Origin of the sequence: Marimonas arenosa (genome assembly GCF_030848945.1) — a bacterium.
Classification (GTDB): Bacteria; Pseudomonadota; Alphaproteobacteria; order Rhodobacterales; family Rhodobacteraceae; genus Marimonas; species Marimonas arenosa.
Genome location: NZ_JANHAX010000002.1, coordinates 397,279 through 622,241 on the forward strand (window position 1 = coordinate 397,279; position 224,963 = coordinate 622,241).

The 224,963-nt window shown below is 64.4% G+C and carries 208 protein-coding genes, 2 tRNA genes, 1 pseudogene and 1 riboswitch (2 of these 212 only partly in view); of the genes and pseudogenes, 99 read left to right on the forward strand and 112 right to left on the reverse strand.

The features are described from left to right. The 3 genes in view from NO357_RS08175 to NO357_RS08185 are tightly spaced (at most 57 nt apart) and all read left to right on the forward strand, a layout consistent with a single transcriptional unit that may run on beyond the window. Positions 1-174, forward strand: partial view of a DMT family transporter gene (locus NO357_RS08175; protein ID WP_306735146.1) — the 3' end only. It extends 702 nt beyond the left edge of the window; the window shows 174 of its 876 coding nt (coding positions 703-876); the start codon falls outside the window, past its left edge; its stop codon occupies positions 172-174. Between the two features lie 57 nt (positions 175-231). After that, the gene (locus NO357_RS08180; protein ID WP_306735147.1) at positions 232-945 is read left to right on the forward strand and encodes a cytochrome c biogenesis CcdA family protein; all 714 of its coding nucleotides are present in this window, start codon (positions 232-234) and stop codon (positions 943-945) included. Between the two features lie 13 nt (positions 946-958). Beyond that, positions 959-1,369, forward strand: a complete 411-nt coding sequence (locus NO357_RS08185; RefSeq protein WP_306735148.1) for a thioredoxin family protein — start codon at positions 959-961, stop codon at positions 1,367-1,369. On the opposite strand, the gene NO357_RS08190 is transcribed toward NO357_RS08185, so the two are convergent. Beyond that, positions 1,366-2,307: an AEC family transporter gene (locus NO357_RS08190; protein ID WP_306735149.1), complete on the reverse strand. Its 942-nt coding sequence runs from the start codon at positions 2,305-2,307 to the stop codon at positions 1,366-1,368. The two genes, NO357_RS08185 and NO357_RS08190, sit on opposite strands and share 4 nt — an antisense overlap. Before the next feature lies 1 nt (position 2,308). Then, positions 2,309-3,415, reverse strand: coding sequence for a chorismate synthase (aroC, locus tag NO357_RS08195; protein ID WP_306735150.1), 1,107 nt, complete (start codon positions 3,413-3,415; stop codon positions 2,309-2,311). Positions 3,416-3,571: 156 nt separating this feature from the next. Beyond that, a riboswitch (TPP riboswitch) is annotated at positions 3,572-3,670 on the forward strand. Positions 3,671-3,706: 36 nt separating this feature from the next. Between aroC and thiB the strand changes: the two genes are divergently transcribed. From thiB to thiQ, 3 genes are read left to right on the forward strand one after another with little or no spacing between them, the layout of a single operon-like run. Further along, complete coding sequence (gene thiB / locus NO357_RS08200) at positions 3,707-4,717, forward strand: thiamine ABC transporter substrate binding subunit (RefSeq protein ID WP_306735151.1); 1,011 nt, start codon at positions 3,707-3,709, stop codon at positions 4,715-4,717. Continuing rightward, positions 4,693-6,228, forward strand: coding sequence for a thiamine/thiamine pyrophosphate ABC transporter permease ThiP (locus NO357_RS08205; protein ID WP_306735152.1), 1,536 nt, complete (start codon positions 4,693-4,695; stop codon positions 6,226-6,228). The genes thiB and NO357_RS08205 overlap by 25 nt, the downstream gene beginning before the upstream one ends. Next, positions 6,215-6,910: a thiamine ABC transporter ATP-binding protein gene (thiQ, locus tag NO357_RS08210; RefSeq protein ID WP_306735153.1), complete on the forward strand. Its 696-nt coding sequence runs from the start codon at positions 6,215-6,217 to the stop codon at positions 6,908-6,910. The genes NO357_RS08205 and thiQ overlap by 14 nt, the downstream gene beginning before the upstream one ends. Positions 6,911-7,056: 146 nt before the next feature. Here thiQ and NO357_RS08215 read toward each other — a convergent pair whose 3' ends face one another. The 9 genes from NO357_RS08215 to dapF form a co-directional block, all read right to left on the reverse strand. Continuing rightward, on the reverse strand, positions 7,057-8,949 hold the full coding sequence (locus NO357_RS08215; protein ID WP_306735154.1) for an AAA family ATPase: 1,893 nt from the start codon (positions 8,947-8,949) through the stop codon (positions 7,057-7,059). Positions 8,950-9,133: 184 nt separating this feature from the next. After that, positions 9,134-9,922: a cytochrome c1 gene (locus tag NO357_RS08220; RefSeq protein WP_306735155.1), complete on the reverse strand. Its 789-nt coding sequence runs from the start codon at positions 9,920-9,922 to the stop codon at positions 9,134-9,136. A 17-nt stretch (positions 9,923-9,939) separates the two neighbouring features. Further along, complete coding sequence (gene petB, locus NO357_RS08225) at positions 9,940-11,253, reverse strand: cytochrome b (protein ID WP_306735156.1); 1,314 nt, start codon at positions 11,251-11,253, stop codon at positions 9,940-9,942. An 18-nt stretch (positions 11,254-11,271) separates the two neighbouring features. Next, entirely contained in the window at positions 11,272-11,832 is a 561-nt protein-coding gene (petA, locus tag NO357_RS08230; protein WP_306735157.1) for a ubiquinol-cytochrome c reductase iron-sulfur subunit, read from the reverse strand. A 275-nt stretch (positions 11,833-12,107) separates the two neighbouring features. Continuing rightward, the gene (locus NO357_RS08235) at positions 12,108-12,992 is read right to left on the reverse strand and encodes a LysR family transcriptional regulator (RefSeq protein ID WP_306735158.1); all 885 of its coding nucleotides are present in this window, start codon (positions 12,990-12,992) and stop codon (positions 12,108-12,110) included. A 442-nt stretch (positions 12,993-13,434) separates the two neighbouring features. After that, positions 13,435-14,040, reverse strand: a complete 606-nt coding sequence (locus tag NO357_RS08240; RefSeq protein WP_306735159.1) for a glutathione S-transferase family protein — start codon at positions 14,038-14,040, stop codon at positions 13,435-13,437. 61 nt (positions 14,041-14,101) lie between these two features. Then, positions 14,102-14,725 (reverse strand): FMN-binding negative transcriptional regulator, encoded by a 624-nt coding sequence (locus NO357_RS08245; protein ID WP_306735160.1) that lies wholly within the window; start codon positions 14,723-14,725, stop codon positions 14,102-14,104. A 159-nt stretch (positions 14,726-14,884) separates the two neighbouring features. Beyond that, positions 14,885-16,138 (reverse strand): tRNA (N(6)-L-threonylcarbamoyladenosine(37)-C(2))-methylthiotransferase MtaB, encoded by a 1,254-nt coding sequence (gene mtaB / locus NO357_RS08250; protein WP_306735545.1) that lies wholly within the window; start codon positions 16,136-16,138, stop codon positions 14,885-14,887. A gap of 19 nt (positions 16,139-16,157) precedes the next feature. Further along, complete coding sequence (dapF, locus tag NO357_RS08255; RefSeq protein ID WP_306735161.1) at positions 16,158-16,979, reverse strand: diaminopimelate epimerase; 822 nt, start codon at positions 16,977-16,979, stop codon at positions 16,158-16,160. A 97-nt stretch (positions 16,980-17,076) separates the two neighbouring features. Between dapF and NO357_RS08260 the strand changes: the two genes are divergently transcribed. Together NO357_RS08260 and NO357_RS08265 are read left to right on the forward strand one after the other, a co-directional pair. After that, positions 17,077-17,152: transfer RNA gene (locus tag NO357_RS08260), tRNA-Lys, on the forward strand. A 177-nt stretch (positions 17,153-17,329) separates the two neighbouring features. Further along, a pseudogene (locus NO357_RS08265) lies at positions 17,330-17,515 on the forward strand (IS3 family transposase); the annotation flags it as partial. Positions 17,516-17,755: 240 nt separating this feature from the next. Here the strand turns inward: NO357_RS08265 and ftsH are convergent. From ftsH to NO357_RS08290, 5 genes are all read right to left on the reverse strand, one after another. Then, the gene (ftsH, locus tag NO357_RS08270) at positions 17,756-19,678 is read right to left on the reverse strand and encodes an ATP-dependent zinc metalloprotease FtsH (protein WP_306735162.1); all 1,923 of its coding nucleotides are present in this window, start codon (positions 19,676-19,678) and stop codon (positions 17,756-17,758) included. A 161-nt stretch (positions 19,679-19,839) separates the two neighbouring features. Then, the gene (locus tag NO357_RS08275) at positions 19,840-20,973 is read right to left on the reverse strand and encodes a CapA family protein (RefSeq protein WP_306735163.1); all 1,134 of its coding nucleotides are present in this window, start codon (positions 20,971-20,973) and stop codon (positions 19,840-19,842) included. Next, positions 20,970-21,635 carry a dienelactone hydrolase family protein gene (locus tag NO357_RS08280; protein WP_306735164.1) on the reverse strand — a complete coding sequence of 222 codons (666 nt, stop codon included), beginning with the start codon at positions 21,633-21,635 and terminating at the stop codon, positions 20,970-20,972. The genes NO357_RS08275 and NO357_RS08280 overlap by 4 nt, the downstream gene beginning before the upstream one ends. Positions 21,636-21,663: 28 nt before the next feature. Beyond that, positions 21,664-23,094, reverse strand: a complete 1,431-nt coding sequence (locus NO357_RS08285) for an RtcB family protein (protein ID WP_306735165.1) — start codon at positions 23,092-23,094, stop codon at positions 21,664-21,666. A gap of 11 nt (positions 23,095-23,105) precedes the next feature. After that, positions 23,106-23,543 carry an archease gene (locus NO357_RS08290; RefSeq protein ID WP_306735166.1) on the reverse strand — a complete coding sequence of 146 codons (438 nt, stop codon included), beginning with the start codon at positions 23,541-23,543 and terminating at the stop codon, positions 23,106-23,108. Positions 23,544-23,720: 177 nt separating this feature from the next. On the opposite strand from NO357_RS08290, the gene NO357_RS08295 reads away from it, so the two are divergent. From NO357_RS08295 to NO357_RS08310, 4 genes are all read left to right on the forward strand, one after another. Continuing rightward, positions 23,721-23,951: a hypothetical protein gene (locus NO357_RS08295; RefSeq protein WP_306735167.1), complete on the forward strand. Its 231-nt coding sequence runs from the start codon at positions 23,721-23,723 to the stop codon at positions 23,949-23,951. 48 nt (positions 23,952-23,999) lie between these two features. Then, positions 24,000-25,358, forward strand: a complete 1,359-nt coding sequence (locus NO357_RS08300; RefSeq protein WP_306735168.1) for a nicotinate phosphoribosyltransferase — start codon at positions 24,000-24,002, stop codon at positions 25,356-25,358. A 169-nt stretch (positions 25,359-25,527) separates the two neighbouring features. Continuing rightward, positions 25,528-26,175 carry a sulfotransferase family 2 domain-containing protein gene (locus NO357_RS08305; protein WP_306735169.1) on the forward strand — a complete coding sequence of 216 codons (648 nt, stop codon included), beginning with the start codon at positions 25,528-25,530 and terminating at the stop codon, positions 26,173-26,175. A 192-nt stretch (positions 26,176-26,367) separates the two neighbouring features. After that, the gene (locus NO357_RS08310) at positions 26,368-26,829 is read left to right on the forward strand and encodes a hypothetical protein (protein WP_306735170.1); all 462 of its coding nucleotides are present in this window, start codon (positions 26,368-26,370) and stop codon (positions 26,827-26,829) included. Between the two features lie 95 nt (positions 26,830-26,924). On the opposite strand, the gene NO357_RS08315 is transcribed toward NO357_RS08310, so the two are convergent. The 9 genes from NO357_RS08315 to NO357_RS08355 form a co-directional block, all read right to left on the reverse strand. Beyond that, a complete protein-coding gene (locus NO357_RS08315; protein WP_306735171.1) occupies positions 26,925-29,129 on the reverse strand; it encodes a 3-hydroxyacyl-CoA dehydrogenase NAD-binding domain-containing protein in 2,205 nt (734 codons plus the stop codon). A gap of 22 nt (positions 29,130-29,151) precedes the next feature. After that, positions 29,152-29,586: a nuclear transport factor 2 family protein gene (locus NO357_RS08320; protein WP_306735172.1), complete on the reverse strand. Its 435-nt coding sequence runs from the start codon at positions 29,584-29,586 to the stop codon at positions 29,152-29,154. A gap of 4 nt (positions 29,587-29,590) precedes the next feature. Continuing rightward, positions 29,591-30,802: an acetyl-CoA C-acetyltransferase gene (locus NO357_RS08325; RefSeq protein ID WP_306735173.1), complete on the reverse strand. Its 1,212-nt coding sequence runs from the start codon at positions 30,800-30,802 to the stop codon at positions 29,591-29,593. 14 nt (positions 30,803-30,816) lie between these two features. After that, positions 30,817-31,452: a glutathione S-transferase family protein gene (locus NO357_RS08330; RefSeq protein ID WP_306735174.1), complete on the reverse strand. Its 636-nt coding sequence runs from the start codon at positions 31,450-31,452 to the stop codon at positions 30,817-30,819. Positions 31,453-31,756: 304 nt separating this feature from the next. After that, positions 31,757-32,881 carry an acyl-CoA dehydrogenase family protein gene (locus NO357_RS08335; protein WP_306735175.1) on the reverse strand — a complete coding sequence of 375 codons (1,125 nt, stop codon included), beginning with the start codon at positions 32,879-32,881 and terminating at the stop codon, positions 31,757-31,759. 31 nt (positions 32,882-32,912) lie between these two features. Further along, positions 32,913-33,125, reverse strand: coding sequence for a hypothetical protein (locus NO357_RS08340; RefSeq protein WP_306735176.1), 213 nt, complete (start codon positions 33,123-33,125; stop codon positions 32,913-32,915). Positions 33,126-33,177: 52 nt separating this feature from the next. Further along, the gene (locus tag NO357_RS08345; RefSeq protein ID WP_306735177.1) at positions 33,178-34,953 is read right to left on the reverse strand and encodes an acyl-CoA dehydrogenase C-terminal domain-containing protein; all 1,776 of its coding nucleotides are present in this window, start codon (positions 34,951-34,953) and stop codon (positions 33,178-33,180) included. 51 nt (positions 34,954-35,004) lie between these two features. Then, the gene (locus NO357_RS08350; protein WP_306735178.1) at positions 35,005-35,409 is read right to left on the reverse strand and encodes a MerR family transcriptional regulator; all 405 of its coding nucleotides are present in this window, start codon (positions 35,407-35,409) and stop codon (positions 35,005-35,007) included. Between the two features lie 96 nt (positions 35,410-35,505). Beyond that, the gene (locus tag NO357_RS08355; protein WP_306735179.1) at positions 35,506-35,934 is read right to left on the reverse strand and encodes a MerR family transcriptional regulator; all 429 of its coding nucleotides are present in this window, start codon (positions 35,932-35,934) and stop codon (positions 35,506-35,508) included. Positions 35,935-36,140: 206 nt separating this feature from the next. Here NO357_RS08355 and NO357_RS08360 point away from each other — a divergent pair, with 206 nt between their 5' ends. The 4 genes from NO357_RS08360 (at position 36,141) to NO357_RS08375 (ending at position 39,878) form a co-directional block, all read left to right on the forward strand. Beyond that, a complete protein-coding gene (locus NO357_RS08360; protein WP_306735180.1) occupies positions 36,141-36,557 on the forward strand; it encodes a PaaI family thioesterase in 417 nt (138 codons plus the stop codon). A 2-nt stretch (positions 36,558-36,559) separates the two neighbouring features. Beyond that, the gene (locus NO357_RS08365; protein ID WP_306735181.1) at positions 36,560-37,066 is read left to right on the forward strand and encodes a PaaI family thioesterase; all 507 of its coding nucleotides are present in this window, start codon (positions 36,560-36,562) and stop codon (positions 37,064-37,066) included. 132 nt (positions 37,067-37,198) lie between these two features. After that, positions 37,199-38,524 carry an MATE family efflux transporter gene (locus NO357_RS08370; RefSeq protein ID WP_306735182.1) on the forward strand — a complete coding sequence of 442 codons (1,326 nt, stop codon included), beginning with the start codon at positions 37,199-37,201 and terminating at the stop codon, positions 38,522-38,524. Between the two features lie 103 nt (positions 38,525-38,627). Beyond that, on the forward strand, positions 38,628-39,878 hold the full coding sequence (locus NO357_RS08375) for a lytic murein transglycosylase (RefSeq protein ID WP_376744361.1): 1,251 nt from the start codon (positions 38,628-38,630) through the stop codon (positions 39,876-39,878). Between the two features lie 54 nt (positions 39,879-39,932). On the opposite strand, the gene arsC is transcribed toward NO357_RS08375, so the two are convergent. The 3 genes from arsC to NO357_RS08390 are packed head-to-tail and all read right to left on the reverse strand — an operon-like array spanning position 39,933 to position 41,664. Then, positions 39,933-40,277, reverse strand: a complete 345-nt coding sequence (gene arsC / locus NO357_RS08380; RefSeq protein WP_306735183.1) for an arsenate reductase (glutaredoxin) — start codon at positions 40,275-40,277, stop codon at positions 39,933-39,935. After that, positions 40,274-41,332, reverse strand: coding sequence for a quinone-dependent dihydroorotate dehydrogenase (locus NO357_RS08385; protein WP_306735184.1), 1,059 nt, complete (start codon positions 41,330-41,332; stop codon positions 40,274-40,276). Before NO357_RS08385 ends, arsC begins: the two co-directional genes overlap by 4 nt. Continuing rightward, complete coding sequence (locus NO357_RS08390) at positions 41,329-41,664, reverse strand: DUF952 domain-containing protein (protein WP_306735185.1); 336 nt, start codon at positions 41,662-41,664, stop codon at positions 41,329-41,331. The genes NO357_RS08385 and NO357_RS08390 overlap by 4 nt, the downstream gene beginning before the upstream one ends. Positions 41,665-41,774: 110 nt before the next feature. Between NO357_RS08390 and NO357_RS08395 the strand changes: the two genes are divergently transcribed. From NO357_RS08395 to NO357_RS08435, 9 genes are all read left to right on the forward strand, one after another. Continuing rightward, positions 41,775-43,334 (forward strand): bifunctional metallophosphatase/5'-nucleotidase, encoded by a 1,560-nt coding sequence (locus tag NO357_RS08395; RefSeq protein ID WP_306735186.1) that lies wholly within the window; start codon positions 41,775-41,777, stop codon positions 43,332-43,334. 231 nt (positions 43,335-43,565) lie between these two features. Then, positions 43,566-44,231, forward strand: coding sequence for an SOS response-associated peptidase (locus NO357_RS08400; protein ID WP_306735187.1), 666 nt, complete (start codon positions 43,566-43,568; stop codon positions 44,229-44,231). A 139-nt stretch (positions 44,232-44,370) separates the two neighbouring features. Then, positions 44,371-45,915: a benzoate-CoA ligase family protein gene (locus tag NO357_RS08405; protein ID WP_306735188.1), complete on the forward strand. Its 1,545-nt coding sequence runs from the start codon at positions 44,371-44,373 to the stop codon at positions 45,913-45,915. Between the two features lie 3 nt (positions 45,916-45,918). Next, the gene (locus tag NO357_RS08410) at positions 45,919-46,737 is read left to right on the forward strand and encodes an alpha/beta fold hydrolase (protein ID WP_306735189.1); all 819 of its coding nucleotides are present in this window, start codon (positions 45,919-45,921) and stop codon (positions 46,735-46,737) included. A gap of 200 nt (positions 46,738-46,937) precedes the next feature. Beyond that, positions 46,938-48,596, forward strand: a complete 1,659-nt coding sequence (gene boxC, locus NO357_RS08415; RefSeq protein ID WP_306735190.1) for a 2,3-epoxybenzoyl-CoA dihydrolase — start codon at positions 46,938-46,940, stop codon at positions 48,594-48,596. A gap of 92 nt (positions 48,597-48,688) precedes the next feature. Then, entirely contained in the window at positions 48,689-50,140 is a 1,452-nt protein-coding gene (gene boxB / locus NO357_RS08420; protein WP_306735191.1) for a benzoyl-CoA 2,3-epoxidase subunit BoxB, read from the forward strand. A gap of 81 nt (positions 50,141-50,221) precedes the next feature. After that, positions 50,222-50,401: a hypothetical protein gene (locus tag NO357_RS08425; protein ID WP_306735192.1), complete on the forward strand. Its 180-nt coding sequence runs from the start codon at positions 50,222-50,224 to the stop codon at positions 50,399-50,401. Beyond that, on the forward strand, positions 50,401-51,591 hold the full coding sequence (gene boxA, locus NO357_RS08430) for a benzoyl-CoA 2,3-epoxidase subunit BoxA (RefSeq protein ID WP_306735193.1): 1,191 nt from the start codon (positions 50,401-50,403) through the stop codon (positions 51,589-51,591). Before NO357_RS08425 ends, boxA begins: the two co-directional genes overlap by 1 nt. A 118-nt stretch (positions 51,592-51,709) precedes the next feature. Then, on the forward strand, positions 51,710-52,627 hold the full coding sequence (locus tag NO357_RS08435) for a helix-turn-helix transcriptional regulator (RefSeq protein WP_306735194.1): 918 nt from the start codon (positions 51,710-51,712) through the stop codon (positions 52,625-52,627). Positions 52,628-52,644: 17 nt separating this feature from the next. On the opposite strand, the gene NO357_RS08440 is transcribed toward NO357_RS08435, so the two are convergent. The 5 genes from NO357_RS08440 to NO357_RS08460 are packed head-to-tail and all read right to left on the reverse strand — an operon-like array spanning position 52,645 to position 58,056. Continuing rightward, positions 52,645-53,727: a methylglyoxal synthase gene (locus tag NO357_RS08440; RefSeq protein ID WP_306735195.1), complete on the reverse strand. Its 1,083-nt coding sequence runs from the start codon at positions 53,725-53,727 to the stop codon at positions 52,645-52,647. A gap of 24 nt (positions 53,728-53,751) precedes the next feature. Continuing rightward, entirely contained in the window at positions 53,752-54,762 is a 1,011-nt protein-coding gene (locus tag NO357_RS08445; RefSeq protein WP_306735196.1) for an Ldh family oxidoreductase, read from the reverse strand. 14 nt (positions 54,763-54,776) lie between these two features. Continuing rightward, on the reverse strand, positions 54,777-55,403 hold the full coding sequence (locus NO357_RS08450) for a DUF3726 domain-containing protein (protein ID WP_306735197.1): 627 nt from the start codon (positions 55,401-55,403) through the stop codon (positions 54,777-54,779). Further along, positions 55,400-57,085 (reverse strand): hypothetical protein, encoded by a 1,686-nt coding sequence (locus NO357_RS08455; RefSeq protein WP_306735198.1) that lies wholly within the window; start codon positions 57,083-57,085, stop codon positions 55,400-55,402. The genes NO357_RS08450 and NO357_RS08455 overlap by 4 nt, the downstream gene beginning before the upstream one ends. Continuing rightward, on the reverse strand, positions 57,082-58,056 hold the full coding sequence (locus NO357_RS08460) for a membrane dipeptidase (protein WP_306735199.1): 975 nt from the start codon (positions 58,054-58,056) through the stop codon (positions 57,082-57,084). Before NO357_RS08460 ends, NO357_RS08455 begins: the two co-directional genes overlap by 4 nt. A 146-nt stretch (positions 58,057-58,202) precedes the next feature. On the opposite strand from NO357_RS08460, the gene NO357_RS08465 reads away from it, so the two are divergent. Continuing rightward, positions 58,203-58,276: transfer RNA gene (locus tag NO357_RS08465), tRNA-Gly, on the forward strand. 125 nt (positions 58,277-58,401) lie between these two features. Next, a complete protein-coding gene (locus NO357_RS08470) occupies positions 58,402-60,198 on the forward strand; it encodes an ABC transporter transmembrane domain-containing protein (RefSeq protein WP_306735200.1) in 1,797 nt (598 codons plus the stop codon). Between the two features lie 319 nt (positions 60,199-60,517). Here NO357_RS08470 and NO357_RS08475 read toward each other — a convergent pair whose 3' ends face one another. Genes NO357_RS08475 through NO357_RS08485 form a run of 3 tightly spaced genes read right to left on the reverse strand, consistent with a single transcriptional unit; the run spans position 60,518 to position 62,462 of the window. Next, complete coding sequence (locus tag NO357_RS08475) at positions 60,518-61,465, reverse strand: ornithine cyclodeaminase family protein (RefSeq protein WP_306735201.1); 948 nt, start codon at positions 61,463-61,465, stop codon at positions 60,518-60,520. 29 nt (positions 61,466-61,494) lie between these two features. Continuing rightward, positions 61,495-62,079, reverse strand: coding sequence for a GNAT family N-acetyltransferase (locus NO357_RS08480; RefSeq protein ID WP_306735202.1), 585 nt, complete (start codon positions 62,077-62,079; stop codon positions 61,495-61,497). Continuing rightward, the gene (locus tag NO357_RS08485) at positions 62,076-62,462 is read right to left on the reverse strand and encodes a nuclear transport factor 2 family protein (protein ID WP_306735203.1); all 387 of its coding nucleotides are present in this window, start codon (positions 62,460-62,462) and stop codon (positions 62,076-62,078) included. The genes NO357_RS08480 and NO357_RS08485 overlap by 4 nt, the downstream gene beginning before the upstream one ends. Positions 62,463-62,633: 171 nt before the next feature. Here NO357_RS08485 and NO357_RS08490 point away from each other — a divergent pair, with 171 nt between their 5' ends. After that, positions 62,634-63,833 carry a benzoate/H(+) symporter BenE family transporter gene (locus tag NO357_RS08490; protein ID WP_306735204.1) on the forward strand — a complete coding sequence of 400 codons (1,200 nt, stop codon included), beginning with the start codon at positions 62,634-62,636 and terminating at the stop codon, positions 63,831-63,833. A gap of 33 nt (positions 63,834-63,866) precedes the next feature. Here NO357_RS08490 and NO357_RS08495 read toward each other — a convergent pair whose 3' ends face one another. Continuing rightward, positions 63,867-64,334, reverse strand: coding sequence for an arsenate-mycothiol transferase ArsC (locus NO357_RS08495; protein ID WP_306735205.1), 468 nt, complete (start codon positions 64,332-64,334; stop codon positions 63,867-63,869). Positions 64,335-64,339: 5 nt separating this feature from the next. Next, positions 64,340-64,819 (reverse strand): UPF0262 family protein, encoded by a 480-nt coding sequence (locus NO357_RS08500; RefSeq protein WP_306735206.1) that lies wholly within the window; start codon positions 64,817-64,819, stop codon positions 64,340-64,342. Positions 64,820-65,132: 313 nt separating this feature from the next. On the opposite strand from NO357_RS08500, the gene NO357_RS08505 reads away from it, so the two are divergent. Further along, the gene (locus tag NO357_RS08505) at positions 65,133-65,726 is read left to right on the forward strand and encodes a rhodanese-like domain-containing protein (protein ID WP_306735207.1); all 594 of its coding nucleotides are present in this window, start codon (positions 65,133-65,135) and stop codon (positions 65,724-65,726) included. A gap of 19 nt (positions 65,727-65,745) precedes the next feature. Here the strand turns inward: NO357_RS08505 and hisD (NO357_RS08510) are convergent, their stop codons facing one another. The 4 genes from hisD (NO357_RS08510) to NO357_RS08525 form a co-directional block, all read right to left on the reverse strand. Further along, entirely contained in the window at positions 65,746-67,050 is a 1,305-nt protein-coding gene (hisD, locus tag NO357_RS08510) for a histidinol dehydrogenase (RefSeq protein WP_306735208.1), read from the reverse strand. Between the two features lie 314 nt (positions 67,051-67,364). Further along, a complete protein-coding gene (locus tag NO357_RS08515) occupies positions 67,365-67,937 on the reverse strand; it encodes a GcrA family cell cycle regulator (RefSeq protein WP_306735209.1) in 573 nt (190 codons plus the stop codon). A gap of 173 nt (positions 67,938-68,110) precedes the next feature. Further along, a complete protein-coding gene (locus NO357_RS08520) occupies positions 68,111-69,967 on the reverse strand; it encodes a hypothetical protein (protein ID WP_306735210.1) in 1,857 nt (618 codons plus the stop codon). A gap of 166 nt (positions 69,968-70,133) precedes the next feature. Next, positions 70,134-71,024: a DMT family transporter gene (locus tag NO357_RS08525; RefSeq protein WP_306735211.1), complete on the reverse strand. Its 891-nt coding sequence runs from the start codon at positions 71,022-71,024 to the stop codon at positions 70,134-70,136. A gap of 143 nt (positions 71,025-71,167) precedes the next feature. Between NO357_RS08525 and NO357_RS08530 the strand changes: the two genes are divergently transcribed. The 3 genes from NO357_RS08530 (at position 71,168) to argF (ending at position 74,306) form a co-directional block, all read left to right on the forward strand. Beyond that, positions 71,168-71,899 (forward strand): class I SAM-dependent methyltransferase, encoded by a 732-nt coding sequence (locus tag NO357_RS08530; RefSeq protein WP_306735212.1) that lies wholly within the window; start codon positions 71,168-71,170, stop codon positions 71,897-71,899. A gap of 226 nt (positions 71,900-72,125) precedes the next feature. After that, positions 72,126-73,313, forward strand: a complete 1,188-nt coding sequence (locus NO357_RS08535; protein WP_306735213.1) for an aspartate aminotransferase family protein — start codon at positions 72,126-72,128, stop codon at positions 73,311-73,313. A 66-nt stretch (positions 73,314-73,379) separates the two neighbouring features. After that, a complete protein-coding gene (argF, locus tag NO357_RS08540; RefSeq protein WP_306735214.1) occupies positions 73,380-74,306 on the forward strand; it encodes an ornithine carbamoyltransferase in 927 nt (308 codons plus the stop codon). Between the two features lie 58 nt (positions 74,307-74,364). Here argF and NO357_RS08545 read toward each other — a convergent pair whose 3' ends face one another. Continuing rightward, positions 74,365-75,900, reverse strand: coding sequence for a bifunctional aminoglycoside phosphotransferase/ATP-binding protein (locus NO357_RS08545; RefSeq protein WP_306735215.1), 1,536 nt, complete (start codon positions 75,898-75,900; stop codon positions 74,365-74,367). A gap of 122 nt (positions 75,901-76,022) precedes the next feature. On the opposite strand from NO357_RS08545, the gene NO357_RS08550 reads away from it, so the two are divergent. Then, positions 76,023-77,006, forward strand: a complete 984-nt coding sequence (locus tag NO357_RS08550) for a 2-dehydropantoate 2-reductase (protein ID WP_306735216.1) — start codon at positions 76,023-76,025, stop codon at positions 77,004-77,006. A gap of 233 nt (positions 77,007-77,239) precedes the next feature. Here NO357_RS08550 and NO357_RS08555 read toward each other — a convergent pair whose 3' ends face one another. The 3 genes from NO357_RS08555 to hrpB form a co-directional block, all read right to left on the reverse strand. Further along, on the reverse strand, positions 77,240-78,724 hold the full coding sequence (locus NO357_RS08555) for an inorganic phosphate transporter (RefSeq protein ID WP_306735217.1): 1,485 nt from the start codon (positions 78,722-78,724) through the stop codon (positions 77,240-77,242). Between the two features lie 86 nt (positions 78,725-78,810). Next, positions 78,811-79,269 carry an NUDIX hydrolase gene (locus tag NO357_RS08560; RefSeq protein WP_306735218.1) on the reverse strand — a complete coding sequence of 153 codons (459 nt, stop codon included), beginning with the start codon at positions 79,267-79,269 and terminating at the stop codon, positions 78,811-78,813. A gap of 80 nt (positions 79,270-79,349) precedes the next feature. Beyond that, positions 79,350-81,794 (reverse strand): ATP-dependent helicase HrpB, encoded by a 2,445-nt coding sequence (hrpB, locus tag NO357_RS08565; RefSeq protein WP_306735219.1) that lies wholly within the window; start codon positions 81,792-81,794, stop codon positions 79,350-79,352. Positions 81,795-81,891: 97 nt separating this feature from the next. Here hrpB and meaB point away from each other — a divergent pair, with 97 nt between their 5' ends. From meaB to NO357_RS08585, 4 genes are all read left to right on the forward strand, one after another. Continuing rightward, entirely contained in the window at positions 81,892-82,869 is a 978-nt protein-coding gene (meaB, locus tag NO357_RS08570; protein WP_306735220.1) for a methylmalonyl Co-A mutase-associated GTPase MeaB, read from the forward strand. A 446-nt stretch (positions 82,870-83,315) separates the two neighbouring features. Further along, a complete protein-coding gene (locus NO357_RS08575) occupies positions 83,316-85,727 on the forward strand; it encodes a GcvT family protein (RefSeq protein ID WP_306735221.1) in 2,412 nt (803 codons plus the stop codon). A gap of 49 nt (positions 85,728-85,776) precedes the next feature. Continuing rightward, a complete protein-coding gene (locus NO357_RS08580; protein WP_306735222.1) occupies positions 85,777-87,321 on the forward strand; it encodes a trimethylamine methyltransferase family protein in 1,545 nt (514 codons plus the stop codon). 390 nt (positions 87,322-87,711) lie between these two features. Further along, positions 87,712-89,088, forward strand: coding sequence for an SGNH/GDSL hydrolase family protein (locus tag NO357_RS08585; RefSeq protein WP_306735223.1), 1,377 nt, complete (start codon positions 87,712-87,714; stop codon positions 89,086-89,088). Positions 89,089-89,141: 53 nt separating this feature from the next. Here NO357_RS08585 and NO357_RS08590 read toward each other — a convergent pair whose 3' ends face one another. The 3 genes from NO357_RS08590 to NO357_RS08600 are packed head-to-tail and all read right to left on the reverse strand — an operon-like array spanning position 89,142 to position 91,575. Continuing rightward, entirely contained in the window at positions 89,142-90,986 is a 1,845-nt protein-coding gene (locus NO357_RS08590) for a carbamoyltransferase family protein (protein ID WP_306735224.1), read from the reverse strand. 1 nt (position 90,987) lies between these two features. Then, the gene (locus tag NO357_RS08595) at positions 90,988-91,137 is read right to left on the reverse strand and encodes a DUF5989 family protein (RefSeq protein ID WP_306735225.1); all 150 of its coding nucleotides are present in this window, start codon (positions 91,135-91,137) and stop codon (positions 90,988-90,990) included. Between the two features lie 48 nt (positions 91,138-91,185). Further along, positions 91,186-91,575 (reverse strand): SxtJ family membrane protein, encoded by a 390-nt coding sequence (locus NO357_RS08600; protein WP_306735226.1) that lies wholly within the window; start codon positions 91,573-91,575, stop codon positions 91,186-91,188. A 638-nt stretch (positions 91,576-92,213) separates the two neighbouring features. On the opposite strand from NO357_RS08600, the gene NO357_RS08605 reads away from it, so the two are divergent. Genes NO357_RS08605 through NO357_RS08615 form a run of 3 tightly spaced genes read left to right on the forward strand, consistent with a single transcriptional unit; the run spans position 92,214 to position 97,297 of the window. Beyond that, the gene (locus NO357_RS08605; protein ID WP_306735227.1) at positions 92,214-94,067 is read left to right on the forward strand and encodes an ABC transporter ATP-binding protein; all 1,854 of its coding nucleotides are present in this window, start codon (positions 92,214-92,216) and stop codon (positions 94,065-94,067) included. After that, positions 94,064-95,911: an ABC transporter ATP-binding protein gene (locus NO357_RS08610; protein ID WP_306735228.1), complete on the forward strand. Its 1,848-nt coding sequence runs from the start codon at positions 94,064-94,066 to the stop codon at positions 95,909-95,911. The genes NO357_RS08605 and NO357_RS08610 overlap by 4 nt, the downstream gene beginning before the upstream one ends. Positions 95,912-95,914: 3 nt before the next feature. After that, positions 95,915-97,297 carry an SLC13 family permease gene (locus NO357_RS08615; RefSeq protein ID WP_306735229.1) on the forward strand — a complete coding sequence of 461 codons (1,383 nt, stop codon included), beginning with the start codon at positions 95,915-95,917 and terminating at the stop codon, positions 97,295-97,297. A gap of 282 nt (positions 97,298-97,579) precedes the next feature. On the opposite strand, the gene NO357_RS08620 is transcribed toward NO357_RS08615, so the two are convergent. Further along, positions 97,580-98,062, reverse strand: a complete 483-nt coding sequence (locus NO357_RS08620; RefSeq protein ID WP_306735230.1) for a GNAT family N-acetyltransferase — start codon at positions 98,060-98,062, stop codon at positions 97,580-97,582. A 135-nt stretch (positions 98,063-98,197) separates the two neighbouring features. Between NO357_RS08620 and kce the strand changes: the two genes are divergently transcribed. After that, positions 98,198-99,124 (forward strand): 3,5-dioxohexanoate:acetyl-CoA acetone transferase, encoded by a 927-nt coding sequence (kce, locus tag NO357_RS08625; RefSeq protein ID WP_306735231.1) that lies wholly within the window; start codon positions 98,198-98,200, stop codon positions 99,122-99,124. A gap of 210 nt (positions 99,125-99,334) precedes the next feature. Here kce and NO357_RS08630 read toward each other — a convergent pair whose 3' ends face one another. Further along, positions 99,335-101,887, reverse strand: a complete 2,553-nt coding sequence (locus tag NO357_RS08630) for a CARDB domain-containing protein (protein WP_306735232.1) — start codon at positions 101,885-101,887, stop codon at positions 99,335-99,337. Positions 101,888-102,154: 267 nt separating this feature from the next. Between NO357_RS08630 and rpmB the strand changes: the two genes are divergently transcribed. Next, entirely contained in the window at positions 102,155-102,442 is a 288-nt protein-coding gene (gene rpmB, locus NO357_RS08635; RefSeq protein WP_306735233.1) for a 50S ribosomal protein L28, read from the forward strand. Between the two features lie 377 nt (positions 102,443-102,819). Here the strand turns inward: rpmB and NO357_RS08640 are convergent, their stop codons facing one another. The 7 genes from NO357_RS08640 to NO357_RS08670 form a co-directional block, all read right to left on the reverse strand. Then, positions 102,820-103,326, reverse strand: a complete 507-nt coding sequence (locus tag NO357_RS08640; RefSeq protein ID WP_306735234.1) for an OsmC family protein — start codon at positions 103,324-103,326, stop codon at positions 102,820-102,822. Further along, entirely contained in the window at positions 103,323-104,240 is a 918-nt protein-coding gene (locus tag NO357_RS08645; protein ID WP_306735235.1) for a fumarylacetoacetate hydrolase family protein, read from the reverse strand. The genes NO357_RS08640 and NO357_RS08645 overlap by 4 nt, the downstream gene beginning before the upstream one ends. Positions 104,241-104,243: 3 nt before the next feature. Continuing rightward, positions 104,244-105,020 (reverse strand): cyclase family protein, encoded by a 777-nt coding sequence (locus NO357_RS08650; RefSeq protein ID WP_306735236.1) that lies wholly within the window; start codon positions 105,018-105,020, stop codon positions 104,244-104,246. A gap of 156 nt (positions 105,021-105,176) precedes the next feature. Beyond that, entirely contained in the window at positions 105,177-106,487 is a 1,311-nt protein-coding gene (locus tag NO357_RS08655) for a TRAP transporter large permease (protein ID WP_306735237.1), read from the reverse strand. After that, positions 106,484-107,047, reverse strand: a complete 564-nt coding sequence (locus NO357_RS08660; protein WP_306735238.1) for a TRAP transporter small permease subunit — start codon at positions 107,045-107,047, stop codon at positions 106,484-106,486. Before NO357_RS08660 ends, NO357_RS08655 begins: the two co-directional genes overlap by 4 nt. A gap of 155 nt (positions 107,048-107,202) precedes the next feature. After that, positions 107,203-108,273: a C4-dicarboxylate TRAP transporter substrate-binding protein gene (locus NO357_RS08665; RefSeq protein WP_306735239.1), complete on the reverse strand. Its 1,071-nt coding sequence runs from the start codon at positions 108,271-108,273 to the stop codon at positions 107,203-107,205. A 1-nt stretch (position 108,274) separates the two neighbouring features. Then, a complete protein-coding gene (locus NO357_RS08670; protein ID WP_306735240.1) occupies positions 108,275-108,946 on the reverse strand; it encodes a TetR/AcrR family transcriptional regulator in 672 nt (223 codons plus the stop codon). A gap of 167 nt (positions 108,947-109,113) precedes the next feature. On the opposite strand from NO357_RS08670, the gene NO357_RS08675 reads away from it, so the two are divergent. Continuing rightward, positions 109,114-109,500, forward strand: a complete 387-nt coding sequence (locus NO357_RS08675; RefSeq protein ID WP_306735241.1) for a hypothetical protein — start codon at positions 109,114-109,116, stop codon at positions 109,498-109,500. Between the two features lie 42 nt (positions 109,501-109,542). Further along, on the forward strand, positions 109,543-110,316 hold the full coding sequence (locus NO357_RS08680) for a ZIP family metal transporter (RefSeq protein WP_306735242.1): 774 nt from the start codon (positions 109,543-109,545) through the stop codon (positions 110,314-110,316). On the opposite strand, the gene cuyB is transcribed toward NO357_RS08680, so the two are convergent. From cuyB to NO357_RS08695, 3 genes are read right to left on the reverse strand one after another with little or no spacing between them, the layout of a single operon-like run. Next, on the reverse strand, positions 110,308-110,964 hold the full coding sequence (cuyB, locus tag NO357_RS08685; protein ID WP_306735243.1) for a cysteate racemase: 657 nt from the start codon (positions 110,962-110,964) through the stop codon (positions 110,308-110,310). The genes NO357_RS08680 and cuyB overlap by 9 nt on opposite strands. After that, the gene (locus NO357_RS08690; protein ID WP_306735244.1) at positions 110,961-111,404 is read right to left on the reverse strand and encodes a low molecular weight protein-tyrosine-phosphatase; all 444 of its coding nucleotides are present in this window, start codon (positions 111,402-111,404) and stop codon (positions 110,961-110,963) included. Before NO357_RS08690 ends, cuyB begins: the two co-directional genes overlap by 4 nt. Positions 111,405-111,417: 13 nt before the next feature. After that, positions 111,418-112,095 (reverse strand): site-2 protease family protein, encoded by a 678-nt coding sequence (locus NO357_RS08695; protein ID WP_306735245.1) that lies wholly within the window; start codon positions 112,093-112,095, stop codon positions 111,418-111,420. A gap of 101 nt (positions 112,096-112,196) precedes the next feature. On the opposite strand from NO357_RS08695, the gene NO357_RS08700 reads away from it, so the two are divergent. Further along, on the forward strand, positions 112,197-112,892 hold the full coding sequence (locus NO357_RS08700; protein WP_306735246.1) for an NAD-dependent deacylase: 696 nt from the start codon (positions 112,197-112,199) through the stop codon (positions 112,890-112,892). Between the two features lie 70 nt (positions 112,893-112,962). Here the strand turns inward: NO357_RS08700 and NO357_RS08705 are convergent, their stop codons facing one another. Then, positions 112,963-113,451 carry a copper chaperone PCu(A)C gene (locus NO357_RS08705; protein WP_306735247.1) on the reverse strand — a complete coding sequence of 163 codons (489 nt, stop codon included), beginning with the start codon at positions 113,449-113,451 and terminating at the stop codon, positions 112,963-112,965. 91 nt (positions 113,452-113,542) lie between these two features. Continuing rightward, positions 113,543-113,854, reverse strand: coding sequence for a hypothetical protein (locus NO357_RS08710; RefSeq protein ID WP_306735248.1), 312 nt, complete (start codon positions 113,852-113,854; stop codon positions 113,543-113,545). Between the two features lie 199 nt (positions 113,855-114,053). Between NO357_RS08710 and NO357_RS08715 the strand changes: the two genes are divergently transcribed. From NO357_RS08715 to NO357_RS08775, 13 genes are all read left to right on the forward strand, one after another. Next, positions 114,054-114,881: an FAD binding domain-containing protein gene (locus NO357_RS08715; protein WP_306735249.1), complete on the forward strand. Its 828-nt coding sequence runs from the start codon at positions 114,054-114,056 to the stop codon at positions 114,879-114,881. Next, positions 114,874-117,612, forward strand: a complete 2,739-nt coding sequence (locus NO357_RS08720) for a molybdopterin-dependent oxidoreductase (protein WP_306735250.1) — start codon at positions 114,874-114,876, stop codon at positions 117,610-117,612. The genes NO357_RS08715 and NO357_RS08720 overlap by 8 nt, the downstream gene beginning before the upstream one ends. Continuing rightward, complete coding sequence (locus tag NO357_RS08725) at positions 117,605-119,092, forward strand: 6-hydroxynicotinate reductase (protein ID WP_306735251.1); 1,488 nt, start codon at positions 117,605-117,607, stop codon at positions 119,090-119,092. The genes NO357_RS08720 and NO357_RS08725 overlap by 8 nt, the downstream gene beginning before the upstream one ends. Further along, positions 119,089-119,946, forward strand: a complete 858-nt coding sequence (locus NO357_RS08730) for a UPF0280 family protein (RefSeq protein WP_306735252.1) — start codon at positions 119,089-119,091, stop codon at positions 119,944-119,946. Before NO357_RS08725 ends, NO357_RS08730 begins: the two co-directional genes overlap by 4 nt. Then, a complete protein-coding gene (locus NO357_RS08735) occupies positions 119,939-120,526 on the forward strand; it encodes an amino acid synthesis family protein (RefSeq protein WP_306735253.1) in 588 nt (195 codons plus the stop codon). Before NO357_RS08730 ends, NO357_RS08735 begins: the two co-directional genes overlap by 8 nt. Beyond that, on the forward strand, positions 120,523-121,107 hold the full coding sequence (locus tag NO357_RS08740; protein WP_306735254.1) for an amino acid synthesis family protein: 585 nt from the start codon (positions 120,523-120,525) through the stop codon (positions 121,105-121,107). The genes NO357_RS08735 and NO357_RS08740 overlap by 4 nt, the downstream gene beginning before the upstream one ends. 134 nt (positions 121,108-121,241) lie before the next feature. Beyond that, positions 121,242-122,456 (forward strand): ABC transporter substrate-binding protein, encoded by a 1,215-nt coding sequence (locus NO357_RS08745; RefSeq protein WP_306735255.1) that lies wholly within the window; start codon positions 121,242-121,244, stop codon positions 122,454-122,456. Between the two features lie 111 nt (positions 122,457-122,567). Next, entirely contained in the window at positions 122,568-124,421 is a 1,854-nt protein-coding gene (locus NO357_RS08750) for an ABC transporter permease (protein WP_306735256.1), read from the forward strand. Positions 124,422-124,536: 115 nt separating this feature from the next. Next, positions 124,537-125,310: an ABC transporter ATP-binding protein gene (locus NO357_RS08755; protein ID WP_306735257.1), complete on the forward strand. Its 774-nt coding sequence runs from the start codon at positions 124,537-124,539 to the stop codon at positions 125,308-125,310. After that, complete coding sequence (locus NO357_RS08760) at positions 125,303-126,004, forward strand: ABC transporter ATP-binding protein (protein WP_306735258.1); 702 nt, start codon at positions 125,303-125,305, stop codon at positions 126,002-126,004. Before NO357_RS08755 ends, NO357_RS08760 begins: the two co-directional genes overlap by 8 nt. Before the next feature lie 2 nt (positions 126,005-126,006). Further along, complete coding sequence (locus NO357_RS08765) at positions 126,007-126,426, forward strand: MarR family winged helix-turn-helix transcriptional regulator (RefSeq protein ID WP_306735259.1); 420 nt, start codon at positions 126,007-126,009, stop codon at positions 126,424-126,426. A gap of 191 nt (positions 126,427-126,617) precedes the next feature. Beyond that, positions 126,618-127,109: a cytochrome b gene (locus NO357_RS08770; protein ID WP_306735260.1), complete on the forward strand. Its 492-nt coding sequence runs from the start codon at positions 126,618-126,620 to the stop codon at positions 127,107-127,109. Positions 127,110-127,229: 120 nt separating this feature from the next. After that, positions 127,230-127,409, forward strand: a complete 180-nt coding sequence (locus tag NO357_RS08775) for a CTP synthetase (RefSeq protein WP_306735261.1) — start codon at positions 127,230-127,232, stop codon at positions 127,407-127,409. Positions 127,410-127,412: 3 nt separating this feature from the next. Here the strand turns inward: NO357_RS08775 and NO357_RS08780 are convergent, their stop codons facing one another. Next, the gene (locus tag NO357_RS08780) at positions 127,413-128,180 is read right to left on the reverse strand and encodes an alpha/beta fold hydrolase (RefSeq protein WP_306735262.1); all 768 of its coding nucleotides are present in this window, start codon (positions 128,178-128,180) and stop codon (positions 127,413-127,415) included. A 107-nt stretch (positions 128,181-128,287) separates the two neighbouring features. Between NO357_RS08780 and NO357_RS08785 the strand changes: the two genes are divergently transcribed. Then, a complete protein-coding gene (locus tag NO357_RS08785; protein ID WP_306735263.1) occupies positions 128,288-128,662 on the forward strand; it encodes a hypothetical protein in 375 nt (124 codons plus the stop codon). Positions 128,663-128,740: 78 nt separating this feature from the next. On the opposite strand, the gene NO357_RS08790 is transcribed toward NO357_RS08785, so the two are convergent. The 7 genes from NO357_RS08790 to NO357_RS08820 all read right to left on the reverse strand — a co-directional run bounded on the left by NO357_RS08790 (position 128,741) and on the right by NO357_RS08820 (position 135,969). Continuing rightward, complete coding sequence (locus tag NO357_RS08790; protein WP_306735264.1) at positions 128,741-130,162, reverse strand: SPOR domain-containing protein; 1,422 nt, start codon at positions 130,160-130,162, stop codon at positions 128,741-128,743. A 208-nt stretch (positions 130,163-130,370) separates the two neighbouring features. Then, the gene (gene upp / locus NO357_RS08795; RefSeq protein WP_306735265.1) at positions 130,371-131,003 is read right to left on the reverse strand and encodes a uracil phosphoribosyltransferase; all 633 of its coding nucleotides are present in this window, start codon (positions 131,001-131,003) and stop codon (positions 130,371-130,373) included. Continuing rightward, the gene (locus NO357_RS08800; RefSeq protein ID WP_306735266.1) at positions 131,000-131,986 is read right to left on the reverse strand and encodes an adenosine deaminase; all 987 of its coding nucleotides are present in this window, start codon (positions 131,984-131,986) and stop codon (positions 131,000-131,002) included. Before NO357_RS08800 ends, upp begins: the two co-directional genes overlap by 4 nt. After that, positions 131,983-133,188, reverse strand: a complete 1,206-nt coding sequence (locus NO357_RS08805; protein WP_306735267.1) for a phosphopentomutase — start codon at positions 133,186-133,188, stop codon at positions 131,983-131,985. The genes NO357_RS08800 and NO357_RS08805 overlap by 4 nt, the downstream gene beginning before the upstream one ends. Then, a complete protein-coding gene (locus NO357_RS08810) occupies positions 133,188-134,492 on the reverse strand; it encodes a thymidine phosphorylase (protein WP_306735268.1) in 1,305 nt (434 codons plus the stop codon). Before NO357_RS08810 ends, NO357_RS08805 begins: the two co-directional genes overlap by 1 nt. Beyond that, a complete protein-coding gene (locus tag NO357_RS08815; RefSeq protein ID WP_306735269.1) occupies positions 134,492-134,881 on the reverse strand; it encodes a cytidine deaminase in 390 nt (129 codons plus the stop codon). Before NO357_RS08815 ends, NO357_RS08810 begins: the two co-directional genes overlap by 1 nt. Then, positions 134,881-135,969: a cupin domain-containing protein gene (locus NO357_RS08820; RefSeq protein WP_306735270.1), complete on the reverse strand. Its 1,089-nt coding sequence runs from the start codon at positions 135,967-135,969 to the stop codon at positions 134,881-134,883. The genes NO357_RS08815 and NO357_RS08820 overlap by 1 nt, the downstream gene beginning before the upstream one ends. Before the next feature lie 144 nt (positions 135,970-136,113). On the opposite strand from NO357_RS08820, the gene NO357_RS08825 reads away from it, so the two are divergent. The 3 genes from NO357_RS08825 to NO357_RS08835 all read left to right on the forward strand — a co-directional run bounded on the left by NO357_RS08825 (position 136,114) and on the right by NO357_RS08835 (position 141,839). Further along, positions 136,114-138,393, forward strand: a complete 2,280-nt coding sequence (locus NO357_RS08825) for an NADP-dependent malic enzyme (RefSeq protein ID WP_306735271.1) — start codon at positions 136,114-136,116, stop codon at positions 138,391-138,393. Positions 138,394-138,619: 226 nt separating this feature from the next. Then, positions 138,620-140,509 carry a propionate-CoA ligase PrpE gene (prpE, locus tag NO357_RS08830; RefSeq protein ID WP_306735272.1) on the forward strand — a complete coding sequence of 630 codons (1,890 nt, stop codon included), beginning with the start codon at positions 138,620-138,622 and terminating at the stop codon, positions 140,507-140,509. Between the two features lie 100 nt (positions 140,510-140,609). After that, positions 140,610-141,839, forward strand: a complete 1,230-nt coding sequence (locus NO357_RS08835) for a hydroxymethylglutaryl-CoA reductase, degradative (RefSeq protein WP_306735273.1) — start codon at positions 140,610-140,612, stop codon at positions 141,837-141,839. 123 nt (positions 141,840-141,962) lie between these two features. On the opposite strand, the gene NO357_RS08840 is transcribed toward NO357_RS08835, so the two are convergent. Then, positions 141,963-142,724 (reverse strand): NAD kinase, encoded by a 762-nt coding sequence (locus tag NO357_RS08840; RefSeq protein ID WP_306735274.1) that lies wholly within the window; start codon positions 142,722-142,724, stop codon positions 141,963-141,965. Between the two features lie 178 nt (positions 142,725-142,902). Here NO357_RS08840 and glyA point away from each other — a divergent pair, with 178 nt between their 5' ends. Together glyA and NO357_RS08850 are read left to right on the forward strand one after the other, a co-directional pair. After that, positions 142,903-144,186 carry a serine hydroxymethyltransferase gene (gene glyA / locus NO357_RS08845; protein WP_306735275.1) on the forward strand — a complete coding sequence of 428 codons (1,284 nt, stop codon included), beginning with the start codon at positions 142,903-142,905 and terminating at the stop codon, positions 144,184-144,186. 113 nt (positions 144,187-144,299) lie between these two features. After that, on the forward strand, positions 144,300-145,550 hold the full coding sequence (locus NO357_RS08850; protein ID WP_306735276.1) for an aminotransferase class V-fold PLP-dependent enzyme: 1,251 nt from the start codon (positions 144,300-144,302) through the stop codon (positions 145,548-145,550). A 267-nt stretch (positions 145,551-145,817) separates the two neighbouring features. On the opposite strand, the gene NO357_RS08855 is transcribed toward NO357_RS08850, so the two are convergent. The 8 genes from NO357_RS08855 to NO357_RS08890 all read right to left on the reverse strand — a co-directional run bounded on the left by NO357_RS08855 (position 145,818) and on the right by NO357_RS08890 (position 153,622). Beyond that, positions 145,818-146,192, reverse strand: a complete 375-nt coding sequence (locus NO357_RS08855; protein ID WP_306735277.1) for a hypothetical protein — start codon at positions 146,190-146,192, stop codon at positions 145,818-145,820. 122 nt (positions 146,193-146,314) lie between these two features. Next, complete coding sequence (locus NO357_RS08860) at positions 146,315-146,797, reverse strand: RNA pyrophosphohydrolase (RefSeq protein ID WP_306735278.1); 483 nt, start codon at positions 146,795-146,797, stop codon at positions 146,315-146,317. Between the two features lie 113 nt (positions 146,798-146,910). Next, a complete protein-coding gene (locus NO357_RS08865; protein ID WP_306735279.1) occupies positions 146,911-148,257 on the reverse strand; it encodes a S41 family peptidase in 1,347 nt (448 codons plus the stop codon). A 3-nt stretch (positions 148,258-148,260) separates the two neighbouring features. Further along, positions 148,261-149,397, reverse strand: coding sequence for a murein hydrolase activator EnvC family protein (locus tag NO357_RS08870; protein WP_306735280.1), 1,137 nt, complete (start codon positions 149,395-149,397; stop codon positions 148,261-148,263). Further along, positions 149,394-150,917, reverse strand: coding sequence for a 2,3-bisphosphoglycerate-independent phosphoglycerate mutase (gpmI, locus tag NO357_RS08875; protein ID WP_306735281.1), 1,524 nt, complete (start codon positions 150,915-150,917; stop codon positions 149,394-149,396). The genes NO357_RS08870 and gpmI overlap by 4 nt, the downstream gene beginning before the upstream one ends. A 231-nt stretch (positions 150,918-151,148) precedes the next feature. Further along, a complete protein-coding gene (rlmH, locus tag NO357_RS08880) occupies positions 151,149-151,619 on the reverse strand; it encodes a 23S rRNA (pseudouridine(1915)-N(3))-methyltransferase RlmH (RefSeq protein WP_306735282.1) in 471 nt (156 codons plus the stop codon). Further along, positions 151,620-152,075: a ribosome silencing factor gene (gene rsfS, locus NO357_RS08885; RefSeq protein ID WP_306735283.1), complete on the reverse strand. Its 456-nt coding sequence runs from the start codon at positions 152,073-152,075 to the stop codon at positions 151,620-151,622. Positions 152,076-152,209: 134 nt separating this feature from the next. Continuing rightward, entirely contained in the window at positions 152,210-153,622 is a 1,413-nt protein-coding gene (locus tag NO357_RS08890) for a mechanosensitive ion channel family protein (protein WP_306735284.1), read from the reverse strand. A gap of 455 nt (positions 153,623-154,077) precedes the next feature. On the opposite strand from NO357_RS08890, the gene leuC reads away from it, so the two are divergent. From leuC to NO357_RS08910, 4 genes are all read left to right on the forward strand, one after another. After that, the gene (gene leuC, locus NO357_RS08895) at positions 154,078-155,484 is read left to right on the forward strand and encodes a 3-isopropylmalate dehydratase large subunit (RefSeq protein WP_306735285.1); all 1,407 of its coding nucleotides are present in this window, start codon (positions 154,078-154,080) and stop codon (positions 155,482-155,484) included. A gap of 84 nt (positions 155,485-155,568) precedes the next feature. Then, positions 155,569-156,174, forward strand: coding sequence for a 3-isopropylmalate dehydratase small subunit (gene leuD / locus NO357_RS08900; RefSeq protein WP_306735286.1), 606 nt, complete (start codon positions 155,569-155,571; stop codon positions 156,172-156,174). A 381-nt stretch (positions 156,175-156,555) separates the two neighbouring features. Beyond that, positions 156,556-157,401, forward strand: a complete 846-nt coding sequence (locus NO357_RS08905; RefSeq protein ID WP_306735287.1) for a hypothetical protein — start codon at positions 156,556-156,558, stop codon at positions 157,399-157,401. A gap of 101 nt (positions 157,402-157,502) precedes the next feature. Continuing rightward, the gene (locus NO357_RS08910; RefSeq protein WP_306735288.1) at positions 157,503-158,468 is read left to right on the forward strand and encodes an endonuclease/exonuclease/phosphatase family protein; all 966 of its coding nucleotides are present in this window, start codon (positions 157,503-157,505) and stop codon (positions 158,466-158,468) included. Here NO357_RS08910 and NO357_RS08915 read toward each other — a convergent pair. Continuing rightward, entirely contained in the window at positions 158,403-159,314 is a 912-nt protein-coding gene (locus tag NO357_RS08915; RefSeq protein WP_306735289.1) for a Rossmann-fold NAD(P)-binding domain-containing protein, read from the reverse strand. The two genes, NO357_RS08910 and NO357_RS08915, sit on opposite strands and share 66 nt — an antisense overlap. 94 nt (positions 159,315-159,408) lie before the next feature. Between NO357_RS08915 and NO357_RS08920 the strand changes: the two genes are divergently transcribed. The 5 genes from NO357_RS08920 (at position 159,409) to NO357_RS08940 (ending at position 162,157) form a co-directional block, all read left to right on the forward strand. Beyond that, positions 159,409-160,305 (forward strand): LysR family transcriptional regulator, encoded by an 897-nt coding sequence (locus NO357_RS08920; protein WP_306735290.1) that lies wholly within the window; start codon positions 159,409-159,411, stop codon positions 160,303-160,305. 160 nt (positions 160,306-160,465) lie between these two features. Then, positions 160,466-160,810, forward strand: coding sequence for a hypothetical protein (locus tag NO357_RS08925; protein WP_306735291.1), 345 nt, complete (start codon positions 160,466-160,468; stop codon positions 160,808-160,810). 119 nt (positions 160,811-160,929) lie between these two features. Beyond that, a complete protein-coding gene (rpmG, locus tag NO357_RS08930) occupies positions 160,930-161,097 on the forward strand; it encodes a 50S ribosomal protein L33 (protein ID WP_005630270.1) in 168 nt (55 codons plus the stop codon). A gap of 107 nt (positions 161,098-161,204) precedes the next feature. Further along, positions 161,205-161,705: a GNAT family N-acetyltransferase gene (locus tag NO357_RS08935; RefSeq protein ID WP_306735292.1), complete on the forward strand. Its 501-nt coding sequence runs from the start codon at positions 161,205-161,207 to the stop codon at positions 161,703-161,705. A gap of 101 nt (positions 161,706-161,806) precedes the next feature. Then, positions 161,807-162,157 (forward strand): DUF4342 domain-containing protein, encoded by a 351-nt coding sequence (locus tag NO357_RS08940; RefSeq protein WP_306735293.1) that lies wholly within the window; start codon positions 161,807-161,809, stop codon positions 162,155-162,157. A gap of 68 nt (positions 162,158-162,225) precedes the next feature. Here the strand turns inward: NO357_RS08940 and NO357_RS08945 are convergent, their stop codons facing one another. Both NO357_RS08945 and NO357_RS08950 read right to left on the reverse strand, forming a co-directional pair. Continuing rightward, complete coding sequence (locus tag NO357_RS08945) at positions 162,226-163,002, reverse strand: Bax inhibitor-1/YccA family protein (RefSeq protein ID WP_306735294.1); 777 nt, start codon at positions 163,000-163,002, stop codon at positions 162,226-162,228. Between the two features lie 160 nt (positions 163,003-163,162). Then, the gene (locus NO357_RS08950) at positions 163,163-163,381 is read right to left on the reverse strand and encodes a DUF1127 domain-containing protein (RefSeq protein ID WP_306735295.1); all 219 of its coding nucleotides are present in this window, start codon (positions 163,379-163,381) and stop codon (positions 163,163-163,165) included. 139 nt (positions 163,382-163,520) lie between these two features. Here NO357_RS08950 and NO357_RS08955 point away from each other — a divergent pair, with 139 nt between their 5' ends. Then, complete coding sequence (locus tag NO357_RS08955) at positions 163,521-164,372, forward strand: LysR family transcriptional regulator (RefSeq protein ID WP_306735296.1); 852 nt, start codon at positions 163,521-163,523, stop codon at positions 164,370-164,372. 16 nt (positions 164,373-164,388) lie between these two features. Here the strand turns inward: NO357_RS08955 and NO357_RS08960 are convergent, their stop codons facing one another. Beyond that, positions 164,389-165,348 (reverse strand): NADPH:quinone oxidoreductase family protein, encoded by a 960-nt coding sequence (locus NO357_RS08960; protein ID WP_306735297.1) that lies wholly within the window; start codon positions 165,346-165,348, stop codon positions 164,389-164,391. Between the two features lie 311 nt (positions 165,349-165,659). Between NO357_RS08960 and NO357_RS08965 the strand changes: the two genes are divergently transcribed. From NO357_RS08965 to NO357_RS09010, 10 genes are all read left to right on the forward strand, one after another. Beyond that, positions 165,660-166,025 carry a helix-turn-helix domain-containing protein gene (locus NO357_RS08965; RefSeq protein WP_306735298.1) on the forward strand — a complete coding sequence of 122 codons (366 nt, stop codon included), beginning with the start codon at positions 165,660-165,662 and terminating at the stop codon, positions 166,023-166,025. Between the two features lie 68 nt (positions 166,026-166,093). Further along, positions 166,094-166,918: an inositol monophosphatase family protein gene (locus NO357_RS08970; protein WP_306735299.1), complete on the forward strand. Its 825-nt coding sequence runs from the start codon at positions 166,094-166,096 to the stop codon at positions 166,916-166,918. Between the two features lie 108 nt (positions 166,919-167,026). After that, positions 167,027-168,367, forward strand: a complete 1,341-nt coding sequence (locus NO357_RS08975; protein ID WP_306735300.1) for an 8-oxoguanine deaminase — start codon at positions 167,027-167,029, stop codon at positions 168,365-168,367. A 49-nt stretch (positions 168,368-168,416) separates the two neighbouring features. Further along, positions 168,417-168,845 carry a CAP domain-containing protein gene (locus NO357_RS08980; protein WP_306735301.1) on the forward strand — a complete coding sequence of 143 codons (429 nt, stop codon included), beginning with the start codon at positions 168,417-168,419 and terminating at the stop codon, positions 168,843-168,845. Positions 168,846-168,951: 106 nt separating this feature from the next. Further along, positions 168,952-170,343, forward strand: coding sequence for a magnesium transporter (gene mgtE, locus NO357_RS08985; RefSeq protein WP_306735302.1), 1,392 nt, complete (start codon positions 168,952-168,954; stop codon positions 170,341-170,343). Continuing rightward, positions 170,340-170,900 (forward strand): 5-formyltetrahydrofolate cyclo-ligase, encoded by a 561-nt coding sequence (locus NO357_RS08990; protein ID WP_306735303.1) that lies wholly within the window; start codon positions 170,340-170,342, stop codon positions 170,898-170,900. Before mgtE ends, NO357_RS08990 begins: the two co-directional genes overlap by 4 nt. 206 nt (positions 170,901-171,106) lie before the next feature. Continuing rightward, positions 171,107-171,583 (forward strand): OsmC family protein, encoded by a 477-nt coding sequence (locus NO357_RS08995; protein WP_306735304.1) that lies wholly within the window; start codon positions 171,107-171,109, stop codon positions 171,581-171,583. Between the two features lie 66 nt (positions 171,584-171,649). Then, entirely contained in the window at positions 171,650-172,462 is an 813-nt protein-coding gene (locus tag NO357_RS09000; RefSeq protein WP_306735305.1) for a TIGR00282 family metallophosphoesterase, read from the forward strand. Beyond that, positions 172,459-173,415 carry a DMT family transporter gene (locus NO357_RS09005; protein WP_306735306.1) on the forward strand — a complete coding sequence of 319 codons (957 nt, stop codon included), beginning with the start codon at positions 172,459-172,461 and terminating at the stop codon, positions 173,413-173,415. Before NO357_RS09000 ends, NO357_RS09005 begins: the two co-directional genes overlap by 4 nt. Beyond that, the gene (locus NO357_RS09010) at positions 173,415-175,193 is read left to right on the forward strand and encodes an SLC13 family permease (protein WP_306735547.1); all 1,779 of its coding nucleotides are present in this window, start codon (positions 173,415-173,417) and stop codon (positions 175,191-175,193) included. The genes NO357_RS09005 and NO357_RS09010 overlap by 1 nt, the downstream gene beginning before the upstream one ends. Positions 175,194-175,374: 181 nt before the next feature. Here the strand turns inward: NO357_RS09010 and NO357_RS09015 are convergent, their stop codons facing one another. Continuing rightward, positions 175,375-175,599, reverse strand: a complete 225-nt coding sequence (locus NO357_RS09015; protein WP_306735307.1) for a hypothetical protein — start codon at positions 175,597-175,599, stop codon at positions 175,375-175,377. Between the two features lie 213 nt (positions 175,600-175,812). Between NO357_RS09015 and NO357_RS09020 the strand changes: the two genes are divergently transcribed. The 8 genes from NO357_RS09020 to msrA all read left to right on the forward strand — a co-directional run bounded on the left by NO357_RS09020 (position 175,813) and on the right by msrA (position 184,718). After that, positions 175,813-176,802, forward strand: coding sequence for a BMP family protein (locus NO357_RS09020; protein ID WP_306735308.1), 990 nt, complete (start codon positions 175,813-175,815; stop codon positions 176,800-176,802). A gap of 81 nt (positions 176,803-176,883) precedes the next feature. Next, positions 176,884-178,413 (forward strand): ABC transporter ATP-binding protein, encoded by a 1,530-nt coding sequence (locus NO357_RS09025; RefSeq protein WP_306735309.1) that lies wholly within the window; start codon positions 176,884-176,886, stop codon positions 178,411-178,413. Further along, positions 178,410-179,477, forward strand: a complete 1,068-nt coding sequence (locus NO357_RS09030) for an ABC transporter permease (RefSeq protein ID WP_306735310.1) — start codon at positions 178,410-178,412, stop codon at positions 179,475-179,477. Before NO357_RS09025 ends, NO357_RS09030 begins: the two co-directional genes overlap by 4 nt. Continuing rightward, positions 179,477-180,418 carry an ABC transporter permease gene (locus NO357_RS09035; RefSeq protein WP_306735548.1) on the forward strand — a complete coding sequence of 314 codons (942 nt, stop codon included), beginning with the start codon at positions 179,477-179,479 and terminating at the stop codon, positions 180,416-180,418. Before NO357_RS09030 ends, NO357_RS09035 begins: the two co-directional genes overlap by 1 nt. Before the next feature lie 4 nt (positions 180,419-180,422). Further along, positions 180,423-181,706, forward strand: coding sequence for an amidohydrolase family protein (locus NO357_RS09040; RefSeq protein WP_306735311.1), 1,284 nt, complete (start codon positions 180,423-180,425; stop codon positions 181,704-181,706). Between the two features lie 114 nt (positions 181,707-181,820). After that, positions 181,821-183,656, forward strand: a complete 1,836-nt coding sequence (gene ilvD / locus NO357_RS09045; protein WP_306735312.1) for a dihydroxy-acid dehydratase — start codon at positions 181,821-181,823, stop codon at positions 183,654-183,656. 112 nt (positions 183,657-183,768) lie between these two features. Next, a complete protein-coding gene (gene msrB, locus NO357_RS09050; RefSeq protein ID WP_306735313.1) occupies positions 183,769-184,215 on the forward strand; it encodes a peptide-methionine (R)-S-oxide reductase MsrB in 447 nt (148 codons plus the stop codon). After that, positions 184,212-184,718 carry a peptide-methionine (S)-S-oxide reductase MsrA gene (msrA, locus tag NO357_RS09055; RefSeq protein ID WP_306735314.1) on the forward strand — a complete coding sequence of 169 codons (507 nt, stop codon included), beginning with the start codon at positions 184,212-184,214 and terminating at the stop codon, positions 184,716-184,718. The genes msrB and msrA overlap by 4 nt, the downstream gene beginning before the upstream one ends. A gap of 313 nt (positions 184,719-185,031) precedes the next feature. Here msrA and rfbA read toward each other — a convergent pair whose 3' ends face one another. The 9 genes from rfbA to NO357_RS09100 all read right to left on the reverse strand — a co-directional run bounded on the left by rfbA (position 185,032) and on the right by NO357_RS09100 (position 194,000). Then, a complete protein-coding gene (rfbA, locus tag NO357_RS09060; protein WP_306735315.1) occupies positions 185,032-185,907 on the reverse strand; it encodes a glucose-1-phosphate thymidylyltransferase RfbA in 876 nt (291 codons plus the stop codon). Continuing rightward, entirely contained in the window at positions 185,904-186,761 is an 858-nt protein-coding gene (gene rfbD, locus NO357_RS09065) for a dTDP-4-dehydrorhamnose reductase (protein WP_306735316.1), read from the reverse strand. Before rfbD ends, rfbA begins: the two co-directional genes overlap by 4 nt. Positions 186,762-186,771: 10 nt before the next feature. Then, positions 186,772-187,812: a dTDP-glucose 4,6-dehydratase gene (rfbB, locus tag NO357_RS09070; protein WP_306735317.1), complete on the reverse strand. Its 1,041-nt coding sequence runs from the start codon at positions 187,810-187,812 to the stop codon at positions 186,772-186,774. Beyond that, positions 187,809-188,375: a dTDP-4-dehydrorhamnose 3,5-epimerase gene (rfbC, locus tag NO357_RS09075; protein WP_306735318.1), complete on the reverse strand. Its 567-nt coding sequence runs from the start codon at positions 188,373-188,375 to the stop codon at positions 187,809-187,811. Before rfbC ends, rfbB begins: the two co-directional genes overlap by 4 nt. A gap of 114 nt (positions 188,376-188,489) precedes the next feature. After that, positions 188,490-189,314, reverse strand: coding sequence for a 3-deoxy-8-phosphooctulonate synthase (gene kdsA, locus NO357_RS09080; protein ID WP_306735319.1), 825 nt, complete (start codon positions 189,312-189,314; stop codon positions 188,490-188,492). A 307-nt stretch (positions 189,315-189,621) separates the two neighbouring features. Continuing rightward, the gene (gene kdsB / locus NO357_RS09085) at positions 189,622-190,416 is read right to left on the reverse strand and encodes a 3-deoxy-manno-octulosonate cytidylyltransferase (protein WP_306735320.1); all 795 of its coding nucleotides are present in this window, start codon (positions 190,414-190,416) and stop codon (positions 189,622-189,624) included. A 478-nt stretch (positions 190,417-190,894) separates the two neighbouring features. After that, the gene (locus tag NO357_RS09090; RefSeq protein WP_306735321.1) at positions 190,895-191,863 is read right to left on the reverse strand and encodes a KpsF/GutQ family sugar-phosphate isomerase; all 969 of its coding nucleotides are present in this window, start codon (positions 191,861-191,863) and stop codon (positions 190,895-190,897) included. Between the two features lie 11 nt (positions 191,864-191,874). Further along, positions 191,875-192,540, reverse strand: a complete 666-nt coding sequence (locus tag NO357_RS09095; RefSeq protein WP_306735322.1) for an ABC transporter ATP-binding protein — start codon at positions 192,538-192,540, stop codon at positions 191,875-191,877. Between the two features lie 17 nt (positions 192,541-192,557). Next, a complete protein-coding gene (locus NO357_RS09100; protein ID WP_306735323.1) occupies positions 192,558-194,000 on the reverse strand; it encodes a KpsE/RkpR family capsule polysaccharide export protein in 1,443 nt (480 codons plus the stop codon). 97 nt (positions 194,001-194,097) lie between these two features. Here NO357_RS09100 and NO357_RS09105 point away from each other — a divergent pair, with 97 nt between their 5' ends. Then, complete coding sequence (locus NO357_RS09105; RefSeq protein ID WP_306735324.1) at positions 194,098-194,901, forward strand: ABC transporter permease; 804 nt, start codon at positions 194,098-194,100, stop codon at positions 194,899-194,901. 54 nt (positions 194,902-194,955) lie between these two features. Here NO357_RS09105 and NO357_RS09110 read toward each other — a convergent pair whose 3' ends face one another. Then, positions 194,956-196,017 (reverse strand): DUF2793 domain-containing protein, encoded by a 1,062-nt coding sequence (locus NO357_RS09110; RefSeq protein ID WP_306735325.1) that lies wholly within the window; start codon positions 196,015-196,017, stop codon positions 194,956-194,958. A 173-nt stretch (positions 196,018-196,190) separates the two neighbouring features. Between NO357_RS09110 and NO357_RS09115 the strand changes: the two genes are divergently transcribed. Further along, positions 196,191-197,045 (forward strand): alpha/beta fold hydrolase, encoded by an 855-nt coding sequence (locus NO357_RS09115; protein WP_306735326.1) that lies wholly within the window; start codon positions 196,191-196,193, stop codon positions 197,043-197,045. A gap of 61 nt (positions 197,046-197,106) precedes the next feature. Here the strand turns inward: NO357_RS09115 and NO357_RS09120 are convergent, their stop codons facing one another. From NO357_RS09120 to NO357_RS09130, 3 genes are all read right to left on the reverse strand, one after another. Then, the gene (locus NO357_RS09120; protein ID WP_306735327.1) at positions 197,107-198,381 is read right to left on the reverse strand and encodes an ABC transporter permease; all 1,275 of its coding nucleotides are present in this window, start codon (positions 198,379-198,381) and stop codon (positions 197,107-197,109) included. Continuing rightward, a complete protein-coding gene (locus tag NO357_RS09125; protein ID WP_306735328.1) occupies positions 198,378-199,184 on the reverse strand; it encodes an ATP-binding cassette domain-containing protein in 807 nt (268 codons plus the stop codon). Before NO357_RS09125 ends, NO357_RS09120 begins: the two co-directional genes overlap by 4 nt. A 142-nt stretch (positions 199,185-199,326) precedes the next feature. Continuing rightward, positions 199,327-200,334 carry a taurine ABC transporter substrate-binding protein gene (locus tag NO357_RS09130; RefSeq protein WP_376744362.1) on the reverse strand — a complete coding sequence of 336 codons (1,008 nt, stop codon included), beginning with the start codon at positions 200,332-200,334 and terminating at the stop codon, positions 199,327-199,329. Positions 200,335-200,697: 363 nt separating this feature from the next. Between NO357_RS09130 and cuyA the strand changes: the two genes are divergently transcribed. Continuing rightward, the gene (gene cuyA, locus NO357_RS09135; protein WP_306735329.1) at positions 200,698-201,711 is read left to right on the forward strand and encodes a D-cysteate sulfo-lyase; all 1,014 of its coding nucleotides are present in this window, start codon (positions 200,698-200,700) and stop codon (positions 201,709-201,711) included. A gap of 84 nt (positions 201,712-201,795) precedes the next feature. Further along, positions 201,796-203,091, forward strand: coding sequence for a histidinol dehydrogenase (gene hisD / locus NO357_RS09140; protein ID WP_306735330.1), 1,296 nt, complete (start codon positions 201,796-201,798; stop codon positions 203,089-203,091). Positions 203,092-203,212: 121 nt separating this feature from the next. Here hisD (NO357_RS09140) and NO357_RS09145 read toward each other — a convergent pair whose 3' ends face one another. Genes NO357_RS09145 through NO357_RS09175 form a run of 7 tightly spaced genes read right to left on the reverse strand, consistent with a single transcriptional unit; the run spans position 203,213 to position 212,053 of the window. Further along, complete coding sequence (locus NO357_RS09145; RefSeq protein ID WP_306735331.1) at positions 203,213-203,764, reverse strand: L,D-transpeptidase family protein; 552 nt, start codon at positions 203,762-203,764, stop codon at positions 203,213-203,215. Continuing rightward, the gene (locus tag NO357_RS09150) at positions 203,761-204,510 is read right to left on the reverse strand and encodes a HEAT repeat domain-containing protein (protein WP_306735332.1); all 750 of its coding nucleotides are present in this window, start codon (positions 204,508-204,510) and stop codon (positions 203,761-203,763) included. Before NO357_RS09150 ends, NO357_RS09145 begins: the two co-directional genes overlap by 4 nt. A gap of 3 nt (positions 204,511-204,513) precedes the next feature. Beyond that, the gene (locus NO357_RS09155) at positions 204,514-205,092 is read right to left on the reverse strand and encodes an NADase-type glycan-binding domain-containing protein (RefSeq protein WP_306735333.1); all 579 of its coding nucleotides are present in this window, start codon (positions 205,090-205,092) and stop codon (positions 204,514-204,516) included. 13 nt (positions 205,093-205,105) lie between these two features. Next, positions 205,106-206,284: a zinc ribbon domain-containing protein gene (locus NO357_RS09160; RefSeq protein WP_306735334.1), complete on the reverse strand. Its 1,179-nt coding sequence runs from the start codon at positions 206,282-206,284 to the stop codon at positions 205,106-205,108. Positions 206,285-206,323: 39 nt separating this feature from the next. Further along, a complete protein-coding gene (locus tag NO357_RS09165; RefSeq protein ID WP_306735335.1) occupies positions 206,324-210,145 on the reverse strand; it encodes a hypothetical protein in 3,822 nt (1,273 codons plus the stop codon). Next, positions 210,135-211,187: a ligand-binding sensor domain-containing protein gene (locus tag NO357_RS09170; RefSeq protein ID WP_306735336.1), complete on the reverse strand. Its 1,053-nt coding sequence runs from the start codon at positions 211,185-211,187 to the stop codon at positions 210,135-210,137. The genes NO357_RS09165 and NO357_RS09170 overlap by 11 nt, the downstream gene beginning before the upstream one ends. Positions 211,188-211,204: 17 nt before the next feature. Next, positions 211,205-212,053: a zinc ribbon domain-containing protein gene (locus NO357_RS09175; protein ID WP_306735337.1), complete on the reverse strand. Its 849-nt coding sequence runs from the start codon at positions 212,051-212,053 to the stop codon at positions 211,205-211,207. Between the two features lie 167 nt (positions 212,054-212,220). Between NO357_RS09175 and NO357_RS09180 the strand changes: the two genes are divergently transcribed. From NO357_RS09180 to NO357_RS09190, 3 genes are read left to right on the forward strand one after another with little or no spacing between them, the layout of a single operon-like run. Continuing rightward, a complete protein-coding gene (locus NO357_RS09180; protein WP_306735338.1) occupies positions 212,221-213,252 on the forward strand; it encodes an extracellular solute-binding protein in 1,032 nt (343 codons plus the stop codon). Continuing rightward, a complete protein-coding gene (locus NO357_RS09185) occupies positions 213,147-214,853 on the forward strand; it encodes an ABC transporter permease (RefSeq protein WP_306735339.1) in 1,707 nt (568 codons plus the stop codon). The genes NO357_RS09180 and NO357_RS09185 overlap by 106 nt, the downstream gene beginning before the upstream one ends. Then, on the forward strand, positions 214,850-215,497 hold the full coding sequence (locus tag NO357_RS09190; protein WP_306735340.1) for an ATP-binding cassette domain-containing protein: 648 nt from the start codon (positions 214,850-214,852) through the stop codon (positions 215,495-215,497). The genes NO357_RS09185 and NO357_RS09190 overlap by 4 nt, the downstream gene beginning before the upstream one ends. Positions 215,498-215,864: 367 nt before the next feature. On the opposite strand, the gene NO357_RS09195 is transcribed toward NO357_RS09190, so the two are convergent. From NO357_RS09195 to NO357_RS09225, 7 genes are all read right to left on the reverse strand, one after another. Beyond that, positions 215,865-216,545, reverse strand: coding sequence for a CDP-alcohol phosphatidyltransferase family protein (locus NO357_RS09195; RefSeq protein WP_306735341.1), 681 nt, complete (start codon positions 216,543-216,545; stop codon positions 215,865-215,867). A gap of 639 nt (positions 216,546-217,184) precedes the next feature. Next, positions 217,185-218,291, reverse strand: coding sequence for a Glu/Leu/Phe/Val family dehydrogenase (locus NO357_RS09200; protein ID WP_306735342.1), 1,107 nt, complete (start codon positions 218,289-218,291; stop codon positions 217,185-217,187). Next, on the reverse strand, positions 218,288-219,394 hold the full coding sequence (locus NO357_RS09205; RefSeq protein ID WP_306735343.1) for a dihydrolipoamide acetyltransferase family protein: 1,107 nt from the start codon (positions 219,392-219,394) through the stop codon (positions 218,288-218,290). Before NO357_RS09205 ends, NO357_RS09200 begins: the two co-directional genes overlap by 4 nt. Next, positions 219,391-220,371: an alpha-ketoacid dehydrogenase subunit beta gene (locus tag NO357_RS09210; RefSeq protein ID WP_306735344.1), complete on the reverse strand. Its 981-nt coding sequence runs from the start codon at positions 220,369-220,371 to the stop codon at positions 219,391-219,393. The genes NO357_RS09205 and NO357_RS09210 overlap by 4 nt, the downstream gene beginning before the upstream one ends. Beyond that, entirely contained in the window at positions 220,364-221,422 is a 1,059-nt protein-coding gene (gene pdhA, locus NO357_RS09215) for a pyruvate dehydrogenase (acetyl-transferring) E1 component subunit alpha (protein WP_306735345.1), read from the reverse strand. Before pdhA ends, NO357_RS09210 begins: the two co-directional genes overlap by 8 nt. Before the next feature lie 3 nt (positions 221,423-221,425). Then, on the reverse strand, positions 221,426-223,132 hold the full coding sequence (locus NO357_RS09220) for an AMP-binding protein (RefSeq protein WP_306735346.1): 1,707 nt from the start codon (positions 223,130-223,132) through the stop codon (positions 221,426-221,428). Between the two features lie 319 nt (positions 223,133-223,451). After that, on the reverse strand, positions 223,452-224,963 hold the 3' portion of the coding sequence (locus NO357_RS09225; protein ID WP_306735347.1) for an acetyl-CoA hydrolase/transferase C-terminal domain-containing protein. Its footprint extends 498 nt past the window's final position; the window shows 1,512 of its 2,010 coding nt (coding positions 499-2,010); its start codon lies off the right edge, out of view; it ends in the stop codon at positions 223,452-223,454.

Consider the following 224,963-nt stretch of genomic DNA (forward strand, 5'->3'; position numbering starts at 1 on the left):
ATCGGCGCGGTGAAAGCGGCGACCTTCCACTTTCTCAACCCGTTTTTCGGGGTGGCTGTGGCCGCCGTGCTGCTGGGCGAGAAAATGGGCACATTGGATGTGATCGGCGTGGTCATCGTGGCGGCAGGCATTCTGGCAGTGCAGCTTTCGAAACAAAAGCCCACGCAGGCGTGATGCCCCGTGGGCCGAAGTTTATGTGACCGGGTCCAACGGTCTGCTTAACTGCGGAGCATGGAATTGCTGTTCGGATATGCGGCAGGACTGCTGACCCTGATCAACCCCTGCGTACTGCCGGTGCTGCCCATCGTGCTGGCGTCGGCGCTGCAGGTCAGCCGTTGGGGTCCGGCGGCGCTGGCTGCCGGGATGAGCTTGTCCTTCGTCGCACTCGGCTTTGCCGTCGCTGCATTCGGCCGGGCGCTGGGGCTCGATGAACAGATGATCGCGCAAGCCGGTGCGGTTCTGATGATTGGCTTTGGCCTCGTCCTGATGGTGCCGCGCTTCGGCGCGATTTTCGCCACGGCGACAGCTGGCGTTTCGGCGGGGGCGGATGCGCAGATGGACGGACTCGACCGGCACTCGCTGAGCGGGCAACTCCTGGGCGGCGTGCTTCTCGGCGCGGTGTGGAGCCCCTGCGTGGGCCCGACCCTGGGCGGGGCGATTTCGATGGCCAGTCAGGGCCAGAGCCTGGCCTGGGCCTTCGCCATCATGGTCAGCTTCGCGCTTGGGGTATCCAGCGTGATCCTCGGTCTCGGCTATGGCGCGCGCTCTGCGCTGTTGCGGCGCAAGGCGCTGATACAGGTGGTTGCGGAACATGCCCGTCCGGTGCTGGGCATGGTGTTCTTGGCGGTGGGCGTGATGATCCTGTTCCGGCTGCACCACATGATCGAAGCCTGGGCGCTTGGGGTGCTGCCCTATTGGCTGACGGATTTTTCGGTTTCCCTGTGAGAGGAGAAAGACAATGAAACGACGCGACTTTCTTGCCACCGGTGCGGCACTGACCATTATGCCCTCGGCGTTGTTGGCCAAACCGCTGGACTATGTGCCCGGGCTTGCCAAGCAAAGGCTGGCTCAGGGGGAAACGGTTTTCCTCGATTTCAAGGCCAGCTGGTGCGGTACCTGCAAGGCGCAGGAGCGGGTTCTGAACAGGCTCAAATCGGTGAATAGTGACTATGAGAAACACATCACCTTCATCAATGTCGACTGGGATGAATACGGCCGCTCGGACCTGGCGCAATCACTGAACATCCCACGCCGGTCGACCCTGGTGGTGTTGAAGGGCCAAGACGAGTTGGGCCGGATCGTGGCCGGCACCGGCGAGGCCGAGATCAAGGCGCTGATGGATGCCGCGTTGGCCGCGGCTGTGGCTTAAAGCAGAACGAAAAGCAGCGCGCTGAGGGTGAAGAAAGCCAGCGTCGTCGCCAGGACCTGTGCGATCGAGGCCATGCCTTCATGGCCGAGTTCCTGCGCGAATAGAGCGTAAATCGTGAACATCGGCACCGCGGCGGAAATCACCGCCGCCGCGGTCAGGTCGGGTGGAAGGGGCGCGAGTCCGATCATCGGTACGGCAAGAAGCGTAAGCGCGATCATGGCCGGATGCAGGGCGAGCTTGCCCAACACCGTCAGCATGGCGATACCGCTATTGCCGCGGGATGGTACTCCGACCAGCGACCCTCCGATCACGAAGAGTGCAAGGGCTGCCGAGGATGCGGCCAGCATATCGAGGAACCGTCCCGCCGGTTCGGGCAGCACCAGTCCCGAGAGCGAGAAAACGAGCCCCGCCGTAAGCGCCAGCACCATTGGTCGTCGCAGCACGCCCAGCAGGATGTTACGCAATTTGCGCAGGATATGGGCCTCTTCGGCCTTGGAAGCCTCCATGATGGCCAGGCAGACGGGAATAACAACAAAGTTCTCGACCAGCATGTTGAGCGCCAGAACCTGCCCCGCGACCGATGGCAGCGCGAGGAGCAGCAAAGGGTAGCCGACGAAGCCGGTGTTGGCGCAGCTTGTTCCCATGATCGCCACAGCGCGGCGGGTGGGCGAAGTGCCAACCGCGCTCAGAATGACAAAGGCGACGGTGATGGTTGCCAGAGATCCGGCAAGAAACACGGCCATGTAGGTCAGGTTGAAAAGGTCTGATACATCCCGCGTGGCCACCGCGTTGAAGAGCAGCGCGGGCAGCGCGACATTGAGGACATAGCCACCGAAAACAGGCATGTGCTGCGGTTGGAACACGCCTTGCCGAACCATGACATACCCCAACGCGATGGCGGCATAGATCGGAAAGGTGATCGACAGGATGGCGAGCATCTCAGCCGATCTTGCCCCTTGTGCCGCCGGTCTGGCCGCGGTCCAGCAGGATGTGGTCGAGGATCACGCAGGCCATCATCGCCTCGCCCACGGGTACGGCGCGGATACCGACGCAGGGGTCATGGCGACCCTTGGTGATCACCTCGGTGGCGGTACCATCAAGCCGGATCGACTGGCGCGGAGTGAGGATCGACGAGGTGGGTTTCACAGCAAAGCGGACGACCACGTCCTGCCCGGTGGAAATGCCGCCGAGTATCCCGCCGGCGTGGTTGGAGCTGAAAACCGGCTGGCCGTCGTTGCCCATGAATATCTCGTCGGCATTCTCGGTGCCCTTCAGGGCCGCCGCCGCCATGCCCTCGCCGATCTCGACGCCCTTGACGGCATTGATCGACATCATTGCTGCGGCGAGGTCGGTGTCGAGCTTGCCATAGACCGGCGCGCCGAGGCCGGCAGGGACGCCGCGGGCGACCACCTCGACCGCCGCGCCGACCGAGTTCTGCGCTTTGCGGATGGCCGAGAGATAGGCGTCCCATTTCGCCACGGTGTCAGGACCCTGCGGAATCCAGAACGGATTGGCGTCAATGGCGTCCCAGTCGAACGCCTCGCGGTCGATCAAGACTTCGCCCATCTGCACCATGTAGCCCTTGATCTCGCAGCCCGGCACCAGTGCCTTGATCGCCTCGCGCGCGACGCCGCCGGCGGCCACCCGGGCGGCGGTTTCGCGGGCCGAACTGCGCCCGCCGCCGCGATAGTCGCGGCGCCCGTATTTCAGGTGATAGGTGATGTCGGCATGGCCTGGGCGGAAGGTTTGCGCGATCTCGCCGTAATCCTTGGAGCGCTGGTCGGTATTTTCGATCATCAGCTGGATCGGCGTTCCGGTGGTGACGCCCTCGAACACACCCGAAAGGACGCGGACCCGGTCGGGTTCCTGGCGCTGGGTGGTGTGCTTGGTCTGACCCGGGCGGCGGCGGTCGAGCCAGTGCTGCAGCATGGTTTCGTCGAGTGGGATGCCGGGTGGGCAGCCATCGACGGTGGCGCCCAGCGCGGGTCCGTGGCTTTCGCCCCAGGTGGTGACGCGGAAGAGATGTCCGAAGGTGTTGAGGCTCATGGGGCAGGCTCCTTTCGGCAAGGGCATAGCGTCAGAGCCAGCCGGTGTGAAGAGCGGAGAGGACAGGAGCGGGAGCACTGCCCTGCGCTCCCGGGATGTTTTCGGCAAGATGAAGAGGACGCGCGACTTGCCAAGGCCGGCGGCGCGGCATAGGTGTAGGGGACCTCGGGGTGCCTTTGGGCTGAGATGCGATTGCGCGAACCCGTCGAACCTGAACCGGTTAAGACCGGCGGAGGGAAGGTCTGGGTCTCCCCAAGCTTGCTCCGCCCGTCGCAAGATGAGGAGAGATGGATGAGACATCTTTTAGTTGCTGCGGGACTGATGACGGCCATGGCTGCAGCCACGGTGGCCGCGGCGGATACGCCCGTTCTGACCGTCTATACATATGACAGTTTCGTGTCCGACTGGGGGCCGGGACCTGCAGTGGAGAAGGTCTTTGAACAGGACTGCGGCTGTGATCTGAAATTTGTGGCTGCTGGTGACGGGGCGGCGCTGTTGGCGCGGCTGAAGCTTGAGGGCGCGCGGACAGAGGCCGACGTGGTTCTGGGGCTGGATACCAGCCTGACGGCGACTGCGGCGGAAACCGGGCTGTTCGCTTCGCATGGGCGGTCACCGGTAGTGGATGTGCCCAACCCCGTCGGCGAGCCGGGGGCATGGGGCGATCCGCTGTTTCTGCCCTATGACTGGGGTTATTTCGCTTTCGTTCATGACAGGGTAAAACTGCCCAACCCGCCGAAATCCTTCGAGGAACTGGTCGAGTCGGATGTCAGCATCGTCATCCAGGATCCGCGCTCTTCGACCCCTGGGCTCGGGTTGATGCTATGGGTCAAGGCGCTTTACGGCGACAAGGCCGATACGATCTGGGAGGGGCTGTCCGACAACATCGTTACCGTCACGCCTGGCTGGTCCGAAGCCTATGGCCTGTTTCTGGAGGGCGAGGCCGACATGGTGCTGAGCTATACCACTTCGCCAGCCTATCACTTGATCGCCGAAGAGGATGATAGCAAGGCGGCGGCGGTGTTTCCGCAGCATTACATGCAGATCGAGGTGGCGGGAAAACTGGCCGCGTCGGATCAGCCCGAACTGGCCGACCAGTTCCTCGGATTCATGTTGTCGGAGGCGTTCCAGAGCCTCATTCCGACGACAAACTGGATGTATCCGGCGATCACGCCCGCGGCTGGGCTACCGGATGGCTTTACCGCACCGGTTGCGCCGGACCAGGCGGTACTGTTGCCGCCCGAAGACGTGGCGGAGCTGCGCGACGAAGCGCTGGCGGAATGGCGCGCGGCGCTATCGAAATAAGGCGCGCCTGGCTGGGCTGGACCGCGGCAGGCTTCGTCGCCGCGGTCGTGCTTGTGCCGTTGGGCGCGGTGATCTGGCAGGCTGACCTTAGCGGGCAGGCGTTAACGGCGGATTGGGCGGCCGTACGGTTCACCCTGCTGCAGGCCACGGTGTCGGCGTTCACCTCTGTCGCGCTCGCCATTCCTGTTGCCCGGGCGTTGGCGCGGCGGCGGTTCCCGGGGCGGGGCCTTCTGATTACGCTCCTGGGCGCGCCCTTCATTCTGCCGGTGATCGTGGCCGTGCTGGGGTTGCTGGCGGTGTTCGGGCGCAATGGTTTGTTGAACGGGGCTCTGGGCTGGATCGGAGTGGCCCCGGTCAGCATCTATGGCCTGCAGGGCGTGGTCCTGGCGCATGTCTTCTTGAACCTGCCGCTGGCGACGCGGGTGATCCTGCAGGGATGGCAGGGTATTCCGGCTGAGCGGTTCCGGCTAGCCGCCAGTCTGGGCATGCGCCCGCGGCAGGTGTTCCGGGTGCTGGAATGGCCAATGTTGCGGGCCGTGTTGCCGGGCGCGGTCATGGTGATTTTCGCGCTTTGCCTTAGCAGTTTCGCGGTGGCGCTGATTCTGGGCGGTGGTCCGCGGGCCACGACCATTGAACTGGCGATCTACCAAGCCTTTCGATTCGATTTCGACCTGAGCCGGGCGGCGGCGCTGGCGTTGGTGCAGCTGGTGCTGGCGGGCGGTGCGGCGGCGTTGGCACTGTGGCTGGCCGTGCCGCCGGGCTTCGGGGCCGGGCTCGACCGGGTGGTCCGGCGCTGGGAGGCGGAGCGCGCCGGGCTGCGCTTGTTCGATGGGCTGGCGGTCGGGCTGGCGGCGGTTTTCCTTCTGGTGCCGCTGGCAATAGTTTTCTTCAACGGCGTCAGCGGATTGGCGCGGGTGCCAGGCTCGGTATGGGAGGCGGCGGGAGTTTCGGTTGTGATCGCGCTGGTGTCGACTTCGGTCACCCTGATCCTGGCGCTGGGGCTCGCGCGACGGGGAGAAATCTGGGGCTATCTCGGCCTGGCGGTGTCGCCGATGGTGGTAGGCACGGGTCTGTTCCTGCTGATCAATCCCTGGGCCAGCCCGATAGCCCTGGCACTGCCAGTGACGGCCCTGGTCAACGCTCTGATGGCGCTGCCCTTCGCGGTCCGGGTTCTGGCGCCTGAACTGGCCAGGGTGGAGGACGATTTCGGACGGCTGGCGGATGCGCTGGGGCTGCACGGCTGGGCGAGGCTGCGCTTGCTGTTACTGCCGAGGCTGCGCCGGCCGTTGAGCTTTGCCGCCGGTTTAACGGCGGCGCTGTCGATGGGCGATCTGGGGGTAGTGGCCTTGTTCGCCAGTCCGGACTGGGCGACGCTGCCATTGCAGATGTACCGGCTGATGGGCGCCTACCGGATGGAGGCGGCGGCGGGAGCGGCGCTGATCCTGCTAGGATTGAGCCTGATGCTGTTCTGGGTTTTCGACCGGGGAGGGCGGGTCGATGTTGACGCTTGACGGGCTGCTGATCCGGCAGGACGACTTTAAATTGAAAGCGGAATTTTCCGTCGACGCAGGCGCGCGCGTGGCGGTGATCGGGGCCTCTGGGGCGGGAAAGTCGACGCTGCTGAACGCCATTGCCGGGTTCCTAGAGCTGAGCGCGGGGCGGCTTCTGTGGTGCGGGGAGGACATCACCGGAAAGACGCCGGGAGAACGGCCGATTTCCATGTTGTTTCAGGACAACAATTTGTTTCCGCATCTCACGGTCGCGCAGAATGTCGGGCTTGGAATCGACCCGGGGCTGCGGTTGAGCGCCACGCAGAAGGACCAGGTGACCGAGGCGCTGCGGCGCGTGGGCCTGGACGGGTTCGAGGCGCGCAAACCAGGGCAGCTGAGCGGCGGGCAGCAGAGCCGGGCGGCGCTGGCGCGGGTTCTGGTGCAGCGCAAGCCGCTGATATTACTTGACGAACCGTTCTCGGCGTTAGGACCTGCGTTGAAGGCCGAGATGCTCGATCTGGTGGGTGAACTGGCTGCGGAAACCCACGCGACGGTGCTGATGGTGAGCCACGATCCCGAGGATGCGGGACGGTTTGCGGCTCTGGCTGTGCTGGTGGCGGAGGGTCAGGCGTCCGCGCCGGTGCCGGTGGCGGAACTGATGGCGAACCCGCCCGAGGCGTTGAAGGATTACCTGGGCCGATAACCGGGTGGGCGGGGATTAATCGCAGCGTGCGGTGGGAACCGCCGGTATGGCAGCCCGGCTGGCAAGCTGGCTGGCACCCTGTCTGGCGCACGGTGGGATAAGGTTTGGGAAAGGGCCAGGGTTAACCGGGCGCACGGTGGCCGCAGTTACCGGCGCGACGGGCCGCTGCTGGCCGGGGCGGGGTGGAAGGCCAACCGGGACCGCCCCGTGGCGCCGCGGTCGAGGGCGATTTCGAGCGTGTCGCCCGGTTCGCAGAAAAACAGCGCCCGCGACATCGGGTTGATGAGGTGCGTCTCGATCCGGTTGCCGATACCGCGGCCGCCGTCGAACACATCCTGGGTACAGAGATGTTCGAGCTCGGCTCGGGCCTCGTCGGTGATGCGGAGGTCGATTTCCTGCTCGATGGTGACAACCGAGAACACGCGCTTGAGAATGGTGGAGAAGATCACGCCCTGAGCGGCACGGTCGATGAAATCGAACACCACGACATTGTGGCCGATGCGGTTCATCAGTTCGGGGCGCTTGAGCTCGAAACGGAAATGATCCTGCACCGCCTTGTTGATCTTCTGCTCGACGACATTGTGCGGGTCCGATGGCATGACGTTCATGCCCATGTTGTTTTCGCGCCGGCTGCCGAACATGCCGATGTTCGAGGTGAAAATGATCAGTGCCTCGGAGAAATAGGCGGTGGCGCCGCGGGAATCGGTGATGCGGCCTTCGTCGAGGATCTGCAGGAAGGTGTCGAGGATTCGAGGGTGGGCCTTTTCGATTTCGTCGAACAGGAATACCGAGAATGGCCGCTTGTGGATAGCGTTGATCAATTCGCCGCCGCGGTCGTGGCCGGGGTGGCCAGGAGGTGCGCCGATCAGGCGGGTGACGCTTGCCTCTTCCATGAATTCCGACATGTCGAAGCGGTGGCAGGCAGTTTCGTCCCCGAACAACAGTTCGGTGACGGATTTGGCCAGTTCAGTCTTGCCTACTCCGGTGGGACCGGCAAAGAGCAGCACGCCGCGCGGCCGTGTTTGGCGATGGCCGGTCTGGGCGCCGGAAAGGCCGGTGACCGAGCGCATCAGGATGTCGAGTGTCTTGTCGATGGCACTGTCCTGGCCCTTGACCCGGGCGGTGAGGATGTCGCGGGCGTTGCGCATCCGCGATTTCAGCACCGGCGATTTCCACGGGTTGCGCCGCGCGCCGGTGCGATACATGGCGATGACGTCGGTGATCCGGTCGAGGCCAAGCCCTTCGGCGTGGGCCATGTCGGCAATGGCGCGCATCGCCACCAGGGTATGGCGGTCGCATTGCAGCGCGAAGGTTTCGAGCAGGTTGTCGATCTCGCCCGCGCGTCGCGCCGGGTGCGGCGGGAAGTGCGGCAGCAGGGTGCGAGCGAAGGCGAAGCGGTCTTCCAGCGTCGGCAGTTCGGCGACGATTTCTCGAAGGTCGTCATTGCCGACGACAAACCAGTCGGGCAGGTCCGCAGCCCGGTCGGCAACCCAGATCGTGGGGTTGCGCAGCGGCGCGCGGGCGGCCGCCTTGGGGCGAGGTGGGACGGGGATGCGGGACTGTTTGTGGGCTGTCAGGAAGAGATCGGTAAGGCCGGGGGCGTCGTTGCGGGCCAGATGCGAGCTGTAGTCGATCACCAGCGCCGTCGGGATGAGGCGCATCTCGGCGACCTTGCGCCAGAGCTCGGTGATCTGTTGCGGGGTCTCGGCGACGTTGCCCAGGATGATCTCGTGGGATTGCAGCACGCGCTTGAGTCGCGGGTCGCATTCGGAATGCAGGCGCAGCCCGTCGACCGGGTCGTGCAGCAGGAGAGCGTGGATGTCACGGCCGTGGACCAGCCGCCAGAGCGTTTGTTCGAAGCTTAGAAAGCCCTGTTGCGGATCGGTCGGCGAAACGTAGAGGTCGCGGGTGTTGCCCGAAAGGACGAATTGCGACCGCACCGTGAGGCTCGAGCCGAACTCCTCATACCACGCCGGAGCGGCGCGGTGTTCGGAGACGTGCTCGCGGGGGAGCGCGTGGTGCGGCAGCGGTTTGTTCATCTCTGGCCCAGTCTGACTGCCCGCCGGGAAGCGGAGTGATCCGTAGCGGAGCTTGTGCCTCGAGACTGAACGTACCTTGCGATAGGGGCCAAAGTTTGACCGGCTTGCGCCGGAACTGGGCAAAAGAAAACCCCCGCCGGAGGGGCGGGGGTTCCGAGTTTTTTCGCCTTCAGGGCGTCGACCGTTAGTGTTTGCCCTTGTGCGGTGCCCAGAGGCGCTTGTTGGTCAGGTAGAGCAGCGTCGAGAGGATGACCAGCATCAGCACACCGACGAAACCGGCCTGCTTGCGTGCCATCATTTTGGGCTCGGCCGCCCACATCAGGAAGGCGGACACGTCCTCGGCCATGTGGTGCGCCGAGTTCGAGTGCCCGTCGGCATACTCGACCAACTCGTCCGAAAGCGGCGGCGCCATGGCGATCCAGCCGCCGGGGAAGGCGGTGTTTTCATAGAAGATCGTGCCGGCCTCTTCTTTCTCCTTGCCGGTGTAGCCGGTCAGGATCGAGACGATGTATTCCGGGCCGCCCATGCCCTTGAAGAGCTGGTTGATGCCGGTGCCGCTGGGACCATGGAACCCTGCACGCCCCTTGGCCATCAGGCTGAGGTCAGGAGCGCCGGCGGCCGTGATGGCCGGGAAGAAATCGGTCGGCTTGGCCGGACGATCCTCTTCCAACTCCTCATCATAGACCGAGAAGTTCTGCGCGGCATAGGCGCGGACCTCGGCATCGGAGAAGTGCGGGCCGCCTTCGTCGCCGAGCGTGCGCAACGGCACGTATTGCAGACCGTGGCAGCCGGCACAGACCTCGGTATAAACCTGCAGACCGCGCTGAAGCTGGGCTTGGTCGAATGTGCCGAACGGACCTTCGAAGGAGAAGGCGACATCTTCGATGTGCTGTTCGCCCCCGCCGGCTGCCGTTGCAGCGCCTGCCGAAAGGGTCAGGGCGGCAACTGCGGCGATGCTCAGTTTCTTCATCATTGTTCCCTTGTCCTTTCTTATTCGGCCGGCTTGCCGTAGTGGGCCGCGAAGTCTTCTTCGATGGTGGCCGGCTGCGGGGTCGGCTTTTCGACCACACCGAGGATCGGCAAGATCACGAAGAAATAGGCGAACCAGTAGGCCGACCCGATCAACGAGTAGGTGGCATAGGGCTCTTCCGCGGGCATGGCGCCCAGCCACATCAGAACCACGAAGTCGATGATCAGCAGGTAGAACCACCACTTGAACATCGGGCGGAAGCGGCCCGAGCGCACCCGGCTGGTGTCGAGCCAGGGCACCAGCGCCATGGCGATGATCGCACCGAACATCGCCAGCACGCCGAAGAACTTGGCGTCGATGATGCCGCCGGTCAGGGCGCCGGCCCACTGCACCACCCAGACATCGGCGGTAAACGCGCGCAGGATGGCGTAGAACGGCAGGAAGTACCATTCCGGCACGATGTGTGCGGGCGTCACCAGCGGGTTGGCTTCGATGTAGTTGTCGGGGTGGCCGAGGTAGTTCGGCATGAAGCCGACGACGGCGAAGAACACCGCCAGGATCACGGCCAGTGCGAACAGGTCCTTGATTACGAAATACGGCCAGAACGGCAGGGTGTCCTTCTCGACCTCTTCCTTGGACCCGCGGCGGACCTCAACCCCGGTGGGGTTGTTGTTGCCGGTGGTGTGGAACGCCCAGATATGCACCACCACCAACGCCGCGATGATGAACGGCAGCAGGTAGTGCAGCGAGAAGAAGCGGTTCAGCGTGGCGTTGTCCACGGCCGGTCCGCCCAGCAGCCAGGTCTGGATCGGCTCACCGATGAACGGGATGGCGCCGAACAGGCCGGTGATCACGGTGGCGCCCCAGAACGACATCTGCCCCCACGGCAGCACGTAGCCCATGAAGCCGGTGCCCATCATCAATAGGAAGATCAGCATGCCGACGATCCAGGTGATTTCGCGCGGGGCCTTGTAGGAGCCGTAGTAAAGACCGCGGAACATGTGGATGTAGACGGCGAGGAAGAACAGCGAGCCGCCGTTCATGTGCAGGTAGCGGATCATGTGCCCGCCGCGCACGTCGCGCATGATGTGCTCGACCGAGGCGAAGGCGTAATCCACGTGCGGTGTGTAGTGCATCACCAGGATGATACCGGTGACGATCATGTGCACCAGGCAGTAGGCCAGCACGATGCCCCAGATCCACCACCAGTTCAGGTTCTTGGGGGTGGGGATCATGATGGTATCATAGACCAGACCGACAATCGGCAGGCGCTTGTGCAGCCATTTCTCGCCCTTTGTCTTGGGCTCGTAGTGATCGTGAGGAATTCCGGACATTTCGCGCGTCTCCTTCGCTTATCCGAGGACCAGTTCGTCGCCGTCGAAGGCGGCGATGGGCACGTCGAGGTTGCGGGGAGCCGGGCCTTTGCGGATCCGGCCGGCGGTGTCGTAGTGCGAGCCATGGCAGGGGCAGAACCAGCCGCCGAACTCACCGGCGCCGTCGCCGATCGGAACACAGCCCAGGTGGGTGCAGACGCCGACCATCACCAGCCATTCGCCGGCTTCATCGAGCGTCCGGTTTTCGTCCGACGCATCGGCACCGGGCTTGTTGGCGTTCTGCGCCCCCTGGTCGATGGTCAGGTCGTCGACGCTGACGGCGCGGCCGGCCTCGATTTCTTCCGGCGTCCGGCGACGGATAAAGACCGGCTTGCCCAGCCATTTCACCGTCAGCTGGGTGCCCACCTCGACACCCGAGATATCGACCCGGATCGAGGAAAGCGCCATCACATCGGCGGAAGGGTTCATTTGATCGACCAGCGGCCAGATGGCGGCCCCCGCGGTTACGGCACCGGCCCCTGCGGTGGCGTAGTAGAGGAAATCTCTGCGGGTGCCTTCGTGATCTTCAGCGTGCGACACGAGGTATTCTCCGTTTTTCTCGAGGCCGAAACGTGGCCTATACGTCAGAGGCCGCAGACTCGCCGCAGCCCTTCCCGCGCGTTCTTTAGCGATGCTTTGCCTTTGCGTCCAGAAGGGATTGGCAAATGCGCTTATTCGGCGCAGGGACCGGGGCTTTCCGACCGTTGTTTCCATCGGACCCCGGCGATCTGCGAAGGGTGGCTACGCGGCTTTCGAGTTCAGGCTGGGATCAGTGCTTTGGGTGGCCGGGCCGTCCAGCCGGGTGTCGCCAACTGTTATCGCTCGATGCTGGTGGCGGGCACGACGGTCGCGAGCCAGTTGATGAACGCGACGACGGGCGGGCGCGGTTTCCAGGGCGGTGTCACGATGAAGTACCGAGAAAGGTGCGTGATCGCGATGGGAGCAAGCGCCAGAGTTCCCCCGGTCAATCGGGCGTGTACATCGATCTCGGATTCAAGCACGAGCCCCATGCCTTCTTCGCCGGCCCGGATTTCAAGTGATGGGTTGCCAAGGTCCACCGTCCGGATCTCGTCCGTATCTATGCCGGATTGCGTCAGCGCTTCGCGTTCCCAGAGGCTGTCGTTCGGAATCAGCCATGGCACCTCATCCCAGTTGGTCCTGGGATCATTGACCAGCGAAGGCGCCGCAAAAGCCCGTGTCGGACTTTCAACCAGTAACCGAGACGTCAACCCCGGCCAGTTTCCTTCTCCTGCGCGGATTGCCAGATCGAAACCTTCTGCCACGAGATCGACCGCTTCGTCTGAAGATGAAAAGGACACCTCGATTTCTGGATGTGTGGACCAAAACGAGGTGATTTTCGGGAAGATGACGGCCTCGGCGAAATAGGCTGTTGTCGTCACGCGGACCGGACGATTGATGTCTCTTTCCTGAAGCGCCTGGAGTCCTTCAGCGATGGCCGCGAAGCCGGTCGCGAGGGATCGAGCCAGTTCCCTTCCCTCAATCGTCAGGCTCACTCCCCTAGGCGACCGTTCCACGAGCTGGACCCCGAGATGCTCCTCCAAAAACCGGACCTGTTGCGCCACGGCGGCATGGGTCACGTTGAGCGAACGAGCCGCAGCGGAGAAGCTCTTTGCTTGCGCCGCAGCGTCGAAGGCGCGGAGGGCCGTCAGCGAGGGAAGTTTTGTCCAGTCAACCGCCATGTTGAAAGCTCAGGTTTCATCTGTGAAAAAATCCTGACTCTCAAGTTTCCTGATTTTTCGCAATATTACAACTGTAAATGTAGAAAACGCGGAGAGAAAAATGCAAACTCCAAATACAGACCTGTTACGTGCAGTTTCAAGTTATCAAGCCAGCGGCCGTCCATGTCCGGGTCACGAACGCATCCATCGACTGCCACCTGAATTGCGGCGTGGCGTGCGGGGGAGAGGCCTCGACGCCGCAAATCAGGTCTTCCGCAAGCTTTGTCGCTTGGCGCGCAGCGCAACACCGCCTTGGGTTCCGGGAAGTGCAGGCCGGACTTGATTCTGTGTTCGACGAGCAGCGGTCGAGAGCGAGGCCAGATGTCCGGATCGGCTCTGTCTTGGGATCTCCGCATCCGCTTCGGGCTCGGACGAAGTCCTGTCCGGCGGTGGCACCTCGCGGTCAGTCGTGCGGCGCGGTTTCCCTCATGCATTCCCGCTCGGAAAACACCGCGAACCAGTCGTCGAGGGCATCGTTGCCCTTGCGCCAGCCGCGAGAGTCGAGTCGGAAGTCGAGATAGCCCAGGGCGCAGCCGAGCGCGATCTGGCCCATATCGACCGGCCCGGCGAGGTGGCTCATCCAACGATCGTTGACGGCCTTGACCGCGTGCGCGACCTTGTCCCACTGGGCGGTTATCCAGTCCTCGGACTGGTGCTCGGGCGGGCGGAAGCGGGTTTCGTAGACAACGGAAAGCGCGGAATCGAGGATGCCGTCGGCGGTGGCCTCGAGGGTGAGCACCTCCCAGAGGCGCGACTCTGGGTAGAGCCCGGCCTTGGCCCGGGCGTCGAGGTAGCGGGTGATCACGCGGCTGTCATAGATCGCCGGGCCCTCGGAGCGGACCAGGGCCGGGATGCGCCCGGTCGGGTTGGCAGCGCGGGCCTCGGCGGCGACCGCGGAGGGGGCGGTCTTGACAGAAATGAACTCGACATCTGGCTTCTGGCCGGTCTCGACCAGGCAGGCATGGACCTTGCGGGCGTAGGGCGAGGCGGGGGAAAAGATCAGCTGCATGGGGCGCTCCCTTGAGGTTTCGAGCAGAGGTTAGGGTGCGGCGGGTCGGCTGTCCATCGAGTCATTCCGGCGGCTTGCGCATCAGTGCGGCGAGAAGCCGGGTTTCGCTGCCCATACCCCGTGCGGCGATCTGGTCGGCCGCGGCAATCCGCGCCGCGTCGGGCTTGTTCTGGGCCAGTTTCCAGGTGCTGTCGACGGCGTCGATGTGGAAGCGGAAAGGCAGGACCTGGCGCATCATCTTGGCGGCCGCCTCCGGCGCCATCTTGGCCATGGTCCATTCCGGCTTGGGGGCAAGCCGGGCTTCAAAATGCGCCGAGAGCCGGTCGAGCAGGCCCGGCAGGTCGTTTTCCGGCAGCGGCGTCAGCCTGCCGGTGAGATGGATGGCGAGGTAGTTCCAGGTCGGGACTTGGCCGTCGATCCCGTACCAGTCGGGGGAAACGTAGCCATGCGGGCCCTGCAGCGCGATCCGCGCCGGGGTGGGGCCGGTCAGGGCGCGGGCGATGGGGTTTGAGCGCACGAGGTGCAACTCGGCCGCGCTGCCGTCTTCGCTGAGCAGGAAGGGGATATGGCTGAGCATCGGCGCGGCGTCGGACACTGACATGGCGAGCAGGCCAAAGCCCCAGTCACGCGCCAGTTCCAGGGTTTCGTCGCGGTTGTCCGGGCGGAAGGCGGGGTTGGGGTGCATGCGTGTCGGTCCTTCGGGGCTGGCCGACATTGCGCTGGCCGGGGTGGTGATTGTCAAGCCCGGCCGCGTGCTGCGGCGATGGCGGGTGGGGCGTGCGCAAGCCCGCATCTCCCGCCATCCCGCCGGGCGCCGACGCACCGCATCGCCTTCGGTTCGCGGTTACGCAGTCAGGCGCGTGGCGCTGTGGCCGGTGATGGAGGCGGTGACGATCTCGCCTTCCGGCTGGGCGGCGGCGAAGTCGACCTCGGTGAATTGCTCGGTGCGGCCCATATGCGGGTTTTCCATCAGGACGCGGTGGGTCCGTCCTTGTTGCGCCGCGAGGTGCCGGGCGACGGCGGCCGTGCCGGCGGCGCGCAGGCGGGCGGCGCGGGACTTGATCGCAGACCCGTGCACCTGGGGCATCCGGGCCGCCGGGGTGCCGGGGCGGGGGGAATAAGGGAAGACGTGCAGCCAGGTCAGTTGGCAATCCTCCACGAGTTTCAGCGAGTTCTCGAACATCGCCTCGGACTCGGTTGGAAAGCCCGCGATGATGTCGGCGCCGAAGGTCATGTCGGGGCGGAGCCGCAGCGCTTGATCCGTGAAGCGGATGGCATCGTCGCGCAGGTGACGCCGCTTCATCCGCTTGAGGATGAGATCGTCGCCATGCTGCAGCGAGAGGTGCAGGTGCGGCATCAGTCGCGGCTCGGTGGCGATGGCCTGCATCAGGTTGTGATCGACCTCGATCGAGTCGATCGAGCTGATCCGCAGGCGTGGCAGGCCGGGCACCAGTTTGAGGATGCGCATCACCAGGTCGCCCAATTGCGGTTCGCCCGGCAGGTCGGCGCCCCAGGAGGTAAGATCGACACCGGTCAGGACGACCTCGTTGTATCCGCGGTCGACCAGGCGGCTGATCTGGTCGACCACGACGCCGGCGGGAACGCTGCGGGAGTTTCCGCGCCCGAAGGGGATGATGCAGAAGGTGCAGCGGTGGTCACAGCCGTTCTGCACCTGAACATAGGCGCGCGACCGGGTGCCGAAGCCGTCGATCAGGTGGCCGGCGGTCTCGGACACGCTCATGATGTCGTCGACCATGACAGGTTCGGTCGCGCCGGTGAAATCCGGGGCGAGCCGACTCCAGGTTTCCGCTTTCATCTTCTCGGTATTGCCGATCACCGCGTCGACCTCGTCCATCGCGGCAAAGCTGGCGGGGTCGATCTGGGCGGCGCAGCCGGTGACGATGAGCTTCGCGCGCGGGTTCTCGCGCCTTAGCCGGCGGATTTCCTGGCGGGCCTTGCGCACCGCTTCCTGCGTGACGGCGCAGGTATTGACCACCACCGCGTCGCCGAGGCCAGCCTGTTGCGCCAGATCCTTCATCGCCTCGGTCTCATAGGCGTTGAGGCGGCAGCCGAGGGTGGTGAATTTCGGCACGGAGATGTTGCGGGTGGCCTGCATCTCAGCCCCTCCAGACCCCGTCGAAGACATGTGCGGTGGGGCCAGTCATCCAGATGCCGTCCTCGGCCAGACGGATGTGGATCGGGCCGCCATCAAGATGGACAGTAACCTCGACGCCCGTGAGTCCGCGCCTGTGTGCCGCGTGTGCCACCGCGCAGGAGGACGAGCCCGAGGCCAGCGTGACGCCGGCGCCGCGTTCCCAGACCCGCATGCGGATTTGGTTGTCGCCGGTGATCTGCGCGAACTGAACATTGGTGCGCTGTGGGAAGAACGGGTGATGCTCGATCACGGGGCCGCGTGCGCCGAGGTCGACCGCTTCGGCATCTTCGACGAAGAAGGTGCAGTGCGGGTTGCCCATTGAGGTGGCGGTGGGGGCGCCGGCAATCGGCAGGTGCAGCGTGTCCATCTGGCGCGCCAGCGGGATCTGGTCCCAGTCCGTGCGGGCATGTCCCATGTTGACCGAAGTCAGGCCACCGCCGACATCACGCGCCGGCAGCAGCCCGTGATCGGTTGCGATGACCACCTCGGACCTGCCGGTCTCGTCCATCAGGTGGCGGGCGATACAGCGGGTGGCGTTGCCGCAGGCCGCCGAGTGCGAGCCGTCGGCATTGTAGAATGTCAGGTGCAGGTCGGCAGCGTCGCTGTCCGCCATCACCGCAAGCTGATCGCAGCCGATGCCGCAGTGCCGGTCCGCCATTGTCAGGGCGATTTCGGCATCGATCAGGGGGCCGCGGCCGCGCTCGTCGACGACGACGAAATCGTTGCCGAGCCCATGCCATTTCATGAAGGGGATATGAGGCGCTTGCGGGATCATGGCCGGCATATACGCTCACGTCCGCGATGAATCCAGCGGCCGCCGGAAAATCGTTGAGATTCGGGGTTGACCCCGTAGGGCCATCTTTCTAGATAGGCCGCCTAGTGGGCCGTTAGCTCAGTTGGTAGAGCAACTGACTTTTAATCAGTGGGTCGCAGGTTCGAATCCTGCACGGCTCACCACTGAAATCACCGATATATCAGTATCTTAAGTGAATTGAGCGGCGTTCATCGTCTCTTCTAGTTCTCGGTTTGGAGCAAATCTGGCGCAAATCTCCACAAAAACTGCTATGCTTTATGACGACTAATAGAGCCAACGGAGTGGCGGCATTGGCGTCGATACTGGAAGTGAAAGGGGCGAACGCGGTTGGCGAAACCTTCTTCAAGACCATCAAGGCGGAGTTGATTTGGAGGCGGTCCTGGCAAACACGACGCGCAGCTGAACTGGCAATCTTCGAATACATCAATGGGTTCTACATTTCGCGCCGAAAGCACTCAGCCTTGGGCTGGAAAAGTCCGGTCGCATTCGAACGGAAAGTGGCCTAAACGAGCACTTGGGGCGGCACAAAAGCGGGACCGGTCCATTTTTGACCAATGCTGCGCTTCTTCCGAATTAGCAAGAAGTGCGGAATGCGGGCATTGCGGCATGCTGGAAGCATCCTGTTTTCGTTCTTCCCAGGGTCCGCTAAGTCTTATGCCTCTTCCACACTACTGACTAAAGCACACTGGCAGAAGGGGACGCTTTCAAAGGAGTCTAAGGCCGCGTCGTGACGCGAGCCGATACCATTATGTCGGCCCTCCCGCATGCCGCACCGATGGTACTTTGGTGACAGAGTGCCGGGAAGGTTCCGGCTGTTTCACTTTTCGTGCTGGATCGAGGCAGGATTGGATTTCACCGAAATCCAGAGTCTCCTTGGCCTCGAGTTGTGAAATCAAGGTTTCGACCTGGGCCTTGTTTTGGCTCAGGGTTTCGGCCGCCTGGGCCTCGGCCTGTTTGAGCAGTTTCGTGATCGCCTGGTCGACCTGGGCCGCGGTCACATCGGAATGGCTTCTGGGCTGCGCGATGGTCCGGCCGAGAAAGGGATGGTCCTCGCTTTGCCGCAGGTCGATCGGCCCCAGTTCGTCGGTCATGCCCCAGCGCGCCACCATCGAGCGCGCCAGGATCGTGGCGCGGCGGATGTCGTCATCGGCGCCCGAGCTGACGGTGCCCAGAAACAGGCGCTCGGCCGCCCGCCCCGCGAGCAGCGTGACAAGCTGGGTGCGCAGGAAGTCTTCGTCTAGCGTATGGCGCTCACCCTCCGGCAGGGTATGCGTTCCGCCCAGAGCATGGCCACGCGGAATGATCGTGACCTTGTAGAGCGGGTCCGCGTCCGGCGTGAAATAGGCAACCGCGGTATGACCGGCTTCGTGGACCGCGAGCCGGTGGCGTTCTTCCGGCCGGATCGCCAGAGTGCGCACCGTGCCCATCATCACCTTGTCGCGCGCCTCATCCAGATCGTCGCGTGAAATCAGGCTGGCATCCCGCCGGGCCGCGCCGATTGCTGCTTCGTTGAGCAGGTTCTTGAGGTCGGCCCCGGAAAACCCCGGCGTCCCGGCCGCGATCTGGTCGAGATCGCTGGTGTCTTCGAGCGGCAGGTTCTTGGCGTGGATGTCGAGAATGGCGCGCCGGGCCGCCCTGTCGGGAAGGTTCAACGTCACGTGGCGGTCGAAACGCCCGGGCCTGAGCAAGGCGGGATCAAGTACGTCGGGCCGGTTCGTGGCGGCCAGAACCACCACCGCTTCGCGTTCGGTGAAGCCGTCGAGTTCGGCGAGGATCTGGTTGAGCGTCTGTTCCCGCTCGTCGTGGCCGCCGCCAAGACCGGTGCCGCGCGTGCGCCCGACGCTGTCAAGCTCGTCGATGAAGATGATCGACGGCGCCGCCTTGCGCGCCGCCTCGAACATGTTGCGCACGCGGCCGGCGCCGACGCCTACGAAAATCTCGATGAATTCCGAACCCGAGGTCGAGAAGAACGGCACGTCGGCCTCGCCGGCAAGTGCCTTGGCCAGCAGCGTCTTGCCGGTGCCCGGCGGCCCGACCAGCAAAACGCCGTGCGGAACTTCGGCGCCGACGCGCGCGAACCGCTCGGGATCGCGCAGAAACTCGACCAGTTCAGCGACTTCCCGTTTGGCCTGGTCCTGACCGGCCACATCGTCGAATGTTGTCTTTCTGGTGGGTGTGGTCGGTTTTGAAAACCGGCCACCCAGGAGGCCACCGGTGACGCCGCGGGGGCCGCCGGCGATGCCGCCCATCATCCGCCGCTGCAGCCAGAGATAGATACCTAGGATCAAGATCCAGGGCAGCATGTAAGTAAGGATCGAGACGTCTTCCGGCTCGGTGGCGGTGATCTCGACCCCCTGGACTTCGAGCAATTCCAGCAAATCCGGATCGCCTTGTGCCGGGACAACGGCGCGGAAAGACTGGTTTCCAGTGGCGTCCGGTGCCTTGGTTTCAACGATGATCATATGTTCCCGCAACTCTGCCGTCCGGACCTGACCTTCGCGGATCATGGTCTTCAGCGTGCTGTAGGGCAGGCGGGTTCCCTGCTGCGCGGGCTCGGCGAAAAGACCGACGATCAGCACGAAGGCCGCCAGCAGAGCGAGCACGATCAGCGCTTGCCATCCCGGTCGATCGGGTCCGTCACCGGGGGTTTTGGGGGGAAATTGCGGCATGTGTCAGGTTTTTCCCGGTCGATCGGCGGTGCGGTTTTGAACAACGCGCAGGTGCAAACCCGTCGCTTGCCGGTGTCGAGTATGGAACAACAACCGGATGAGGTGCAATCTCCTTAGAGTTGGCCCGCCCGGACAAGCGAGGTCAATCCTTGGCGGCCTTGTCACGACGGCGTCAGTTGGAAGGCACCCGCCGCGTTTTGCGCCACGTGAAGTCCAAAGGCGCCGCATTCGCGCTGCAACATCGCGTGAAGCCATTCCGATTCTTCGGGTTTTGCCCGACAGAGGCGAAAGCGCCGGATCCGATAGGGCAGCAGTTCTAGCGACTGGATTCTGCCGTCGGAGGCCGCGATCTCGGCGACATAACCCAGCACAAGATCGCTGCGAAAGGTCTCGCGCCCCGAAATGCCTTCGTAATCGTTGATCAGATCTCCCGCGCCGTACAGAACCAACTTGCCCTCGTGGATTTCGATCGCCTTCGGGTGATGCGAAGAGTGGCCATGAACGATATCGACCCCGGCCTCCTCGATCAGCCGGTGGGCTAGGCGACGGTGTTCGGGATCCATTTCGTAACCCCAGTTGCCACCCCAGTGAATCGACACCAAGGTGACATCACCGGCCTGCCGGCGGTTTTCCAGCCGGGCGCGGGCATCGGCGACCGCGGCGTCGGGCCGGTCCGGCAACAGGTTGATCCCGGGCCAGGCCGGCGCTGCTCCCCAGTGGCCAGGAATGCCGCTATCGCGCGCGCCATAGGCCAGGATCAGGACGCGGCCGCCATTTGGCAGCGGCAACATCTGCGGTGCGGCGGCGTCCGGCCCGGTCCGGCCCGCGCCGACGACCGAGATGCCCAGCTTTTCCACGACGTCGAGGGTCTCGACCAGACCGGCGATGCCCCAATCGAGCGTATGGTTGTTGGCCAGCGTGACGGCGTCGATCCCGGCTGCCGAAAGAACCGGTGCGTTGGCGGGATGCATGCGATAGTTGATTCCCTTCGGCGCGGCCGTGTCCGAGGTGGTGACCGCGGTCTCCAGGTTCACGAACCGCAGATCGCAATCGCGCCGCTCGAGATCGTCAAGCAGATCGCCCCAGATATAGCCGAAAGGCACGGCACGCGGGATCGGGCCGTTGCGCTGCTCCGCAAGGGCGACATAGCCTTCTGCGGTTTCGACATAGCCTTCGTGCAGCGTCGGGTCTCCCGGGTGCGGCAGGATCTGGTCGATCCCCCGACCGGTCATGACGTCGCCGCCTAGGAACAGGCGGACGGTGTCGTTTTGGCGGTGGGCTTCCAGACCCGTCACGGTGCGTCTGCTTTCCCGCCGAAATGGTGCAAAAACCAACTCGCGGCCAGATCGACCACCGTGTCGAGCGTCCCTGGTTCCTCGAACAGATGCGTGGCGCCCGGCACGATTTCCAACTTTTTCTCACAAGTCAGGCGGGCTAAGGCCTCTTCGTTCAGTTCGATCACCCCAAAATCGGCCCCGCCCACGATCAGCAACGTAGCGGCCTCGACCCGGGGCAGGAACGGTCCGGCCAGATCGGGCCGTCCACCGCGCGACACCACTGCGCTGGCGGCCGCGGGCGCGCGTGCGGCGGCCACAAGCGCCGCCGCCGCGCCTGTGCTGGCGCCGAACAGGCCGCGTTTCAGTCCGTCCAGGTCCGGCTCGGACCGCGCCCAGGTCAGGGCATCGACGACGCGCCCGGCGAGAAGCGGGATGTCGAAGACATTGGCCCGGTCCATGGCTTCCGCCTCGGTCAGCAGGTCGAACAGAAGCGTGCCCAACTCCCGTGCGGCCAGCTTCCCGGCCACCATCCGGTTGCGCGGGCTCATCCGGCTGCTGCCGCTGCCATGAGCAAAGATGACAAGGCCCCTGGCCGCATTGGGCAAGGTCAGATCGCCGGGAAGGTGGCCGCCGGTTTCGCGCACCGGAATGCTGACTTGCCTCTGATTGAAATTTTCCATGTCATGCCCCCTTGCGCATTTCGGGCGCTCAGCCCTTGATGCAGATCATTGGCTTCAGCCGGGCGACCCGGCGGGCGAGCCCGGCTTGTTCCGCCACCTCGACCACGCGGGCGACGCTTTTGTAGGCGCCGGGCGCTTCTTCGGCGATGCCGCGCTTCGAGGGGCTTTTCACGGTGATGCCCAGCGCCGCCAACTCACTGGTGACGCCCGATCCCGTCCAAAGCTTGGCCGCCTGGTGCCGGCTCATCGCCCGGCCGGCACCGTGGCAGGCGGAACTCAGCGCCGCCGCCTCCGAGCGCGCATCGCCCGCCAGCACCCACGATTCGGTGCCCATGCTTCCGCCGATCAGAACCGGCTGGCCGGTGGCCGACAAGGCCTCGGGCAATCCCGCAGCGTTCGGCCCGTAGGCCCGGGTCGCGCCCTTGCGGTGCACGAACAGACGCCGCGAAACGCCATCGACCGCGTGCCGCTCTTCCTTGCAGGTATTGTGCGACACGTCATAAAGCAGATCGAGCGTGGCGGCATCGAAGAACCGGTCGAAAACCCCGCGCACCAGATGGGTCAGGATCTGGCGGTTGGCGAAGGCACAGTTGATCGCGGCGCGCATCACGCCGAGATACCGCTGGCCCAACTCCGAGGTGATCGGGGCACAGGCCAGTTCGCGGTCGGGCAGGTCGATGCCGTGGCCCGGTGCGGCGATGGCCATTTCGCGCAGGTATTCGGTGCCGATCTGGTGCCCCAGCCCGCGCGAGCCGCAATGGATCATCACCACCGCCTGATCCGGCGCAAGGCCGTAGGCCCGCGCCGCCGCGTCGTCGAAAAGCTGATCGACCCGCTGCACCTCGAGGTAATGGTTGCCCGACCCCAGCGTGCCCATCTCCTCGCGCTGGCGGTTGATCGCCTTGGCCGACACCGCTTCGGGCGTGGCGCCGGCCATCTTTCCCTGTTCCTCGATCCGCGCCAGATCTGCGGTCCGGCCGTAGCCTTGCGCAACCGCCCAGGCCGCACCGCCGGCCAGCATGTCGGCCATTTCCGCGTCATTGAGGCGGATCGACCCGCGGCTGCCCATCCCGGCCGGGATCGCGCGCGACAGCTCGTGGGCCAGCTTGTCCTGCACCGCGCGGATGTCTGCGGCGGCAAGGTTTGTCACGTGCAGCCGAACCCCGCAGGAGATATCGAAGCCGACACCGCCCGCCGACACCACGCCGCCCTGTTCGGGATCGAAGGCGGCGACGCCGCCGATGGGAAAGCCATAGCCCCAGTGTGCATCCGGCATCGCATAGGCCGCGGTCACGATGCCGGGAAGGCAGGCGACGTTGCGGATCTGCTCGCCAACTTTGTCGTCCATGTCGCGCAGCAGGGTTTCGTCGGCGAAAATCTGCGCCGGAACCCGCATCCCCCCGCTTTGCGGGATTTGCCATTGGTAGGGTCCGATCCTGTCAAATTGGCCAAGGTCCATCGGTTTTCTCCCTATACATCGACAATGCATTCGGCGACCCAGCGCCCGTCGGGCCCCTTTGCCACCCTGAGCCCGGTAAAGGTTGCGCCCTTGGGCTCGACATTCGGCGCATGGCGGTCGATATCGACCGTCTCCCCCCGCAGCGTCGCGCGCAGTGCGGTGTCTTCGATTGAAATCTCGAACCCGGCGAACAGCATCTTGCGGATCGACATTTCATAGATCACGGCATTCAGCCAATCGACGAACAGCACGTCCAGATCGGGCGCGCTGCAAGCAAGCTGCACCGCCTCTCGGGCGGCGACATTCGAAAGCGGCGTGATCGCCGACGTCAACGCACGGGCCGCGTTTGCGAAGGCCTCGGCGGGGTCGTCGCCACACCCGCGCACGCCGATGTCGGCGTCATGCGGGTAAAGGGCCCAGTCCTTACCGTCGCAACCATGGCTCGCCATTCGCGCAACCTCCGTAAACAACTATAGCGTCGGCGGACGCCCACGCCTTTGAGCGAGGTCAAGGCGCCGGGGCGCGACGTCGCGTAGGTAGAAAGTGGTTGGGATGGCTATGCGGTTGCACCGCCTTCACGTTGCAGGTGACGCGACCGCGGCAAGCCAGCCGGGAAGGAGAAGATCATGAAACCCAAATATGACGACATCAAGCGGCTGTTCGGCGATCTCGACGATCACACCATCGCCGAGATCGAAGCCAGCGGTGCCACGATGAACGAACTCGAGGAAGTCGTCGCCTACCTGGCCCAGGAAACCGACGTAATGGCGGATTTGCGCCGCAGCCTGAGCGGCCGGGCGCTTGCGATCTATGACCTGTTGCGCAGCCAGGACGCGCGCTGGGACGAACCCGGTTGACCGCGCGCCGCCGCCCGGATCGCGCAGCTGTCTGAAAGGCCGACCGACATGACGGACAGGCAGACGAACTTTCTGCTGACCGACCTTTACCAACTGGCGATGATGCAGGCATATAACGAGGCCGGCGAGTCAGCGACGGCGGTTTTCGAGTTCTTCGTGCGCAAGCTGCCCGAAGGGCGCAACTTCCTGGTCGCCGCCGGGCTTGAACAGGCGCTGAGCTTCCTGGAAAACTTGCGACCGAGTGACGACGACTTGGCGTGGCTTGACCAGAGCGGCCATTTCAGTCGCGAGTTGATCGACCAGCTGCGGTCGTTCCGCTTCACCGGCGACGTTGACGCGATGGTCGAAGGCACCGTATTCTTTCCCGACGAGCCGATCCTGCGCGTCACCGCGCCATTGCCGCAGGCGCAATACGTTGAAACCCGGCTGATCAATCTGTTGCATTTCCAGACGCTTATCGCCTCGAAGGCCGCGCGCATGGTGCTGGCCGCCGAGGGGCGGATGCTGGTTGATTTCGGTCTTCGCCGGGCGCACGGGGCCGAGGCGGGTTTGCTGGCGGCACGGGCCTCCTATATCGCCGGTTTCGCCGGCTCGGCCAACGTTCTGGCCGAGCGCGAGTTCGGTGTGCCGGCGTTCGGCACCATGGCGCATTCCTTCGTGCAGGCCTTCGACAGCGAAGCCGCCGCGTTCGAGGCTTTCGCCAAGGCGCGGCCGGAAAACCTGGTGCTGCTGATCGACACCTATGACACCGAGGCGGGCGCACGGCGGGTGGTCGAAATCGCTCCGAAACTGCGCGCCATGGGCATTACCATCCGCGCGGTGCGGCTCGACAGCGGCGATCTTGGCGCGCTGGCGAAATCGGTGCGGCGGATCCTGGATGCCGGCGGCTGTGGCGAGGTCACGATCTTCGCCAGCGGCGGGCTCGACGAGACCGAAATCGCCCGGTTTTTGGCAATGGGCGCGCCGATCGACGGGTTCGGGGTCGGCACCAGCCTGACCACCTCGTCGGACGCGCCGGCGCTCGATTGCGCCTACAAGCTGCAGGAATATGCCGGCCAGGCGCGGCGCAAGCGCTCGGAAGGCAAGGCGACCTGGCCCGGGCGCAAACAAGTGTGGCGGCGATTCGATGACGCCGGGCGGATGGCGGGCGATACCGTTACCACCAAGGGCGACCCGCAGGGTGGAACACCGCTTCTTGAGCCGGTGATGCGCGCCGGCCAGCGCCTGTCGCCGGCACCTTCGCTATCGGAGAGCCGCAGCCATGCCGCGCAGGCAGTTGCGTCGCTGCCGCAGGCACTACGAGGTATCGAACAGGCCGAACCTTACAAGGTGGAAATTTCCGCAAGCCTGCGCGCGTTGGCGGACGAGGTCGACCGGTTCATCGACCGCAGCGCCAAGCGAAACTGACGGCCCGGCCTCAGCATCATTAACAGCCCATCGCGACACAAAGTGCTTTGTTCGTTCCATTGATGATCAATCTCCGTTACCCAACTAAACCCACTGGCCAGCCCGATTACCCATGCTCCGTCCGCGAAGCGGCCTTTTCCTATCCCAAGCGGACAGTTAGCCTGCCGACATGATCATCTCGCGTGGGCGCAGTTACATCTTCGTGCATATCCCCAAGACCGGCGGCACCTCTCTGGCGCTGGCGTTGGAGGGGCGGGCGATGAAAGACGACATCATGCTGGGCGACACGCCCAAGGCGCTCAAGCGGCGCAGAAGGTTGAAGGACGCGCAGACGCGCGGGCGGCTGTGGAAGCACTCGACGCTGGCCGATATCGACGGGCTTCTGCGCCCGGAGGAGATTGCGGGGATGTTCTGTTTCACGCTGGTGCGCAACCCGTGGGACCGAATGGTGAGCTATTACCACTGGTTGCGCGAGCAGAGCCTGGACCACCCGGCAATGCGGCGGGCCAAGGCGCTGGAGTTCAGCGGCTTCCTCAACGACCCGCTTGTGGCGGCGTCTTTCGCCCGGTTTCCGGCGCGGAGTTATTTGACCGATGCCAGTGGCGCGGAACGGGCCGCGCTTTACATCCGGCTGGAGCATTTCGAGGTGGATGCCGCGCCGCTGTGGCGACATCTGGGGTTTGCGCTCGACCTGCCGCGTCTCAATGCCAGTGCGCGGCTATCCGATTATCGCCGCTACTACTCCGATGCCGACGCAGACAGGCTGGCGATAATCGCGGCGGACGACATCCGCCGGTTCGGATACCGGTTCGAATGACGCCGCCGGGCAGGCACGCGTAACCGACAGTCCCGATGATCCGGCAGGATCGTATCCACACAGTAAACGGTGCCACGTTTCCGCCGCCTCCGCGTCCAAGGACGGGCATGGGAATCACCCCAAATAGTTCGAGAGCCGAGAAGAGGCCGGTCTGACCGGCTTCGAAAAGACCAAACCTCGTGGGAAGACGAAATGTTCGGATACAAAAGCGACAGCCGCCGCGAGCCGAAACGCGTGGTCGACGCTGCGTCGTTGATGGTCTTGCCGCGCCAGGGCGAGAGGCCGGAGCGCGGTCTTGCCAAACAGGTGCTGAGCGATCCTTGCGCGCCGATCCCTGCGGCCGCGCGTGAGGGCGAGCGCGGTGTCGCGCGGGTCGTTTCGGACGATCCGATTGATGTGATCAGCCTGGATCTCGAAGCCGATCAGGTGATCTTCGCTGAACACGGCGCTCTTCTTTTCTGTCCGTCGGGTGGCGATCTGGTTCAGATGGCCATGCGCGGTGCGGTGCAACACTGTCCCTACCAGATGTTGCCCGTTACCTGCACAATTGCGCTGGTCAACGGTCCGGACGCGGGTGCGGCATGCGAAAGCTGCCTGAAAGCACGTCGCGCCTGTGCACGGGACCTCAGCGTGGACTACTCCATGGTTGCCTGAGCCTGGAGGGCGTCGCCCGGCGGCAGAAAAGCGAAGGGCGCGGCTGGTGACAGCCGCGCCCTTTTTTACGTTCCCGGGTGGCCCGGCGTCCGGCCTCAGGCCGCCTTGGCCTGTTCGACGCCGAAACGTCCGTAGAAGGTTTCGCCGTTCTCCGCCATCTCGACCAGCAACGCCGGCGGTGCAAAGCGCTCGCCGAATTTGGCGGCCAACTCGTTGCAGCGTTCGACGGCATAGGGCGCGCCGATGATGTCGAGCCATGAGAACGGACCACCAGACCAGGGTGCGAACCCCCAGGCGAGCACGGCGCCGACATCGCCTTCGCGGATGTCTTCGAGCACGCCTTCTTCCAGTGCCTTCACCGCTTCGAGCACCTGGGCGAACATCAGCCGGTCCTGCACCTCTTGGAGGTCGGGCTGTTCGTCGGCCAGCGGGTATTTGTCGTGGATGCCTTTCCAATAACCTTGGCGCTTGCCGGCCTCATCATAGTCGAAATAGCCGGCCTTAGACTTGCGGCCCAGCCGGCCCTGCTCTTCCATCCAGAACACCAGGTTGTCGGCCTCGGACGCCGGGTAGGCGTTGCCCATCGCTTCCTTGGTGGCGCGGGTGATCTTGGCGGCCAGGTCGATCGAGGTCTCGTCACCAAGCTGGATCGGCCCGACCGGGAAGCCGAGCTGGCGCGCGGCGTGGTCGATCAGCGGCATCGCCACCCCTTCGGTGACCATGCGCGTGGCCTCGTTGCCGTAAGGGATGATGCAGCGGTTGCAGTAGAAGAACCGCGCATCGTTGACCACGATCGGCGTCTTGCGGATCTGGCGGACATAATCGAGCGCCTTGGCGACGGCGCGGGGGCCGGTTTCTTTGCCCTTGATGATCTCGACCAGGAACATGCGTTCGACGGGCGAGAAGAAGTGGATGCCGATGAACTGTTCCGGGCGTTTCGAGGCCTTGGCCAGCCCGGTGATCGGCAGGGTCGAGGTGTTGGAGGCGAAGATGCAATCCTCTGGGATCACCGCCTCGACCTTCTGGGTCATCTCGGCCTTCACTTTCGGGTCTTCGAACACGGCCTCGATGATCAGGTCGCAACCGTCGAGTTTCGAAAGATCCGAGGTGGCGGTGATTTGCGCCAGTGTTTCCTCTTTCTTCTGTTCGGTGGCTTTGCCGCGCTTGATGCCCTTGTCCATGTAGGTCGCGGTATATGATTTGCCGCGCTCGGCGGTCTCGTCGTCGCGGTCGATCAGCACGACCTCCATCCCCGCCATCGCCGAAACCAGCGCAATGCCCGAGCCCATCATGCCGGCACCGAGAACGCCGACTTTCTTGACCCGCTGGTCGGGCACATCCTTGGGCCGCACGGCGCCTTTTTCCAGCGCCTCCTTGTTGACGAAGAGCGAACGCATCATCGCCGCCGAGGATGGGTTCATCAGGATGTTGGTGAACCAGCGCGCCTCGATCTTGAGTCCGGTGTCAAAGGGCACTTGCGCGCCTTCGTAAACGGCTGAGAGCAGGGCTTTAGCGGCGGGAAACGCGCCTTGGGTTTTGCCATGGACCATCGCCGAAGCACCAACGAAAGTCATGAACCCCGCGGGGTGGTACGGCGTGCCGCCGGGCATCTTGTAGCCCTTGGCGTCCCAGGGTTTGACGATATCGGCGTCCTTGGCCGAAAGCACCCAGTCGCGGGCCGCGGCGAGCGGATCGTCGACCACCTCGTCAATCAGGCCGGCCTTCTGCGCCTTGTCGGGCGAGACCATCTTGCCTTCCAGCAGGAAGGGCGAGGCACCCATCGCGCCCAGCTTGCGCACCAGCCGGGTGGTGCCGCCGGCGCCGGGGAAGATGCCGACCATGATCTCGGGCAGGCCGATCTTGGCCTTGGGATTGTTGGCGGCAAAGATTCGATGCGTGGCCAGTGGCAGTTCGAGTCCGATGCCGGCCGCGGTGCCGGGGAGCGCCGCAGCGATCGGCTTGCCGCCTTTCTTGGTCTTGGCGTCCATGCCGGCCAGTTCGATTTTCCGCAGCAGTCCGTGCATCTGCATGATACCGTCAAAGAGACCTTTGGCCGGCTCGTCGCCGGCGTTGGTCTTCATGTCGGCCAGCACGGTCAGGTCCATGCCGCCGGCGAAGCTGTCGGGTTTGCCGGAGGTGATGACGACGCCTTGCACGGTCTCGTCGGCCAGCGCATCCTCAATCAGCTTGTCAAGCTCCAGAAGCGCCTCGGCACGCATGACGTTCATGCTCTTGTCGACGACGTCCCAGGTGATGACGGCAACGCCATCATCATCTTTTTTCATTGTAAAGTCAGCCATTTAAGTCTCCGTATATGCAGGGTCAGATAAAGGACCCGTCCTCGATCCCGCCCTGTCCCAGTGTCCAGTTGATATGTCCAAGCGAGCTTTGTATGCGAAGGAAGCGCCAGCCGTCGGGCGTTTCGCGCATATGGAACACCGCCCGAAAAGGATCGATTGCCCGGCCCGCCGCACGCAGCATGTGCACCAGACAGGTGACGGCGACCCTTCCGTTCTCGAGCTCCTCACTTTCGAGGACCTCGCGGTAGATATCGGTGATGCCGTGTAACTTGACCATCTCATGGTAGAGTTCGAAATCCTGTTTCAGGTCGGCCGCGGTTTCCATCACGTAGGGCTTGCCGTGGCGCGGCTCGATCCTGACCGGCAACGACATGACCTGTCGGTAGAGGTCAAAATCACCGGTGATGAGCGCCCGAGTCAGATGCTCGCCCAGTTCACGGAAAACCTTGGCCGGCATGACCTCAGACCCGTTCGATGATGGTGGCAGCGCCCATGCCCGAACCGATGCAGAGCGTGGCCAGCCCGGTTTCCTTGTCGGAACGCTCGAGTTCGTCGAGCAGCGTGCCGAGGATGATCGCGCCGGTGGCACCCAGTGGGTGACCCATGGCGATCGAGCCGCCGTTGACGTTGACCTTGGCGTGATCGACGTTGAACGACTGTTCGAACAGCAACACGACCGAGGCGAAGGCCTCGTTGACCTCGAACAGGTCGATGTCGCCGATCTCCATGCCGTTTTCGCGCAGGATTTTCTGCGTCACCGGCACCGGACCGGTCAGCATGATGGTGGGATCGGTGCCGATCTTGGCGGTGGCGCGGATGCGCGCCCGCGGCTTGAGGCCCATCTGCTCGCCGAACTCCTTGTTGCCGATCAGCACGGCAGCCGCACCATCGACGATACCTGACGAGTTGCCGGCGTGGTGGATGTGGTTGATCCGCTCCAGCTCGGGGTATTTGAGCAGGGCGACACTGTCGAAGCCCGGCATCACTTCGCCGATCTGCTGGAAACTGGGCTTCAGCGCGCCCAGCGCCTGCATGTCGGTGCCGGGGCGCATGTATTCGTCATGGGTCAGGATCGGCAGGCCGTTGATATCATTGACCGCAACGATCGAGCCGCTGAAGCGGTCCGCGTCCCAGGCGGCCTTGGCGCGGTTCTGTGATTCGACGGCCAGCGCATCGGCGTCATCGCGGGAAAAGCCGTATTTGGTGGCGATGATGTCGGCGCCGATGCCCTGGGGCACGAAATACTGCTCGATGGCGATCGACGGGTCGACGGCGATGGCGCCGCCGTCCGAGCCCATCGGTACGCGGGACATGCATTCGACACCGCCGGCGATATAGGCGTTGCCTGCGCCGCCGCGCACCTGGTTGGCGGCGACGTTGACGGCTTCCAGGCCACTGGCACAGAAGCGGTTGATCGACAGGCCGGGAATGGATTCGTCAAGTTCCGAGGCCAGAACGGCGGTGCGGGCCAGGCAGGCGCCCTGTTCGCCGACCTGGGTGACGTTGCCCCAGACCACGTCTTCGACGGCATGACCTTCGAGGTTGTTGCGGTCCTTCACGGCGTTCAAGGCGATAGCGGAGAGCCGCGCGGCGGTCACCTCGTGCAGGCTGCCGTCGGCGCGGCCCTTGCCGCGCGGCGTGCGCACGGCGTCATAGATATAGGCGTCGGTCATTTTCGTCTCCTTGGTCAGGCCCGATCCGAGGGGTTGCCCGGCATCAGGTCATAAGGGTGTTTCCAGCCCGGTGTGTTTTCGATGTTCTTGAGCCACCGGTCGATATTGGGCCATTCCGTCCGGTCGAAACCGAAGGGTTCGGGGTAGAAGAGATAGCCGCAGCAGGACAGGTCGGCGTTGGTGATGCCGTCGCCGACGATCCAGTCGCGGCCTTCGAGGTGGGCGTCGAGCGTGGCGTAGGCCGCCTTGAGGCGACCCTGCGAAAAGGCAATGACTTCGGCCGGGCGTTTGTCTTCGGGCAGGAAGTTCATCAGGAACCGGGTCATCCCGGCCTGGCTGGACAGCTTGTGATTGTCCCACAACACCCAGCGCAGGATCTCGTAGTTCTCCTCGCGGGTCTTGCCACCGAACTTGCCCGATTTCTCGGTGACATAAGCCTGGATGCAGCCCGATTGCGAGGTCTGGAAATCGCCGTCCTCGAGGAAAGGCGCCTCGCCCATCTCGTTCTTGGCGCGGTATTCCGGGCTGCGGGTGGCACCGCCGAAGAAATCGACGAAAACCGGCTCCCAGTCGAGGCCGGAAAGCTCCAGCGCCAGAGCCGCCTTGTAGGAATTTCCGGATTCGCCGAAGCAGTGGAGTTTGATGGTCATGGTTTGCTCCCCGTGGTTGGCGCGGAGGTGGGGGGTTTTGCACCCCCCACACCCCCCGCAGAGTATTTTGGACAAGATGAAAGGGCTTGTTTACTGGGCATTAAGGTTAATACGGCAGTGTCGGCGATGCGGTACAGGCTGGAGAGCCGATGACCGCGCAAGGTGAAGCCCCGCCTTCCGGTGCTATGGCGCCCTAGGCAGCAACGCACCGGAAGCGGGGTGGACCTGCCCCCGGCTTCATCTTGCCGAAAATACTCGCGCCGCAGGCTCCCGAAGGCGCCGTTATGTGCAGCCGTCATCGCCATCAGAGCCCCCTCGCAATCAGCTCTTTCATGATCTCGTTGGTGCCACCGTAGATGCGCTGCACCCGGGCGTCGGCCCACATCTCGGCCACCGCGTATTCCTGCATGAAGCCGTAGCCTCCGTGCAGTTGCAGGCAGGCGTCGAGCACCTCGCCCTGCGTGTCAGTGGTCCAGTATTTGGCCATCGCTGCCTTTTCGACGGTGAGCTTGCCCGCCATGTGTTCGGTGATGCATTCATCGACGAAGGCGCGGGCGACGGCGGTCTTGGTAGCGCATTCGGCCAGTTTGAAGCGGGTGTTCTGGAACTGCATGATCGGCCCGCCGAAGGCTTCACGCTCTTTGCAGTACGCAATCGTGCGCTCCACCGCGCCCTGCATCGCTCCAACCGCACCGCAGGCGATGATCAGGCGTTCCTGCGGCAGCTGCTGCATCATCTGGTAGAAGCCCTGACCCTCTTCCAGCCCGAGGATGTTCTCGGGCGGGACTTCGACATTGTCGAAGAACAGCTCGGAGGTGTCGGCGGCGTGCAGGCCGATCTTTTCAAGGTTGCGGCCGCGGGTGAAGCCTGTCGCGCCGTCGGTTTCCACCACCACCAGCGAGACCCCCTTGGCGCCCTGGCTGGGGTCGGTCTTGGCGGCGACGATGATCAGCTCGGCGTGCTGGCCATTGGAGATGAAGGTTTTCTGCCCCGACAGGCGGTAGGAATTGCCGTCCTTGACCGCCCGGGTCTTGATCGCCTGCACGTCCGAGCCGGTCGAGGGTTCGGTCATCGCCAGCGCGCCGACCATTTCGCCCGAGACCATCTTGGGCAACCAGCGGTGTTTCTGCTCCTCGGTACCGTAGGCCAGGATGTAATGCGCCACGATGCCGGAATGGATCGGGTTGCCCCAGGAGGCGAGGTTGGCGCGGGGGTGCTCCATCATGATCACCGCCTCATGGCCGAAATCGCCGCCGTGGCCGCCGTATTCTTCCGGGATCGAGGGGCAGAGGAGGCCCAGTTCGCCGGCCTGGTTCCAGGTCCCGCGGTCCATCTGGCCCTGCTTGCGCCAGCGTTCGAACTGCGGTGCCCATTCGTCGTTGATGAACTTGGCCGTCATCTCGGCGAGCATCCGATGCTCGTCTGTCATCCAGGCTGACAAATGATCCCCCTTTTTTGTGTTACCGCTTGCGGGCGTCAATTTCCGAGTTGAACAGCCGCAGGCGAACGGTGAGGTTCTCGTGATTCATCACGCTGTCGAAATTCTCGAACAGAAAGCTGAGCGCTTCGCCTTCGTCGAGCCCGGCCTCCGCCGCGAACCGCTTGAGCCTGCGATAGCCATCCTCGGTCATAGCGCAGGGAAAGCGGCGGGTCAGGCGGAAGCGTTTCGGCATGTCTCTCCTCCGGTTTGCGACGTGGGTAGGCCGGGCTTAAGCCCGGCTTACGTCAGAACGCCTCGGCGTCCAGCGCCATCACAGGGTCGGCCCCAGATTCGATTCGCGCAAGGTGCATCGCGGTGGCCGGCAGGCGGCGCGCCATGTAGTACCGCCCGGTGGCCAGCTTCGTCTCGTGGAACGCTGCGTCGGACGTGCCGTTTTCAAGCGCCTCAATCGACGCCCGGGCCATGCGCGCCCACATCAGGCCAAGGCAGACATGGCCGAAAAGGTGCATGAAGTCGGTCGACCCGGCCAGCGCGTGGTTGGGGTTCTTCATGCCCTGCTGCATGAAATACATCCCCGCCGCCTGCAGGTGTTTCGACGCGGTCTTCAGCGGCTCGACGAAGGGTTCCATGCCCTCGACGTCCTTGTTCTCGGAACAGAACTCCTTGACCAGGTTGAAGAAGGCCATGACGTGCTTGCCGCCATCCTGCGCGAGCTTGCGGCCGACAAGGTCGAGCGCCTGGACCCCGTTGGCGCCTTCATAGATCATGGCGATACGGGCGTCGCGGGTGAACTGGCTCATGCCCCATTCTTCGATATAGCCGTGGCCGCCATAGACCTGCTGGGCCTGAACCGTCATGTCGTAGCCTTCGTCGGTGAGGAACCCCTTGATGACCGGTGTCATCAGCGACACCAGCCCGTCGGCATCCTTGTCGCTCTTGCGGTGCGCCTGGTCGATCAGCGTGGCGCCCCAGAGGATGAACGCGCGGGCGCCTTCGACAAAGGATTTCTGGTCCATCAGCATGCGACGCACGTCGGGGTGCACGATCAGCGGGTCGGCGGGGCCGTCAGGGTTTTTCGCGCCGGTTACGTCGCGGCCCTGCAGACGGTCCTTGGCATAGATCAAAGCGTTCTGGTAGGCGGCTTCGGCCTGGGAAAGACCTTGCATGCCGACGCCGAGACGAGCCTCGTTCATCATGGTGAACATGGCGCGCATGCCCTTGTGTTCTTCGCCCAGCAGGTAGCCCTCGGCGCCGTCGTAGTTCATCACGCAGGTCGAGTTGCCGTGGATGCCCATCTTCTCTTCGAGCTTGCCGCAGGAGACGCCGTTGCGTTCGCCCAGGCTACCGTCTGCGTTGACCAGGAACTTCGGGACGATGAAAAGCGACACGCCCTTGATTCCCTCTGGGCCGCCTGGGATCTTGGCCAGAACGAGGTGGATGATGTTCTCGGCCATTTCATGCTCGCCGGAGGAGATGAAGATCTTTTGACCGGTGAGCTTGTAGCTGCCGTCGCCCTGCGGTTCGGCCTTGGTGCGCATCAGGCCCAGATCGGTGCCGCAATGCGGCTCGGTCAGGTTCATGGTGCCTGTCCACTGGCAGGAAACCATGTTTGGCAGGAAAGTCGCCTTCTGCGCGTCGGTGCCGTGGGCCAGGATCGCCGAAGCGGCGCCGTGGGTGAGGCCCTGATACATGGTGAAGGCCTGGTTGGCGGCGGAGAACATCTCGCCCACGGCCGTGCCGACGACATAGGGCATGTTCTGGCCACCGAAGTCCTCGGGCATGTCGAGCCCGGGCCAGCCGCCTTCGCGCATCTGGTTGAAGGCGTCCTGGAAGCCGGTGGGTACGCGCACGACACCGTTTTCCAGCCGGCAGCCTTCGGTGTCGCCCACGATATTCAGCGGCGCCAGCACTTCCGAGGAAATCTTGCCGGCCTCTTCGAATATCGCCGAGGTGAAATCGGGTTCGAGCTCGTCATAGCCGGGGATGTCGGATGCCGAAACGTTCAGCACGTCGTGCAGGACGTATTGCAGGTCTTTCGTCGGGGCCGTGTAGCTGGGCATATCGCGTCTCTCTGTCGTCTGGTCTGGTTCTTGCGGATGGGATGGCGCGGATCACTCCGCGGCGCTGTCCTGTTCCATCGAGGCGAGTACCTTTTCGCCCCATGTCAGTTGTTCGCGCAGCTCGTCGATCGCCTCGGTAAGTTCGTCGCGCTGGCGTTCCATGTCAGCGAGGCGTTCCTTTGCGATCTCGAAGGTGCGCGCCAGTTGGGTGTGTTGCTGGTCGCCAATGTCGTAGAGGTTGAGAAGCTGGCGGATTTCCTCGAGTGAGAAGCCGAAACGTTTGCCGCGAAGGATCAACTTCAGCCGCGCCCGGTCGCGCTTGGTGAACAGCCGTTTCTGGCCTTCGCGGATCGGGAAGAGCAGTTCCTTGGCTTCGTAAAACCGTAGGGTGCGGGGCGTCACGTCGAACGCGTCGCACATCTGGCGGATGGTCAGAAGATCGTCAGAATCGGGCATCGCTCCGGCTCCGTTCGCATCGGGGATGACCGGTATCTGGGACGGCGAGCGAGTCGATGCAAGTAAAGTTGACGTTAACGTAAGCGTAACGTCACGTCATTTTGGCCGCTCATCCAGATCGGGCCGCCAGGCGCTTTCGATATCGCCGCCGGCTTCTTCTGTTTCGATCAGCTTGACGGTGTTTTCGCGGGATTGCTCGAGCGTTTCGATCGCGTCTTCCAGATCGGCCAGTTGCTGGCGCAGCACTTCGAGCTGATTGTTGGCCGATTTCACCCAGGCTTTGCGAGCGTGATAACCGTCCTCTTCGTAGATCAGCAACCACTGGCGGATGCCTTCAAGCTGGAATCCCCATTTGCGGCCGCGCAGAATGAGGATCATCCGTTCGATTTCACGCGGACCGTAATACCGGGCACGACCTTCGCGTTCGGGCTGCAAGAGCTCGATGTACTCGTAATACCGCAGGGTTCGAGGCGTCACGTCGAACCGTTCGCACATTTCCTTGAATGACAGGCGGATATCGGACATTCGGCTCTCCCTCGATGCAGATGGTATTGCCTCTGTTCCCCAAGGGCAACCGCAACGCCGCGCTGCAATTCTGCGTCGCAGTATCTGGTTTTCTGCGTGAGCATCAAGGGCCGTGACGTTGGGGCGGCCTGGATATTTCGCCGCTTGCGGACCCTTGCCTTTACTGGTCAAAAGATTGGTGGAACCGAAACCGGGACGCCAAGCCGATGGACAAGACAAAGATAGCCAAGCAGTTCATTCAGGCCATTCCGCATTCGAAGGCGCTGGGGATGGAACTGACCGAAATCAGTGACGGTATTGCCGAGATTGTGATGCCGTATGACGAACGCTTTGTCGGCGATCCAAAGAGCGGGGTGATCCACGGAGGCGCGGTGTCGGCGCTGATGGACACCTGCTGCGGCGCGGCGGCGATGAGCCACCCGCAGTCACCGAGCGGCACGGCGACGATTGATTTGCGCATCGACTACATGCGTCCGGCCACGCCGGGCCAGGCGATCAAGACCCGCGCGGAGTGCTACCACATCACCCGCTCGGTCGCCTTCGTTCGTGCGGTGGCGGTGGACGAGGACGAAAGCCGTCCGGTGGCCACGGCCAGCGGCGCCTTCACGGTGGAGGGCAAGTAAGGATGCGCAAGCGGCCGGAACCGGTACAAGTGGTCAAACAAAGACGCGATGCGGCACTCAACGCGCTGGTGCACGGGGTGCCCTATATCAACTACATGGGCATCGAATTCGACCGTCGCGGCGACGAGCTGACCGCGATCATGCCCTATGACGACAAACTGATTGGCAACCCGATGCTGCCGGCGATCCACGGCGGCGCCATTTCCGGCTTCATGGAAGTTACCGCCGTTATCGGTCTGAGCTGGGCCGTGATCTGGGACGAGATGGAGCGTGGCGAGCGCGATGTCGAGGAACTGTTGAAGGGCCATCTGCCGCGACTGCCCAAGACGATTGACTTTACCATCGACTACCTGCGCTCCGGCCTGCCGCGTGATGCCTATGCGCGGGCACAGGTGAACCGGTCGGGTCGGCGGTATGCCAGCGTGCATGTCGAGGCCTGGCAGGACAACCGCAACCGCGCCTTCGCCCAGGCGACGGGGCATTTCCTGATGCCGCCGCGGAATGGCTGAGCCGGGCACGTCGCGTCCCGGGCCTGACCCGGAGTCTCTGGTCCGGACATGGCGGAGGCCCTGGGGCGCGCCCGGGGCGGGCAGGGTCGAACTCCCAGCACGGTGCCGTGGCGAAAACGGGATAACCCGTTAATGGAGCAGGCAAGCCAGGCGATCACCCACCGGAGGGTGCTGAAGATCGCCATTCCGATCATGCTGGCCAACGTGACCGTGCCACTGCTGGGCGCGGTCGATACCGGCGTCGTCGGGCAGATGGCCGAGGCCGCACCGATCGCCGCGGTAGGCGTGGGGGCCATCGTTCTGAGCGCGATCTACTGGATCTTCGGTTTTCTGCGGATGGGCACCACGGGGCTCACTTCCCAAGCGCATGGCGCCCGCAACCGGGCCGAGGTTGCGGCGCTTTTCACCCGGGCACTGATGGTGGCCTGGGCTGGCGGGCTGGCGCTGATCGTGCTGCAGGTTCCCATGTTCGCGGGCGCATTCTGGGTGTCGCCGGCGAGCTCCGAGGTCGAGGGTCTGGCACGCGACTACATGCAGATCCGTATCTGGTCGGCCCCGGCGGCTATTTCGATCTATGGCATCACCGGATGGCTGATTGCGCAGGAGCGCACGCGGGCGGTCATGGGGCTGCAGTTCTGGATCAATGGGCTGAACGTCGTGCTCGACATCTGGTTCGTGCTGGGGCTGGGCTGGGGTGTCGAAGGGGTCGCGACGGCGACGTTTCTGGCCGAGTGGAGCGGGTTGGCGCTAGGGCTCTACCTGTGCCGCGACGTGTTCAGGCTGCCCGACTGGCGCGACTGGGCGCGCGTGTTCGACGCGGCACGGCTGAAACGGATGGCGGTGGTGAACACCGATATCCTGATCCGCTCGCTGCTGTTGCAGGCGATCTTCGTGTCTTTCCTGCTCCTGGGCGGGCGGTTCGGCGACGTGACATTGGCCGCCAACCAGGTGCTGCTGCAGTTCCTGCATATCACCGGGTATGCGATGGACGGCTTTGCCTTTGCCGCCGAGACGCTGGTGGGGCAGGCCTTTGGTGCCGGCGCGGCGGCGCGGCTCAGGCGCGGGGCGGTGCTGACCTCGCTGTGGGGCGGGGTGGTGGCGCTGGGCTTCGCGCTGGCCTTCTGGGTCCTGGGCCCGTGGGTCATCGACGTGATGGCGAAATCTCCGCAGGTTCAGGCCGAGGCGCGGACCTATCTGCCGTGGATGGTGGCCGCGCCGCCGATGATTCTGGCCCTGGTGATGTTCGACGGCATCTTCATCGGCGCCACCCGGTCGGCGGACATGCGCAACATGATGATCGTGGCGGCGGCGATCTATGCGCTGGCCGTGTGGTGGCTCATCGGGCCGATGGGCAATCACGGGCTGTGGCTGGCCCTGCACATCTCGTTCCTCGCCCGTGGGTTGACACTGGGGCTGCGCTATCCGGCGCTGGAGCGGGCGGTGGCGGCCCGGGCGTGATCGGGAAATTGCCGGTCAAGAAAAGCCGACTTGATTTCGCCGCGATGCGGGTTTCACACTGGGGCGAGGCAGACGCGAATAGCGTGGGCGAAAGGGTGGTGCGATGCAGGTTACCAGAAGATGGCTGGCCGGGGCAGGGGCGGCGTTTTTTCTAAGCGGATGTATGACCGGCGGGCTGCCGTCGCCGTCGCGACGCAGCGGACCGACGGTGGACCCGATGCTGCGCCCGCAGCCCAATGCGGGCTATGACGCCTGGGTGACGGCGTTTCGCGACCGGGCGCTGGCACAGGGGATTTCGCCCGGCACGCTCAGCGCCGCTTTTCGCGGGGCAGGCTACCTGCCCGGCGTGGTCGAGCGCGACCGCAAGCAAACCGAATTCACCCGGACGCTGCAGGATTATCTGGCGATCATGGCCTCGGACGAGCAGGTCGCGACCGGCCGCCGTGCCTTTGCCGCACGCCGTGCGCTGCTGGGCGAGATTGAAGGGCGCTTTGGCGTGCCGGCGAACGTGGTGGCGGCGATCTGGGGCGTGGAAAGCCGGTATGGCGAGCGGCGCGGCGATATCCCGGTGATCTCGGCCTGTTCGACGCTGGCATATGACGGCCGGCGTGGCGGCTTTTTCGAGAAACAGCTGATGGCGGCGCTGCGTATCCTTCAGCGGGGCGATGTCAGTGCCGCGCGGATGACCGGCAGCTGGGCAGGCGCCATGGGACATACGCAATTCATCCCGACGACTTTCGAAGCCTATGCCGTCGATTTCGGTGGCGACGGGCGGCGCGACATCTGGGGCGAGGATCCGACGGATGCGTTGGCGTCGGCCGGGGCTTATCTGGGCCGCTCGGGTTGGCGCCGCGGCGGGCTCTGGGGGCTCGAGGTGACATTGCCCGCAGGGTTCAACGCGGGTCTGGCGGGGCGCGGGGTGAAAAAGGCGGTGGCCGACTGGGCGGCGCTGGGGGTCCGGCCGGCCGGCGGCGGGAAGCTGCCCGATCACGGTGCGGGGTCGGTGCTGATGCCCGCCGGGCCGGGCGCGCCGGCCTTCCTGGTGTTCCGCAATTTCAGCGTGATCCTGCGCTATAACAACTCGGAAAACTATGCCATCGCGGTAGGTCACTTGTCGGACCGGCTGGCGGGGGGCGGTCCTTTGCAGGGCCGGTTCGGGCCGGATCGTTATGGCTTGACCATTGAGGATCGCAAGCGGTTGCAGACGCGCCTGACCGCCGCCGGCTACGACACCGGCGGGGCCGACGGTGTTCTCGGCAAGAAGACCGAGGCCGCGATCCGGGCCTATCAACAGGCCAACGGGCTGCCGGTGACGGGCGAGCCGTCGCCGGCATTGTTGAAACGGTTGGGATGAAGCCGTTTTCCGGGGCGGAAAACGGATCGAAATCCGTGCCGGATTTCGTTTTACTCAGAGGATGTCGAACACCGCTTCGGGCGGGCGGCCGAGGGCGGCCTTGCCGTTGGCGAAGACGATGGGGCGTTCGATCAGCTTCGGCACTCGCGCCATCGCCGCGAACAGCGCGTCATCATCGCTATCTTTCGTGAGGCCTTCGGCTTTGAACTCGGCCTCCTTGGTGCGCATCATCTCGATCGGGCGCAGGCCAAGCGACCTGGCCGCGGCGCGCAGCTCGGCCTCGGTCGGGGCGTCGTCGAGATAGCGGCGCACCTCCGGGGCGTGGCCGTGCTCCTGCAGAAGGGCCAGCGTCTGGCGGGATTTCGAGCAGCGGGGGTTGTGCCAGATGGTAAGCGTCATAACCATTCCTTTCGTTTCGTACCGACCGCCGCGGCGACATTGGCATGGCCGTCGCGATCGAGCAGGCGCTCCAGCCCGTGGGCGATGTCGGCGGCAAGTGACAGGCCGTGATAGATGAGCGCGGTGTAGAGCTGCACGGCCGACGCGCCGGCGCAGATCTTGGCATAGGCGTCTTCAGCCGACGATATGCCGCCGACGCCGATCAGCGGCAGCTTGCCGTCGGTCGCGGCCGAGAGCCGGGCCAGAACGCGGGTGGATCTCTCGAACAGCGGCGCACCGGAGAGGCCGCCGGTTTCACCCTTGGCCGGGTTGTGCAGCCCGCCGCGGGACAATGTGGTGTTGGTTGCGATGATGGCGTCAATGCCCGAGGACAGGGCGACCTCGGCGATGTCTTCGATCTCGTTGTCGGAGAGGTCGGGCGCAATTTTGAGGAAGACCGGGATCGGGCGTTTCAGCCAGGCGCGGGTGTCGGTGACGCCCTTCAGCAGCGCGCGGAGCGCCGCGGCGCCCTGCAAATCGCGCAGCGCCTCGGTGTTGGGCGACGAGACGTTGACAGTGGCAAAGTCCAGATGCGGGCCACAAAGGGCGAGCACGCGGGCGAAATCCTCGGCCCGGTCTGCGCTGTCCTTGTTGGCGCCGAGGTTGAGGCCGAGCACCATGTCTCTCGGCCGGTCGGCGAGGCGGCGGGCGATGGTCTCCATGCCGTCATTGTTGAAACCGAAGCGGTTGATCGCGGCGCGGTCCTCGGTCAGGCGGAACAGGCGCGGTTTGGGGTTGCCAGGCTGGGGGCGTGGCGTGGCGGCGCCCACCTCGACGAAGCCAAAGCCGGCGCGCGACAGCGGGCCGAGCGCCTCGGCATTCTTGTCAAACCCGGCGGCGAGGCCAACCGGGTTGGGCAGATCGAGACCGGCGAGCACCGTTTGCAGGCGGGGGCTGGTGATCCGCCCCGGCAGTGGCACGAGGCCGGCGCGCAGTGCCTTGAGCGCCAGGCCGTGGGCGCGTTCGGGGTCGAGCCGGTGCAATAGGCCGAGGCCCAGACGTTCGATCGGTTTCATAGCAGCCCCGTGAAGTCGTGTGCCCCCTGCTTGAGCGGCAGCGGTTTTTGCCAAAGCACATCCACCAAGCGCAGCGGGCGGTAAAGGTGCGGAAAAAGATCGCCGCCGCGCGAGGGTTCCCATTTCAGCGCCTCGCCCAAAGCGTCGGCCTCGAGCGCCAGAAGGCAGAGGTCACCCTCACCGGCGAAATGCCTGGCCGCCGTCTCCTGCACTTGGTCGGCGGTAGAGAAATGCACGAAACCGTCGGCGAGATCGACCGGCGCGCCGAGGGTTTCACCGCGCGACTGAAGCTTAGCCCACTCGGGGGCGCGGAAAATCTTGTAGATCAGCATGGCCGCTCCTTGCCCCGCGACTGTCGCGCGGTCAAGCGGATTGGTTTTGACACGGGCCCGTCGCGGGTGCAGCATCTGACACGGAAGAATTCCACAGCGAGGATTGCGACATGATAAATCGGTTTCTGATGAGCGCCGGGGCACTGGCGCTGAGCGCGGGCGCGGCAGCGGCGGATTACACGCTGACCATCCTGCACACCAATGATTTCCACGCCCGTTTCGAGCCGGTCAGCAAATACGACAGCGGCTGCGGCGCCGAGGACAACGCCGAGGGCAAATGCTTCGGCGGCACGGCGCGGTTGGTGACCGCCATTGCCGACGCACGCCAGCGGTCGAACAACGCGATCCTGGTCGATGGTGGCGACCAGTTCCAGGGCACGCTGTTCTATACCTACTACAAGGGCAAGATGGCGGCCGAGATGATGAACAAGCTGGGCTATGACGCGATGACCGTGGGCAACCATGAATTCGACGACGGGCCTGAGGTGCTGCGCGGCTTCATGGACGCGGTGAGTTTCCCGGTGCTGATGTCGAACGCCGATGTCAGCCGCGAGGAACTGCTGAAAGGCGCGCTGCAGAAATCAACGGTGATCGAGCGCGGCGGCGAGAAGCTGGGCCTGATCGGGCTGACGCCGCAGGACACCGATGAATTGGCCAGCCCGGGGCCGAACATCATCTTCACCGATCCGGTGGATGCGGTGCAGGCCGAGGTCGACAAGCTGACCGAGATGGGCGTCAACAAGATCATCGTGCTCAGCCATTCCGGCTATGGTGTCGATCAGCGCGTGGCCGCCAACACGACCGGGGTCGACGTGATCGTCGGCGGCCATTCCAATACCTTTCTGTCGAATACCTCGGATCGTGCCGAAGGTCCGTACCCGACGATGGTCGGAAACACCGCGATCGTTGCGGCTTATGCCTATGGCAAGTTCCTGGGAGAGCTCAACGTGACCTTCAACGATGCCGGTGAAATCGTCGAAGCCAAGGGCGAGCCGCTGATCATGGATGCGAGCGTCGCCGAGGATGCGCCGACCAAAGAGCGGATTGCCGAGTTGGCGGTGCCGCTGGAGGAGATCCGTCAGAAGGTGGTGGCCGAGACGGCCGAGGCCATCGACGGCGCCAAAGGCTCGTGCCGGGCGGGCGAATGTGCCATGGGCAACCTGGTGGCCGACGCGATGTTGGACCGGGTCAGGGAGCAAGGCATCGAGATCGCCATCCAGAACGGCGGCGGGTTGCGTGCGAGCATCGATGCCGGGCCGGTGACGATGGGCGAGGTCCTGACGGTTCTGCCGTTCCAGAACACGCTCTCGACCTTCCAGGTCAAGGGTGGGGTTCTGCTGGCAGCGCTGGAGAACGGCGTCAGCCAGTTTGAAGACGGCGCCGGGCGGTTCCCGCAGGTGTCCGGGATGACGTTCGCCTTCGATCCGAGCAAACCGGCTGGTGAACGGGTGAGCGAGGTGATGGTCGGAGGTACGCCGCTGGATCCGGAGAAGGTGTATGGCGTGGTGTCGAACAACTATGTGCGCACCGGCGGCGACGGCTACAAGATGTTTCGCGACGCGATGAATGCTTATGACTACGGCCCGGACCTTGCCGACGTGACAGCGGACTTCCTGGCCAAGACGGGGCCGTATTCGCCCTACACAGATGGCCGGATCGTGCAGAAGTGAGTCGGCCGGGCGGGGGTGGCGGGGCTCCCATCCGCCTACCCCGCGCCGCCACGCTCGCTCGAGGCGGTGATGGCGGATCCGTGCCGGTATCGCCGGGCTGGCGAAACGGTCTGATTTGAGGGGCCAGCCCCTCAAACTCCCCGAGATATTTTTAGCTAGGTGAAGCGGAAGGCCGGTCGGGTGGAGGCCTGCGGAGTCGCAAATCGCCCGGTTTGGGCGTAGGGTCGAAACATGTGCGGACGATTTGCCATCACCCTGCCGACCGATGCGATGGCGCAGCTTTTCGGAGCGGTGCCCGGGAACGATCTGCCGGACGTACCGAACTACAATGTTTGCCCGACCAACGCCATTCATGTGGTCAGCCATGAGGCCGGGCAGCGGCGGCTGGGGGCGATGCGCTGGGGGTTCCTGCCCAGCTGGTACAAGAGCCCGAATGACGGGCCGTTGCTGATCAATGCCCGGGCCGAGACGATTGCCGAGAAGCCGGCCTTCCGTTCAGCTGCGCGCGAACGACGCTGCCTGGTCCCGGCGGATGGGTTCTATGAGTGGTCAAAGGACGAAGATGGCAACCGTTTGCCCTGGTATTTCAGTCGCGCGGACGGGGCGCCCATGGTCTTTGCCGGGATCTGGCAGGACTGGGGCCGGGGCGAGGCGCCGCTGCGGACCTGTGCCATCGTCACCTGCGCCTCGAACAAGGCGCTGAGGGCGGTGCATCACCGGATGCCGGTGATCCTGGAACGTGAGCATTGGGGCAAGTGGCTGGGCGAAGAGGGGCACGGGGCGGCGCTGTTGATGACAGCCGTGGGCGAAGACGTGCTGAGGTTTCATCGGGTGGGCCGCGAGGTGAATTCGAATCGCGCCTGCGGATCCGGTCTGATCGCAGGCATCGCTGCCTGAGATGTGCAGGAAAATGCTTCAGATCGCACAAGGGAATTGAAATGGCTGACACAAGATGCACTATAACGCATAAACCGCTGGAATGATTCCATCGGCCTTGGGAGAAGACTGGGCCGGCGGACACAGGGAGGATCAAACCGTGGACCAGAACGAGAATGCAGCGCTCTATTTCGTCGACCGTCATGTCGCCGAGGGCCGGGGCGACAAGGTGGCGTTTCGCGAAGCCGATGGGGCGCAGCGCGAGTTGACTTATGGCCGGCTGGCCGAGGAGAGCGCGCGGTTTGCCGGGGCGCTGTACCGCCACGGGGTGCGGCGCGAGGAGCGCATCGCGATGATCGTGCGCGACCAGATCGAGTTCCCGGTGGTGTTCTGGGGGGCGCTGAAGGCTGGCGCGATCCCGGTGCCGCTGAACACGCTTCTGGCCAGCGATATCTACGAGGCGATCCTCAACGACAGCCGAGCCTCGATCCTGGTGGTGTCCGAACAGCTCTGGGATGTGGTGAAGCCCGCGATTGAAGGCAATCGCTTTTTGCGGGCGGTTCTGGTGATCGACAGCGACGAAGGCGGCGTTCCGGAAGGTACCGAAAGCTATACCGAGTTCGTTAAGGACGCACCGCAGGAAGAGACGGTCGAGGCCTATGGCGACGAACTCGCCTTCTGGCTTTATTCGTCGGGCTCGACTGGCGTGCCCAAGGGCGTGCGGCATGTACATTCGAGCCTGAAGGCGACGGCGGACACGTTCGGGGCGCAGGTGCTGGGGATTCGTGAGGATGACGTGGTTTACTCGGTGGCCAAGTTCTTCTTCGCCTATGGGCTGGGCAACGCCATGTCCTTCCCGATGTCGGTTGGCGCCACGACGGTGATCTTCGGCGGGCGGCCGACGCCGGACGCGGTGTTCGACATCATGAAAACCTATCGGCCCACAGTGTTCTGCGGGGTGCCGACGCTGTTTGCCGCAGTGGTCGCCGAGCAGGAGAAGAAGGGCGGCAAGCCGGATCATTGCATCCGGATCTCGACCTCGGCCGGGGAAGCGTTGCCGCGTGATATCGGCGAGCGCTGGGAAAGGCTCTGGGGATCGGAGATCGTCGACGGCGTCGGCTCGACCGAGATGCTGCATATCTTCCTCTCGAACCGTCCGGGCGACGTGGTTTATGGCACATCGGGCCTGCCGGTGCCGGGATACGAGGTCCGGTTGGTCGACGAGCATGACGAGGACGTAACCGACGGTGAAGTCGGCGAACTGCTGGTGCGCGGGCCGTCAAGCGCCGAAGGTTACTGGAACCGGCGGTCGAAGAGCCAGAGTACCTTTGAAGGTCATTGGACCCGGACCGGCGACAAGTATGAGCGCGATGAGGGCGGGCGCTTCGTCTATTGCGGGCGCACCGACGACATGTTCAAGGTCTCGGGCATCTGGGTTTCGCCGTTCGAGGTGGAGCAGGCGCTGATCGAGTTTCCCGGCGTGCTGGAGGCCGCGGTGGTGGCTCGGCCCGACGAGAAGGACCTGATCAAGCCCGCGGCTTACGTGGTGATGAAGGAAGGCGCCGGGGCGCCGGACCAACAGGCGCTGAAGGATTTCGTCAAGGACAAGATCGGGATGTGGAAATACCCGCGCTGGGTCAAGGTGGTCGAGGAATTGCCCAAGACTGCGACCGGCAAGATCCAGCGCTTCAAGCTCAGGGATTGAGGCATGGTCGACTGGGCGGCGGGCACCGGGTTCGTTCAGGCCGGCAGTACGCGGCTGGAATGGGGCTGCTGGGGGTCCGAGCCCGGGGCGCGGCCGGTGATCGTGCTGTTGCACGAAGGGCTGGGGTGCCTGGCGCTGTGGCGGGATTTTCCCGCGAAGCTGGCGCAGGCGACCGGGCTTTCGGTTTTCGCCTATTCGCGGGCGGGGTATGGCCAGTCGGAGTCTTGCACCCTGCCGCGGCCGCTGGATTACATGACGCGCGAGGCGGTCGAGGTGTTGCCACAGGTGCTGGACGCGCTGGGCGCGGCGCAGGTTATTCCGATGGGCCATTCCGACGGGGCCACGATCGCCGCGATCCATGCCGGATCTGTCGCCGATCCGCGGCTGCGCGGGCTGGTGCTGATGGCGCCGCATTTCTTCACCGAAGCCATGGGCCTGGCCGAGATCGCGCGGGCGAGGGTGGCGTTTGAGACCACCGATCTGAAGGCCAGGATGGCACGCTATCACCGCGATCCGGAGGTGGCGTTCCGCGGCTGGAACGGCGCCTGGCTGGACGAGGGGTTCAAGGCGTGGAACGTGGCTCATGTGATCGAGCGCATCCCGGTGCCGGTGTTGGCGATCCAGGGCCGTGACGATCAATACGGGACGCTGGCCCAGGTTGCCGAGATCGAGAAGCGGTCCTGTGCGCCGGTCGATGTGCTGGTGCTGGAAGAGTGCCGCCACGCGCCACAGTTCGATCAGCCCGAAGCGGTGCTGGCGGCGGTTGCCGAATTCGCGGCGCGTCTGGAGCGGATCGAAGCGGCAGACCCGGACCCGGCGTGAGCCCGAAGATTCGGAAGGCGGATAGTGAAATATAATGCATATTTCCGACATAAAATTGAGCGATATTCTGTAATATACTGACATAAAACGGAAATTTTTGTGCAACATAGCCCGGAATTTGATGGTTTACTTATGCAGAATAGTGCACTATTGTGCAGAGAACAGGAAACAGCGACGCGCCGACAGGGAGGGCCCAGCCCGTGACCAAGATGATCGACTTTCAGACCAACCCGTCGAAGTACCGCCACTGGAAGGTGCAATACGATGGCCCGATCGCCAATCTCTACATGGATGTGGACGAAAATTGCGGGCTGTTCGATGGCTATCAGCTCAAGCTCAACTCCTATGACCTGGGCGTCGATATCGAGCTGAGCGACATCGTCCAGCGGATGCGTTTCGAGCACCCCGAGGTCAAGGTGGTGGTGATGCGCTCGGCCAAGGAAAAAGTGTTCTGCGCCGGCGCCAATATCCGCATGCTGGGCGGCGCGACCCATGCCCACAAGGTCAACTTCTGCAAGTTCACCAACGAGACGCGGAATACTTTCGAGGCTGCCGAGGAAGACAGCGGCCAGAAATACATTGCGGCGGTGAAAGGTTCATGTGCCGGGGGCGGATACGAACTGGCGCTGGCGTGCAACTACATCATGCTGACGGATGACAGCTCGTCGTCAGTGGCCTTGCCTGAGGTGCCACTTCTGGCGGTGCTGCCGGGCACCGGGGGCCTGACCCGGGTGACCGACAAGCGCAAGGTGCGACGTGACCGAGCGGACGTGTTTTGCGCCATGGAGGAAGGTGTGCGTGGCAAACGCGCGGCCGAATGGAAGCTGGTCGACGAGGTGGTGCCGAACTCGAAATTCGACGCCACCGTGGCCGAGCGGGCGGCGGAGTTTGCGGCGGCGTCCCAGCGCCTCGACGGGCTCAAGGGAATCGCGCTGACGCCGCTGAAGCGCGAGATCACCGACAATGCGGTGACCTATTCGACGGTTGAGATCGAGTTGGACCGCGCGGGACGCAAGGCAACGATCACAATCAACGGCCCGGATGCGGGGGCGCCTGCGGACATGGACACCTTTACTACGGAAGGTGCCGAAGCCTGGATGCTGCGGGCTGCCCGCGAACTGGACGACGCGATATTGCATCTGCGGCTCAACGAGATGGAGCTAGGGCTGTGGGTGATCCGCACGCAGGGTGACCCCGAAACGGTGCTGGCGCATGAAAAGCTGCTCTTGGACAACCAGGACCACTGGCTGGCCAATGAGGTGCTGCAACTGTGGAAGCGGGTGCTGAAGCGGGTCGACGTGACCTCGCGCAGCCTGGTGGCGCTGGTCGAGCACGGCTCGTGCTTTGCCGGGGTGCTGGCCGAACTGCTGTTTGCCGTCGACCGGTCGTACATGATGGAAGACGAGTTCGAGGGTGACAACCGCCCGATGGCGACGTTGACCTTGGCCAACAGCAATTTCGGGCAATACCCGATGGGCAATGACCTGACCCGGCTGCAGACGCGGTTCTGGGGCGATGAGGCGTCGGTCGAGGCCGCGCAGGAGCATATCGGCGAAGCACTGGAAGCCGAAGAGGCCGACGAGTTGGGGCTGGTGACCTATATCCTCGACGATATCGACTGGGAGGACGAGATCCGCATCTTCATGGAAGAGCGTGCCAGCTTCAGCCCCGATGCGATGACGGGGATGGAGGCGAACCTGCGCTTTGCCGGCCCCGAGACGATGGAAACCCGGATCTTCGGACGGCTGACGGCGTGGCAGAACTGGATCTTCCAGCGACCCAACGCGGTGGGTGCCGAAGGGGCATTGCAGCGTTATGGCACCGGTGTGCGCGGCGATTTCAACATGGAACGTGTGTGATGAAGATCATGCCGGGCTGAAGCCCGGCCTACGACAACCATCCGGTGTAGGGCGGGCTTGAGCCCGCCACCCCGGTGACAAGGAGGAAAGACATGCTCGACCTGATCAATGTGAGCTATGATACCCAGATCCCCAACAATGTGGGGCTGAGCAGCGACAAGAAGGTGCTGAAGGCGCTGGAGAAATGGCACCCGGGATATATCGACTGGTGGAACCAGCTGATCCCGAACCGCTATCAGCAGTCCGAGGTCTACCTGCGGACCGCCGTGTCGGTCGACCCTAAGGGCTGGGCCAAGTTCGACTATGTCAAAATGCCGGAATACCGCTGGGGCGTGCTGCTGGCACCGCAGGTCGAGGGTCGCACCATCCCCTGTGGCGAGCATGCTGGCGAGCCTGCCTGGCAGGACGTGCCGGGCGAATACCGCAACCTGATGAAGCGCCTGATCGTAATCCAGGGCGACACCGAACCGGCGAGCGTCGAGCAGCAGAAGGCGCTGGCCCTGACCGCGCCGTCACTCTACGACATGCGCAACCTTTTCCAGGTCAACGTCGAGGAAGGCCGGCACCTGTGGGCGATGGTCTACCTTTTGCACAAGTATTTCGGCCGTGATGGCCGCGAAGAAGCCGATGATCTGCTGCGCCGTCAGTCGGGCAGCGAAGAGGCGCCGCGGATGCTGGGGGCTTTCAACGAGGAAACGCCGGATTGGCTGTCGTTCTTCATGTTCACCTATTTCACCGACCGCGACGGCAAGATGCAGCTGGAAAGCCTGGCGCAGTCGGGCTTTGACCCGCTGAGCCGCACCTGCCGTTTCATGCTGACGGAAGAAGCCCACCACATGTTCGTTGGCGAAACCGGGGTTGGTCGCACCATTCAGCGTACCTGCGAGGTGATGAAGGAAAACGGGATCGAAGATCCCTTCGATGTCGACCGCATCCGCGGCCTCGGCGTGATCGACCTGCCGCTGATCCAGAAGAAGCTGAACCTGCATTATACGCTGAGCCTCGACCTGTTCGGCCAGGAAGTGTCGACCAATGCGGCCAATGCCTTCAACGCCGGAATTAAAGGGCGGTATCAGGAAAACCGCCTGACCGACGATCACCAGTTGCAGAACGATACCTACAAGGTGTGGGACATCGTCGATGGCAAGATCGTGCAGCATGACGTGCCGGCACTGACCGCGATCAACATGCGGCTGCGCGACGATTACACCAAGGACGCGGCCGGTGGTGTCGGCCGCTGGAACAAGATCATCGAGAAGATGGGCATCGACTTCGAACTGAAGCTGCCGCACGAGGCATTCCACCGCAAGATTGGCGTCTTTGCCGACAAGCTGATCGATCCGGACGGCAAGTTCATCAGCGGTGCCGAGTATGACAAGGGCATGGTCGAATGGCTGCCCAGCCATGCCGACGGCGATTACATCCAGTCGCTGATGAAGCCGGAATACGAGCCCGGAAAATATGCCCGCTGGATCGCGCCGCCGAAAGTTGGGATCGACAACAAGCCCGGCGATTTCGAGTATGTGAAACTGGCAATGGCGTGAGCACGCCTTGATCTGCCGCAAAGACCAACCACCTGCGCCACGGCACGGTTTCGTGGCGCAGGACAGAAGGGAGCGTCAGCGATGAGCATACATATCACCAGAAGCCGTGGCGAGACCGTCCGGACCGAAGCCCTGGCGGCCGAGATTGCCGGGATGGGGACGCCCTGCGTCGGTTGTCACAATTGTCGCGGCCTTTGCAGGGAACTGATCGAAGCGATCGTCGTTCCTGACATCATCCTGAACGAAACGCGCGACTTGTGATGAACAAACCGGTCAAACAGCATCTGATCGATCCGGAAATCTGCATCCGCTGTTATACCTGCGAGATGACCTGCCCGATCGAGGCAATTACCCACGACGACAACAATGTCGTGGTGGACGCTGAAAAATGTGAATTCTGTATGGACTGCATCCCGGTCTGCCCCACCGGTTCGATCGATGAATGGCGGGTGGTCACGACGCCCTATTCCCTGGACGAGCAGTTCGGCTGGATGGAGTTGCCGGCGCAGGAAGACCTGGAAGACGGCGGCGATACCGGCGGCATGGAAGCGCTCGACGAGGCGATGGCGGCGCTTCTGGCCGAGGCGCATGAAGGTGCCGGCGGCAAGTCGAAAGCACCGACGAGCGCGTCGAAGGCATCGGTGAACCTTCATAACCTGGCCAAGCCGGCGGTGGCGAAGGTGCAGGGCAATTTCCGGCTGACGGGAGAGGAAGCGGATTCGGATGTACGCCATATCATCCTTGATTTCGGCGGCCAGCCGATGCCGACGCTGGAGGGGCAGTCGATCGGGATAATCCCACCGGGCAGGGACGCCGACGGCAAACCGCATCTGCCGCGGCTCTATTCGATCTCGTCTCCGCGTGACGGCGAGCGGCCAGGCTACAACAACCTGTCGCTCACGGTGAAGCGTGAGGAAAACGGGCTCTGCTCGAACTATGTCTGCGATCTTCAGATCGGCGACGAGGTTCAGGTGACGGGCCCCTTTGGCGCGACCTTCCTGATGCCGAACGATCCCGATGCCCGCATCCTGATGATCTGCACCGGCACCGGTTCGGCGCCGTTCCGGGCTTTCACCATGCACCGGCAGCGCAGCCGCGGCAGTTCGGGCGGGGACATGGTGCTGTTCTTCGGTGCCCGCACGCCCGACAGCCTGCCCTATTTCGGGCCGCTCAACAAAGTGCCGGACAGGATCCTGAAAAAGCACATGGTGTTCAGCCGTATCCCCGGCGCCGACAAAGAGTATGTGCAGGACCGGATGATGGTCGAGGAAGAAGCGATTGCCGAAATGATCGCCGATCCGAAGACCCATATCTACATTTGCGGCCTCAGGGGCATGGAGGTGGGAGTGGACCATGCGTTCGCCAATATCGCCGAAAGCGCCGGAATGTCCTGGAGCGCGACGCGCGACGCGATGCGCGAGGATGGGCGCTATCACGTCGAGACCTATTGAGGCGAGGCGGTATATGGTCGCCGCCTGCCAATCCGGGCCGCGGAATTGATGGAAATCAATTGAAACGTCGCACGGATCGGGTAAGTTTGTGCGATATAGTTCACATCGCGCGGGCGCCATGAGCGAGATCACCACATTCGACGGCAAGGCGACTGTCCCGGAACTTTTTCGGGAGCCGGAGCTTGTCGTCGAAGCGCTACTGGCGCGGGTGGGCGACCGGGTGCGTCGTGCTCGCGAGCTCAAAAGTCTTCCCCGGCGGGTGATTGCCGAAACCTCGGGCGTTTCGATGCGCTATCTCGCGCAACTCGAGGCGGGCGAAGGCAATATCTCGATTGGGCTGCTGCAACGGGTGGCGCTGGCCCTCGACATGCCGCTCGACTGGCTTGTGGGCGAGGAGGATCCGTGGAGCTCGGAGGCGCTTCGCTTCGCCGAGGCCTATCGCAGCGCCACCGCCGAGCGGCGGCGTGCGGCCGCGGCGGCGCTGACCCCGGCGCCACCGGAGAGCCTGCGCGCCAACCGGGTCTGCCTGGTGGGGTTGCGCGGGGCGGGAAAATCGACGCTCGGGGCGCTGGCCGGGCAGGCCCTTGGTGTGCCTTTTCTCGAGCTCAACCGCGAGATCGAGGATCATTCCGGTATGCCGGTCACCGAATTGATGGCGCTTTACGGGCAAGAGGGTTATCGCACCCTTGAGGCACAGGCGGTGGACCGGGTAATCGCGACCCATGGCACGATCATCCTGGCGGTGGCGGGCGGTATCGTGGCCGATCCGGCGACCTATAACACGGTGCTGGCACATTTCCACACGATCTGGGTCAAGGCCAGCCCCGACGAGCATATGGGCCGGGTGCAGGCGCAAGGCGACATGCGGCCGATGGCCGGAAATCCAGAGGCGATGGAACAACTGCGCACGATCCTGAAGAGCCGCGAGACGCTTTACCGGCGGGCGCATGCCGCGCTTGATACCTCGGGATCGTCGGCGCAGGAGTCGGCGGCGGATCTGGTAGCGCTTATTCGCGACCAGGGGTTTATCGCCTGAACGGGCAGTGGAAGGACTCAGCCACGACTGGATTGCGATACCGGCAATGCGGCGGCGATCATGTCGGCAGCCGACGGGCTGAGCGCGATCGGAGTGTCGTGCAGGATCGCCAGCCGGGTCAGCGCCTGCAGATCGACATCTCCGCCATGCGGTTCGGTGGGGTCGGAGAAGAAGACCACCGCGTCCAGTTCACCGGTTGCGATCAGCGCGCCGAGCTGCTGGTCGCCGCCGCGGCCACCGCGTTGCAGGCGGTGGACGGTCAGCGTCGGCGAGGTTTCGAGGATCATCCGGCCGGTGCCGCCGGTGCAGATCAGGCGGTGCCCCTCCAGGGCATTTTCGTGGCGCGAGATCCAGGCGCGGAGGTGGGATTTACGGCTGTCATGCGCCACCAGCGCCAGCCTGCGCGGCGCGGTCGACTGTGACCGGGCGCGTTCGGTGATGGCAAGAATGGCGCGGACCTGGGCGGTGAAATCTCGACTTTCGGCGGGAAAGGCGCCGGCCAGCGCGGCGGTGCCGACGGTGAAGCCCGCGGCGCCGGCCCGGGCGGCGTCCTGAACCCGCGCTTCGCTGTCGATGCTGCCGGCCATGATCACCGGTTTTGCCACCGCCGCACAAACCTGCGCCATCAACGCCGGCACATCTCCCTGGAAGCGATAGGCCAAGAGGTCGAGCCCGTGGACATGTTCGAGGTCGGCAAGTTGCCGGGCCGTGCGGGCGATCTCCGCAGCAGGGCCTTCCAGCACCGACGGATGGCCGGTGATGCGGCCCGGGAAGGGAAAGTAGCGCAGCGGGTGATGACGGGTCAGGGCGGTGACGGCCTCGGCCCTGGTGCCGCCGAGCAGGCAGTCGACATCGATCTCGATTGCGGCGCGGGCCGAGGCGAGCTCGCTCTCCTCGTCAAGGCTGACGACCTCGAGATAGGAACGCCCGCCGGCGGCGCGGATGGCTTCCGCCAGGCCTTTTAATTCTGCAAGGGGCAGGCCGACATCCTTGAAACCGATATGGCGTACGCCGCCGTCCAGGGCCTGGTCGAGCCGGGCGCGGGCGTCCGGTATGGTGCGATCGTTCTCGGTGAGCATCAGGATGAAATCGAAGGCCATGGCGGATGCTCCTGTCGTGGGGTCTCAGCCCAGAATAGCTTCGATCCGCTCCAGTGTCGCCACGTTCACTGCAACACCGGCTTCACGTGCCTGGCGGCGTTTGGCGCCGCGGCCGTCGCCGGGCAAGTGGGCGCCCTCCTGCGCTTGGATCGCGGCGGTAAGACCGGAGATGCGGGCTGCGAAGTCGCCTCCCGAGCTGGCGTCGGGGTCGATGGCGATGAAGAACTGACCGGTTTTCGGTGGCCCGCCCGCAGTGCCGGCAAAGGGTGAGGCGTCAATGCCAAGTGTCGCACCCGACAGGGCGGCGGCCATGACCTCGGTCAGGATCGCGACGCCGACGCCCTTGTAGCCGCCCGAGGGCGCCATCGAGCCCTTGAGGCCGACTTCGGGGTCGGTGGTGGGAGCGCCGTCGGGATCGAGCGCCCAGCCTTCGGGGATGGGTTTACCCTCGCGGGCATGTTTCATCACCTCGGACTTGGCGATGGTGCTCGCACTCTGGTCAATCAGGATCGCCGGTTCACCATCTGGCCCAGGCACAGCAAGCGAAAACGGGTTGGTGCCAACCACTGGCTTCGCCCCGCCCGAGGGCGCGATCGAGGCGGGTGCGTTGGTGAAGCCGAGCCCGACAAGGCCCTCCTGCGCCAGGCGATAGGTGTGATAGCCCAGTACGCCGCAATTGTAGCTGTTCTTGATCGCCAGCGCCGCGATACCCTGTTCGTAGGCAGTAGGGATCAGCGTATCGAATCCAAGGTCGATGGCAGGATGCGCGAACCCCGTCCTGGCGTCGACGGTCAGCACGCCGGGACGGGGATTCCAAAGCTTTGGCCGGGCCTGGCCGTCGACCTTGCCGCATTGCACGTGCTCGCAATAGATCGGAATATAAGCCATCCCGTGACTCGCCACCCCATCGGCCTCGGTCGCAGCGGTGGCGACGGCCAGCGGCCGGGCATTCTCATCGGAGGTGCCGGCAGCCACGAGGGCGCGGAAAGACAGGTCTTCGATTTCGTCTAAAGTCAGGGTGCGGGTTTCTACCATGGAATCCTCGGCTGTCAGTCGTTGTCGGAGAGCCCTGCACCGGCGCCCATCAGGCGTGATTCTTCGGTGGCGGGGGCATAGGTTCGGTGGGCGAAGCGGTTGAGCGTTTGCCAAGCCCGGCTGTCGGGCGCGGCGCGGGTCTGTTCCTGGTTGCCGGTGTGCGGCATGGCGGCGGGACGCAGGGTGAGGGTGCCCGCCTCTGGAATCGTGCCCGCGAGCGACAGCGTTGTGCCGTCGGTGACCGCGGTGAATCCAGGACCAGCAAGTGAGAGTGCGGTTTCCAGCCGGCGCGCGGCGGCGGCAACAAACGGCAGAAACAGCATCGGCTGCGCGACATCGGCGATGTCGAGCGTGCCGCCGGACACGCGGGCGGCGCTGTCGGACAGCGCCGCGCCGGTGCCGAGCGGGCAGAGTTCGGCCCGGCCCCGCCACGGGCTTTCGAGGCCCCCGGGCATGTGATCCTGCAGGGCCGCAGCAAGATCGGCGTCGAGCAACGCGGCGAGGCTCTCGCAGCCGGGCAGGCCCTGGGCGCAGAGCCAGCGCGTCGCCCGCCCGGCCTCCTCGGCCAGCCCCCAGGGATAGCCCGCGCCGCGGGCGGCTTTCCGGGCGGTCACCTCGACTTCGTTGAGGGAAAAGCTCATGACGGCGCCTCGGGATAGACCCAAAGATCGGCGGTCTCTGGGCTCAGGTCTTCGGGATAGGGCGCGCCCTGATACATGGTGATGCGCACCCAGCGGTCAGAGCGTGGATCGAACCGCGTGGCGCCAAAAAACGACAGCTTGGCGCGCAGCATGTCGATCGGCAACAGGTCGGCCGCGATGGTGTTGTCGCGAATCTCGCCATAGGGGGCGATTCGGGCGATCTGGGCCCGGCGGACGGTGTGGCGGTGCTCGGGGTGGCGCAGCAGGAATTCCGCGACCGGCGTGTCATCGGGCCATCCCGCCAGCGCGGCATGCGCAGCCGCGGCGTCACGGGCCGGGGCGAGGGGCTGTTCATAATCGCCGATGGGTTCCTCGAAACGCTCGCCAAGCCGGGGTTCGAGTTTTTCCTCTGACGTGTACCAGGCCCGCGCGATGGTTTCGGGCGAGGTCCAGTCCAGCGCGAACGCCCAGCCATAGGTCTGGTTCAGCAAGTCGCGCAACGTCTTGACCGTCATCGCGCCGTCGATGCGGAAGGCATCGGGGGCGCTGTCGGCCATGCAGCCGCCCAACCCGTCGACGAGATCGGGGTAGGGCTCCAGAATGAGCGAGGCCAGAAACTCTTGGCCCTCTTCGGACAGCGCAGTTTCGGACCACGCGACCAGCCGGTCCCATGGATGGTTGTTGGTGATGTCGCCTTCGGCCTGCCCGGTCAGACGGGCGAGATCGCGGTGCAGGTCCTTCAGCTTTGCCTGCTGGACCGGGTGGTCGGACTGCCAGCCATCGACAAGGACCTGGCAGCGCTGCAAAAGCTCGCGGAAGAGCTCCGCCTCGGCGGTGGTGGCCGCGGGCAGCGATCGAACGCGGGCAATGGCCTCTTCGCGGGCCATGATCCAGTTGTTGAAGAGAACGGGGTGGTTGAGGAGGAAGGGCGCCATGCCCAGCCCGGTGGAATTGCCAATGCCGAGCAAACGGGCAATGGCAGGATCAAGCGCGACAGCTTTGTCGCCGCCCTTGCTGCGGGCGATGTGTTCGATCAGATCGCGCACGAATGTGCGGGTGAGCCAGACCGAGAGCATCTCGGCCTGGAACGGTGCCTGCATCTCGGGGCGGTTGGCGATCTTGTCGCGGTCGGCGGCACCGAATTTTCCCGAGCCGTAGACGGCGGTGGTGCGCATCAGATAGCCGACCATGGCGATTTCAGCCGGGTCGGGCTGGCGGCCAGCAGCGAGATTGTCCACCACATGCGCCCAGAGTCTCACCGAACGGTTGGCGCGAGACAGCGAGAGCTCGCTGTCCGCGATGCGTCCGGCCTCCTGCAGAGGCACATTCCGTTCCAGCCGATCGAGATCTTCGTCGGTGGGAATGCCGTCGTAGAGGGCAAAGGTGGCGTCCCAGGCTTCGGCAATAACCCGGTCCGAGCGCAGGTCATCGGGCAGGTCGTGCGCGAAGGCGACCAGCGAATAGGCATGCCTTGGGCCTTGCGCGACATAGACGGCGCGGCCGACCCCGTTGCCGTCGATGTCGAAGACCGGACGCGAGAAGGTCCAGCCTTCGGCCGCCATGCGGCGGGTTAACTGGCGCATGAAGCTGAGCCGGCATTGGTGCAGCGAGCCCAGACGGCTGAGGCGCATGACCTGATCGGGGGCGCGATGGGGGATGGTGGCGGTGGCGGGATCGGTCATGATTGCGGTCCGAAGTTTTCCGAGAAGAAGCGATACCAGTTGCCGCCCATGATGCCGGCGATTTCGGTGTCATTCATGCCGACGGCACGCAGGCCGTTTTCGATATTGCCGAAATCGCGATTGTCGCGGAACCAGTCGGGCTGGGGCGGGAAGCCCGGTGCGATGGCCGAGCCTTCGCCGTAGTCGATCTCCTTGGTCCATCGGCCGACCCGCATCCATTCGACCACGCTGTCGGGCTGGTCCTGGCACAGGTCCGAGCCGATCCCGAGATGTTCTGCGCCGAACTTTTCCGCCGTATGCGCGATCATCTCGCAGAAGCTGTCCAGCGTGCAGGCGGATTTGTCCTTCAGATGATGGGGGTAAAGCGAGAAGCCCAACATGCCGCCATTCTGCGTAACGGCGCGGATCACGTCGTCGCGCTTGTTGCGAAGCGCCGGCATCCAGTCATGCGGGTTGGCGTGGGTGATGGCGATGGGTCGCTCGGAATGGTCCGCGGACTCGATCGTCGAGCGGTCACCGGAATGGCTCATGTCCACGACCAGGCCAACCCGGTTCATCTCGCGGATCACCTGTCTGCCCATCCGGGTCAGGCCGGCGTCGTAATCTTCGTAGCAGCCGGTCGCCAGCAGCGACTGGTTGTTATAGGTTAGCTGCATGAACCGTGCACCGAGCGTGCGGAGGATTTCGACGAGGCCGATATCGTCCTCGATGGGCGAGGGGTTCTGAAAGCCGAAGAAAATCGCGGTGCGATCCGTCGCCCGGGCGTGGTCGACATCCGAAGCCCAAAGCCCCTTCATGATCAGATCAGGGTACTGCTCGAACCAGCGGTTCCAGCGCTCGAAATTGAGCACCGTTTCGCGGAAGGTCTCGTGATAGGCAATGGTGACGTGCACGGCGTCGACCCCGCCTTCGCGCATTTGCCGGAAGATCTTTTCTGACCAGTTGGCATATTGCAGCCCGTCGATCCGCATCCTGCTCCCCTTCGTGACCGGTCAAGGATGGACCGGGCGGGGGCGGGCCGTCAAACGTGAATCCGGCGGGAGGAGGAACGAAACCGGCAAAGCCGTTCTCCGGCTTGACCTGAGGGCCGCCGTGACTTAATCAGCGAAGGCCGTGAGCGGGTATAGCTTAATGGTAAAGCCCCTGCCTTCCAAGCAGGCTATGTCGGTTCGATTCCGTCTACCCGCTCCAAACTTACCTCTTCATCGCCTGGTATTCCGGCCCTTCGGTGCCGCGATTTGTCCATTCGCGGCTTGACCCCGCCGACCGGCCCCGCCATGAAACCCCGGCACGTGCGAACAGGTAAGGAGCCGCAGATGGCCAGGGGAGCCGCGCCCAATGGGGCCGAAACCGAGCGTGAGAAATCGAAGCGCGTGGGCGCGTTGCGGCAACTGGCGCCATTCATGCGCCCCTATCGCGTGCTGGTGGCGCTGGCCGGGTTCGCCCTTGTGCTGACGGCGTCGCTGTCGTTGGCGCTGCCGATGGCGGTCCGCCGGGTGGTCGATAATTTCGGAACCGAGAGCGACGCGCTGCTGGACAAGTATTTCGGCGCCGCGGTGATTATCGCCGCGTTGCTGGCGCTGGGCACGGGGCTGCGCTATGCGCTGGTCACCACGCTGGGCGAGCGGGTGGTGGCCGATATCCGCAAGGCGGTGTTCGACCGGGTGATCGCGATGAGCCCCGGGTTTTTCGAGCGATTGATGACTGGCGAGGTGCTGAGCCGGATCACCACCGATACCACGCTGATCCTGTCCGTGATCGGCTCGTCGATCTCGGTCGCATTGCGTAACGTGTTGATTTTTCTTGGGGGTTTGGCGCTGATGTTGCTGACGTCGGCCAAGCTGACCGGGTTGGTGCTTTTGATCGTGCCGCTGGTGATCGTGCCGATCCTGGTGATGGGACGGAGACTGCGCGTGCTGTCCCGCGAAAACCAGGATTGGATCGCGGCGAGTTCGGGCAATGCCAGCGAGGCATTAACCTCGGTGCAGACAGTGCAGGCCTTTACCCACGAGGCCGCGAGCCGGGCGTTGTTCGGCGACGTGACCGAGAAAAGCTATGTCGTGGCCCGGCGGCGGATTTCGGTCCGGGCGGTGATGACGGTGCTGGTGATGTTCCTGGTGTTCACCGGCGTCGTGGGCGTGTTGTGGATCGGGGCCCGGGATGTTCGGCTGGGCAGCATGTCGTCGGGCGAACTTGTGCAGTTCGTCATCTATGCAGTCATGGTGGCCGGCGCGGTGGCCGCGCTGTCCGAGATCTGGGGCGAGTTGCAACGTGCCGCCGGGGCCACCGAGCGGCTGGTTGAACTGCTCGAGGCCGAGGACGCGGTGAGCGATCCCGAATCGCCGGCAAAGCTGAAGCGGCCGGTGCAGGGGGAGATTAGCTTCGAAAAGGTTACGTTTTCCTATCCCTCGCGTCCGCAGACAGCGGCGCTCGATGCCGTGGACCTGGTGATCCGGCCGGGCGAGACGGTGGCGCTGGTCGGACCGTCGGGGGCCGGCAAGACTACCATCGTGCAACTGATCCAGCGCTTCTATGACCCGCAGGCGGGACGGGTGCTGCTCGACGGGCAGGATCTCAAGACATTGACCCGCGCCGATTTCCGCCGCGAGATCGCGCTGGTGCCGCAAGACCCGGTGATCTTTGCCGCAAGCGCCCGCGACAATATCCGCTTCGGCCACGAGGAGGCCACCGATGCCGAGGTGGAGGCCGCCGCGAAAGCCGCCGCCGCGCATGAATTTATCTCTGCCTTGCCAGAGGGTTACGACAGCCCGCTTGGCGAGCGCGGGGTGCTTCTGTCGGGCGGCCAGAAGCAGCGGATCGCGATCGCGCGGGCCATTTTGCGCGACGCGCCGGTACTGCTTCTGGACGAGGCGACCAGCGCTTTGGATGCCGAAAGCGAACGCGCGGTGCAGGCAGCGGTGGACCGGCTGTCGGAAGGGCGCACCACGATCGTGGTGGCGCATCGGCTGGCAACGGTGAAAAAGGCCGACCGGATCGTGGTGATGGAAGATGGCCGGGTGGCGGCCACCGGCACCCATGACGAACTGGTGGCGGGCGGCGGGCTTTATGCGCGACTCGCCAAGCTGCAATTCACCGATGGCGCCATGGATTGACGTCAGGTTAACGAAAACCACCGTCCCGGCCGGTTAAAGCGGGGCTTTCGGCGAATACCCGCTGTCTGGCAGCCTGGCTGGCAGTCTGGCTGGCACCTTGTCTGGCGCGCGGTGGCGCAAGGATTGCGTCAGGATTGAGTTAATGCGGCGTGCGGTGCGGCGTGGGGTGACGAGATTCTGTGGCGGGATGGCGAAGATTGGGCGCCTGCAGTGCGGGGCGCCCACCAACGGTCCGCCGCCGGCCCGGTTTTCCCGCCTAGATTCAGAGTGGCAGTTCGTGACCGGTCTCACCTCGTGTTCGGCCCGGGCCGGTGGGGTGTCAGCCCGGATCGGAGGCCACCAGCCCGGCTTTCTGCAGCGCCAGCGCGGTGAGTGACAGATCGGCGCTGGCCGGGCCGCGGAACAGGAAGGCGAAGCGCTGGTCCGGGTCTTGGCGCGGCGGCAGGCGGCCCGCGACCAGGTCGGCCAGATCGCCGGCGACCACCTCGAGCGGGGCGAGCCGGGTGTCCGCCGCGAGGCTGCGCTCCTGCGCCAGATCATCGAGCACCAGCGCGTCGAGTCGGCCCAGGGGCGCACGCGCCCAGGTGTGACCGAGATCGACCAGGCTGGCGAAGCTGCCGGGCGACAGCCAGGACGCATCGAGTCCGCCGGTGTCCGGCGTGTCGCGCGACATGGCGCTGATCACGATATCGGCGCCGGCGATGGCCGCACGCGGGCTGCCGGTGATCTCGACGCTCAGGCCGAGGGCGCGGGCGTGTCCGGCGAGGCGGTCGGGAGCCGAGCGCGAATGGATACGCAGATGCGTCAGCGGATAGAGCTGGACCAGGGCGGCGAGGTGGCTTTGCGCCTGCACGCCGGCGCCGAGAAAACCGGCGGTGGTGGCGTTGTCGCGAGCCAGGAAGTGGGCCGCCAGCATCGTGAGCGCGGCGGTGCGGTGAGCGGTGATCCAGCCACCATCGAGCGTGGCGATCGGCCGGCCGGACGACGCGTCGAGCGCGGTGACCAGCGCATCGGAATAGGGCAGGCCACGCGCGCGGTTGGCCGGGTTCTGCACCAGCGATTTCACCGCCATCACGCCGGCGCGGTCGTCGGCCGCGAGCGTGGTCATCAAAAGCCGGCCGTCGCCGGGCTTGAGCATGGTCTTGGGGGCGGCATGGACGGTGCCGGTGGCCTGGGCGCGCAGTGTGGCGGCGAGCGCGTCACGGATCTCGGCGGCGGTGAGTGCCAGCGCGTCGAGATCGGCAGCAGAGAGGTGGGGAATCGGCATGTGGGCCTCGTCCGATGTGCCGGGCAGGGTCATAGATCGCGGATCCAGAATTGCAGCGGGTGGTCGGCCACCCCGGCCTGGTCGATGTCCTTCCAGCGGAAATGGGCGATGGCGCCGGGGAGCTTGCGATAACCGCGCTTGCGCCAGAACGCATCGAGCGAGCGATAGGTGGCGGGCCGGAGCGGGTGGTCGTCAGGGCGGACCACGCCGCAGAAAGCGCATTTGGTGAAGCCCTGGGCCCGGGCGTGGGCTTCGCGGTGGTCAAAGAAGGCGTGGCCGAGCCCCCGGCCGCGATACGCCGGCAGCAGAACCGACTCGGCGCAGTAGAAGATGTCACCGAGGTCGAGCCCGGTGTCCGAAAAGGCGGCGGCGAATTCGTCGGCGTGATCGGTCATAGGCGTTCCGGTTGCGGCGCCGATCAGGCCGTTGCCGTCGAAGGCGCCAACCACGATGGCGCCGTGGCTGGCACGGTAGCTTTGCAGGTAGTCGCGCTCGTAGGCAAGATCGCCGTCATAGAGATAGGGCCAGTCGCGGAAGACGGCGATCCTGAGGCGGGCGACATCGTCGAGCGCAGCCTCGAGCGCCGCGCCGGTCAGGGCCGCGACCCGGATCATGCCGAAACCGGCGCCATCCGGTCGGCGAGGCTGGAATAGGCGGCGACGCCATCCTCGAGTGCAAAGAGCGCAGCGGCGGGCAGGCGGTAGGTCTGGCCGCGCGCCTCGGGCAGGCCGGCATCGGTTTCGAGATACGTGCCGTTGACGATGTCTTCGGCGGCGCGGGTGCCGGTGGCGGCCTCGAAAATCACCCAGTCGGTCCGGGCTACGCCGGAGCAGCGGTTCGTGCGCGCGCAGAGTTCGGCGAATCCGTCGCGGCCCAGGCGGACACTGCCTTGGTTGACGTGGAGGGCGGCGTCGCCAGCGAGACAGGTGAGCATGGCACCGGCATCGCCGACGTCGATAGCGTCGAAACAGGCGCGGATCGTGTCGGTGGCGGTCATGGGGCCTCGGGTTGCGGCGATGGAGGGACCTCTGCAGCGCTAGTGAAAAAAGCGGACGAGATCAATGCCAGCCGCGTCCTTGACCTCCTGCGACCTTGGCGGCTACCCCTTTGGGTACGCGCGAGGGCGGGCCATCCGCTCTTGCGGCAACAAACAAGCCGCAGGACCCGGATGACAGATCAAAGCGACCGTCCACCGTCGATGCGCCTGCCCCTGACCGAAACGGCGAACGCCTTCGTGGCGTTCCTGTTCGCCGCGTCAGCCCCGGTGGCGATCATTCTGAGCGCCGGGGTGCGGGGCGGCCTGGACGAGGTCGATCTGGCCTCGTGGATCTTCGCCGCTTTCGCGATGAACGGCGCGCTGACGATCGGGATGTCGATGGTCTTCCGCCAGCCGCTGGCGTTTTTCTGGACCATTCCAGGCACGGTGCTGGTGGGAACGGCGCTGCAATCGCTGAGCTTTGCCGAGGTGATCGGGGCTTATCTTCTGACCGCGCTGCTGTTGCTGGTGCTGGGGCTGACCGGCTGGGTTAGGGTGGCGATGGACAGGTTGCCGATGCCGATCGTCATGGGCATGGTGGCGGGAGTGTTCGTGCAGTTCGGGCTGGACTGGATCCGCGCCTTCGGGACCGATTTCACCCTTGTGGCGGCGATGACGGCGACGTTTTTCGGGCTGATGGCCCTGCCCGGGATACGCGACAGGGTCCCGCCGATGATCGCGGTGCTTCTGGTCGGGCTGGTCATTCTGATGGCGCAGGGAGGCAGCGGTTCTGCCGGCCCCGACGGCGGCGGCATCTTCGCGGCGCCGCGGCTCTATGCCCCTGAGTTTTCACTGGCCGCGGCGCTGGAGTTGGTGGTGCCGCTGGCGATCACGGTGATCGCGGCGCAGAACGCGCAGGGCATCGTGATCCTGCGGGTCGCCGGTCACACCCCGCCGGTCAATGCAATCACCACGGCCTGCGGCGGCACCTCGCTGATCACGGCGTTCTTCGGCAGCGTTTCGACCTGTCTGACCGGGCCGTCCAACGCCATCCTGGTGTCGGGCGGGTCGGTCGACCGGCACTGGATCGCCGCGGTTCTGCTCGGAGCGTTTGCGATCGTGTTCGGCATCTTCGCGCCGCTGGTGACGAACCTTCTGCTGGCCACGCCGGCGGCGTTCCTCAGCACGCTGGCCGGTCTTGCGCTGTTGCGGACATTGCAGGCCGCGTTCCAGACGGCGTTCGGCCCGTCGTTCCCGCTCGGTGCTCTCGTCGCTTTTCTTGTCACGCTTGCGGGGCAGCCCGTCCTGAATATCGGCGCGCCGTTCTGGGGGCTGGTGTTTGGACTGTTGGCCAGCCTGCTGATGGAACGCGGTGCGTTTGCAAAGACCTGAAGATAGCCGGGCGGCCCGTCCTAGCCCACCGGATCAGCCCTGAACCGGCGCAAGGCTGCCACCCCAGCGGCGGGTCAGGTTTTCGATGATCTCGTCGCGGGTCCGGCGGTAGGCGTCGAGCTTCTGTTCGCGGGTGTTGCCCTGCGCGCTCGGGTCGGTAATCGGCCAGAACTCGACCTCGGTGTGGAACGGCCGGGTGAGATCGCTGGCCCGGGCGTAGCTGGCAGGCGACAGTGCGACGATCAGGTCGTAGGAACTGAGATCGTCGCCGTATTCGCCCATGTCCTCGAAGCTGCGCGAACGGTGGCGGTGGAGCTCGACGCCGATCTCGTCGCACACGGCTATGGCGAAGCCGTCGATCTCGAGGTCGTTCTTCAGGCCCGCCGATTGCAGGTAGGCGGCCGAGCCGTAGAGTCTCTTGGCGATGCCTTCGGCCATCGGCGAACGCACGGCATTGTGGTCGCAGCAAAACAGGATCGACTGGGGCAGGGGGTCGGCCACGCGGTTTAGCCCCCGAAATGCAGCACGCAGACGAGCGTGAAGAGCCGCCGGGCAGTGTCGTTGTCGATCTCGGCCTTGCCTTCGAGCCGTTCGGCGAGGATGCGGGCGCCTTCGTTGTGGATGCCGCGGCGGGCCATGTCGATGGTTTCGATCTGGCTGGGCGCGAGGTTCTTGACCGCGTCGTAGTAACTTTCGCAGATCGCCCAGTAATCCTTGACCACCTGGCGGAAGGGCGACAGCGAGAGGTGGAACTCGGCGGCCTTTTCGCCGGAGTCCGTGGTGATGTCGAACACCAGACGTTTTTCGCGGATCGACAGCTCGACATGGTAGGGCCCTTGCGGCACGGCCCGGTCGTCGCGGTTGGGCAGGTCGAAACTGTTCTTTTCCAACAGGTCGAACATCGCGACCTTGCGCTCCTGCTCGATCTCGGGCGTGGGCGGCGGCAGGTTGCTGTCGTCAAGCGCGATATGGGTGATGTGAGACATGGGCGGCCTTTCGCGGGTGCAGCAATCCTCTAGCAGCACGCCGCGGTTCAATGCAATGGATTCCGAGCGCCGGTCCGGGCTGGTTGGCGCGTGGCGGGATAGCGAGCGGCAGTGGTCGATGACAGGCCCACGCATCGTGGCGGCGCGCGCACTGGCAGGGCACGCGGGCCGGGTAAGGGAAACCCGACTTTGGCTTGGCCGCTCCTACCTGTATCTTTCCGGCATTCGGTTCAGTGATGATTTTCCCCTGTTCCCGGGCGGGCCCGATTTCGGCCCGGTTTGACCCGGACATCCATTTGAAAGGACCTAGACCATGACACGTTCAAACTTTGTAGCGGCCATTCTGGCCGGGTGTTTCCTGACCTCTGCAGCCCTGGCCGATGCCGGGTTGCCGTCGAAGAAGCAGACCCTCAACGGGCTTTATCTGACTGCGGCCGAGGCGGCGCAGATGCTGTCCGACAACAATGCGGTTTTCATTGACGTGCGCAGCCGCTCGGAACTGACTTTTACCGGTGTGGCCGAGCGCGTGGATGTGCATATTCCGCTGATGGTGATGCCGGACCAGGCGGTATTCGACGCCAAGAAAGGCGGCTACCGGATGCGATTCAACCCCGATTTCGTGATGGCCTTCGAGACCTGGCTGATGGAGAACGGCTATGACGAGACCACGCCGATCGTGCTGATCTGCCGATCGGGCGCGCGCAGCGCCAAGGCCGCCAACATCCTGCGCGAGATGGGCTATGGCTATGTCTGGTCGGTGACCGACGGGTTCGAGGGCGACAAGGCCAAGGACGGGCCCGGCAGGGGGCAGCGCGTGGTCAACGGCTGGAAGAACGCGGGCCTGGCCTGGAGCTATGCCATCCGGCCGGATCAGGTCTATCCGCTGGACCGGTCGCAGGGCAGCTGACCCGCAGCGGCGGGCGGGTTCAGAGCTCGTTGAGGCGATTGAGGCGCGCGCGGACCGAGAGCCCGTGCGCCTCGAGACTTTCGGAGATGGCTAGGGTTTCGGCGGCGGGGCCGATCTGGCGTAGCGCCTCGGGCGTCATCTGGGCCAGCGTGGTGCGCTTGAGGAAGTCCAACACGTTCAGACCGGAGGAGAACCGGGCCGAACGGGCGGTGGGCAGCACGTGGTTGGGGCCGCCGACATAGTCGCCGATCGCCTCGGGCGTCCAAGCTCCGAGGAAGATGGCGCCGGCATGGGTGATTTCCTCGGCCAGTTTCATCGGGTCGGCCACGCACAGCTCGAGGTGTTCGGGGGCGACGCGGTTCGAAAGCGCGGCCGCCGTCGACAGGTCGGGCACGGTGATGATGGCGCCGTAGTCGCGCCAGCTGGCCCCGGCAATGGCGCGGCGTTCCAGCGTCTGCAGGTTGCGGTCAATGGCGACCTGAACAGCGCGGGCCATGGCGGGGCTGTCGGTGACCAGGATCGACTGGGCGCTTTCATCGTGCTCGGCCTGGGAGAGCATGTCGAGGGCGATCCAGTCGGGATCGTTGTCGCCATCGGCGATGACGAGAATTTCCGAAGGCCCGGCGATCATGTCGATGCCGACGCGGCCGAACACCCGGCGCTTGGCGGCGGCGACGAAGGCGTTGCCGGGACCGGTGATCTTGTCGACCGGGGCGATGCTGGCGGTGCCGTAGGCCAGCGCGGCGATGGCCTGGGCGCCGCCGACGCGGTAGATCTCGTCGACGCCGGACAGATGCGCGGCGAGGATCACCAGCGGATTCACCGTGCCGTCGGGCGTCGGGCAGGTGACGGCGAGGCGGTTCACGCCCGCGACCTTGGCGGGGATGGCGTTCATCAGCACCGAGGACGGGTAGGAGGCGAGCCCGCCCGGCACGTAGAGGCCGGCCGCAGACACGGGGGTGAAGCGCCAGCCGAGCCGGGCACCGCTGGCGTCCTCCCAGAAGGCATCTTCCGGCATCTGTTTCTCGTGATAGGCACGGATGCGGTCTGCGGCGAGTTCCAGGGCGGCGCGTTCGTGCGATGGCACGGCGGCGCAGTGCATGGCGATCTCCTGGTCTGAGAAACGCAGAGTGTCCGGGGTGAGGGCCAGCCGGTCGAATTTTGCCGTCAGCGCGATCAGGGCGTCATCGCCGCGCTGGCGGACGTTGTCGATGATAGCTGCGACGATTTCGTCGACATCGGCGGCGTCTTCGCGTTTGGCGCCGAGCAGGGTGGTGAACTGCGCCTCGAAATCGGGTTGGGTGGCGTCGAGGATGACGGGCATGGCGGCACTCCTGCAGATTGCGAAGGGGTTTTAAGAGCGGTGGGGTTCGGGCTCAAGGCGGAAATGCCTCCCGCGGCGCTGGCGCGCCCGTCTGCCCATTTCGCAGCTGCGATGGGACGCATCGCCGCGGCATTGGCGGATTTTCGGGAGAACGGCCGGTGAGCTCGGGAATTTCCGGCAGGTTTGAACGACGGCGCGATCTTCCTCTTGCCGGAAAATATCCTGGGGTTTTGGGGGTGAAGCCCCCAAGACATGGGCCGAGCGCAGCGAGGTCCCCGTCGCGACGCCGAAAGCGGCGCAATTTCTCGTGGCAATCAGCGCTTGCGGTCGCGGCGTGAAGACATCGGCTGGAAGGCCACGCCGACATGGGCTTCGCAATAGGGTTTGCCGGCCTTTACCGGCAGGCCACAGAACCAGAAATCCTCGGTCGCGGGGTCGCCGACCGGCCATTTGCAAGTGCGTTCGGTCAGTTCCATCAGCGAGAGTTTCTTGGCCTTCTTCTCGATCTCGCTGACCTTGGCCAGCGCCTCGGGGGAAATCTCGTTGGCCGAGGGTTGCGGCGGCAGAGGCTGGCCGGCCGGGATGATCTGTTTGCGTGCCGGCATGGGAGCCGGTTTGGCCTCGGCTTCCGTCTTGGCGGCGGACTCCTGGGCGGGCTTGGCCGCCTTGGCGCGCGATGCGCGCGGCTTCGGGTCGGCCTTGGCGGCGGGTTTGGCCTTGGCCTCGGCCTTACCGCCCGAGGCGCGGTTCGACAGCCCGAGCCGGTGCACCTTGCCGATCACCGCGTTACGGGTGACGCCGCCAAGTTCCTTGGCGATCTGGCTGGCCGACTGGCCTTCGCCCCACATCTTTTTCAGAAGTTCAACGCGTTCGTCGGTCCAGGACATAAGCGATCCTCAAGCTTAAAAGGCGGCCACGCGGGATGGGCCGCCCTTGGAATTCGGTCAACGCCCTATTCTAGCCATGCGAGGCCGGAGCGCAAGGCGGGTTGTGAAAGGATTGCGGGGGCCTTTGCCCGCCCGACCATGCCACCCGACCGAGGTACATTTGGCGGTTGCGCTCAGAAGGCGCCGGCCAGGAGCGGGCCGATCAGAATCGGCAAATTGTCCAGCACATCCGGAAAGCGCAGTGTGGTGCCGTTGATGACGACCTCAGAGCGCTCGATGTCAGGTCGCGCGAAGTCCCATTGATAGGTCCCGGCGGCGGTTTCGCTTTCTCGAGCCAGATTGCGCAGAACCGTCAGAACCGAGACCGCCTCAGGCAGGCGGACCTGCGCGAAATACCCGTTCAGCTTGTCGATACCGCGCATTGTGACATGCATCTGGCCTTCGTAAGGAATGACACTGAAAAGTTTTGCCGGGTAGAACCGGTAATTGCCGTTGTTCGACAGGTGGAACAACGCGGTTTCGTAGACATTCTCGCCGACTGAAACCTCGAAGACGCTGGCGCTCGCATAAAGCGCCAGCGGCAGCAGCAGTTCGACCGGCTCGTCCAGATCCCGGACATAGACATCCGTAAAGAGTTTCTTGAGGAAGGCCTCGTTCAGGTTCGATGTCTGCGACTGCAGCCTGAGTTCGCGCGGGAACCAGGCATTGACGTGCGGCAGGTCGCGCTCGCGGAAGGTCTCGCCGGGGGTGAAGGTGCCGCCTTCGAGATCGGCGCCAAAGGTGACCTTGCCCTGGTTCTCATTCAGGCCCGTCAGGTCCATGGCCAAGGCCCAGCGGTCAAAGCCGGTCTTGAACAGCGTCACGTCGTCTTTTGCCGGCTGGTCGTCTGTCGCGGGAATGTAGTCGAAGACCTCGACCGAAACTCCCTGGCCTTCGGTGGACAGGCCGAGCCTGCCGAACGCGGCGAAGCCGTCGAGCAGGGTAGAGACCTCCACCGGGCGACCGCGCCCGGCATTGGCCAGGGTCTGGAGCGCCTCAAACATGTCGGCCACCGGCAATTCGCCGCCGCCGACGCGGATCACGGCGTCTTCGACCGAAAACACGCCGTCCTGCAGCCGGTCTGCCTGACTGACCGACTTGAGGCGCATGGTGATGTCGGCGCCGCCCCAGCGGCGTGGTTCGACATCGGTCAGGCGGGTGCCGATTTCCAGCGTATCGGCGCGGAAATATGCATCCTCCGGGGCATCCCGGTCGGCCATGTCGAGGTCGCGGGCGGCAAGTTCGAGCGCCACGACGCCATAGGTGTTACCGAGCAGGCTGCGCCCGAGGGCTTCGAGTTCCGAGCCGCCGTTACGCATCCCGCTGACCATGATGAGTTCGCGGATGACCGAATAGAGGTCGACGGGTTTTTCCCCGTTGGCCGACAGCAGGGCCTGGATCTCACCGACCGAAAGATCGTCGGGCATCATGCCTCGAGCCGAGACATCGCGGGCGGTGATCTCGAACCGGCTTTCGGTGTCGGTTTCATCCGGCTCCTTCAGGACGTCGAACGACAGGGTTCCGATCTGCAGAGAGCCCTCGTCCCCGGTTCCGGGAACGACGTTCAGATCCTGGATGGCAAAGCGCAGATCGGAGTAGGACCGGCGGGTCGCCGACCAGGTGCCCTCGAGGTCCATACTGGTGTAGGACAGGGCGGCAAAGCCCGGGAAATCGAGGCTGAGTGGCAGGCTGAGATCGCTGATGCGGTAGGTGTCGTCGTCCAGGGGCACGAGTTTGAGCGAGATGTCCCCGAACGGGAAAATCCCCATCAAGGTGGCGTCGTCGAGCGTGGCGCGGAAGCCGTCGTCCTCGGGGGTGACGCTGACGTCGCGGGTCATGATCGGCCCGATGACCGTGATCGGAAGCGGCGTCGACAGCGCCGAGAGGACATCCAGTTTTACCTCGTCGACGGTTTGTGCCGCGAGGCGGCCAGTGGCGACGAGGAGGGTGAGAAGAAGTGCGGCGAAAAATCTTAGGCGGTCAAGGGTCACTGAAAGTCTCCGTCAATGGGGATGCTCGAAACCAGCGCGCGGTGAGACGAGAGTGACCCCTCGCGGCGTGGTTTTCAAGCGACCGTCCAATCCAATGCCCGTCCGGACGGGCCAATGGAACCGGCAGATCGGTGCGGCGCGGGCCAAGGCGGCGGTCAGGGGGCAGTCAGAGGGCGGTGCGTTTGACCCGTGCCTCGCGCCAGGCCAGAAGCGCGGCGCCGGCGATGATGATGGCCGCGCCGGCCAGGGTGACGGCATCGGGGACCTTGCCGAAAACGGCCGTGTCGAAAGCGGCGGCAAAGATCAGCGTAGCATAGGCGAAGGGGACGATGAAGCTCGCCTCGGCCCGGGCCATGGCGTTGACGTAACACATCTGGGCGCAGGCCATGAAGATACCGACGCCGATGAGAGCGGCCCATTGCGCCGGCGTGGGCGGGGCCCAGAACGGGATGACGGCGAGCGAGGCGATCAGCAGGCCGAAGCTGTTGTTGATCAGCAGGATCTGCAGCCAGCTTTCCCGGCCCGACAGGATCTTGATCAGGGTGATCTCGAGCCCCATCACCATCGCCGCGGCCAGCGCCAGCAGCGCCGCGGGCTGGAAGCTGGCCGGTGTCGGACGCAGCAGGATCATTGCGCCGATCAGCGCGACGCCGGCGGCGGCCCAGCGGATCGGGCCGACCCGCTCGCCCAGGAGCGGGATCGCCAGCATCATGGCGAAGACCGGGTTGAGGAAGGAAATCGCGGTGGCGTCGGCCATCGGGATGAAGGCGACGGCGGCGAAGAGCAGCGACACCCCGCCCCAGCCCGCCAGCGTCCTGAGCCCGTGCAGCGGCAGGTTGGGCCGGCTGATCCTCAGCCGGAGGGCGACCGACAGGGATGCCACCAGCACCCAGGCGAAGAGAAACCGGCCGTGGCTGACCTGCAAGGCATGCAGCGGGTCGCCCAGCCGGTCCGTGCCGGCGAGCTTGGCCATCAGCGTCGAGGCGGCGATGAAGGCGCAGGCGGCGAGCATGAAGCCGACGGCAAGCGCCGGGTCGGGGGCGATGGGGCGATGCATGGGCTTAGCTGTCCCCGGGACGGGCACAGATGCAAGCGGGAAGTGGCCCAGGGTGCCAGGCCCGGCGCCGCCGGAACCGGACGAGCGCGTCAGCGCGGGACGGCGCGCTTGACGCAGCGCCGTGTCCGGGCGACGGATAGGCGGTGAGCGCCCTCTACGACACCATCGGCAAAGGCTACGCCGCCCGCCGCCAGACCGATCCGCGCATTGCGGCCGCGATCCATGCGCAACTGGGCGAAGCGCGGACGGTACTGAATATCGGGGCGGGCACGGGCTCGTATGAGCCGGGCGATCTTGAGGTCACCGCCGTCGAGCCTTCGGCGAAGATGATTGCGCAACGGCTCGAGGACGCGGCGCCGGTTGTGCAGGCCAGTGCCGAAAGCCTGCCCTTTGCGGACAAGTCCTTCGATGCATCGATGGCGATCCTGACGGTGCATCATTGGAGCGATGTGGAGAAGGGCCTGGCGGAGATGCGCCGGGTGGCGCGGGACAGGATCGTGATCCTGACCTTCGATCCGGCGCTCGATGATTTCTGGCTGTTCGACTATCTGCCTGAGCTTGCGGCGCTCGACCGGCGACAGATGCCGGACATGGCGGATTTCGAAACCGCGCTGGGTCCGGTCCAGCGGGTGCCCGTGCCGATCCCGCATGACTGCATCGACGGTCTGCTGTGCGCCTATTGGCGGCGGCCCGCGGCTTATCTCGACGAAAACGTGCGGCGCGGAATGTCGTCGTTTTCCAAGATCGCCGATGTCGGGGCGGGTTTGCAGCGGCTGGACCAGGATATCCGCAGCGGTGCGTGGGCACGCAAATATGCGCGGTTTCTCGACAGGGAGAGCTGTGATTTCGGCTATCACCTCGTGGTGACCGTCTGAGTCCGGGGTTCGCGAAACCCTCTTTACACACGCCCCGCGGACCGCTAATGCGCCGTCATGATCAAAGAGCACGCATATCTACCCAACCGACGCCGACGCTTCTGCGTCTGACGTCCCGCTGTTGATCGGATGCCGCAGTCTTGCGGCGCAAACTCTCGAAAATCGTTGACGAAAGCCCCGCGCTGCGGCACTCACGGGGCTTCTTGAAAGGGAAAGGATACGACCGATGATCCCCTCCGTTCTGCCGACCTACAACCGCGCGCCCCTTGAATTCGTGAAGGGCGAAGGAAGCTGGCTGATCGAGGCGGACGGGCGACGCTTTCTCGATCTGGGATCGGGCATCGCGGTGAACGTGCTGGGTCACGCCCATCCCGAGCTGGTCGCAACACTGACCGAGCAGGCCCGGAATCTGTGGCATGTCTCGAACCTCTACCACATCCCGCAGCAGCAAAAGCTGGCCGACATGCTGGTCGACAAGACCTTCGCCGACACGGTGTTCTTCACCAACTCGGGCACGGAATCCTGCGAACTGGCTGTGAAAATGGCGCGGAAATACTGGTACGAGAAGGGCGTGCCCGAGCGGGTCGAGATTATCGGCTTCGAGGGCGCATTCCATGGCCGCTCGTCGGCCGGAATCGCCGCTGCAGGGTCGGAGAAGATGACCACGGGCTTCGGGCCGCTGCTGCCGGGGTTCAAGCATCTGGCCTGGAGCGACATGGCGGCGCTGAAAGCGGCCATTGACGACAAAACGGCGGCCGTGATCCTGGAGCCGGTCCAGGGCGAGGGCGGCATCCGGCCGATGGCCGACGACATGCTGCGCGAGGTGCGCGAGATCTGCGACGCGGCCGGTGTCCTGCTGATCCTTGACGAGGTGCAATGCGGCATGGGCCGGACCGGGCGGCTGTTCGCCCATGAATGGGCGGGGATTGCGCCCGACATCATGATGGTGGCCAAGGGTATCGGCGGCGGCTTCCCGCTGGGCGCGGTTCTGGCAACGGAAGCGGCGGCGTCGGGCATGACCGCGGGCACCCATGGGTCGACCTATGGTGGCAACCCGCTGGGCTGTGCGGTCGGTGGCAAGGTGATGGAGATCGTCTCGGAGCCGGATTTTCTCGGCGCGGTCAACGCTCGCGCCGGGGCGCTGCGCCAGAAGCTTGAAGGGCTGGTGGCCTCGCACCCGGAAGTGTTCGAAGAGGTGCGCGGCACCGGGCTGATGCTGGGGCTGAAGTGCCGGGTGAGCAATGCCGACGTGGTCAAGGCCGGCTATGACAACCTGGTGATCACCGTGCCGGCGGCGGACAACGTGATCCGCCTGCTGCCGCCGCTCAACATCACCGAGGACGAGATTGCCGAGGCCGTCGAGCGCCTCGATGCCGCGGCCGCCGCAATCGAGTCCGTGTCTTCTTCTGTTTGAAAAATACCTTCCGGGGGTCCGGGGGTGGAAAACCCCCGGTCCTGCCGTCGACACGGGAACCGACCGATGAACCATTTCCTCGATATCCACAAAACCGATGCCGGTGCCTTGCAGGGCATGCTCAGCAAGGCCCGCGAGATGAAGGACGCCCGCAATGGACGCCCCAAGGGTACGCCTGATGACGATCAGCCGCTGAAAGGCCGCATGGTGGCGCTGATCTTCGAGAAGCCCTCGACCCGGACGCGTGTTTCCTTCGATGTGGGCGTGCGCCAGATGGGCGGTGAGACCATGGTGCTCAGCGGCAACGACATGCAGCTAGGCCACGGCGAAACCATTGCCGACACCGCCCGGGTGCTGTCGCGCTATGTCGACCTGATCATGATCCGGACCTTCGATGAGTCGGTGCTGACCGAAATGGCCGAGTACTCGGATGTGCCGGTGATAAACGGACTGACCGACCGCACCCACCCCTGCCAGATCATGGCCGACGTGATGACCTATGAAGAACATCGCGGCCCGATCGCCGGCAAGAAGGTGGTGTGGTGCGGCGACGGCAACAATGTCTGCGCCTCGTTCCTGCACGCGGCCGGGCAGTTCGGCTTCGACCTGACCTTCGCCGGGCCGCCGCAGTTCGACCCCGAGGACGAGTTCGTGGGCTATGCCCGCAGGAAGGGCTCGAAAGTGGCGATCGAACGCGACGCCGCCAAGGCTGTCGCGGGCGCCGATCTGGTGGTGACCGACACCTGGGTCAGCATGCATGACTCGCAGTCCTCGAAGGAGCGGCGGCACAACATGCTGCGGCCCTATCAGGTCAACGAGGCGCTGATGAGTCACGCAAAGCCGGACGCGCTGTTCATGCATTGCCTGCCGGCGCATCGCGAAGAGGAGGCCACCTCGGCGGTGATGGACGGTCCGCATTCGGTGATCTTCGACGAGGCGGAAAACCGGCTGCACGCGCAAAAGGCGATCATGCGCTGGTGCCTCGGGGTCTGAGCCGCCGGGCGCCGGCCCCGGCCGGATCAGACGTTGCCAGCGGCGCCGTTGTCGGCGATCACGCCCCCGCCGGGGTGGCATCGGCCAGCGCGGCGCGGGCAGCCGACAGCGTTGCGCCGGCGTCGCACGTGGCGTCGAGATGCCTCCAGTCCACCGTGCCGCTGCCAGCGGCGAGCTGGCGCTCGAGCACTGCGACATCGGCATCCGAGGCATCGCCCCGCCGGCCGGCGACGCGCTGGCGCAGGCGGTCGGGCGGCGCGGTGAGCCAGAGGCCCACGAAGGGCACATCCAGCGCGGTGGCCATATCGCGGGCGGCGGTGCGCCGGGTCGGGTCGAGAAAGGTGGCGTCGAGGATTACCGTATGCCCGGCGCCGAGGATCGTGCCGGCCCGCGCCATCATCCGTTCATAGACCTGGCCGCGGGCGGTAGCGGAATAGGCGGCGTCGGGGAGGGGGGCGGTGTTATCGCGACCGGCTTTGCGCAACACGTCCGAGGCCAGCCAGACGGCGCCCGGCGCGGCGCCGACATGCGGCGCCAGCCCCCGCGCGAGCAGGCTCTTGCCGGTGCCGGAAAAACCGCCGACGGCGATGCAGACGGGCGGGGGCGGGCGCAGGAAACCGGTCGCCTCCTGCAGGAGAAGGGCCACTTCGGCGTCGCTCGCATGTGGCATGCCGCGGGCGGCGTCGGTCTGCAGAAGCACCATGGCGCGGATTGCCGCCCGCACCGAAAGAAAGAGCGGCAAGGCCGCGAGACCGGCGTCCTGGCGTCCCTGAAAATCCAGCAGCCACGCGTCGAGCACGCGGGCGGCGGCGCGGCGCAGGTCGCGGTGACAGAGGTCCATCAGCAGGAAAGCCAGATCGTAGAGCAGGTCGCAGGTGCCGAGGGTTTCGTCGAATTCCAGCGCGTCGAACGGCACGGGGCGGCCGTCGAGGAGCACCAGGTTGCGCAGGTGCAGGTCGCCGTGACCGCGGCGGACCGCGCCAGTCTGGCCGCGGGCCTTGAGAAGGTCGGCGTGCCGGTCCAGCGCGTTGCGGGCGCCGGCCGACCAGCCGCGGTGCAAGCGCAGGGCCTCGGTGCCGGGAAAGCCGGCGAAGACCCGGTCGAGCTCGTCGAGAATGTCGGCGATGAGCCGGGTGCCGTCGCGCAGGCGGACAGGGGCGGCGTGGTGGTAGGCGGCGAGGCTGTGGCCCAGTTCGGTGGCCAGCACATCGTCGAGCCCGCCCCGGGCCGCCACCGCCTCGAGCTCGTCCTCGGCCGGGAAGCGGCGCATCCGCAGCACCCAGTCGACCGGGTCACCGGCCCCATCCAGCGCCAGGCGGCCATCGGCCTCGCGGGTCACCGCCACGACGTCGCGGTAGAGCGTCGGCGCGGCGGGACGGTTCAATTCGAGTTCGCGCATCAGCATGGCGCGGCGTTTATCGGGCGTGGAGAGGTCCATGTAGTCGTAGATCACCGCGCGTTTGAGTTTGAGCGCAGTGTCGCCACAGAGAAACACGAAGGCGCCGTGGGTTTCGACCCGGTCGACCGGGTCCGGCGCGCCGAAGCTGTCGGGGGACGAGAGAAAGGCAATGGTTTCGGTCTGGTTGTCTGCCATGCTGGCACGTCCTGCGGTTGGGACCCGGTCACAGGTTGCCCTGATCGGCGCCGGCCATCAAGCGGGGATGACGGGTGCGGCGCGCCAGCATAGAGTTCGGGGAAGACATGAAGGGGGACGCCATGACGCAACCGAGAATCGTGGTGGCAGGGGCCGGCGCAGTGGGCTGTTTCGTGGGCGGGCTGCTGGCGGCAGCCGGGCGCGAGGTGGTGTTGCTGGGGCGGGGCTGGCTGCGTGACGAGGTGGCGGCGCATGGGCTGACCTGCACCGATTTCAGCGGCCTGGCGGTGACGGCCGCGCCGGAGGTCAGCGACGATCCGGCCGTGCTGGCGCGCGCCGACATCGTGCTGGTCTGCGTCAAGAGCGGCGCGACCGGCGAGATGGCACGACTGATTGCCGAGCAGGCCCCGATGCAGGCGGTGGTGGTCAGCCTGCAGAATGGCGTGCGCAACGTGGATGTGCTGCGGCGCGCCCTGCCAGGACGCGACGTGCGCGGCGGCATGGTGGGGTTCAACGTGGTGGGGTTGGGCGAGGGGCGGTTTCACCGCTCGACCAGCGGCGAGATCGTGGTGGCATTCGGGGATGGCGATCTGGCCGAGACGCTGGAGGCGCCGGGGCTCGTGGTCGAAGAGGTGGTGGGAATCGAGGCGGTACAGCGCGGTAAGCTGATCCTGAACCTGACAAATGCGGTCAATGCGTTGTCGGGGTTATCGTTGCACGACATGTTGCTCGTCCGTGGTTGGCGCCGGGTGATGGCGGCGCAGATGAGCGAGGGGCTGGCGGTGTTCCGGGCCGCCGGGCTCGAGGTCGCGGTGCCGGCGAAGGCGCCGGGGTGGGCAATCCCGTGGATACTACGGTTGCCGACGGGGCTGTTCCGACGCATCGCGGCACCGATGCTTGTGGTGGATCCGCAGGCGCGAACGTCGATGGTGGCCGATCTGACGGCGGGGCGGCGCACCGAGGTCGACGAGTTCCAGGGCGAGATCGTGCGGCTGGGCGGGGTGCATGGGCTGGAAACCCCGGTCAACGCGCGGGTGATGATCGCGATCGGTGAAGCAGAAGGCGGGCGCAACCGGGTTTGGACGCCAGAGGATCTGCTGACGTAGAACCGGGCTGGCATCGGTAGGATCGCAATCACGTTCGGGTTGGAGTGGTGAATGCTCTGCCGCGCGACCTTTTCACACGCCGTCGACAATGGTCCCCGGATCGCGTGCGATCCGGCTCCCCCTCCGGGGGACGCGTGAACCGCCGTTGTGCTTGATGGCCGCAAAGGTCGACTTCGGGCCAATCGAAGTTGCGTTCCCGGCTGGCTGCGAGGGGCTTACGGGGCGAAAACTCTTTAGGACACGATGGCGGTAAGGATGTAGAAGACCAGCCCCGACATCAGCGCGGCGGCTGGCACGGTGATCACCCAGGCGGCGACGATGGTCATGAAATGCGACCGGCGGACCAGCTTGCGGCGGCGGCGTTCCTCGGGGGCGATGCGCCGCTCCTCGGGGACGCCGTTGGAATTGTGCCTCATCCGCTTGACAGTGTGCCATTCACGGAAAAAACCTACACCGAACACGCCACCCACGGCGATGTGGGTGGAACTGACCGGGAGGCCCAGCCAGGAGGCGACGATCACGGTGATCGCCGCCGACAGCGCCACGCAATAGGCGCGCATCGGGTTCAGCTTGGTGATCTGGGAGCCGACCATACGGATCAGTTTCGGCCCGAACAGGAACAGCCCGAAGGAGATGCCGAAGGCACCGATCACCATCACCCAGAGCGGGATCGAGACCTTGGCGGAAAACGAGCCATATTCGGTGGCGTGGACGATGGCGGCGAGCGGGCCGACGGCATTGGCGACGTCGTTGGCGCCATGGGCGAAGCTTAGCAGCGCGGCCGAGATCACCAGCGGGATGCCGAACAACACCTTGAGCGATTTGTTGCGGTTTTCCAGACCCCTGGCCTGCCGTCGGATCAGTGGAATGGTGATGAGCCAGGACGCGACGCCGACGGCGAGCCCGATCAGCAGGGCGGTCTGGACATCGATCTTGATGATCCGCTTCAGCCCCTTGAGCGCGAGATAAGCGGCGAAAGTGCCGGCCATGATGCCGACCAGGATCGGCACCCAGCGCCGTGCGGCAGCGATCTTGTCGTCCTGGTAGATCACCCGGCTTTTGATCAGGGCGAGGAACAGTGCGGCGATGGCACCCCCCAGCACCGGCGAGATCACCCAGCTGGCGGCGATCTTGCCCATGGTCGGCCAGTTCACGGCGGCGAAGCCGGCGGCGGCAATACCGGCGCCCATGACGCCGCCGACGACGGAATGGGTGGTTGAAACCGGCGCCCCGATCCAGGTGGCAAGGTTGACCCAGAGCGCCGCCGAGATCAGCGCCGCCATCATTGCCCAGATGAAGATCTCGGCATTCTCGACCGTCGAAGGCGCGATGATGCCTTTGGAAATGGTCGAAACCACGTCACCACCGGCGATGAGGGCGCCGGCGCTTTCGAAGACGGCGGCAATGGCGATGGCGCCACCCATGGTCAGCGCGTTGGCACCCACCGCCGGACCCATGTTGTTGGCGACGTCGTTGGCGCCGATATTGAGCGCCATGTAGGCGCCGAACACGGCGGCCGCGACCACGATCATGTTCATCGGAACCTGGCCGAAGAAAAAACCCGCGGCAATTCCTGCGATCACGATGAAAGCCAGCGCGATGCCCGGCGCCACCATCGGTCGGGCAACGTATTGCGTGCCGGCTTCGAGATAGGAAAACCGGTGCAGGTCGCGGTCGAGAGTCTCGAAGTGATCGGTGTCGTTGGGCGCGTCGCTCACGTGTCTTCCCCATCGGCTTTTGCCAGCGGGGTAGACAAGCCAGCGCGACGGATCAACCGTTTTGTTACGCAGGCGTTACAAATCACTCACAACTGGAGCAACAGTTCCTTCAATTCCGGTTCGCGCACCATGTTGGCGGCCTTTTCCGGGCTGACCCATTTGCGGCGGCGCTCGTCGGATTCGGGGAACTCGTCGGCGAGTTTCCTGACTTCGATCGGGAAGACGAGGGTTTCCACCGGCACCGGCAGGCCCGAGTCGAGTTCCTTGTCATAGGCATAGCTGCCCAGCGACGCGCCAGTGACGCGACCCTTTTTCACGCCGGCCTCTTCCCAGGCTTCCTGCAACGCGGCGCCAGCGGCGTCCTTGCCCTTGATCGGCCAGCCCTTGGGGATGATCCAGCGACCGGTGTCGCGCGAGGTGACCAACAGAACCTTCTTCTCTGCGCCTTTCTGGGTGTAGCAGAGCGCACCGACCTGGAGCCGCTTGGGACGCCGCAGAAGCGGCTGGACCAGTTCGGTCCAGGCTTTTCTCAATCTGTCTGTCATTTCAAAACTCGTTGACCCGCCGCAATTTGGTTTTTTGTTAATGTGCATATAGGACAAACCTTAGCGAAATGCAAAAATCGCTATGTTCGTGGCTTGGCGCGGAGCGTGGGATCGGCTTCGGTGGGGTCCTCGGGCCAGGGATGCTTGGGATAGCGGCCACGCATGTCCTTGCGCACGTCGGCATAGGAGCTGGCCCAGAAGCCGGGCAGGTCGAGCGTGGTCTGCAACGGGCGCTGGGCTGGCGAGAGCAGGGTGACGCGCAGCGGTTTGCCGGCCACGGTGGGGTGGGTTTTCTGGCCGAACATCTCCTGCAGGCGCAGGCTGATTTCCGGGTGGTCGCCGGAATAGTCGATCGGGATCCTGCGCCCGAGCGGCGTGGTGAACGCGGGTGGCGCAAGCCGGTCGACGCGCTGCTGCTGGTCCCAGGAGAGCATGGCCCGGAGCGCGGGGAGAAGATCGAAGCCTTTCCAGTCCTGCGCTGTTTTCACGCCGGCGAGATGGGGCAGCAGCCAGGTTTCAAGCGTTTCGAGGAGGATGTCGTCCGACATGTCGGGCAGGTCTTCGCCGGCCTCGCGCGCCAGCGCCACCCGGGCGCGCAGGCGGTTGGCGGCGTCCGACGGCTGCAACCCGAGATCGCGGACACCGTCGCACATGGCCCGCGCGATGGCGTCTTCCGGGGCAACCTTCCAGACGCGGTCGTCGAGCACCAGGGCGCCGAAGCGTTCCTGCCGGCGAGCGAGCACGCGGCGATCGCGTTTCGACCATTCACACAGGTCGTGCCAGGCGATCTGATCGGCAAAAAGGGCGCGGATGTCGGTTTGGGTGATGGCGATGGCCTGCCGGATGCGGGCCTCGCGCGGGTTGCCGTCGGTGTCGGTGACGACGAGGAACGGGGCGGCGGCCAGCGGGTCGGCGTCGTCGAGCACCGCACCCTTGCCGCCGGAGAGAACGTAGCGGGGGGCGTCCCCCTTGCGGCGCTGGCCGATGCGGTCGGGATAGGCCAGTGCGGCCATTTCTGCCGGGGCATGCGATGGCGCGGTCGGGCTGGCCTGCCGGGCCAGGCGTTTGGCTTCTTCGCGGATGCGGGCGAGGGCGGGGCGGTTGACCTGATAGGGTCGGGTCTTTGAGAAACGGTTGAAATCCATCAACGCTTCGAGGCGCAGGGTCAGGTCGGCGGGGGCGGTGCGCGCAAGCGGGTCGCGGTCGGCCAGCAGTGCCGCCAGCGGGGCGGCCTCGGGCCCTGAAAGGGCAAGCATGTGGGCGAGGCGGGGATGCAGGGGCAGAGCGGCAAGAGTCTTGCCATGGTCGGTGATGCGGTTTTCGCCATCGAGTGCGCCGAGCATCCCGAGCAGCGCTTGCGCTTCCCCGTAGGCGCCGGGATTGGGCTGGGTGAGGAACGGCAGTTCGGCTGGCGCGGCCCCCCAGAGCGCCAGTTCGAGCGCGAGGTTTGCCAGGTCGGCGGCTTCGATTTCTGCGGGCGGGAAGGCGGCGAGTGCGCCGTCTTCGCCGCGGGTCCAGAGCCGGTAGGCGCGACCCGGCGCGACCCGGCCGGCGCGGCCGGCGCGCTGGGTGGCCTCGGCCTTGGTGACGCGCTCGGTGACCAGCCGCGACATGCCCGAGGACGGGTCGAACCGGGTGCGGCGGGCCCGACCAGCGTCGATCACCACGCGAATGTCTTCGATGGTCAGCGAGGTTTCGGCGATCGAGGTCGAGAGCACCACCTTGCGGCCCGATGCAGCGGGAGCGATGGCGGCGCGCTGGTCCTTGAACGGCATGGCGCCGAAGAGGGGGCACAGGTGACAACCGGGTGGGAGTTTCGGTTTCAGCAACGCCTCGGTGCGGCGGATCTCGCCCTCGCCGGGCAGGAAGACCAGCACGCCGCCGGTCGTTTCCGCGAGAGCGGTGAGGATGAGCGCAGAGGTGGCGTCTTCGAGGCGTTTGGCTTTCGGCAGGGGCGTGTCGAGCCAGACCGTCTCGACCGGGAAGGCACGGCCTTCCGAAGTGATGAGCGGGGCGTCGAGCAGCTTGGCCAGAGGCTCGGCGTCGAGCGTGGCCGACATCGGCAGTAGGATCAGGTCGTCGCGCAGGGCGCCGGCAATCTCGAGGCAGAGCGCGAGGCCGAGATCGGCGTTGAGCGAGCGTTCGTGGAATTCGTCGAACAGCACGGCGCCGATGCCGGCCAATTCCGGGTCGGACTGGATCATGCGGGTGAGGATGCCTTCGGTGACGACCTCGATTTTCGTTCGCTTGGAAACTCTGGTTTCGCCGCGGATGCGGTAGCCGACGGTCTGACCGGTCGCCTCGCCGAGGGTTTCGGCCATGCGCTCGGCGGCGGCGCGGGCGGCCAGGCGGCGCGGTTCCAGCATCAGGATGCGGCCCTGGGTGAACCCGGCCTCGAGCAGCGCCAGCGGCACAACGGTGGTCTTGCCCGCGCCGGGCGGGGCCTGCAGCACGGCGCGGCCATGGGCGCGCAGCGCGTTGATAAGCGGCACAAGAGCGCTGTCGATGGGAAGGCCGGACTGCATGGCGGCTTTATGGGGTGCCGTGCGGGTGCAGTCCAGCACTGGACTTGCGCGGCGGCATTGGGCAAGTAGGCGCGCGACGGACCCCGGGGGAAATGACATGGATATTGCGGCCACGGCGGAGAAGATCGCAAACGGAGACCGGCGCGCCCTGGCGCGCGCGATCACGCTGGCGGAAAGCGGGCGCGCCGATCATCGGGCGCAGGCGACTGCGCTGCTGGAGACCCTGAAGCCGCTGGAGCGGCAGGCGGTGCGGATCGGGCTGAGCGGCACGCCCGGGGTGGGCAAGTCGACCTTTATCGAGGCGTTTGGCTGCCTGCTGACCGGTAAGGGTCTGAAGGTGGCGGTTCTGGCGGTGGACCCGAGTTCGGCGCGTTCGGGCGGGTCGATCCTCGGCGACAAGACGCGGATGGAGCGGCTGTCGCGCGACCTTAACGCGTTCATCCGGCCATCGCCGTCGCAAAGCCAGCTCGGCGGTGTGGCGCGGCGGACGCGCGAGGCGATCGAGCTTTGCGAGGCGGCGGGATTCGACGTGGTGCTGATCGAGACGGTGGGCGTCGGCCAGTCGGAGACGATGGTGGCAGAGATGTCGGATCTGTTCGTTCTGCTGCTGGCGCCGGCGGGAGGCGACGAGTTGCAGGGGGTGAAGCGCGGTATCATGGAGATGGCCGACCTGATCCTGGTCAACAAGGCGGATGGCGATCTGAAACCGGCGGCGACGCGGACCTGTGCCGATTACATGGGCGCGCTGAAGCTGCTGAGGAAGCGGCCGCAGGACCCGGAAGGGTTTCCCAAGGCGATGATGGTCTCGGCACTGGCCGAGGAGGGGTTGGAGGCTGCCTGGGACGAGATGCGCGGGCTGGTAAACTGGCGTCGCGAGACCGGGTTTTTTGACAAGGCAAGGGCGGATCAGTCCCGGTTCTGGTTCGGTGAAGAGGTGCGTCAAGGGCTTTTACGTCGGCTCGAAAGCGCGGAGGCCAAGGCGGCCGTAGAGGCGTTGGCGGAGAAGGTGGCAGCGGGCGAGATATCGGCGAGCCGGGCGGCAGAAATGGTTCTGAAAAACCTGGACGGCGTCTGATCACAATGTGCGCTGCCGCGCGCTTTCAATCGGCGCGTTGCGAGGCGACGCACAGCACCCGGCGCTGTGCATGTTGCCGCCGGGGCCTCCGGCGGAGGTATTTTCCTAACAGAAGAAGACCGAAAGTGATCACCCCCGATGGCCTGCACCATCGGGGGCTTCTCCTGTTGCGGTCATCGGCTCCTCAGCCTGTACCGCCCCGCAATGATCGGCCGGTTTCGTCAACAAATCGTTGCTTCTTCTGTTCGAAAATACCTCGGGGGTTTGGGGGCAGAGCCCCCAAGGCCTGCGTGGCCTGAACGTAACCCGACCTGTACGCCGGAGGCGTTCCAACGGATCGCGGTCGCCGATGTCGTTTTCAGACCAAATGACTTCGGTGCGTCCGGTTGACGGTGAAAAGCTCGTCTTCCTAAGCTCGATCGGGGACCATCAAGGAGGGCCGGGCCATGAAGTCGCATTACAGGGTTGTCGTTATCGGGGGCGGGGTCGTGGGCGCATCGGTGCTCTATCACCTGGCCAAGATGGGCTGGACCGATATCGTGATGCTGGAGCGCCGGCGGCTGGCTTCGGGCTCGTCGTGGCATGCGGCGGGAGGCATCCATGCGCTCAATGCCGATCCGAACATGGCGGCGTTGCAGGCCTATACCATCGATCTTCTGAGCGAGATCGAGAAGGAATCCGGCCAGCATATCAATTTGCACATGACCGGCGGTTTGACGCTGGCGGGCACGCCCGAGCGTTGGGAATGGTTGCAGGCGAATTACCGGATTTTCCAGTCGATCGGCATCCACGATTGCGAATTGCTGTCGCCGCAAGAGGCGCAGAAACGCTGCCCGATCATGTCGACCGAGGGCGTGCTGGGCGCGATGTGGGCCGACCGCGAGGGGTATCTCGACACCACCGGCACGGTGCAGGCCTATGCCACCGCCGCGAAAAAGCGCGGCGCGGAATATTACGAGCAGACCAAGGTCGAGTCGCTGGAGCAAACCGCCGAGGGCTGGCAGGTGGTGACCGACAAGGGCACGATCGACTGCGAGCACGTGGTGAATGCCGCCGGCCTCTGGGCCAAGCAGGTAGGCCGGATGGCCGGGATCGAGCTGCCGGTTTCGCCGCTCAAGCATCATTACCTGGTGACCGACACGGTGCCGGAAGTGGCGGCGGCGGATTTCGAGATGCCGATGACGGTGGACCTGGAAGGATTCACCTACATGCGCCAGGACCAGAAGGGTGTTCTGGTGGGTATTTACGAGATCAACCACGAGCATTGGGCGATGGACGGGGCGCCCTGGGACTATGGCGAGGAGCTGTTCCAGGAGCAGCTTGACCGGATCGAGACCGAACTGACGCTGGGATTCGAACGGTATCCGGCGATCCAGGACGTGGGCATCAAGACCTGGGTCAACGGCGCCTTTACCTTCAGCCCCGACGGCAACCCGCTGGTCGGGCCGGTGCCGGGCAAGCGCGGGTATTGGAGCGCCTGTGCGGTGATGGCGGGCTTCCTGCAGGGCGGTGGCGTCGGCAAGACGCTGGCCGAGTGGATGATCGAGGGTGAGCCGGAGACCGACGCCTGGTCGATGGACGTGGCGCGCTATGGCAAATATGCCGAAAACAAGCGCTATATCCGCGAAACCACGGGCCAGTTCTATTCCCGCCGGTTCGTGATGTCCTATCCCAACGAGCAGCTGCCGGCGGGCCGGCCGCTGAAGATGGCCCCGGCGCATGATGCGATGACGCAAGCGGGATGCCGGTGGGGCGTGAGCTGGGATCTGGAGGTGCCGCTTTATTTCGCGCCGTCCCTGGATTTCGAGGAAAACCTGACGCTGAAACGCTCGAACGCGTTCGACATCGTGGGCGAGGAATGCCGCGCGATCCGCGAAGGCGTGGGGCTGCTCGATATCACCGGGTTCTCACGCTACGAGGTGAAGGGCCCCAATGCGGAAGCCTGGCTGGACAAGCTGTTCTCGACCAGGCTGCCCGGGCCGGGGCGGGCGCGGCTGGCGGTGATGCTGGCACCCACGGGGCGGCTCAAGGGCGATCTGACGCTGCTCAACTGGGGAGACGGGACCTGGTGGATCATGGGGTCCTATTACCTGCGGGCCTGGCACATGCGCTGGTTCAACGACCATCTCGAAGACGGTGTTGCGGTACGTGACCTGGGCGAAGCGGTTTGCGGCTTTGGCGTGGTCGGGCCGAAGGCGCGGGCAGTGGTCGAGAAGCTGGCCGAGCAGGATATCTCGGGCCTGCGCTTCATGGGCTGTGGCCGGTTCGACATCGGGTTGGTGAGCGCCCGCGTGGCGCGGATGTCGGTGACCGGCGAAATGGGCTACGAGATCAACTGCCGCATGGGCGATCATATCAAGCTGCGCCGGATGCTGCTGGAGGCGGGCGCCGGGGAAGGCATTCGCGAATGCGGCTTCAACGCCATGCTGTCGACCCGGCTGGAAAAGAGCTTTGGCATCTGGTCGGCGGAGTTCACCCAGGACCGCACGCCGGGGATGACCGGCATGGACCGCTGGATCGCTTGGGACAAGGGCGATTTCATCGGGCGCGCGGCCGCGATGGCCGAACGCGACGGCAACGGCCCCGACCGGGTGATGGTGACGCTGGAGCTCGAAGACGGCGACGCGGACGCCAGTGGCTATGAGCCGGTTTGGGCCGGCGACGGCACGCTTGCCGGGTTCGTGACCTCGGGCGGCTATGGTCACACGCTGCAGAAATCGCTGGCCATGGCGCTGGTCGACCGGGCACAGGCGGATGCGGGAACGGAGGTCTCGGTTCATGTTGTGGGGGAGGAACGCAAGGCCACGGTGATCGCGCCGTCGCCCTATGATCCGACGGGTAAGGCGATGCGGGGATGAGACCCGAAAGGTTGTGCCGGCCGAGGGGCGCGCCCGAGGCGGCGGGGAGATGACCGGGCCGTCCCGATCAGGAGGGCGCAAGGGCCGGCGCACGGCGCGTGACGCGGCGCCGAAGCGCAAGGTGGACTATCGCAATCTGCGCAACCCGTTTCCGGTGATGAACTTGGTCTCGGACGACCGGGTGCACGCCATGCATGACGCGGCGCTGGAGGTGCTGGAGCGGCTTGGATTGAAGGTTCTGTTGCCCGAGGCGCGCCGGCTTTTGAAAGCGGGCGGCGCGCGCGTGGATGACGGTGCCGAGATGGTGTTCATCGGGCGCGAGATGGTCGAGGCCGCGCTGGCGAGCGCGCCGAAACGCTTCGACGCACGGGCCGGGGCGCGGCATCGCGACCTGACTTTCGAGCTTGGACGGCTGATGTTCCAGCCCGGCGCGGGCTGCCCGCATGCCACCGACCTGGAGCGGGGACGGCGGCCCGGCACGGCGCAGGATTTCCGCGAGCTGGTGACACTGACGCAGGCGTTTGACGTGCTTCACATGGTGCCGCCGCTGGTCGAACCGCAGGACATTGCGCCGCATGTGCGGCATTACGAGATGACGCGGGCGCAGCTGACGCTGTCGGACAAGCTGCCGTTTGTCTATGCGCGCGGCACGCGGCAGGTCAGGGACGCGTTCGAAATGATCAGTGATTTCCGCGGCGTGTCGGACGCGGAGTTCGCGGCCAAGAGCCACTGCTACACCATCATCAACACCAACAGCCCGCGGGTGCTGGACGTGACGATGGCGCAGGGGCTGATCGACTTCGCCCGCGCGGGCCAGGTGAGTATCGTCACGCCGTTCACGCTGATGGGCGCGATGGCGCCGATCACGGTGGCGGGTGCGATGACGCTGAGCCATGCCGAGGCGCTGGCGGCGATCACCCTGACGCAGCTGGCTCGACCCGGCGCACCGGTGTGCTATGGCACCTTTACAAGCAATGTCGACATGAAATCGGGCGCGCCGGCCTTCGGCACGCCGGAACATTTCAAGGCGTCGCTGCTGGCGGGGCAGCTGGCGCGGCTGATCGGATTGCCGTGGCGCTCGGCCAGCGGGTCTGCGGCAAACCTCGGCGATGCCCAGGCGGCGAACGAGACCCAGTTCGGCACCTGGGGCTGTCTGCTGGCAGGCGCCACGGTGGTAATTCACGCAGCGGGCTGGCTGGAAGGCGGGCTGACAGTGTCTTACGAGAAGATGATCACCGATCTGGACGTGTTGCAGATGGTGGCGGAGCTTTGTGCCGAGACGCCTGCGGGTGAGGACGAGATCGGACTGGCGGCGCTGGAGGAGGTTCGGCCCGGCGGGCATTTCTTCGGTGCGGCGCACACGATGGCGCGCTATCAGACCGAGTTCTACCGGCCCTTGGTGGGGGATTGGTCGAATTTCGGGACCTGGAGCGAACGTGGGGCGGTGGACGCCACGACGCGGGCGACGGGGATATGGCAGCGGATCGTCGAGGAGAAAACGGGGGCGCCGGAATTGGAGGCCGACCGGGTGGCGGCGCTGGAGGCGTTCATCGCCCGACGGACGGCAGACGGCGGGGCGCCGCCGGAGAGTTGACGGGTACGGGCGTACGGGCCAATGGCGGCTTTGTGCCCGGAACGGTCATTCTCTGCGCCTCGTTCTAAGACTGCGCAACCTAATGTTCAGTCAGGTTGCGGCCTCCTGCCTTGGACGTATGCGCGACCAAACGCACAAAAAAACCCTGACAGTGACGGGATTACTGAACCAATGGGCTCGGGTCCTGCTTTCCTTGCGAGCCGGACGTCACCGGATTTGCTGCAGTCCGCGCTCTGTTCATACGATCCCGAGCTCAGTAACCGCGGTTTTCAAAGGCAACGAAACTGCTTGCTGCTTTGGTCCGGCAACACTTAGTCTTTAGCCCAACGTGTGTCGGATTGCTGCAAACGATCAATCAGTTGCCAGCTATTTTTTGCGGGAAATAGAAAAATGAGCCGCCAGTCATCAAGAATTGTACGAGCCGTTTGTATCGTCGTGGGACTGCTTCTTACGGCCTTGGCGTTTTCCGACAGCCCTGTGGCAGGCGGCGAAGGCTTCGGGATGGTCGAGACTCTGGTGCTGAGTGTCGGAGTGCTCACGATATTTATCGGTGTCGTTCTCAGCAGATTTGCCTCGACCTATTTGCTCGTTCTTGCCTCCACCATTATAACGTTGGTTCTGGCCGAATTCGTGCTCAAGGCCCTGCTTGGCCCCAGTTACTACACCGCCTACGCGTTCGACCAGAGATACCTGTTCAAGCTCGAACCAAATGTCTCGCGGGCCTACGTTCACCACCCGGCAAATGGCGGCCACACGGTCGTCTACAAAGTTAATTCCGATGGGTTCCGCGGACCCGACCTGATTGAAACCGGCACGAAACCGCGGATCGTTGTCTATGGCGATTCGTTCATTCACGCCGAATACACTGAACTGCCAGAAACCTTCCCGGTTCAGCTTGCGAACCAGCTTTCTTCCGCCCACGGCCTTGAGGCCGAAGTCATCAATGCCGGTGTCGCCGGCTACGGGCCGGACCAGATCCTCAGACGGCTTGAGAACGAGATCGAACCCCTGAACCCGGACCTGGTCGTGGTTGCTTTGTTTTCCGGGAACGATTTCGGAGATTTGCTGAGAAACCGCCTCTACCGTTTGTCTGACGACGACCGGCTTGTGGAAAATGACTTTCGCCTCAGTGAAGCACAACAACGGCAGATCAAACTCAACCGCGCGGAACCCGTTCTGTTGAAGCTGCTGAAGGAGACCAAGAACAAGCTCCTTTCCCCGGAAGACGAAGCCTTTGTCTTCGACAAACGCCAATGGATCGAAGACGCGCTGGCCCAGCATTTGGCGGAGTATCAGAGCTACGTTGCGAGGGGCGACAACACGGTCGGCGAATTCGGCGTCGACCCGTATTCTGCAGATATCGCTTTGCTGCCCGAAAGCCCTTCGGCGGGATACAAAATCCAGCTTCTGGACCGTATCGTTGCGCGGATGAAACGCGTCGCCGAAGCGCATGCCGTCCCGATCGTGGCCGTCATCATTCCGCACCCTGTCGATTTGCTTGACGGCGATCATGACTCCGGCTGGGTGAACAAAGCCAAGTATTCCGAGTATTCCCCCACACGGCTGAGCGACGCGATGGTTTCAATCACCGTAAACAGCTCGATCCCGACACTGAATCTGTTCCCGGTTTTCAAGCAGACGGATGTGAAATCGCATTTCCTGCGTGGCGGTGACGATCACTGGAACAGCGTCGGGCAGAAACTTGCGGCCGAGGCCGTGGCGACGTTCCTGTCCGAAAACGGGCTGCTCGACGCCCTGTCCGAGTGAAACCGGCAATAGTTGCCGCATCGACCCCGGGTGTGGATCACACAGGGCGGTGGTCAGTCGAGTTCGTATTTGTTCTTGTAGTCTTCCGCCAGGGATTGGTCCTGCTGTTCCTTGCGCAGGACGCAATTGCCGACCACCAGAACCTCGATATCGGTTCCCATGAAGCAGCGGAACGCATCTTCCGGCGTGCAGACAATCGGTTCTCCGCGCACGTTGAAGGACGTGTTAACCACCAGCGGGCAGCCGGTGCGCTTTTTGAACGCCGAGATCAACTTGTGATAGCGCGGATTGGTGTCGGCATGCACGGTTTGAACCCGGGCCGAATAGTCGATATGCGTCACCGCCGGGATTTCCGACCGTTTCACGTTCAGCTTGTCGATCCCGAAAAGCGCGTTTTCTTCCGCGGTCATTTCCCGGCGTCGCTCAGCGCTCACACCGGCCACCAGCAGCATATAGGGGCTGTCATCATCGATCTCGAACCAGTCGGCGACGTCTTCGCGCAGCACCGAGGGCGCGAAGGGACGGAAACTTTCGCGGAATTTGACCTTGAGATTCAGCAACTTCTGCATCGATTCCGACCGGGGGTCGCCAAGGATCGACCGGGCGCCGAGCGCGCGCGGGCCAAACTCCATCCGGCCATTGAACCAGCCGATGGCCTTTCCGTCGGCCAGCGCGTCGGCGGTGGTTTCGATGACGTCCTCATCCGTCAGCGTGTCGAAAATCGCGCCTGCCTCGGTCAACCTGGCCTCGATGTCGGATTGCGCGAAGTCTGGCCCCAGATACGCGCCTCTCATCGCATCCCTGCGGGTTGTGTCCAAGCGCCGCTCGTGACCCAGCTCCTGATGCCAGGCTGCATAGGCCGCCCCCACCGCACCGCCGGCATCCCCGGCCGCCGGTTGAATCCACAGGTTTTCAAATGCCCCGTCGCGCAAGATTTTTCCGTTGGCCACGCAATTGAGTGCCACGCCGCCCGCCATGCACAGGTTGGGTAGGTCGAACTCCTTGGCAAGCGCGCGGGTCATGCGCAGGACCACCTCTTCGGTTGCGGCCTGAACGGACGCGGCCACATCCATGTGGAACTGTTCTAAGGGATCAACATCAGGCTTGCGCACCGGTTTTCCGAACAGGTCCGAAAAACGGTCGTTCGTCATCGTCAACCCGGTGGCGTAATTGAAGTATTTCTGGTCCAGCCGGTAAGAGCCGTCATCTTTAACGTCGAGAAGTTTGTCCAGGATCACGTCCTTGAACCGAGGTTCTCCATACGGGGCAAGGCCCATGACCTTGTATTCACCGCTGTTGACCCGAAAGCCCGTGTAATAGGTGAACGCGGAGTAGAGCAGCCCCAATGAATGCGGAAAATGCAGTTCTTTGACGATTTTCAGGTCGCTGCCCCGGCCGACAGCAACCGTCGTCGTCGCCCACTCGCCGACACCGTCAAGCGTCAGAACCACCGCTTCTTCGAACGGCGACGGATAGAAAGCGCTGGCGGCGTGGCTGAAATGGTGTTCAGCAAAGAGAAGCTTGTCGCGCCCGGCAAAGGCTTCGTCAACCTGCTTCAGTTCGCGCGCCAGAAGGCTTTTCTGAAACAGCTTTTCCTTGATCCAGACCGGGATTGCCATCTGAAACGACCGGAACCCGCGCGGTGCATTTGCGATGTAGGTCTCGATCAGCCGCTCGAACTTGAGAAACGGTTTGTCGTAGAAGGCGACGAATTCCACGTCGCCAAGCCCCATTTCCCCCTCGGAAAGCACGTATTCGATGGCGTTAGCCGGAAACCCCGCGTCATGCTTTTTCCTGGTAAACCGCTCTTCCTGGGCCGCGGCCACGATCTCACCATCAACAAGCAGCGCTGCAGCGCTGTCATGATAGAACGCGGACAGGCCCAGAATGGCGGACATATCAGAAAATCGTATAGATAAAGGGGGCCACGGCAGAACCCTGCGTCAGCACGATCAACCCGCCGAGCAGAAGAAGCAGGGTGAAGATCGGCAGAAGCCAGAATTTCTTTCGGACTTTCATGAAGTCCCAGAGCTCAAGAACGATGGCCATTTTATACCTCGGAATGCTGCGGAAACGCCGCAAGGGCGTCGGGTTGGATTAGAACTGATTGCGCATTGATGATTGTGCCCGGATTTCCTCGTCGACGGGTATCCAATAGGAACTCGCGTCCGGATCGAGCTTTTTCCGTAACGGGTCGCGTTTGCGCAGGCGGAAAAACAAACCGAACGGAACGATGGCCACAAGGAACAGAACGCCCATGACGATCGGTGAAACGATCTTGTTCAGCAGCATGCCGAACCGGAACCATGCCATGTTCAGAGGGTGCAAAACCGATGGTGAGAAGATTGCCAGGGCCAAAAAGACACTGGCAACCGCGAGCGCCCACCAACGTACACTGCCATAAAACAGCGGATACAATCCGATGATCGCAAACACGACCGCAAAGACGATTCCGAACGAGCGGTCAGAACCGACCTGGATCTCCATATTATCCTTGAATTCTGACACCTGTTAGCACAATCCCCATGCAAACTGATTGATCTAACAGAAAGTATTCCATTCGGTGGCCCGCCCTCACCCGCATCCAAAGACCAACACCAAGAAATCATTCCGTTAAAGGCGTTGCGAACGTTAGAAACGCAACCTGTTGCTGTCAACTGCGCGGCAAGGTCCCGATTGGAAAAGGATTGTTTCCTGGACGACGAGATTCCCGGAAACACCGACGTTGTCTGCTCCGGCAAAGGGCCAACAAAAGGACTTGAACCGGTCCGTCAGGTCACAAGTCTCGCGAGGAGCCACATCGAGATGAATAGCGGCGACGAGTGCTCACCAATTCGGTGTCCGTTTGTCCCGCGAAGCCGCCATTTTACGCGCTGCACATAGCGGACGACTGCACAACCCGGGACTCTTGAGCCGGCATCCCGGCGGGGGTGACAAATGCACCTCCGTCGGCTAGCCTCGCCCCCGCAACCCAGGTGGGAGGATGCAATATGTACCACGGGATCTGGTTTATCCGACACTGAACGTCGCCCCGTGCGGGTGATGTTCGCACCGGCAGGCGCTTGCCCGTCGGGTTGTCACATCACCTGAAACCATATTGTATGTTGCTCTGACAGGAGCCCCCCATGTTCCGCTTTTTCGAAAACCTCGTTGATCCCTATTGCGACTATGCGCAGGAGGATCATCCGCCGCAAACCCTGTGGCGCTTCATGATGGGCTATGCCCGGCCGTTCAAGCGGGTGTTCTGGATCACCGGAATCATGTCGGTGATCGTGGCGGCGGTCGAGATCGCGCTGATCTATTACATGGGCTGGATCGTCGACGTGCTGCAGGGTGAGCCGGCACGGGTCTGGGCCGAGCACGGTAGCACGCTGATCGCGCTGGCGCTGTTCATCCTGCTGGTCCGGCCCGCGTTCCAGCTTATAGACGTGCTGTTGCTGAACAACGCGATCCTCCCCAATTTCGGCACGTTGATCCGCTGGCGGGCGCACAAGCACGTGCTGCGCCAGTCGGTCGGCTGGTTCGAGAACGATTTCGCCGGCCGCATCGCCAACCGGATCATGCAGACCCCGCCCGCGGCTGGCGAGGCGGTATTCCAGGTGTTCGACGCGCTGACCTATGCGTTGGCTTACGTGGTCGGCGCGGTGATCGTGTTGGGGCAGGCGGATCCGCGGCTGGCGGTGCCGCTGGTGATCTGGTTGATTGCCTATGGCGGGCTGATGCGCTGGACGACCCGGCGGGTCGGTCCGGCGTCGCAGAGGGCATCGGACGCGCGCAGCGCGGTCACCGGGCGGGTTGTGGATGCCTATACCAACATTCATTCGGTGAAGATGTTTGCCCACCATGACGGGGAGCTCGACTATGCCCGCGAGGCCATCGAACATTCACGTGAAACCTTTCAGACCGAGATGCGGATCTACACGATCATGGATCTGGGCCTGGTGGTGCTGAACGGTCTCTTGATCCTTGGCGTCGTCGGTTGGGCGGTGGTGCTGTGGATGGGAGGAAGCGCGACGGTGGGGGCGGTGGCGGCGGCCTCGGCGCTGGTGCTCAGGCTCAATGCCATGACCGGCTGGATCATGTGGGCACTGACCAGTTTCTTCCGCCAGTTGGGCGTGGTGAAGGAAGGCATGGAAACGATCGCCCAGCCGATCGACCTGGTGGATGCGCCGGAGGCCAAGCCGCTGGTGCTGACCAACGGGCGGATCGAGATCGACGCGGTCAGTCACCACTACGGACGTGGCAGCGGCGGGCTGGACCGGGTATCGCTGACGGTGCGCCCGGGCGAGAAGGTGGGGCTTGTCGGCCGCTCGGGCGCGGGCAAGTCGACCCTGGTGAAGCTCTTGTTGCGGTTCTACGATGTGGAAGGTGGGGTAATCCGGATCGACGGGCAGGATATTGCGACTGTCACGCAGGAGAGCCTGCGGGCGCAGATCGGGATGGTGCAGCAGGATAGCAGCCTGTTGCACCGTTCGGTGCGCGACAACATCCGCTATGGCCGGCCCGAAGCGACGGAAGAGGATATCGTCGCGGCGGCGAAACAGGCCGAGGCGCATGAGTTCATCTGTGATCTGCAGGACCCGCAGGGCCGCAAGGGGTATGAGGCGCAGGTCGGCGAGCGGGGCGTGAAACTGAGCGGCGGGCAGCGCCAGCGGGTGACGCTGGCGCGGGTGATCCTGAAGGATGCGCCGATCCTGCTGCTCGATGAAGCGACCAGCGCTTTGGACAGTGAGGTGGAGGCAGCGATTCAGGCGACGCTTTACGGCATGATGGAGGGCAAGACGGTGATCGCGATTGCGCACCGGCTGAGCACGATTGCCCATATGGATCGGATCGTGGTTCTGGATCAGGGGCGGATCGTGGAACAGGGAACCCATGCCGAGCTGCTGGCGCAGGCTGGCCTTTATGCCCAGTTCTGGGCGCGGCAGTCAGGCGGCTTCCTGGGCGAGGACGTCACCGAGGGCGAGGCGGCGGAATGACGACGGGGCGCTATGCCAGATGGTTCGCCGGGCTGATCGACCCGGAGCGCGGCACCGACAGCCCGCCACCCAAGACGCTTGGCGCGTTCTTCCGCTGGGCGCTGACCGGGGCGTGGGGGCCGATCTTGTTGGCCACGGCGCTGTTTGCGCTGGGCGGGCTTTTCGAGGCAGTGGTGATGGCGCTGCTGGGCCAGATCGTCGATGCGACGGTGGCGGCGCGGGTCGATTTCTGGAGCGCCAATTCCGACCTGCTGGTGCTGTCGGTGCTGGTGCTGATGGTGCTGCGCCCGGTGTCATTCTTCCTGGCCTCCAGTTTCCAGTCGATTGCGGTGATGCCGAATCTGTTCGGGCAGGTGATGACGCGCCTTAATCGGCACACGCTTGGTCAGTCGGTGAGTTTCTTCGACGACGATTTCGCCGGCCGCATCGCGCAGAAACAGATGCAGACGGCCAATGGCATCGTTTCGGTCGTGCAGGAGACGGTGAACGCGATCAGCTTCGCCTCGGCCGCGGCGGTGGGGATGCTGGTGCTGACCGGCTTCGTCGATCTCGGCCTGACACTGGTGCTGGCGGGGTGGCTGGCGGCTTATGTTCTGCTGCTGCGCTTTTTCCTGCCGCGGATCCGGCTGCGCTCGGCGGCACGGGCGGCGGCGCGGGCGCAGGTTACGGGGCAGATCGTCGACACGGTGACCAATATCAAGACGGTGAAACTGTTTGCCCATGATGCACATGAAGACCGGGCCGCGCTGGACAGCATCGCGCGGTATCGCGGCCGGGCGGTGCACTGGGCCGAGCTGGCAGTTTGGTTCCGCTTCCTTCTGTTTCTGCTGGCGGGGCTTCTGCCGGTGGGGATGGTTGGCTACGGGCTGATCCGCTGGGATGCGGGCGCGGTGACGAGTGGCGAGCTGACGGCGATCGGCGGCATGGCGATCCGGCTGGCGCAGATGACCGGCTGGGTGAGCTGGACGCTGATGACGATCTATGCCGATCTCGGCGAGGTCGAGGACGGAATGCGCACGCTGTCCCCTGATCACGCGCTGGTCGATGCGCCGGACGCGCGCGCGCTGGTGGTGCGCGAGGGGGCGGTTGCGTTTCGGCATGTCGGCTTTGCTTATGGCCGCGCGGTTGGCGGCGTGCAGGATCTCGACCTTGAGGTCCGGCCGGGCGAAAAGATCGGAATCGTCGGCGCCAGCGGTGCCGGGAAGTCGACCTTGGTAGCGTTGCTGCTGCGGCTTTACGATACCGAAGACGGCGTCATCGAGATCGACGGGCAGGATATCTCCAGGGTGACCCAGGCGAGTCTGCGCCGCCAGGTGGCGATGGTCACGCAGGACACCGCGATGTTCAACCGTTCGGCGCGTGACAACATCCTTTATGGGCGGCCGGATGCGTCGGAGGAAGAAATGCTGGCGGCGGCGAAGAAGGCCGAGGCGGACGCCTTCATCCACGAACTCGAGGATGCACACGGACGGACCGGTTACGACGCGCATCTCGGTGAACGCGGCGTGAAACTGTCCGGCGGGCAGCGGCAGCGGATTGCACTGGCCCGGGCCATCCTGAAAGACGCGCCGATCCTGGTGCTGGACGAGGCGACGAGTGCCTTGGACAGCGAAGTGGAGGCGGCAATCCAGGCAGCGCTGGAACGGGTGATGCAGGGCAAGACGGTGCTGGCGATTGCCCACCGGCTGAGCACGATTGCCCAGATGGACCGGATCGTGGTGCTGGATCAGGGCCGGATCGTGGAAACCGGTACGCATGAGGAGTTGCTGGCGCTGGGTGGCATTTATGCCGGTCTCTGGGCGCATCAATCGGGCGGTTTCCTGGGGCTGGAGGCGGCGCAGTAGGGAATGCCTGGCATACGCGGATGGATCATGCTTGCGGGGCTCAGCTGCCTGGGCGCGGTGCTGGTGCTGCCGGCACCCGAAGGGCTGAGCCCGCAGGGCTGGCGGGTGTCTGGGCTGGCGGCGCTGATGGCGCTGTGGTGGGTGAGCGAAGCGGTGCCGCTGGCCGCCACCGCACTATTGCCGCTGGCGCTGGCGCCGCTCTTGCAGATTGCCGAGTTGGGAGAAGTTGCCGGCGCCTACAGCGATCCGCTGATCCTTCTTTTTCTCGGTGGCTTCCTCCTGGCACGGGCCATCGAACACTGGCACCTGCACCGGCGAATTGCACGGGGGCTGATCGGGCTTGCTGGCCAGCAGCCGGGTCGGGTGCTGGCGGCGGTGATGCTGGCGACGGCCTTCCTCAGCTTGTGGATCTCGAACACCGCTTCTGCGATGGTCATGGCGCCGATTGCCGCCGGCGTAGCACAGGGGCGCGAGCCGCGGTTCGCCGCGGCGCTGCTGCTGGGGGTGGCGTTTTCCGCCACCATCGGCGGTATCGGGTCGCTGATCGGCACGCCGCCCAACGCGATTTTCGCAGCCTACAGTGCCCGGGTGCTGGAGGTTCAGGTGGGCTTTGCCGAGTGGGCGGCGGTGGGGATGCCGGTGGCGCTGGTGCTGCTGGTCTGTGCCTGGGGCGTGCTGGCGCTGGCCACGCCGGGGCTGCGGGACGTGGCGGCGCTTGACCTGCCGGCGCAGGCCGGGCCGGGCTGGAGCCGGGGCGAGCGGCGGCTGGCAATCCTGGCCGGGTTCACGGCGGCGCTGTGGATCGCACGGCCTTTCCTGGAACGGGTCTGGCCGGACCTTCCGCTGTCGGATGCCGGGATCGCGATGGCGGCGGCGGTTCTGTTGTTCGCGCTGCCAGCCGGGCAGGGCGGACGGCTGCTGGACTGGGATACGGCGAAGGGGCTGCGCTGGGACATCCTGATCCTGGTGGGCGGCGGCCTGGCGCTGGCCGGACTGATGGACGGTGCCGGGCTGGTCGACTGGATCGGCGACCGAGTGAGCGCGCTCGAGGGGTTGCCGGTTGTGTGTCTGGTACTGGTGATCGCGGCGTTGATCGTGGGGCTGGGGGAGCTGGCCAGCAACACCGCGATGGCGGCGATCTTTCTGCCGGTGGCGGGCGCGGTGGCGCAGGCGATGGGGGTGGAGCCGATGCAGATCGTGCTGCCGGTGGCGCTGGCGGCCTCGGTCGGGTTCATGCTGCCGGTGGCGACCCCGCCCAATGCCATCGTGTTCGGCCATGACGCGGTCAACCGGACGGCGATGCTGAAGGCCGGTGCGCCGCTCGACCTGATCGGGGTGGTGGTGGCGGCAGGGCTGGGTTTGCTGTTGGGGCCTCTGGTGTTCTGAGAGATGTGCACCCGGATGTAGGGCGGAGTGAAACCCCACACTACGTTTCAATTGAGCGGCTCGGGTATAGCTCGGGTATCGACGGGGGCGTTTCGATTTTTGGCCGGGCGCGGATATTGGCCGAGGTCAGGCTCAAGCCGCGCATCGCCGGGCCCAGGGACGGCCCGGCGATGCGCGGCGGGCTGTCGCCCTTGATTCCGCGCGGGGTGCTTCGCTCGAACCTTCCCTCCAAGCCAGAACCTGCCATACGTCCGGCAAGACCTGAAACGCCTCGGGTCACGGTCACGCGGGATGAACCCCGCCCTCAGCCGAGAGGTCCTTCTCGTAGCGCCAGATGTCGAGGGTAAAGGGACCATCAGAGGTCTCGACCGGCAGGGATTCCGTCCGGACCCGCCGCCACCCGGCTTTTTCATAGAACCGCGCCGCGCGATCATTGCCAACGGTGCAAGCCAGCCAGGGCTGAGTGATGCCGGCGGCGAGGAGGGCGTCTTCGGCATCCGAGATCAGGCGTGAGGCGAGCCCGCTGCCCCGTGCGGCCGGAGCGACGTAGAACTGGTAGAGCTCATCCTCCTCGAGGGTGAAGAAGCCGAGGATCTCGTTTCCGAGGGCAGCGACGTGACTGTTGCCGATGCGCCGGTTGAGGCGGTCGGTGAAACTGGCAAGCGTGCGAAGCCCTGTAAGGGCGGGAGGGCAGATCGCGGCATGGGCGTCGTGCCAGCCAGCGTGCCACAGCGCGGCGGTCTGGGCCAGGTCGGACTCGGTCATGGGGCGTATGTCGAACGGCATGGTTCGGGTCTAGCAGTGCGGCTGCCGGAGGGGAAGGTGGCCAGACCATCTGGCCTGCGGGGGATTGCCTTTGGCCGCGGCGCGCGCATCATGGGCGCAAAGAGGGAGGATCCCATGCCGAACAAAGTCATCATCACCTGTGCCGTCACGGGCGCGATTCACACGCCGTCGATGTCGCCGCATCTGCCGGTCACGCCCGAGGACATCACCGAAGCTGCAGTCAGCGCGGCCGAGGCCGGCGCGGCAGTGGTGCATCTGCACGCGCGCGACCCCGAGACCGGCAAGCCCGACCAGACGCCGGAGGCATTCGAGCCCTTCCTCAAGGTCATCAAGCAGCGCTGCGACGCAGTGATCAACATCACCACCGGCGGTTCGCCCTTCATGACGGTCGAGGAGCGGGTCCGGCCGGCCGAGGTCTTCGCGCCGGAAGTGGCCTCGCTCAACATGGGGTCGATCAATTTCGGGCTCTACCCGATGCTGGAGCGATTCAAGGAATTTCACCACGACTGGGAGCGCGAGCATCTGGAAAACTCGCGCGACCTGGTGTTCCGCAATTCTTTCAAGGAGATCGAATACGTGCTGCGCACGCTCGGCGACAAGGGCACGCGGTTCGAGTTCGAGTGCTATGACATCGCCCATCTCTACAACCTGGCGCATTTCCTCGACCGCGGCCTGGTGAAGCCGCCCTTGTTCGTGCAGTCGGTGTTCGGGATCCTGGGCGGGATCGGCGGGCATGAGGAGGATGTGATCCACATGCGGCGCACCGCCGACCGGCTGTTCGGCGACCAGTACCAATGGTCGGTGCTGGGCGCGGGCAGGAACCAGATGCGGGTGGCGGCGCTGTCGGTGGCGATGGGCGGCAACCTGCGGGTCGGGCTGGAAGATTCGCTCTGGTCCGGGCCAGGAAAGCTGGCGCAGTCGAATGCCGAGCAGGTAAGGATCGCGCGCGGCATCGTCGAGGGGCTTGGCCTGGAGATCGCCTCGGCTAGCGAGGCGCGGGAGATGCTGGCGCTCAAGGGCGGCGACAAGGTGGCGTTCTGAAGGCCCGTGGCGCGGCTTGAGCGAACCGCCTGCCGCCCGAACGGCTTTGCATTTTTCGGTCGGCGGCGGCTCGCGGCTTTGAGGCTCGGGTGCCGGAGAGGCAGCAGCCCGCCCGTCGCCCGACTCTGCATATCCAGTACTCGATCTCAGGCGCCACCTCGTGCGGAGCGCAAGTTCACAATGGCGAACAACGGGTGCGGGTCACCAGGATCAGAACATACCGGAAGCGAAAAGCATGTCCTCGACGAAAAAGTTGGCCGCGGTCAGATCGGCGCTGTCGACGCCGAGCAGAAGCACGCTGGCACCATCGGCATAGGTGAGCAGGGTGCCTTCGGTCGTCTGGGTCACGTCTGCCAGCGGATCATAGCTGGTGCCGTTGTTGATGAGCACATGCAGCACATCCTCGGTCACGTCGAAATCGGTGATGATGTCGTTGCCGTGCCCGCGGATCAGGGTGCCGGTATCTTCGCGGATGACGCTGAACATGTCGGCACCCGCTCCGAGGGTGATCAGGTCGTCGCCCTCGGCGCCGATCAGCCAGTCGAAGCCGTCGCCACCCAGCATCGTGTCATTTCCGGCGCTGCCTTCGGCGATATCGTCTCCGGCGCCCAGATTTACCGTGTGAACTCCGGTGTTGCGCAGCGAGATCGTGTCGTTGAAATCGGTGCCGATAATGGCCTCGATATTGTCGAAGGACTGGGCCAGCCCGCCGGTTGCAGGGTCGAGCATGAGAACATCGCCGGGGGCGGTGTAGGGGTCGTTGATGAGAGTCACGCCCGAGGACAGCCCCGAGAAATCAGCGGTATCGAAGCCGTCGCCGCCATCGACATGATCCGGCCCGGCGCTGACGAAGATCAGGTCGTCGCCAGCCAGGGCGTTGATCACGTCCGGCCCTGAGGAACCGGTCAGCGTGTCGGCGCCGTCGGTGCCGGTGATGAGCGACGGCTCGTCCAGCGTCACGGCAGTCGTGAGCACGTTGTTCTGGTCATTGTCGTCTGGCGCGTCGAGTGTGACGATAAGCTGATAATCCCCTGCGGTCAGGCCGGCGTCGAGCTGGGCCTCGAAGCTGAGTTGGCCGGTGCCGTCCGCATTCAGCGAGATTGACCCGGTATCGAGCAGGATATCGTCACCCGAGAGCGTGCCGTCGGTCGAGAGATAGGCGCTGATGCCACTGCTGGCCGCCAGTTCGCCCAAATTGGCAAACTCGACTTGATAAATCAGCGTTCCACCATTGCCATCGAGCATCAGGTCCGAGCTTGCCTGCACGGTAACATTCGTGATGGCCAGATCGCTGGGCGCCGGGGTGAAGGTGACCTGCTGTGTGATCACGTTGTTCCCGGGTGTGGCGTCGGCCGTACCATCGGCCCATTCGATCACGCTGATCAGGTAATAGTCGCCCGGGGTGAAATCGGGCGGGAACCAATGCGATGTTGTCGGAGACCCGACAGCGCCGGGAAAGGTACCGCCGGTGATGCCGAGAATCTGTATGTCATCTTCGGAAATCTGGTCGTCGGTCGACAGATAGGTGACGATGCGAACCCCGGATGGGGTGTCGGTCCCGACATCCGCGATCGCATAGGTCATTTGGAGTTGCCCGCCGCCCGACAGGTCGAGATCGGTCGCGTCGCCCAAAGTTGCCGAAACCAGCTGAAGGTCGGCGACGGCGGGGTTGAGGGTGATAGTCTCGGCGACGGCGTTGTCGGCAGGGTTGGTTTCAACTTCGCCACCGGTCCATTCGACAACCGTGAGCACCTGCCAGTCACCGCCTTCGAGGTCCGACGGCAGCACGACATGGAAGCTGCCGCTGATCGTCTGACCCAGAGCCAATGTGCCGGTGGTTTCGCCGAGTTGGATGTCGTCTTCGGAAACCGTACCGTCCCGTGACAGATAGCTGACGATCTGGTAGCCTCCGGTGCCGGTATTGGAGATGTTTTCAAGCGTGTAGTCGATCTGGATCGGAGCATCGTTGCCAAGCTCGAAATCCGAAGCCGGGTCGACCGAGGCCGAAAGCCGGAAATCGGCGACAGGGGCCTCGACGGTGATCTGGACCCATTGCGTAAGGTTGTCGGTCTCGTTCTCTTCGGCCAGTGTGTCACCGGAATCGACGCGGACAGCGACCCAATAGACGCCCGGTTCCAGACTGCCGGCTGGAATGCTGGCCGCCAGGGTTTGGCTGGTTCCGGTTGCGAGCCCCGCGGCGGTCTGGCTGTCGATCGTCTGTAGCACTGCATCGTTATCGGGGGCCGAGGCCACGAGCAGTTCATACGAGGTTGCGTCGGCATCTCTCGTCCCGTTCGACACCAGGGTAAAGGACACTTGCGTATCTTCGCCCGGGGACAGGATGGAATCTTCGACGTTGAGCGCCTCGACCGAGAGATTTGCCAGGCGCGGCAGGATCACTTCGCTGGCTGTCTGGGTCATGTCGGCAAACTGGTAGTGTTCAACACCGGTCAGGGTATCTGTTCCGTCAGGCCCGGAAATCCGGATCGCGCCGCCGCCAAGGTCGGTGACGACATAGTCATCGCGGTTGCCGGAAAAAGTCGTCGTATCGCTTCCGCCGCCGCCGTCGATGCTGTCATTGCCTGCCCCACCGGACAGCAGGTCGTCACCATCGTCGCCAAGCAGCGTATCGTCGCCCCCCAAGCCCTGCAGCGTGTCGTCGCCGGCGTTGCCATTGATGAGGTCGGCAATCTCTGTTCCCGTCAGAAGATTGTCGCGCTTGTTGCCTGTGATGCTGCCATTGTTGTTGCTGGGTCTGGGCATGGAACTCGTCTCCGTTCACCGTTCAAAATCAATCTATGCGCGAGTCATCGCGGACAAATCGGCCGAAATTATGGCGCAACGGCTTTCTCGCAAGGCCGGCCGCGTTCTCGGGGGGGGCGGGCTTGACGGCTGCGGTGATTCCGCCTAAAGACCGCGAACGGAATTCAGGGCGCTGGCCGTTGAGCATATCGGGGCGGCGCCTATTTGTGTTAACGGAGTCGGCCGGCCCGGCCTGGGCTTCGTGAGATCAAAGATGAGGATGAACCCATGTCGCGCGTCTGCGAACTGACCGGTAAAGGCCCGATGACTGGCAACAATGTCAGCCACGCCAACAACAAGACCAAGCGCCGTTTCCTGCCGAACCTGAACGACGTGACGCTGCAGTCGGAAACGCTGAACCGCGGCGTCAAGCTGCGCATCTCGGCCTCGGCGCTGCGTTCGGTCGACCACCGTGGCGGGCTCGACGCCTTTTTGGCCAAGGCCAAAGACAGCGAGTTGTCGGCCAATGCGCTGAAAGTGAAGAAAGAGATTTTGAAGGCCCAGGCTGAAGCCTGATCCTTTCGGTAATTGCATTGAGCGGCCCTGCCAGACTGGCGGGGCCGTTTGCTTTTGGCCGGGCGCGTTTGGCGGGGATTGCCGCCCTCGGGCGTCTCCCACCCCGGAAAGGAAAGCAGTGGCGGTGAGGACGGCGCATGCCCGCCCCGACGCCCTCGGGCAGCAATGCGGCGGTATGCCTGTGTCCGGCCTGCACAGGCGACGCGGACGCGAGCCGTCGGCGGGGGTATTTGGCGCAAGATGAAATACGGCAACCGGCCCCGATGCTTCATCTTGCCGAAAATACTCCGGGGGGTCTGGGGGGCTGGCCCCCCAGGGCCTGCGTGGCCTGAACGCATACTGACCTGCGCGCGCAAGCGCGCCGCTGGATCAGGCCGCTATCGGACTACGACCCAACCTTCGCCACGTTTCATGCGGTGAGTGATACGGTTGGCCTGACCCAGGGTCTGCTCGATAAAGCAGCCTTTCTTCGCCGCCCGGATCAGCGCTTCGACGTTTTCCGCGGGCGCCGGGCTGTCGATATTCACGTCGACGGCAAAGCTTTTCGGCGCGGTTTCATACACGGCGCCGGAGCGGGCCCAATCCCATTCGATGGTCGTGTCGACCGTCAGGGTATCGAGCGGCACCTCGAGGCGACGGGCGAAGGCGCGCAGTTGGGTCATCAGGCAGCCGGTCAGGCTGGCGATGAAAAGCGCCAGAGGCGGCGGCGCGGTGGCGTCGCCGCCGTGAAACGGTCCTTCGTCGGTGGCGAGGTCGAAGCGTTCTTCCATCGGCCGGGTCATGCGCACATCCAGCTCGTTGCGCATTTTGCCGGTGGCGGTGCCGGTGCAGCGAAACTCGACCACGGCGCGGTCGGGGGCAGTGTCGAGCGTCACGCCGCTCATGGTTTGACGATCCGGTTGCGCAGGGTGCCGATCTTTTCGATCTCGAGCTCGAACACGTCGCCGGGGCTGAGGCGTTTGCCCAGTTCCAGCCCGCAACCGGTGCCGACCGTGCCCGAGCCGATCACCTCGCCGGGATAGAGTGTTTCCGAGGCCGAGATATGCGCCAGGATGGCGCCGAAATCGTGCTGCATGGATGACGAGTTACCGCCGCCCCAGCGGTCGCCGTTGACCCTGAGTTCCATGTCGAGCGCCACCGGATGGTCGACCTCGTCGGGCGTCAGGATCCAGGGGCCGAGAATGTTGCCGGTGTCGAAATCCTTGCCCTTGGCGGGGCCCAACTGGCCCGGCATTTCCTTCATCTGGGCATCGCGGGCCGAGATGTCGTTGAGGATGGTATAGCCGAAGATGTACTCGTGGGCGTCTTCGGGTTTGATATCCTTGCCTTCCTTGCCGACGATGATCGCCATTTCCAGCTCGACATCGAGAAACTCGGCATAGTTGGGCCAGATGACGTCCTGCTCATGGCCGATGAAGCTCATCCGGTTGCCCTTGTAATAGATTGGCTGGTCATACCACACGGGCGGCAGTTTCGGGTCGGGGTCGCCGAAGCCCTTGAGACAGTTGATCAGGTGGTCTTCGAAGACCAGGCAGTCGCGGTATTGCACCGGCATAAGCGGCGGCAGGAAAATCACGTCTTCCGCATTGACGAAGGCGCGCTTGTTGGCGCGGCGCAGAAGGTGCTCGGCCTGTTCGATGCCGTAATCGCCCTCGTTAATCACCGATTGCATGTTGGTGAATGTGTCGGTCTCGTAGCGCGCCAGTTCGGCGGCGCGGTCGAGATCGAGATAGGTGTCGTCATCGAGGGGCGAGACCACCCGCACCTTGCCGCCGTAGAAAACCGATCCAAGCCTCATGACTTACTCCTCGAATATGGCGACCGCGCGGGTGAAGCCGGCGCTGGCGCGCTTGATCTTATAGGGGAAGCAGGAAATCTCGAAGCCGTTGCCGGGCAGGCTTTCGAGGTTCGACAGTTTCTCCATGTGGCAATAGCCGATCTCCATGCTGGCCCTGTGGCCTTCCCAGATGATGCCCGGGTCGTGGGACTTGGCGTATTCCTGCGCGGTCAGTGCGAAGGGAGCGTCCCAGCTCCAGGCATCGGTGCCTGTGACCCTGACGCCTTTTTCCAGCAGATACAGCGTGGCATCGCGCCCCATGCCGCAGCCCTTCATCAGGTAGTCGGGCCGGCCGTAGTGGTCCCCGGCCGAGGTGTTGATCACCACGATGTCGAGCGGCTGGAGATCGTGGCCGATGCGCTTCAGTTCGGCCTCCACATCCGCTGGCTGGACGATGTAGCCGTCGTCGAAATGGCGGAAGTCGAGCTTGACGCCGGGGTTGAAGCACCACTCCAGCGGCACCTCATCGATGGTGATGGCGCGCTCGCCTTTGTTCATCGTCGAATGGTGGTGATAGGGCGCGTCGAGATGGGTGCCGTTATGGGTGGCGATCTGGAGCCGCTCGACCGCCCAGCCTTCGCCACCGGGGAGGTCTTCGCGTTTCAGACCGGGGAAAAACGCCATGACCTGTTCGGCGGTCTGGTCGTGGGTCATGTATTCGATCTCGGGCAGCATGATCGGCGGGTCGGAGATGATGCCGGTTTCCAAGGGCACGGAGATGTCGACGAAACGTCTGGGCATGGGCTTCCTTTCTTCAAAGGTCTGGACCATTGCGCTGAGGGCAGCGCCCGGCCCGGGGTGGGCGTGAAGCGCCCGCCCATGGGGCGGGTCGGGCGCTGCCCGGCGTCACGCCGGGCGGGACAATCGGATCATACCTTCCTGAGACTTTGACAGGTTTCATATCAGCCCCGTGGCAAGTACCGGGAAGGCGAGAACAAGGGCGAGGACAAGCACCATCAGGAGCGCGAAAGGCGCGGCGCCAAGGAAGATGTCGCCGAGCGAGATCGACGGGTCGTCGAGAGCCGATTTGATGACGAAGACGGAAATGCCGAAGGGCGGTGTCAGCAGGCCGACCTCGACGGCGATCACGGTGACAATGCCGAACCAGATCAGGTCCACGCCCATGGGTACAAGCACCGGCAGCATCAGCGGCACGAGGATCAGCATGATCGACGAGCTGTCGAGAATGGCGCCCATCAGGATGACCAACACGACATAGGCCAGGATTACGCCCCAATAACCGATCTCGGCGCTGGCGACATAGGCGCCGAACCCGGCCGGAACGCCGGAGAGAGCGAGCATGCGGGAATACATCTGGGCGGCGATGATCAGGAAGCAGATTGCAGCGGTGACGAGACCCGTATCCTGCAGCACCTGCCAGAAGTCGCGCCATGAGAGCGAGCGGCGGGCGAGTCCGAGGACGATGGCGCCGAGGCAGCCAACGGCGCCGGCTTCGATCGGCGTGAAGAAGCCGCCGTAGATGCCACCCAGGACAAGGCCGATCAGCGCAACGATGGGCAGGCCCTTGGCGACCACTTCGGCTGGAGTGAGGGCGCTTTCCGCCTGATCTGTCATCACGCCCGTCCCCAGCCGTGCGGGCCAAAAAAGCGCGGTCAGCCAGATTCCAGAGCCGAAGGCCAGCGCCAGGAGGATACCGGGGACAATGCCGGCGATGAAAAGATCGCCGACCGATTGTTCGGTCAGCAGGCCATAGAGGATCAGCAGCAGAGAGGGTGGGATAAGCATGCCGAGGACCGAACTGCCTGCGACAACGCCGACCGCGAAGCGTTTGGCATAGCCGTGGCGGATCATCTCGGGCACGGCAATGCGGGTGAAGACGGCAGCCGAGGCGATCGAGATGCCGGTGATGGCGGCGAAGATGGCGTTGGCGCCGACGGTGCCGATGCCGAGGCCGCCACGCAGGCGGCGGAAGAGGTGATTGGCGACGTCGAAGGCATCGCGCCCCATGCCGGTGACCGAGACGACATAACCCATCAGCACGAACAAGGGCACGACGCCGAAGAAATAGGACGAGATGGTTTCGCTGGCGGCCAGTGCCAGCAGCTTACCCGCAAGGAGAGGCGAGCCCTTGATGGCCCAGACGCCGACATAGGACGACAGCATCAGCGCAAACGGCACCCAGAAGCCGGCATAGATCATAACCACCATGGCGCCGAAGCTGGCAAGGCCGATCTCGAACGGGGTCATGCGCCGGCCCCACGAATGAGCCTGAGAAAGGCGGCAAGTGCGTGCAGGGCGAGTTGCACCAGGAGGGCGCTGCAGCCGATGATGATGATCAGCTTGACCGGCCAGACGGGGGCTATGAAATCGCCGATGGTGCCTTCATAGGTGCCACGGGTCCAGGCCTTGCGGAAAAGCGGCCAGGAGGCGGCGATGATCTGCCAGACAAGCGCAAGCGCCGCCAGCGAGAAGACCAGTTCCAGCCCATGCCGGGCGCGGGGACTGCGGTTTTCCAGCCCGGTCAGGAGGAGTTCCGTCCGGGTCAGGCGGCCCTGACGGAAGGTCTGGGCGATTTGCAGAAAGACGATGGCGACAATCGACATCGAGACCATTTCCGGCACGCCGGAAACCGGCGCATCGAGGGCGCCGCGGCCGATCACGTCGGCATTGACCAGCAGCATGACCGCAACGATCAGCAGGGTGCCGGCGACGTTCAGAGCCCCCGTGACGGCGTCGACCGAGCGCCGGAGTGCATGGAACCAGCCCGGCAGGCCGGGATCGGGGATGTTGGCCGATCGTTCCGTCATTCCGTCCGTCTCCTGAATGCCGGTGGTCCGGTGTCGTGCGCCGCGCATCCCGGATCTGATCCGGGCCGGCGCGCGCGACGGCACCGATTCGCCGGTCCCGGCCCGCCGCTCCACGCCATGACCACCTGGAGCGGCGGGTGGTAACCGCGATCAGGTCATTCCTGATCCCAGTTACGCACCGGGGTTGCCCCGGCGGCACGCATCGTGTCCATGTAGGCCTTCAAGACGGCGGTGCCGGCCTTGCCCTCGCCGTCGAGTTGGTCGGCCCAGAGCTTGGCGACGTTGTCCATGCCCGCGGCCCATTGTTCGCGGAAGGCCTGATCGACTTCGGTCACCGTGGCGCCCTGGCTTTGCATGATGCCGAGGAATTTCTCGACCGAGGCGTCGAGATCCTTCTGGTAGGCTTCGGCATCGGCCTTGGCCCCGGCCTTGAGCGCGGCCTGGACCTCGGGCGGCAGGTCGTCGAACCAATCGGCGTTCGCCGCCAGCCCCCCGGCATATTGCGCGCCGAAGCCGACCTTGGTGATATAGGGTGCGACTTCGTGCAGCTTGCCCGGCAGCGCGGCCGAGGCGAAGACGATGACGCCGTCATACACGCCGGTCTTGATCTCGTTGTAGTAGGTGGTGAGGTTGCCTGACACGCCGACCGCGCCGGTGCCTTTGAGCCAGTTCACTGCCGGGCCGGGAGCACCGATCTTGCGGCCGTCGAGATCGGCGATGGAATTGACCGGGAAGGTGGTCATCAACAGGTAGTCGTCAATGCCGATGCCGCCGCCTAGGTATTCCAGACCGTTTTCGGCCCAGGCCGCCTGCATGTCGGCGTTGGTCTCCTGTAGATTGTCCATCCAGGTCGACACGGCAGTCGAGTCGCTCGATACGAAGGGGGTGAAATAGGTCACGTTCTGCACCGAGAGCTTGGCCGGATCGAACAGCGAGGAGACGAGGCCGATCTCGGCCAGGCCTTCTTCGACCGCTTCAAGCTCATCGCCAACCTTGGCAAGCGATCCGCCGTATTGCTCGGACCAGGTGATGGAATGCCCGGTGCCTTCCAGTGCCGCATCAACCGCGGGAATGAAGGTCTGGCTGGCGTGTTTCACCCAGCGGAAGACTGGCGGGTGCCCCGCCACGATGGTGACGCTGAAATCGTCGGCTCGGGCGGGCGCGCTTGCCAGCGTGCCGAGGGCCAGCGCCGTCATGGCCACGCCTTTCACGAAAATCTGTTTCATCTCATTCCTCCCTTGGGTTGTCTTTTGTCAGTTCACGGATACCGCCGCAGATGAACGGCACGATGCGGGCCAGCATCGCGTCGGCATCACCGTCGTCGCAGAGCCCGCCCGACAGCCGCTTGGGCCGCCCGGTCTTGGCCATCATCGTCATGCCGACGCCGATCGCGAACATGTAGGCCCAGACGGCATCGGCCTCGCTCAGACGCGGTTCGGCCTTTTTCAGCGCGGCGATGTAGTCTCGGGCGATCGGGTCGTAATAGGTCTCGGTCATTTCGCGCGCCACCGGATCGGATGAATTGGCCATCGACACGAGGATGCGGGCAAAGCCGCCGCCGTCTTCGGCCAGCTCCAGCCCGGTTTCGATGGTCGGGCGAAAGAGCGCCTCGACGAGGTCTTCCAGTTTCAAAGGCCCGGCGGCGCGCAAGGCGCGGAGCCGCGTGGCGCGGGAGTCGTTGATCTGGCCCGAGCGGCGTTCCACCATCCGTTCGAACAGCCGTGCCTTGTTGCCGAAATGGTAGTGAATGAGTCCTTGTGCCACGCCGGCGCGTTGGGCGATCTCGCGCAGCGCCGCGCCGTCATAGCCGGAATTCGCGAATACCAGTTCTGCGGCATCGAGAATCGCATCGGAGCGTGCTCCGCCGGTTTCGCTGTCCCTGATGGCCCGTTCGGCCATGCCTCCCCCTCCCGGACCTGACTGATCGCTCAGTCAGGGTCTTGCGCGGGACGATTCGAGTCAAGCGCCCGGGTCTCGGTCCCGACCGGAGCGCGACAATTGACGTCAATTGAATTTTCCGGCGGAGTCCGGCATGATCACAAAAAAGATCATCGGGCAGATCGATCATGCGACGTCTCATTCTTTTATTGGCCTGTTTGTCACTCGCGGCCTGCGGCGGTTATCGCAAGGCCGAGCGCGAAATCGGGCGCAGTGCGCGGGCCGGTGTGCCGGTCGCCGGTACGGCGGCGGCGCAGGTGATGCGGCTGGCGACGGGACCGATCTCGCGTGCCTGCGTCGGCTCGGACCGCAAGGCGCGGTCGCAAGAGCGCTGCGGCTGCATTCAGGCAGTGGCGAATGACACGCTGTCGCCCGCCGACCAACGGCTGGCGGTCAGTTTCTATACCGACCCGCACCGGGCACAGGAAATCCGCCAATCGGACAATCCTGGCCATGAACGATTCTGGCAGACCTACAAGGACTATGCCCGGACCGCGGCAGCGGTCTGTGGCTGAGTCGCCCGGCCCTTCTGAGCGCGTCAGAGGGAGGCCGGAGCCATGAGCATCATCCTGCAGGGTTTCCTCGGTAGTCTGGGGGCGGGGTTGATGACGGCGGTAGGCGCGGTGCCGGTATTGTTCGGGCGTTCGATGTCGCGTCAGACCATGGACATCATGCTGGGCTTTGCCGCAGGCGTGATGCTGGCCGCCACTTTTTTTTCGCTGTTGGGGCCGAGTGTCGAGTTTGCCGGTGAGCGGTTCGGACATGGCGTGATCCCTGCCGCGGTTGCGGTCGTGGGGGTGTTGCTGGGGGCCGGCACGGTGATGTTCTTCGACAATCGCCTGCCGCACGAGCATTTCATTGTTGGCCGGGAAGGGCCTGAAGCGGCCGAGTTGCGCCGAATCTGGCTGTTCGTCTTCGCCATCACGCTGCACAATGCACCCGAGGGCATGGCGGTGGGGGTCGGGTTCGGCGGCGGCGACGTGGCCGCCGGCCTGCAAATCGCACTGGGGATCGGGGTGCAGAACGCGCCGGAAGGGTTGGCCGTGGCGGTGGCGCTGATCTCGAAGAACTACTCCCGGTCCTATGCGTTCTTGATCGCGGCCCTGACCGGATTGGTGGAGCCTGTGGCGGGGCTGATTGCAGCGGTTGCGGTCAGCCTGTCGGCGGCGCTGCTGCCCTGGGCGATGGCCTTCGCTGCCGGGGCGATGCTCTATGTCATCAGCCACGAGATCATTCCCGAGACTCACCGCTATGGTCACCAGCGCCGGGCGACTCAGGGATTGCTGGCTGGCTTCGTACTGATGATGGCGCTGGACGTGGCGCTAGGCTGAGCCGCCGCGGGCGAAATCCACGATGCCGTCGACCAGGCAGTCGAGGCTGTCGGTCCAGGGCAGGCCCGAGAGCGCGTCGGTCAGCAGCGACAGTTCGGTGCAGGCGACGAGCAGATGATCGCAAGCACGGGCCATGGCTTGGGCGATGCGGGCCAGCGGTTTCGCGTCGCGGCGCCCGGCTTTGACGTCGCGGATGATCTGCAACAGCGCACCTTCGTCGCCCCATACCGGGGTAAGGCCGCGGGCGGCGAAGGCGCCGTCGAAGACGCCGGCGCGTTGCACCGCCGGAGAGGCGAGCATGCCGATACGGCCCGAGAGCCGGTCGGTGGTCAACTCGATCATGTCGAGGAATGGCAGACCGACGTCAGCGAGGACATCCTTGTAGGCATGCGCGGTGTTGCAGGGCATGGCGAGTGCCCGGGCGCCGGCGGCTCTGAGGTCTTCGGCCATCCGCCGCAGCGCCGGGGCGGGGCTTTCACCGGTGCCCTCGATCAGGTGGGCGATGCGGCTGGGCACGGCCGGGTTCTGATGGACGATGAGAGGGATGTGATCGGCATCGTCCTGCGCCGGCACGGCGGCCAGTACCTTCTGCATCAGCAGGATGGTGGCTTCTGGCCCCATCCCGCCGAGAATGCCGACCGGTTTCATCGTTCGGCCAGGGCGCGGGCGAGGCCGTCGGCGCAGGCTTCGATCAGGTCGAGGGCGCCGTCGAAATCGCGGGTGTAATAGGGGTCGGGCACTTCCGACATGCCCGATTGCGGGGCGTAGTCGGTGAAAAGATGCACCGGGGTGGCGCTGCCGGTGGGCCGGAGACGCTCGATATCGGCGAGGTTGCTGCCATCCATGCCGATGATCAGGTCGAAGCGGTCGAAATCGGAGCCCGAGACCTGGCGTGCGCGCAGGTCGGAGAGGTCGATGCCTCTGGCCGAGGCAGCTTCGCGCATGGGCCCGTAAGGTGGTTTGCCGACATGCCAGTCGGCGGTTCCGGCGCTGTCAATGTCGTGTTCCGCGCCTGCGACGGTGCGGAAGACGCCTTCGGCGGCGGGCGAACGGCAGATATTGCCGAGACAGACGAACAGAACCTTCATGAGCCTTTCCTCATCAGCGTTTTTCGCCCCGCATCATCCGGTAGTGCAGCCCGATTGACGGCAGGAAGAGCAGGAGCCAGCCCGTCGTATACCAGACATAGAGCAGCGCCGGCCACCACAGGATGGCGCAGACCAGCCCAACGGCGCCGGTAATCTGCAGGGCGTTTTGCGGCGCAAGGATACGCAGGAGCAGGAGGTGCAGGAGTTTTCCGCCATCAAGCGGCTGCACCGGGATCATGTTGAAGACGAAGAACATGAAATTGAGCACGGCGAACAGCACCAGGTAATGGCCGAGCAATCCGCTGCCCAGACCGCTTGACCAGATCCAGTAGGCAGCCAGCGAACCGAGTGCCCAGAGCCCGAGATTGGTCAATGGCCCCATGGCGGTGATGAACTCCTGCTCGCGCGCCGTGGCCGAGCGGGCATGTTCGCAGAATCCGCCGCCGCCATGCAGTACGATGCGGCGCACCGGAACGCCCTGGACCCGGGCCGCCCAGGCATGGCCGAGTTCGTGCAGGTAGATGATGGTGAGGATCATGGCGACGATGATGGCAAGCCACAGCAGGCTGCCGCCGGCTGACAGTGTGAGGCCGATGAAAATCAGCACCAGAAAGGCCAGCGTCTGGCCGATTTCGACGGGCACGCCGAAGACGCCGTTGAAACGAAAGATGATCGGACCGGTCTGCAACATGGCGGCCACCTTGGGCAAAGTGGTGGGGGGAAACAAGCGGCAAATCCCGGGCTTTCCCGAGACCGGGGGCGGCGCTAGGGTCGGGCGCAAAGGAGAGGCTCATGCGTGACAAGATCGTCATTCTGACCGGGGCGGGGATTTCGGCGGAAAGCGGGCTGGGAACGTTCCGCGACGTTGATGGGTTGTGGACCAAATACGACCTGAACGAGGTGGCGACGCCGGGAGGATTCGCGCGTAACCCCGCGCTGGTGCATGATTTCTACAATGCGAGACGCGCAAATTGCCGCGGCGCCGCGCCCAATCCGGCGCATGCGGCGCTGGCGCGACTGCAGCGGCATTGGGACGGCGACGTGGTGATCGTGACCCAGAATGTCGACGATCTGCACGAGCGCGGCGGCGCAAACGATGTGATCCACATGCACGGAGAGCTTGGGCAGGGGCTGTGTGCAGCCTGCGGTCATCGCTGGCCGGCGCCAGACGAGATGTTCCCCGACGATGCGTGCCCGCGCTGCGGGGTCCCGGCGACGCGGCCCGATATCGTGTGGTTCGGCGAGATTCCGTATTTCATGGACGAGATCCTTTTGCATCTTGGCGGGGCCGGGGTTTTCGCCGCGATCGGCACAAGCGGCGAGGTTTACCCGGCCGCCGGGTTCGTCGAACTGGCGGCGCGGGCCGGGGCGCACACGGTGGAGCTCAACCTCGAACCATCCTCGGTGGTGTCGGCCTTTGCCGAGACCCGCTTCGGCAAAGCCAGTGAGACGGTGCCGGCCTGGGTCGGGGCGTTGCTGGACGAGTAAGGCCGCGGTTGCATCAAAGAAAAAGGGCGCCCCGCTCCGGGACGCCCTCGGATGACCAAACTTTGGCGGATCAGTTCGACTGCTGCTGCATCTGGCCGTGGTTCATCTTGCCGTGCATCGGCTTGCGATTGAGATCAACCGGCACCTCGATAGTCACCTCGCCGGCTTTTTCGAACACCAGCGTGACCGGCACGATGTCGCCCTGCTCCAGCGGCTGTTTCAGGCCGAGAAACATGACGTGGTGGCCGCCGCGCTGCATCGCGATCATGCCGTCCTTGGGCAGCGGGAAGCCTTCTTCCACGTGGATCATCTTCATCACGCCGTTGGCGTCTTCCTCGTGGGTGTGCAGTTCGACCCTTTCCGAGATATCCGACTTGGCGTCGATCAGCTGATCGTCCTGACCGGTTTCGTTGTGGATCATCATGAAGGCCGCACCTGAGGTCGACATCATGGCGCTGACCCTCGCATAGGAGTCTTCAACGCGGATGCCGTCGGCCAAGACGGGGGTGGCGAGGGCAAAGGCGGCGGCTGCCGCAAGAAGGCGGGTTTTGAAGGACATTCTGTGTCTCCTGTCTGGAAAACTGAGTGGTGCGCGGGTTTGTTGCCGCGCGCGATTTGAGGCCTTGGGGCAGATCGCCGGGGCGATCGCATCACGATAAGGCGACGACCGGCGGCCCCCGGGCCGCGGGTTCCACCTCGCGCGCGGTGGCTGCGAACGAATTGCGAAGCGGCGAGAGCTTTTCGGCGCTGCCCAAGGGACGGGTGGGCAGGTCGGGCTCGTCGGCCGCAACGGCAAACAGCGACAACGCGCAGTCGGGGCAGATATGCGGCTTTTCGACAGGTTGGCCGTTTTCGTCGACGGCCACAGAAACGATACCTTGACCGGTGCAGAGGATGATTTCTCCGGCCGGACCGGGCATACCCCGCGCCACCGCCATGCTCTGGCCGGTAGCGGCCAGCATGAGCGCAAGCACAAGGCCCAGATATGCTCTGAAGCGTCGTTTCATCGCCCGAGATATAGGTCGCCGCGCGCGCCGGTGAAAGCGACAAAACGTATCGGGTGGCGCACGTCATTCGTGGAAAGCTTTTGACTCGACTCGGGCAACCTCCATATCATTTGCATACGAACGAAAAACAACGTGGTCCGACAGGGGGACCGAAGTGGATTATTACGCGCCCGAGAGCCTGAGCGAGGCTCTGGACATCCTGGGCCGTGGCGGGGTGACGCCCCTGTCAGGCGGCACCGATTTCTATCCCGCCCTGACGCCGGGCGGGCCGCGGCAGAGCCTGCTGGACATTACCCGGATCGCGGCGCTGCATGGGATATCGCGGCAGGCGGGTGGTTGGCGGATAGGGGCGGCGACGACCTGGTCCGAGATAGCCCGGGCCGAGCTGCCACCGGCCTTCGACGGGCTGCGGGCGGCCGCGCGCGAGGTGGGCGCGCGCCAGATCCAGAATGTCGGCACCGTCGGGGGCAATATCTGCAACGCCTCGCCCGCCGCTGACGGGGTGCCGCCACTGCTCACGTTGGACGCGGAAGTAGAGATCGCCGCGGCGGGCGGCACGCGCCGGATGGCGCTGAGCGGATTTGTAACCGGTGTGCGGCAGGTGGCGCTGAAGCCGGGCGAGATGGTGGTGGCGTTGCATCTGCCCGATCCGCCCGAGACGGCGGTGGGGGCGTTCCGCAAGCTCGGCAGCCGAGCCTATCTGGTGATCTCGATCGCGATGGTGGCGATGGTGCTGCGCCGCGACGGGGCGGGGCGTGTCGATCATGCTCGCATCGCCGTCGGCGCCTGTTCGCCGGTGGCGCAACGGCTGGGGGCTTTGGAGACGGCGCTGATCGGGGCGCGACCCGAGGAGGTCAGGGTGACGATGGCGAATCTGGGCGCGTTGCAGCCGATCGACGATGTCCGCGGCAGCGCGGCATACCGGCTCGATGCGGTCCGCGAGGTCATCGCACGGATGCTGCGGGAGGCCGGCGATGGATAAGCGGTTGGCCCCCCTGACAGTGTTTCGGCTCAATGGCGCCGAGGTCGCGGTGGCGCCGAGGGTGGGTGAGCGTCTGTCGGAAAGCCTGCGCGAACGGCTGGGTGCGCGGGATGTCAAGGTCGGCTGCAATGCCGGCGATTGCGGCGCCTGCACGGTGCTGGTCGATGGCGACCCGGTCTGCGCCTGCCTGATGCCAGCGCAGCAGGCCGCTGGACGCGAGGTCGAAACGCTGGCTGGATTGGTGGCGCACGAGCCGCTGGCGGCCGAGATGGCCCGGCGGTTCGAGGCCCAGGGTGCGGCGCAATGCGGCATCTGTACACCGGGGATGATGGTTTCGGCCGTGGCGCTGCTCCGCGCGGTGCCAACGCCGGACGAGCGCCAGGTGATGGACGCGCTGGGCGGCGTTCTTTGCCGTTGCACCGGTTATCGCAAGATCATTGACGCGGTGATGGGCCGCGCGCCGGCGGCGCGTCAGGATGAACTGGGCCATGCCGGAGCGGCGATCGAAAAGCTTGACGGGCGGCCCAAGGTTGCCGGACGAGAGCGGTTCGGTGACGACGTCGCCCCGGCGGACGCGCTCGTGATCCGGGTGATCCGCAGCCCATATCCGCGGGCGCGGTTCCATTTCGGAGATCTGGCGGCGTTTGCTGCACGTCCCGGCATAGCCGCGGTGCTGACCGCGGCGGATGTTCCGGGCCGCAACCTGTTCGGCACCATCCCGGGGTTTATCGACCAGCCGGTATTTGCCGAAGCCGAAACGCGGTTCCGTGGCGAGGCGGTTGCCTGTGTGGTGGGCGCGCCGGAGACGATGGCGCTGTTCGATCCGGATGACTTCCCGGTGAACTGGGAACCTCTGCCCGACGTTCAGAACATGTCCGACGCCAGGGGAGCGGGCGCACCGCTGCTGCACCGGGGTCGCAACGGCAACGTGATGTGCGGCGGTTTTGTTGCCCATGGTGACGTAGACGCGGCGTTGGCACGGGCCGATGTCGTGGTTGAGGGCCGGTTCGAGACCGCCTTCGTCGAACATGCCTACATTGAGCCCGAGGCCGGTTTCGCCGAGGTGGTTGGCGGGCGTGTGGAGGTCCATGCCTGCACCCAGGCGCCGGTGATGGACCTGGAGACGCTGGAGACGGTGCTCGGTATGGATCGGGCGCAGATCCGCGTGGTGCCGACCGCGGCAGGCGGCGGGTTCGGCGCGAAGCTCGATGTGTCGGTCCAGCCTTTCCTGACAATTGCGGCGCTGAAGACGGGACGTCCCGTGCGGCTGGCCTATGAGCGCTCGGAGTCGATGCAGTCGACCACCAAGCGGCACCCGGCGGACATGCGGGTGCGGATCGGGGCGACGCAGGATGGAAAGATCTGCGGCCTCCGCTTCGACGGTTTTTTCAATACGGGCGCGTATGCGAGCTGGGGGCCAACGGTGGCGAACCGGGTGCCGGTGCATGCCTCGGGGCCTTACCGGGTGCCTGACTATCGCGCCGAGGCCACGGGGATCCATACCCATTGCCCACCCGCGGGCGCGTTCCGCGGCTTTGGCGTGCCGCAGGCGGCGGTGGCGCAGGAGAGCCTGTTTGACGAATTGGCTGACAAGCTCGGGATCGACCGGCTGGACTTCCGTATCCGCAACGCGCTGAGAAATGGCGAGCCGACGGTTTGCGGCCAGGTCTTTGAGCAGGGAGTCGGGATCGGAGCATGTCTGGAAGCGCTGCGGCCGGCCTGGGAAACGGAGCGAGCCGCGGCAGCGGTTGTCAACGCACAGCGCGACGTGGTGAAGCGCGGTGTGGGCATCGCGGCAGGCTGGTACGGTTGCGGCAACACTTCGCTGCCGAACCCTTCGACCATCAAGGCCGGGGTGCGGGTGGACGGGCAGATCGTGTTGCATCAGGGTGCGGCGGATATCGGCCAGGGCGCCAACACGGTGATCGCCCAGATCTTTGCGCAGGCTCTGGGCGTGCCGGTCCGGGCGCTGGAACTGGTCGGAGGCGATACCGACGTGACGCCGGATGCCGGCAAGACCTCGGCCTCGCGCCAAACATTCGTCACCGGCAACGCGGCGCGGTTGGCGGGGGCTGCGTTGCGGGCCGAGATCCTGCAAAGGGCCAACGCGGGCGATGGCGCCACGATCGTTACGGGGAGCGGCGTCATCGAGGTGCGAGAGGACGGCCGGGTGCAGGCGATCGACCTGGCTGCGTTGGCAGAAGATACGCAAGGGTATGTTTTGCGCTCCGAGGAGACTTATGACCCGCCAACGCAGCCGCTGGACGAAAACGGGCAGGGGGTGCCCTATGCCCAGTTCGGTTATGCCGCACATCTGTGTGTGCTGGAGGTTGACACCGCGCTGGGCACGGTGACGCCGGTCAAGTTCGTCGCCGCCCATGATGTGGGCCGCGCCATCAACCCGCTGCTGGTCGAGGGCCAGGTCGAGGGCGGGATCGCCCAGGGCATGGGCATGGCGCTGATGGAGGAATACCTTCCCGGCCGAACCGAGAACCTGCACGATTACCTGATTCCGACCATCGGTGACATGCCGCCGGTGGAGACGCTGATCATCGAGGAGCCGGACGCGCATGGACCCTTTGGTGCAAAGGGGTTGGGCGAGCATGTTCTGATTCCCACGGCGCCGGCGATTCTGAACGCGATCCGCGATGCGACCGGCGTGCAGATGCGCAAACTGCCGGTGACGCCATCACGCCTGCGAGCGGCATTGAAGGAGGCGGACCATGGCTGAACGCCGGAAGAGGGAAGAGAAAATCCGCTGCGATGCCTGCCCGGTGATGTGCTATATCGCCGAGGGCAAACCGGGGGCCTGCGACCGCTATGCCAACCATGGCGGCGAATTGGTTCGGCTCGACCCGCTGACGGTGATCGAACTTTCGGACGAAAAGCTGGTGCCGTTTCTGAAAACCGACGAGGGCGGCGACTGGGATGGCGACATCGTCCAAGGCAACCGCCGCTTTGTAACAGCGGTGGGGGCAGGAACGACCTATCCGGACTACAAGCCGGCGCCGTTCATCGTCAGTCAGGAGGTCGAAGGGGTGGACATGGTCACGGTGGTGACCGAGGGTATCTTTTCCTATTGCGGTGCCAAGGTGAAGATCGACACCGACCGGCACATCGGCCATGAGCGCGACGTGGTGCGGGTGGATGGGGAGCCCATCGGCCATGTGATGACCAGCGAATACGGCTCGAAGATGCTGAGCCTTGGCGGTGTGGAACACCTGACCGGCGGGTCGAAGAAGGAAGGCCGGGTGACCTGCGATGCGCTGATGCAGCTGTGCAACCGTGAACCGGTCGAAATGGTGATCGGTAAGGATGGCGAGGCTGTCTCGGTGGTGATACAGGCCGGTCAGCCGCCGATCATCGAAGGCGAACAGGAACGTTTGATGCGGGTCGGCTGCGGCTCGGCCGCGATCGGCATGTTCGCCAAGCAGTGGCACGAGATTGTCGACGAGGTGGTGGTGGTGGACGACCACATCACCGGGGTGCTGTCCGAGCACCAGGCCGGCCAGGTTCTGGGGGTGAAGCCCACCGGCATTCGCATCAAGGGCCGCCGCTCGACCCCGGGGCGGTATTTCCAGGTAGCCGAGCCCGGCCGCGGTTGGGGCGGGACGGATATCGAGGACCCGCTGACCATTCTGGGTGAGTGGAAACCGGAGGTGGCATGGGAGGGCTTGCGGCTCTTCATGGTCAGCACCACCGGCGAGCAATGGGCCTATTACGAGTTGGATGCCGATCTGATGCCGCAAGCGAAGGAGGCACCCGAGGCGGTGAAGGCGAGTGCCGAGCGGATTGCGGAAAACTGCGAGCCTTCGGTGTCGTCGGTGCTGTTCATGGGTGGGGCCGGCGGCAGTCTGCGTGCCGGGGTTACGGAAAACCCGGTGCGGCTGACACGATCGGTGCGCGAGGCGCTGACCAAGGTGAGCTGCGGCGGGGCCGAGGCCTATGTCTGGCCCGGCGGCGGGATCACGGTGATGGCGGATGTGATGGAAATGCCGTCGAATGCCTTCGGCTACGTGCCGACGCCGGCGATTGTGGCGCCGATCGAGTTCACCATGCGGGTGAGCGACTATGCCGCGCTGGGCGGGCATGTCGAGGAGATCCGCGCCCTGGAAACGGTGATGGGCGATACGACGCGCAAGGTCGGGCCCGGCGCCTCGGGGCATGATCCGACAGCCAAGGGGCATTACCGCTGGAAGGACGAGGGATGAGTTTTGCCGCTGCCATGTTGCCGGGGGGACGGCTGCATCTGCAGCACGGGCCGATCGACCTGGTGATCGGGGCGGAGGGCGACCGGGAAGAGGCTTTTCGGGCGGCGCGGGCCGCTTTTGAGGGGGTGCTTGAGGCCTTGGTGGATGAGTTGGACCTGCTGCGCCGCGACGGCTGGTCGGGGGCGACGCCACCTTGCGCAGTTACGGGGCCCGTGGCGCGGCGGATGGTGCAGGCGGTGGCATGGCACACAGGGTTCGTGACGCCGATGGCAGCGGTCGCGGGCGCTGTGGCCGATTACGTGCTGGGTGCCATGGTGGCCGCAGGAGAGCTGCGGCGCGCCTTTGTCAACAATGGCGGGGATATCGCGCTACACCTAGCGTCGGGCGCGCGGTTCCGGCTGGCGGTCACGGGGCTGGATGGTGCCGGCCTGGGCGCCGTGGAGATAGCTGCCGAGGATGGCATCGGCGGGATAGCGACCAGCGGACAGGGCGGACGGAGCCTGTCGTTGGGAATCGCCGAGAGCGTAACTGTTTTGGCGCGGGATGCCGCCGATGCCGATGCGGCGGCGACGCTGATTGCCAACGCGGTGGATTTGCCCGAGCATGCAGCGATCCGGCGGGCGCCGGCGCGGCAGCTGCGACCCGACAGCGATCTCGGTGACCGGCCGGTGGTTGTCGGTGTCGGTCCACTGCGCCCGCAAGAGGCCGAAGTTGCGCTGCGAAACGGTGTCCGGGTTGCTGAAGCAATGCAGGCAGGCGGTCGAATTCATGCGGCGATCCTGTTCCTGCGAGGACGGGTGCGTATGGTTGGTGAATGCCGTGAGGTTTTGCAGAGGGAGGTGGAACGTGCCTGAGGTCAAGCTGAGAAAGAGGGTCGAAAGCGTCGAGGAGATTTTCCACGAGGGCGGACCGGAGGCAGAGAAACCATATGTCAGGGCGTGGTCTCTGGCGGTGATCGAAAACCCGTTTGCCGGGCGGTATGAGCCCGATATCCAGCCCTTTATCGACGATCTGCGCCCCCTCGGGCTTCGGATGGCCGAGCGGTTGATCGACTTGCTCGGCGGCAAGGAAAACGTCGAAGGCTATGGCAAGGGAGCGATCATCGGCGAGGCCGGCGAGATCGAGCACGGCGCCTTGTGGCACGCGCCGGGCGGCTATGCGATGCGGCAGCTTCTGGGGGCCGAGGCTTCGAAAGCGATTGTTCCGTCGACCAAGAAGGTGGGCGGCGTGGGGGCCAGACTCGACGTGCCGGTGACGCATGTGATGGCCTCTTACGTGCGCAGCCATTTTGATTCGGTCGAGGTGGGCTGCAACGATGCGCCGCGGGCGGGCGAGATGGCGCTAGCACTGGTGATGACCAACGGTCCGCGGGTGCATTCGCGTTCGGGCGGGCTCGAGGCCTGGGAGATCAAGGGAGAGGATGGGCTGAGATGAAGGCGAAGATCAGGAAGCTTGTGGTGACGGTCGAGGAGACACTGAGTGAAATGGGCCGCGAGATCGTCCCGCCGACCCGCAAGGCGGTGGCGGTGGCGGTGATCGAGAACCCGTTCGCCGGGCGGTACGAGGAGGACCTGAGCGAACTGATGGAGATCGGTGCCGAACTGGGCGGGCTGCTGGGGGAACGCTGCGTGCTGGCGCTGGATATCACGCCGGAGGATGCCGAAAGCTATGGCAAGAGCGCCATGGTGGGCGAGAACGGCGAACTGGAACATGCCGCCGCGATCTTGCACCCGAAACTGGGAGCGCCTTTGCGCAAGGCGGTCGAGAAAGGCGCGGCGCTGGTGCCGTCGTCGAAGAAGATGGGCAGTCCGGGGCAGGTGCTGGACGTGCCTTTGGGCCACAAGGATGCGGCTTACGTGCGCAGTCATTTCGATGGGATCGAAGTGATGCTCAACGACGCGCCACGGGCGAACGAGATCATGGTCGCGGTGGCGGTGACCGACAGTGGGCGGCCGTTGCCACGGGTTGGAGGGCTGACCGCGGACGAGGCGGAAGGAAAAGACGGATTGCGATGAGCCGCGCGCCGGGCTCAAGTCAATCATGAGAATTCCGGGGCTCTCTCCCCGAGCAATAGGCCAAATCAGGCTGGATAAAAGTCGAATAAAAACAGTATATTGAATTGCAACGCACACCGACAAGGAGATGTGACATGCGAATGATCAGACGGAAAATCCTCGGCGCATTGGCGGCGCTGCCGATGCTGGGGTTGTTGCCCCACGGGGTGCAGGCGCAGGACAAGATTGTGCTGGGCGAGATCAATTCCTACACCCGTTTGCCTGCCTTTACGGAGCCCTACAAGAAAGGCTGGACTCTGGCGGTGGAGGAAATCAATGCCGCCGGCGGCATCAATGGTGCGATGCTCGAAGTGATCAGTCGCGACGATACCGGTGACCCGGCGACGGCGATCCGGATCGCGGAAGAACTGACCACCAAGGAAGGCGCGGTGATGTTGTTCGGCACCTTCCTGTCGAACATCGGCCTCGCCGTAGCGGATTTCGCCAAGCAGAAAGAGGTGCTGTTCCTGGCTTCCGAGCCGCTGTCGGATGCGATCGTCTGGTCGAAGGGCAACAAGTATACCTACCGCTTGCGGCCTTCGACTCATATGCAGGCGGCGATGCTGGCCGAGCAGGCGGCGAAGCTGGGCAAAAAACGCTGGGCCACGGTGGCGCCGAACTATGCCTATGGCAAGGACGCGGTGGCCGCGTTCAAGGCGGAACTGACGAAGCTGCAGCCGGATGTTGAATGGGTGGAAGAGCAATGGCCGCCGGTCTTCAAGATCGACGCCGGCTCGACCGTGCGGGCGCTGGAGGCGGCCAAGCCGGATGCGATCTATAATGTGACCTTCGGCGGTGACCTGGCCAAGTTCGTGCGCGAAGGCAGCCTGCGCTTCCTGTTCGAGGACCGCGCGGTGGTGTCGCTGTTGACCGGCGAGCCGGAATATCTCGACCCGCTGGGCGGCGAGGCGCCCGAGGGTTGGATCGTGACCGGCTATCCGGCGGTTCAGATCGAGACCGAGGAACATATGGCGTTCATGGAGGCCTATGAGGCGCGCTGGGGCGAGGTGCCGAAAACCGGCTCGATCGTAGGCTACAACTCGGTCCTCGCCATCAAGGCGGCGCTGGAGAAGGCCGGCTCGACCGATACCGAGGCGCTGCTGGCGGCGATGGAGGGGCTGGAAGTGCCGACCAGCCCGACCGGACCGTTCATGTTCCGTGCGGCCGACCACCAGTCGACGATGGGCGCCTATGTCGGCTTGACCGCGCGCGAAGATGGCCGGGGCCACATGGTCGACTGGTCCTATGCTGACGGGGCCGACTACCTGCCGAGCGAGGAAGACGCGGCCAAAATGCGCCCGGCGGAGTAAACCCGCGGCGGACACGAGAAAGACGCGCCCCGGGTCCGACCCGGGGCCTCTTGCCAGCCAGCGAGAGGTCCCGGATCAAGTCCGGGACGCGGCGGCCAGGGGACGGGGACGATGGGATTCTATTTCGCGCAATTGCTGACCGGGCTGGCCAATGCCTCGTCGCTGTTCCTGATCGCCTGCGGGTTGTCGATCATTTTCGGGGTCACCCGGATCGTCAATTTTGCCCATGGCTCGTTCTACATGGTCGGCGCCTATCTGGCCTATACGCTGGTCACCACGCTGCCTGCGGGCATATTCGGATTTTGGTTCAGCGTGATTGCCGCGGCGCTGATCGTGGGGGTGGTCGGGTTGATCATCGAAGTGACGATCCTGCGGCGGATCTATCACGCGCCGGAGCTGTTTCAGCTGGTGGCGACCTTTGGCGTGGTGCTGATCTTCCAGGACGGGGTGCTGGCGATCTGGGGCGCCGAAGACCTATTGGGCCCGCGCGCACCGGGCCTCGACCGGGCGGTGCGGATCATGGGCGAGCCGATTCCGGAATACGACCTGGCGCTGATCCTCATCGGGCCGCTGGTGCTGGCGGGGATCTGGCTGTTGTTCCACCGCACCCGCTGGGGCGTTCTAGTGCGCGCCGCCACCCAGGACCGCGACATGGTCGACGCGCTGGGGGTGAACCAGGCCTGGCTGTTTTCCGGCGTCTTCGTGTTGGGCGCGGCGCTGGCCGGGCTGGGCGGTGCGCTGCAGATCCCGCGCGAGGCAGCGAGTTTGCAGATGGACCTGAGCGTGATCGGCGAGGCCTTCGTGGTGGTGGTGATCGGCGGCATGGGCAGCGTGGCGGGCGCGTTCGTGGCGGCGGTGCTGATCAGTGTGCTCAATGCTTTCGCCATCCTGATCTTTCCGCAGATTTCTATTGTGCTGCCGTTCGTCGTGATGGCGGTGGTACTGATCGTGCGACCGTACGGACTTTTCGGAAAACCCGGCAGCGAGCATGGCGGGGCGGCCGAGCCCGAGCAGCCGCTGAGGCTGATGTCATCGCAGGGGGCGATGGTTCTGGCGGCGCTGGTTTTCGCGCTGGCGCTGAGTCCGGCGGTGGTGAGCGAGTTTTCCTCCATCCTGCTGGTGGATGTGATGGTGGCGACGCTGTTCGCGGTCTCACTGCATTTCATGATGGGGCTGGGCGGTATGGTGAGTTTCGGCCATGCGGCCTATTTCGGGGTCGGCGCCTATGCGGCGGCGATGACTGTGAGTTTCCTGGGCTTCGGCATGCTGCCGGCGATGGCAGCGGGGCCGCTGGCGGCGGCGGCCGCGGCGCTGTTTTTCGGCTGGTTCTGCGTGCGGCTCTCGGGGGTTTACCTGGCAATGCTGACGCTGGCGGCAGCGCAGATCCTGTGGGGGGTCGTTTTCCAGTGGCAGGATGTCACCGGCGGGGATGATGGCATCCTCGGCGTCTGGCCGCCGGAATGGGCCAGCGATGACCGGGTTTTTTTCTATGTCGCTTTCGTGGCCTGTATCGGAGGTATTTGGCTCCTGCGGCGGGTGGCGCATGCGCCGTTCGGTTATGGTTTGCGCGGCATCCGCGACAGCGAACTCAGGGCAGAGGCACTGGGCATGGACGTGAAATTGCACCAGTGGATGGGGTTTGCGCTGGCCGGTGCCTTCGCCGGGCTGGCGGGAGCGGTGTTTGCCTTTTCGAAGGGGTCGGTCTTTCCCGATGCGCTGAGCATTGCGCAGTCGGTCGATGGGCTGATGATGGTGCTTCTGGGTGGGATCCACGCGTTGGCCGGGCCGATTTTCGGGGCCGGGGTGTTCGTACTGATCGAGGACTGGGTCAGCCGGCTGGATTACTGGCGCTTTATCTTCGGTGCGATCATCCTCGTCGTGGTGCTTTTAGCACCGGACGGGGTGGCGGGGGGCGTGGAGCGGCTCTTGCGGGTCCTTGGCCTACGGCGGGGTGATGCGGCATGAGCCCTATGTTGCGACCAGCGGAGCGGCCATGGTGCGAGCAGGTGTCGGGGCCAACGCCCGTCCTCCCGGGAAATTTCCCGCAAGTTGAAGCTCGGATCGACCTTCGGGGGGGTGCATGATGAGTGTCCTGGAGGTGCGCGGACTGTCCAAGAGTTTCGGCGGGGTCGAAGCGGTCGCGGATGTGTCGTTTGGTCTGGCCCGCGGCGAGTTCCTCGCGCTGATCGGGCCGAACGGAGCCGGTAAGACCACCTGTTTCAACATGCTCAACGGCTATTTGGGACCCGACCGGGGATCGGTGAAGTTGAACGGACAAGAGTTGGTCGGGATGCGGCCGCGCCGGATCGTCCGGATGGGCGTGGGGCGGACCTTTCAGATCACCCTCACTTTCCTGTCGATGACCGTGCGCGAAAACGTGCAGATGGCACTGATCGCGCATCACCGACGGTTGTACGATCTTTGGAGCCGCGCGGCGCAGATGTTCGTGCCGGAGGCCGACGCGCTTCTCGACCTGGTCTCGATGCGGGAACAGGCAGGACGGCCATGTTCGGAGTTGGCCTATGGCGATCTCAAGCGGCTGGAGCTGGCGATCGCGCTGGCGCACGAACCGGTTCTGCTGCTGATGGACGAGCCAACCGCCGGGATGGCGCCGAGCGAGCGAGTGGCATTGATGGAGCTGACGGCGGGGATCGTGCAGGAGCGCGGCGTCAGCGTTTTGTTCACCGAGCACGACATGGATGTGGTCTTTGCCCATGCCCATCGCATCCTGGTTCTGAACCGTGGCCGGCTGATCGCCGAGGGCACCGGGACGGAGATTCGCGAGAATGCGCTGGTGCAGGAGGTCTATCTCGGCGGCGGTACGGTGTTTGCGCGGGAGGGTGACGATGCTTGAGGTTGTCAACCTGACGGCTCGCTATGGTCGGGCGCAGATCCTGAACGGGGTGACGCTAACGCTGGCACAGCACGAGGTGGTGGCGCTTCTGGGCCGCAACGGGGCAGGCAAGACCACAACGATGAAATGCATCATGGGGTTGGTGGAGAAGAAAGCGGGCGAGATCCGCTATGACGGGCGCTCTTTGATGAAGCTGCCGCCGCACATGATCTGTCGCGTCGGACTGGGATACGTGCCCGAGGAGCGGCGCATCTTTCCCGACCTGACGGTGGAAGAGAACCTAGAGGTCGGGCGCCGGCCGCCGCGGGCCGATGCGCCGGAATGGACCGAGGACCATTTGTTCGAATTGTTCCCTAACCTTGCCGAGCGGCGGCGCAACCTGGGCAAACAGCTTTCGGGCGGCGAACAGCAGATGCTGACGATCGCGCGCACGCTTATGGGCAACCCGCGGGCTGTGCTTCTGGACGAACCCAGCGAAGGCATTGCACCAGTGATCGTCGAGCAGATGGCAAAGGTGATTACCGAACTGAAGAACGAGGGGTTGTCAGTGCTTCTGAGCGAGCAGAACCTCCATTTTGCCCGCGCCGTGTCGGACCGGGCAATCATTATCGAAAAGGGCGCGCTGCGCTTCGAGGGCAGCTTTGCCGAACTCGATGATCGCCCGGAGATTAGCCAGCAATACCTGGCGGTTTGATCATGACGGACAGACCCTATACCCTTGATGAACAGGTGGGCTACCTGTTGCGACTGGCGAGTCAGCGCCACGCAGCGATCTTCCAGGCCTATGCTCTGGAGGGGTTGACGGCGCAGCAATTCGCCGCGCTGGTACGGATCGGCGAGCAGGGTGAGGTGTCGCAGAACCGGCTCGGTCGGCTTGCGGCGATGGATGTGGCCACGATCAAGGGGGTCGCTGACCGGTTGCGGCAGAAGGGACTGACCCGCAATGCCCCGGACCCGGGCGACAAACGGCGGATGCTGATTTCGCTGACGGCGGAGGGCGAGGCGCTGCTCGCGCGGATGATCGAGCGGGGACGACGGATTAGCGCTGAGACACTGGCCCCGTTGACGCGAGAAGAACGTGCACAGTTCCTGACGCTTCTGGAGAGGCTGACCTGAGCCGCAGGATTGTGCGACGCGGCCGGAACACCGCGACCATCCTGCAGGCTGTGATCAACGGAAACAGCGCCTCCGGCGATCTGAAGCTTTGCCGCGACAGGTTGTAAGATTTTGCAGGCCGCGGGGACGGAAATTGCACCGGCTGGCGTATTGTGACTCAGGAAAGTTCGGTCGGAGAAGGAAGCAACGCCATGGCCCAACCCTACACGAAAACACAGATCAGCCTGCATTGGCTGATCTTCCTGTTCATCGCGCTACAATATCTCGGGCATGAAGCCATCGCCCAAGCGTGGGAAAAACTGAGCCGGGGCGAAGCCATCCCGTTCGACCCGCTGGTTCTGGGGCATGTGTTCCTCGGGGGGCTGATCTTTCTGATGGTCCTGATGCGGATTGCGGCGCGGCTGCGCCACGGTGCGCCGGCGCTGCCGGAGGAGGAGCCCGCGGCGATGCGGATGCTGGCACAACTCACCCATCTTGGGCTCTATGTTCTGATGATCGCCATGCCGGTGAGCGGGGCGGTGGCGTGGTTTTTCCGCAATGAGGCCGCGGGCGAGGCGCATGAGGTGATGCGTGTCCTGCTGTTGGCGCTGGTGCTCCTGCACGTAGTCGGTGCGCTCTACCACCAGTTCGTGCTGAAGACCAACGTCATGGCGCGGATGAAGCGGCCCGGCGGCGAGGCGTAACCGCGGGCGGCGAAAGATGGTTTTGTGCCGCATTTTTTCTGACGCAGATCAAGGACGGCCCTGGCGATTTCGGGGTACGTCGCCTTTGGACGCGTAAATCAAGAAGCGGAGGGGGCAGGCATGTTCCTGATTTTGATCGTTCATTTATTCCTTGGGTCGACCTTGGCCGGTACGGCAGTCATTGCAGCGTTGACTATGGGCTGGGACACGGTTCAGCCAATTCTGGTTGCGGCGCTGATCGGTTGGTTGGTGTCGCTGCCGGTGACAGTTTATGTCGCGCGGTTGATCCGGAACCTGTAATCTTCAGTCTAACGGGCGGGTCAGCCAGCCGCGCACTGCGGCTTCGAACTCACGCGGTTTGTCGGCGTGCAGCCAATGCCCCGCACCGGGGATTTTCACGAACCGCGCTTTCGGAAAGAGCCCCTGAATGCGCGGCCGGTGATCGGACGTGACGTAGGTCGAGTCGCCGCCCGAAAGGAACAGTGTCGGCCCATCGAACCGGGCGTTGGTTTCGGGGAAGGCGAGGATCTTTTCCATCTCGCGCTCGAGCACATCGAGATTGAGCCGCCAGCGTCGGTGGGCGACGTCGAGCGACTGTAAAAGGAAGGGCACCAGCGCGGGATCCTCGACCCGCGGTTCGAGCTGCCGGGCGGCATCCGAACGCTTCTCGACGCGGGAAAGGTCGACCTGGCGCATCGCCGCTATGTTATGGGCCTGGGTGTGTCCATAGGCTACCGGAGCGATATCGGCGACGATCAACCGGTTCACCAGCCCGGGGTTGCTCAGCGCCAGCATCATCGCGGCTTTACCGCCCATCGAGTGCCCAAGCACGTCGAGCGGGGCGCCGTGCGCCCGGGCCGTTGCGGCGAGATCGTTGGCGAGATCGGGGTAGGAATGGCTGTCATACCACGGCGAGGCACCATGGTTGCGCATGTCGACCGCGATCACCTGGCGGTCATTGGACAGCCGCTTGGCGATCACGCCCCAGTTGCGGCCCGAGCCGAACAGGCCATGCGCGATCAGCAGCGCCGGCTGCTTGGTCGGGGTGCCGTGAAGGATGGTGTTGAGCATGGGCAAAGCCTTAGTGCGTTTCGACAGGAGAGGAAACGGGATTTGTTTCCGGACCGCCGGGGGATTTTGGGATGCACGGGACTGCGGTGAGCAGTAAGCTTTAGTTTATGAGCGACTCACAGGATATCACCGCGCTGGCCAGCGATCTCGAGGCCAGGCTAGATTCGAAACTTGGCCTGCGCCGGGGGGCGTTGCCTGTACGCATGCGCAAGGCCGGGCGACGCCTGCCGCGCTGGGTGCACCGGGACGCCCAAGTGATCGGCGCGGCGCTGGACCTGTCTGCCCATCCCAAGCTGCGGCGGCGGGTGGATCAGGCACGGGTACGGGCCGCGCATCGGCGGATTGCCGACCATATCGACCAGATCGACCCCAAGGAACAACGCACGCGGTTCGTGCTGGGGGTGCTGGCGGGACTGGCGCTCAACATGCTCGCGATGACAGGGCTGCTGCTGGCGTTCCTCTACTGGATGAAGCTTATCTGACCGGTTCACGACCTGACTGAAAACCGAAGGCCGGGCGCTGAGGCCCGGCCTGCATCCAGTTTGCGTTTCCGCGACTTTTCAACGCACGAAGGCGTCGCTGAATCCCGCCCGGCGGGCCTTGCCCAGTGCCGCGTTCAATTGATCCGGGGCGAACGGGCCGGCCAGAACGACGCGATAGGACTTGCCGCCCTTCTTGAGCGTGCCGAGCCGCGCGGGCAGGCCCACCGCTTTGAGCCGGGCGGCAGTTTTACGGGCGTTGGACTCGATCCCGAAGGTGCCGACTTGGACGTAGCGCCCCTTTTTAGCCCGGACCGGCGCCTTCGCGGGTTCGGATTTGGTGGAAAGAATCGCCGATTTCTTCCGCACCGTCGGCGTCGCCTGCAGGGGTTCGCCAACCTTCTCAGCAAGTTCGGGCGCAAGCGGCGCGCCGGTATCGTCGATGGCGTAGCCGGCAGCGCGCATCTCGGCATAGCTGTGATAGGGGTATTTCAGCCCGGGATAGCGATAGGTTACGTCATTGCCGTTGGAGCGTTTGAGGAGCTGACGCGGCACCGTGCGGCTCCAGATAAGATCCGTACTTTGAACGCCCGCGATCGTTTGGTGGGCGCGTTTCTTGTTCAGGCGGTCATCGGTCCAGGCCCGTCGATACCCTTCAGGCAGCGTGTCGGCGACCGTTGCGGCCTGTTGTTGTTCCCAGACATGGCGCGGGACGATACGAACCTGCCGCGTATGCGATGTTACGGCACCAAGGTCCGGATACTGACCCGATCCTGCCGCTCCCAGTTGCCGAACCGAGACGCGTTTCAGCACCGTGACCTTCTTGCCATTCCGAATGACCGTGACCGGTTTACGCAGGATCATATTGGCGGGCGGGGCGGCATTGGCGAGACCGCAGGCTGTCGGGGCGCCTGTCGCATCGACACAGGCATAAGCCAGTCTGCCAACCGGCTGCGGAGCGGGGTTGGGCGCCAGGCTGGCGGAGACAGGTTTGCGGGCTGCGACCATCGGTTTGTCGGGAGCGGCCGCAGCGCGGCGGGGTTGCGGCTTTGTCGGTGCTGGTTCAGGGGCGGAGGTGGTGGTTTCGACCACCCGGCGCGGCGCCGGCACGGGTTTCGTTTCGACCGGTTCTTCGGTTTTCGGCTGTGGGTCCGGAGCCTCGGCCGGTTGCGTCGTCGCGGCGGGCGCGATCACCGGCTCGTCGGTCGCTGTGGTCCCCGGCTCAGGTGTCGGATCGGTCTTGGCGAAGGTCGGTTGGTAACCACACAGGACCTCGCGGTCGCGTGTTACCCGCGGCACCCAGTTCACCATGCCATCGATGCCGGCGCGGATATAGACGCAGCCTCGGCTGTCGACATATTGCTTGCCTTTGTAGCTTTCCGGTGGAAATTCGGCGGGAATCTCTGCCTCGCGCAGCGATTTTGCCTGCGCGCCGTGCAGGGAAACGAACAGTCCGACGGATGCTGCAATCGCACCGAGAATAACAGTTTTCGTAAGCTTCATGTCTTGCCCCCACAAGATGTAGCGTCAAAATGCACGAACTAAATGCGCGAGTAAAGCGCGTTTCGACCGACGGAATCATGTTGTTGGCGACCCCGGACGGCGCCTTGGCCGCCTCAGTTCTCGGGACGGCGCGAGAAACACGCGGCGGTGCAGGCGGTTACGTGTCCTCTGATTCTGTGGCACCACCCGCGAAAAGCTACCACTGGATTTACTTCGTACCGAACATCCGGTCACCGGCGTCACCCAGACCCGGCACGATGTAGCCTTTTTCGTTCAGGTGGTCGTCAAGCGCGGCGGTAACGATCGGCACGTCGGGATGCGCCTCTTTCATCCGCGCGACACCTTCGGGCGCCGCCAGCAGGCAGAGGAAGCGGATATTGCTGGCGCCGGCCTGTTTCAACCGGGTGATGGCAGCGGCTGAACTGTTTCCGGTGGCGAGCATCGGATCGACCGCGATCACCAACCGCTTGTTCAGCTGTTCGGGGACCTTGAAATAGTACTCCACCGGTTGCAGCGTTTCTTCGTCGCGATAGAGCCCGACGAAGCCGACGCGAGCGGAGGGGATAAGCTCGAGCATGCCGTCCAACAGGCCGTTGCCGGCTCGCAGGATAGAGACCAGCGCCAGCTTGCGGCCCGCGATCACCGGCGCGTCCATTTCGCACAACGGCGTTTCGATGGCCCTGGTGGTCATCGGCAGTTCGCGGGTGACCTCGTAGGCCAGAAGCAGACTGATTTCCCTCAGCAACTGGCGGAAAACGGCGGTAGAGGTGTCGCGCTCGCGCATGAGGGTCAGCTTATGCTGCACCAGAGGGTGGTCGACGATGGTGAGATGATCTTTCATGAGGCCTCCAGTCTGTCGCGCACGCGGGCGCGGGTGTCTTCGTCGCAGAAAGCCGCGGCGAGAGCGTTTTGGTTCAGTTCGGCGAAATCCGTCTCGGTCCAGCCGAAGGCGCGCGAGAGTGCTTCGTATTCGCGTGTCATCGACGTGTGGAAAAAGGGCGGATCGTCGGTGCTTACGGTCACCTTTACCCCGGCATCACGCAGTTTTGCCAGAGGGTGCGCGGCGAATGACGGAAAAATCCCCAGCGCGACATTGGAGCCTGGGCAGACTTCCAGCGCGATCTCGCGGTCCGCCAGGGTTTCCATCAAGGCCCGGTCGTGGATGGCGGCGACGCCGTGGCCGATGCGTTCGACGCGCAGGTCCGTGAGCGTGTCGCGAATGCTCTCGGGCCCGCCCCATTCTCCGGCATGCGAGGTGAGATGCAGACCGGCCTCGCGGGCGCAGTCGAAGGCCCAGGCGAAATCGCGCGCGCGGCCCACGTTTTCATCGCCGGCCATGCCATATCCGCAGATGAAGTCGCCGGCGGTTTCGGCGGCGCAGAGCGCGATGGGCCGGGCTGCCTCGGGGCCGAAATGGCGGATGTGAGTGACGATGCCTTTCAGGGTAAGACCATGCGTGCTTTCGGCCAGGCGCGCGGCGTCTTCGATCTCGGCCAGATAATCGCGCCAGGCGTGAAGGTCACCGCCGCCGCAGAATTCGGGCGACAGGAAGGTCTCGGCATAGACGACACCGTTTTCCGCAAGCGTGTCCAGAACGGCGGAGGTTAGACGGCCAAAGTCGCGCGGCGTGGTCAACACGCACGTAGCGGCTTCGTAGACCTTGAGGAAATGCTGGAAGTCGCGGAAGGCGTATGCGCCACCCTCAGTGAAAATCTTCGAAATATCGATGGATTTCTCCGTCGACAGGGCGCGGATGAACGCGGGCGGGGCGGCCCCTTCGAGATGCAGGTGAAGCTCGATCTTGGGAAAGGCGCGCCAGCTCACAGGATGCTCCGTCCGGCGCCGCGTTCGGTGAGCCCGAGGTGATCGGCCACGCTGGCGCCGATATCGGCGTAGTCGATCAGGCCGGTGGATCCCGGTCCGCGGCCCGCAATCAGGACCGGCGCGCGTTCACGGGTGTGATCGGTGCCGACCCAGGTCGGATCGTTGCCATGATCGGCGGTGATGACCAGCATGTCGCCGTCGCGTAACCGGGGCAGGAGTTTTCCCAACTCGGCGTCGAACCATTCCAGCGTCCGGGCATAACCCGAGACATCGCGGCGGTGGCCGAAATTGGTGTCGAACTCGACGAAATTGGCGAAAGTAAGGGCGCCGTTGTCGGCTTCGTCCACGAGGCGGGAGAGATGCCGGATCAACTCGGCATCGGGGCCTTTGACCGAATCCGAAATGCCGCGCATCGAGAAAATGTCGCCGATCTTGCCGATGGCGTGGGTGGCCCGGGCCGCGTCGTGCGCCCAGTCGAGCAGCGTCGGCGCCGGGGGGGCGATGGCGAAGTCCTTGCGGCGCGGGGTGCGGGTGAAGTGTCCGTTTTCGCCGACGAAGGGCCGGGCAATGACGCGCCCGACTCTCAGAGCGTGGAAGGCAGGGGCGATCTGCTTGCAAAGGCTGAGCAGCCGGTCGAGGCCGAAATGCTCTTCGTGCGCGGCGATCTGGAGCACGCTGTCGACCGAAGTGTAGACGATGGGCCAGCCGGTCTCGATGTGCTTCTGCCCAAGGTCTTCGATGACCTGCGTGCCCGAGGCGTGGGCATTGCAGAGCGTTCCGTTCGTACCTGCCGCCTTCCGGATCAGCCCCAGAAGGTTGTCGGGTATGGCCGGATCGGTGTCCGGGAAATAGTGCCAGTCCCAGGGTACCGGTACGCCGGCGATTTCCCAATGGCCCGATGGGGTATCCTTGCCGCTGGAATGCTCGGTCGCCGCGCCCCAGAGGCCGGTGCTGGCCTCGGGCAGATCGGTCGCAAGACCGCTGGCGAGTGTGATGGCGTCGCCGAGACCAAGGGCAGCGAGGTTAGGCACGGCGAGCGGGCCGGAGCGGCCGGTCTCGGCCTCGCCCGCGGCGCAGGCCCGGGCGATGTGGCCGAGCGTGTTGGCGCCGGTGTCGGGAGTGGGGCCGTTGAAGAACTGCCCGGCGTCGGGGGCGCCGCCAATGCCGCAGGAATCGAGCACGATAAGGAAGGCGCGCGGCATCAGCCGATCCTCGCGTGCATCAGCGGCGGAATGTCTGGTGCGGACGGGGCGATGGTCATGGCGGCGTGGAGCTCTGCCTCGGCGCGCCGGGCGGCGTCTTCGCGGGCGGCATGGACCCGTCCGATGGGCTGGCCTTTTTTCACTTTCGTACCCAGCGGCAGCAGGTCAGACAGGCCAACCGATGGATCAACCACGTCGGATTCAACCTGCCGACCGCCGCCGAGCTGGACAACGGTGAGCCCGAGGGCTTCGCCATCATACGCGGTGATATACCCGGAGGCGGTCGCCACTACCTCGCGGATGACGTTGGCCTCGGGCAGGAAACGCGACCAGCTGTCGACGAAATGCACCGGGCCTCCCTGCGCCGCGATCATGCTGCCGAAGGCTTCGGCGGCGCGGCCGTCACGGATGCTGGCGGCAATGGCGTCTGCGCCATCCTGCACGTCCGGGACCAGTCCCGCATTGGTCAAAACGACTCCGCCCAGGGCGGCGCAAAGTTCGGCCATGGGGCCCGAGGCCGTGCCGGTGAGCACCCGCATCACCTCGGCCACTTCGAGGGCGTTGCCAAGCGACGGCACCAGCGGCTGGTTCATGTCCGAGATGATCGCAGTGGTCGGACAGCCGGCAGCATTGGCGGTCGCGACAAGGCTTTCGGCCAGTGCGCGCGACTCGTCCAGCGTCTTCATGAACGCGCCCGAGCCCGTCTTGACGTCGAGAACCAGCCCCTCAAGTCCGGCGGCAAGTTTCTTCGACAGAATCGAGGCGGTGATCAGATCAAGGCTTTCGACTGTCGCAGTCACATCGCGGATGGCATAGAGCCTCTTATCGGCCGGCGCGATACGAGCGGAGGCCGAGACGATGGCGGCGCCTGTTTCGGTCACAACCTTGCGTAGGTCGGCTTCGCCCAGGTCGGTGCGCAGGCCGGGGATGGCCTCGATCTTGTCGAGTGTGCCGCCGGTATGGCCCAGGCCACGGCCCGAAATCATCGGCACATAAGCCCCGCAGACGGCCAGGGCTGGGGCCAGCACGAGGCTGACGCAATCGCCGATACCGCCGGTCGAGTGCTTGTCGAGTACCGGGCGATCCACTGACCAGCGCAGCACGTCTCCACTGTCGCGCATCGCCAGAGTGAGCGCGACGCGCCCTTCTTCGTTCAGACCGTTGAGCAGCGCCGCCATGGCGAAGGCTCCGGCCTGGGCGTCTGACACAGTATGATCTGAAAGGCCCCGGGCGAACCAGGCGAGCTCGTCGCGACTGGGGGTCTGACCGTCGCGCAGATGGGCGATGATACGGCGGGCGTCCATTAGCGGGTTATATGGCTCTGGTCGAAGGCGGCGGGCAGCAGTTCGCCGACGGTGACGGTCACGCTTTCGCCACGGGTGGTGGCCATGGTGACCTTGGCGTCATGGCGGGCGAATTCGGCGATTTTCTGGCGGCAGCCGCCGCAGGGCGAGATCGGGTGCGGCGCGTCGGCGATGACCAGCACTTCGGTCAGTTCGGTCTCGCCGGCGGCGATCATTGCGGCTATCGCGCCAGCCTCGGCGCAGGTGCCTTCGGGATAGGAGACGTTTTCGACATTGCAGCCGGCATATATCTCGCCCGAAGCTCCGCGAACGGCGGCGCCGACCTTGAAATGCGAATAGGGGGCGTAGGCGTTTTCCCGCACATGTCGGGCAGCATCGAGAAGAGGCATCAGGGCGTTTCCTTGGTGATGAAATCGCCGGGCAGCGCAACCTCGAGCAGTTCGAGGTTGCGCGAGGCGGCGGAGAGGCGGGTTTTCATGCCTGGCGGGATCACGAAGGCGTCGCCCTGTTCCAGGACATGGGGCTCGCGCCCCGCGCCTTCGAGGGTGACGGTACCGGACATGACATAGGTGAAGAGGATATCGGCGTCGTGCGTCGCCCATTGCGGCGCGCTCTCGTCGGGCTTGGTGACCCAGACGCCGGCGACGTTCTTGGTGTTTTCGGCGATGGTTGTGTCGCGGGCGATGAAGCCTGTCAGGCGATGCGGGGCCCAAGGCGCGTCGTTGCCGAAGTTGTGGACAAATTTCTGGCCCTGCCATTCACGTTCGGGACGCAGATGCGGGCTGGGCAGCTTCATATCGTGGTCGACTTCGGTGACATGCTCGGCGGGGACGCCGATTTCGATCACCTGCAAGTTCTCGCTGGCTTCCATGACCCGGTGGCGGATTTCGGGGGGCTGGATGAAGCAGTCGCCGGCATGGATGCGGCGTAGCCCGCCCTGGTCTTCGTAAAGCACATCGACCCAGCCCGAGACGCAGAAGATCAACTGGAAGCCGACCTTGTGGTAATGCACCATGTCGGGCACCGGCCCGGCATCGGGGATCCGGATATGCGAGGCGATGATCGAGCCGCCCAGCCGGTCGGGGATCAGATCGCGGTACTGCATACCGGCGCGGCCGACGATCCAGGGCGCACCGTCGGCAAGCTTGCGGACCACGAAGGAGTGTATGGTCTGAGGCAGAACCAACGGCGGGTCGAGCTCTTCGATTTCGATCCGCGTGCCGTTCGGCGCGGTCAGGCGACGCTTGCCATTGGCAAAGATGTCGGGGGCGTCGGACAGGATGCGGATTGTGCCCGGCGGTTCAGGGGCGTCCTTTTCGATCCGCAAGCGCAGACCGTGGCCGGAAAATACCGCGATGCGCGGATTGTCGGCGGGATAGATCATGTCCATCCTCATGCCGAGGGTTCGGGTGAAGAACGGAATGTCGTCGCGCAACTCCTGCGTCGGCAGACGGATTTCGGCGCGTGTCTCGGTCATCGCTTCCCCCTTTCGACGGTCGAGTCTGGGCCGGGATTTGTCCAATTGCAAGGCGGCGATGAGCCTGTCGGGATGAAACTGGCGCTTCCATCCTCCCGGCAAGTAGTTTAATGCTAAACTATTCCAGACTCAGCGAGGCATGCCATGTCGTCCGATCCCAAGGAAGCCCTGCGCCAGGCGGCGCTTTTCTATCATGAGCACCCAAAGCCCGGGAAGTTGGAGATCAGGGCGACGAAGCCGCTGGCGAACGGCCGCGATCTGGCCAGGGCGTATTCCCCGGGCGTGGCTGAAGCCAGCCTCGAGATCAAGTCGGATCCGGCAAATGCGGCACGTTACACGGCGCGCGGGAATCTGGTCGGGGTGGTGTCGAACGGCTCGGCGGTACTGGGGCTGGGCAACATCGGCGCGCTGGCGTCAAAGCCGGTGATGGAAGGCAAGGCGGTTTTGTTCAAGAACTTCGCGGGCATTGACTGTTTCGACATCGAGGTCAACGAGCCCGACCCGGAAAAACTGGCGGACATCGTCTGCGCCATGGAGCCGACCTTCGGGGCGATCAACCTCGAGGACATCAAGGCGCCGGATTGCTTCATCGTCGAAAAGCTGTGTCGCGAGCGGATGAACATTCCGGTCTTTCATGACGACCAGCACGGCACGGCGATCGTGGTCGGCGCGGCGGCGACCAATGCCTTGCATGTTGCCGACAAGCGGTTCGAGGACATCAAGATCGTGTCGACCGGCGGCGGGGCGGCAGGCATCGCATGCCTCAACATGCTGCTGAAGCTGGGGGTGAGGCGTGAGAACGTCTGGCTGTGCGATATTCACGGGGTCGTTTACGAAGGCCGGGAAGAGGACATGACTTCGCAGAAGGCAGCCTATGCCCAGAACACCGATCTGCGGACTCTCGATCAGGTGATCGAGGGGGCGGACATGTTCCTGGGGCTCTCGGGGCCAGGTGTGCTGAAACCTGAACATGTCGAGAGGATGACGAAACGGCCGATTGTCTTTGCTCTTGCCAACCCAACGCCGGAGATTTTGCCTGACGAGGTGAAATCGGTGGCTCCGGACGCGATCATTGCGACCGGGCGCAGCGATTTTCCGAACCAGGTCAACAACGTGCTGTGCTTTCCCTTTATCTTCCGCGGCGCTCTGGATGTGGGCGCGACCGAAATCAACGACGAGATGCAGTTGGCCTGCATCGAGGGCATCGCGGCACTGGCCCGCGCCACCACCAGCGCCGAAGCGGCGGCGGCGTACAGGGGTGAGCAGATGAGTTTCGGAGCGGAGTACCTGATTCCGAAACCCTTTGATCCGCGGCTTGTCGGCGTGGTGTCGAGCGCGGTGGCCCGCGCCGCGATGGAAAGCGGCGTGGCGACGCGACCGATCGCCGATCTCGACGAATACCGCGCCTGCCTGAACCAGACCGTATTCAAGTCGGCGTTGCTGATGCGGCCTGTGTTCGAGGCCGCCCGCACGGCAAGCCGAAAGATCGTTTTTGCGGAAGGCGAGGACGAGCGGGTGTTGCGCGCGGCGCAGGCGATCCTCGAGGAGACGACGGAAACACCCGTGCTGATTGGCCGGCCCGATGTGATCGCGGCGCGCTGCGAGCGCGCCGGGCTGACAATCCGGCCGGGTCAGGAGTTCGATATCGTCAACCCTGAGAACGACCCGCGTTATCGCGACTACTGGCAGAGCTATCACGCGCTGATGGCTCGGCAGGGCGTGACGCCGGATATCGCGCGGGCGATCATGCGCACCAACAGCACTGCCATCGGCGCCGTGATGGTCCATCGCGGCGAGGCGGATTCGGTGATCTGTGGTACCTTCGGCGAATACCGCTGGCACCTCAACTACGTCACCCAGGTGCTGGCGCATGGGGGCCTGCGGCCGCACGGGGCGCTCAGCATGATGATCCTCGAAGATGGGCCGCTGTTTATCGCCGACACCCATGTCTATTCCCAGCCCACGCCCGGACAGTTGGCCGAAATCGCCATCGGCGCAGCCCGGCATGTGCGGCGATTCGGGCTGGAGCCCAAGATCGCTTTCTGTTCGCAATCGCAATTCGGCAACCAGGCCGAAGGTTCGGGCAAGCGGCTGCGCGAGGCGATGGCACTGCTTGATGCCAATCCGCGCGATTTCGCCTATGAGGGCGAGATGAATGTCGACGCGGCGCTGGACTCGGAGTTGCGCGAGCGGCTGTTGCCCGGCGGCCGGCTTGATGGCGCAGCGAATGTGCTGATCTTCGGACATGCCGATGCGGCCTCAGCCACCCGCAACATCCTGAAAATGCGGGCCGGCGGGCTGGAGGTCGGGCCGATTCTGATGGGAATGGGAAACCGTGCCCATATCGTGTCACCCTCGATCACGCCGCGCGGCCTCCTGAACATGGCGGCAGTAGCGGGCACGCCGGTCGAACATTACGGCTAACGCCGCACATGATTCCCGCAATTTGCACGTTCGGCTTCGCAGTTTTGCAAATGCAGGCCACTATGCAGTGCCGCTGCATATTCACAGAGAGTTTGCAAAAATTTGCACCAGTCCGGGCGGTCTGATTGCAAATTTCTTGCGATAATCTGACGCGCGGCCCAGCATGGTGCTTGCCCGGCGTGGTGGCGAAGGCTTAACAGAACCGCGAGCACAGGAGGAGTATGCCATGGGATACCGCGAAGTCTACGACGCCTGGAAATCCGACCGCGAGGGATTCTGGATGGAGGCCGCACAGGCCATCGACTGGGTGAAGGCGCCATCAAAGGCGCTGTTCGAGAAGGGCGGCAACCTTTTCGAATGGTTTGCGGACGGGACATGCAATACCTGCTGGAACGCGGTGGATCGCCATGTCGAGGGCGGACGCGCCGACCAGGCGGCGATCATTTATGACAGTCCGATTACCGGCCGCAAGGAGACCATCACCTATGCCGAGCTGAAAGACCGGGTGGCAAGCCTGGCCGGGGCATTGAAGGCCAAGGGCATCAACAAGGGCGACCGGGTGGTGATCTACATGCCGATGGTCCCGCAGGCAGTCGAGGCGATGCTGGCCTGTGGCCGGATCGGGGCAATCCATTCGGTTGTGTTCGGCGGCTTTGCGGCCAATGAGCTGGCGGTGCGGATCGACGACGCCAAACCGAAGGCGATTATCGCAGCCTCTTGCGGGTTGGAGCCGGGGCGGGTGGTGAAATACAAGCCACTGCTTGACGGGGCCATCGACATTGCCAAACACAAGCCGGATTTCACGTTGATCCTCCAGCGCGAGGAAGAAGTAGCGGAACTGACCGAAGGTCGTGATTTCGACTGGGTCGAGGCGGTGGCCGCGGCCGAACCTGCCGACTGCGTGCCAGTTGAAGGCAATCACCCGTCCTATATCCTTTACACTAGCGGCACGACCGGCCAGCCCAAGGGGGTGATCCGCCATACCGCCGGGCAACTTGTGGCGCTGAACTGGACGATGAAGAACGTCTACAACGTCGACCCGGGCGAGGTGTTCTGGGCAGCTTCGGATGTGGGTTGGGTCGTGGGGCATTCCTATATCGCCTACGCGCCGCTGATCCATGGCAACACCACCATCGTGTTCGAGGGCAAGCCGGTGGGAACGCCCGATGCGGGCACCTTCTGGCGGGTGATTTCGGAGCACAAGGTACGCAGCTTTTTCACCGCGCCCACGGCCTTCCGCGCGGTCAAACGCGAGGATCCGAAGGGCGAATTTGTCAAGAAATACGACCTTTCAGGGTTGCGGGTGGTTTACCTGGCCGGCGAGCGCGCTGACCCGGACACCATCGTCTGGGCCCAGGAACAGCTGAATGTGCCGGTGATCGACCACTGGTGGCAGACCGAAACCGGATGGGCCATCGCCGCCAATCCGGTTGGAATCGAGCTGTTGCCGGTGAAACTGGGCAGCCCATCGGTGCCGATGCCGGGCTATGACGTGCAGGTGCTGGACGAGGGTGGCAACCCCGTGGCTCCAGGCGAACTCGGCGCCATCGCAGTGAAGCTGCCGCTGCCACCGGGTACGCTTCCGACGCTGTGGAACGCGCCCGAGCGCTTCCAGAAGAGCTATCTCTCGACCTTTCCCGGTTACTACGAGACCGGTGACGCGGGGATGATCGACGAAGACGGTTACCTGTACATCATGGCGCGCACCGATGACGTCATCAACGTCGCCGGTCACCGGTTGAGCACTGGCGGGATGGAAGAGGTCCTGGCGTCGCACCCGGACGTGGCCGAATGCGCAGTGATTGGGGTGACCGACCAGCTCAAGGGTCAGTTGCCGGTCGGGTTCCTCTGTCTCAACGCGGGCTGCGACCGGCCGCATGACGAGGTCGTGGCCGAGGTCGTGAAACTGGTGCGCGAGAAAATCGGCCCGGTGGCGGCGTTCAAGCTGGCCGTGGTGGTCGATCGGCTGCCGAAAACCCGCTCGGGCAAGATCCTGCGCGGCACCATGGTGTCGATTGCCGACGGAACCGAGTGGAAAATGCCGGCCACGATCGACGATCCGGCAATCCTCGACGAGATCAAGGACGCGCTGAAAACCATCGGCTACGCGGACTGAGGAAACAGCCCGGATTGTCCCCGGAGTTTTTTCGTGGCGTCGCGCTTGACGGTTCGACCTGGATGCGGCTCCTCTTGCGCCCGGCAAGGAGGAGCTCCAGATGACTACATCCCGCATTCCCGGTTTTCACAATCTGACCCGTGAGGAACGGTTGGCCAAAGTGGCCGAGCTGACTGACCTGGCGGATTCCCAGGTTGCGCATCTGATGGCGGCGGCGGGCCATGACGGGGAACTGGCGGATCACCTGAGTGAGAATGTGATCTCGGTGATGGCGGTGCCGTTGGGAGTGGCGACGAACCTGATCGTCGACGGTCAGGACGTGCTGGTGCCGATGGCGACCGAGGAAAGCTCGGTCATCGCCGCGGTCTGCAACGGGGCGCGGGCCTGCCGCGAAACGGGCGGCGTGGTGACAGAGGCCGACGACCCCTGCATGATCGCGCAGGTGCAGGTGACAGGACTTGAAGATCTCGCGGCGGCGCAGGCCGCGGTGCAAGCGAAAAAGCGGGCGATTGCAGCGGTTTGTGACGATTGCGACCCGATGCTGTTCAAGCTGGGCGGCGGGTTCCGCGATCTTGAGGTGCGGATCGCCGGGCCGTTTCTAGTAGTGCATCTAATCGTCGATGTGCGCGATGCGATGGGCGCGAACGCGGTCAACACCATGGCCGAGAAACTGGCGCCGGAGCTGGAGAACTGGACCGGCGGAAAAGTGGGCTTAAGAATCCTTTCCAATTTGGCTGACCGGCGGCTGGTGCGGGCGCGGGCGGTCTGGCCCGCAGCGGAGATCGGGGCCGAGACGGTAGACGGGATCTTTTCGGCCTGGGAGTTCGCCGCCCATGATCCCTATCGCGCCGCGACCCACAACAAAGGGATCATGAACGGCGTCAGCGCGGTGGGGCTCGCCACCGGTAACGACACCAGGGCGCTGGAAGCGGGGGCGCATGCCTATGCCGCGAAAGGCGGGTATGGACCACTGACGCGTTACCGGAAGCAGGGCAACGATCTGGTTGGCGAGATCGAACTGCCGATGCCGGTGGGCACTGTTGGTGGTGCCACCCGGGCGCACCCGACGGCGCAAGCCGCACTTGGGATCATGGAGGCCAACACGGCCGACCGGCTGGGCCGGGTGATGGCGGCGGTCGGGCTGGTGCAGAACTTCTCGGCGCTCAGGGCGCTGGCGACCGAGGGCATTCAGCGCGGCCATATGGGTCTGCATGCGCGCAACGTGGCAATTGCCTCGGGAGCGACGGGTGAAGAGATCGACCGGGTGGCGGCAGAGATGATCGCGCGTGGCGAGATCCGCGAGGACGTGGCGCGGGCGTTGTTGGAGTAGCAGGTTTTCACATCGGAAATCGGTTCAAAATCCGACGCGGATTTTTTGGGGCCCGGGATGCAGGCAGGGCTATCGTTTTCCGTGCCGGAAAACGAAACGTATTTCGTGTCGAAATCCGCCCCCTCAGACGAACTGCTCGCGAATGAGCCGCTCTTCCAGCCCATGGCCGGGATCGAACAGCAACCGGTGCGCGACCGAGGGCTCGGAGTGGATTTCCACCACTTCGACGTAGAGGACCGAACGCGAATCCGCGTCGGCCATAACCGGGCGCTTCTTCGGCTCCTGCACGTCGATGCGAACATGTGCCGACTTGGGCAGAAGCGCACCGCGCCAGCGGCGCGGCCGGAACGGCGCAATCGCGGTAAGTGCCAGCACATCCGAGCCGATCGGCAGGATCGGCCCGTGGGCGGAGTAGTTATAGGCGGTCGAGCCCGCCGGCGTGGCCACCAGCGCGCCGTCGCAGACCAACTCCTCCATCCGGAGCCGGCCGTCGACGGTGATCTTGAGCTTGGCGGCCTGCGGGCCCATGCGCAACAGAGAAACCTCGTTGATCGCCAGGGCCTCGTGTATCGAGCCGTCGCTGCGGGTGGCCCGCATCGCCAGCGGGTTGATCACTGTTTCTTCCGCCGCGGCCAGGCGGTCGGGCAGGTCGGATTCGGAATACTCGTTCATCAGGAACCCGACGGTGCCGCGATTCATGCCGTAGACCGGCGCATCGAGCGCTTGCGTGCGGTGCAGCGTATGCAGCATGAACCCGTCGCCTCCCAGAGCCACGATCACGTCGGCCTTGGATTCCGTGCAATCGCCATACCGCGCCACCAGCGCGGCCCGCGCGGTCTGAGCAACCGGAGCGTCCGAGGCGGTGAAAGCGATTTTCAGGCTCATGATCATCCTGTCGGCGGTGCTTTTTCGTGCGGGATCGGCCCCCTGTCTCTTCACCTGCCTGATCGACGCCGCGCTGGCAAGGGGATAGGTCGCTTTGGGGCCTTTCCGCAGGCCGCTGATTGGGATAGGACAGCGCTTGAAACCCACGCGCAAGAGATAGCGACGGAGACCAGCAGCCATGTCGAATCCCGGCTTTTTCACCGAAGAACTCGCCGCCCGCGACCCCGAGATTTTCGGGGCGATCGAGAAGGAGCTGGGCCGCCAGCGCGACGAGATCGAGCTTATCGCCAGCGAGAACATCGTCAGCCGCGCCGTGATGGAGGCGCAGGGCTCGGTGATGACCAACAAATACGCCGAAGGCTATCCCGGGCGGCGGTATTACGGCGGCTGCCAGTTCGTCGATATTGCCGAGAACCTGGCGATCGACCGGGCGAAAGAGCTGTTCGACTGCGACTTCGCCAATGTGCAGCCCAATTCGGGCAGCCAGGCCAACCAGGGGGTATACCAGGCGCTGCTGCAACCGGGCGATACGATCCTGGGCATGAGCCTGGATGCCGGCGGCCACCTGACCCACGGCGCCAAGCCGAACCAGTCGGGCAAGTGGTTCAACGCCATCCAGTATGGGGTGCGCAAGCAGGACAACCAGCTGGACTACGACCAGGTCGAGGCACTGGCCAAGCAGCATGCGCCCAAGCTGATCATCGCCGGCGGCAGCGCCATTCCGCGGCAGATCGATTTCGCCCGCATGCGCGAGATCGCCGACATGGTGGGCGCCTGGCTGCATGTCGACATGGCGCATTTCGCCGGTCTGGTGGCGGCGGGCGAGCATCCCAGCCCGTTTCCCTATGCCGATGTGGCGACCACCACGACGCACAAGACGCTGCGTGGGCCGCGTGGGGGCATGATCCTCACAAATGATGAAGAGATTGCTAAGAAGGTGAACTCTGCCATCTTCCCCGGCATTCAGGGCGGGCCGTTGATGCATGTGATCGCCGCCAAGGCGGTGGCCTTTGGCGAGGCACTGCGCCCGGATTTCAAGCAATACGCCAGGGACGTGGTGGCCAACGCACAGGCGATGGGCGATCAGCTGATGAAAGGCGGGCTGGACCTGGTGACCGGCGGGACCGACACGCATGTGTTGCTGGTGGACCTGCGACCCAAGGGTGTGAAGGGCAACGCGACCGAAAAGGCGCTGGGCCGGGCGCATATCACCTGCAACAAGAACGGCGTGCCGTTCGATCCGGAAAAGCCCACCATCACCAGCGGCGTGCGGCTGGGCTCGCCGGCCGGCACGACGCGCGGCTTTGGTGAGCCTGAGTTCCGCCAGATCGCCGACTGGATCATCGAGGTGGTCGACGGGTTGGCGGCCAATGGCGAGGATGGCAACGGTGCCGTGGAAGAAAAGGTAAAGGCCGAAGTGGCCGGGATGTGCGCCAAGTTCCCGCTTTATCCGGGGCTTTGACGGTGTGGCGGGCTGAAGCCCGCCCTACGAAAACGCAAAGGCCATCGCAGGACGCGGTGGCCTTTTTTCGTGGCGCGCGATAGCGTTGCGCGCAAGACAGGGGAGTTAAACCTATGCCCATGATTTCAGACGATCTTCTGGAGCGGATTCGGGCCCGGTTTGCGCATGTCGCAAGCGATCCGTTCCAGGGCGAGCGGGTGTTCTTCGAAAATGCCGGCGGCGCGCTGACGCTGAAGTCGGTGGTCGAAACCTCGGCGTTTTATGCCGCCATTCCCGACAACCAGGGCCGCGACAACGTGGCGAGCCACGCGCTGGTCGATGTGATTGCCCGGGCGCGGGCCGACATGGCCGATCTGATGACACCGCCGGACGGGCAGTTTTTCGTCGGTGAAAGCGGCACCGAGTTGCTTTTTCGCCTGATTTCGGCGGCTTGCCTGGGGGCCGGGCCGGGGCGCGTGCTGGGTTCGACGTTGGAGCATCCGGCCTCACGCAGCGCGGCGGCGCGTTGGGCGGGGATCGCGGGACAGGCCCATGTGCTGGTGCCGCATGACGATGCCAGCGGCACGGTGGGGGTCGGGCATTATGCGCCAGAGATCACGCAAGACACCGTTGTGGCAACGATTTTGCACACCTCGCCGGTGACCGGCATGGGGGTGGACGTGGCGGCAATTGCCAAGGCGATCCGGGCGGTGAACCCGGACTGCTTTATCATCGTCGACGGTATCCAGCACGCCGCGCACGGGCGGATCGATCTGGGGGACATGGGGGTCGACGGCTATGTGATTTCACCCTACAAGATGTTCTCGCGTCACGGTTACGGGCTGGCTTGGATCTCTGATCGTTTGGCGTCGTTGCCGCACAATAACCTGTTGAAAGGGCCGGAGAAAAACTGGGAGATGGGGACACGGGACACGGGAGCGTATGCGACCTTTTCCGACGTGGTGTCCTATCTCGACTGGCTCGGCGGCGAAGTGTCGGACGAGAGCGACCGCACCGCCCGGCTGCGAGCGGCCGGGGCTGCCATTCATGAGCATGAAAAGCGGCTGAGCGATGCGATGCTGCATGGCACCGGAAACCTGCCGGGGCTGGCGGCGATGGACAAGGTCGAGATCATCGGCGGGATCGACAATCCCGCGCGGGAAGGTCTGGTTTCCCTTAATGTTCAAGGGGTTGCGCCTGTGGATGTTGTCGCGCGACTGAACGCGCAGGGGATTCGGACGCATCTCAGGAAGGCCGATCACTACTCGGGCAACGTGCTTGAGCCGCTCGGGCTCGAGGGCTGTGTTCGGGTGTCGCTGTGCCATTACAATTCGCTGGGCGAGGTGGCGCAGTTTCTCGCCGCGATGCAGGAAATCGCGTCCTGAAAATCCCTTCCCGGCGGCAGAGGTTAACGCCACCGGACGGTAGGAAACCGTGGTATGGCAGCCCGGCTGGCAGTCTGGCTGGCATCCTGTATGGCATACGGTAGAGTATGGTGCGATGGGCCTCCGGGTTAAGGCAGCGTACGCTGGCGGGGTGAACGGGGCTTCGCGTGGTGTCCGCCCGGGTTGACACCGAAGGTGGGATAACCGGGGTTCCGCGACATTCGGAACCTAACGCCCTTGATCGATGCACGCCCTGTGGCGGCTGCGTCAACGTGGTTCGCAGGGGCCGCCGGCAAGGCAGTTTCGGGCCAGCGCGATCAGGTTGTGATCCGGCCGCAGGAACACATAGCCGCCGCAAGGTCCGACATCGAGCGTATAGCCTGCACCGCTCTGGCGAAGAAACATCAGCATGTCTTCGCCCACCGGTACGGAGCCGCACCAGGCGGAGACGCATTGGACGTTGAGGGTGATCGGCCGGTCGATCCAATCGGAATAGTCAGTTCGGGTGATGATCCGGCCGTGCAGCTTGGCGGTCAGTTCCCGGCCCTTGTTGCCGGGTCGGTCGTTACCCGGCAGTTGCGAGACATCGAAATCGAGTTCGCCCAGAACGATGACATAGGTGTCGGTTGACTGATCGGCCATCTGAAAAGTGCGGGCCAGATCCGGCCGCCGGCACGACAGGGCCGCAGCGGGGCCTGCCGCGACGACCGCAAGGATCGCCGCGAGAAACATAGCCGCAACGCCCGGAAGACAGCGCAGGCGGATCACAGGTGGCTCCCGAATTCGGCCAGGACCTGCTCGTAGACCGCGCGTTTGAAGGGCACGATATTAGCCACCAGTTCCTCCGGCGACAGCCAGCGCCAGGCGGAGAATTCCGGGTGCTCGGTTTCTAGGTTGATGTCGGCATCGGCCCCGTGGAAGCGCAGCAGGAACCATTTCTGCTCCTGCCCGCGAAAGCGCCCTTTCCAGATGCGTGGCACGATGTCATGGGGCAGGTCGTAGGTCACCCAGCCCGAGGTTTCGGCCTCGACCGTCACCAGCGACGGCGGCACGCCGATTTCCTCTTCCAACTCCCGCAGGGCGGCGTCCTTCGGATCCTCGCCCTTGTCGATTCCGCCCTGGGGCATTTGCCATGCAGCCTGGTCGTTGTCGATCCGCTGGCCGACGAAGACGAGGCCCGCCGGATTGGCGAGCATCACGCCGACATTGCGGCGATAGGGCAGGCGGGCGATGTCGTCGGGGCTCATGCGGGGCCTTCAGGTGGCAGTGTGTTGCCGCTGACTCTAATGTGCGCGGAGGGCAAGGAAAAGGGCCGCGGTTTCCCGCGGCCCTGCCTGGTGTCCGGTGGCTGGATCGGTGCTCAGTCCTTGTCGCCGAGCGCCGTCAGACCCTTGAGGATGTCGATGGCATAGGCCAGCTGGTAGTCGTCTTCGCGCAGCTTGGCCGAGGCCTCGGCTTTGGCGCGGTCGTCTTCGATCTGGCGGATCTCGTCCTCGGTCAGGCTGTCGTTCGACAACGCCCCGCGCAGATCGGCCTCGGACCGGGCGCGGCGGGCGGCGCTGGTTTCCTCTTCCTCCTCGGCGGTGGCGCCGGGGTCGCGGCGCGGCTGTTCCACCACAATATCGGGCGAGATGCCGAGTGCCTGGATGGAGCGGCCCGACGGCGTGTAGTAGCGCGCCGTGGTCAACCGCATGGCGCCATCGCCGCGGAGCGGCATCACCGTCTGGACCGAGCCCTTGCCGAAGCTGCGGGTGCCGACAACGATGGCGCGGCGGTGATCCTGCAGCGCTCCGGCGACGATCTCCGAGGCCGAGGCCGAACCGCCGTTGATCAGAACGACCAGCGGCTTGCCCGTAGCCAAGTCGCCGGACTGGGCGTTGTAACGGTCGCCATCGGCCGGATTGCGGCCGCGGGTCGAGACGATCTCGCCGGATTCGAGGAACGCATCCGAAACCTTGATCGCCTGGGTCAGCAACCCGCCGGGGTTGTTGCGCAGGTCGAGCACGAAGCCGTTGACGGCGTCGATGCCGCCAGCCTCTTCGACCTGCTTGGCGATGCCTTCTTCGAGGTTGGGATAGGTCTGGTCGTTGAAGGTGGTCACCCGCAGCACCACGGTCTTTCCCTCGGTGCGGGTGCGCACGGCGGTCAGCTTGATGGTGTCGCGGATGATCGACACGTCGAACGGTTCGTCCACGCCTTCGCGGGCGATGGTGATGACGATCTCGGAGCCCACCGGTCCGCGCATCAGGTCGACCGCCTCGTCCAGCGTCAGGCCAAGGAGTGACTCGCCGTCGACATGGGTGATGAAGTCGCCGGCCTCGACGCCGGCTTCGTCGGCGGGCGTGCCATCGATCGGTGAGACGACCTTCACGAAACCCTCTTCCTGGGTCACCTCGATACCCAAGCCGCCGAATTCGCCGCGAGTCTGGACCCGCATGTCGGCGGCATCCTCGGGCGAGAGATAGGACGAGTGCGGATCGAGCGATGTCAGCATGCCGTCGATCGCGGCTTCGATCAGTTCGGTTTCGTCGACCTCTTCGACATATTGCGAGCGGATGCGTTCGAAGATGTCGCCGAACAGATCGAGCTGCTGGTACACATTCGTCGTTCTGGCCGCCTCCTGTGCCAGAAGCGGGGCGGCCACCTGGGTGGTGACCACCGCACCGGAGATGATGCCGACGCAGGCGGCAATCAGGGCTTTCTTCATCGCTTATCCATCCTTCGCAATGCTGAACCAGGCAGACGGGTCTGTCGGGACATTGTTTTCTCTGACCTCTATATAGAGCGTTTCCGTGCGGTCGGCACCAGTCCCTTCGCCGCTCTGCGTCAGAATCTCGCCGATTCCCGGGTCGGCTCCGCCCATCAGACCGATCGGTGAGCCCGCCGGCAGGACCTGGCCGGTGTCACCGTAGACGACATCGAGCCCGGCGACCACGAACAAAAGCCCGGCTCGCGGTTCGAGGATCATCACATTGCCGTAATCGAGCAGCGGGCCGTGATAGCGGATGGTGGCGGCAGCGGGTGTGGTGACCAGCGCCCGGGGGCGGGTGGCGACGATGATGCCGGGGCGCTTGATGCCGGCGGCGTCCGATCCCATGAAGCCGCGCAGCAGTCGGCCCTGCACCGGCAGTGCCAGCTTGCCTTTGCGGTGCGCGATATCGGGCAGTGAGCCCTCGGCCTCGTCGACCGCGATCTCGGAAAGGCCGGAGGCGAAGCCTTCGAGGGTTTCCGACGAGGCGATCAGCAGCGCGGTCTTGACCGGGTCTTCGGTGAACCGGCGGGGCAGCGGGTCGCGGTCGGCCACCGCCTGGCTGAGCTGGGTGCGGGCGGCCTGAACGCCCTCGAGACCCTGCTGCAGGGTTTCGCGGGCGCTGTCCTGAAGCCGACGCAGGGTACTGACTTCTTCGAGTTTGGCGCGCAGTTCGTCTACACGCGTGTTGAGCGCCGGCGTCACGTCGGCGAGGATCATGCCGGCCCGCGCGGTGCCGGTGGGGCCGGCCGGGTGCAGCAGCAGCGCCGGCCGGCGCTGGTCGCCGATCGATTGCAACACGCCAAGCAAACGGGCGATTTCGGTTTCGCGGGCGGCCAGTTCGCGGGTCAGCGTCTGTTCGCGGATCGAGGCGCGCCGCAGCCCTTCGCGCATCGCCGCCAGACCGTCCTCGAAGGCGCGGATGGCTTCGCTGAGGGCCTTGACCCGGTCACGCGCGGTCTCGGCCGCGTCGAGCCCCTGCGTCGCCTTGGCAAGCCGCGCCGCGGCGGCGCGGGCGGCGTCAGCCGGGGCGGGGGACTGGGCCATGGCTGTTCCGGCTCCGATCAGCAGGCAGAGAAGGCCGGCGCGCAGGCTCATGTCAGCAGGCTCCGGCCGGTCATTTCCGGCGGCTGTGGCAGGCCCATGAGGTGCAGCAGCGTCGGGGCGAGATCGGACAGCCGCCCGGCGCGCAGCGTGGCCCCGTCGGGACCACCTACCAGCGCCACCGGCACCGGGTTGGTGGTATGCGCGGTGTGTGGACCGCCGGTTTCGGGATCGACCATGGTTTCGCAATTGCCGTGATCGGCGGTGACGATCATCGCGCCGCCCGCCTTTTCCAGCGCCTGCATCACCCGGGCGAGCCCGCGGTCGACCGCTTCGCAGGCCTTGATCGCGGCCTGCAGGTCGCCGGTATGACCGACCATGTCGGGGTTGGCATAGTTGGTGACGATCAGGTCGTATTTGCCGCTTTCGATGGCGGCGACGAAATGCTCCGTCACCTCGGCGGCGCTCATCTCGGGCTGAAGGTCATAGGTCGCCACCTTGGGCGAGGGCGCCATGTAACGGTCTTCGCCAAGCTCGGGCGCTTCCTTGCCGCCGTTGAGGAAGAAGGTGACATGCGGGTATTTCTCGGTCTCCGCCAGGCGGAACTGTTTCAGACCCTGTTTCGCCACCCAGGCGCCGAGCGTGTTGACGATCTCGCGCGACGGGAAGACCGTGGTCATGTAGGCGTTGTGGGCCTCGGAATACTCGACCATGCCCATCAGCGCGGCGAGTCTGGGGCGCGGGCCTGTGTCGAACGCGTCGAACCGGGGATCGCCGATGGCGGCCAGGATCTCGCGGGCCCGGTCGGCGCGGAAGTTGAGGCACCAGAGGCCATCGCCGTCTTGCACGCCCGAAAAATCGCCGATCACCGTGGCCTGAATGAACTCGTCGGTTTCCGAGCGGTTATAGCCGTTGTTGATGGCCGCGGTGGCGGACCCGGTACGGAACTGGCCGTTGCCTCGGATCATGGCAGCGTAGGCTTCGGCGACCCGGTCCCAGCGGTTGTCGCGGTCCATGGCGAAATAGCGGCCGGTGAGCGTGGCGACGCGGGCCGTCGCCGGCAGCGCCGCCTCCAGCGTGGCAACATAGCCGAGCGCCGATTTCGGGGAGACATCACGGCCATCGGTGATGGCATGGATGGCAACCGGGATGCCGGCGTCGGTCAATGCCTTCACAGCGGCGGTCATGTGGTCGAGCGAACCATGCACGCCGCCGTCCGAGACCAGCCCCATTAGATGGGCAGTGCCGCCGGAAGTCTTCAGCTTCGCGACGAACCCTGCCAGCGCGGCATTGGCGAAAAACGAGCCGTCCTCGATCGCCAGGTCGATCTGGCCGAGATCCATCGCCACCACCCGGCCGGCGCCGATATTGGTGTGGCCAACCTCGGAATTGCCCATCTGGCCCGACGGCAGTCCGACATCCGGGCCGTGGGTGATCAGTCGGTTGTGGGGATAGGTCGTCATCAGCTGGTCGAAGGCGGGCGTGTGGGCAAGCGCCGGGGCGTTGTTGGCGGTGTCCTCGCGCAGGCCCCAGCCATCGAGGATGCAGAGGACGACGGGTTTCGGGATGCTCATGTCGTGCCTTTCCGTTTGCGATTGCCTTTAAATCCTCCGCTTGCTGGGAGCAACCGGCGGATTGCCGCCCGCGGACACGTCCCGTCTGCCCCCTCGCCCACCCGCAGACGTGAATTCTGGATGGAAAACGCATCGTCCACGCTGCTGCTTCTTCTGTTCAGAAATACCTCGGGGGTTTGGGGGCAGCGCCCCCAATCCACTGGAATAAAGCGTGCGCAGCACACAATGCGATCAAGCGCGGTGATAGGGTGTGCCGGCCAGGATCGCGGCGGCGCGGTAGAGCTGTTCGCAGAGCATGACGCGGGCCAGCATGTGGGGCCAGACCATTTGACCCAGGCTGAGTGACAGGTCAGCTCCGGCGCGTAGCCCGGGGTCGAGCCCGTCGGCGCCGCCGATGAGGAAGGCGAGGTCCGAGGTGCCGTCATCGCGGAACCGGGCGAGCGTGGCGGCGAAATCGGGAGAACTCATCAGCTTGCCGCGTTCGTCGAGCGCGATCACGCGGGCGCTCTGCGGCACCGCTTTCTGCAACAACACCGCTTCGCCGGTCATGCCGCCGCCCTTGCGGTCCTCGACGTCGATAAGGGTGAGCGGGCCGAGCCCGAGGCTGCGGCCGGTCCGGTCGAACCGCGCAGCATAGTCGTCGATCAGCACCTTTTCCGGGCCGGCGCGAAGCCGGCCAACGGCGCAGATTGTGACCCGCATTCAGCTCTGCGCTTGCGCGGTTGCCGTTGCGGCAGCCTTGGCGGGCGGCTGCCACATCTTCTCGAGCTGGTAGAACTCGCGCACCTCGGGGCGGAAGACATGGACGATAATATCGCCGGTGTCGATCAGCACCCAGTCGCCGGCATCCTTGCCCTCGATCTTCGATAGCCGTCCGAGCTCGTGCTTGAGCCGTTCGACCAGCTTTTCGGCGATTGCGATCACCTGCCGCGAGGAGCGCCCCGAGCAGATCACCATGTAATCACCGATCGAGGATTTGCCGCGCAGGTCGATCTGCACGATGTCCTCGGCCTTGTCGGTGTCGAGAGAGGAAAGGATGTGCGCGAGAAGCGTCTCGCTGGACACATCGGCGGGGGTCTGCGCGACGGCATAACCCTGTGGCGCGGCCGTGGCCGCATCAACGTCGGTTGACAGGACTTGGGTCCTCCTTTGCTGCACACCGGATCAGGCCCCCGATGCCGGGCGTGGTCGAATCGTAGCATCGGATGTGTGTTTTCTCAACGAAAGCTTCAAGGGGGTGGAAAAATCGGAGGCCCGGTGCCCTCGAAAATGGCAGCTGCCGATCAGACCCGTCAGTCGAGCACTTTGGTTGCCAGTTGCGAACCGTCGAGCATGCGCACTTCGCGCTGCGGGAAGGGGATAGTGATGCCGTTCTCCTGGAAGGCATCCCAGAGCGCGAGAAAGACGTTGCCGCGGATGTTGGTCAATCCGCCGGTCGGGTCGGTGATCCAGAACCGCAGGATGTAATCGACCGAGCTGTCGCCGAAGCCGACGATATGGCAGACAGGCGGCTTGTGGGTCAGCACCCGGTCGACCCCCTTGGCGGCCTCAATCGCCAGCGCCCGGACCTTGTGCGGATCGTCGCCATAGGAGGTGCCGAAATGGATGTCGAGCCGGACGAACTCGTTGGTGTGCGACCAGTTGACCACCTGGCCGGTGATCAGGTCTTCGTTGGGGATGAGAAACTCTTTGCCGTCGCGGGTAACCACCGAGGTGTAGCGCGCGCCCAGCGTGTCGATCCAACCGAAGGTCTCGCCGAGAGAGATCACGTCGCCGGGCTTGATTGACTTGTCCATCAGGATGATCACCCCGGAGACCAGGTTTGACACCACTTTCTGTAGGCCGAAACCGAGGCCGACGCCGATCGCGCCCGACAGGACCGCGAGGCCGGTGAGATCGACGCCGATCGCCTTCAGCCCAATGAACACCGCTGCACCGTAGAGCAGGACCTGGATGAACTTGATCGCCAGCACCTGCATCGAGGGGCTGATGTCTTGGTTGCGCTTGAGCCCGGTGGAGGTGGTTTGCGACAGGAACCGGGCGATCGCGAACAGCACACCGAGGGTAAATACGGCTTGGATCAGGATCCAGAGCGACAGGTGCAGCGTACCGAGGTCGACTGCGGCGCTGTCGAGCAGGGTGCGGGCTTCGTCGGTGAGGTTCAGGATCGACAGCGTCACCCAGGTCCAGCCAGCATAGCGCACCACGGTGCGTAGGAAGTTGTTGACGATGAGCCGGGACAGGACGGCAATGATCAGCCAGGCCAACGCCAGATTCGCGATGATTCCGAGCAGGTAGGAGCGGGACGGCCAATGGAAGTTGTAAGGCGCGGGCCAGGTGATCTCGCGCATGATCCAGATGGTAGGCCAGATCAGTGCGTTGAAGAATATCAGCTGCAGCCGCTTTTCGATCAGCAGCAGGAAGCGGAAGCGCCATTTCGGCCAGTTCTCGCGGGTGCGCATCCATTCGCGCAAGCGCGGCGCGACGTAGCGGCAGAGTGCCCAGGCGAGCAGGAAGAGAACCAGCGCGATGACCAGTTGATAGGCTGTCCAGGGCCGCATCAGGTCCTGGGTGAAGAACCGCTCGAGCCGATCCGCCAGCGACAGGGCGATTTCCTGCGCATCCTGCGCCGAAGTCGCGGGCTTTGCCGGGGCGCTCTGGGTGGCGGCGCCGGTCTGGTCGAGGGGGGTCGCGGTTTCTGTCATCGCCTTGCCTGTCTGCCGAGACAGAGTTGCACGGCGGCACGGTTCGGACAAGCCGGGCTTTTCGCAGGTCACGCGCGGGTCGGGAAAGACGGTTGCTGACTTGGACGATTGTCCGAAGAACAATCACCAGAAGCAGAACAATAGACGCTTACCAACAGGGATCAGGTGCCAAGGCGTGATTTCATGACTGGGTCAGGTGCGCGAGGTTTTTGGGGCCGCCGACCGGCTTTGACGCCTCCGGATGCGGAGGACGGTTGCGGCTCCGATGGTGTCGGGCCTTGCGGGACTCGGGGTCAGCCTGTATCTGACGGCTCATGACACGGGTTTTTGACATGGAAGACCGCGCGCGGCTCAACGAACGCTTTTTCGGCGAGGCGTGCTCGGTGCTGGCGCGCCTGTAGGCGCCGAGTATCCGTTCCGCTGGATTTTCAGAACAACCGAAGGGGAGAGGACCGATGTCCCCCAAAACGCTCTATGACAAGATCTGGGATGCCCACGTGGCTCATGAGGCCGAGGATGGCACCTGCCTGCTCTATATCGACCGCCATCTGGTGCACGAGGTGACCAGCCCGCAGGCCTTCGAGGGGCTGCGCCTGGCCGACCGCGAGGTGCATAGTCCGGACAAGACCATCGCGGTGCCGGATCATAACGTACCGACCACCCCGGGCCGCGAGGACCCGGCGCAGATGACCGAGGAAAGCCGCATCCAGGTCGAGGCGCTGGACAAGAACGCGCGCGATTTCGGTATTCACTATTACCCGGTGAACGATATCCGCCAGGGGATCGTTCACATCGTCGGGCCGGAACAGGGCTGGACCCTGCCGGGGATGACCGTGGTCTGCGGCGATTCACATACGGCGACCCATGGCGCCTTCGGCGCGCTGGCGCACGGGATCGGCACCTCCGAGGTCGAACATGTGCTGGCCACCCAGACGCTGATCCAGAAGAAATCGAAGAACATGAAGGTCGAGATCACCGGCAAGCTGAAGCCCGGCGTGACCGCAAAGGACATCACCCTTGCGGTGATCGGCAAGACCGGTACCGCCGGCGGCACCGGTTACGTGATCGAATATTGCGGCGAGGCCATTCGCGACCTTTCCATGGAAGGCCGCATGACGGTGTGCAACATGGCAATCGAGGGTGGTGCCCGCGCCGGCCTGATCGCGCCGGATGAAAAGACCTTTGAATACATCAAGGGCCGCCCGCACGCGCCGAAAGGCGGGCAGTGGGAGCAGGCGATGGAATGGTGGAAGACACTCCATTCCGATGATGATGCCCATTGGGACAAGATCGTGACCCTGAAAGGCGAGGAAATCGAGCCGGTGGTGACCTGGGGCACCAGCCCCGAGGACGTGTTGCCGATCACCGACGTGGTGCCGTCGCCCGAGGATTTCACCGGCGGCAAGGTCGAGGCGGCGAAGCGCGCGCTTGATTACATGGGGCTGACGCCGGGCCAGAAGCTGACCGACATCAAGGTTGATGCCGTCTTCGTGGGGTCGTGCACCAATGGCCGGATCGAAGATTTGCGCGAGGTTGCCAAGGTCCTGAAAGGTCGCAAGGTGGCCGATGGCGTGCGGATGATGATCGTGCCCGGCTCGGGGCTGGTTCGTGAGCAGGCCGAGGAGGAAGGTCTCGCCGAAATTTTCCAGGAGGCCGGGGCGGAGTGGCGGCTGGCCGGTTGCTCGATGTGCCTTGCGATGAACCCTGATCAGTTGGCCCCGGAAGAGCGCTGTGCCTCGACCTCGAACCGCAATTTCGAGGGGCGGCAGGGCTACAAGGGCCGCACCCACCTGATGAGCCCGGCGATGGCCGCGGCGGCGGCGGTGACCGGTCATCTGACGGATGTACGTGAATTGACATGAGGCGCGGGGTGCCGGGCTGAAGCCCGGCCTACGCAAACCCGTAGGGCGGGCTTCAGCCCGGCATCCGTTCCAAGGAGACAGACAATGGAAAAATTCGACAAACTCAGCGGGATCGCGGCGCCCATGCCGCTGGTGAATATCGACACCGACATGATCATCCCCAAGGTGTTTCTGAAGACGATCAAGCGCTCGGGGCTGGGGGTCAACCTGTTCGACGAGATGCGCTATGATCGCGACGGTAACGAGATTCCCGATTTCGTGCTCAACAAGCCGGCCTATCGCGAGGCGCAGATCCTGGTGGCGGGAGATAATTTCGGCTGCGGCTCGTCGCGCGAACACGCGCCCTGGGCGTTGGCGGATTTCGGTATCAAGGCGGTCATCTCGACCTCGTTTGCCGACATCTTCTTCAACAACTGTTTCAAGAACGGCATCCTGCCGATCGTGCTGCCGCAGGAACAGGTGGACGCGCTGATGAAGGATGCCGAGAAGGGCGCCAACGCCCGGATGGAGATCGATCTTGAGGCGCAGACGGTGACCAGCTCGGACGGCGATGTGTTCCACTTCGAGGTCGATCCGCACCGCAAGCATTGTCTTCTTAACGGGCTCGACGACATTGGCCTGACGCTGGAAAAATCGGCATCGATCGACGCTTTCGAAAAGAAAATGGCGCTCGAACGTCCCTGGGTCTGACCGTCGCCATCAGCCGTTGCGAGAATGAAATGTGGCCGCCCGCACGCCGGGCGGTCTTTTGTTTAGGTCTGGTAAACAATGAGTGACGCGCAGTCGCGTCAGATCGTGGTGGCCCTAGCAGCGCCCGACGCTACATCCACAACATCTTGTAGGTGCTTGAGACCGTGCCATTTTTTTGCACCGAAATTGATGCATTCGCGCACCAGTTGTTCCCTCAAAAGGTCGGAAACTTTGTGTCTTTGTTAACCATGACTTGAGCCGGACAGCGAAAGAAGGCAAAAATTGGGCAAGAATGAGGCAGGCCGCGGACCCTCGCGGCATCAAGTTGGAAAAAGGCGCCGGCAGAGCACCGGTTCCGGCCAGTTTGAAGGGAATGGGGCAGTGGTATCCCGACTGACAAGTGCGCTCGTGCGCGCGTGCCTGATGGCGCTTTTGATCGCCATGCCGTCGCTGATGCTGGCGGATGTCAGCTCGGACACGACGCAAATCGTCGTGCTCGTGGCGATCCTCGCTTTCCTCATGACCTTTATGGAATACTACAGCGAGTATCCCTCGATCGTGGAATTCCGTTTCGCGCCGCCATTCAACCGGCTACGCTTTGCCGCCCTGTTCCTGACGGTGACCTTGCTGTCACTGATCTGCTCGGGCAAGACCGACCCCAGTAACCTGGCGACGCTGGCCACGAAATTCGGCACGCTTCTGGGCAATGCCATAGATTTTCCCTATTCGCCGGTCCGTCTTGTGGTGTTGATGCTGCCCGACAACAGCGACCCGGCGCTGGTGTCGTCGGTGCGCACGGCGGCCGGGATTTCCTACATGCTGTCCCTGTTGTCCCTGTTCGTTTTCGTGACGCTGGTGCGGTTGATGGGCTGGCCCACCCGCAAAGGGGCGTTCAACGTCTGGGTCAACCTGCCGCTGTTCGACCCGACCGCGGGCGGAGATGTGCTGGCACGGTTGAAGCGCGACGCCGGTCTTAACATTATGTTAGGGATTTTACTGCCATTCCTGATCCCAGCGGTTGTCAAAGCGGCGGCGGATCTGATCGATCCGATCACCATGGACAACCCGCAGACACTGATCTGGACGATGAGCGCATGGGCCTTTCTGCCAGCAAGCATGATCATGCGCGGCATAGCGATGAGCCGCGTGGCCGACCTGATCGAGGAAAAACGGATGCGCGCCTATGCCGAAGCCAAGGCCGAGCGCGAAGGCTTGCAGCACGCCTGATCCTTCTGGCCCTGGCGGCGCTGTCCGCCGGAACCGTTCAGGCCGAAGACATCCGGATTGCCACCTTCAATGCCGAGCTGTCCCGCAAGGGACCGGGACTTTTGCTGCGCGATATCCTGAAGGGAGATGACCAGGCTGACGCGGTCGCCGAGGTGATCGCCCGCGTCGCGCCGGACGTGCTGGTGTTGAACGGGATCGACTATGACCATGGCAATCTGACGCTGACCGCGCTGGAAGCGCTGGTGGCCCAGCGCGGCCACCGGATGCCTTTTCTGTTCGCGGCCCGGCCCAACAGCGGCCGGGCGACGGGACTGGATCTTGACGGCGACGGACGGCTGGGCGGGCCCGGCGACTCCCAGGGCTGGGGCCGGTATGCCGGCGATGGCGGCATGGCAGTGCTGTCGCGGTTTCGCATCGGCGCGGCGCGTGATCTGAGCGGGCTCTTGTGGGCCGGGCAGGACTGGGCGCTGCTGCCGCGCGAGGAGGGCAAGCTGGTCCCGTCTGAGGCAGCCTATGAGGCGCAGCGGTTGAGCTCGGTGGGGCATTGGGTGGTGCCGGTGGAGATCGGCGGGCGGAACCTGAGCGTGATGGCCTTCCATGCCACGCCGCCGGTTTTTGACGGGCCGGAAGACCGCAACGGCAAGCGCAATCACGACGAGATCGTATTGTGGCGGCACCTGCTGGACGGAGCTTATGGCGGCGTGCCGGATGGACCTTTCGTGATCGCGGGGGATGCCAATCTCGACCCGTTGGACGGCGAGGGGATCAAGGTGGCGATTACGGGGCTGCTGAGCGACAAGCGGCTGCAGGACCCGGCCCCGCGCAGCGCCGGCGCCGGGGCGGCGGCGGATGCGGACCATCGGGGCGACCCGGCGCTGGATACGGTGGACTGGCCGAGGGCCGAGGCGGGCGGGCCGGGGAACCTTCGGGTGGACTACGTCTTGCCGTCAGCGGGGCTTGAGGTAATGGGCGCGGGCGTCTGGTGGCCCGCGCCGGGCGAGTCAGACCAGGAGATTGCGACCCGCGCCAGCCGTCACCGGCTGGTCTGGGTGGATATCCGCTGGTAACGCGGCGGCGAGCACCTCGCGCAGCGGCGTCGGTTCGAAATCGGGCAGCAGCGTGTCGAACCTCCGGGATGACAGGCTGTGCGGCACCTCCCAGAGGTAGCGCATTTCCCGCAATTCGCGGGCCAGTTCCCAGACTGGCGAGGCGAGGGTGATGAGCCACCAGGGGAAGCGCGAGAACGCCAGCTTGCGGTTCAGGATGGATTCGAGTTCGGCCCGCAGCGTGTCGAGGCTGAAGGCATGGCCGGGGAAGGGGATATCCTCGAAACCACCCAAGTCGTCCCGACTTTCCGCAAGGCTCGCCGCCGCATCGGCCCAGTCGGGCAGATAGGCATAGGTATGCAGCCTGTCGGTCGGGCCGGGGGCGGTGATACGGCCGCGTTTGATCTTGGAGAGCAGCATCAGGCTCATGATGTCACCCTGGTGGTCGGGGTCGATGAAATCACCTGCCCGCAGGACGATGGTCTGCACACCGCTGGCGCGGTAGCTGCGTTCCATGTCGAGACGGATGCGGCCTTTGCGCGAGCAAGGCTGGGGCGACGTGGTTTCGGACCATTCGCCGGGGGTGTCCCCGAAATGATAGACATTGCCGGGAATGAGCACGGTGGCACCCGAGGCCTGCGCTGCGGCGATGACCTGAGCGGTAATCGCGGGGATCAGTTCGACCCAGTTGTGGTAGTTGGGCGGGTTCAGGCCGTTGACGATGAGATCGCACCCCTGGGCGGCCCGGGTCATGTCGTCGGTGGCGCGGTTGAAGCGGCGGATGGTCCAGCCGCGGGCGGCGAAGGCGCGGGCGGCATGGGTGCCGATCTTGCCGCTGGCGCCGAGGATGAGGGCCGTTTTGGACATGTAAACCTCCTGATCAAAGTGGAACGAGATCAAGATAGGGTTTCTTCAGAGAATAGGAATTGTCAAAAAGATGAAGGCATGTATTCATAAATGAATGGTAGGAGAGATCGGAAAACTCGATTGGGCCCTGGTGCAGGCCTTTCTGGCGGTAGCGGACACCGGGTCCCTGAGCGCGGCGGCGCGGGTGACGAGCGCCAGCCAGCCGACGCTGGGACGGCAAGTGAAGGCGATCGAGGCCGCGCTGGGGCTGGTGCTGTTCCGGCGCCACCCCAAGGGGCTGGCCCTGACCGAGGACGGAGCGGCGCTGCTGCCGGCGGCACGGGCGATGCGCGAGGCGACGCGTGAGATCGCCATGTATGCCGCCGGCCACGAGGGGAAACTGCGGGGCAATGTGCGGCTGACTGCCAGCAAGATGGTCTGCCATCATGTGCTGCCGGCCATCGTGGCGCGGATCCGGGCAGAATTGCCGGAGGTGGCGGTGGAACTGGTGCCGTCGGACACCAGCGAGAACCTGCTCTATCGCGAGGCCGATATCGCCGTGCGGATGTACCGGCCCGAACAGCTCGACATCGTGGCGCGGTATCTGGGTGATATCGAGTTGGGGCTTTTTGCGGCCCGGAGTTATGTCGAACGGCGCGGGCTGCCCGATAACGCCGAAATGCTTCGGGCGCATGAGATCGTCGGCTATGACCGCAGCGAGTTGATCGTGCGCGGGATGCAGGCGCAGGGTTTCGATGTCTCGCGCGAGGATTTTCCGGTCCGCTGCGACGACCAGACGGTCTATTGGGAACTGGTCCGGGCCGGCTGCGGTCTGGGCTTCGGCCAGGCGATGGTGGCGCGGCGTGACCCGGATATGGTCAAGATCGACCTCGGGGTGCCGATCCCGCCTCTGCCGGTCTGGTTGGCGGCACATGAGGCGTTGCGGCACACGCCGCGGGTGCGGCGGGTGTGGGACATGCTGGCCGAGGGGTTGGGCAAGGTGGTGACCTGAGGCACCTTGGCAAGGTATCGATCGCAGGAATACCTTACTTTCGTTGTCACCACTGAGCTGTATTGTGATCTGGTGCTCGCGCCGATCAAAGTTCTCTGGCCGGGCTTGTTTTTTAAGCCCGTGCAGTCTTTTCCAAGTTATTTCAATCAGGAGATATCCAATGACCAACTATACCGGTACCTACGTCGGTGTGAACGCGACCGGCAAGACGATCAGCAACGTGTCGATCAAGCACGAATGCGGGGACAAGACCAACACGACCGTGTTAACGGCTGCGAGCCTGTCGCCGGGTCAGGCAACGTCGACCCAGACGCTGAAATCTGAGAGCGGCAGCGGCGATGACTGGACCGTGAGCTTCGAGCTCGATGGCGAGACCAAGGAGCGCGACGGCAAGGGCTGTAACATGCCGAACGAGAACGGCGGCTGTTGCGTGCTCGTCTTCTATGAGGACGACTTCTCGGTTGTGACACCCGACACCAGCCCTTGTATGCACAACCATTACTGATTGTTCATTTACCGCGCGCGAGCGTGCAAAACCCGGTTGACTCGTGCGCGGTATTCTCTAAAAGGCAGGCTTCATAAGAATTTCGCGGGCGCATGGCCGCCCGCTGCAGGAGACAGACCATGGCGAAGCCGACCACCATCAAGATCCGCCTGAACTCGACCGCCGGCACGGGCCACTTTTATGTGACCAAGAAGAACGCTCGCACCATGACGGAAAAGATGACCGTACGGAAATACGACCCCGTGGCGCGCAAGCATGTCGAGTACAAGGAAGGCAAGATCAAGTAAGATCGTCGCCCGAGACAACGCCAAGGCCGCGCCCGATCCGGACGCGGCCTTTTTCTTTTTCAGGCAGGGCCGGATCGGCGCGGGAGACAACAGCGAGGACCCCCGCCATGCCGGACCTGATCATCCGTTCCGCCCGCAGCCGGGATCGCGCAAGCATCGGCAACGTGCTGGCGCGCTCCTACGGCACGTTGCTTGCCGCCGACTATCCCGAGGTGCTGTTGCAGGAGGTTCTGCCGATCCTGACGCGGGTGCGGCCCGAATTGCTGGCCCAGCCCGGCTATCTGGTGGCCGAGCGGGCCGGGCGTGTCGCCGCCGTCGGTGGCTGGACACCGGCGGCACCGCAGGGTGGTTCGGGCGGCGAGGACGTGGGCCATGTCCGGCACGTCGCCTGCGACCCGGAATGTCTCAGGCAGGGGGTGACGCGGGCGCTGATGCTGGCAGCGATCGCCCAGGCGCGGGCGGCGGGGATGCGGCTCCTGTGCTGCCTCAGCACCCGCACGGCGGTGCCGTTCTATCACGCTCTGGGGTTCGAAGGTGCGGCGGAGATCGAGTTGCGATTGCGGCCGGGGCTGTTCTTCCCGGCGGTCGACATGCGCCGTTGCCTGTGAGCGGAGTTTTGCCGTCCCGGCCAGACGTGATCTGCGTCATGCCGATGTCGGCACAGGCCGTATACACTTCGCGCCGAATGGACTCAGCGAAGAGGTGTGAGATGTCTGACGCAAGACAGAACGGCGAAAAGAACGTCGAAACGAATGCCGAAAAGAAAACCACATGGGTGGAAGAGATCGAAGTTGCCGGCGAGCAACTGGTGGATTTCGTAAAGAAGATGGCCGCTGAGGGTCAGGTCCGGCGGCTACGCATATTGGAACCGGATGGAGATATCGCGGTCGATATCCCGCTGACCGTGGGTGCGATTGCCGGTGGTGCAGTCGTGATCGCCGCGCCGGTGCTGGCGGTGCTCGGGGCCTTGGCGGCGTTCGTGGCCAAAGTCAAGGTCGAGATCATACGTGATGAGGAGGCGCCGCAGCAGGAAACCGGTGAAAGCGGCGGCGAAGGCTGAAAGGATCCGGAAAAAAACAAGGGCCGGTCAAAGCGACCGGCCCTTGCGCAGCGTAAGACGCTTCCGGCTTATTCGCGATTGCCCAGCAATTGCAGCAGGAAGATGAACATGTTGATGAAGTCGAGGTAGAGCTGCAGCGCGCCCATGATGGCGGCCTTGCCCAGCCATTCGCTGTCGCCGTGGTGGGCGTGGGCGACATAGGTCGACTTGATGTTCTGGGTGTCATAGGCGGTGAGGCCGGCGAAGATCAGCACACCGATCATCGAGATCGCATAGGCCATGGCCGGCGATTGCAGGAACCAGTTGATCAGCATCGCAACCAGCAGGCCGATCACGCCCATGATCAGGAAGCTGCCCCAGCCCGAGATGTCCTTCTTGGTGGTATAGCCCCAGAGCGACAGTCCGGCGAAGGCAATTGCCGTCACCAGGAAGGTCTGTACGATCGAGAAATCGGTATAGACCAGGAAGATCGAGCTGAGCGAGACGCCGACGAGACCGGCATAAACCCAGAAGTAAAGCTGGGCTCCGGCCGCCGTCAGGCGGTTAAGCGCTGCGCCGAACAGGAACACCATGGCCAGCGGTGCAAGGATCACCACCCAGCGCAGCGGCGAGGCATAGATCGCCTGACCCAGGGCCGAAAGATACTCGCCGTCGCGCAGCATGATGCCGGTGGCGGTCGGGTCGCTGGTCACGGCCAGTCCGGCAATCGCCCAGGCCGCGAGCGCGGTAATCAGCATGCCCACGGACATGGTGCCGTAGACCTTGTTCATGTGGGCGCGAAGCCCGGCGTCGATCTCGGCCGTGCGGACGCCGGCACCGGCCCGGATCGTGTCGAATTCTGCCATCGAAATCCTCCGAAATTTCATTCAGTTCCCCCGGCGCGGGATGCACCGGAGGGTCACGGAGGAATATCGTGTAACTGCGACATATTTTCAAGGACAACGGAACGCGTTCGGGCGGAAACGCTCTGTTTTGTGATTCATCAGGGTTTGCAAGCCGACTTCTTCAGCCGCGCCAATGCTCTGGTGCGTCCCAGAATGGACGCCGCGCTTCGGCCAGCGCCGCGTTGCGGGTGACGCCGATATCGGCCAGCGCATCGGTATCGAGCCGGGCGAGCTGCTCCCGCTGCCGCCGCAAAGACAGGAGGGCTGAAAGCTGCGGACCGCGCAGGACCGGGCGCCGGAACCAGGGGGAGAACCGCGCGAGGGTAGATGGTGTGGACATACTCTTCTCCTTTCGTGATTGAATTATCGGTTGGTATTCCCGTTCGTGATATCTAGAGCCACGAAAAGCATCTTGAAAATGAATATATGAGAGAGTTAACATCAATAGTTGTGATGATATGGCGGAGCAGGAGTCTGGAATGCGCAATCTCGATCTGACGACGCTGAGGTCGTTTGTGGCGGTGGCCGATCACGGCGGGGTGACCCGGGCGGCGGGGATGCTGAACCTGACGCAGTCGGCGGTGTCGATGCAGCTCAAGCGACTGGAAGAGCTGCTCGGGACCGAGTTGCTCGACCGGAGCAACCGCAAGATCGCGCTGACGGCAAACGGTGAGCAGCTTATGGGTTATGCACGGCGGATGGTGCAGCTGAACGACGAGGTTGTGGCGCGGCTGACCGATCAGCTTTACGAGGGTGAGATCGTCCTGGGGGTGCCGCATGACATCGTCTATCCGCTGATCCCGAAAGTGCTGCAGGAATTTCATGCCCGGTTCCCGCGGATGAAGGTGCAACTGGTGTCATCTTGGACCAATCAACTGAAGGAGGAGTTCGTCCGCGGCGAGGCGTCGATCATCCTGACGACGGAAACCGAAACCGGACCCGGAGCCGAAACGCTGACCAAGAAGCCGCTGACCTGGATGGGTGCACCGGGCGGGTCGGCGTGGCGCCAACGGCCGCTAAGGCTCGCCTTCGAGCGCCGCTGTGCGTTCCGGCCACAGGCGATCCACGCTCTGAACGCCGCCGGAATACCCTGGGAGATCGCGATCGAAACGCAGTCGGACCGGGCGATCGAGGCGACGATCAGCGCTGATCTGGCGGTGAATGCGATGATCGAGGGCACCGAACCGCCGCACCTGGAGCCGGTGGCGCACGGCGCGGCCTTGCCAGCACTGCCGGAACACCGGATCAACCTCTATTGCACCGATTTCGCCCAGGACGAGGCCGCGGTGACATTGGCGGGCCTGATTCGCCAGGCTTTCCGCCAATGGTAGTGGCGTGACCGCAAGGTCAGGGCGTGACGATCACCTTGCCGGTGGACTTGCGGCTGCGCAGAAGCTCCAGCGCCTGGTCGGCGCGGGCCAGCGGCAGACGGTGGCTGATATGCGGCGCAATCCGGCCGTCGGCCAGCCAGGTGAACAGCGTGGCGAGGCTCTGAGTCACTACCTCGGGGCGGAATTTCAGGTAACCGCCCCAGTAGAAGCCGAGCACATCGATATTCTTGACCAGCAGGTGATTGGCCGGGATCTGAGGCACATCGCCGGAGGCAAAGCCGATCACCAGCATGCGCGCTTCGGGGTTGCAGGCGCGCAGGGCGGCGCGGAACTGATCGCCGCCAACCGGGTCATAGACCACGTCGGCGCCGCCGAGCGACTTGACCGCGTCGCGGATATCGTCGGTTTCGGCATCGATCAGATGATCGGCGCCGGCTTGGGCGGCGACCTCGAGCTTGTCCTTGCCGCGGGCACAGGCGATCACCCGGGCGCCCATCAGCTTGCCGATTTCGACCGCAGTGAGACCGACGCCGCCGGCGGCACCCAGCACTAGCAGGGTTTCGCCGCGCCTGAGCCGGGCCTTGTAATCGAGCGCGACATGCGAGGTGCCATAGGCAATCTGAAGCGCCGCAGCCTGTTCGAGATCGGCGGTTTCGGGCAGGGCGACGACCCGGTCCGCGGGGAAGCAGCCATAGTCCGCCAACCCGCCCCGGCCGCCGAACACCGCCACCTTGGCCCCTGGTGCCGGTCCGTCGACCCCGGGGCCCAGCGTCTCGACATAGCCGGCCACTTCCATACCGAGGGTGAAGGGCGGTTCGGGGGTGTCCTGGTACTTGCCCTCGATCATCAGGAGATCGGCAAAGTTGAGTCCGCACGCGGCGATTCGCACCAAAATTTCGCCCGGAGCCGGTGTGGGGCGCGGGATTTCGGCATGCTCTGGTGGCATTCCGGCGCTGGAAACTTGGTAGGCGTGCATCGAAAAATCCATGTATGTGGAGACCTTGTCTTATCCGCAGATGTTTTGAGACGTCAAAGAAGAAAGCTCGAGGGAGAGGCGATTCCCCTTGTTTTACCGAAGGTTGAGCCCGTTTAGATTGCGCAGAGTAACATTGTTTTCACCTTTTAGCTGTATTTCATCTTCATATGGAAAGGCTGAAATGCTAGATTCAACCCAACCTTTGTTGCAATCAAAAGCATGGCAGCGAACTCGGGCCGTTCCGGAGAAAAACTTGGGGACCCGCCGGACGATCGCCCTAACAACAGGACGAAGGTGATAAGGAGTTGTAAATGGCACACCCCGTAGATGTTCACGTTGGGAAACGGATTCGCCACCGCCGCTGGCTTGTGGGAATGACCCAGCAACAATTGGCCGAACAGGTTGGGATCAAGTTCCAGCAGATTCAGAAATACGAGACCGGGGCCAACCGGGTGAGCGCATCGCGGCTTTGGGACATTTCCGAAGCGCTCGACGTGCCGGTGAGTTTCTTCTTCGAAGGGCTCGACGCAGAGGCCGTGAAACCCGGCGACGCCGTCCCGGCCGATCTGATGGGGGACAAGGAGGCACTCGATCTTGTGCGGTCCTACTACGCGATCCCCGAAAATCAGCGCCGGCGGCTGTTCGACCTGGCGCGGGTTCTGTCCGACGTGGCTTGAGCCTGCGGAGCCGGCGGGCTACCTCTGCACCAAAGCGGGGGCGCCGTTATGGCACGGAGGCAAGGCGCGTGAGCGTTTACGACGACAACACGGTTCAGGACATCAGGAAGACCGCCCACGCGATGGCCGATGCGGCCCGCCGGGCGGTCTTGCCGTTTTTCCGGGACGCCGGCCTGACCGCCGAGAACAAGGGCGAAAAGCTGTTCGACGGCGGCTTCGACCCGGTGACCGAGGCCGATCGTGCGGTCGAGTCGGCGATGCGCGGAGTGCTGGCGCGGGTCCGTCCCGAAGACGGCGTGCTGGGTGAGGAGCTGGGAGCCAGCAACGGCCACAGCGGTCTCACCTGGGTGCTCGACCCGATCGACGGCACGCGCGGCTTCATCTCGGGTACGCCGACCTGGGGCGTTCTGATCGCGGTGAGTGGCGAGGACGGCCCGGTCTTCGGCATGATTGACCAGCCCTACATCGGTGAACGCTTCTGGGGCGGGTTTGGCGAGGCCAGGATGCAAGGGCCGCAGGGTGCGCGCGCTCTCGGGGTGCGCGGCTCGCGTCCGCTCGATGAGGCGATCCTGTTCACCACCTTCCCCGAGGTCGGCACAAAAGCCGAAGGAGCCGCCTTTCGGAAGGTGGCGGACCGGGTGCGGCTGACACGGTACGGGATGGACTGTTATGCCTATGCCCTGCTGGCGGCGGGTCAGATCGACCTGGTGATCGAGGCGGGGTTGTCGAACTATGACATCCAGGCGCCGATCGCGGTGATCGAGGCCGCGGGCGGCATCGTCACCGACTGGCGCGGCGGCCCGGTGCATGAAGGCGGGCGCGCGGTGGCCGCCGCCGGCGTCCAGCAGCACGTGGCGGCACTCCAGATCCTTGAAAAAATGCCGCTTGATTGAGGCGGACAGCAGGCCGATACTCGGGGCGCTGCGCGGGTCTTGAGCCCCTTTTCCCCCGCGTTGCCCCAAGGTGTCTGAGGGGGGCGGACCGTTCCTTGGGAGGCTGGGATGCGCGAAATCCTGATCCGCAACGCTGATTTTCTTCTGACCATGAATGATGCCCGCGACGAGTTGCGTGGTGCCGACGTGCTGATCCGGGGTGGGGCAATTGTCTCGGTGGGGCATGGCCTCAAGACCTCGGGCGAGGTGATCAAGGCGGCGGGCTGTGTGGTGACGCCGGGGCTGGTGAATACCCATCACCACCTCTACCAGAGCATGACCCGGGCGGTGCCGGGCGGGCAGGACGCGCTGTTGTTCGGCTGGCTCAAGACGCTTTACCCGATATGGGCGCGGATGGGGCCGGAAGAAATTTTCGTCAGCGCGCAAGTAGGGCTGGCGGAACTGGCGCTTAGCGGCTGCACCCTGTCGTCGGACCACCTTTATCTCTTTCCCAACGGGGCGCGGCTCGATGATACCATCGCGGCGGCGCAGGAGGTGGGGCTGCGGTTCCATCCCACCCGAGGGGCGATGAGCATTGGCGAAAGCGACGGCGGGCTGCCGCCGGATTCTCTGGTCGAGAATGAAGCGAAAATCCTGGAGGACTGCATCCGGGCGATCGACGCGCATCACGACGCGGGCGATGGTGCGATGGTCCGGGTCGGCGTGGCGCCGTGTTCGCCGTTTTCAGTGAGCCGCGAGCTGATGCGCGATGCTGCACTGTTGGCGCGCGACAAGGGGGTGATGCTGCACACCCATCTGGCCGAGAACGACGAGGACATCGCCTATTCCGAGGCGATGTTCGGCTGTCGGCCGGGGCAATATGCCGAGGATCTGGGCTGGACCGGTGCTGACGTATGGCATGCCCATTGCGTCAAGCTCGACGGGCAGGAAATCGAACTGTTCGCGCGTTCGGGCACCGGCGTGGCGCATTGCCCCTGTTCCAATTGTCGGCTGGGCAGCGGCATTGCCCCGGTGCGGGACATGCGCGATGCCGGGGTCAAGGTGGGGCTTGGCGTCGATGGTTCGGCCAGCAATGACAGTGGCAACCTCGTGGCCGAGGCGCGGCAGGCGATGCTGTTGCAACGAGTCGCCCGCGGCGCCGACGCCATGAGCGCCCGCGAGGCACTGGAGATCGCCACCCGGGGCGGGGCGCAGGTGCTGGGCCGCGACGATTGCGGCGAGATCACCCCGGGCAAACGGGCCGATATCGCGATCTGGGACGTAACCGGGGTGGAAAGCGCCGGCAGCTGGGATCCGGCGGCGGTCTTGCTGGCGGGGCCGACCCGGGTGCGGGACCTTCTGGTGGAAGGTCGACGGGTGGTGAAAGAGGGGCGGATGGCGTCGCTCGATCTGGGGCGTGTCATCGAGCGCCAGAACGTGCTGGCGCTCCGGCTGGCCGAGGCGGTATGATCGAACACGGGATCGCGGGGCGCAGACCTGCCTTGCCGGGAGGAAACACATGCGGGTTATGGCCGTTTTCCTGGTGTTCATCGCCAGCCTGGCGCGGGCCGAACCCGTGCGCGAGGTGGCGCAGCTGACCAACCGGTTTCGCGCGGCGCAAGGGTTGGCGCCGCTCAGCGTGTCGTTGGTGCTTGAGGCCGTGGCCGATGCGCATGGCCGGGACATGGCGCGCAAGGGGTTTTTCTCGCACACGGGGTCGGACGGGTCGAGCGTCGGTCGGCGAGCGAAGCGCCAGGGCTATCGCTATTGCTTGATTGCCGAGAATATCGCCAAGGGACAGAGAACGTCGGCCGAAGTGATGAAGACCTGGACCGCGTCGCGAGGCCATCGCAGCAACATGTTGCAGGCCAAGCTGCGCGACATCGGGGTGGCCCGGGTTGGCAACATCTGGGTGATGGTGCTGGGCACGCGCATGGGCGGCTGCTGAAACCCGCCGGCCACCGCGGGAAACGGTACGTCAGGGCATTCCGACCCATTGTTTTTCAGGTCGCATTTCCCCTATGGTCCGGCCAGCGGCGGATAGGGGGCAGGAGATGAGCGACGACCAGATTCTCGCAAACGATCAGGATGCCCCCGAAGAGGAAGCCTATGAGCTGAATCGCCGGGACGTGGCCGCCGTTCTCTACGCCGTGGACATCGGCGACCGCGACCGACTGGTGGACCTGATGGAGCCGTTGCACGCGGCCGACATCGCCGACCTTCTGGAACAGATCAACGCATTCGACCGGCGCCGGCTGATCGAGCTTTACGGCGTCGAGTTCGACGGCGAGATCCTCAGTGAACTGGACGAGGCGATCCGCGAGGACGTGATCGTGGTGCTGCGGCCCGAAGTTCTGGCCGAAGCCGTTCGCGAGCTAGAAAGCGACGACGTGGTCGACCTGCTGGAGGACCTCGAAGAGCCGCAGCAGGAAGCCATCCTCGACGCGCTCGACGATGCCGACCGGGTGGTGGTCGAACAGGCGCTGAGTTTTCCGGAGGAATCCGCCGGCCGCCTGATGCAGCGCGAGGTGGTCACCGCGCCCGAGCACTGGAACGTGGGCCAGACCATCGATTTTCTGCGCTCGGCCGAGGAACTGCCCGAGCAGTTCTATCACGTGATTTTGGTCGACCCCAAGCACCGCCCAACGGGTTATGTCACGCTGGGAAAGCTGATGGCGTCGCCGCGGGCACGGCCGTTGCAGGAGATTGTCGAGGACAGTTTCCGCACCATTCCGGTCGACCAGGACGAGGGCGATGTGGCCTATGCCTTCAACCAGTATCACCTGATTTCGGCCCCGGTGGTCGATGCGGACGACCGGCTGGTCGGTGTCATCACCATCGACGATGCGATGGCGGTGCTCGATGAAGAGCACGAGGAGGATATCCTGCGCCTGGCCGGTGTCGGTGAGGGCAGCCTGACCGACCGGGTGATCGACACCACCCGCCAGCGGTTCCCGTGGCTGGCGGTGAACCTGGTAACGGCGGTGCTGGCCTCGCTGGTCATCGCGCTGTTCGAAGACGTGATCGCCGGCTTCGTGGCGCTGGCGGTGCTGATGCCGATCGTCGCCAGCATGGGTGGCAATGCCGGCACGCAGAGTCTGACCGTGGCGGTGCGGGCGATTGCCACCAAGGACCTCACCGGCTCGAACGTCTGGCGGGTCATCCGCCGCGAGGTTCTGGTGGGCCTGGTGAACGGGGTGATCTTTGCCGTGGTGATGGGGCTGGTCGGGATCATCTGGTTCGGTTCGCCCATGCTGGGCGTGGTGATCGGCATCGCCATGGTGGTGAACCTGGTGGTGGCGGGGCTTGCCGGCACGGTGATCCCGGTGGCGCTCGAGAAGATCGGTGTCGACCCCGCGCTGGCCTCGGGAGCGTTTGTGACGACCGTCACGGATGTCGTGGGCTTCTTCGCCTTTCTCGGGCTGGCCGCGGTGATGCTGCTGTGAGTGATCTGGCTGCGATCAAGGCCGCCGCGCGCAAGGCTGCCTTTGCCCGGCGCAAGGCGGCGCATGCGGCACATGGACCCGGGCGCGCGGCCATGCTGAGCGAGGTTCTGGCAGGGTATCGTGGGGTGCCGCTGGCCGGGTACATGCCGATCCGGACCGAGATCAGCCCTCTGGCGGCGATGGAAGAGGCCGCCGCGCACGGGCCGGTTGGCGTGCCGGTGATCATCGGTGACGGGTTGCCATTGAGGTTTTCACGTTGGGAACCGGGCTGTGCCACGCGCGACGGCCCGTTCGGGGCGCAGGTGCCGGCAGTGGACGATTTTTTCGAGCCCGAGATCGTGATCGTTCCGTTGGTGGCCTTCGACCGGAGCGGCGGGCGGTTGGGCTATGGCGGCGGGTTCTATGACCGGACACTGGAACGGTTGCGGGCGAAACGCCCGACGCTGGCGATCGGCTTTGCCTATGCCGCGCAGGAGGCGGACGCGCTGCCGCTGGAGCCGACCGACCAGCCGCTGGACATGGTGGTGACCGAGCGGGACGTGATCGATTTCCCTTAGGCGCGGGCAAAGGGCGCGCCACCCGCCCGCCCCGTGCTCTTTGCCTATGCCTCCCGTGCCGGTGGGCGTGCATGCGGGTGAGGTCGGATTGAGTATTTGGACCAAGAAAGAGTGAAGAAGGTGGTACCGAGCACGCCAGTAGGGCGCATCTGGACGGCGCGGTCGCGCAGGGATGACCTGCGCGGCCTGCCAAAAAGGGGAAGGACATGGCGATGGCCGAGGCGCATGATTTCACGGCGAAAGTGGTCTGGACCGGGAACCGGGGCGAGGGCACGTCTCACTACCATGCCTATGATCGAACCTGGGAGGTGCGCACCCCCGGCAAGCCGGCGATCGCCTGTTCCAACGACCCGCGGCTGGGCGGCGATCCGGCGCTGCACAACCCAGAGGACATGCTGATTTCGGCGCTCTCGGCCTGTCACATGCTGTGGTATCTGCATCTGGCTTCGGATGCGGGGATCACGGTGCTGGCCTATGACGACGATGCAGTGGGCCATGGCGAGAGTGAGCCGTCGGGGGCCGGGCGCTTTACCGGCGCGACGCTGCGTCCGCGGATCACCGTGGCCGAGGGCACCGACCTGGCAAAGGCCGATGCGATCCACCACGAGATCGGCAAGGTCTGTTTCATCGCCCGCTCGGTGGCATTTCCGGTGACATACAAGGCGCGCTACGTGGTCGGTTGAACGGGGACCAGGCCGACCCCGGCCTACGGGCTTGTCTGCGGCGGAACTTGGCCCTAGGGGTAGGCCATGAGACTTCTTTTTCTGGGCGATGTCGTGGGCCGGGCCGGGCGCCGGGCGGTGATGGAAAACCTGCAAAAGCTGCGCGAGGACTGGCGGCTGGATTTCGTCGTGGTCAATGGCGAGAATGCCTCGAACGGCATGGGGCTGACCGGCGAGCATGCCAAGCTGTTGCTCGAGGCCGGGGCGGATTGCATCACGCTGGGCGATCATGCCTTCGATCAGAAGGACATGCTGCAGTTCATTGAAACCGAGCCGCGGATTCTACGGCCGGTGAACTATGCCAAGACAGCGCCGGGTAAGGGCGCGCGGGTGTTCGAGGCGACGCGCGGGCGCAAGGTGCTGGTGGCGCAGGTGCTGGGCCAGGTGTTCATGAAGCGGGCCTATGACGACCCCTGGGGCGGGATCGAAGCGGTGCTGAAGGCGCACCCGCTTGGGGGTGCGGTGCAGGCGACGATTGTCGACATGCATTGCGAGGCGACCAGCGAGAAGATGGCGATGGGCCATTGGTGCGATGGCAAGGCCAGCCTGGTGGTCGGCACCCATACCCACGTGCCGACGGGCGACGCGCAGATCCTGCCCGGCGGCACCGGGTATCTGAGCGATGCCGGCATGTGTGGCGACTACCTGAGCGTGATCGGCATGGACCGGGCCGAGCCGATGCGTCGTTTCGTGACCGGCATGGCGAAAAGCCGGTTCACTCCCGCCCGGGACGAGGCCACGCTGTCGGGGGTGTTCGTGGAAACCGACGACAAGACCGGCAAGACCACGCGGATCGCCATGGTGCGGCAGGGCGGGCGGCTGGAACAGGCCGCCCCGTGAGCCACGCCGTCAGGGAGCGGTTGTGGCTGACTTTGATCCTGTGCCTGTTCGGCGCGGGTTGGGGCATCACCCAGCCGTTCACCAAGATCGCGGTGAGCGAAGGCTATCGCCATTTCGGGTTGATCTTCTGGCAGTTGGTGATTGCCGTTGTCATCCTGGGCGGGGTTCTGATCCTGCGCGGCCGGGGCCTGCCGCTGGGGCGACGGCCGCTGGCGTTTTACCTTCTGATCGCCCTGACCGGCACCTTGCTGCCAAATACCGCAAGCTATGAGGCGGCGCGTCACCTGCCGTCGGGGGTGCTTTCGGTGACAATCGCGACGGTGCCGATGTTCGCCTTTCCGATCGCGTTGATGCTGGGGCTCGACCGGGCGTCGCTGCCCCGGGTGCTGGGGCTGATCTGCGGGATCGGGGGTGTCTACCTGCTGGCCGGGCCCGACGGGTTGCCGGAGCCTGCGATGCTGAACTGGTTGCCGGTGGCCCTGATCGCGCCGCTGCTTTACGGGCTGGAGGGCAATGTGGTTGCCAAATGGGGCACCGGCGGAGCCGGGCCGGTGCAGCTGTTGTGCGGCGCATCGATCCTGGGCGCGCTGATCGCCCTGCCGCTGGCACTGATCACCGGCACCTGGATCGACCCGCGCCCGCCCTGGGGCGTGCCGGACCACGCCGTGATGGCCAGCGCGACGATCCATGCGTTCGTCTATTCCGGATATGTCTGGCTGGTGCGGCGGGCGGGACCGGTCTTTGCCGGGCAGGTCTCGTATCTCGTCACCGGGTTCGGCGTGGTCTGGGCGATGCTGATCCTGGGCGAGCGCTACTCGGGCTTCTTCTGGGGAGCGTTCGGGCTGATGTTGGCGGGACTTTTCCTGGTGCAACCACGTGAGAACACCGCGCTTGCGGCGGAGCGCGGGTCGGGCGAGGATGGGGAGGCTGAGAACAGGACCCCCGAACCATGATGTCCGCCTTCGAGATAAGCCAGACCGGCCAGGCGTTGATCACGCTGGCCGTGGTGGCGTCGATGTTCGTGTTGTTCCTGCGCGAGACCTATCCCACCGAGGTGGTGGCGATCACCGGCGCGGCGGTGTTGCTGGCGCTGGGCGTGCTGCCGTACGACAAGGCGCTGACGGTGCTGTCGAACCCCGCGCCCTGGACGATTGCGGCGATGTTCATCGTGATGGGCGCGCTGGTGCGGACCGGGGCGCTCGATGCATTTACCCGGATGGCGGATGCGCAGGCGCGGACCAATCCGAAGCTGGCGATCGGACTGTTGCTCGCTTTCGTGATCTTTGCCAGCGCCGTGGTATCGAACACGCCCGTGGTGGTGGTGATGATCCCGGTGTTCGTGCAACTGGCGCGGACGATGGGGCTGAAGGCGTCGAAACTGCTGATCCCGCTGAGTTACGCGGCGATCCTTGGAGGTACGCTGACGCTGATCGGGACATCGACAAACCTGCTGGTCGACGGTGTGGCGCGGGCGCAGGGGCTGCGCGCGTTTTCGATCTTCGAGGTGACGCCGCTGGGGATCGTACTGGTGGTCTGGGGGATGATTTATCTGCGGTTCATCGGGCCGATGCTGCTGCCTGATCGGGACAGTATGGCGCAACTTCTTTCAGACCGTTCGAGAATGAAGTTTTTCACCGAGGCGGTGATCCCGCCCGACAGCGAACTGATCGGGCAGGACGTGACTGGCGTGCAGCTGTTCAAGCGCGCCGGTGTGCGGCTGATCGACGTGATCCGCGGCGATACCTCGCTCAGGCGGAACCTGAAAGGGGTGACGCTGCAGGTCGGCGACCGGGTGGTGCTGCGCACACAGATGTCGGAATTGTTGAGCCTGCAGCAGGACAAGAGCCTGAAGCCCGTCGACCAGGTCAGCGCGGTCGAGACCGCGACCGTGGAAGTTCTGATCACGCCGGGGTGCAAGATGGTGGGCCGGTCGCTGGGAAATCTGCGGCTCAGGCGGCGCTATGGTGTTTATCCGCTGGCGGTGCACCGCAAGAACCAGAATATCGGTAGACAGCTGGATGAACTGGTGGTGCGGGTGGGTGACACGCTGCTGCTGGAAGGAGCGCCTGCGGATATTCAGCGTCTGGCCACGGACATGGACATGGTTGATGTGTCGAAACCCTCGGCACGGGCTTACCGGCGGCGCCATGCGCCCGTGGCGATTCTGTCGCTTTTCCTTCTGGTGGCTCTTGCAGGCTTCGGCGTGGCGCCGATTTTCCTGTTGTCGGTGCTGGCGGTGACGGTGGTTCTGGTGACCCGCTGCATCGACGCCGACGAGGCGTTTTCCTTCATCGACGGTCGGCTGCTGGCGCTGATCTTCTCGATGCTGGCGATCGGGGCGGCACTGGAAGCTTCCGGCGCGGTGCGGCTGATCGTCGAGGCGTTGGCGCCTTGGTTGGCGCTGCTGCCGGGGGCGCTGATCGTCTGGGCTGTCTATCTGCTGACCTCGGTGCTGACCGAGTTGGTGAGCAATAACGCCGTAGCGGTGGTGGTCACTCCGATCGCCATCGGGCTGGCCGACGCGATGGGGATCGATGCGCGGCCGCTGGTCGTGGCGGTGATGGTGGCGGCAAGCGCCTCTTTCGCAACGCCGATCGGATACCAGACCAACATGCTGGTCTATGGTCCCGGCGGCTACAGGTTTACCGATTTCATGCGGGTGGGGATTCCGCTGAACCTGTCGGTCGGTCTTGTGGCGAGCGTTCTGATTCCGTTTCTGTGGCCGTTGTGAGCGCGGGCTCGTCCGGCTCTTGCCTGCTGTCCTCTCCCAGCGCTTTGCCTAGGCGCTTTGATAGCGCCTTGCGGGCGGTCTGCACCGGCGACGGCAAAAACTGAAGATCCCAGTTGATCGGATCGGTGGCACGGGCCAGGCCGCCGAGTCCCGGCGCTGTGATCGCGCCATCGGCCTGAAGTTACGTGAACAGCTCTTGCGCCACCTCGGGGGCAAGGCGGAAGGCGCGGGCCAGCCGCCCGGGCGAACAGGCCTCGTGGACACGGGCATATTGCACCGCCCAGGGACAATGCCTTGCCGCCGGACCCGAGAGCGGGGCAGGTGTGGCGGTAGCCACGACTGGCGCAGGCGCCAGTGGCGCAAGGCCCAGTGCGACGAAGCGGGAGTTGAACTGGCGTCGGTTCATGGGGGTGATCCAGGGCCGGTCCGCGGGAGACGCGAGTTTTGGTTAGGGGGAATTTTCGCGGCCTGAAATCAAGGCATTTGAAGGCCATGCCGCGAAAACGAAGCCGGCGGAGACGTTCGGTGTTTGACTGAACGGTCAAAACCGGGAATCCTCGGGCTATTCAAAGAACGAGTCCGTCACCCGGACGGGTGCGGCCAACAGGGGGTAAATCCGATGAAGGGACTTGGACTGACGCGGCGTGTCATGCTGGCCGCGACGGCGGCGCTGGGCGTGGTGATGTCGGCCGGCGTGGCGGCGGCGGAAAAGGTGAAGGTGGCGGCGATCTACACGCTGCCCGTGGAGCAGCAGTGGATCAGCCGGATCCACAAGGCTTTGAATGCCGCCGCAGAGCGGGGCGACATCGACTATGTCTTTTCGGAAAACGTGGCCAATAACGATTATGAGCGGGTGATGCGCGAGTATGCCGAAGCCGGGCAGCAACTGATCGTGGGCGAGGTTTTCGGGCTGGAACGCGCGGCGCGCAAGGTGGCGAAGGATTATCCGGGAACGGCATTCCTGATGGGGTCGTCCTTCGGCCCGGTAGCACCGAATTTCTCGGTCTTTGACAATTGGATTCATGAGCCCTCCTACCTCACCGGCATGATCGCCGGGTCGATGACCGAGTCGAACATGATCGGCATGGTCGGCGGCTATGCCATCCCCGAGGTCAACCGGTTGATGAACGCCTTCATGGATGGCGCCCGCGAGGTGAACCCGGACGTGAAGTTCCTCGTGAACTTTATCGACAGCTGGTATGACCCGCCCAAGGCCAAGGAAAGCGCCTTTGCCATGATGGATGCCGGCGCCGACATCATGTATGCGGAGCGCTTCGGCGTCTCCGACGCGGCGGTCGAGCGTGGCGTGAAGGCCATTGGCAACGTGATCGATACCTCGGGAGATTATCCCGAGACGATCCTGGCCTCGGCCTTGTGGCATATGGAACCGACCATCGACCGGGCCATCGCCGCGGTCGCGGGCGGATCGTTCGAGGCGGCCGATTACGGTCAATACAGCTTCATGGGTTACGGCGGCGGGTCGCTTGTCGCCGACGAAGAGTTGGTGCCGGCCGAGGTGATGGATAAGGTCAAAGCCAAGGAAGCCGAGATCCGCGATGGCCTGTTCCGGGTAAACGTTAACGACGCCGCGCCGGTTTCGGACGGCTGATCGAAGCAGGGAGCGGCGGGGTTGTCCGCCGCGCCCGTGCGCGTGCGTCTCGCTCGAGACGTGCGCGCGGAGTATGCTGGCATGGACAAAGCCCCCATTCTTTCCCTGCGCGGGCTGACCAAGCGGTTCGGTCCGGTTCTGGCCGCGGATCACATCGACCTCGACCTTGGCCGGGGCGAGGTGCTGGCGCTGCTGGGCGAGAATGGCGCAGGCAAGACCACGCTGATGAACATGCTTTTTGGGCAGTACTTGCCTGATGCAGGCAGCGTGCACCTGTGGGACGAGGCAGGGCGGGAACGGGAGCTGCCGCAAGGCCAGCCGCAAGCGGCGATCGATGCGCGGATCGGGATGGTGCACCAGCATTTCACGCTTGCCGAGAACCTCAGCGTTCTGGACAGCGTTCTGTTAGGCACCGAGCCGTTTTGGCGCCCGTTCCGCAATCGCCGTCCCGCACGTGAAAAGCTGTTGGAGCTGATGGAGAGCTCGGGACTGCGCGTGCCGCTGGAAGCGCGGATCGGTGATCTGTCGGTGGGCGAGCGGCAGCGGGTGGAGATTCTCAAGGCGCTGTACCGCGATGTGCGGGTTCTGGTGCTGGACGAGCCGACTGCCGTGCTGACGCCGCAAGAGGCCGAGTCGCTTTTCGCCGCAGTGCGAGGGATGGTGGACGACGGCCTTTCGGTGATTTTCATCAGCCACAAGCTGCGCGAGGTTCTGGCCTTCTCCGACCGCATCGCGGTGTTGCGGCACGGCAAGAAGGCCGGCGAGATGGCCACGAGCGAGGCCGACGCGGAAATTATCATCCGCATGATGGTGGGTGAAGACCACTCTGCGCCCGAGCGGGTGGCGGGGAAACCGGGCGAGGTCGTTTTACGGCTGTCCGGTGTCTCGGTGGCGCCGGGCAAGGAGATGCGGCCGCTGCGCGAGGTGGGCTTCACGCTTCGGAGTGGCGAGATCATCGGCATTGCGGGGGTGTCCGGCAATGGCCAGACGGCGCTGGCGCGTCTGCTGTCCGGGCTCATCCAGCCGCAATCCGGGACGGTAGAGGTGGCGGGGCAGCCGCGGAAACTGACGCCGAAAACGGCGCTGCGGGCCGGGATCGGGCGTATTCCCGAGGACCGGCATCAAGATGGCGTCGTGGGCGACCTGAGCGTGGCCGAGAATCTTGTGCTCGAACGTTTGGACGCGCCCGACGTATCAAAGGCTGGATTTCTGCGGCAGAGAGCGATTGCGGAGCATGCGCGTGAGCTGTGCCGCGACTACGACGTGCGGGGGCCAGGGATCGAGGCCGAGGCCAAGCTCCTGTCCGGGGGCAACATCCAGAAGCTGATCTTGGCGCGGGTTCTGGAGAACGCGCCGCAGATCATCCTGGCCAACCAGCCGACGCGAGGACTTGATTTCCGCGCCGCGGCCGAGGTGTCGCGGCGGCTTCTCGAGGCGCGTGCCCGCGGCGCGGGGGTGATCCTGATTTCCGAGGATCTCGACGAGGTGCTGTCGCTTGCTGACCGGATCTTCGTGATGCATGACGGACACCTGCGCGAGACGACAAGCCGCGACCGGGCGGAGATCGGATACATGATGGCCGGCCAGACCGGCCCAGGAGCGGCGGCATGATCGAAGTCGTGCCCCGCGAAAATGTATCGCGCCGCTGGCAGGCTCTGGTGCCGGTGATCGCTGCCGTGGTGGCGCTTTTGCTGGCGGCAATCCCGCTGGTGGCCGCCGGGGCGCCGGTAGTCCCGGCTTATGCGCAGATGTTCAAGGGCGTCTTCGGCTCGGTCTTCACCTTTACCGAGATGCTGACGCGGGCAACGCCGTTGATCTTCACCGGACTGGCGGCGGCGGTGGCGTTCCGCGCCAAGCTCTGGAACATCGGCGGCGAGGGTCAGCTCTATCTGGGCGCACTGGCGGCAGTGTGGGTGGGCACCGGGTTGGTCGACGGTTCGCCCTGGCTGATGATCCCGCTGGTGCTGCTGGCAGGGGCGGTGGCCGGCGGGCTGGGTATGCTGGTGCCGGCGACGCTGAAAACCCGGTTCGGGGCCGACGAGGTGGTGACCTCGCTGTTGCTGAATTTCATCATCCTGATCTTCGTTCAGATGATGCTGGAAGGGCCGTTCAAGGACCCGATGGGGCTGGGCTGGCCGCAATCTGAGCCGATCATCGACAATGCCATGTTGCCACAGTTGATGGATCGGATGCGGCTGCACGGCGGGTTTATCATCGCACTGGTTCTGGCGCTGGTGGCCTGGGTCGTGATGTCGAGGACGGTGTGGGGTCTGAAGATCCGCGCGGTGGGGGAAAACCGGGCGGCGGCGCGCCACGCCGGTCTGGGGGTCAACAGGGTCTATATCGGTGTGGCACTGGCCTCGGGCGCGCTGGCCGGGCTGGCGGGGGTGAGCGAGGTGGCGGGGCTCAAGGGTTATCTGACCTCGGATCTCAGCCCCGGGTTCGGCTATACCGGCATCATCGTGGCGATGCTGGCAAGATTGAACCCGGCGGGCGTGGTTCTGGCCGCGCTTTATGTCGCCTCCGTCTTCGTCGGCGCAGACAGCATGAGCCGGGCGATGGGGGTGTCGAGTTTCCTCGCGGATCTGACGGTGTCCATGTCGCTGATTTGCGTGCTCTTGGCGAGCTTCTTCGCAAGCTACCGGCTGCGGTTCAAGCGGGCGGCGGCGGCATGATGGACATTCTCAACATCTTCCTGACCGACAGTTTCTGGGCCGCCAGCCTGCGGATCGCCTCGCCACTGATCTTCGGCGTGCTGGGGGCACTTTTGTGCGAACGTGCAGGCGTTCTGAACCTTGGCATCGAAGGCATCTTCGTGGTGGGGGCGATGACCGGCTGGATGGCGGTGTGGATGGGTGCGGGGCTGTGGACCGGCGTCTTGGTAGCCGCCTTGAGCGGGGCGCTGTTCGGCCTTTTTCACGCGATCCTGACGGTACCGCTGGGCCTGTCGCAACACGTGTCGGGGCTGGGGATCACCTTGTTTGCCACGTCATTGGCCTCGTTCACCTATCGCACGGCCCTGCCGCAGGTGAGCTCGCCACCGCGAATCGAGCCGTTCAGGGCGCTGGATATCCCTGTGCTGAGTGAGCTGCCGTTTCTGGGACCGGTGCTGTTCCAGCAGACGGCGCTGACATGGTTGGCGCTGCTGATGGTGGGCGTGGTCTGGTGGGTGATGGATCGCACGGCGCTGGGCGTGGCGATCAAGGCGGTGGGCGACAGCCCCGACGCGGTGAACGCCCAGGGCCTGTCGGTGATGAAACTCAGGATCGGCGCGGTGGTGGCGGGCTCGGCCCTGATGGCATTGGGGGGCGCTTTCCTGACGATGAGCGCGTTTGACGCCTTCTTCTTCGGCATGGTCAACGGGCGGGGCTGGATCTGTATCGCGCTGGTGATCTTTGCCAGTTGGCGTCCCGGGAAGGCTTTGCTGGGCGCACTTCTCTTTGGCATGTTCGATGCGCTGCAGGTGCGGTTGCAGACCGAGGCGGGCGCGCTGGTGCCGGGGCAGGTGTTCCTGATGATGCCGTACATCCTGTCGATCATTGCGCTGGTCGTGGTCGCGCGTAAGGCGGAGTATCCACGGGCGCTGTTGGTGCCGTGGCGGAAAGGGCAGAGGTGAGGACATGGTCGATCTGCTGGTGAAGAATGCGGTTTTGGCGGATGGTAGTGTGGTGGATATTGCCTGCAACGGCGGGGTGATCGTGGGTGTTGAGCCTGGGATCGGCACCCAGGCCGGGCAGGTGATCGACGCGGGCGAGTGCCTGGTATCGCCGCCTTTCGTCGATCCGCATTTCCACATGGACGCCACCCTTTCGCTGGGACGGCCAAGGATGAACGTATCGGGCACGCTGCTGGAGGGGATCGCGCTTTGGGGCGAGTTGAAGCCACTGCAGACGGTGGACGAGATCGTCGAGCGGGCACTGAAATACTGCGATCTGGCGGTGGCGCAGGGGTTAGGAGCCATTCGCAGCCATGTCGATACCTGTGATGACGAGTTGAAGGGCGTGCAGGCGCTGTTGGAGGTGCGGGAGAAGGTGAAGGAGTACCTCGACCTGCAACTGGTGGCGTTTCCGCAGGACGGGGTGTTTCGCGACCCGACGGCGATGGCGAACACCATCCGGGCGCTCGACATGGGGGTCGACGTGGTGGGCGGCATTCCGCATTTCGAGCGCACTATGGCGGATGGGGCGGCCTCGGTCACGGCGCTGTGCGAGATCGCGGCTGAGCGCGGGCTGATGGTCGACATGCATTGTGACGAAAGCGACGATCCCATGAGCCGGCATATCGAGACGCTGGCCTATGAGACGCAGCGGCTGGGGCTGCAGGGCCGGGTGGCGGGCAGCCACCTGACCTCGATGCATTCGATGGACAATTACTATGTCTCGAAGCTGATTCCGCTGATAGCCGAGGCCGGGGTGCATGCCATCCCCAACCCGGCGATCAATATCATGCTGCAGGGGCGGCATGACACCTATCCGAAACGGCGGGGGATGACCCGGGTGCGCGAGCTGCGCGATGCCGGGATCACCGTCGGCTTCGGGCAGGATTGCATGATGGACCCTTGGTATTCGCTCAGCCGGGCCGACATGCTGGACGTAGCGTGGGTCGGGCTGCATGTGGGGCAGCTGTCGAGCATGGCCGACATGCGCTGGTGTTTCGATGCGGTGACGGAAAACTCAGCGGCGATCATGGGGCTGCAAGACTATGGCATCGCCAAGGGGAAGGCCGCGAATTTCGTGGTTCTTCATGCGCGCAATCCGATCGAGGCGATCAGGCTGCGCGCCACGCGGCTTTACGTCGTGCGGCAGGGTCAGGTGATTTCCGAGACGCCGGCGCCGGTGGCGCGGCTTTCGCTGGACGGACGACCCGGGTCGGCCGATCCCAAGCAGGCAGGGATGGCGGGCTGAAGCCCGCCCGGCGCGACGTTCAAAAGCGGCACGCTTGCATGTGGGTCGTCCCGATGGTCTGATTTCGTCCGGAACAATGGTGGGTCGAAAGCCCAGCTTACGGGAGAGGCAACGATGGCGAAACTGCGTTCTGCGAAGGTGACCGAGGGAAAGACGGCGGCGGCGGCGCGGTCGCTGTGGCTGGCATCCGGCGTGAAAAAGGAGGATTTCGGCAAGCCGGTGATCGCGGTGGCCAATTCCTTTACCGAGTTCGTGCCCGGCCATGTCCATCTGGCCGAGGTCGGGCGGCTGGTCTGCGATGAGATCTGGGCGGCGGGCGGCATCCCGCGCGAGTTCAACACCATCGCGGTGGATGACGGCATCGCCATGGGTCATGACGGGATGCTCTATTCCCTGCCCTCGCGCGAGCTGATCGCCGACAGCATCGAATACATGGCCAAGGCGCATTGCGTCGACGCGCTGATCTGCATTTCGAATTGCGACAAGATCACGCCGGGAATGCTGATGGCGGGGCTGCGGCTGAATATCCCGGCGATCTATGTCTCGGGCGGGCCGATGGAGGCGGGGCGGCTGCCGGGCCAGAAGGAGGTGACGCGGGTCGACCCGATCCAAGCTTATGTCGCGGCCTTCGATCCCGAGCAGGGGAACGCGGCGCAGGAGATCGAGGACAATGCCTGCCCGACCTGCGGCTCGTGTTCAGGCATGTTCACCGCCAACTCGATGAACTGTCTGGCCGAGGCGATCGGGCTGGCGCTGCCCGGCAACGGTTCGCTTCTGGCCACCCATGCCGATCGCAAAGCCCTGTTCCAGCGCGCGGCGCGGCGGATCGTGGAGATGGCGCGAGAGCATTACCAGGGCGACGATCCGCGCCTGTTGCCCAGGTCGATCGCGTCGAAAGCGGCGTTTGAGAACGCGATGAAGGTCGATATCGCCATGGGCGGGTCGACCAACACGATCTTGCACATGCTGGCGATGGCGGCCGAAGCGGAGGTGGATTTCACCATGGCCGATATCGACTGTTTGAGCCGGCAGATTCCGCATTTGTGCAAAGTCTCGCCCGCGACGATGGATTACTACATGGAGGACGTGCACCGTGCCGGCGGCATCATGGGGATCATGGGCGAGCTGCAGCGCGGCAAGATGCTGGACGACAGCGTGTCGACGGTTTCCGGGCAGTCGATGAGGGACCAACTGGCCAAATGGGACGTGCTGCAGAGCCGGGACACGGAAGTAAACCATTTTTATCGGGCCGCGCCTGGCGGGCGGCGCACCATTCAGGCCTATGGCCAGGATATGCGCTGGCGCGAGATGGATCTGGACCGGGAACAGGGCTGTATCCGGTCGCTTGACCACGCCTATTCCAAGGAAGGCGGTCTGGCGGTGTTGCGTGGCAATATCGCGCCGGACGGCTGTGTGGTGAAAACCGGGGCGGTGCCCCGGCAGATGCTGCGTTGGGAGGGCATGGCGCGGGTGTTCGACGACCAGGAGGCGGCGCTTGGGGCCATTGATGGCGGCGAGATCGTGCCGGGCACGGCGGTGGTGATCCGCTATGAAGGGCCGAAAGGCGGCCCGGGCATGCAGGAGATGCTGAAGCCGACGATGAGCCTGAAGGCTATGAAGGTCGACGACAGCTGTGCGCTGATCACCGACGGGCGGTTTTCCGGGGCGACGGCGGGGCTGAGCATCGGCCATGTCTCGCCCGAGGCGGCGGCGGGCGGGACGCTGGGGCTGGTGCGGGATGGCGACCGGATATCGATCGACATTCCGGCACGGAAAATCGACGTCTTGGTCGACCTGGATGCGCTGGATGCGCGCCGGGCAGAGATGGAGGCCAGCGCCGCGCCCTGGCAGCCCGCGGAAACGCGAAGCCGGGAGATCAGCGCGGCGCTGAGGGTCTATGCCGCGTTTGCCGAAAGCGCCGACAAGGGTGGCTTCCGGCGGGTACCGTGACCCATGACGGGCGAAAACTCGGCCGGCGGGTCATTCACAATCGCCGGAGGCGGCTTGAAACATACGCGGCTTGACCCCCTATAGTGAAGGCAACAAGGCGTGGAGGGAGCACTTGAAATACGCAAAGACCGAAGACGCACTGGCGCGGCTGTCGCCGGAGCAATTCCGGGTGACCCAGCAGAACGGCACTGAACGGCCGTGGTCGGGGGAGTTTACCGGCCATAAGGAGCCCGGGATCTACGTGGATATCGTTTCCGGCGAACCGCTGTTTGCGTCAAGCGACAAGTACGACTCGGGTTGCGGCTGGCCAAGCTTTACCAAGCCGATCGAACCCGCGCATGTGACCGAGCACCGCGACCTGAGCCACGGGATGATCCGGACCGAGGTGCGCTCGACCCACGGGGATTCGCACCTGGGTCATGTCTTTCCCGACGGGCCGGCCGACCGGGGCGGGCTGCGGTATTGCATCAACTCTGCCTCGCTTCGGTTCATCCATCGCGACGAGATGGAGGCCTCGGGCTATGGCGACTATCTGAATCAAGTGGAGGACGTGAGATGAGCGAACGGGCTGTGCTGGCGGGGGGATGTTTCTGGGGCATGCAGGATCTGATCCGCAAGCTGCCCGGCGTTCTCTCGACGCGGGTCGGCTATACCGGGGGGGACGTGCCGAACGCCACCTATCGCAACCATGGCACCCATGCCGAAGGGATCGAGATTATCTTCGATCCCGAGAAGATCAGTTTCCGTCAACTGCTGGAGTTTTTCTTCCAGATCCACGATCCGACCACGCCGAACCGGCAGGGCAATGATGTCGGCATGTCCTATCGCTCGGCGATCTACTGGGCGAGTGAGGACCAGAAGCAGGTCGCCGAAGAGACCATAGCGGATGTGAGTGCCAGCGGGCTCTGGCCCGGGCGGGTGGTGACGGAACTGGAGCCGGTGGGGGATTTCTGGGAGGCCGAGCCCGAGCATCAGGACTACCTGGAGCGTTATCCCAACGGCTATACCTGTCACTACCCGCGCCCGGGCTGGGTTCTGCCGAAGCGCGCGGCGGCAGAGTAGCGAAGAGCGGATACCCGCCCTCTCCGCGGCGCTCCCTGTCGATGTTGCAACGGCGGTCTCTGCCAAATAGTCCAACCGCCCCGCGCGGCGTCGGGAGTGATCCCGGATGATCAGCGGAAGTCCCGGGCGGTGACGCTGGGAAAGGAGTATTTGGGCCAAGAAAGAGGACAGAACAGGTGCAAGGGGTGGCGCGGTATCGTCGTCATTCGCGCGAAAGGTTCTGTCGCAACTGGGCGGTCCTCTGTCCCGGCAGCGTCGGAGGCGACACAATCAATCCGGCCCAGTGAGGCCGGCGTCGCAGCGCGACCGGGTCTCAGTCGAGCAGCAGGCGCTTGAGATAGAGGCCGTAGTCGTTCTTGGCGAACATCTCGGCGCGCTCTCTGAGGTCATCCTCGCCGATCCAGCCGAGATCGTGCGCGATCTCGTCGAGGCAACCGGTTTGCAGCCCCTGGCGCTTTTCCAGGGTGCGGACGAAATTGCCGGCATCCAAGAGCGAACCATGGGTGCCGGTATCAAGCCAGGCATAGCCGCGGCCCATGCGTTTGACGGTGAGTTTGCCGGCCTCGAGATACATCTCCAGCAAGGTGGTGATCTCGAGCTCCCCGCGCGGCGAGGGCTGGACCTGCCGGGCCATTTTCGGGGCATCGGCGTCGAGGAAATAGAGCCCTGTGACGGCGTAGTTCGACGGTGGGACCTCGGGTTTCTCGACGATTTCACGAACGTTGCCGGCTTTGTCGAAGCTGACCACGCCATAGCGTTCCGGATCGGCGACGTGATAGCCGAAAACGGTGCCTCCCACCTCCTGCGCATCGGCCTCTGAGAGAAGTTTCTGCAGGCCGTGGCCGAAGAAGATGTTGTCGCCCAGAACCATCGCCGACGGGCTGCCGGCGAGGAATTCTTCGGCGAGGATATAGGCTTGGGCCAACCCGTCGGGCGAGGGTTGGGTGATGTAAGTGAGCCTGATCCCCCATTGCGAGCCGTCGCCGAGCATGCGCTTGAACTGATCCTGATCCTGAGGCGTGGTGATCATCGCGATGTCGCGGATGCCCGCCAGCATCAGAACCGAGAGCGGGTAGTAGATCATCGGCTTGTCGTAAACCGGCAGGAGCTGTTTCGAGAGCCCCATGGTGATCGGGTAGAGCCGCGTGCCGGAGCCGCCGGCGAGGATGATGCCTTTTCGCTGGGTCATGATTTCAACTCGTCAAGTTCGGAAAGGACGGCGCGGAGACCCCTGCGCCAATCAGGGCGCGGGATGTCGAAGGTGGCTTCGAGGCTCGTACAGTCCATGCGGGAGTTTGCAGGACGCGCGGCCGGGGTCGGGTAGTCGCGGGCCGGGATGCCGGTTACGGTCACGCTGCGGCCGGCCATTTCGAAGATGGCGGCGGCGAAATCGGCCCAGCTCACGTCAGGGGCGCCGGCGAAGTGAAAGGTGCCGGTTCTCGAGGCGAGTTCCCGCAACTGCTCGGCGATCACCGTGCAGGCCGCCGCGATGTCGGCGGCGGGGGTCGGGCCGCCGATCTGATCACTAACGATGCTCAGCGCGTCGCGGGTTTCGGAAAGGCGCAGCATGGTTTTCACGAAGTTACTTCCATGGGCCGAGAACACCCAGGAGGTACGCAGGATCGCATACGCGCCGCCGGCGGCCCGCACGCCGTCTTCGCCTTTGAGTTTGGAGCGGCCGTAGACGCCGAGTGGCCCGGTCGGATCCTCGGGTTTCCAGGGCGCGGTGCCGCCGCCGTCGAAGACGTAGTCGGTCGAGATATGGACAAAGGGAATTCCCAGCCCGGCACAGGTTTTTGCCATCTCGGCGGGAGCGTCGCCGTTGATCAGGTTGGCAAGCGCTTCTTCCTCTTCGGCCTTGTCGACGGCGGTGTAGGCGGCGGCATTGATCACCGCCGAAGGGTTAGCCGCGCGGATCGCGGCGGCGCAGGATCGCGGGTCGGCGAGATCGGCCTCATCCCGGCCGAGGAGCCACGCCTCCGGCGCGCGCCGGGACAGCTCGGTCGCGACCTGTCCGGTTTTTCCAAAGACGAGAAGGGTCATGAGGCCTCCATCAGCCGGTGCCAACGCGTGTGCCGACGCCTTCGACATTCAGGAGCGGTTGCCACCAATCGGGGTTGTCGAGATACCACTGCACCGTCTTTTCCAGACCGGTTTCGACGGTAACGGAGGGTTTCCAGCCGAGCTCGGTCTCGATGCGGGTCGGGTCGATCGCATAGCGGGCGTCGTGGCCGGGACGGTCGGCGACATAGGTGATCAGGTCGGTATAGGAACCGCTGTCGCGCGGGCGTTTCTCGTCGAGTATGGCGCAGATCGTTTTGACGAGGTCGATGTTGCGGCGCTCATTGTGGCCGCCGACATTGTAGCTGCGCCCGGGCGTGCCCTTTTCCACGGCCAGAAGCAGCGCGTCGGCGTGGTCCTCGACATAAAGCCAGTCTCGGACATTGAGACCCTGGCCGTAGACCGGGATCTCGCGGCCATGAAGCGCGTTGAGGATCACCTTGGGGATCAGCTTTTCCGGGAAGTGATAAGGGCCGTAATTGTTGGAACAATTGGTCAGCACCACCGGCAGGCCGTAAGTTTCGAACCAGGCGCGGACGAGATGGTCGGAGCTGGCCTTGGAGGCCGAATAGGGCGAGCGCGGATCATAGGGGGTGTCTTCGGTGAAAAGCCCGGTCTCGCCCAGCGAGCCATAGACCTCGTCGGTCGAGATGTGGTGGAAGCGGAAATCTTCGGCCTTGTCCTTGCCTGTCCAATAGGCGCGGGCGGCTTCCAGCAGGTTGTAGGTGCCGGTGATGTTGGTTTCGATGAAATCACCCGGCCCGTCGATCGAGCGGTCGACATGGGATTCGGCGGCCAGGTGCATGACTGCATCCGGTTGATGGTCTTCGAAAATCCGGGTCAGCACAGCACGGTTTCGGATGTCGGCATGTTCGAAGGAGTAGAGATTGCTGTCTGCGACCGGAGCCACGTTTTCAAGCCGCCCGGCATAGGTGAGTGCGTCGAGATTGACCACTTCGTGGCCGCGTCCGACCGCAAGCCGCACCACCGCCGATCCGATGAAGCCGGCGCCGCCGGTAACCAGCAGTTTCATGGCTCGCCCTCCCAGACGAACGGGCTTTCGAAGTCCTTGAGAAGCGGGGCTGCTGCATCCTTGTCCGACAGGACCGGTTCACCCGAGAAAGCCCAGTCAATGGCGATATCGGGGTCATTCCAACGCACCGCAGCGTCGCACTCGGGGGCATAGTAGTCCGAGCACTTGTAGATGATCTCGGTATCGCCCTCGCGGGTGATGAAGCCGTGCAGGAAGCCCTTGGGAACCAGCAGCTGCAATCCGTTTTCGAAGCTGAGTTCGTAGCCCACCCACTGACCATAGGTGGGCGAGCCCTTGCGGATGTCGACGGCGATGTCGAAAAGCCGTCCCTTGCCGCAGCGCACCAGCTTGTCCTGGGCGTGCGGGGGCGCCTGAAAATGCAGGCCTCGGACGGTGCCGACCTGGGCCGAGAGCGAGTGGTTATCCTGGACGAAATCGATGTCGATCCCAGCCTCTTCCATGCGCTTGCGGTTCCAGCTTTCCGAGAAGAAACCACGGGCATCGCCGAAGCGTGCGGGTTTGAGGAGTAAAACGCCGGGAAGGGCGGTTTGCGTGATGTCCAAAACGTCGCTCCCTGAAAACAATTCAGGCAGGCTTTAACAAGCGCTCAAGGGGATGTCACCCGGCAAAACGCCCGAAAAAGGTGAAGAAACCCGGTGCCGGCGCCGTTCCGCGCGTCAACCGTCTTTGACCACCCTATCAAGCCGGGCGAGCGTTGAAAGAAGCGGGGCCATGTCTTCGATCGGGATCATGTTGGGGCCGTCCGAGGGGGCGTTGTCCGGGTCTTCGTGGGTTTCGATGAACAGGCCGGAGACGCCCACCGCCACGGCGGCGCGGGCGAGGACGGGGGCGAACTCGCGCTGGCCACCCGAAGTGGCGCCTTGGCCGCCAGGCTGCTGCACCGAGTGGGTGGCGTCGAAAACCACCGGGCAGCCGGTCCGGGCCATGATCGGCAAGCCTCGGAAATCACTGACTAAAGTGTTGTATCCGAACGACGTGCCGCGGTCGCAGAGCAAGATCCGTTGATTGCCGGTGGAGGCGATCTTGGCGGCAACGTTTTCCATGTCCCACGGGGCGAGGAACTGGCCTTTCTTGACGTTGAGCACGGCGCCGGTTTCACCGGCGGCGAGCAGCAGGTCGGTCTGGCGGCAGAGGAAGGCGGGGATCTGCAGCACGTCGACGGCCTCGGCCGCCGGGGCGCAGTGGTCGGGCAGGTGCACATCGGTGAGCACCGGAATGTCGAACTCGGCGCGGATTTTCGACAGGATCGAGAGGCCCTCGTCGATGCCGAGGCCGCGTTTCGATCCGAGGCTGGAACGGTTGGCCTTGTCGTAGGAGGCCTTGAAAACAAAGGGTGTTTTCGTCGGCGCGCAGGCCGCCTGGATGCGCTCGGCCAGCATGCGGGCATGGTCGAGGCTTTCAAGCTGGCAAGGGCCGGCGATCAGGAAGAAAGGCAGGTCGCCACCGACGCTGATGGGGCCGATATCGAATGTTCTGGTCATGGAGGCGTGTCCTGCCGTTTTGGGTTGCCGGGAAGGTAGTGGGACCGGCAGGCGTGTGCAACCGCCGGAATGGAAGCGGTCGACATCCAACCTGCACGACGGGGGTGGGCGGACAAGGGTTAATCCCAGCGAACGGTCGAAATTGCCGGTATGGCCGTCCGGCTGGCACGCTGGCTGGCTGCCTGTATTGCGAGAGAAACGCTCGGGAATGAACGATTTGGCAGGTTAACGAAGCGCGCGGTGCGGGCCGGGCTGAAGCCCGGCCTACGGTGCCGAGACAGGTCGGAGCGGTTTGCGCGCACCTGCCCTAGCGCAGGGCCTTCAGAACCTTCTCGATCCGCGGCACGTCCTCGGGGTTGTTGAGCTCCCAGAAGACGCGGCCGCGGCCCTCGACCTCGACGCAGAGGACGGGGATGCCGTGTTCGAGGAAACGCAGCTGTTCGAGGCCCTCGAGTTTCTCGAGCCGGCCCGGCGGCCAGGTGACGTATTGGTGCAAAGCCTCGGGGCGGTAGGCATAGAGGCCGACATGGTGGAACACCTCGCCAAAGGCTTCGGCTTGTTTGCCGGGGTCGATATAGGGGATGACTTCCTTGGAAAAGTAGAGCGCGTGGTTGTCGCTGCCAAACACGGCGGTGGTGCCGCCGACACGGCCGGCGGCGCGATCCTCGCGGAAGTGGCGGTAGGTTTCGGCATCGCATTTCAGCACCGGCGTGGCCATCTGCGCGTCGGGGCGAGAGGCCATGGCGGCGATCAGGTCCTCGACGAACCAGGCCGGGGTGAGCGGCGCGTCGCCCTGGAGGTTGATGACGAGATCGGCGTCGAGGCCGGCCTTTTCGACCGCGTCGGCGCAGCGGGCGGTGCCGTTGTCACATTTTTCCGAGGTCATGATCACTTGCGCGCCGAAACCTTGGGCCGCGGCGCGGATCCGATCGTCGTCGGTGGCGATGTAGACCTCGGCCACGCCGGCGACGGCCATGGCCGCCTCCCAGCTGCGCTGCACCAGGCTCTTGCGGGTGCCGGTAGCGTCTTCCAGCTCGACCAGCGGCTTCCCGGGATAGCGTGTCGAGGCGTAGCGCGCGGGGATGATGATCACGGTTTTCATGGCTGTTCCGGGGCGGTGGGCTTGGTTGGTTCCGGGCCTGTGACCCGGGCGATACCGAGGCGGCATCGGTCGGTCGGGGCGAAGACATATTCATTCGGGCCGAACCGGCGTTTGTCAATAGCACCCGCGGGGCGGAGAGGGTCGCGGTCGGATACCGTGATTTGGCTTGCAGCGGACGGTGCCTTTTCGGATCGCGCGCCGCGCTCCGACCGAGGCGGGGGAGGCGCTGCCTCCCCCGCACCCCCTCCGGGATATTTCCGGTCAGATGAAGGAGCACGCGCGTGTCTTCCTCTTTCTGCAAATATCCCCGGAGGAGGTCACAGAACACGCGTGTTTTGTGACTTGGGGGCTGGCCCCCAACTCGGTGGGATTGGCGACGCCAATGCGAAACCAATGGCCGCGCCGGGCCACTTGCGGCCGTCCTTCGCCACAGGTTGGAGAACCTCTTTCGCGGATGCCTGGCAATCGCTGCCCGTTTTCAGGCGACTCCGGCTTTCAGGCAATCATGCACCCGCAGGATGCCGATAGGTTTTTCGTCGGTGTCGACGACCACCACGGCGCCGATCATCGACTGGTTCATCAGCGCCAGCGCCTGGGCCGCGAGGATGTCGGGCGTCACCGTCTTGGGGGACTTGGTGGCGATCTCGCCGGCGCTGGTCTGCATCAGGCCGCGGCCGGCATGACGGCGGATGTCGCCGTCGGAGATCACCCCCAGAAGTTTTCCGCGGTCGCCGACGACGCAGGCGATGCCGAAGCCCTTGGCGCTCATTTCCATCAGCGTGTCGGCCATGTTGGCCTCGGGCGCCACGATGGCGAGCGCCTCGGGGCCGTGCATCACCTGGTGGACATAGAGCAGCTGAGCGCCAAGCTTGCCGCCGGGGTGGAAGGTTTTGAATTCCTCGGCGACAAAGGCGCGGCTTTCCATCAGCGCCACGGCCAGCGCGTCGCCCAGGCCCAGCGTCATGGTCGTCGAGGTGGTCGGGGCAAGTCCCATCGGGCAGGCCTCGGGCTCGGGCGGCAGGGCAAGCCGGTAGTCGGCAGCCCGCATCACCGAGCTGTCGTGCCGGCTGGAGATTGCCGCCAGCGGGATGCCGAAGCGGCGGGTGTAGGAGATCAGGTCGGCCAGCTCCTGCGTTTCACCGGAATTCGAGATCACGAGGCAGAAATCCGCCTTGGTGACCATGCCGAGATCGCCGTGGCTGGCCTCGGCCGGGTGGACGAAGAAACTGGGTGTGCCGGTCGAGGCCAGCGTCGAGGAGATCTTGCGGGCGATATGGCCAGACTTGCCGATGCCCGAGAGGATCACCCGGCCGCTTATGTCGAGGATACGTTGCACCACCGGGGTGAAATCGGCCGGGATCGTTTCGGCCAGGCGGGTCAGCGCCGCACCTTCGGCGGCGAGCACCGTGGCAGCGCTGTGAAGGATATCTTGTTCGGATCGTGCCATGGAATGTCCCGTCAGCCGCGCGCTTTCTGAAGGTTGTGTTCGTGATGTTCCAGCGCTGCATCGATGTCGTCGTACAACACCAGCCTGCCGTCTTCCAGCACGGCGCCCATGTCGCAGACGCGGCGGATCAGCACCGGGTTGTGGTTGACGACCACCGCCCCTGCCGATTTCAGGCGGGCGTTGAAAACCTGGGTGCTTTTTTCGCGGAAGGCGCCGTCGCCGACCGAGGTGACCTCGTCGACGAGGTAGGTGTCGAACGGGATGCCCATCGAGATGCCGAAGGAGAGCCGCGATTTCATGCCCGAGGAATAGGTGCGGATCGGCATGAAGAAATGTTCGCCAAGCTCGGCGAAGTCGCGGACGAACGCGACCAGTTCGTCGGTATCGACGCCGTAGATTCGGGCGACGAAGCGGGTGTTCTGCAGCCCGGTCAGCTCGCGGTGGAACGAGCCGGAAAAGCCCACCGGATAGGAGATCGTGCCGTCCGAAATCACCGCACCGGAACTTGGGTGGATGGTGCCGGATATGATCTTGAGGAGCGTGCTCTTGCCAGCGCCGTTGCGGCCGAGCAGGCCGACCGAGGCCCCGGTCGGAAAGGTGACGTTGACGTTGTCGAGCACCGTCTCGTAGCTATCCGCCAGTGGGAAGAACTTGGTGAGGTTCCTCAACTCGATCATCGGTCAGGCTCCCGGTCTCAGCGGCGGTCGCGGAGGCTGTAGTAGAGCAGGACGGCGATCGACCAGATCACGAAGAGCAGCAACCCGATCAGCCCGAGATTCTTGGCGCGTTCCGGGAACTCGGCGCTTTCGGCGAGGGTCGGTGGCACATGGGCGGCCAGGTAACGGCTCTGGCGCCGGGCCTCGGTGCGGGCGGCGTCATAGGCAGCGAGCGCCGAGACATAGGCCTCTTCGGCGAACTGGCGTTCGACCACAAGGCTCTCGAATTCGCCGACGATGTCGGCGAAAACATCGCCGCCTGTGGCTTCGGCGCCGATACCGAGCTTGCGCCGTTCGGCGTCGATGCGGTCCTCGATCACCGCTACCCGGCGCTGGGCCTGGAGGATCCGCGGGTCGTTCTCGCGGGTGGTCTCCTTGAGCAGGTCGACTTCGATCAGCGCCTCGGCAAGCTGTTGCTGAAGCGTGATCAGCAGGCCCATCTGGTTCTGGGTGTCGATCGTGGGGTCGACGATCTGGTTGCGGTTGCGGAATTCGGTGACGTCGCGGCGGGCGGTCTTGAGGCGCTCAACCGCGCCTTCGAGTTCGTCGCGGGCGTACTTGATCGCATCCTCGCGGGCAATGGCGGAAAGGTTGTTGATCATCTTCGAACATTCGTCGAGCAGGAACGCCGCGATGCGACGGGAATCCGCGGGGTCGAAAGACAGAATGCGCAGGTCGATCATGCCGGTGGCGCTGTCGTAGATGATTGAAACCTTGCGCTCCCAGTGCTTGAGCAGATCCTCGATCGAGCCGTTGGGATCGAAGGAGAAGACCGGATCCTCGCCGACCGGCACCCGCGACCAGATCGCCCGCAGGTCGACCGACTCGTCGGCTTTGCGCACCAGTTCCTGGCTGGTGAGATAGGCGAACAGGATGTCGGTGTCGGACGAGCTGGAACCCGACAGCTCGGTGATGCCGCCGAGAAGCTCGATCGCCGAGCTTTTCTCTTCGGTGCGGACCGAGAACCCGAGATAGGAGGCATACTGGTCGGCCGCGACGGCATAGAGATACCATGTGCAGATGGCGAGCGGCAGCAGCACGACCTGGACGAAGCTGAGCAGCACGAACCAGTGCCGCCGTCTTGGCCGACTGGCCGACGCCACCGGCGGCACCGGCAGTTCCGCCGCCGCCTTGGCCTTGTTGGCGGCGCCCTGGCCCTTTTTCATCTGCTGGTTGAGGCGGTTCTGCGGGCCCGGCTTGGCTTTGCCCGGGCCCTTGCCGCCGGCTTTCGCGCCGGGCCGGTTGGGGCCTTTCTGCCCCGCCTTGGCTCCGGGTTTAGCCTTGGCCACGGGGCGGTTCGGTGCGGGCTTCTCGGCGTCGGACGACGGCCCGATCCGGTCGCCCGGTCCGCGGCGGCTTGAGGAAAAAGACAAGCTTCTCCAGGCATCCGGATCGGAGCGTGTCTCGTCATCCATGCTCATGCCCTGCGTCTCTCCCGCTGCCAATGAAGGCTTTATTGCGCTTCATCAATACATTAGTGTCGCAATCGACGCCAGAGATAGAGCATTTCGAATCCCGATGGTAGCGCTTCCGCAGACACGCCCACGCCCCAGGCGCTTCCGCCTGCTGGCGCCGCGCGCCATCCTTGCGCTGATCCTGAGGGAAATGTCGACCACCTATGGGCGCTCGCCCGGGGGGTATCTCTGGGCCGTGCTCGAGCCCGCGGCAGGCATCGCGCTGTTGTCGATCATCTTTTCACTGGGGTTTCGCAGCCCGCCGCTCGGCAGCAATTTCGCCTTCTTCTATGCCGGCGGAATGCTGCCGCTTCTGATGTTCCGCGACATCACCGCCAAGCTGGGTCAGACCATCATTTTTTCCAGGCAACTGCTGGAATACCCACGGGTGACCTTTGCCGACGCGTTGCTGGCACGGCTGATCCTGGCAGTGCTGACTCAGATCATGGTGCATTTCGTCGTGTTGGCAACGATCATGTCGATCAGCGACGTCCACACCACGCTGGATTTCGGCAAGATGGTGGAGGCTTATGGCCTGCTGCTGGTCCTGTCGGCCGGGCTGGGGGTCTTCAACGGCTTTCTCGTCGTCGCGGTGCCCTTGTGGCAGACGGTCTGGGCGGTGCTGACGCGGCCGTTGTTCATCATCTCGTGTATCTTCTTCATCCTCGAGTCGGTGCCGCAACCTTATCGCGACATCCTGTGGTACAACCCGCTGGTGCATGTCGTGGGATTGATGCGGGACGGCTATTTCCCGTTCTATCGTCCGACCTATGTCACGCCGATGTACGTGATCATGTTCGGTGCCATTCCCGGCGTGCTCGGGCTGCTGCTGCTGAAACGCTATCACCGTGACCTGCTCGACCGGTAACCGGTCGTCGCAGGACGGGTCCGGCGGGCGCCGGTCCGCAACCGGCGCCGGCGATCAGCTGACAACCGCGCGGTCGGTGACGCGGCGCCAGTCGGAGCCGTCGGAAAACGCCAGCACCGCACCGCCGGTTTCGTCCGATACCCCGATGATCGCCCAAGGCATGGCCGAGGCCGCCGGCAGGGTGGCGACGGTATAGCCGGCGACCTGCACCGCCCCGGCGAGCACCAGGTTGCCGGAGGCACTTTCGAAGGTGGCCTGGGTGGCTTTGGCCGAAGGTGGCGAGCCCAGGCTTCCGGACTTGAAGACAAGGTTGGTGCCGCCGCCGAAGGACCATTCCAGACCGGTGCTGGAATTGCCCAGCACGAAATCGGGTCGGCCGTTATTGATGAATGTCGCGACAGTGCGGGCGCTTGCGGCGGTGCTGGTCTCTTCGATCTTAATGGCAGCGGTGCCGTCGCTGCGCTGGACATGCAGCGGGGTGTCGGGCGCGGTTCCGCCGATCCCGACAAAACCGGTGGCATTGTCGACGGCCAGGGCATCGGTCCAGGTGCTGCCGTCGGGCGAGACCTTGACCGACCAGCCGTTCGACCCCGCCAGCCCGACTTCGGCGTGGCCGGTCCATCCGCTCTGGAACAGCAGCGAGGCGGTGTCGGTGGCCGTGGCCTTGTTGACCTTGAGTTGGTGCCCGGCGCCGTCGTGGCTGAGCAGCGTGGCGTCGGCGCCGATCGACAGACGGTTGGTGGCGTCAGGAGTCGCGTTGACTCCGAGCTGGGCGAAGGTGGGCGAGGCCCAGCCGTTGTTTCGAAACACCATCAGCACGCCCGCGGTGCGATCCCACACGCGCCAGCCCTCGCGCGGGGTCAGGAAAACCCAGCCGCTTTCGATCGCGAGCGCGATGTCGCCGTCATGCCCGGCCCAGGCACCGGTGGCGCCGGTGCCGAGCCCCCAGCAGTCGCCGATTGCCGGAGTTGTCGGCGGCGTGGTCGCGCCCAGTTCGATCGCGACGAACTGGGCCAGCGCGTCGAGCGCCTGGAGCGCTTCGTTGTGGGTGACATGTTTCTGCGCCTGGGAGGGTTGCAGATAGGGCAGATCGAGATTGGGCGAGCGTTCCGGCATCGGGGCCTCCTGGGCGAGTGGAAAGATCGCGTGAACCCTAGGCGCGGCTTGGGCAACGAAAGATGAAGCGGGCGCACGAGGCGTTAGGGGGCTGTTAACCCGCCGGAGCGACGCGCCGGTCTTGTCGGGGCCGGTGCGCTTGTGCTTTTGTCGGGGTGAAAGGAGACCGGGCCATGAGAAATTCGCTGGTCGAAGCGCGGCAGGCGTTTTCAGCCGACTGGCCCGAGGCGACGCGGCAGGTGCAAGGCCGCCGCTGGGGGCTGATCCGGGCCGGCGACAGTGGTCCCGCGCTGGTGCTTTTGCCCGGCACGCTGGGCCGGGCGGATATCTTCTGGCAGCAGATCGCGGCGCTGCACGGCGAGGCGCGGATCCTGGCGCTGAGCTATCCCGGCGCGGGCAGCGTCGCTGAGTGGGCCGAGGATATCGCCGCGTTGATCGACGCGTTCGGGCTTGAGGGGGCGACGGTGCTGGGGTCGTCTTTGGGCGGCTACCTGGCGCAATACACCACCGCGCGGCATGGCGCGCTCTGCGGCGGGCTGGTGGCGGCGAACACGCTGCCGGATGCGGGCATCGTGACGGGTCTTCCGCCCTATGCGCTGGATCTCGATCATGTCGCGATCGACGTATTACGCGACGGGTTCCTCGCGGGACTGCAGAACTGGCTGGAGCCGGGGCACGCATATGCCGATTTGGCCGGGTTGCTGAGCGGCGAAGTGCATGGCCGCATTCCGGAAGACCAGATGCGAGCGCGGCTGAAGGCGCTGAAACACGCGCCGGCCTTGCCGGCACAGGTGTTGCCGCGTGACCGGATTTTCACGGTCGAAAGCGATGACGACCACCTGATCCCGCCACCGGTGCGGGTGGCATTGCGCACGGTTTTGCGCCCGGTGCGGGCCTATCGCTTCACCGCGGCGAGCCATTTTCCCTATGTCACGCGGCCGGCGGCCTATACCGCTCTGCTACGCGAGGTTTTGGGGCTGGCGCCGGTCGGAGCGGTCTGGCCGGAGGGGGGCGAAAGCCGGATGTGAGACGGCCGGGCGAAAGGGCCCGGCCGTGTGGTTGGGTGGTCTCAGCCGTGACGGTTTTTTGTCAGCTGCGGCCTTTCCACGGCACTAGCCAGCTTTCGGCCTTGCGCATCAGGATGTCGATACCGAAACCGATCACGCCGATCAGGATGATCCCCATCAGCACGATATCGGTGAGCTGGAACTTGGAGGCGACCATGATCATCATGCCGGCGCCCTTTTCGGCGGCGACCAGCTCGGCCGCGACCACGGTGCCCCAGCAGACCCCCATCGCCACCCGAGCACCGGTGAAGATGTCGGGCAGGGAGTTGGGCACGATGACGTGACGCATGATCTGCCATTTCGAGGCGCCGAGCGAATAGGCGGCGTGCACCTTGGAGATGTTGACCCCCGACACGCCGGAACGCGCGGCGATCGCCATGATCCAGAGCGCGGCGAGGAACAGCAGGATGATCTTGCCGGTCTCGCCAATGCCGGCCCAGATGATCACCAGCGGGATCAGCGCCAGCGGCGGCACCGGGCGCATGAATTCGACGATCGGGTCGAACCAGCCGCGGAACCAGTTAGAAAGCCCCATGGCGTAGCCGAGCGGGATGCCGACCAGGGCACCGAACAAGAAGCCGGCAATCACCCGGAAGAGCGAGTAGCCCAGATGCTCCCAGAGGGTGCTGTCGCGGTAACCTTCGCGGGCGATCTCGGTGACCCGGCTGACCACGGCCTCGGGCGGGGGCAGCCAGATCGGCTCCATCTGCAATCCCGAAGGCGGGGAGAAACTGATCGCGCCCTTGTCGGTCAGGGTGAAGCTGCCGGCGGGCGTCTTTGCCGGCTGGCCGGGCCCGATCGGCACGTCGTCGATGGCGACCACTTTGGCGCCGTCCTTGCGAGAGGTTTCGTCGTTGCGGTCGAACAGGATGGTGGTCGAGCGCGATGCGGTCATCGCCACGGCGTCATCCTTGGCGAACCCGTCGCCGGGCGGGACCTCGAATTTCTCGGTCCTTTCGCCGAAGCCGTAGACCTTGACATGCACGGTGGCGTCGTCACGGGCGCCGCCCGCGTCTTCGAGCGTGTAGGTGAACCTGGTGTCTCCGACGAAGGGCGCGGGGGCGTGCAGGAAGGACGGCAACCATTTCGACCCGGTGAAGGAGCCCCAGATCAGGAAGATCGTCACGATGGAGACGACCGAGGCGATGCGGTTCGAGGTGACCGCGCTTTCGTCGCCGAAGGTCACGGTTTTCAGCGAGGTGAAGTCATGCACCGTACGGTGCACGAGGAACCGCACCGCGAGGAACGACCCGACGAAAATCGCCACATAGACGAGTAGGATGATGAGCCCGGTCATTGTGCCGCCTCCGTGCGCCCCATGATTTCTTCTTCCATGTCCCAGATCATGGCGAGGATTTCCTCGCGCGTGCTGCCGTAATCGGGGTGTTTCTTGACCTCACGCAGATCGGCGCCGACGCCCATGTCGGCGAAGGGCAGGCGGTATTCCTTGTGGATGCGGCCGGGGCGGGGGGCCATGACCAGCAGGCGCTCACCGAGGAGAAGCGCCTCTTCGACCGAGTGGGTGATGAGGATGATGGTCTTGCCGGTTTCCTTCCACAGCTTGAGCACCAAGCCCTGCATCTTTTCACGGGTGAGCGCATCGAGCGCGCCCAGCGGTTCGTCCATCAGGATCACGTCGGGGTCGTTGGCGAGGCAGCGGGCGAGCGCCACGCGCTGCTGCATGCCGCCGCTGAGTTCGTAGATCGCCTTGTCTTTGAAATCGCCAAGGCCGGTGACATCGAGCAGGTGGTCGACATGTTCGGCATATTGCGCCCGCCTCTGGCCCTTCATGCGGGGGCCGAAGCTGACGTTGTCGCGCACGTTCATCCATTCGAACAACGCGCCCTGCTGGAAGACCATGCCGCGTTCGGCGTCCGGGCCCGCAACGGTATGGCCGTTCATCACGATCCGGCCCTCGGTGGGGGCGAGGAAGCCGGCGACGATGTTGAGAAGCGTGGTCTTGCCACAGCCCGAGGGGCCGAGCACGCTCATCAACTCACCTTCCTTGAGGTTCAGCGATACGTCCTTGAGCGCCTGGACCGAGCTGCCGTTGGGCAGGTCGAAACGCATTGAGATACTTTCGATGGACAGTCCCGACATGGCCGCCTTTCCAATTGTGCGGATGAACCTGGCCGCTCGTCCACCCTTCCGGGAAACTTCGCAAGCGCGCCTGACAGGGCGTGAAGAGCGGCGTCGGCTGAGGAGGAGTCGGCCCGGGCGTGACCCCGGGCCGCGTATGCGCTTACATGCCGCCGGCTGCCTGAAGCGGACCGGTGTTGACGGCATTCTCGTAGGTGTCGAGCGCGGCGTCGATGCTGCCGGCCTCGACGAACACATCTGCCACGCCCTTCATGAAGGTCTGGGCATTGCCGCCCAGCCAACCTGCGCTCAGCTGTTCCTCGACGGTCGGGAACTTGAAGGTCGCGATGGTGTCCATTGTCGCCTGTTCGTCCATGCCGGCGTCCTTGGCGATCAGCGGCAGCATCTCGGCGTGGTTGGCCTCGTCTGCCCACATCGCGTTGGCATCCGCCGTCACCTTGAGGAACTTGGCCACCAGATCACCGTTCTCGGCCACCCAGCCCGCCGGGCCGGAGGTGACGTCGAACACCAGGATGCCGAGCTCGGTCTTCTCGTCGCCGGTCAGCAGCACATTGCCATGTTCCAGCGCGCGACGCAGCGAACCGCCCCAGCCGCAGAACATGTCGACCGCGCCCTGGGCAATCGCGGCAGCGCCGTCGGGCGGATCCATGTCGACCACGTCCATGCTGGCGACATCGACGCCGAAATGGCTCATCTGCTTGAGGAAGCCGTAATGCGCCGCGGTGCCGAGCGGTACGGCGACCTTCTTGCCGGCGAGCTCGCCCGCGTTGGTCTTGTCGATTTCCAGCTCGGAACGGACGACGCAGTTGTCGTTGTCGGCATAGCTCACCGCCACGTCGAGGATCTGAAGGTCCTGGCCAGCCGAAGTGGCCACGACGAAGGGCGGCACGCCCTGGCTGACCGACAACTGCACGTCGCCCGACGCCATCGCCGCCGACATCTTCACGCCGCTCTCGAAGCTGACCCAGTTGACCTTGACTCCCAGCTCCTCGTCATAGGTGCCTTTCTGCTTGGCGTATTCGAAGGGCATCGGCCATTCGAGGAAATATGCGACGGTGATTTCGTCGGTCGCCATCGCCTGTGTGGCAGAGAATGCGGCGAGGCTGGTCGCGGTCGCGGCAAGAAGCCCCCTGAGTGTCGTTTTTGTCATGTTTGTCTCCCTGTTTGTCATTGATGCGGTGGTCTTTTGTGTACCCGGGAACCATGCCTGTTTGCCGGTTCTCTTGATAGGACCAACCCGACGTGCTGAATAAGGCCAGTCCTTGTCCCCGACCAGCGGGGGATTCCACCCTGAGACCGAGCCTGCAACAGCCGGATCGAAAAATCAAACCCGGACTGAAAAAGCTTGGCTTGTTCGGGTTTGCGGAAGGCGAGTTTCAGATTTTCCGCATAAAAAGCGTATGTTTAGCCGAATTCACCCGGACTATTCGATTATTTTTGACATTGTCGGGAAGCGGCGACAGGGTTGCCCGGAACAGGTTTTCCAGGTCCGCTCTTCCCGAGGTTATCCGCGATGCATCTTTCCCGTTTTCCCCGTCTGCATCTGGCCCATCTCCCGACGCCGCTCGAGCCCATGCCGAGGTTGTCGGAGGCATTGGGCACCGAGATCTGGATCAAGCGCGACGACTGCACCGGCATGTCCACCGGCGGCAACAAGACCCGCAAGCTCGAGTTCCTGATGGCCGAGGCCGAGGCGCAGGGCGCCGACATGGTGATGACCCAGGGCGCGACCCAGACCAACCACGGCCGCCAGACCGCCGCCTTCACCGCCAAGCTGGGGCTCGACTGTCACATCCTGCTGGAAGATCGCACCGGCTATGACGACGCCAACTACAACAGCAACGGCAACGTGCTGCTCGACCACCTGCACGGCGCCACCACCGAGAAATTCCCCGGCGGGCACGACATGGTCGCCGAGATGGAGAAAGCTGCCGAGAAGAAACGCGCCGAGGGGCGCAATGTGTATGTCATCCCCGGTGGCGGCTCGAACCCGACCGGCGCACTGGGATATGTGAACGCGGCCTTCGAGCTGATCGGTCAGGCCAATGACCGCTCGCTGAAATTTGACAGGATCGTCCACGCCACCGGATCGTCGGGCACGCAGGCCGGGCTGGTCACCGGCATGTGCGCGATGAATGCGCAGGTGCCGGTTCTTGGCATCGGCACCCGCGCGCCGCAACCCAAGCAGGAGCAGATGGTTTACGATCTGGCCTGCCGGACGGCGGAAAAGCTGGGCTGTGCCGGCGTGGTCAAACGCGAAGACGTGATGGCCAATACCGATTATGTCGGCGCGGGCTATGGCCTGCCGACCGACAGCGGTATCGAGGCGATCCGAATGTTTGCCGAGCTGGAAGGCATCCTTCTGGATCCGTGTTATTCGGCCAAGGGTGCGGCGGGGCTGATCGATCTGGCCCGCAAGGGCCAGTTCAAGGACGAGCGCGTCGTGTTCCTGCACACCGGCGGCGCGGCTGCTTTGGGTGGCTATGACTTCGCCTTCGACAACGCCAGCCGTTGGGTGCATTTTTGATGCGGCCCTTAGACGACAGCGCATGACCCATTGGCGCCGTACCCGGCCTGCCGGCGGCGCAGACCAGATATTGGACCCGAAGCGATGAGTGTGACCTATCTCAAACGTGCCGAACCGCGCCCGCCGGTGGAGAGCGCCGATCTCCGTGACGCGGTGTCCATCATGTTGGCGCGGATCGAACAGGAGGGCGAGGAGGCCGCCCGCTACTACGCCCGCCAGTTCGACCAGTGGGAAGGCGCGATCGTTCTGAGGGACAACGCGCGGGCCGAGGCAGCAGCGCGGGTGCCCGGGCCTCTGAAGGATGCGATCCGGTTTGCCTGGGACAACATCCGCCGGTTTGCCGAGGCGCAGAAGGCAACGCTGAACGAGTGCGAAGTCGAACTGATCCCGGGGCACTGGGCCGGGCAGAAGCAGATCCCGGTATCGGCGGCAGGCTGCTATGTGCCGGGCGGGCGCTATGCCCATGTCGCGAGCGCGCTGATGACGATAACCACCGCCCGGGTCGCCGGCGTCGGCCATATCACCGCCGCCTCGCCGCCGCGGCCGGGCCGCGGCATGCCCGACGCGATCGTTTATGCCATGGATCTTGCCGGAGTCGACACGATCCTCAATCTCGGCGGGGTGCAGGCGGTGGCGGCGATGGCCTTCGGTCTGTTCGGCACGGTGCCGGCGGATATCCTTGTCGGGCCCGGCAACAGTTTCGTGGCCGAGGCCAAGCGGCAACTGTTCGGGCGGGTCGGGATCGACATGTTCGCCGGGCCGACGGATTCGCTGGTGATCGCCGACGCAACGTCGGACCCGGAAGTCGTGGCATGGGACCTGGTGGGCCAGGCCGAACACGGGCCGGACAGCCCGGTCTGGCTGATCACCTCGGACCGTACGCTGGCCGACAGGGTGCTGGCGCTGGTCCCGGAACTGATCGAAACCCTGCCAGACACCAACGCTGCCGCGGCACGCATCTCCTGGGCCGAGCGCGGTGAGGTGATTCTGTGCGACAGCCGTCAAGAGATGGCCGAAATGGCCGATGCCTACGCCCCGGAGCATTTGCATGTGCAGGCCGCCGATCTCGACTGGTGGCTGGGGCGGCTAAGGGTTTATGGCTCGCTGTTTCTCGGTGAAGAAACCACCGTGCCGTTCGGCGACAAGACGTCGGGGCCGAACCACGTGCTGCCCACCAGCGGCGCGGCGCGCTATACCGGCGGGCTGTCAGTGCAGAAATTCACCAAGACGGTGACCTGGCAACGGACCGAGCGCGACGCCATGCGTGCGCTGGCGCGGGCAACGTCGAAGATCAGCCGGCTGGAGGGCATGTCGGGCCATGCCCGGTCGGCGGAAATCCGGCTGGAAAAATACTTCGGGGAACACGCGTTGCGGACGTGAAGCGGTTTGGGCCCGGACACGCCAGATCCGCGGTGGACTCAAACACCGGTCGCTTTTGGTCGGCGATTCCACTTCGGTGCATTCCTGTTTCGATCCCTCCTGAGGAAACGCCTGGCGCCGGTCAGGGCCGGATCTCGATCGCGGTGCCGTTCGGGACGGCCTGCCAGATCTCGTTGATTTCGGCATTCGTGACGGCGATGCAGCCGCTGGTCCAGTCGACTAACCTGTGAAACGGGCCAACCCACTCACGACCGTTCGGCAGGCCATGAACCATGATGTCACCGCCTGGAGAAACCCCGCGTCGGGCAGCGCTGAGCGAGTCCGAGGCGTTAGGGTAGGAAATGCGAAGTGACAGATGGAACTTGCTGCGCGGGTTCCGCGAGTCGATGACATATGTCCCTTCCGGCGTACGGTTGTCGCCTTCCTGAATCTTGGCTCCGACGGGCGCGCGACCAAGCGACACGCGGTATGACTTGATCACCTGACCATCGCGTAAGAGCGACAGCCGCCGGGCCGATTTCTCCACGACCACACGGTCGGCGACGAAACCCTTCGGCAACGGTTCCGCCGGCCAATAGACAAGGCCCGCCGTAACAACAAGGAAGATGATGACGACCGCTATGGCGACGCGCCGGAACCTTCGAACGCCGGGACGTCGGTCGCCCGCGCTCACGGAATGTCCTTCAGGAGCTCTTCAACGCGTTGCTTGAACACCTCGTCGGCGGGAAACTGAAGGGCGGCTTCGAGTGCAGGTCGGGCCGGTGCGCCGATCCTGCGCAGGCCCGATTGCGCCGCGGCCAGAACCTCCGGATCATCTTCCGGATAGAGACCTGTGACGAGAGTTTCCGCCGATGACGGGTCAGCGATCCGTGACAGAGCTTGGAAGACAGCCGGTCGCACCGACCAGATATGGGATTTGCTTTCGAGGAACCGGACATCGCGATCGTCGCCGAAGGCGGCCAGAGCCTCGATGGCCATGTGATCCATCCCGGCGAGATGCTCTTCGTTCAGATCGGCGATCTGCATCAGCAACGGAACCGACCGGCGGTCGCCGAGACTGCCGAGGAGCGGGATGGCACAAGCCCAGAACCCGCGCCGCTGCGACAGGTCCTGTTCGAGGATCGTCAAAAGCACCGGTACACTGTCGTGGTTTGCCGCACCTTGCAGCGCGCAAATGGCGTGCATACGCGTCGTGCCGGGTTGCGCATCGTCGGTGGCGAGTGTTTCAAGGGCGACACGGACGGTCTCCGACGTCCGGTTCGCGAGACGGTCGAGGACGTCGATACGCTGTTCCTCGTCAGGGGCATTGCGCAGCAGTTCGAGAAGGGCCGCGTCGTCTGTTTGGCTGTCGGCGCGACCGGCGGTCGTGGCAGCAAGCGCGAGGGCCGCGGCCAGGAGTGAGAGAAAAAATCGGTTCATGGTCTAACCCTCGTCAGGGGCCTGGCGTTGCTGAAACAACCACTCATCATACTCGAAGTCGGGCCCGATGAAGCCAAGGCAGGTGTCGTCGTAGCGCGTGCCGGGATAGACGCTGAGGATGCGCAGCCTGACCCATTGGTATTCGGCAGACCGGATCAGGGGAACCGGCAGCAGCCCCGGCTGGTCGGCGAGAACGAGCTGGGTGGGCGGGGTGCGGTCGGTCGTGATCTCGACCAGTTTCGGCCGCCCATTCTTGCGGAAGGTTTCGGGTGACTTGCCATATCCATTGGCGACGAGAAGTCGGCGGAAAGGGGCACCGTCGTCGATGAAAAGGGTAATCGTCTCGCCGATGCCCGGGCCACGTTCTCCTTCGCACCAGGCGGTGCGCGGGTTGCCGTCGGACAGGTTGCGCGGGCCGTAGCTGTTGCCCGCCTGTGGTGCGAGCGTGGAACTGACGCAGGTGTGAATGGCAAAGGCGAACTGGCCGCTACCCTGGGTGAAGCAGGTTTCCTCGGCTGTGGCGGGCGCGGGGGCAGAGAGAAGAACCGCGAACGCGATGCCTGCCAGTGAATTGAGGTGCATGATCCGTCTCCGGTTATGATCGTTCAACGCGGTGGCCACACCGGGTGCAGAACTTGACGCCGGGCGCCAGCGTGGCCCCGCATTTGCCGCAGGTAGCCTTTGCAGGTTCAGCGGCAGCCAGGTTTGCGCCGCAGCTCGAGCAGAAGTTCTGGCCGGCGAGGTTTTCCGCCCCGCAAGCGCGGCAGCGCAGCACGGCTTCTGACGTGGCCGGTGGAGCTTCTGTCACGGGTGCCGCCTCGGGCGCGGCGGCGCCCGCCGACAACAAGGCGTCGAGATCGGCGGACAATGCGTCACCGGACAGAACGTTGAGCGTTGCTTTGTCTGGCATGTCATCGTCACCGGCAAGGGAGATCGCCCAGGTCTGCGCCCGGTTGGTCTGGTAGAGGCGGCGCTGCGTCGGTTTTCCCTGCCCCATGCGCAGGGTGACCGCGGCAAACCCTTCGATTTCCGCAAGTTGCTGGAACACCAGGCCGGTGGACGGCAGCGGCGCAAAACCATCGGTGTCTTCGATTACCATGCGGATATCCGCGAAACGCGCCAGAGAGACTTCGGCTTGCGGCAGTTTCGCAGGCAAGGGCAGCGAGAGCCCTTGCACCAGGCGCGATACCATCCAGCGTGGATCGTCGCTTTGCCGGAGGCCTTTGTCATAGCATCGTTCGAGGTCGGCGGCAGTGACCCGGATCTCCGGTGAGGGGTCGCGATCGGCCAGGGCTCGCCACAGGGTTTCCTGCTGACAGTCGATCAGACTGGCGAGCGCCAATAACTCGTCGAAGCTGAGTACAAAGCCCGGTGCTGTTTTGGGATCGGCTGGGGCGTCCGCCAACGGCGCGGAGATCATGCTTTTCAACATGCCAGCTGTCATGGGCCAGACGATCATATTGGCCCCTGCGTCGTTTCTGGAATAGGCCGCCATCGCACCGGAGGCGGAAGGACCATAGAAACTGACCCAGCTGCCGCCATCGGGCCAGGTTCTGATATCGACGGTGGTTTCCGGCGCGCAGAGCGTTGTCAGCGCCTCGCGCAGTTCAGTGAAGTCATCGGGAGTTTTGCGCGCGACCACGGAAAGATCAACCGCTGCCAGCGGCGACAGCGAAGAGGGCGTCGCGCCGACCTCGGTGATCATGGCGGCGATTTCCTTGTCGCTCAGCACGTAGGTGCCGTTGCCGAAGGTTTGTGAGGTTTCGAGCTTCATAGCGTCACTCCGGTTCGATAGGGGGCGTTCGGTTTCACGTCAGCTCCGCGGCTGCAGTTTGATCAGGCTTTCCTGAAGCTTGGCGATATCGGTGTTGATTTCGGGAATGTCGCGGCCGCAGGCGCTGCGGATCGCGGCTTGCCCGGTGCCGGTGGGAATGCGATCGTTGCCGATATCGGCCATCACTTCGAGCACCGTCTTGTTGCCGCCGCCAGGTTTGGGGACGCTGGTCAGATTATTGAAATAGTCGGGCATTTTCGCCCCGGCGCTTTTCTGGGCATCCAGCATCTGCTGAATGATCCGGTTTTGCTCTTTCACGGCGCCACGCGCGCCTTCGGCCAACCCGGCGGCCTTGGTATCGTAGTTTTTCGCGGCATGATCGGACTTGTAGCCGGTGATTTCGCTGGCGTGCTGGCCTTCGGCGTTGGTGTAGTTCGGCGCGTTTATGATGTGATCCTTGGGCGTTTCGCCCGGGCGCAGGCGATAGGATTCTGCGTCCATCGGATGGGTGTAATTGATTTCCTGTGCCTTTCGGTTGATGCCCAGATTCCGGCACGTCTCGTCGATCGCATCGTTCATGAGATCCGGATTGACGGGCTTGCCCGTCAGCTTGTCGATGATCTGACGGTTATCCGGGTTGTAGAAGTCGAGGTCCTGACCAACCGAATTCTTGGGCGTTCCGTCAGGGTGGGTTTTCGGGCCGCTGGCGCTTGTCAGGTCGCTGGCCCGCGGCGGACGCTCGACACCGTCTGAATCGACCACGACGAACCGCTGACTGCCGTCGGACAGTTTCTTCGAGTTCAGGTTGTCGATGGTTCCCTCGAACAGAGGCTCGGTGCGGTATTTCTGCACGTTCTGATAAAACGCCTCGTTCACCTCCGGCGACTGGTTGTTGAGCTGGATTTTCGAGTTGCGGCTTTCCAGCGCCCGGTTGATCGCGGCGCGCACGTCGGCGTCCGAGGCGTCGGGGTTGTTCATCAGTTCCAGCACCTTGTTGGCCCGCTCGGTTCCGATCCTGACATTGGCGTGGAATTCCGCGTCGAGATCGATATCCGCCTGGGTCATCTTGATCGGGCGTTGGTGCGTGGGCGTGTTGAGGTCGATGTCGAGATCGCCGTCGGGGCTGTCCTTGAAGGTGTTGCGGTGGAATAGGCCCTGGCCACGGTTGAAATCGTCGATGATGTTCGTGACGGCGTGGGCGGTGGACGGCACCGAGGCGAGCTCGGCCGTGATCTCGGCGCCTTTGCGGCCGATCGACAGGTTGGCCTGGGCCGATTTGACCTGCCAGTCCTTGATGTTCTGCACGTGCTTCTGCAGGTCGTCCGACGCGGCGCTTGCCTTTTGCTTGGCTTCGTCGAGCTGTTTGTTCAGGGCATCGACGGCGCCGGTATCGCCGCGCTGCTTGGCCTCGTCGATCAGTTGCTGAATGTCGCGGACATCGCGCATCGCGTCGTCGAATTTCTCCAGGTTCGACGGCCCGGTCTTGACCGCATCGTAACCGAACATGCCGGGGCGCAATTCGACACCTTCGCCTTTTCGCACTTTGTCGGCCGCGGCGATGCCGTCTTTGACCTTCTTGACGAAGTCGGGATCCTGGGTCAGCAGCGACGGATCTTTCACGATGGCCGCGGCAATATCGTAGCCGTCTTTTGCGGCTTGTTTTGTGTGGCCCCAAAGGCCCGGCTTGCGGATCTTGTCGTTGTAGTCCGAGACCCGCGTATTTTCGTTGTTCACTGCGTTGACGATATGGTTCTTCTGCTGCTGGACGTTGCGGATATGCGCGCGCAGGTCGTCGCGCTGGCCACGCAGTTCGTTGGCCAGCCAGCTATCGCCGTCACGTTCGGCCTGGGCGATCCGGTCGTTGATGTCGTTATAGGCATCCAGCGCATTGCGTTCCATCTGGTTGAGGCTATTGATGTGCTTGTCGAGCCCCTCGGTGGTGACATCGTAGGTGATCAGGCCCGGTTTCCATTCGGTTGAATACTTGGTGCCGGCATAATCGGGCACGTCACCCATCTCGGGCGGTTCCGGCCGTTTGCGCCAGCTGTCGGTGTTGGGATCGAACCCGTATCCCTGTCGCTCCATCTTCTCGGCGTGCAGGTCATCCTTGGGTCGCCAGCTGTTCGTGTTCGGATCCCAATCCATGTTGTCCGGGTCGGGATTGTTTCGCATCGACCATTCGGGGTCGTTGTAGCGGGTGCCGCCATCGCGGGTGTCGGGCTGTCCTGCATCGGGTTCGGCTTGCGTGCCAGCGGTCGTATCCGGTTCGCCGCCGCCCGGCCGATCGCCGCGGTTCCAGTCGGGACCGGTATCGGTCTGGTCATCTGCGCCCTCAACAGGTGGTTCATTCGTTGTGTCTTCGCCAGGTTGGTCCGCCCCGCCGCCGTCGCCGTCACTGGGTTTCGTGACGTCATCGCCCGGCTTGGCGCCACCGCCGCCGTCCGTCTGCCCCGACGCGCCGTCATCGGCGGTCACGATCACGATGCTCCCGTCGGGACCGGTCGCAACACCCCTCAGCCCGCCGCCATCATCGTCGCTGTGCGGAGCATTCTGCCAATCGTGGTATTTCTGCGTCGGATTGCCGTTGGCATCGAAATAGCCGTTACGGATCATCCAGTCGCGCGCCGCGTCGCCGTCGAGAATCCGGGTGTTGTCACTGTCCCCGCCGGTGCCGTCGGGGCCAATGTCGAGATCGACATCCACATCGAGGCCCAGCGCGTTGAGCGCCTGGGCGAAGGCCGCGCCGAACCCGGCCGCAATCGCCGGCGGCACGCCGGTCATCACCGCTTCGATCGAGCCGCCCTTCTGCAGGTAGATCAGGACGTTTTCCGGTGTCACCGGCGCATTGCCCATGTATTCCGGCCAGCCGCCGTCATGCGCCAGCGCCGCCAGCGGCACGCCGATCAGGGCCGCCGTCGCGCCGCCCAGGGCAAACAGCAGGAACATGGAGTTCACGCCCGTCGGGGCGAACCGCTGCATCAGACCAACCGCCATCGCGCCGGCCAGAAGCAACAGCCCGAGTTGCGTGCCGTCCGGCGTCAGCATGGTGTTGAGCAAGAACCCCAGTGACGAGGCAAACAGCGCAACATAGCCAACCGCCATGCCATGCGCTTTCACCGTTGCGCCGCGGAAGGTCGAGAACGCCGTGGTCCAGGCTGTCCGGGCGAGGAGCGCGATGACCGACCCGGCACGCGACGCGAAAAGCGCACCGACGCCGATGGCCAGCGACATGTTGGCGGTGCCGCTGACCAAAGTTCCCATCACCAGAGCAAGACCGAGACCGGCCGCAACAACCGCCAGTGCGTCGATACGTTTCTGCGCCAGATAGGCCGAGACCGCGGCAATTTTCGCGCGCAAGGGAATCCGTTTTTTCTTGCGCCCGAACGGCCAGAGCCGCGACAGAAGTGACATGATAACGGCCGAGCCGATCATCCACATCACCATCACCGAGACCGTGTTGTCCCCGAGCGCCAGAAAGGCGCTGACACCGGATGTCTTCTGAAAGCCATTGTTGACGACCGCCAGCAGATAGGTGTGCACCAGAAGACCCGCGACCCCGAACAGCACCGTAATCGGCAGACGGCGCAGGAAGGTGGCGATGGTTTTTCTCAGGATCACGGCGAGCAGAGGCAGAAACCGGTCAGGCAGTGTGCTCTCGCCGGGGACTGTTTTTTCCGGCGCGCCACGCTCGGAGACCGGCACGAAGGTACCGTTTTCGTCATCGATGGCGTATTCCTTGCCGTCGACGGTTTTGAAGCGCAGCGCCGCAACCTTGTCCGCATACTCGGTGGGCGAAATGACCCTGGCCGCGCGGGCCGATTTGAGCGCCACATATTGTTTCAGAAGCTCGTCACGCGTCATCGTTCTCTCCCGGGTATTTCTCGTACAGCTGCGTCAAGGTCGCCGCGGACAAATGCACCGCCCCTTTCAAGGTTCCGATCCACATGCCCCCCGACCCGTCGGACCGGATCACCGTCACTTCAGCATCGGGCAGGCCATCCTGCACGCCGAGCGTGGCTAAGGTTTTGCCGTCGCGGCGCAGGGTCAGGCCGTCATATTCATGCCCGAACCACATCCCCCCGTAGGCATCCTGGAACAGGCTGCGAACCTTCGGTCCGGCCAGGTCGGCATCGGTCAGAACCGCGGTGATCTTCCAACCGTCCGACATGGAGTCCAGTCGTGCGGCGCCGCCCTTGGAATAGAAACCCGTGCCGACCCAGATCCTGCTGTCTCGGTCCTGCATCAGCGATGTCACCTGTGGGTGCGGCAGGCCTTCGGCCACGCCCCAGGCGGACCAATCTTCTCCCTCAAGTCGCAACAGACCATGCTTGACGCTCCCAACCCACAAGCCACCCTGTGTGTCGGCCAGCAATGCCGTGATTTCGACGCCGCCGACCGGCAGTTCGACATGGGTTGCCGTACCATCCGGCGAGATCCGGAATAGCCCACTGTCGCCCCCGGCCCAGAGCCGCCCCAGAGTATCGAGTGCCAGCGCGCGCATTTGTCCACCCGGTCCCCGCGCGACGTCGCTCGAGCTTTCGTTTTCCCCGTCAACACGCGACAGACCAGCCCGATGCGCGATCCAGATCATCCCGCTAGCATCGACCGCGATTGCCCGAACCATTGGTTCGTCTTCGACCCCGTCGACCTTCACTGTGGTCACGTGGCCTTGCGCACCGACCTTGGCCAAGCCCTCGATCCCGGCGAGCCAGACCGTTTTGCTGCCGGCCAGGATGTCCTGAACCTGCATCTGGGGCGCAACATGGCGCCAGCCTTGGGGCGCGACGTAGTCGATGTGGGTGGGAAACAGAGACCACACCGCCACCCCGGCAGCAAGCAGCCAGAAACCAGCAAGCGACACCGCGGTTCGGTATCTGTTCTTGATCGGTTGCAGGTTTTCCAAGCTGGCCCGTCCCTCTGTTAAAGCCCGATGAATCCGACGGTGGAAAAGCTGGCCATGATCGCGGCGCCGATCCAGCCGAGCGTGACCACGAGCCGGCGCAAGTCGGGCGGCGAGCCCGCGCGCGCGTACAACGCGACCTGTGCCGCGAGTATGGAAACGACCAGGGCGGCACCGAAGGACAGGAACAGAAGCGTGTCGTCGCTGACGCTGTAACCTGAAAGGAACGTCATTGCCGGGCTGCCGATTGCCACGGCCCAGCCGACGAGCCACAGAAGCGTGACGATGATCGCCCGGGTCCTGATCCCGGTGCAAACGCGCGGCACGGCTTTGCACAGGATCACGCCCGCCACGAACCCTCCCAGCAAGCCGCCGAGACCAAACCCGACCGCAGCGCCGGGAAGGGTGTAACCCCAACCCGGATCATAACCGTAGCGGTCAAAGAACTCGGCGTGGCGGAGTCGGTTTTCTTCCCAGAAGTAGCCCATGAACAGACCAAGTGGTGCCCATCCCGCGAGCCACGCAATTCCCCATGACAACCCCGATCTCATGATGTCGGTCGCCGACATGGTACCCGGCGCATCAGGCGGTGCGGCAGCCACCGCCTTGTCGGCTTCTTCTCGTGCGGCACCTGGATCCAGTTTCTGGTCGGCCTGGACAGGCGCGGAGGGAGTCTCGGAGCGTTGTGAACGGTTCTCTGATCCGGGCGTTGGCGGGGCGCCTGGTTCGTTGAAAGACGGTCTCGGTTCAGAACTTTCGCGCACCGCATCCTTGGACGGCGCGACGGGCGACCCGCACGCGCCGCAGAACAACGCTCCTTCTGGCAAAATGGACCCACACTCGCCGCAAAACTTAGGGTTTTCGGTCATTTCTCTTCTCTCTTCCGAATTTGCATTTTGACACTGCTGACGCCCAGCAGCGTTGATTCCGGTCAAAGTCGCAGGGATGACGTCGTGTTACACGGAGAAATCTGCGATGGTCCGGCTGCGCCGCAGCCAGCCAAGCGTGACGCGAAGGTGGTTAGGGAACGTGCAGCATGAAAATCGGTTTGGCAGGGGTGACCGTTGCAGTTGGAACGCTATTTCTGGTGATCGCGGTCGTTGTTGGTGTCCGGCGTGACCAAGGCCAAGGCGCACTCGTGATCTACACATCGGTGGATCAACAATACTCAGAGCCGGTTTTTCGCGTCTTCGAGGCGGAGACGGGGATTGCCGTTCGCGCCGTGTACGACGTCGAGGCCGCCAAAACCACCGGGCTGGTCAACCGCCTTGTCGCTGAAAGCTCGAACCCTCAGGCCGCCGTGTTCTGGAACGGCGAAGTGTCACAGATGCAGCGGCTGGTAAAAGCGGGGGTTCTGGCTCCGTATCGGCCGCAGGCCCTGCCTGACGGAGCCGTGGTTGCTGGGTCCGGGCTTTGGATCGAGTTCGGCGGGCGCGCCAGGGTGCTGATCGCCAACACCGAACGGCTGGGCACGCGGTCGGCTCCGGGGTCGATACGCGATCTCGAGTCCGATGCCTGGGAAGGTCCTGACATCGCCGTGGCGTATCCGTTGTTCGGCACCACCGCGACGCATGCGCTTGCACTGGCGCAGATCTGGGGCGAAGACGAGACAATCGAGTTCTTCAAAGCTCTGGATCGCAAAGGCGTTCGTTTCGTCGCCGGCAACTCGGTTGTGCGGGACTTGGTGGCATCGGGGCAAGCCGTCTTCGGCCTGACCGACACCGACGATGCCTGCAGTGCCGCGCAGCGCGGTGCGCCCGTGACAGTCATTCTGCCCGACCAAGCCGAAGACGCATCCGGAACACTGGTGATTCCCAACAGCGTCGCCCTGATCTCGTCGCCGAAACCGGATCCGAACGCGGCGAAATTCATCGACTTCCTGATTTCCGACAGCACCCAGACCATGCTGGCCCAGGCCGGGTGGACTCAAGTGCATGGCTCTCGGGTGATGACCGACCCGGCTTGTGGTTTGCCGGAAACGCTGAAGCGCTTGCCCTTGCGTCTTCCAGAAGACCCCACGGTTGCGTCGCGGCTTTTCCGGAACTTGAAGCAGGCTCTGGTGCGATGAGCCAAGCCGCTGTCCTCTCTCGGGCTCTGCCGCTGGCCGCGTCACGGCGTGTCCATGTTGCCGGCATACTGCTTTGGGCGTTGATTGCGATCGGCCCCCTGGCCGCCCTTAGCGCGACAGCTTTCGCGTCGATGGCGGACGTTCTCGAAATGGCTGCGTATCTGATCGGTCGGCGGTGGCTGGGCCTTCTGGCGAAATCGATTGTGCTGGCGGGCGCCGTATCAACGCTCGCCGTCGCTTTGGCGGTCGCGCTGGTCCGCTGGACAAGGTCGGCGCCCGGACGTGTCCCGAAAAGACTTGTCTATCTGCCGCTGCTCCTGCTTCTGGTGCCTCCCTACCTGCACGCCACCGCATGGATCAGTGCCGGCGTCACGGTTCAAAACGGATTGGTGCAGATCGGATTGCAGCTGCCGTCGGTGCCTGGAATGATCGGCGTTGTATGGATGCAGCTTGTGGCGGTTTTCCCCGTCGCGCTGGGCTTCACGCTCGTGGGTTTTCGCATGACCGATCCGGCTTTGACCGAGGCCGGTCGCGTGTTTGCGTCCGACTTGGTGGTTTTCCGCAAGATCGAATGGCCACAGATGCGGGCAACCGTGCTGATCGGCTGGGTGCTCGCCTGCCTTCTTTCGCTGGCCGATTTCAGCGTGCCGTCACTGATGCAGGTCGAAGTCTTCGCCCTTGAAGCCTTTGTCGAATACAGTATTGCGGCCGATGAGGTGGCCGCCCTGATCGTGGCATTCCCGCACCTGCTGATCGGGCTAGCTCTCATGGTTTCAATCGCGGCTCCCGTGCGCACGTTGGCGATCATGCCGGCCCGCCCATCCGGGGCAGGACAGGCCATCGGCGCGGCCACCAGCTGGTCGCTGCGTGTCCCGGGCCAGATCGCTTTTGGCTTCGCGCTGCTACAGGTCGCCGTTCCTGTCATTGCGCTTGGCGTCGCGGCCCTGCCGCTTGGAAACCTCGCTAGCAGTATTGCCGAAAACGGCCGGGAAATTGTCAACTCGCTGATTACAGCAGGTTTCTCCGGCGCATTGTCCGTCGTTTTTGCGCTGGTCGCCTTGCCAATGCTCACCACTGTGCCGCGACTTGCGGTGGTGATGATACCTTTGGCAGTTCCGGCCGCCCTGGTCGGCATCGGGGCGATCGGGCTCTGGACCCTGCCGGGTTTGGAGTTGCTCTACAACACGGCGGCGATGCCGGTGCTGGTGGCCGTCGCACAGTTCTCGCCGGTCGCCATTCTTGCCCTGTTCGTTCAGGCGCATCGTTGCGACCGTACTCTGATCGAGGCGGCGCAGGTGTATCGCGGGGACGGTCTCGCGACATGGCGCACGATATACCTGCCGCTCTGGGCGCCGGGCCTGTGGGCGGGGTTTTTCGCGGTGTTCGGCCTGACCTTGACCGAACTGACCGCAACCCTTCTGGTTTCGCCGCCCGGACGCCAGACGCTGACCGTGAAGATCTACTCTCTTCTGCACTATGGCGCTTCAGACCGGGTGGCGGCGCTTTGCCTGATGGTGCTTCTGGGCTCTGTGGCAGCATCGGCGGTGGTCTTCGCGGCCATGGCCGGGGGCCAAAGAGACGGGCGAAGGGGGTCGGAATGATCAGTGCCGAGAATATCTCCAAGTCTTTCGGAGCCCAACCGGTTCTGCAACAGCTTGATCTTGTCCTCGAGCCCGGGGAGAAAGTCGTGCTTTCGGGCGCGTCCGGTTGCGGGAAAACCACGCTGTTGCGCCTGCTGGCGGGGCTGGAGGAGCCGGACGCCGGCCGGATCGAGATCGACGGGCAATTGGTGAACGCACCGGGACTCCTGATCGCTCCGCACCACCGGGGGCTTGGTGTCGTGTTCCAGCAACCGGCGCTCTGGCCCCATCTGAGCGTCAGGCAGACCCTCGACTTCGTCGCTTCGGCACAACACCAACCGCAGGGTTCAGCCAATCTTTCCGACATCGCCAGGGCTTGCGGAATCGAAGAGCTTCTGGACCGCCAGCCCAACGCCCTGTCCGGCGGGCAGGCGCGACGCGTGGCGCTTGCCCGCGCCCTGGCGGCCGGGCCGCGCTATCTGCTGCTGGACGAGCCCACCAGCAATCTCGACTTCGAGGCGCGGACCGGCCTGAACGCGGTGATCTGCGACTTCGTGGCCGAAACCGCAGCGGGGTTGCTTTACATCAGCCACAATGAAAGTGACGTGTCGCAGATTGGCGGGCATCACGTTCAACTGGTCGGAGGCAGGATCACCAAGCCCTAGATCGCCGCGGTTCCCGGTGCCCCTGACCAACTAATCGCCGGCGTCCTTCGTTTTTCCGGAGGACTTGATCGTCTTCGCTGAAGCAGAAATCCGCCGTCGCTCGAAACCCTGAAGCTGTCGGGAAGGTGATGGCGTCAGGCCGATTGAAATCAATCAAGAACCACCACCGAATTCCACAAGGCCGATCACGACGAGGATCTTGATGTGCAGGCGAGGCCGAGCCAAGCCCACGAAACGTCCGACGTGGTTAAAGTCCACCTGGTCGAACCGGGCAGGAAAAGATATTCGCTGCGTCTGGGGCGGAAACGGTTTTGTTCCAGTGTGCGCCCATTCGGTCACAAGAAGCCCACGGTGCATCGCGATCTTCTCAGTCGTCATCGTCGCGCGCGAGCGCGTTGGCAGCGAAGAGACTCACGATGTCAGTCCGAAAGCGCTTGAGGCGGAGCGACAGAAGCAGGGACTCGGTGTTCGCCAAGACCCCGAGGATCACGACGAAGAGGAAGAATTGGCGCGAATAGTCGATCAGATACAGCCAGACGAAAAACAAAGCCGCGACGAAGGCGGCTGCTTTTGACAGGTATAGATGGTAGGCTGGCAGTTCGCCAAACTTTGCCATCGAGACAGCCGCCGCCGCGGCATAGCTTGCAAGAAACAGGTAAAGCCACGGAAGCTCGGACTGCATGTTGTGGCCCTCGAGAAGATAGAGCCCCAAAATCGCGGCGAGCAAGGTGCATGCGTCGGCAATCGTGTCCAGCTTCGCCCCGAAACGCGACTCCTGGCCCAACCATCGGGCCACCGGACCATCGACGAGATCGGTAACCAGGCTGATGGCGACAAGAATGAAGAACGCGTCCCGATGCCCTTCGAGGGCCACCCAGGCCGCAACGGGAGCGGCGGCAAGTCTGTAGAATGACAATTGGTCGGAGATATTCACAATGAAATAACCTTCACCAATGTTGTGCCGCAGCGGCCATTGCTTAAGACCCTGACAAACCGCAACCTGCGCGACAAGGGTGAAAAACTCTGGGGAACGCCCTGTCAGAGGCACTTGGACTGAGCGGTATGGAGCCGCTGACGACCGTTGGTGTTGACTTGATTCGTTGTGAAGCACTAGTTGTCACAGGCTCGATCGCATATCGTCCACTGCTGAAATGAAAGGTAAGATGACGATGAAAAGTGAAATCAAGATAGTCGCTGTGGCACTCACCCTTTTCGCACTGGCAGCGTGTGGGCAAAACATGCCCGAACAAACGGTTCTCGGCGCGGGCGCAGGGGTTGGTGCGGCGGTCGTGCTCAGCGGTGGTGTCGCCGCGGGCGCAATCGTGGGTGCCGCAGGAAATGTTGCTTACTGCAAGACTTACCCCGATCGTTGTAGGTAGCTTCGAGCCGATCCGTGGACCGCGCGAAAGTGCGTTCACGGAGACCGCTTTAGGCTCCTAGCGTTTGGGCGCCTGGCGGTCGTTCGCCGCTCTCCGCGCGGAATTCGCTAATGCAGGACAACCCAGGCTTTCGCTCAATTAACCTCGACAAACGAAAACAGCCGAAGTCTGCCAGTTTCGTGCTTTGATATCTATATGGCGCAGCCCGGCATGTCCTGGCCGGACGTTGGTTAGGCTGCGCGGCAACTTGATTAGGGCGCACCTGCCGCGCACGGGTCTCTGCTCCGAGGACGACCTGGTGACGGAAGTCAGGTAAATCGCCGGAAGCCCATGGCTTCCCTGACACGCTCCAATGCCAGCGCCCTGGCCACAGTACGTGGCGCGCTGTCAGTGTCACTGGCGCGCTTGAGGACTTCATTGGTGTTTCGCCTGATTTTTTCTTCTATCGCATGAAACGCCGTTGCCTCGGTGCCGCCGTGATACTCGACTGAGGCACAGATCACGCCGCCTGCGTTGGCAATGAAATCGGGAACCACAAGCACGCCGCGGTCATGCAGGGCAGTCTCGGCCGCGGCACGCGCGGGAATATTGGCGCCTTCGATAATCAGCTGCGCCTTCACGCCATCGACATTGTCCTCTGTGATCGCGTCGGGGCGGGCGGCCGGGATCAGGATGTCGCAATCTGCCGTGATCGCCGCCTCGCCCGGGTCTTTCGCGGCGCCGGGCAGGGCGGTAACGCTCTTGCCCGCGTCTTTCAGCGTGATCAGCTCGGCCAACGGCAACCCGCCTGGGTTCAGCACGGTGCCGCCGCTGTCGGACACGGCTACGAGCCGCGCGCCGCGGTGGATGAGATGGCGGGCCGCGTGTTTCCCGACCGCGCCGAATCCCTGAATCGCGACCCGTGCACCGTCAAGCCGGACATTGCAGAAACTCTCGGCAACCTCGGCGGCCACAGCGATGCCGAAACCGGTTGCGCCGATCTCGTCCAGTGGAATGCCACCGAGAACGCGTGGCAGGCCGACGGCCCGGCCGATTTCATCGCGCACCCAGGCCATGCAACTCTCGTTGGTGCCCATGTCGGGGCCGGGAATGTAACCGTGCATTTCGGCGATCGCGTCTGAAAAAGCCCGGATCAGTGTCATCTTTTCAAGTTCCGGCACGGACGGGTCGCCGACGATTACCGCCTTGCCGCCGCCATGCGGGAGCCCGGCCGCGGCGTTCTTGAGTGTCATCGCGCGCGCCAGCCGGGCGCATTCCTCGACCGTTACGTCCGACGCCATGCGCACTCCGCCGATCGACGGGCCGGCGGCGGTGTTGTCGATCACGAGGACTGCCTTGAGACCGGCCGCAGCATTGGTGAGATGCAAAACCTTTTCCGGGCCCAGCTCGTCGGAAAGGTCGAAAATATCGCTCATGAACTGCCTTTCTCTTCGTCGATGTTTTCCCGTTCGAGATTTTCTTTGACCGCGTTCAGGAACCGCGCGGCCTCGCCGCCGGTGACGACCCGGTGATCGAAACTCAATGACAGTGGCAGGATGCGGCTCGGCCCGGGGTGATCGTCGACCACGGTCATCTGCACCGATATCCGCCCGGCGCCAAGAATGGCGACCTGCGGTGGCGTGACCACGAGTGCCGCATATGCGCCACCGATCATGCCGAAGTTGGACAGGGTGATCGTTGCACCCTTCATCGCTTCGCGCTGGATCGAGCGGTCACGCACAGCGGCTTTCAGAACAGACAATTGTCCAGCGACATCGTCCGTTCCGACATGCCGCAAGACCGGAGTAAACAGCCCGTCGGGCGTGTCCATCGCCAGTGCCAGGTCGACGTGATCGTGCAATTGCCGACGTTTGCCGTCGAACCAGGCGTTAAGCGCGGGCTCGGCCTTGCACGCGGCAACGACCGCGTGGACCAAGCGCAGGGTCGGGTCCTCGTTCACGGACCACCCGTCGATCAAGGCATGGTCCATCACAGTGGCGGCAACGACGCTGGCGTGCGACATGGTCATCGTCCGGGCCATCGCCCGGCGGGCACCGCGCAGTTCTTCGCCCGGGACGGTCCCGCTGGCGGCAGCGAGCACGTCCGAACTGAGGATTGCGCCCCCGGGGCCGCTGCCGGCGACTCCGGCCAGGTCTACCGCCCGTTCATGTGCAAGCCTGCGGACCGCCGGTGCGGCCTGCACCGTCGGGCTGCCGGGCGGTGCCGGCGGCCTACTCCCTGCCGGATGCGCCTGTTCCGCCTTCGGGCCAATATCTCCGACGATGGCGCCCGTATCCTTGTCTCTTTCGGTGCTGATCTCGGCCAGCGCGCCACCGACCGGCACGATGTCACCGGTTTCCGCAATCAACCGTTTGATTGTGCCCGAATACGGCGCCGGGATTTCCACCACCGCCTTGTCGGTCTCGACCGAAACGAGCGGCTGGTCGGAAATCACGTAGTCTCCTTCGGTGACGTGCCAAGCGACGATTTCTGCGTCCTGCAGGCCCTCGCCGAGATCCGGAAGGTTAAAGATATTCATGTGAACTCCATGACGGATCGGACAGCATTCACAACCCGCGCCGTTGAGGGCATGTAATGCCGCTCGAGCCGCGGATAGGGCATGACGGTGTCATAGCCCGCCACCCTGCGCACCGGCGCCAGCAGGCTGGTCAGGCAATGCTCGGCCAGGTCGGCAGCGATCTCGGCGCCGAACCCGGCGGTCAGGGGTGCCTCGTGCACGATCACGCAGCGTCCGGTTTTCCGTACAGAGTCGCGCACCGTAGCGCGGTCATAGGGCTTCAGCGTGCCAAGGTCGATCATCTCGGCAAATATCCCCTCGTCGGCCAGCAAGTCCGCGGCCTCGCGGCTTTCCTGAACCATCGCCCCCCAGGTCACCAGGGTGACGTCCCCACCTTCGCGCAGAACAAAAGCCCGGTCGAGCGGCAGGGCTTTGCCATTGTCCTCCACCGCTTCTGAAACCGAGCGATAAAGACGCTTGGGTTCGAGAAAAACCACCGGGTCGGGGTCGCGGATGGCGGCCAGCAGCAGGCCATAGGCGCGCGTGGGCGAGCTGGGTATGACGACACGCAGGCCGGGGATGTGAGCCAGCATGGCCTCCATGCTTTCCGAATGGTGTTCCGGCGCCTTGACGCCGCCGCCAAATGGCGCGCGCAGCACCATCGGGCAGCCCAGCCGCCCGCGGGTTCGGTTGCGCAGCCGCGCAGCATGGTTCACCAACTGGTCGATGGCGGAATAGATGAACCCCATGAACTGGATCTCAGCGACGGGCCTGAGCCCGTGAGCGGCGGCCCCCACGGCGACACCTGCAATCACCGTTTCGGACAGCGGGGTGTCGCGCACACGCGCCGCGCCAAAACGCTGGATCAACCCGTCGGTTGCACGGAACACGCCACCGTCTATGCCCACGTCTTCGCCAAAGATCACGATGTCCGGATCTTCCTCAAGCGCCCGGAAGAGCGCGGCGCGGATCGCCTCGATCATCGTCAACTCAGCCATTTTCGAGCCCCTCTGCTGGCGCTGCCAGATCGGCGGGCATCTCGGCAAAGAGCGTGTCGAACATCGCCCGTGCGGCTTCCGGCCCTGTCGCCAGATAGCGCTCGGCCGCTGTTTCGACGTCTTCCCGGCAGCTGCGCAACAGCTCCTCCTCATCGGTTTTCGACCAGCTATGCGCATCAGTCAGATACTTGCGCAGGCGCGCAACCGGCTCTTCCTTCCAGCGCGGGCTGACTTCTTCCTCCTCGCGATACCGGCTGGCATCGTCAGCGGTGGTATGGTCGCCCAGCCGGTAGCTGAGGCATTCGATCAGCGCGCCGCCTTCGCCCGCGCGCGCCCTGTCCAGCGCGCGGCCCACCGCCTCGCGCACGGCAATCACGTCGTTGCCGTCCACCTGTTCGCCGGGCAGTCCGGCTGCCACGGCCTTCTGTGCCAGCGTTTCCGCGGCGGTCTGGTCCTTGCGTCGCACGGAAATGGCCCACTGGTTGTTGTTGATCACGAAAACCGCAGGCAGTTGCCAAGCTCCAACGATGTTCATCGCCTCGTAGAAATCGCCTTTCGACGTGGCGCCGTCCCCGGCCACGGCCACCGCCACACCCGGTTCGCCCTTCTGCTTCATGGCCAGCGCCACCCCCGCGGCATGCGGAAACTGCGAGGCCACAGGGATGCAGACCGGGAAATCCTGTCGGGGTCCTTTGAAATCGTTGCCGCGCTCGTCGCCGCCCCAGTAGAGCAACAGTTCGTCCAGCGTGACCCCGCGGACGAGCTGGGCACCGTGTTCGCGGAAGGAGGGCAGGAACACGTCCTCGGGCCGCATCGCGCTGGCCACGCCCACCCCAATCGCTTCCTGCCCCAGACTCGAGGCATATGTGCCAAGCCGGCCGGTACGCTGAAGCGCAATCGCCTTGGTGTCGAAGGCGCGGGTCAGCACCATAGCCGCGTACATTTCGACCAGCGTTGCGCGATCCTTGGCGAAATCCGGCAGCGGCCTTCGCACCTCCGCAGTTGCGTCGAGAAAACCAGAGATGGACGGTGACGGTTGTTGTTCGACCATGCGCTACTCCCCTTTCCCCTCCGCCAGTTCCTTCGCCATGATCTCGCGCATGACGTATTTCTGCACCTTGCCGGTGATGGTCATCGGGAATTCGTCGACGAACCGAACGTAGCGGGGAATCTTGAAATGCGCGATCTGACCCTTGCAGAACGCGCGGATTTCCTCGGCCGTGACGCTCTGGCCCTCGTGCAGCTTGATCCAGGCGCACACCTCCTCGCCGTATTTCTCGTCGGGCGCGCCGATCACTTCGACCTGCTCGATCGCCGGGTGGGTATAGAGAAAATCCTCGATTTCGCGCGGGAAGATGTTTTCGCCGCCCCGGATCAGCATGTCCTTGATTCGGCCGACGATCTGGAAATAGCCCTCGTCATCCAGCACCGCCACGTCGCCGCTGGCGATCCAGCGGGCTTCGTCGATCGCTTTGGCGGTCTTTTCCGGGTCGTTCCAGTATTTCGGCATCACGCAGTAGCCGCGGGTCAGCAACTCGCCCGCCTCGCCGCGCGGCACGATCCGGCCCATCGGGTCGACGATCTTGATCTCGGTATGCGGCAGAACCCGGCCGACGGTTTCGACCCGCCGATGCACCGGATCGTCGACCGAGGTCTGGGTGCTGACCGGCCCGGTTTCGGTCATGCCATAGGCGATGGTGATCTGCTCCATGTGCATCTCGCCCATGATCCGTTTCATCAACTCGGCCGGGCAAGGCGCTCCGGCGATGATCCCGGTGCGCAAGCTGGACAGATCGCGGCCCTTGAAGCCGGGGCTTTCCAGCGCCGCGATGAACATCGTCGGCACACCGTGAAACACCGTGCAGCGTTCGGCCTCGACCGCGTCCATCGACGCGGTGGCATCGAACCCGGCCGAGGCAAACACCATGGTTGCGCCGTGGGCAACGCAGCACAACGTGCCCAGCACCATGCCGAAGCAGTGATACATTGGTACCGGGATGCACATCCTGTCCTTGTGGCTCAGCTTCATCTGCACGCCGGTGAAATAGGCGTTGTTGACGATGTTGTGGTGGGTGAGCGTCGCCGCCTTGGGCCGGCCGGTGGTGCCCGAAGTGAACTGGATGTTGATCGGGTCGTCGAACTGAAGCAGGCCGGCCAGTTGCGTGACCCGGGCGCGGGTTTCGTCGCTGGCCCGCGATTTCAGATCGTCGTAAGTGATGGCGCCGGGCGCCGGGGTTTCTCCCAAGGTGATGATCCAGCGCAGACTGGGGATCTTCTGCGCTGCAAGCCTGCCTGGGTTGGCGCAGGCCATCTCGGGCATGAGCTCGGTCAGCATGGTGATGTAATCGCTGGATTTGAAGCTTGGAACCATCACCAGCGCCTTCACTTCGACCTGATTGAGCGCATATTCAAGCTCGGACAGGCGATAGGCAGGGTTGATGTTGACCAGGATCAGCCCGGCGCGGGCGGTGGCGAATTGCAGCGTCACCCACTCGGCCATGTTGGGCGCCCAGACTCCAATCCGGTCGCCCGGTTCCAGCCCTAGCGCCACCAATCCCGCAGCGACCTCTGTGGCCCGTCGACCTAGTTCCGCGTAGCTCCAACGCACCCCTTGATAGGGAACCACCAGCGCGTCGTTGTCCGGGTGTTTCGTGACGGCGTTTTCCAAAAGGCCGCCTACGGTCAAGCCCACCAGCGGATCTGGCGATGCCCCGTGCACATAGCTCGCCGCGCCATGCGCCCTATCTGAAGTTGCAGTCATGCTCTCCCTCCTCCGTCTCAACATGACGCTATCGACAAGCCCGAAGAAACCCTCCCTTTTTTAACACTAGATACCACGGCGACTCGCAGCATTGACATAGAGCAAGGACGCCAGGCGCGAAGGTCGCTGAGCTGAGCAAATCCGCCGTCTCGATGGTGGCGATCACGAATGCCGAGAGGGCCGCTATCGTTAGGAGTTTGGGCGACCGAGTTGCGACTGTTTTTCCCGCTTGGAGAGCAACGCACATCGCACACTTGCGGTGTTGCGTTCCCGAAAGCGGCCAATTTGCAGACCAGCGAATTTCAGCAGATCCGAGGTTTCATCCCTCAGCCGCGGCGTCTCGGAGCCCTTGCAGGATCGACCAGCGCGTCAGGCGTTCGCCCAGGGACGTGGGGTGGTCGAGCGCCAGCCGTTCAAGGCATTCCATTTCGCCCGCGGAAGGCGTGGCACCGGCAAACCCTCTGGCGGCGCAGGCGAGCAGCTTAGGCTTGCTGTGGGCGATTGAACCCAGTTTGCGCAATCCACCGATCAGCCGCTGTTCCACAGGGGTCATCGCCGAACCGAGCGGGAATTGCGGCAGTATGCCCTTGTCGCGCCAGAGCTTGAGTGTCGAATCGAGGCGCTTGGGCGTGTTGAGCCGCCACCTGTCGGGAATCTTGAAGGAACGCTCGATCTTGCCAGCGCGCTTGGCGTCGCTGAGCAACGCATCCTGGAACCGTGCATCGGTGATCGCGAGCATCGCTGCGATACAGTCGCGGTCCGATTTGCCGCGTAGATCGGCGACTCCATATTCGGTCACGATGATATCGCGCAGATGCCGCGGAATGGTCGTGTGACCATAATTCCAGACGATATTGGAAAAAACCCGCCCCTTTTGGGTGCGTGTAGCGTCGAGAATGATGATGGAACGCGCGCCGGGCAGCTCATGACCTTGGACGATGAAGTTGTATTGCCCGCCCACACCGCTGACCACGCGTCCGTCTTCCAGTGCGTCCGAAGTCACTGCACCCAGCGGTGTCGCCAGCATGGCCTTGTTGATGAACCGCCCCAACTTGCGATCAGCGCGTTTCATCGCCTCGTCACCGTAGAGCTGGTTTGTGAAAGCCACGGATGTCATCGCGATGTCGTCGAGTTCGTCTTCGCCCAAATTACGGAGCGCGGCATAAAGTTCATGTGATCCCAGGTAGAAGGCCGAATGAATCAGCGGCCCTTTGTCCAGTCCCATTGCCTCGGCGTAGTGTTCGGCGCGCCGTTTAAGGATGCCGTCGTGCCGGAGCTGAAGGAGGCCCTCGACGAGCATTTCCGAACAGGCATAGAGGCCCTCCTCGAACGGTTCCAGATGAGTGATCGCCTCCGCGTTGGTCTGGGTTTCGAGCCTTTCGAAAATGTCGCGGAACTGGTTGTTGTCCCGCTGGCGCATCCGGAGCGCGTGCGTCAGCGCGTCGGAAAACCCGCCGATCCCAACTTGGATCGTACCGCCGTCGGGAATCAGAGAGGCGACGTTGAAGGCTGTCGCATAGTCGCAAGTCCGTACCGGCTCTTTCGGCACCTCGAACAAGTCAAACTGGTGTTCCGGTCCATCCAAGATGAAATCAAAGGCACTCGGTTCAAGTATCGCTGGGCCACCCAGGAAGGGGAGTTGGTCGTTGACCTGCCCGGCGATTGCCACCGGATAGCCGTCCTTCTCCCAGCGGCGCATTGTGGGCAGCAGATCGAGCGTCAGGTCCGGATTGCAGCTGAGGCTGAGTCTGGCTGCATCGCCTTCGCCACGCCGTGCAACAAGCTGCGTGATGACATTGATTCCGCGATCAAACAGTTCGCGCACCGCGTG

What these genes read in the sequence shown, in the direction of transcription:
- NO357_RS08950 (WP_306735295.1), bottom strand. Translation starts at nt 163,381, where the DNA reads ATGTCCACACCATCTACCCTCGCGCGGTTCTCCCCCTGGTTCCGGCGC.
- NO357_RS08440 (WP_306735195.1), bottom strand. Translation starts at nt 53,727, where the DNA reads ATGGCCTTCGATTTCATCCTGATGCTCACCGAGAACGATCGCACCATA.
- NO357_RS08740 (WP_306735254.1), top strand. Translation starts at nt 120,523, where the DNA reads ATGAAGGCGAAGATCAGGAAGCTTGTGGTGACGGTCGAGGAGACACTG.
- NO357_RS08585 (WP_306735223.1), top strand. Translation starts at nt 87,712, where the DNA reads ATGAGCCGCCAGTCATCAAGAATTGTACGAGCCGTTTGTATCGTCGTG.
- rlmH (WP_306735282.1), bottom strand. Translation starts at nt 151,619, where the DNA reads ATGCGGGTCACAATCTGCGCCGTTGGCCGGCTTCGCGCCGGCCCGGAA.
- leuC (WP_306735285.1), top strand. Translation starts at nt 154,078, where the DNA reads ATGTCCCCCAAAACGCTCTATGACAAGATCTGGGATGCCCACGTGGCT.
- NO357_RS08335 (WP_306735175.1), bottom strand. Translation starts at nt 32,881, where the DNA reads ATGACAGACGAGCATCGGATGCTCGCCGAGATGACGGCCAAGTTCATC.
- NO357_RS08325 (WP_306735173.1), bottom strand. Translation starts at nt 30,802, where the DNA reads ATGACCGACGCCTATATCTATGACGCCGTGCGCACGCCGCGCGGCAAG.
- NO357_RS08840 (WP_306735274.1), bottom strand. Translation starts at nt 142,724, where the DNA reads ATGAGCCTGAAAATCGCTTTCACCGCCTCGGACGCTCCGGTTGCTCAG.
- NO357_RS08760 (WP_306735258.1), top strand. Translation starts at nt 125,303, where the DNA reads ATGCTTGAGGTTGTCAACCTGACGGCTCGCTATGGTCGGGCGCAGATC.
- NO357_RS08320 (WP_306735172.1), bottom strand. Translation starts at nt 29,586, where the DNA reads ATGCCGGCCAAGGTTTTCCGTGAACTGGGCGAGCATCTGACTCGGGCG.
- arsC (WP_306735183.1), bottom strand. Translation starts at nt 40,277, where the DNA reads ATGACGCTTACCATCTGGCACAACCCCCGCTGCTCGAAATCCCGCCAG.
- NO357_RS08890 (WP_306735284.1), bottom strand. Translation starts at nt 153,622, where the DNA reads ATGACAGAAACCGCGACCCCCCTCGACCAGACCGGCGCCGCCACCCAG.
- NO357_RS08550 (WP_306735216.1), top strand. Translation starts at nt 76,023, where the DNA reads ATGACGCAACCGAGAATCGTGGTGGCAGGGGCCGGCGCAGTGGGCTGT.
- NO357_RS09190 (WP_306735340.1), top strand. Translation starts at nt 214,850, where the DNA reads ATGATCAGTGCCGAGAATATCTCCAAGTCTTTCGGAGCCCAACCGGTT.
- NO357_RS08925 (WP_306735291.1), top strand. Translation starts at nt 160,466, where the DNA reads ATGACCAACTATACCGGTACCTACGTCGGTGTGAACGCGACCGGCAAG.
- NO357_RS08475 (WP_306735201.1), bottom strand. Translation starts at nt 61,465, where the DNA reads ATGCCGATTCCCCACCTCTCTGCTGCCGATCTCGACGCGCTGGCACTC.
- NO357_RS08940 (WP_306735293.1), top strand. Translation starts at nt 161,807, where the DNA reads ATGTCTGACGCAAGACAGAACGGCGAAAAGAACGTCGAAACGAATGCC.
- aroC (WP_306735150.1), bottom strand. Translation starts at nt 3,415, where the DNA reads ATGAGCCTCAACACCTTCGGACATCTCTTCCGCGTCACCACCTGGGGC.
- NO357_RS09100 (WP_306735323.1), bottom strand. Translation starts at nt 194,000, where the DNA reads ATGAGCATGGATGACGAGACACGCTCCGATCCGGATGCCTGGAGAAGC.
- NO357_RS08220 (WP_306735155.1), bottom strand. Translation starts at nt 9,922, where the DNA reads ATGATGAAGAAACTGAGCATCGCCGCAGTTGCCGCCCTGACCCTTTCG.
- NO357_RS08980 (WP_306735301.1), top strand. Translation starts at nt 168,417, where the DNA reads ATGCGGGTTATGGCCGTTTTCCTGGTGTTCATCGCCAGCCTGGCGCGG.
- NO357_RS08515 (WP_306735209.1), bottom strand. Translation starts at nt 67,937, where the DNA reads ATGTCCTGGACCGACGAACGCGTTGAACTTCTGAAAAAGATGTGGGGC.
- NO357_RS09095 (WP_306735322.1), bottom strand. Translation starts at nt 192,540, where the DNA reads ATGATCGAGTTGAGGAACCTCACCAAGTTCTTCCCACTGGCGGATAGC.
- NO357_RS08295 (WP_306735167.1), top strand. Translation starts at nt 23,721, where the DNA reads ATGAAACCCAAATATGACGACATCAAGCGGCTGTTCGGCGATCTCGAC.
- pdhA (WP_306735345.1), bottom strand. Translation starts at nt 221,422, where the DNA reads ATGGTCGAACAACAACCGTCACCGTCCATCTCTGGTTTTCTCGACGCA.
- NO357_RS08605 (WP_306735227.1), top strand. Translation starts at nt 92,214, where the DNA reads ATGTTCCGCTTTTTCGAAAACCTCGTTGATCCCTATTGCGACTATGCG.
- NO357_RS08790 (WP_306735264.1), bottom strand. Translation starts at nt 130,162, where the DNA reads ATGAAGCTTACGAAAACTGTTATTCTCGGTGCGATTGCAGCATCCGTC.
- NO357_RS08700 (WP_306735246.1), top strand. Translation starts at nt 112,197, where the DNA reads ATGCGTGACAAGATCGTCATTCTGACCGGGGCGGGGATTTCGGCGGAA.
- NO357_RS08305 (WP_306735169.1), top strand. Translation starts at nt 25,528, where the DNA reads ATGATCATCTCGCGTGGGCGCAGTTACATCTTCGTGCATATCCCCAAG.
- NO357_RS08995 (WP_306735304.1), top strand. Translation starts at nt 171,107, where the DNA reads ATGGCGATGGCCGAGGCGCATGATTTCACGGCGAAAGTGGTCTGGACC.
- NO357_RS09015 (WP_306735307.1), bottom strand. Translation starts at nt 175,599, where the DNA reads ATGAACCGACGCCAGTTCAACTCCCGCTTCGTCGCACTGGGCCTTGCG.
- leuD (WP_306735286.1), top strand. Translation starts at nt 155,569, where the DNA reads ATGGAAAAATTCGACAAACTCAGCGGGATCGCGGCGCCCATGCCGCTG.
- NO357_RS08390 (WP_306735185.1), bottom strand. Translation starts at nt 41,664, where the DNA reads ATGCTGATCTACAAGATTTTCCGCGCCCCCGAGTGGGCTAAGCTTCAG.
- NO357_RS08300 (WP_306735168.1), top strand. Translation starts at nt 24,000, where the DNA reads ATGACGGACAGGCAGACGAACTTTCTGCTGACCGACCTTTACCAACTG.
- NO357_RS08485 (WP_306735203.1), bottom strand. Translation starts at nt 62,462, where the DNA reads ATGACCGCCACCGACACGATCCGCGCCTGTTTCGACGCTATCGACGTC.
- NO357_RS08870 (WP_306735280.1), bottom strand. Translation starts at nt 149,397, where the DNA reads ATGAGCCTGCGCGCCGGCCTTCTCTGCCTGCTGATCGGAGCCGGAACA.
- NO357_RS08580 (WP_306735222.1), top strand. Translation starts at nt 85,777, where the DNA reads ATGACCGGGCCGTCCCGATCAGGAGGGCGCAAGGGCCGGCGCACGGCG.
- NO357_RS08205 (WP_306735152.1), top strand. Translation starts at nt 4,693, where the DNA reads ATGGCGCGCGGCGCTATCGAAATAAGGCGCGCCTGGCTGGGCTGGACC.
- NO357_RS09030 (WP_306735310.1), top strand. Translation starts at nt 178,410, where the DNA reads ATGATCGAAGTCGTGCCCCGCGAAAATGTATCGCGCCGCTGGCAGGCT.
- rfbD (WP_306735316.1), bottom strand. Translation starts at nt 186,761, where the DNA reads ATGACCCTTCTCGTCTTTGGAAAAACCGGACAGGTCGCGACCGAGCTG.
- thiQ (WP_306735153.1), top strand. Translation starts at nt 6,215, where the DNA reads ATGTTGACGCTTGACGGGCTGCTGATCCGGCAGGACGACTTTAAATTG.
- rpmB (WP_306735233.1), top strand. Translation starts at nt 102,155, where the DNA reads ATGTCGCGCGTCTGCGAACTGACCGGTAAAGGCCCGATGACTGGCAAC.
- meaB (WP_306735220.1), top strand. Translation starts at nt 81,892, where the DNA reads ATGGATATTGCGGCCACGGCGGAGAAGATCGCAAACGGAGACCGGCGC.
- NO357_RS09125 (WP_306735328.1), bottom strand. Translation starts at nt 199,184, where the DNA reads ATGTCGGGACTGTCCATCGAAAGTATCTCAATGCGTTTCGACCTGCCC.
- NO357_RS08240 (WP_306735159.1), bottom strand. Translation starts at nt 14,040, where the DNA reads ATGCAGCTGATCTTTTCCCCCGCCTCGCCCTACGCCCGCAAGGTCCAT.
- NO357_RS09220 (WP_306735346.1), bottom strand. Translation starts at nt 223,132, where the DNA reads ATGACTGCAACTTCAGATAGGGCGCATGGCGCGGCGAGCTATGTGCAC.
- NO357_RS08855 (WP_306735277.1), bottom strand. Translation starts at nt 146,192, where the DNA reads ATGGCCGATCAGTCAACCGACACCTATGTCATCGTTCTGGGCGAACTC.
- NO357_RS08920 (WP_306735290.1), top strand. Translation starts at nt 159,409, where the DNA reads ATGGTAGGAGAGATCGGAAAACTCGATTGGGCCCTGGTGCAGGCCTTT.
- NO357_RS08425 (WP_306735192.1), top strand. Translation starts at nt 50,222, where the DNA reads ATGAGCATACATATCACCAGAAGCCGTGGCGAGACCGTCCGGACCGAA.
- NO357_RS08285 (WP_306735165.1), bottom strand. Translation starts at nt 23,094, where the DNA reads ATGGACCTTGGCCAATTTGACAGGATCGGACCCTACCAATGGCAAATC.
- upp (WP_306735265.1), bottom strand. Translation starts at nt 131,003, where the DNA reads ATGAAAGATCATCTCACCATCGTCGACCACCCTCTGGTGCAGCATAAG.
- NO357_RS08385 (WP_306735184.1), bottom strand. Translation starts at nt 41,332, where the DNA reads ATGAAACCGATCGAACGTCTGGGCCTCGGCCTATTGCACCGGCTCGAC.
- NO357_RS08750 (WP_306735256.1), top strand. Translation starts at nt 122,568, where the DNA reads ATGGGATTCTATTTCGCGCAATTGCTGACCGGGCTGGCCAATGCCTCG.
- NO357_RS09165 (WP_306735335.1), bottom strand. Translation starts at nt 210,145, where the DNA reads ATGACGCGTGACGAGCTTCTGAAACAATATGTGGCGCTCAAATCGGCC.
- NO357_RS08690 (WP_306735244.1), bottom strand. Translation starts at nt 111,404, where the DNA reads ATGAAGGTTCTGTTCGTCTGTCTCGGCAATATCTGCCGTTCGCCCGCC.
- NO357_RS08850 (WP_306735276.1), top strand. Translation starts at nt 144,300, where the DNA reads ATGCCCATGATTTCAGACGATCTTCTGGAGCGGATTCGGGCCCGGTTT.
- rfbA (WP_306735315.1), bottom strand. Translation starts at nt 185,907, where the DNA reads ATGACCCAGCGAAAAGGCATCATCCTCGCCGGCGGCTCCGGCACGCGG.
- NO357_RS09105 (WP_306735324.1), top strand. Translation starts at nt 194,098, where the DNA reads ATGGTAGCGCTTCCGCAGACACGCCCACGCCCCAGGCGCTTCCGCCTG.
- NO357_RS08545 (WP_306735215.1), bottom strand. Translation starts at nt 75,900, where the DNA reads ATGGCAGACAACCAGACCGAAACCATTGCCTTTCTCTCGTCCCCCGAC.
- kdsA (WP_306735319.1), bottom strand. Translation starts at nt 189,314, where the DNA reads ATGACCAGAACATTCGATATCGGCCCCATCAGCGTCGGTGGCGACCTG.
- msrA (WP_306735314.1), top strand. Translation starts at nt 184,212, where the DNA reads ATGAGCGAACGGGCTGTGCTGGCGGGGGGATGTTTCTGGGGCATGCAG.
- NO357_RS08785 (WP_306735263.1), top strand. Translation starts at nt 128,288, where the DNA reads ATGAGCGACTCACAGGATATCACCGCGCTGGCCAGCGATCTCGAGGCC.
- kdsB (WP_306735320.1), bottom strand. Translation starts at nt 190,416, where the DNA reads ATGAAAACCGTGATCATCATCCCCGCGCGCTACGCCTCGACACGCTAT.
- petB (WP_306735156.1), bottom strand. Translation starts at nt 11,253, where the DNA reads ATGTCCGGAATTCCTCACGATCACTACGAGCCCAAGACAAAGGGCGAG.
- NO357_RS09040 (WP_306735311.1), top strand. Translation starts at nt 180,423, where the DNA reads ATGGTCGATCTGCTGGTGAAGAATGCGGTTTTGGCGGATGGTAGTGTG.
- NO357_RS08360 (WP_306735180.1), top strand. Translation starts at nt 36,141, where the DNA reads ATGGACAAGACAAAGATAGCCAAGCAGTTCATTCAGGCCATTCCGCAT.
- NO357_RS08675 (WP_306735241.1), top strand. Translation starts at nt 109,114, where the DNA reads ATGCGACGTCTCATTCTTTTATTGGCCTGTTTGTCACTCGCGGCCTGC.
- NO357_RS08395 (WP_306735186.1), top strand. Translation starts at nt 41,775, where the DNA reads ATGATAAATCGGTTTCTGATGAGCGCCGGGGCACTGGCGCTGAGCGCG.
- NO357_RS08525 (WP_306735211.1), bottom strand. Translation starts at nt 71,024, where the DNA reads ATGCATCGCCCCATCGCCCCCGACCCGGCGCTTGCCGTCGGCTTCATG.
- NO357_RS08810 (WP_306735268.1), bottom strand. Translation starts at nt 134,492, where the DNA reads ATGGACGCCCGCCGTATCATCGCCCATCTGCGCGACGGTCAGACCCCC.
- NO357_RS09025 (WP_306735309.1), top strand. Translation starts at nt 176,884, where the DNA reads ATGGACAAAGCCCCCATTCTTTCCCTGCGCGGGCTGACCAAGCGGTTC.
- NO357_RS08610 (WP_306735228.1), top strand. Translation starts at nt 94,064, where the DNA reads ATGACGACGGGGCGCTATGCCAGATGGTTCGCCGGGCTGATCGACCCG.
- NO357_RS08945 (WP_306735294.1), bottom strand. Translation starts at nt 163,002, where the DNA reads ATGGCAGAATTCGACACGATCCGGGCCGGTGCCGGCGTCCGCACGGCC.
- NO357_RS08370 (WP_306735182.1), top strand. Translation starts at nt 37,199, where the DNA reads ATGGAGCAGGCAAGCCAGGCGATCACCCACCGGAGGGTGCTGAAGATC.
- NO357_RS08710 (WP_306735248.1), bottom strand. Translation starts at nt 113,854, where the DNA reads ATGCTGGCCGCTACCGGCCAGAGCATGGCGGTGGCGCGGGGTATGCCC.
- mgtE (WP_306735302.1), top strand. Translation starts at nt 168,952, where the DNA reads ATGAGCGACGACCAGATTCTCGCAAACGATCAGGATGCCCCCGAAGAG.
- NO357_RS08835 (WP_306735273.1), top strand. Translation starts at nt 140,610, where the DNA reads ATGACTACATCCCGCATTCCCGGTTTTCACAATCTGACCCGTGAGGAA.
- NO357_RS08435 (WP_306735194.1), top strand. Translation starts at nt 51,710, where the DNA reads ATGAGCGAGATCACCACATTCGACGGCAAGGCGACTGTCCCGGAACTT.
- NO357_RS09115 (WP_306735326.1), top strand. Translation starts at nt 196,191, where the DNA reads ATGAGAAATTCGCTGGTCGAAGCGCGGCAGGCGTTTTCAGCCGACTGG.
- NO357_RS08450 (WP_306735197.1), bottom strand. Translation starts at nt 55,403, where the DNA reads ATGAGCTTTTCCCTCAACGAAGTCGAGGTGACCGCCCGGAAAGCCGCC.
- NO357_RS09205 (WP_306735343.1), bottom strand. Translation starts at nt 219,394, where the DNA reads ATGAATATCTTTAACCTTCCGGATCTCGGCGAGGGCCTGCAGGACGCA.
- NO357_RS09210 (WP_306735344.1), bottom strand. Translation starts at nt 220,371, where the DNA reads ATGGCTGAGTTGACGATGATCGAGGCGATCCGCGCCGCGCTCTTCCGG.
- NO357_RS08660 (WP_306735238.1), bottom strand. Translation starts at nt 107,047, where the DNA reads ATGACGGAACGATCGGCCAACATCCCCGATCCCGGCCTGCCGGGCTGG.
- hrpB (WP_306735219.1), bottom strand. Translation starts at nt 81,794, where the DNA reads ATGCAGTCCGGCCTTCCCATCGACAGCGCTCTTGTGCCGCTTATCAAC.
- NO357_RS08705 (WP_306735247.1), bottom strand. Translation starts at nt 113,451, where the DNA reads ATGTCCTTCAAAACCCGCCTTCTTGCGGCAGCCGCCGCCTTTGCCCTC.
- NO357_RS09090 (WP_306735321.1), bottom strand. Translation starts at nt 191,863, where the DNA reads ATGGCACGATCCGAACAAGATATCCTTCACAGCGCTGCCACGGTGCTC.
- NO357_RS09110 (WP_306735325.1), bottom strand. Translation starts at nt 196,017, where the DNA reads ATGCCGGAACGCTCGCCCAATCTCGATCTGCCCTATCTGCAACCCTCC.
- NO357_RS08290 (WP_306735166.1), bottom strand. Translation starts at nt 23,543, where the DNA reads ATGGCGAGCCATGGTTGCGACGGTAAGGACTGGGCCCTTTACCCGCAT.
- NO357_RS08185 (WP_306735148.1), top strand. Translation starts at nt 959, where the DNA reads ATGAAACGACGCGACTTTCTTGCCACCGGTGCGGCACTGACCATTATG.
- NO357_RS08780 (WP_306735262.1), bottom strand. Translation starts at nt 128,180, where the DNA reads ATGCTCAACACCATCCTTCACGGCACCCCGACCAAGCAGCCGGCGCTG.
- NO357_RS08375 (WP_376744361.1), top strand. Translation starts at nt 38,628, where the DNA reads ATGCAGGTTACCAGAAGATGGCTGGCCGGGGCAGGGGCGGCGTTTTTT.
- NO357_RS08245 (WP_306735160.1), bottom strand. Translation starts at nt 14,725, where the DNA reads ATGCACCCCAACCCCGCCTTCCGCCCGGACAACCGCGACGAAACCCTG.
- NO357_RS08595 (WP_306735225.1), bottom strand. Translation starts at nt 91,137, where the DNA reads ATGGCCATCGTTCTTGAGCTCTGGGACTTCATGAAAGTCCGAAAGAAA.
- prpE (WP_306735272.1), top strand. Translation starts at nt 138,620, where the DNA reads ATGGGATACCGCGAAGTCTACGACGCCTGGAAATCCGACCGCGAGGGA.
- NO357_RS08670 (WP_306735240.1), bottom strand. Translation starts at nt 108,946, where the DNA reads ATGGCCGAACGGGCCATCAGGGACAGCGAAACCGGCGGAGCACGCTCC.
- NO357_RS08755 (WP_306735257.1), top strand. Translation starts at nt 124,537, where the DNA reads ATGATGAGTGTCCTGGAGGTGCGCGGACTGTCCAAGAGTTTCGGCGGG.
- NO357_RS08315 (WP_306735171.1), bottom strand. Translation starts at nt 29,129, where the DNA reads ATGGCTGACTTTACAATGAAAAAAGATGATGATGGCGTTGCCGTCATC.
- NO357_RS08730 (WP_306735252.1), top strand. Translation starts at nt 119,089, where the DNA reads ATGAGTTTTGCCGCTGCCATGTTGCCGGGGGGACGGCTGCATCTGCAG.
- NO357_RS08680 (WP_306735242.1), top strand. Translation starts at nt 109,543, where the DNA reads ATGAGCATCATCCTGCAGGGTTTCCTCGGTAGTCTGGGGGCGGGGTTG.
- NO357_RS08820 (WP_306735270.1), bottom strand. Translation starts at nt 135,969, where the DNA reads ATGACCGAGACACGCGCCGAAATCCGTCTGCCGACGCAGGAGTTGCGC.
- NO357_RS08745 (WP_306735255.1), top strand. Translation starts at nt 121,242, where the DNA reads ATGCGAATGATCAGACGGAAAATCCTCGGCGCATTGGCGGCGCTGCCG.
- NO357_RS08560 (WP_306735218.1), bottom strand. Translation starts at nt 79,269, where the DNA reads ATGACAGACAGATTGAGAAAAGCCTGGACCGAACTGGTCCAGCCGCTT.
- NO357_RS09035 (WP_306735548.1), top strand. Translation starts at nt 179,477, where the DNA reads ATGGACATTCTCAACATCTTCCTGACCGACAGTTTCTGGGCCGCCAGC.
- NO357_RS08955 (WP_306735296.1), top strand. Translation starts at nt 163,521, where the DNA reads ATGCGCAATCTCGATCTGACGACGCTGAGGTCGTTTGTGGCGGTGGCC.
- NO357_RS08655 (WP_306735237.1), bottom strand. Translation starts at nt 106,487, where the DNA reads ATGACCCCGTTCGAGATCGGCCTTGCCAGCTTCGGCGCCATGGTGGTT.
- NO357_RS09155 (WP_306735333.1), bottom strand. Translation starts at nt 205,092, where the DNA reads ATGCACCTCAATTCACTGGCAGGCATCGCGTTCGCGGTTCTTCTCTCT.
- NO357_RS08645 (WP_306735235.1), bottom strand. Translation starts at nt 104,240, where the DNA reads ATGAGGCTTGGATCGGTTTTCTACGGCGGCAAGGTGCGGGTGGTCTCG.
- boxA (WP_306735193.1), top strand. Translation starts at nt 50,401, where the DNA reads ATGAACAAACCGGTCAAACAGCATCTGATCGATCCGGAAATCTGCATC.
- NO357_RS08650 (WP_306735236.1), bottom strand. Translation starts at nt 105,020, where the DNA reads ATGCCCAGACGTTTCGTCGACATCTCCGTGCCCTTGGAAACCGGCATC.
- NO357_RS09000 (WP_306735305.1), top strand. Translation starts at nt 171,650, where the DNA reads ATGAGACTTCTTTTTCTGGGCGATGTCGTGGGCCGGGCCGGGCGCCGG.
- NO357_RS08720 (WP_306735250.1), top strand. Translation starts at nt 114,874, where the DNA reads ATGGATAAGCGGTTGGCCCCCCTGACAGTGTTTCGGCTCAATGGCGCC.
- hisD (WP_306735208.1), bottom strand. Translation starts at nt 67,050, where the DNA reads ATGCCCGTCATCCTCGACGCCACCCAACCCGATTTCGAGGCGCAGTTC.
- NO357_RS08365 (WP_306735181.1), top strand. Translation starts at nt 36,560, where the DNA reads ATGCGCAAGCGGCCGGAACCGGTACAAGTGGTCAAACAAAGACGCGAT.
- NO357_RS09150 (WP_306735332.1), bottom strand. Translation starts at nt 204,510, where the DNA reads ATGAACCGATTTTTTCTCTCACTCCTGGCCGCGGCCCTCGCGCTTGCT.
- NO357_RS08410 (WP_306735189.1), top strand. Translation starts at nt 45,919, where the DNA reads ATGGTCGACTGGGCGGCGGGCACCGGGTTCGTTCAGGCCGGCAGTACG.
- NO357_RS08460 (WP_306735199.1), bottom strand. Translation starts at nt 58,056, where the DNA reads ATGCGGATCGACGGGCTGCAATATGCCAACTGGTCAGAAAAGATCTTC.
- NO357_RS09120 (WP_306735327.1), bottom strand. Translation starts at nt 198,381, where the DNA reads ATGACCGGGCTCATCATCCTACTCGTCTATGTGGCGATTTTCGTCGGG.
- NO357_RS08825 (WP_306735271.1), top strand. Translation starts at nt 136,114, where the DNA reads ATGTCGTCCGATCCCAAGGAAGCCCTGCGCCAGGCGGCGCTTTTCTAT.
- NO357_RS08330 (WP_306735174.1), bottom strand. Translation starts at nt 31,452, where the DNA reads ATGACCATCAAACTCCACTGCTTCGGCGAATCCGGAAATTCCTACAAG.
- NO357_RS09180 (WP_306735338.1), top strand. Translation starts at nt 212,221, where the DNA reads ATGAAAATCGGTTTGGCAGGGGTGACCGTTGCAGTTGGAACGCTATTT.
- NO357_RS08500 (WP_306735206.1), bottom strand. Translation starts at nt 64,819, where the DNA reads ATGTCTCACATCACCCATATCGCGCTTGACGACAGCAACCTGCCGCCG.
- NO357_RS08310 (WP_306735170.1), top strand. Translation starts at nt 26,368, where the DNA reads ATGTTCGGATACAAAAGCGACAGCCGCCGCGAGCCGAAACGCGTGGTC.
- NO357_RS08235 (WP_306735158.1), bottom strand. Translation starts at nt 12,992, where the DNA reads ATGGCGGTTGACTGGACAAAACTTCCCTCGCTGACGGCCCTCCGCGCC.
- gpmI (WP_306735281.1), bottom strand. Translation starts at nt 150,917, where the DNA reads ATGAGCATCCCGAAACCCGTCGTCCTCTGCATCCTCGATGGCTGGGGC.
- NO357_RS09200 (WP_306735342.1), bottom strand. Translation starts at nt 218,291, where the DNA reads ATGAGCGATATTTTCGACCTTTCCGACGAGCTGGGCCCGGAAAAGGTT.
- NO357_RS08695 (WP_306735245.1), bottom strand. Translation starts at nt 112,095, where the DNA reads ATGTTGCAGACCGGTCCGATCATCTTTCGTTTCAACGGCGTCTTCGGC.
- NO357_RS08455 (WP_306735198.1), bottom strand. Translation starts at nt 57,085, where the DNA reads ATGACCGATCCCGCCACCGCCACCATCCCCCATCGCGCCCCCGATCAG.
- NO357_RS08815 (WP_306735269.1), bottom strand. Translation starts at nt 134,881, where the DNA reads ATGCCTCTTCTCGATGCTGCCCGACATGTGCGGGAAAACGCCTACGCC.
- NO357_RS08575 (WP_306735221.1), top strand. Translation starts at nt 83,316, where the DNA reads ATGAAGTCGCATTACAGGGTTGTCGTTATCGGGGGCGGGGTCGTGGGC.
- NO357_RS08620 (WP_306735230.1), bottom strand. Translation starts at nt 98,062, where the DNA reads ATGACCGAGTCCGACCTGGCCCAGACCGCCGCGCTGTGGCACGCTGGC.
- boxB (WP_306735191.1), top strand. Translation starts at nt 48,689, where the DNA reads ATGCTCGACCTGATCAATGTGAGCTATGATACCCAGATCCCCAACAAT.
- NO357_RS08280 (WP_306735164.1), bottom strand. Translation starts at nt 21,635, where the DNA reads ATGGAAAATTTCAATCAGAGGCAAGTCAGCATTCCGGTGCGCGAAACC.
- NO357_RS09160 (WP_306735334.1), bottom strand. Translation starts at nt 206,284, where the DNA reads ATGAAGCTCGAAACCTCACAAACCTTCGGCAACGGCACCTACGTGCTG.
- NO357_RS08640 (WP_306735234.1), bottom strand. Translation starts at nt 103,326, where the DNA reads ATGAGCGGCGTGACGCTCGACACTGCCCCCGACCGCGCCGTGGTCGAG.
- NO357_RS08215 (WP_306735154.1), bottom strand. Translation starts at nt 8,949, where the DNA reads ATGAACAAACCGCTGCCGCACCACGCGCTCCCCCGCGAGCACGTCTCC.
- NO357_RS08805 (WP_306735267.1), bottom strand. Translation starts at nt 133,188, where the DNA reads ATGCCGCGCGCCTTCCTTATCGTGCTCGATTCCTGCGGCATTGGCGGC.
- NO357_RS08590 (WP_306735224.1), bottom strand. Translation starts at nt 90,986, where the DNA reads ATGTCCGCCATTCTGGGCCTGTCCGCGTTCTATCATGACAGCGCTGCA.
- NO357_RS08725 (WP_306735251.1), top strand. Translation starts at nt 117,605, where the DNA reads ATGGCTGAACGCCGGAAGAGGGAAGAGAAAATCCGCTGCGATGCCTGC.
- NO357_RS08965 (WP_306735298.1), top strand. Translation starts at nt 165,660, where the DNA reads ATGGCACACCCCGTAGATGTTCACGTTGGGAAACGGATTCGCCACCGC.
- NO357_RS08960 (WP_306735297.1), bottom strand. Translation starts at nt 165,348, where the DNA reads ATGCACGCCTACCAAGTTTCCAGCGCCGGAATGCCACCAGAGCATGCC.
- NO357_RS08975 (WP_306735300.1), top strand. Translation starts at nt 167,027, where the DNA reads ATGCGCGAAATCCTGATCCGCAACGCTGATTTTCTTCTGACCATGAAT.
- NO357_RS08490 (WP_306735204.1), top strand. Translation starts at nt 62,634, where the DNA reads ATGACAGATCAAAGCGACCGTCCACCGTCGATGCGCCTGCCCCTGACC.
- NO357_RS08505 (WP_306735207.1), top strand. Translation starts at nt 65,133, where the DNA reads ATGACACGTTCAAACTTTGTAGCGGCCATTCTGGCCGGGTGTTTCCTG.
- NO357_RS08355 (WP_306735179.1), bottom strand. Translation starts at nt 35,934, where the DNA reads ATGTCCGATATCCGCCTGTCATTCAAGGAAATGTGCGAACGGTTCGAC.
- cuyB (WP_306735243.1), bottom strand. Translation starts at nt 110,964, where the DNA reads ATGAAACCGGTCGGCATTCTCGGCGGGATGGGGCCAGAAGCCACCATC.
- NO357_RS08345 (WP_306735177.1), bottom strand. Translation starts at nt 34,953, where the DNA reads ATGCCCAGCTACACGGCCCCGACGAAAGACCTGCAATACGTCCTGCAC.
- glyA (WP_306735275.1), top strand. Translation starts at nt 142,903, where the DNA reads ATGTCGAATCCCGGCTTTTTCACCGAAGAACTCGCCGCCCGCGACCCC.
- NO357_RS08915 (WP_306735289.1), bottom strand. Translation starts at nt 159,314, where the DNA reads ATGTCCAAAACGGCCCTCATCCTCGGCGCCAGCGGCAAGATCGGCACC.
- NO357_RS08935 (WP_306735292.1), top strand. Translation starts at nt 161,205, where the DNA reads ATGCCGGACCTGATCATCCGTTCCGCCCGCAGCCGGGATCGCGCAAGC.
- ilvD (WP_306735312.1), top strand. Translation starts at nt 181,821, where the DNA reads ATGGCGAAACTGCGTTCTGCGAAGGTGACCGAGGGAAAGACGGCGGCG.
- NO357_RS08190 (WP_306735149.1), bottom strand. Translation starts at nt 2,307, where the DNA reads ATGCTCGCCATCCTGTCGATCACCTTTCCGATCTATGCCGCCATCGCG.
- rpmG (WP_005630270.1), top strand. Translation starts at nt 160,930, where the DNA reads ATGGCGAAGCCGACCACCATCAAGATCCGCCTGAACTCGACCGCCGGC.
- argF (WP_306735214.1), top strand. Translation starts at nt 73,380, where the DNA reads ATGAACCATTTCCTCGATATCCACAAAACCGATGCCGGTGCCTTGCAG.
- NO357_RS08860 (WP_306735278.1), bottom strand. Translation starts at nt 146,797, where the DNA reads ATGAGCCCCGACGACATCGCCCGCCTGCCCTATCGCCGCAATGTCGGC.
- NO357_RS08400 (WP_306735187.1), top strand. Translation starts at nt 43,566, where the DNA reads ATGTGCGGACGATTTGCCATCACCCTGCCGACCGATGCGATGGCGCAG.
- NO357_RS08350 (WP_306735178.1), bottom strand. Translation starts at nt 35,409, where the DNA reads ATGCCCGATTCTGACGATCTTCTGACCATCCGCCAGATGTGCGACGCG.
- NO357_RS09175 (WP_306735337.1), bottom strand. Translation starts at nt 212,053, where the DNA reads ATGACCGAAAACCCTAAGTTTTGCGGCGAGTGTGGGTCCATTTTGCCA.
- NO357_RS08480 (WP_306735202.1), bottom strand. Translation starts at nt 62,079, where the DNA reads ATGATCCGGGTCGCGGCCCTGACCGGCGCGGCGCTCGAGGCTGCGCTC.
- NO357_RS08445 (WP_306735196.1), bottom strand. Translation starts at nt 54,762, where the DNA reads ATGGTAGAAACCCGCACCCTGACTTTAGACGAAATCGAAGACCTGTCT.
- NO357_RS08630 (WP_306735232.1), bottom strand. Translation starts at nt 101,887, where the DNA reads ATGCCCAGACCCAGCAACAACAATGGCAGCATCACAGGCAACAAGCGC.
- NO357_RS08770 (WP_306735260.1), top strand. Translation starts at nt 126,618, where the DNA reads ATGGCCCAACCCTACACGAAAACACAGATCAGCCTGCATTGGCTGATC.
- NO357_RS08180 (WP_306735147.1), top strand. Translation starts at nt 232, where the DNA reads ATGGAATTGCTGTTCGGATATGCGGCAGGACTGCTGACCCTGATCAAC.
- NO357_RS08600 (WP_306735226.1), bottom strand. Translation starts at nt 91,575, where the DNA reads ATGGAGATCCAGGTCGGTTCTGACCGCTCGTTCGGAATCGTCTTTGCG.
- NO357_RS09020 (WP_306735308.1), top strand. Translation starts at nt 175,813, where the DNA reads ATGAAGGGACTTGGACTGACGCGGCGTGTCATGCTGGCCGCGACGGCG.
- NO357_RS08765 (WP_306735259.1), top strand. Translation starts at nt 126,007, where the DNA reads ATGACGGACAGACCCTATACCCTTGATGAACAGGTGGGCTACCTGTTG.
- NO357_RS08615 (WP_306735229.1), top strand. Translation starts at nt 95,915, where the DNA reads ATGCCTGGCATACGCGGATGGATCATGCTTGCGGGGCTCAGCTGCCTG.
- NO357_RS08775 (WP_306735261.1), top strand. Translation starts at nt 127,230, where the DNA reads ATGTTCCTGATTTTGATCGTTCATTTATTCCTTGGGTCGACCTTGGCC.
- NO357_RS08665 (WP_306735239.1), bottom strand. Translation starts at nt 108,273, where the DNA reads ATGAAACAGATTTTCGTGAAAGGCGTGGCCATGACGGCGCTGGCCCTC.
- NO357_RS08865 (WP_306735279.1), bottom strand. Translation starts at nt 148,257, where the DNA reads ATGAAGAAAGCCCTGATTGCCGCCTGCGTCGGCATCATCTCCGGTGCG.
- NO357_RS09010 (WP_306735547.1), top strand. Translation starts at nt 173,415, where the DNA reads ATGTCCGCCTTCGAGATAAGCCAGACCGGCCAGGCGTTGATCACGCTG.
- dapF (WP_306735161.1), bottom strand. Translation starts at nt 16,979, where the DNA reads ATGCCGGCCATGATCCCGCAAGCGCCTCATATCCCCTTCATGAAATGG.
- NO357_RS08470 (WP_306735200.1), top strand. Translation starts at nt 58,402, where the DNA reads ATGGCCAGGGGAGCCGCGCCCAATGGGGCCGAAACCGAGCGTGAGAAA.
- thiB (WP_306735151.1), top strand. Translation starts at nt 3,707, where the DNA reads ATGAGACATCTTTTAGTTGCTGCGGGACTGATGACGGCCATGGCTGCA.
- cuyA (WP_306735329.1), top strand. Translation starts at nt 200,698, where the DNA reads ATGCATCTTTCCCGTTTTCCCCGTCTGCATCTGGCCCATCTCCCGACG.
- ftsH (WP_306735162.1), bottom strand. Translation starts at nt 19,678, where the DNA reads ATGCCGCAATTTCCCCCCAAAACCCCCGGTGACGGACCCGATCGACCG.
- NO357_RS08340 (WP_306735176.1), bottom strand. Translation starts at nt 33,125, where the DNA reads ATGCCGAAACGCTTCCGCCTGACCCGCCGCTTTCCCTGCGCTATGACC.
- NO357_RS09130 (WP_376744362.1), bottom strand. Translation starts at nt 200,334, where the DNA reads ATGACAAAAACGACACTCAGGGGGCTTCTTGCCGCGACCGCGACCAGC.
- kce (WP_306735231.1), top strand. Translation starts at nt 98,198, where the DNA reads ATGCCGAACAAAGTCATCATCACCTGTGCCGTCACGGGCGCGATTCAC.
- NO357_RS08535 (WP_306735213.1), top strand. Translation starts at nt 72,126, where the DNA reads ATGATCCCCTCCGTTCTGCCGACCTACAACCGCGCGCCCCTTGAATTC.
- rfbB (WP_306735317.1), bottom strand. Translation starts at nt 187,812, where the DNA reads ATGAAACTGCTGGTTACCGGCGGCGCCGGCTTCATCGGATCGGCGGTG.
- hisD (WP_306735330.1), top strand. Translation starts at nt 201,796, where the DNA reads ATGAGTGTGACCTATCTCAAACGTGCCGAACCGCGCCCGCCGGTGGAG.